Origin of the sequence: Salipiger sp. CCB-MM3 (assembly GCF_001687105.1) — a bacterium.
Classification (GTDB): Bacteria; Pseudomonadota; Alphaproteobacteria; order Rhodobacterales; family Rhodobacteraceae; genus Salipiger.
In genome coordinates this window covers 937,797-1,110,000 of record NZ_CP014596.1, presented here as the reverse complement: position 1 = coordinate 1,110,000, position 172,204 = coordinate 937,797, and the positions used below count along the sequence as shown (strand labels likewise).

Below are 172,204 nucleotides of genomic sequence, written 5' to 3'. Positions count from 1 at the left end.
GCTCTGGGGTTCTTTGAAGTTCGGGCATTCAGACCTCTTTGGACAATGCGGCGGACGCATCGGTTGCAGTTGCGCGGTCGCGCGATGGTTCGGACCGGCTCGGCGCTGGCGAGCCCGGTGAGGGCGACCGTCGCCCAGAGGTTTCTCGATGTCCAGCGTTGTGGACCGGGGCGGCTTTGGTCGCGACCGGCGACGCCCGACAACTGTGCACCCCGCATCCCCTGCCCCGGCAAAGATTGACAAAACGCCGGATCGCCGGAACAAGCGAGGGATGGACTCCACCCGCCTCGACACCCGAGATATCGCCATTCTCGCCACGCTCAGCCGCGAAGGCCGCATCGCCAAGACGGAACTGGCGGCGCGGGTGAACCTGTCACCCACCCCCTGCTGGGAGCGGATGAAGCGGCTCGAGAAGGCCGGGCTGATCACCGGCTATCGCGCCGAGATCGACCTCGCCGCGCTTGGACCGCATGTGCAGGTCTTCGTCACGGTCGAGCTCGACAGCCACCGCGCCGAAAGCTTCCAGCTGTTCGAGCGCACCGTGGCGCGGATGGATGAGATCACCGGCTGCTGGGCTATCGGCGGCGGCTATGACTATCTGATGCAGGTGGTCACGACCGATGTGGCTGCCTTTCAGGACATGATGGACGGGCTGCTGGAAAGCCGCGCCGGGGTCCGGCGCTATTACAGCTATATCGTCACCAAGCCGGTGAAGAGCGATCCGCCCGCGCTCGGGCTGCTGCGCGGCTAGTCCCGCCCGCTGCCAGAGAGTTTCTCTGCCCGAGCCCCCAAAGGCAGAGAAAATTTCTTGCCCGACAGGAAACTTCCCGAGAAATCTCTCTGCTTTCGCCCTCATGCTTGTCGCAACAAGGAGGTGCGCAAGCATGAGCGATCTGTCGAACAGACCGACTTTCGGACTTACCGATCCGGGCCTGCTGCCCGGCAGCGGCGACTTTGCAAGCGAAGGCCGCCTCGCGGTCCGCGACCCCGCCACCGGCACGCTGGTGGCGCAGGTCGCGATCAGCGACGCGCGCGGCGCGGGGCAGGCGGTGGACGCCGCCCATGCCGCCTTCGACGGCTGGGCCACCACGCTGCCGCAGGACCGCGCGGCGATCCTGCACCGCTGGCACGCGCTGATCATGGAGGCGAAAGAGGATCTCTCGCGCATCATGGTCGCCGAGCAGGGCAAGCCGATCAGCGAGGCGCGGGGCGAGATCGATTACGCCGCCAGCTTCGTGCAGTTCTACGCCGAAGAGGCGCTGCGCCCGAACATCGAAGGCGTCACCAGCCATCTGCCCGACGCCGAGATGGAGCTTTGGCGCGAGCCGGTGGGTGTAGCGGCGCTGATCACCCCGTGGAATTTCCCCTCGGCGATGATCACCCGCAAAGCCGCCGCCGCTCTGGCCGCTGGCTGCACCGTGGTGATCCATCCCTCCGCCGAGACGCCGCTGTCGGCGCTGGCGCTGGCGGAACTCGCCCGCCGCGCCGGTTTCCCCGAAGGCGTGGTCAACACCGTGGTCGGCGATGCCGCCGCCATTGTCGGTGAATGGACTTCGGACAAACGGGTGCGGGCGCTGTCCTTCACCGGCTCCACCGAGGTGGGCCGCCTGCTCTACCGCCAGTCGGCGGATACGGTGAAACGGCTGGTGATGGAACTGGGCGGCCACGCGCCCTTCATCGTCTTCAAAAGCGCCGACATCGACCGCGCGGTGACCGAGGCGATCAAGGCCAAATTCGCCACCTCGGGGCAGGACTGTCTCGGCGCCAACCGCTTCTACATCCAGCGGCCCGTCTATGAGGAATTCTGCGCCAAGTTCACCAAGGCGGTCGAGGCGCTGACCCTCGGGCGCGGCATGGATGATCCCGACATCGGCCCGCTGATCCACGAGCGCGCCATCGACAAGCAGCAGGCGCATGTGGATGACGCCATCGCCAAGGGCGCAAAGCTGCTCACCGGCGGCGGCGTGGAGGAAGACCTCGGCAAGCTCTTCTACAAGCCCACCGTGCTGGCCGACGTGCCGGACGAGGCCGCGATCATGTCCGAGGAAACCTTTGGCCCGGTCGCGCCGCTCACCGTCTTTGATGACGAGGCAGAGGTGATCGCCCGCGCCAATGCCACCGAATACGGGCTGGTCGCCTACGTCCACAGCCAAGACCCGCGCCGCATCTACCGCCTGACCCGCGCGCTGCAGTTCGGCATGGTCGCGGTCAACCGCACCAAGGTCACCGGCGCGCCGATCCCCTTCGGCGGCACCAAGCAATCCGGGCTCGGCCGCGAGGGCGCCCGTCAGGGCCTCGAGGCCTTCACCGACATCAAATACGTCTGCCGCGATTGGGGCTGATCCCGCGCGACCAATCCCTGCGGCAACCCGACAGGACACATAAGGAGATGACATGCTGACCAACGACCAACTCGCCAAATGGGACCGCGAGAGCTTCTTCCACCCTTCGACCAACCTCGGCCAGTTCGCGCGCGGCGAAGGCCCGCAGCGCATCGTCACCGGCGGCAGCGGCGTGCATATCACCGACCGCGACGGCAATCGCCTGCTCGACGGCTTTGCCGGGCTCTACTGCGTCAACGTCGGCTATGGCCGCACCGAGATCTCCGAGGCAATCGCCAAGCAGGCGCATGAGCTGGCCTATTACCATGCCTACGCAGGCCACGGCTCCGAAGCCTCGATCACCCTGTCGAAGATGGTCATGGATCGCGCGCCCGAGAATATGGCGCGGGTCTACTTCGGCCTCGGCGGCTCGGACGCCAATGAGACCAACATCAAGCTGATCTGGTACTACAACAACATCCTTGGCCGTCCCGAGAAGAAGAAGATCATCTCGCGCTGGCGGGGCTATCATGGCTCGGGGCTGATGACTGGCTCGCTGACCGGGCTCGAGCTGTTCCACAAGAAGTTCGACCTGCCGCTGGCGCAGGTGATCCACACCGAGGCACCCTATTATTACCGCCGCCCCGACCTGAAAATGTCCGAGGCCGACTTCACCGCCCATTGCGTCGCCGAACTGGAAGCGCTGATCGAGCGCGAGGGCGCCGACACCATCGCCGCCTTCATCGGCGAGCCGGTACTGGGCACCGGCGGCATCGTGCCCCCGCCCGAGGGCTACTGGCCCGCGATCCAGAAGGTGCTCGACAAGCACGACATCCTGCTTGTGGTCGACGAGGTGGTGACCGGCTTCGGGCGGCTCGGCTCGATGTTCGGCTCGGACCACTACGGCGTAAAGCCCGACTTGATCACCTCCGCCAAGGGCCTCACTTCGGCTTACGCGCCGCTTTCGGCCTCGATCGTCGGCCAGCGCATGTGGGACGTGCTGTGCCAGGGCACCGACGAATATGGCGTGCTGGGCCACGGCTGGACCTATTCGGCTCACCCGATCGGCGCGGCGGCGGGCATCGCCAACCTCGAACTGATCGACAAGCTGGGGCTGGTCGACAATGCCGCCAAGACCGGTGCCTATCTGGTGAACACCATGCGCGAGGCGGTGGGCGCGCACGTCAACGTCGGCGAAGTGCGCGGCGAGGGCATGCTCTGTGCGGTGGAACTGGTGGCCGAGCGTGACGGGCGCAAGTTCTTTGACGCCTCCGAGGGCAAGGGCGCCAAGGTCGTCGCCGCGATGCTCGAACGCGGGGTGATCGCGCGCGCCATGCCGCAGGGCGACATTCTCGGCTTCGCGCCGCCGCTCTGCCTGACCACCGAGGAAGCCGACAAGATCGTCTCGGTCACCAAGGACGCCATCACCAGCGTTCTGGGCTGAGCCTGCACATCACGCGCCGCGCGCCAAATGCGCGCGGTGCCCCCCATTCAAAACGGTCAGGACGCCGCGCCGCGATAGCCGATCCGCGCCATGAACCGTTCCATCTCCTGTTGCGGCGGGCGCTTTCCCGTGTAGATTTCCACGTAGCTCGGAAAGCGTTCCAGACGTTCCGCCAGCGGCTCTTCCACCCGCATCGAGATATAGCCGACCTGCACAAGATAGATGGTCCGCGCCCGCACGTCGGCATCCTCGGCCCCGTGCCCCCAGCGTTCCAGCATCTCGCGCAGCGCCGCCAGCCGCTCGGCATCGGCGCTCTGCAGCCGCTCCAGAACCTGCGGATCCTGCTGTGCCCAGGCCCGCACGGCGATCTCGAGCTTGGTGTCGAAAAGCTCATCCGACAGGAAGGTGCTGATGACATTCAGCATCGCCTCGGTCTCAGTGGCCGCATAATCCCGGCTGGCCGCCACCAACGCGCCGGTGGTGCTGGCCTCCCAACGGTCGAGCAACATGCTCAGCAGCTGTTTTCGATCCTTGAAGAACCAGTAGAAACTCGTCCGCGACAGCTGCAGCGCATTGGCCAGCGGCAGAATCTTCACCGCATCGACGCCCTTCTCTACAAGCGCCGCATAGGCCGCGTCCAGCCAGACGTCCTGCGATCCGCGCCAGCCGCGGTCGGTCGAAGAATTCTCGGTCATGTCCTGCGCCTTGATGGTCGGTGCCCCCTTGCCTACCCCCTTGTCTACAAAATGTGCACTACTGTCCAGATTTACTCACCGTCGCCACGGTCAGTGGTGAACTATTTCTTGACAGGTGTGCACATTTTGGAATTCTGACGCGCAGGCACCCTATCCGCAGAAGGCACCACGCATGTCGAACGATCCGCTTTTGCAGCCCTATCAGCTCAAGCATCTGACGCTGAAAAACCGCATCATGATCACCAGCCACGAGCCCGCCTACCCCGAGGACGGCATGCCCAAGGACCGCTACCGCGCCTACCATGTGGAGCGCGCCAAGGCCGGAGTTGCGCTGACCATGACCGCGGGCTCGGCCTCGGTCTCGCGCGACAGCCCGCCGGTGTTCAACAACGTCCTCGCGTGGAAAGACGAAGTGGTCGGATGGATGAGCAAGCTGGCGCAGGAGTGCCACGACGAGGGCTGCGCGGTGATGATCCAGCTCACCCACCTTGGCCGCCGCACCCGCTGGGACAAGGGCGACTGGCTGCCGGTGATCTCGCCCGGATACGAACGCGAGCCCGCGCATCGCGCCTTCCCCAAGAAGATGGAAGACTGGGATATCGCGCGGGTGATCGAGGATTACGCCGAAGCCGCAGAGCGCATGCAGACCGCCGGACTCGACGGCATCGAGCTTGAAGCCTACGGCCACCTGATGGATCAGTTCTGGTCGCCGCTGACAAATGATCTCGATGCGCCCTACGGCGGCGATCTCGACAACCGTCTGCGCTTCGGCTTTGACGTGCTGCGCGCCATCCGCAAGCGCTGCGGCGAAGAGTTCATCGTCGGCGTGCGCTACACCGGCGACGAGTGCCTGCCTGGCGGCACCGGCCGCGAGGAGGGTCTGGCGATCTCGCAGAAGCTGAAGGACTCGGGGCTGGTCGATTTCCTCAACGTGGTGCGCGGCCATATCGACACCGATCCAGGCCTCACCGATCTGATCCCCATTCAGGGCATGGCCGGCGCACCGCATCTCGATTTCGCCGGAGAGATCCGCGCCGCGACGAATTTCCCCACCTTCCATGCCGCCAAAATCCCCGATGTCGCCACCGCGCGCCACGCCATCGCCAGCGGCAAGCTCGATATGGTCGGCATGACCCGCGCCCATATGGCCGACCCGCATCTGGTGCGCAAACTCACCCAAGGCCGCGAAGACGACATCCGCCCCTGCGTCGGTGCCAACTACTGCCTCGACCGCATCTATCAGGGCGGCATGGCGCTGTGCCTGCACAACCCCTCGACCGGGCGCGAGATCGAAATGCCCCACGCCATCGCCAAGGCCGAGGCACCGAAGCGCGTGACCATCGTCGGCGCCGGACCGGCAGGCATGGAGGCCGCCCGCGTCGCCGCCGAGCGCGGCCATGCGGTGACCGTCTTCGAGGCGGCGGACCAGCCCGGCGGGCAGATCCGCCTCACCGCGTTGCAGGAGCGGCGGCGCGAGATGTCATCGATCATCGCATGGCGTTTCGAGCAATGCGAAAAACGCGGGGTTTCCTTCCGCTTCAACGCCTTCGCGGATGAAGCTGACGTTCTGGACACGGCACCTGACGAGGTGATCATCGCCACCGGCGGGCTGCCGCATACCGAGGTGCTGACCGGCGGCAACGATCTGGTGGTCTCGGCATGGGACATCCTGTCGGGCGACGTCAAACCCGGCCAGAACGTGCTGGTCTACGACGACGCGGGCGATCACGCGGGGCTGCAGGCCGCCGATGTGATCTCTGCCACCGGCGCGCGGGTCGAGATCGTCACCCCCGACCGCGCCTTCGCGCCAGAGGTCATGGCGATGAACCTCGTGCCCTACATGCGCGCCCTGCAGACCCGCGACACCACCTTCACCGTCACGTGGCGGCTGCGCTCGGTGTCCCGCGACGGCAATCAACTGCGCGCCGTTCTGGGCTCGGACTATGGCGATGTGACGCGCGAGCGGCAGGTCGATCAGATTGTGGTCAACCATGGCACCCGCCCGCTCGACGAGCTCTATTTCGCGCTGAAGCCGCTGTCGCGCAATCTCGGCGAGGTCGATTACGAGGCGCTTTCCACTGGCGCCGTGCAGAGCGTCGAGCGCAATCCCGGCGGCGGGTTCCGCCTGTTCCGCATCGGAGATGCTGTGGCCGCGCGCAACACCCATGCGGCGATTTACGACGCGCTGCGGATCGCGCGAGACCTCTGACCGCGCGGCATATTTCGGCGCGCCAGAGATGTATCTCTGCGGGTCGATGAGGGGCAGTTCGGATGTAAAAAAGCACCCGAGCTGCCCTACGCCGATTGGCCTCACCTCACTTGACCCAAATCAAGGGACCTCCAAGCCGAAACGGTAAGATATCACTGGAACTTCCTTCATATTCACGTTGAAGAATATGAATACTCAGGATCGCCACCTGACCACGAGGGGCTGCCATGCGATTTTCCGTCCTACCGATTTTCCTGCTCACCGCCGCCAGCGCCGCGCTGGCCGAGACCGGTGCGCCCCCCGAACCCTATGTGGCGACCCCCGAGACCATCACCGAATGGAAGCCGGTCTATGGCGAGGTCGAGACCCGCAACCAGCTTCCGGCGCGGGCCCGTATCGCTGGCACGCTGGTGGACCTGTCGGTGACCGAGGGCGATCACGTCGAGACCGGGCAGATCGTCGCCACCATCGAGGATGAGAAACTCGGCGTGCAGATCGACGCGCTCAACGCGCAGGCGGAAGCATTGCGCGCGCAGCTGAGCAATGCGCAGGCCGATCTCGACCGCGGCAAGACCCTGCAGCAAAGCGGCACGATCTCGGCGCAGCGGCTTGATGCGCTGCAAACCTCGGTCGATGTGCTGAGCAATCAGATCACCGCGACCGAAGCGCAGCGCCGGGTGATCCAGCGGCAGATCGAGGAAGGCGGCGTCACCGCTCCGGAGGCGGGCATCGTGCTGTCGGTCCCGGTGTCGCGCGGGTCCTTCATTGCGCAGGGCGAGACCGTTGCCCTGATCGGCAGCGGCGGCGCGTTCCTGCGGCTCTCGGTGCCGGAACGCTTTGCGCAATCTCTGGCGGAGGGCGACAAGATCGAGATGGACAGCGGCGAAGGCACGATTGCCAAGCTCTACCCGCAGATCGAAGGCGGGCGGCTGCAGGCGGATGTGGAAGTGGGCGGGCTCGAAGAGCGCTACGTGGGCCTGCGCCTGCCAGTGCGGTTGCCGGTCGGCACGCAGGACGCGATCCTTGTCCCGGAACGGGCGCTGTCGCGGGGCGGCGGGCTCGACATGGTGACCTTGGAGACCACTGACGGGCCGGTGCAGCGGATCGTGGTGCCGGGCCGAGAAATGATCCGCGACGGTGCCCCTTGGCGCGAAATCCTGACCGGGCTCGAATCCGGCGAAACGGTGCTTCTGTCCGATGAGTGATCATGACACCGGGCCCAGCGGGGCCCTCGGTCTGGCCGGACACCTCACCCACGCCTTCCTGAACTCTCCGCTCACACCGCTCTTCCTGATCGCCTCGCTGGCGGTGGGGCTCATCGCCCTCGCCGCCCTGCCGCGCGAGGAGGAGCCGCAGATTTCCGTGCCGCTGGTCGACATCCATGTGCAGGCCAACGGGCTGCGCGCAGGCGACGCCGTGAAACTGGTGACCGAGCCCTTGGAGACCATCGTCAAGGGCATCGACGAGGTCGAACACGTCTATTCCGAGACCCGCGACGATGCGGTCATGGTCACCGCGCGCTTTGACGTCGGCGTCTCGTCCGACACCGCGATCCTGCGGGTGCGCGACCGCATTCTCGCCAATATGGACCGCATCCCGGTGGGCATCCCCGAGCCGCTGATCGTCGGGCGCGGCATCAATGACGTGGCCATCGTGGCGCTCACCCTCTCGCCTGCCGCGGGGCAGACCGGGGTCACCCCCGCCGACCTGACCCGCGTCGCGCGCGAGGTCGAGGCGCGGCTGGCGGCGATCGAGGATGTGGGCCTCACCTATGTCATCGGCGGCACCGAACCGCAGCTGCGCGTGAACCCAGACCCGGCGCGGCTGGCGCTCTACGGGATCACCCTGCAGCAGCTTTGGGCCAAGATCGAGGGCGCCAACACCTCGCTGCCGCTCGGCACCCTGCGCGAGGGCGGCAGGCAGGTCGGGCTGGTTGTGGGCGAGACCCTGACCACCGCCGAGGAAATCGGCAACCTCGAGCTGACCGCCCGCGACGGGCGCACCGTCTACCTGCGCGACGTGGCCGAGTTGACGCTCGAGACCGACACCGGCTCGGACTATGTCAGTACCGCCACCCACGGACCGGAGGGCCTTGAGAGTCGCCCCGCGGTGACGCTGGCGCTGGCCAAGCGCGCCGGGGCCAATGCGGTGATCGTGGCCGAGGAAATCCTGCACCGGATCGAGGCGATGGAGGGCGAGATCATCCCCTCCTCCATCGAGGTCGAGATCACCCGTGACTATGGCGAGACCGCCGATGAGAAGGCCAACGAGTTGCTCTTCCACCTCGGGCTGGCGACCATTTCCATCGTCATCCTCGTGCTCTTTGCCATCGGCTGGCGCGAGGCCATCGTGGTGGCGATCGTGATCCCGGTGACGATCCTTCTGACGCTCTTCGCCGCATGGATCATGGGCTATACGCTGAACCGCGTGTCGCTGTTCGCGCTGATCTTCTCGATCGGCATCCTCGTCGATGACGCCATCGTGGTGATCGAGAACATCGCCCGCCACTGGGCGATGAAGCGCGAGGGCCAGAGCCGCTTTGGCGCCACCGTCGCGGCGGTGGCAGAGGTTGGCAACCCAACCATCGTGGCGACGCTGACGGTGGTGGTGGCGCTGCTGCCCATGCTGTTCGTGTCGGGCCTCATGGGCCCCTACATGAGCCCTATTCCCGCCAATGCCTCGGCAGCGATGATCTTTTCCTTCTTTGTCGCGGTGATCATCACGCCGTGGCTGATGCTGAAAATCGCGGGCCGCGCGCCGCTCCACCACGGTGCCGAGCACGGCGCGGCGGGCGGGGCACTGGGACGCGTCTATGCCGCCGTCGCGCGCCCCCTGCTGGCACGCAAATCCGTCTCGGCGCTCTTCCTGCTCGTGGTCGCGGTGCTCTCCTTCGGCTCGCTCGCCGCGCTCTACACCCGCGACGTGACGGTCAAGCTGCTGCCCTTCGACAATAAGTCCGAGCTTTCGGTGGTCATCGACCTGCCCGAGGGCAGCGCGCTGGAAACGACGGCTGCCGTGGCACAGCAAGTGGCGCGTGTGGCGCTTTCACTGCCCGAGGCGATCTCGGCCCAAACCCATGCGGGCACCGCCTCGGCCTTCAACTTCAACGGGCTGGTGCGGCACTACTACCTGCGGCAAATGCCCGAAATGGGGGACGTGCAGATCAACCTCGCCGCAAAGGCCGAGCGCGACCGCACCAGCCATGAGATCGCGCTCGACCTGCGCGAGAAACTGACCACGCTCAACCTGCCCGAGGGCACGGTGCTGAAAGCCGTCGAGCCGCCCCCCGGCCCGCCGGTGATCTCGACGCTCATGGCAGAGGTCTACGGCCCGGACGCCGAGACCCGCCGCATGGTCGCCGAGCGCGTGCGCGCCGCATTCGACGAGATCCCTTATGTGGTCGATGTCGACGACAATTACGGCGTGCAGGCCCCGCGCCGCCGGGTGGTGCTCGATCCTTCGGCGCTGGATTTCTACAAGGTAGAGGAATCCGACGCACTGGATACGCTCTCGCTGCTCTACGGCGAGGGAACCGTGGGCTATTCGCACCGCGGCGGCGATCGGCGGCCTATTCCCATCGTGCTGTCACGGGACCGCTCCGACCGAGTGATGGACGCCACCGCGCTCTCGACGCCCGTCCCGGCAGACGCCTTGCCCGGCGGGCGCGGCGTGGTGGAACTGGGCGATGTGGTCACCCTGCAGGACGAGCTCACCTCCTACCCGATCTTCCGCCACAACGGCATCGAGACGATCATGGTCATGGGCGAGATGGCGGGCGAGTTCGAGTCGCCGCTCTACGGCATGCTCGCATCGGCGGATATCTTGGATGGGCTCAACTGGCCCGAGGGTGAACAGCCAACCATCTCAATGCACGGCCAGCCGCAGGACACCTCAGTACCGAGCATCCTGTGGGACGGCGAATGGGAGGTCACATGGGTCACCTTCCGCGATATGGGCGCGGCCTTTGCCGTGGCACTCTTGGGGATCTACATCCTTGTGGTGGCGCAGTTCGGCAGCTTCCGCCTGCCGCTGGTGATCCTGACGCCGGTGCCGCTGACTTTCCTCGGCATCATGTTCGGGCACTGGCTCTTCGGGGCACCCTTCTCGGCGCCCTCGATGATCGGCTTCATCGCGCTGGCAGGCATCATCGTGCGCAACTCGATCCTGCTGGTGGACTTCATCCGCCACTCGAACCCAGAAAGACCGCTCGACGTGGAAACGCTGATCGAGGCGGGCGCGACGCGCTTCAAGCCGATCCTGCTGACCGCGCTGGCGGCGATGATCGGCGCGGCGGTGATCCTGATGGACCCGATCTTTCAAGGTCTGGCGATTTCGCTGCTCTTCGGACTGCTGACCTCGACCGCGCTGACGGTTCTGGTGATCCCGGCGATTTACCGGCTGGTGAAAACCTGACCGAGCATCGTTCGCGACGCCAATCCCCTGCCACGGCTCACGAAATCGTCAGACGCAAAACTTTCTGCGACGGAACTCCGCGCCCCGCGCGTGGAATACCTCTAGGTGACAAGACCAAGAACAAGCGAAAGTTTCAGACATGACGCATAGCCACGACCACGATGACCATGATCTCGGCTTCTCTCACGATCTGCCGCGGATGATCGGCCGCCGCAAACTTCTCAGCATTCTCGGCGGTGTCGGCCTTGCTTCGGCATCCGGTCTGCCTGCGCTGGCGGCGCAATGCGTGGCACTGCCGTGGGAGACCGCTGGCCCCTACCCCGCCGATGGCAGCAACAGCCGCGATGGATCGGTGGTGAACGCGCTGACCCAAGAAGGCGTCATCCGCGAAGACCTGCGCCCCTCGTTCGGCGAAATGACCGCCGAGGCCGATGGTCTGCAGCTGGATCTGGAATTGACCTTGGTCGATGCCGACGGCTGCACGCCGCTCGCCGGGCACGCGATCTACGTCTGGCATTGCGACACGACGGGGCTCTACTCGCTATATGACACGCCCGAGGCGAACTATCTGCGCGGCGTCGGCGTCGCCGATGACGAGGGCAAGGTGAAGTTCACCACCATCGTGCCGGGCTGCTACGACGGGCGCTGGCCGCACATTCACTTCGAGATCTTTGAGTCCCCCGAGGCCGCTGTGAGCGGAGCCGAGCCGGTGCTGACCGCGCAGATCGCCCTGCCGGACGACGAGGCCGCCAAGATCTACGAGCAAGACGCGCGCTATTCCAACGGCACCCGCAACCTTGGCCGGATCACCATCCCCAGCGACAACGTGTTCGGCGACAACACCGATGCCGAGATCGAACAGCAGACGCTGGCGATGAGCGGCAGCGTTTCGGATGGCTACACCGGCACGCTGACCATCCCGGTCGATTTCGACGCCGAGAAGAGCACGATGGCCGCGCCGCCCATGGGTGGTGAAGGCGGCCCCGGCGGACCCGGTGGCGACATGCCGTCGCCGCCGAAGAACTGAGGACAACAAACGAAGGGCCCGGCACTCCTGCCGCGCCCTTTTGCAGTCCTGGGGATCGTGGCCGCCCCGGCGGCTCAGAGCGTCTCTTTCACCCGGTCCCAAGTGTTGGTGAGATGGCGCGACATCACATCGCCGAGCCGCGCACCATCGCGCGCTTCCAAGGCGGCGATCATCTCCTCATGCTCGCCCACCGCATCGGCCCAGAACGTCTCGGTGCCATTGCCGACAAAGCGGATGCGTTTCAGCCGCCCCTGAATGTTCTGCTGTATCTCCTGCAGCGTCTCATTGTCCGACAGCGCCGCCAGCCGCGAATGAAACTCCTGATTGAGCTTGTAGTAGGGCAGCCGATCGCGCTTGCGGTAATGCGCCAGCATCTCTTCGTGCAGCGCGCGCATTCCGGCGATGTCTTCGTCGCTGGCCCGTTCGCAGGCGGTCTGGCCGGCCAGTTTCTCCAGATGGCCCAGCACTTCGAGCATCGAGAACACATCCTGCGGCGAGAGTTTGCGCACCGTAGCCCCGCGCGAGGGCTGGATGACGATCAGCCCTTCGGCGGCCAGAGTGCGCAACGCCTCGCGAAATGGGGTGCGTGACACCCCCAGTTGTTCGAGCAGTTGCACCTCATCGATCCGGCTTCCCGGCTCGAGATGGCCTTCGATGATCAGGTCCCGGATCCGGTTCGCGACCTGATCGTGAAGGGATTCCTTCTTGATTTGCAATGGCATGGCCGAAGCTGAAGACAGGTCCATGACACCTCCGCAGTGACTGTTTCGCCTAGGTTAGCAAGATTTTCCTTGCCACGCGATACCGTATTGGAACACAAAATATACAAAATACATGTGGAGGAGAATCGAATATGCGAGTGGCATTGGCGATCGGGGATGCCGCCGGGATCGGGCCTGAACTGGCTGCGAAGATCGTGGCGGATGCGCAGGCGAACCTTGGCGATCTGATCGTCATCGGGGATGCACGCCTGCTGGCGAAAGGCGCACAGATCGCCGGAGTGAAGGTTGACCTGCCGGTGATCTCCACCGCCGACCTCGCAAAGCCGCTGCCCGAAGGCGCGCTGCTGCTCGACCTGCACAATTGCGATCCAGCCACGGTGCCGCCGGGCAAATCCTCGGACGCCGGGGGCCGCGCCTCGCTGCAGAATTTCGCCACGGCGCTGCTGCTCGGCAAGGCCGGGATCGCGGGCGTGGTCGCCTTCACCCCGTTTAACAAACACTCCATGCGCCTCGCGCGCTCCAGCTATGTGGACGAGATCGGCTTTGTCGACGCGGTGATCGAGTCCGAGCAATCGGGCCGCGAGTTCAACGTGCTCGACGAAGTGTGGAACGCCCGGGTGACCTCGCATATCCCGCTGAGCAAGGTGGCGGCCACGATCACCACCGAGCGCGTGGCCAACAGCCTGAAACTCACCGCCGAGGTGATGACTGCCGCGGGCATTCCAAACCCGCGCATTGGCGTCGCGGCGCTCAACCCCCATGCCGGGGATGGCGGAAATTTCGGCCATGAGGATGACGAGGTGATCGCCCCCGCCATCGAAATCGCCAAATCCCAAGGGATTAACGTGACCGGCCCCGTGCCCTCGGATACCGTCTTTGTGCGGGCCATCAAGGGGGGAGAGTTCGACGCGGTGATGACCATGTATCACGATCAGGGACAGATCGCGATGAAGCTGATCGGCTTCGACCGGGGGGTGACGCTGATCGCGGGCTACCCGTTCCCGATCGTGACCCCGGCGCATGGCACCGCCTTCGACATCGCGGGCAAGGGCTGCGCCGACACCGGCGCCACCTTCAATGCAATCGCTCTCGGCCGGAAACTGGCCGGGCTGCAGCCCCGGCCGCCGGCCACGGAGGAGGACCGCACGCATGCGGCCGGGGCCATCGCGGCGCTCACCGAACCGGAGGTTCTGGCCGGCTGAGCCCACCCCCACCAACAGGACCAAGCACTCAGGGAGGAGACACACTTGGAACTCAAGCATATCGCACTGATCGGAGCCGTCGCAGCGACGCTACAGGCCGCACCCGCGCTGGCGCAAACCGAGATCATCTTTGGGATCAGCGCCGCAGACGGCTCGCTGCAGGATCAATCCGCCGAGGAATTTGCCCGCCGCGCCAACGAGAAACTCGGCGACAAAGCGGTGGTGAAGGTCTTTGACAGCTCGCAGCTGGGCAAAGACAAGGACATGCTGCAGAAGATCAAGCTGGGCACGATGCACATCACCCTGCCCAGCTCGACCATGCCCGAGATCGCGCCGGAATACGCGCTGTTCGATCTGCCCTTCCTCGTGGCCGACCGCGCGCACTTGGCGAAGATCGACGAGGCGCTGTTTGACAGCGTGCTGCTGCCCGCCGCCGAGGCCAAGGGCTACAAGCCGCTGGCGATCTGGGAGAACGGCTTTCGCCAGATCACCAACTCCAAGCATCCGGTGACCACGCCCGCCGATCTTCAGGGGCTGAAGATCCGCACGCCGAATTCCAGCTGGCGCGTGGCGATGTTCAAGGAATACGGCGCCAACCCGACGCCGATGCCCTTCTCGGAGCTGTTCGTGGCGCTGCAGACCGGCGTGGTCGACGGGCAGGAAAACCCGATGACCAACATCTACGGCGGCAAGCTCAACGAGGTGCAGGAGTATCTCTCGCTCTCGGGCCACGTTTATTCGCCCGCCTATCCGACGGTCGGCATCAAGGCCTTTGAAAAGCTCGACCCCGAGGTGCAGCAGATCATCGAGGAGACCGCCAAGGAAGTCGCCTTCTGGGCGCGCGAGACCGGTGCGGCGCAGGATGAGGAACTCGTGGGCAAGCTCGAAGAGGGTGGCCTCAAGGTCAACAAGACCGACCGCGACGCCTTCGTCGAAGCCTCCAAGCCGATCTACGAAAAGTTCGCCGCCGAAGTTGATGGCGGGCAAGAGATGATCGACAAGGCGCTCTCGCTGGCAAACGGCTCGGGGTCCTGAGCCATCCCGGCGGCGCGGCCCTGACCGCGCCGCCCCATCCCCCCAATTCATACGGAGGCAAACGTGCTGTCCCGTTCCATCCGCTGGCTTGATCGCGCCCTGCAGATCGCCACGATCGCGATGATCGTCGTGCTGGCTCTCGTGGTGCTGCTCGGCGTCGCCTATCGCTACACCGGCCAGTCGCTGATCTGGTACGACGAAGTGGCCGCCGCGCTGCTCGCATGGATCACTTTCACCGGGGCCGCGCTGGCCGTGGTGCGCAACTCGCACATGGGGTTCAACGGGCTGATGTTCGGCCTGCCCGGCCTTGGGCGCTTCGTGCTCTTCGGCATTGTCGAGCTGCTGTTCCTGACCATCTGTGCCATCGTCACATGGGCGGGTTGGGCGATCCTCGAGATCTTCGGCGACGAGGTGATGACCACGGTGCGCTTCGTGCCCCGCGCCGTGCTGCAAGGCGTGCTGCCGGTGAGCTTTGCCCTGATGTTCGTCGGGCGGCTCCTGACGCTGCCGCAGCGGCTGCAAGCGGTCCGCGACGGCGTCGATCCCGATACCGCCGAGATCGAGCATGAGATCGCCCGCGCCGAGGCCGAACTGGCACAGGCCCGCGCCCATCCCCCCCATTCCGCGCCCCGGGAGGCCACGCAATGATCGAAGCCGGCATTCTGCTGTTCATGTTCGTGCTGATCGCCGTCGGCATGCCCATCGCCTTCTCGATCCTCGGATCGGCACTCTTGGGCGTCTATCTGCTCAATGGCGAGCTTGGCTTTCTCAACGCCGCGCTGTCGCTCTATGACGGAGCCACCAGCTTTCCGCTGATCGCCATTCCGCTGTTCATCCTCGCAGGCGCGCTGATGAACACGGGCGGCATCTCGACGAGGCTCATCGCCTTCGTCTCGGCGCTGATCGGCTTCGTGCGCGGCGGGCTGGCGATGGTCAACGTCGGCGTGTCGATGTTCTTTGCCGAGATCTCCGGCTCCGCCGTGGCCGATGTGGCCGCGACCGGATCGGTGCTGATCCCGGCGATGAAGGAAAAGGGCTATCAGCCGCGGCTCGCGGCGGCGATCACCTCGTCTTCAGCCTCGCTGGCAATCATCATCCCGCCGTCGATCCCGATGATCCTTTACGGCGCCATGTCCGACACCTCGGTGGTCAAGCTCTTCGTCGCGGGCATCGTGCCCGGCGTGCTGGGCGGAGGGCTGCTGATGGCGCTCTGCTACTACATGGCCCGGCGCTACGACCTGCCACGCGACGAGGCCTTCTCGCTGCGCCGTCTTGCCGAGACCGGGAAAGAGGCGTCCTGGGCGCTGATCCTGCCGGTGGTGATCCTCGGCGGCATCTTCGGCGGCGTGGTGACGGCGACCGAAGGCGCGGCGCTGGCGGTGGTGGCGGCGCTCTTCATCGGGGTCTTCATCTACCGCGAGATCGACCTGCGCCATCTCTATCAGGCGCTGGTGGACGGAGTGCTGCAGACCTCTGTGGTGATGCTGATGGTCGCCGCCTCGGCGGTGCTGGGGCTCTACCTGACTGAGACCGAGATGCCGCAGCGGCTGGCCGCGGGCATCACCCAGATCACCACCAACCCGTTTGCCGTGCTGATGATCATCAACCTCTTCCTGCTCTTTGTGGGCATGGTGCTGCATGGCGCGGCGGCGATCATCCTGACGGTGCCGATCTTCATGCCGCTGGTGCATGAGCTCGGGATCAACCCCATCCAGTTCGGTATTCTGCTGACGCTGAACATCGCCCTTGGCCAGCAGACGCCGCCGGTTGCGAGCGTATTGATCACCTCCTGTTCGATCGCGCGCACCGACGTGTGGCGCACCTCCATCGCCAACCTGCCTTTCGTGGGGGTTCTGGTGCTGGTGCTGCTGCTCGTCACCTATGTGCCGGCTGTGTCTCTCTCGCTGGTGGATCTGGTCTACGGACAGTGACCGGACCCGCGCGGGTTGGCTCTCCCCGGGGCTGGCCTGCGCGCAAAATGACAACGCCGGCCCTTTGCGGGGCCGGCGCTTTTGCATGGCGGATGGTGAACCGTCACGCCGGGGGATGCAGACCGAAAGCCGCCTCCAACACCTCGCCAGCTTCGAGGCAGATATCCTCGCGCCACGGCGGCGCCACAAGCTGCACACCGCAGGGCACGCCCGCCTCGACCCCCGAGCAGATCGAGACCGCCGGAAGCCCCAGAACCGGAATGCCGATCTGCGGCACCTGCGCCTCCCATAGCCGGGCGATGGCCTCGGGGCCGTTCAGGTCCTCATCCTGCGCGAAAGGCAGTTCCGACGAGACCGGCATCAGCACGATCGGATAATCGACGAGGAACGCGCGCCACGCCCGGATCAGCCGCGAGCGGCGGGTGAACAGCGCGCTGAACCTGGCCACGTCAATCGCCTTGGCGCGTTCCTCGTAGAAGCTGAGCAGCGCGATGGCACCGGGATCGCCTTCGAGTTTCGCCGCCGCCAGCTTGTCCGAATGCGCGTCCGACAGCCAAAGGTCGATCTGCACATCCACCGCCTCACGGATGTCGGGCACCTCGGTGGGCTCGTCCACCTGCCAACCCGCAGCGCGGAGGATCGCGGCGGCGCGTTCGAGATCGGCGATGATGCGCGGATCGGTATCGATGCCGCCGGGCCGTTTCACCAGCGCGACGCGGCGCGGCAGGTTCGGCCCGGTCAACGGCATCGGCGTGCTCCACGCGTCGTCGGGCGCGTAGCCGGACATAGCCTCGAGCCCCAGCCGCAGATCATCCACCCGCCGTGCGAGCGGCCCTGCGACGGCCATCAACTGAGGGCCGATGGCGCGGTCGGGCCCGGTGTTGTTCTGCGCGGGCACTCGGCCCGGCGTCGGGCGCAGCCCCTGCACACCGCAGGCATAGGCCGGGTAGCGGATCGAGCCCGCAATATCGGTGCCATGGGCGATATGCCCCAGCCCCGCCGCCGTCGCCGCCCCGGCCCCGCCGGATGAGCCGCCCGGCGTCAGCGCCGGGTTGTGCGGGTTGCTGGTGGTGCCATGCAGGTTGTTCGAACTGAACCAGCGATACGAGAACGCCGGGCAGTTGGTGCGCCCGATGACAATCGCGTCCTGCGCCCGCATGTTGCGCAGAAAGCCCGCGTCCTCGGTGGCGATCAGATCCTTGGCCAGCGTGGTGCCATTGGTGGTGGCATAGCCCTTCTGGTCGGCGATCACCTTCACCGTGACCGGCACACCGGCGAGCGCCCCCACCGTCTCGCCCGCCGCGATGCGCGCATCCAGCGCCTCGGCCTCGCGCATGGCGTCTGCGCCGCAGTCCTGCACGATGGCGTTGATCGCCGGGTTCTCGCGCGCCACACGGTCGAGCGTGCTGCGGATCACATCCTGCGCGCGCATCCGGCCACTGCGGATCGCCGCCGCGAGATTGCGGGCGGAAAGGTCGTTGGGGTCTGTCATGAAAGGGCCTTCGGAAGGTTACAGGGAAGAGAGCCGCTCGCGGATCGACTGCACGACGAAGCGCCGCTCGGGGATGCTGGCCACATGCGGGGTGATGAGCACCTTGGGATGCGCCCAAAGCGGATGCTCCTGCGGCAGCGGCTCGGTCTCGAAGACATCGAGCGAGGCACCCGAGAGGTGTCCACTGTCCAGCACCGCCATCAGCTCATCCTCGACCACCTGACCGCCGCGACCGATCTGCACCAGCGCCGCGCCCTGCGGCAGCTTTTGCAAAAAGCCCGCGTCGATCATGCCGCGCGTGGTGCTTGTCAGCGGCAGCACGTTGATCAGGATGTCGGTCTGAGCAAGGAAGTCATCGAGCCCGTCGCCGTGGAAATGCTGCACGCCCGGTTCCGCCGGATCGGGCGCGCGGCGCGAATAGCCCGCCACCGCATAGCCCAGCCCCATCAGCCCTTTGGCGATGGCGCGACCCATATGGCCAAAGCCCAGCACGCCGACGCGGCGGTAGCTGGGCGAAAGGCCGGTCACGGTGCGCGACCATTTGCCCTTCGCCTGCTGCGCGACGTAGCGGCCCATGTCGCGGTGATGCCAGAGCACGTGGAAGGCGGCAAAGCCCGCCATCTGCAGCGCCTGATCGGCGTCCTCCACCCGATAGACCGGCACGCTCTCGGGGCGCGACGGGCAGGCCATGATCGCATCGGTGCCCGCCCCCGCCGAGAAGATCGCCTTGAGCCCGCTCATGCCCTCGAACACATCGGCGGGCGGGATGAAGGTAAAGACGAAATCCACCTGCGCCGGATCGGTGATATCCTCGCGCCGCATGACGGTCAGTTCGGGCGCGTCCTTGGCGAAAATCTCGCTGTAGTGCGGCCAGAGATCGACGCCGCCGCTGGTGGTGATGACGCCCCTCATGCGGCGCCCTCGCTGGCCCAGTCGGCGCCCGGCACGGCCGCCAGAAGCTGCCGCGTGTACGCTTGCGCCGGATTGAGGAAAATGTCGTGCACGGTTCCGATCTCCACCAGTTTGCCTTTCTGCATCACGGCGATCCTGTCGCAGAGTTGCGCCGCCACCCGCAGGTCGTGGGTGATGAACAGGATCGACAGATCGAAACGCTCGCGCAGATCGCGCAGAAGGTCCAGCACCTGCGCCTGAATAGAGACGTCCAGCGCCGAAACTGCCTCATCGGCGATGATCAGTTCGGGGTCCATGGCCAGCGCGCGGGCAATCCCGATACGCTGGCGCTGGCCGCCCGAGAACTCATGCGGAAAGCGGCTGGCGGCATCGGCGCCAAGGCCGACGATCTCGAGCAGTTCCTTCGCCCGCGCCTGCGCCTGCGCTTTCGGCACGCCCTTGGTGATTGGCCCGTCGGTCAGCGCGCCCATGATCCGCTGGCGCGGATTGAGCGAGGCATAGGGATCCTGAAACACCATCTGCACCTTGTGGCGCTGCTTGCGAAGCTCCTCTTCCGACAGCGCCGCCAGATCGGTGCCGCCGACCAGCACCTGCCCGCCGTCCGGCGTGACCAGCCGCACCGCGGTGCGGCCCAGAGTTGACTTGCCCGAGCCGCTCTCTCCGACCAGCCCCAGCACCTCGCCGCGCCCGACGGTGAGCGAGACATCGTCCACCGCGCGCACTTCGCGCACCGGGCGGAACATGCCGCCCCCGGTGCGATAGACTTTACGCAGTCCTTTGATCTCGAGCGCCGGAACGTCGCGCGGGGCACGGGCGGGCGGCAGCTTGCCGGTGGGGATCGCGTCAAGCAGGCGGCGGGTGTAGTCGTGCTGCGGGTCGGTGAGCACCGAGGTGGCGCTGCCACGTTCGACCACCTTGCCCTCGCGCATGACGATCACCTGATCGGCGATCTCGGCCACCACCCCGAAGTCGTGGGTGATGAACATCACCGCCATCCCGTGCCGCTCGCGCAGGTCGAGGATCAGCTTGAGGATCTGTGCCTGCGTGGTCACGTCAAGCGCCGTGGTCGGCTCGTCGGCGATCAGAAGTTTCGGCTCCAGCGCCAACGCCATGGCGATCATAGCCCGCTGCCGTTGCCCGCCCGAAAGCTGGAACGGATAGGCACGGATGATCTTCTCGGGGTCCGGCAGCCCGACCTCGCGGATCAGGTTCAGCGCCTTGTCGCGCCGCTGCTGCTGGGAAAAGCGGTCATGCGCGGCAAAGACCTCGGCGATTTGCTCGCCGATGCGCATCAACGGGTTGAGCGCGGTCATCGGCTCCTGAAAGATCATCGCGATGCGCTCGCCGCGCAGCGCCTGTTTTTCAGGTTCCGGCAGGCGCAGGATGTCGCGCGCCTCAAACATGGCGCGGCCCGTCTTCACCGTCACGCCCGGCGGCAGCAGCCCCATCAGCGCGTTGGCGGTCATCGACTTGCCCGAGCCGCTCTCGCCGACGACGCAGAGGATCTCGCCCTTCTCGATGGCAAAGGAGATATCCTCGACCGCGAAGGCCCGGTCAGCGCCCTGCGGCAGGCCGATGCTGAGGTGTTCGATGGAGAGCGCGCTCATGCCTTGCCCTTCCGGCTGAGGTGGGGGTTGAGGGCGTCGTTCAGACCCTCGCCAATGAGGTTCAGCGCCAGCACCGTGATGACGATGGCGATTCCCGGGAAGAAACTGAGCCACCACGCGCTGCGGATCACCGTGCGCGCCGCCCCGATCATATAGCCCCAGCTCATCGCGTTGGGATCACCGAGGCCAAGGAAGGACAGCGAGCTTTCCAGCAGGATCGCAGTGGCGACCATCAGCGAGGCCATGACGATGATCGGCGAGACGGTATTGGGCAGCACCTGCGTCATCAGGATGCGCGGGCGCGACAGGCCCGCCAGCCTTGCGGCGTCGACGAACTCACGCTTGCGCACCGACATGACCTCGGCCCGCACCAGACGCGCCACCGGCGGCCACGACACGATGGCGATGGCGATGGTGATCGAGGCCAATGTGGGCTGGAAGATCGCCACAAGCACGATGGCCAGCGCAAAGTTGGGGATGGTCTGGAAGAACTCGGTGAAGCGCATGGCGCCCTCGTCCACCCAGTTGCCGTAAAAGCCCGCGAGCGCCCCAAGCGGCACGCCAATCAGCAGCGCCACCAGCGTCGACACAAGGCCCACCAGCAGCGACACACGCGCGCCATAGGCCAGCTGCGAGGCGACGTCGCGGCCCAGCGTGTCGGTGCCCAAGGGAAGCCCATCCATGGTGAAGGGCGCTAGGAAGGGCCGCTGCACCATCTGCCACGGATCATGGCTGAACAGCAGCGGGGCGAAAATGGCGATGGCGATCACCGCCACCAGAAGAACCACGCCGATCATCGCGCCGATATTGGAGGAAAACCGTTTCCACATGATCAAAGCCCTCCGTTACGCGCGCGCGCCGATGCGCGGATCGACAAGCCGGTAGACGATGTCGGTCACGATGTTGAACAGGATCACCATGGCCGCCGACACGAGGAAGACGCCGAGGATGGTGTTGTAGTCGCGCGCCGCGAGGCTCTCGAACATCAGCCGCCCGATGCCGGGCCATGCAAAGACGGTCTCGGTCAGCACCGCGCCGCCCACCAGTTGGCCCGCCTGCAGGCCCGCCAGCGTCACCACCGGCAGGATCGCGTTGCGCAGGATGTGGCGGCGGCGGATGGCGGGGCCCGAAAGGCCCTTGGCCTTGGCGGTCTTGACGAAATCAAGCTGGCTCACCTCGAGCATCGAGGCGCGGGTCATGCGCATGTAGACGGCCATGAAGAAGAGCCCCAGCGTCAGCGCTGGCAGCACGAGGTGCTTGGCGATGTCGATCACCCGCGCCATCCCGGTGTAATCCGCGCCGACCGTCTCATAGCCGAAACCGGGCAGCCAGCCGAGCCAGACCGAGAACACCAGCACCGCCATCAGCGCCGCCCAGTAAAGCGGCGTCGCGTAGAACAGCAGCGCCAGCGTGGTCAGCAGGCTGTCAGAGGCTTTGCCCACGCGGGCCGAAGCGGCAACGCCGAAGGCGATGCCCAGCACCAGCGAGATCACGAAGGCGGTCAGCGTCAGCAGCAGCGTCGCGGGCAGGCGCTCGGCGATCAGTTCGGCCACGGGCGCGCCTTGGCGGAAGGAATACCCCAGATCAAGCGTCAGTACACTGCCGACGTATTTGCCCAGCTGCACGTAGAACGGCTGGTCGAGGCCGAAGCGCTCGCGCAGTTGCTCGATCATCTGCTCGTCGGCGGCCCCGGCCTCGCCCGCCAGCACCACCGCCGGATCACCCGGCGCCGCGTGCAGCAGGCAGAAATTCAGGACCGCGATGGCCAGAAGCGTCACGAAGGCCTTGAAGGCCCGCGACAGGATGACTGTGAATATGCTCATTGGCCCCCGTCGATTCAGCGGTCGTCCCGTTGGTTCCTGCCCCCTCTGGCGATCCTGCCGGGGAGCGGTTTGAGGGCGGGCCGCCGGGGCCCGCCCCTTTTGCGAGGATTACTCTTCGACCCAGGCGTCGCGGGTGCCGTCGTTGATGCCGATCGCGGTGGTCACCAGATCCTTGACGTCGCAGCGGTAGATGGTCGGGAACTCAAGCTCCTGCAGCCATGCCACCGGCACGTCGTCGACGATCTCTTTCTGGATCTCGGCATAGGCCGCGGCGCGTTCCTCGGGGGTGACCATCGTGGCCGCCGCCGCCCATTTGGCGTCAAGCTCGGGGTTCTCATAGCCCTCGACGTTGTTCCACGGGCTGCCCTTCTTGATCCGGTCGGCAGTGTAGTTGCGCGACACACCAAGCGCCGGATCGCCGTACTGATAGAGGTAGGTGAAGGCCAGATCATAGTCCCACTGCGAGGTCTTCTCGTTCCAGCCCGCCACATCGGTGCTGTCGATCTCGGCATTGATGCCAACTTCCGAAAGGTTCTGGCGCACCGCTTCGGCCCAGCGTTGCCACGTCTCGCCATAGGGCAGCGGCAGGATGCGGACCGGCGCGCCGTCATAGCCCATCTCCTCGAGCAGCGCTTCGGCTTTCTCGGGGTCGTGGGTGTATTGGGTGACGTCGTCGCTGTAGAAGTTGGTTGCCGAGGCGACCGGGCCGGTGGCGACCTTGCCGAAGCCGTTCCACACCACGTCCTTCACGAACTCGCGGTCCATGGCGTACATCACCGCCTGACGGAAGCGCACGTCAGAGGTCGGCCCTTCGCGGTTGTTCATCCACATCCAAGCCAGCGGCGCGAAGAATTCCCAGCCAGCGCCGGTGGAGCAGACGCCCTCCATCTCGGTCAGGCGCGGCACGTCCCAGTTCTCGACCGAGCCGCCGGGCAGCACGTCCACTTCGCCGGTCTCGAAGGCCACAGCGCGGGCGGCGGCATCGGGGATCACGCGGTAATAGACCTCATCGAGGTAGGGCTTGCCGTCGAGGTAATAGTCCTCGTTCTTCACGAGGTGGATGTAGCTGCCCTTTTCCCATTTCTCGAACTTGAACGGGCCGGTGCCGATGGGCGTCGCGTTCATCTCGTTGGTGGCGTAATCGGTGCCCTCATAGATGTGCTTGGGCACGATCGGCATGGTGCCGACCTCGAAGGCGTTGATGAACGGGCCAAAGGGCTCTTTCAGCTGGAACACCACGGTGGTGTCGTCGGGCGCGGTGATGCTCTCCACATAGGCCAGCGAGGCGCGCAGACGGGCGTGGGTCTCGCGCAGGAAGACATCGGCCGAGAACACCACATCCTCGGCGGTGAAGGGCTCGCCGTCGTGCCAAGTGACGCCGTCATGCAGCTTGAACGTGTAGGTCAGACCGTCGTCCGAGATTTCCCAGCTTTCGGCAAGGCTCGGCTGCGGCTCAAGGTCCGAATTGTAGCGCAGCAGGCTCTCGTAGATATCGCCCGCCACCAACTGCGTCGGGCCGTTCTGCACGAGGCCGAGCATCAGCCCCGGCGGTTCCGGCTGCACGACGATGTCGAGGCGGCCGCCTTCCTGCTGCGCGGCAAGCGGCGCGGCAAGAGCGGCGGCGATCAGGAAAGTGGTCGCTCTGAGTTTGTTCATGATGGTCCCTGTCGGTTTTGATTGTCTGCTTTTCTTTGAAAGTCAGGCCCCGTTTACTGCCGGGGCGCGCAGTGGCTCAGCCCCGGTAGTCCGGGGCGTGAGCGTCGAGCCGTCGCAGTTGCGCGGCCCATTCCGGATCGGGTTTGCCGCGCTCTTCGACGCCGTCATAGGCGCGCTGATATTGGCTGGCGGTGTGTTCTGCCACGGCCTCGGGCAACACGTCCGCCGTCAGCCCCATGCCGAGCGCGGCAACCTGCGCCTTGCACGAGCGTTCGAGGTTGAGCGCCAGTTTGACCGCTTCGGCCACCGAACGGCCCAGCAGCAGCGTGCCGTGGTTGCGCAGCAGCATGACCTGCTTTTCGCCAAGGTCGGCGACGATGCGTTCCCGCTCGGCCAGATCCAGCGCGATGCCCTCGTAGTCATGATAGGCGATGCGATTGTGGAACTGCGCCGACCATTGGTTGAGGCTGAGCAGCCCTTCCTTGACCGATGAGACCGCAACCCCCGCCACGGTGTGCGTGTGCAGCACGCAGACCGCATCATGGCGCGCCATATGCACGGCGGAATGAATGGTGAAGCCCGCAGCGTTGACCCCAGCGCCATAGGGATCGTCGATCACCGCGCCGGTCTCATCCACCGTGACCAGATTGGCGGCGGTCACCTCGTCGAAGCGCAGACCGAAGGGGTTCAGCAAAAACCGCTTCTCGCCGCCGGGCCCATCGGGCAGCCGCGCCGAGATATGGGTGTAAATGCCGTCGTCCATCCCCTCGAGCGCAATCAGCCGGTAAGCGGCGGCAAGGTCGCGGCGAAGGTCCTGCACCTCGGGGGGTGTTGTGCCATCGGGCATGAGAGGCTCCCTAGGATCGCTCACCTCAGAGGCGAGTCATTCTGCTGCATTTACAGACAGACTAAGGGCAGCGCCCCCATCTCGGTCAAGTGAATTGTCGACAATCGGCAAAACGACAATTACTCTGGAGAAAATTCGGGCAGCAGACCCTCAGAGTATCCCGCAACGTAAAATGGCCAAATCACCACAAACACCCGGCTTTCAGCCGCTCGACCGCGAAGGGCTGGTGCAGCAGGTCTCGACCCTGCTGACCAAGGCCATCGTCACCGGCCAGCTTGCGCCGGGCGCGCGCCTGTCCGAATCCGTCGTCGCGCGCGAGTTGGGCGTCAGCCGCGCCCCGGTGCGCGAGGCGGCGCGGTTGCTCGAAAACTCTGGTCTGGTCACCTATCACGCCAATCGCGGCTTCTTCGTGCGCGAGACATCTGCCGAGGCGCTGAGCAACCTTTATGAGCTGCGCATCGTCATCGAGACCGCCGCCGCGATGCGGGTCATCCGCCACGGGCTTTCCGAGACCATAGACCGGCTGGCGGCACAAATCGACGCGCTGCACGAGGTCGCGCAGCAAGGCGCCGACATGCTGACGCAGGTCGAGGCGGACATGGAATTTCATCGGCTGCTCTGCGCAGGCAGCGGCAACCCGAAATTCCTACATGTGTTTGAACAGATTGCTACCGAGACCGAGTTCTCGATCATGGTCATCGGGCGGCTTTACGACGATCCGCATAAGATCGCGGAAACCCACGAGCCCATCGTGAACGCCCTGCGCCGCGGCGACGAGGCCGGTACCCGCCACGCGATCGGCTATCATATCGGCGTCGCGCAGGATCTGGTGACCGAACAGTTCCGCAGGCTTGAGAGCGGAAGCGCCGAGCCCTGACGGGCCCGGCAGAGAGGCTTACGCCATGCCGAGCGCGGCCTTATACATCTCGAGCACCGCTTCTTCTTCGGCGATGTCGTCCTGATCGCGCTTGCGCAGCGCGATGACCTTGCGCATGACCTTGGTGTCATAGCCGCGGCCTTTCGCCTCGGCCATCACCTCTTTCTGCTGGTCGGCGATTTCCTTTTTTTCCATCTCGAGCCGTTCGAAACGCTCGATGAACTGCTTGAGCTCGCCCGCTGCGACGCCATAGGCGCCGGAATCATTGTCCTGCATCACATCATCTCCTGCCGGTATCGGGCGATTGACTACCCCCCCTACCCGCGCCCATCAAGGGGTTGCGGCGCGGGGGGCGATGCAGTACCCGGCGCCGCATCTCAATGCGCATCACATTCAGGGGATTTGCGGCATGGAATGGCTGATCTGGACCGGCGCTGCGGTCTCTCTCGCGGGGCTGCTTGGCCTTTTCTGGTGCATCTTCCGCGTCTGGAGCGCGAAACGCGCCGGGATGGACGACGAAGCGCTGCGCGCGGTGATGCGCAAGATCGTGCCGATCAACATGGGCGCATTGCTGCTGTCGGTCTTCGGTCTCGTGATGGTGCTGATCGGGGTTATGCTCGGCTGAGCCAGCGCCCCGCGGCTGGCGCGCCTGCGCCCGCAGCCACATCCCAATCACCGCCCGCAGCGGCCAGCGCCTGCCATGCGGGATGCGGTGCCCAGATCTCGCGGTCCGGATGCGTCACCTCCGCCAGCGCCTTGCGCAGCGCAGCCGCGCCAAGCTCGGAGGCCGCATGCATTGGGCCGCCGCGCCAACGCGGTAGGTCCAGCACCTGCAGCGCCACGAGGTCGATGTCCGAGGCGCAGCGCGCCATCCCGGTCTCGAGCATACGCGCGCCTTCATTGGCAAGCGCCGCCAACAGCAGAGCGCGCAGTCGCGCCGCAGGCATGGGATCCGCCGCGGGCCGCGTCTCGTTCAAAAGCGCCTCTACCTCCGCGCTGGCATGCGGCTTTCCCGCCGCATCCCAATCGTAAAACCCCGCATCGCCGCTGCGCCCCGGTCGGCCCGCGCCCGCCAGAACGCTGGCCCAGTTTGCCGCGCCCGGCCCGCGCTGCTGCGCGCCGAGCCGGTCGAGCCCCATCTGATCGCGCCGCACGAAGGGGCCGCGCCGCCAGCCCCAGACCCGGCAGGCTGCGTCGATGGCGTCGGGGCTCTGCCCGAGATCGACCAGCGCATCCGCCGCACGGCACAGCACGTCAAAGAGCCGTCCGCCGAGGCTCTCGCCACCGGATTGCACACGCAGCGCGAGCTTCCCGAGACGCAGCGCCAGCGCCTCGACCTCGGCCAGACGATCGGCGCGGGCGCCGGGGCCCGCGATGACCTCGACCAGCCGGGGCGCGACCGGCGTCGGCGCGAACCGCAGGCCAATGCCATCCACCCGCGCGGGATAGGCGATGACGCGGATGGCGTCTTCGGGGATCGGCACGGCGCGCTGCCCCGGCCCCGCAAGCAGCACGATCCGCGCCGCAGCGGCCATCTCAGCGGCCGCACCGACGCGCAGCCGCTCCAGCGGGGAAGTTTCGTCGTCACCGTCGGATTGCGGACCAAGCCGGTCGCGCAGCGCGATCACCCCGGCGTGCAGCGCCTCGGGCGTATCGCAGCCCCAGTCGACCTCTTCTCCGGCGGCGAGCAGTCCCTGCACCATGGGCACCGCGAGCGGCCCGTCGCCCAGCACCGCCACATGTCCGCGGCGCGCAAGACCGCGCGGCACAGCCTCGAAAGCCGAGCGCTCGGCAGCGGCGCAGGCACGCAGCGCGCGCCCCGCATCGGAGGCGCGGCAGTCCTCATAAGCGTCCGCTTCGAAGGCGAGACCGGAGGCGAAGGGCAAAAGCTGCGCCGCTTCCACGGCGGCGACGATCTCGCGACGCGCGGGGTTTGGCTCTTTGGCGGTCTCGGCCCGACGCGCGGCGACGGCGCGCTGATACTCTGCCGGGTCGGCAAACCCCTCGCGCCTCGCGGCGGACGGGCGCGGACCCAGCCCCTCGGCGCGCAGTTCAGCGCAGAAGGCACGAACCTCCTCGTCGAGCGGGCCTTGCGCAAGCCGGTCGAGCAGCGCCGCCTGCGGCGCCGCGTCGAGCAAAACTGCCTTGCCGGAGAGCAGCAGATCAAGCGCCGGTCCGGCGCCAAGCAGCCGCGGAAGTCGCTGCGTCGCGCCAGCGACGGGCGGCAGCCCGAGCAGATGATTGGTGAGGCCAAAGCGGGTGCCGGGGGAGGCAACGCGGTAATGCGCGGCCAGCGCAAGCTCGGCCCCCGTGCCAAGCGCCGCACCCTGCAGCGCCGCGATCACCGGCTTGCCGCAGCGCTCGATGCGCAGGCAAAGCTCAGCGGCACCCGGCATAGCGCGCGTTTGCGGGGCGCGCGATTCAAGCTCGGACGGCAGCTCGCCCTTGGAAAAGCAGCCATCCGCCCCGTGCAGCACGATGCAGGCCACGGCGGCATCCGCCTCCGCCCGCTCAAGCGCGGCATCGAGCGCGGCGCACAGAGATGCGGTCAGCCGGTTTCCGTCCCGGCCCGAAAGACCAAGCCAAGCGATCCCGTCCTCGATCTGCTCGTCGATCCCTTCAAGCGTCGCCGCGCCGTCCATCCCCGCCATCTGCCTGCCCTTCCCGACCGGGCGCAGCCGCGCCCCCTGCCCGTTGCTCCTGCCATCTCGGCATCACAGCGAGCTAGTGGGTTCCAGCAGGTACGGCAAGCAAAGAAATGGGACGCTCGCCTTACGGTAGCGCGGGGCGGCGCGGGGCGCCCGTCAGATCGGCATATTGTCGAAACGCGCCTCGATTTCGGCGTCTTCCTCGCTGCGCAAAAGCTCGCGCAGATGCGCTGGCATGTGCTGGCCGCGCGCATGCAACTCTTCAGCGAGCCGCTGAAGCTCGGCCACCAGCGCCGCGTGTTCGGCCCCGGAAACCTCGCCCAATGCGACGTCAATCGCGTCGATCCGCCGCTTCAATCTGTCGTCCATGCGATGTGTTTCGGTCATGTGCCTTCTCCTCCATGTCCCAGCCTTGGTCCCAGCCCTAGACCCAGCCCTGAGCCCACCCTGGCTGCGCGTCACGATACTCACGGCAGGCCGCCCAAAGCGGGCGTGGGCGATGCGTGCCTAAGCGCCGCCAAATGCCAATGGTCCCACGGCAGTCCGGCAGCCCCGCCTGTGCGTGAATCATGCACCTTAAGCGTGAGCGTCACCATGATATGCGTCAATCGCAACGAATCCTTGAATACATATTCAGCTTTGCCTATATGAATTTCAAATCGGAGGATCAGACCATGATGTCACCTGAAGTTTCCGCCTTTTTCGATGAGGCCACCAACACCATCTCCTATGTCGTGCGCGACCCGTCGGGCACCGCCTGCGCGGTCGTCGACAGCGTGTTGGATTTCGACTACGCCTCCGGCCGCACCGACACCCGTTCCGCCGATGCGATCATCGCCTTCGTGAAGGAAAAGGGCTATAAGGTCGAATGGCTGCTCGAAAGCCACGTCCACGCCGATCACCTTTCCGCCGCGCCCTACATCCAGCGCGAACTGGGCGGCAAAATCGGCATCGGCGAGCGCATCACCGTGGTACAGGACACCTTCGGCAAAGTCTTCAACGAAGGCACCGAGTTCCAGCGCGACGGCTCGCAGTTCGACCAGCTTTTTGAAGAAGGCGACAGCTTTCACATCGGCCAGCTGCGCGGCGACGTGCTGCACACGCCGGGCCACACCCCGGCCTGCCTGACCTATGTGATCGGCGATGCCGCTTTTGTTGGCGACACGCTGTTCATGCCCGACTTTGGTACCGCCCGCTGCGACTTCCCCGGCGGCTCGTCCGAAACGCTCTTCGCCTCGATCCAGAAGATCCTCGCGCTGCCCGACGACACCCGCATCTTCGTGGGCCATGACTACAAGGCACCGGGCCGCGACGAATACGCGTGGGAGACCACCGTGGGCGAGCAAAAGGCGCTGAACATCCACGTGGGTGCCGGCAAATCGGCCGAGGACTTCGTGCAGATGCGCGACGCCCGCGACGCCACGCTGGCGATGCCGAAACTGATCATCCCGTCGCTGCAGGTGAACATGCGCGCCGGGCAGATGCCGCCCGCCGACGAAAAGGGCGACGTCTTTCTGAAAGTCCCGGTCAACAAACTCTGACCGGACGCCTCATTTCCGCTCACGGACGGGGCGCGTGCCTCCGCAGACCTGCGGAGGCACGACACATTGTGCAGTGCAGGGCCGCACCAAGGCGGCCGAACGACAAGGAAACGCGCGAATGCAACCAGATTGGATTTGGGGCCTCATCGGCGGCCTTCTGATCGGCACCGGCGGGGCGGTCTATCTGCTCGTCAACGGCCGCATCATGGGGGCCTCGGGGATCATCGGCGGGCTGGTGGACGGATCCGCCGGGTCGACGAAATGGGAAAAGCTGAGCTTCATCGTCGGCGTCATCCTGCTGCCGATCCTGCTGCTGCCGCTCTATGGCACGGTCGACACCCATATCACCGACAACATCCCGGTGCTGGTCGCCGCAGGCCTGCTGGTCGGCGTCGGCACGCGGCTGGCCAATGGCTGCACCTCCGGCCACGGGGTCTGCGGCATGTCGCGGCTGTCGGTGCGCGGCTTCGTCGCCACCTGCTGCTACATTCTCGCCGGCGGCGTCGGCGTGGTCCTGTTCCGCCACATCCTTGGAGTGATCTGACATGGGCAATTCCTCTGCAGCCCGCCTTTTCTTTGCTCTCGTCGCCGGGGGCCTCTTCGGCGCAGGTCTTTTCATCTCGGGCATGACTGACACCGCGAAGGTGCAAGGCTGGCTCGACGTGTTCGGCGCATGGGATCCGACGCTGGCCTTCGTGATGGGCGGCGCAATGATCCCCATGGCGCTGGCATGGCTCTTCGCCCGCAAGCGCACGATCTCGGCCCTCGGCACACCGCTGCCGCCCAAGCCGGGCACGCAGATCGACCGCAAGCTGGTCATCGGCTCGCTGCTGTTCGGTGTGGGCTGGGGCCTTGCGGGCCTCTGCCCGGGTCCGTCCATCGCCTCGCTGAGCTATGGCGGCACGGGTCTGTATATTTTCGTGGCAGCGATGCTCACCGGCATGGTCGCGGCGCCGATGCTGCGCAGGAGACTCGACAAGCCGGTGGCGGCGGAATAATCCCAAAGCCATGGATCTGAACCGCATCACCCCCCGCTACACCGTCTCGCCGCAGATCGCGGTGGAGGATGTCCCCGCCCTCGCAGAAGCAGGGTTCAAACTGGTCATCTGCAACCGCCCCGACGGCGAGGTGCCGCCCGAACTGCAGGCCGAGACCATCGGCGCGGCGGTGACCGCGGCAGGCATGGAGTTCGCCGTGCTTCCCGTCACCCATGACGGGCTGACGCTGGATCTGATTACCCAGCAGGCCGAGCTGATCGAGAACGCAGACGGCCCGGTCTTCGCCTACTGCCGCTCGGGCACCCGCTGCGCCACCGTCTGGGCCATGGGTCAGGCTGGCAAACAGCCGGCGGATGACATCCTTCTGGCGACCGCCAAGGCGGGCTATTCGCTCGATGGGCTGCGCCCGACGCTGGCCGCCATCGCCGAGCGCGGCGGCGCCTAAGCCGCCAGCCCCACCCTCGAACACATGACATGCGCTGCCCCCTCGGGCGGCGCATGTTTGCATTTGCGCCAGCGATCTTCACCTGAGCGCGCTTCCGCGGGGCGGCCGCGCCTGTGGGATCGGCTATTCCCTCCTGCGCCGCCCGCAGGTTAGGCTGCGGCAAAAGAAGACCGGCAGACAACGCCACGGGCAGCGAGGGCACCCCCATGAACGGCACGAGCAGCACGAGCCTCCGATGACGAGGGTCAGCATACAGCGCAGCGCCAGGCTCCCGGACGATCTGCGCGTCGCCCGCTCGCTCAGCGCGCCGCACCTCGGGCCGCGGCTGCTGTTCTTCAGCGGGGGTAGCGCGCTCAACCAGATCTCTCGCGCGCTGAAAAGCTACACCTACAACTCGGCGCATCTCATCACCCCGTTCGACAGCGGCGGCAGCAGTCAGGTGCTGCGCGAGGCCTTCGACATGCCCGCCGTCGGCGACCTGCGCAGCCGACTGATGGCGCTGGCCGACGAAAGCGATCTGGGCCAGCCCGACATTTTCCGCCTGTTCAGCCACCGCCTGCCCAAGAACGGCGACGCCAAGGCGCTGCGGCAGGAGGTGGCGGCGCTGGTCGCGGGCAAGCATCCTCTGCTGAAGGCCATCTCCACGCCGATGGGGCTGCTGATCCAAGATTTCCTGAACGCATTCCACGCCGCCGCGCCGGAAGATTTCGACTATCGCAACGCCAGCATCGGCAACCTCATCCTTGCGGGCGGGTATCTCGGCCATGGGCGGCTGCTCGAGCCGGTGCTGTTCCTGATGTCGAAGATGGTGGATGTGCGCGGCACGGTGCGCGGGGTCGTCGATTGCAACCTGCACCTCGGCGTCGAACTGGCGGACGGGCGCAAAATTTTTGGCCAGCGCGAGATCAGCGGCAAGGAAGCACCGCCCATCGACACGCCGATCGCGCGCCTGTTTCTGAGCGAGCACGGCTACGAGGTGCCCGCCGGTTCGGTGCCGCTGCCCAAACGCAACCGCAAGCTCATCCGCCGCGCCGATCTCATCTGCTATCCGCCCGGCAGCCTGTTTTCTTCGGTGACCGCCAACCTGCTGCCCGCAGGCGTGGGGCGGACCATTGCGGCGAGCGCGGTGCCCAAGGTCTATGTCCCCAGTCTTGGGCATGACCCGGAAGCGTTCGGGCTGAGCCTCGCCGACCGCGTGGCCGCGATCATTGCGCCGCTGCGCGCAGATGCCGGGATGGACACGCCTGCAACGCGGCTGATGACCCATGTGCTGTGTGACAGCGCCGAAGACCCGAGCGCCTGCGCCGAGGTCAGCCAAAGGCACGGCATTCCGTGCCACCGCCTGCCCCTGCGCGGCGACGAGCCCGACCGCTACGACCGCAGCAAGGTCTGCGCGGCGCTGGTCTCGATGGTCTGAGGGCGCAGATTGCGCGGGGGGCGCAGCCGCCCCCCACAAGCGCTTTGCCAGATCAACGGTAGCGCTTCTCGGTCACCTCGAAGGCACCAAGCTCCAGATCGCGGCGGAACATCTCATGGTCCCGGCGCAGACGCTCGACCGCCTCTTCGGCAAAGCAAAGCATGTCGTCGATGAACAGGTCCCCCGGTTCCATCGCCTGCAGGATCGCCGGTTCGATGTCATAGTCGAGCTGTCCCAGATCATCCGAGCGCGCATGCGCCTGCGCCAGCACATAGCCGCAGGCATGGGCGTAGCGCTTCCATTCCTTCTTCGAGAAATCATCGAGATCGGCGTCATTGCGGAACGGTGCGCGCTCGCGCGACATAAAGCTTTCGCCCTCGATCTCGACGTTTCCGTAGAAGACGTCGCCCTGCGCCAGATGCACAGATTGGCCGTGGGCGATGCGGTCGCCCTGATCCCCGGCGTTAAAGTCATGCGCCGGAACCAGCCCCTCAAGCGCCGAGCGGCGGGCCTTCTTGAATTCGATGATGATGTCGTCGGTGGCATTCTCCGACGGCCCCTCAAGCAGCACGTAGAACCGCGGCAGACCCAGCGACGCCGTGCCCTGCCCATGACGCATCGCCACGTCCTTCACCGTCAGCGGACCGTGCCGACCGCCCGGCTCGATACCGTTCTGCTTGGCCAGCTTGTCGACCAGCTTCTGGAACTCGTCGCGGCGGCTCGACACCGGGGTCAGCTCGTCATTGGCGCGAAAGCCGAGGCCGGTCTCTTCGAGATAACGGCCCTTCAGCCAGTCCTCGCGCGAACGGCGCACCTTCTTGAACAGCGGGCGGATGATATCCGGGCAATTGTCCTCGCGCATCTCGCTCTGCTGCTCGGTGTTGTGCTCGGCAAAGAACTCCATGCCCTCGCGATAGCCCTCGAGGAATTTCTTGGCGATCTTGCGCTGCTTCTTACGCCCCAGATCGCCTTCCTCTTCCGCCGCGATCAGGAAGCCCACGGCGCCGCGTTTGAGGTCCCACACGAAGGGCGCGTAGATCACATCGTCGAAGTCGTTCACACCGAAGATCGGCACATTGTCGGCGTTCGGCATGACCCCGAAATTGTCGGGATGCACGTCACCGAGGCACAGCACGGTCGGCATCCGCGCGTCGTCCCCCGCCATGTCGCGGTGAAAGAGCAGAGAGGTGCCCCGGAAAAACGAGAAGAAGCTGTCCGCCAGCACGTTGAACTTCTCTTCGGCGCCCGCCGCCTTCTGGTCGATGCGCACGGCGTGATCCTCGATGATCGTGCTGCGCACATGCAGACGCCGCGCCTGACCGGAAAGGTCGCGCGGACGGAAAACCACCGCCTCGTCGTCCACACGCCGCGCCAGCGCCGCATAGTCCTGCGTGCGGCGCTGCATCGTGGTGACCGGCGCATTGGCGCCCGCGTCTGCCATCTTGGTGTTGCCGGTCTCGCCGCGCGGCTGCGATTTGCGGCTCTTGGTGTTGCGTGTGGTGTTGCGGGCCTGAGACTTGGTGGTCTGGGTCTTCTTCGCCTGGGTGGTCTTGGACTGGGGGCGTTTGCTTTTCTGCGCGGTGCTCATCTCGGTCCTTTCGAATATCTTGCCATATCTGGGTTGCTTTCCCAACCGACGCAGCAACGCAGAGGTTCCGCCCAAAGCGGGCCGCGACAGGACTGAGCCGGGGCAGCGACTCCACGCAGCCGTTAAAGATGTATATCGAATGTATGATAAACTTCCGCGAGTTTCGGCTACGCTGCTCCCGTTATCCGAGCCGAATTGTTTTTCGAATCAAGTGTTTTGAACGCGCGCCAACGCGGCCCTTCGCGGCACACGCAGGCAGGCTCGCCCGTGCATCCACGGATGGCTCTGGACAGTTGGCGTGCCGATCCGCCGCAGGTGACCGATATGGGGATCCATCGCATGACACCGCGTTTCAACGGCCTCCGGGCAGCCGAGACCCTGCGCCGCGATGCCCTGACCAAAGCCAGCGGCTTTTCCTTCGCGCATCCGCGCGACCCATCCTCGGCGCCTCCGCGCGCCACCATCGAGGAGACCTACTCATGAGACATTTCCCAAGTATCGCCGCCGCCCTGCTCTTGGCCTCACCCGCGCTGGCACAGGAAACCACCGGCGAGGCCATGGCCGAAGGCGGCAATGCGCTGGTCGGGCTGATCATCACCTTGATCATCGGTGCGGTGATCGGCTGGATCGCCAGCATCATCATGAAGGGCGGCAGTTCCGGGCTGGGAATGAACATCATTCTCGGCATTGGCGGCGCCTTGCTGGCCGGGTTCATCTTCCCGCTGCTGGGCATTTCCTTCGGCGCGGGCCTGATCCCGACGATCATCGCCGGTGTCATCGGTGCGATCATCCTGATCCTGATCGTCCGCCTGCTGCGCGGCGCGACCTGAGGCCCCGCAGGGGCCATTTGCCCTTAGAAGACCGTTTTTCAGACCAAAGGGAGAGACCCATGACCATTTTCGCGACGCCCGCCCGTGCCGTGTATAGCCTCGCTGCGCTTGCCGCACTCGCCGCCTGCGGCGGATCGGAGACCTCCGAGCCGAACACCCGCCCGGCCACCGATGCCGAGGCGGCCTGCCTGCGCGACGTGGCCGAGATGGCCGGAACCACCGACGTCACCCTGATGGGCAACTCCCTGACCGCCGACGGAATCCTCGTGCAGATCGGCGTCGGCCCGGACCGCGCGAAATGGTCCTGCCTCGCGCGCTCCGACGGCAGCACGAGCGAGATCATGTCGACCACCGACGAAGGCGCGATGTAGGGCGATCGGACGCCTGCCATGCGCGCTGTGCTGACCGGGCTGATCTGGGGGATGCTGCTGGCCTACGCGGCGGCGCTCGCCCTGTTTCTGCTCGGTCAGTTCGGGCTGATGGGCGTCGAGAGAGACCCGCTGTCCGGCGTCTTTCTGATCCCGCTCGGCCTGCCGTGGAACCGCATGATCGACCTTTTCCCGCAGCCCAGTTGGCCTTGGCTCGCGGCGCTGGCGCCGCTGCTCAACATCGCCCTGCTGATCGCCCTGCGCGCACTTCTGCCCCGCCCCTCCCAAGCCCGGAAATAGCTGTTTGCCCCGCATGCCCTCTCGCCCCCTCCGCCCCGTGACACAGCCCGGGCCCCGCACCGACACACCCACGTTGCTAACCCGGCGCGGGCTGCTCTGCCTTGCCGCGCTCTCGATCAGCCCCGCCGCCCGCGCCCAGCAACTGCCGCTGGAGATCGCGCGCATGATGCCTGGCGAGTTTACGTGGCATCCCGAACGCGCGCCGCAAGGGGCGGTCGCCGTGATCATTTCGCTGCCCGAGCAGAGGGTGCATGTGTATCGCAACAGCGTGCGCATCGCGGTCTCGACCTGCACCACCGGGATGGAGGGCCATGAGACGCCCACCGGCGTGTTCACCATCCTACAAAAGGACGTCGACCACCATTCGTCGATCTACAACAACGCCCCCATGCCCAATATGCAGCGCCTCACTTGGGACGGGATCGCGCTGCACGCGGGCAACCTGCCGGGATATCCTGCGTCGCATGGCTGCGTGCGCCTGCCTTACGCGTTTTCCAAGCTGCTCTTCGGCATCACCCATCTCGGCACGCCGGTGATCGTGTCGGGCCACAGCAGCGACCCGTGGGAGCTCATTCATCCGGGGTTTGTGCTGGCGCGGCTCAGTCAGGCCGAGCTTGACGGCGCGGTGCGCGAGCTTGATGTGCGGCAGCGACCCTCCGACTGGCCCGATGAATGGGACGAGGCCGAGCCCTATCCGATCACCACCGCGCTCGTCACCTCGCCCGACCGGCGCATCACCCTGCTGCGCGACGGGCGTGAGGTGCTCACCGAGAGCTTTCTGCTCGACGACGACCGCCCCCTTGGCGAGCACGTACTGGTGCTGAGCGCCGCCGAGGCGGGCAAGTTGCGCTGGCTTGGCGTTACCCATCAGCCCGACCCAGAGCGCCCCCTGCAGCCCGAGACCAGCATCCTCGACCGGCTGATCCTCAACTCCGCCACCCGCGAGCGGCTGCTGACCTACGCCCATCCGGGCCTGACGCTGGTGATCTCGGATATCGCCGCCAGCCCCGACCGCCGCTCCGAGCGCGGCTTCGTGATCATGCAAAGCGGCCTGCTCCGCTCGCCCCAACCGCAGGAGGCGCCGCGGCCATGACCCCCGCCCTCCTATCGCGCACGCTGATGGTCCTGCTGCTGCTCACCGAGATGGCGCAGGCGCAATCGACGCCGCAGAGCGCCCTCGTCTATGTCACCAGCCAGAGCAGCCTGCGGATGCGCGGCGGCCCCTCTACTGAGGCTTCGGTGATCGCCGAGTTGGACCCCGGCGCGCTTTTGCGCAATCTCGGTTGCATCACAGCGCCCGAGCCTTGGTGCCAGATCCAGAGCCTCGACGGCGCGCGCGCGGGCTGGGTTGCCGCGGAATATCTCGCGCCCTTCGCCGGGGCCGACCCCGCCGCCCTCAGCAGCCCTGCGGTGCCCGCGACGGAGCTGCGCGACCTCGATCTGCGCCCCGGACTGATTTATGGCACCTTGGCCGCGGGCGGCATCCTCGATCTCGTCACCAGCGCGCCCGCCGACGAGGCCGTCACCCTGACGCTCGACGCGCCCGGCAATATCGCCCTCGCGGCCTTCGTCCGCCCGGCAACCTTGCTGGCGCGCGGCGACGCGGGAACGCCCGTCACGCTGGTGATGCCCGAAGGCGGCGATCTGCTGATCCGCCTTGCCGACCGCAGCGGCGCGGGCGGCGACTGGCAGCTTCTCTTCGCCTTCGACTGATCCTGTTCATCTCGTCCAATACGCACGCAAGGGTTGACGGCCCCACCGCGCTCCGAAAGGATCACCTCAAACGCTTTGCGCCGCCCAAGTCGTTTTCCGTCATATATTTTTCACTTCGGGATCGCCCATGATGTCCCTCCTTCGCGCCGCCCTTCTCCGCTCGCTGCCCCTGTGCCTGCTCACGCTACTGGCCGGCGCCGCCGCAGCGCAGGAGTATCTTGGGTCCGAACGCTGCATCACCTGTCACGAGGCGGCAAGCGCGGCATGGGAAGGCTCGCATCACGCGCTGGCGTGGACAGCGCCGACGCCGGACAACATCAGCGCCAATTTCGACGGCACCGAGTTTATCCTTGGCGACATGCAGGCGCGTTTCAGCCTCACGGCCGATGGCACGCCCCATGTCAGTGTCACCGAGCGCGATGGGGTGACCACCGAGTATGACGTGCATTCGGTGATCGGCGTGGAGCCGCTGCAGCAATATATCCTCGAGACAGAGCCCGGCCGCCTGCAAAGCTTCGATGTCGTCTGGGACACCGAGAAAGGCGGCTGGTTCCATCTCTACCCCGAGCAGAACTACGCGCCCAATGATGGGCTGCACTGGACCGGCCCCTACAAGACGTGGAACAGCCGCTGCGCCGCCTGCCACGCCACCGGCTTCGAGGCGGGCTATGATCCGCAGAGCCGCAGCTTCGCCTCGACGCAGGTCGAGATCGGCGTCGGCTGCGAGGCCTGCCACGGCCCCGGCTCGGAGCATGCCGACTGGGCCGAGAGCTATGAGACCACCCAAAAAGCGCCGCCCCCGGCCTATGGCTTCACCGTCGACATGTCGCAGCCCGCGCAGATGATCGAGCAATGCGCCAGCTGCCATTCCCGCCGCGAGCCCTTTACCGAGGGCAACCCGCTGCCCGGCACACCCTATCACGACAGCTACAACCTCTCGCTGCTGCGCGAGGGCGCCTATGAGGCGGACGGCCAGATCCTCGACGAGGTCTATGTCTACGGCTCGTTCCTGCAATCGAAGATGTACGCCGAAGGGGTCAGCTGCTCGAACTGCCACCTGCCGCATGAGGCCGAGCTGATCGCCGAGGGCAACGCCGTCTGCACCCAGTGCCACAGCCCGGCGGGCAATCCCGAGTTTCCCTCGCTGCCGCTCAAGGTCTTCGACGGGCCCGAGCACACGCATCATCCCGAGGGCTCGGCAGGCGCGGAGTGCAAGACCTGTCACATGACCGAGCGCGTCTATATGGGCAACGACTGGCGGGCGGATCATTCCTTCCGCATCCCCCGCCCGGACCTCAGCGCCGAGACCGGCGCGCCCGACGCCTGCACCACCTGCCACGAGGACCAAAGCCCCGAATGGGCAGCGGCCAAGCTCGAGCAGTGGTTCCCAGAAAGCACCCACCGCGGCGCGCATTACGGCCAGATCCTCGCCCATGGCCGCCGCGATCCTACCCGCGCCGCGCCCGAGTTGCGCAGCCTGTCGCAGGACACCGATATGGCTGGCATCGTGCGGGCCACCGCGCTCTATCTGCTGGAGCAGGCGGGCGATCCATCCGAGGCGGCGGCGCTGGAGTCGCTGCTGCAGGACCCCGACCCGCTGGTGCGCAGCGCCGCGGTGCGGCTGCAGCGCGTGGCCCCCGCCATGGAGCGCGCGCCGCGCATCATGCAATCGCTCTCGGACCCGTCGCGCTCGGTCCGCATGGCCGCCGCGCAATCGATGCTGGATGCGCAGATCGCCCATATGCCGGGGCGTTACGAACGGGCGCTGCGCAGCGCCTTTGCCGAATGGCAGGCCTCCATGGCCAGCCGTCTCGATTTCCCGGAGACCCATCTGCAGATGGGCGGCATGGCGCTGGTGATGCGAAATATGCCCGCCGCCGCCAACGCCTTTGCCGAGGCGACGCGCCTCGACCCGCAGCTCAGCGATGCCTGGATCATGCAGATCCGCATCGCCTTCGCCACCGGCGACGAAGCGCAGGGGCGTGCCCTGCTTGGCGAGGCGCTGGAACAGGTTCCGGACAATATGACCCTGCAGATGATGAACGCCGAGCTGACCGGCCAGCAGATGGACCTGTTGCCGCCGCCCTCAGCGGACTAGCGCCGCCACCGCCTCCGCCACGGGCGTCTCGCCATCGGTCAGCTCAAAGATTTCGCGCCGGATCTGCGGCGTGTCGATCAGCCGCGCCAGCACCGCCGCCACCGTTCCGCGCTTGACCGAGCCATAGGGGATCGCGGGCGACAGCCGCACGCCGCCGCCCTCCTCTTCATGCAGCAGCGTGCCCGGGCGCAGGATCACCCAGTCGAGATCGCTGGCCACGAGCGCGGCATCGGCCTCCTTCTTGGTCTTCATGTAAAATTCGAAGTTCGGGTTCGGATCCTTGCCGCGCCCCGCCTCGGGCATGGCAGAGACGAGGTAGACCCGGGCGATGCCGCTCGCCTTCGCCGCGGCGATCATCTTCAGCGGCCCCTGCCCGTCGATCTCGGCGGTTCGCTCCAGCCCGCTGCCCGCAGCTCCGGCGGAGAAGACGATGACATGATGCCCCTTGGCCGCCGCCGTCATCTCTGGCGCGCCCATGGCCATCAGATCGCCCTGCAGCGGCGTGGCGCCCGCGGCGCGAAGCTCCGCGGCCTGCTCGGGCTTGCGGTGCAGCGCGGTGACCTCATGCCCTGCCGCGATGAGTCGCGGAAGAAGCCGATGGCCGACGCCGCCAGTGGCGCCAATAAGAAGAATGCGGGACATAAGAAGGACCTTTCCGTTTCGTCCCTCAAAACTGGTCTCCAAAACGCATTTCGCAAGAGCGAAAGGGCGACCCGCCCCGGATCGCCGCCGGATCGCACCCAGGCCGCCCCCTGCTTCTTCTCTTTAAAAATACGCCCGCCGGAGGCGGTCCCGCCGCTGCCGCAGGCGCAGCACAGGTTCAGCGCGCCAGCCAGCCGCCATCCACGTTCAGCACCGCGCCGGTCACATAGCGCGCCGCGCGCGAGCACAGATAGGCCGCGGTGCCGCCGATGTCCTCGGGATCGCCCCAGCGCCCGGCGGGGATGCGCGCGAGGATCGCCTCGGACCGCTCCGGATCGGCGCGCAGCGCGGCGGTGTTGTTCGTCGCGATATAGCCCGGTGCAATGGCGTTGACGGTGATCCCATGCGGCGCCCATTCGTTGGCGAGGATCTTGGTGATCCCGGCCACGCCGTGTTTCGAGGCCGTATAGGCGGGCACCCGGATGCCACCCTGAAACGACAGCAGCGAGGCGATATTGACCACCGCGCCCTCCTGCCCCTTGGCAATAAGCTCGCGCCCGAAAGCCTGACAGCTGAAGAACAGCGCCTTCATATTGGTGTCGACCACCGCGTCCCAGTCATCTTCCGAGTAGTCGGTGCTGTCGGCGCGGCGGATGATCCCGGCGTTGTTCACCAGCAGCGAATAGCCCGCATCCGTGAACACATCCCGCGCCGCCATCGGGTCGGCGAAGTCGAGCAGCAGCGCCTCCGCCGTGCCGCCCGCCGCCTCGATAAGCGTGACGGTCTCGTCGCAGGCCCGCCGCCCGACGCAGGTCACAGACGCGCCCTGCCCGGCCAGCGCCACCGCGATGGCCTGACCGATGCCGGTGTTGGCGCCGGTCACCAGCGCGCGCTTGCCCTCCAGCGAAAACAGCCCGGCCATCAGCGCAGGTCCTTGGGCTGGATGAAGTCCATGTCGGTGTAAGCGACGTTGTCGCCTGCCATGGCCCAGATGAAGGTATATTTGCCGATGCCCGCGCCCGAATGGATCGACCAGCTTGGGCTCACCACGCCTTCTTCATTGGCGATGAACAGGTGGCGGGTCTCATCGGGCTCGCCCATGAGGTGCAGCACGCGGCTTTCCTCGTCCATGCCCCAATAGAGATAGGCCTCCATGCGGCGGTCGTGGATATGGCTGGGAATGGTGTTCCACACCGATCCCTCTTCCAGCGAGGTGTAGCCAAGGATCAACTGGCAGCTTTCCATCACCTGCGGATGGATGAATTGCTTGATGGTGCGCTTGTTCGAAGTTTCGGGCGCGCCCATGGTCACCTCGACGCAATCGGCGAGGGTGATCAGCTTGGACGGATAGGTCTTATGCGCCGGGCAGGAGGTGATGTAGAACCGCCCCGCCCCCGAAAAGCTGACCGCGCCCGTGCCCATTCCCAGATACAGCACATCGCCGCGGCCCATCTCGTAGGTCTGCCCGCCCGCCTCGACAGTGCCTGCCTCGCCGATGTTGACGATGCCCATCTCGCGGCGATCGAGGAAGTTCGGCGTCTTGGTTTCCTCCACCACGTCCAGCGTCAGCGTGCCGCTGCCGGGCACCGCACCGCCCATGACGAAACGGTCGTAATGGGTGTAGACGAGACGGATCTCGCCCTCCCGGAACATGCCCTGCGCAAGGAAATGCTCGCGCAGCTCCTCGGTCCACATGTCGCGGGCTTGCGTCGGGTGGACGGCGTGGCGGGTTTCGACGGTCAGCATTGGCTTTCTCCCAAAAGGACTCCCGGCGCGGCAGGCTGCATGGCCCGCTGGCGCCCCTCGCGCGCAAGGAAGCACGTCTGCGCCTCGCCTTCAAGATGTTATCATACAAGATAGCAGATACATCTGATCTCCGCTCATCCACCGCACACTTACGGGCGAAGCCCACGCGCCCGGATGCGCCAAATTGGCGCAGATACAGCACATATTGCGGCAGGCATGGCAGCAGACACCAAAACAGACGCAGCGCCCTCGCCATCTGTGACGCCCCGCCGTGGACAGGCCTGCAGAAACCTGTCATATATGTAGAACCTCAAAGACAACCGGAAAGACAGCGACGTGACCGAGCAGAAAGTCAAAACGGCCCGCCCCTCGCGCGGCAGCGGCAAGACGCTCGTGGAACAGGTGCGCGACCAGCTCCGCGCGCAGATCGAGTCCGGACAATATGCCCCCGGCAGCCGCCTGCCGAGCGAGGCGAAACTGACCGAGGAGTTCGACGTCAGCCGCACTGTTGTGCGCGAGGCCGTCGCCTCGCTGCGTTACGACGGGCTGGTCGAGCCGCGTCAGGGCGCGGGGGTCTTCGTGCTCGACGCGCGGCCTGAGATGGAATTGCCTTTCCAGAACATCGACTTCGTGCGCATCTCTTCGATGATCGAGATGCTCGAGCTGCGCACCGCGGTCGAGGTCGAAGCCGCCGGGCTTGCCGCCCTGCGCCGCTCGCCCGCGCAGGAAGAGCAGATCCTGCAGGCGCTCTCGGCCTTGCGCGCCAAGGCCGCCGCCGGAGAGCCGACCTCGCTGGCCGATTTCGAGCTTCACCTCGCCATCGCCGATGCGACCAATAATCCGCGGTTTCGCGATTTTCTGTCGATGATCGGGGCCAGTGTGATCCCGCGCCATGCGCTCAGCGACAGCAGCGACGCCGCAACCGCCACCTACCTCAAGGCGATCGACGCCGAACACGAGGCCATCGTGAGCGCCATTCTCGACGGCAACGAGGATGCGGCGCGGCTTGCCATGCGACTTCACCTCAAGGGCGCGCAGTCGCGCTATCGCAACCTGCTGCGCAAGACCGGGCAATGAGTCCCGAACCCAAGGAGCTCAACATGAGCACATTTCCCGTCGTTTTCCCCGATACCGGCGTCGCCCGGCAGGTGCTGGCCGACAGCCCCGAACTGATGGTCGTCTCCTTCCGCTTCGAGAAAGGCGCGCAGGGCGCGCTGCATCACCATCCGCATGTGCAATCCACCTATTGCGAGAGCGGGCGCTTCACCTTCTTTCTCGGCGACGAGAGTTTCGAGGTGAAGCCGGGCGACAGTTTCGTCATCCCCTCGGGTGCAAAGCACGGCTGCGAATGCCATGAGGCCGGGCGGCTGATCGACTGCTTCACCCCGCGCCGGGACGATTTTCTTTAACCTCACCAACACTGCACATTGAGCCGGGCGAGCGCCTGCCCGTGGGGTGGCGCTGCAACCTTGGACGGATGCGGTTTATCCTGACCAAATCCGGACGACATGCGAAGGATGCGCGACGCTGACAAAGCGCCAGCCCGCAGGGACGGGCAGGCGCTCGCCCGGCGGCCTTCGGCCTTGACTCCGGGCCAACCCTACCCCTCTTCACCCCTCCTCCAGCGCCCGCGCCTGATCGGCCTCGTCCATGCCCATCACCTGCCCGTCCTGCGCACGCTTCACCCGCTTCTGATGGCCACGCGGGCTGATGCCCATCTGCCGCTTGAACGCCCGGCTGAAGTAATAGGGATCGCCGTAGCCGATCTCGCCCGCCACCTGCGAGGGGCTCATGCCGCGCTCGAGCAGCGACATCGCCCGCTCCATCCGGCAGTACTCCTGATACTGGCGCGGCGTGCGGCCCAGGCGGTCGCGAAAGGCGCGGTGGAAATAATCGGCATTGTAGGGCGCGTCCTTCACCGCCTGCGCCGCCACCTCGGGATCGAGCGGCGCGGTCGAGATCTGCGCCGCCGCCTTCATCACTGCTAGATCAATCGCCGCCGCCCCGTCCAGCGGCACCGCCCCGCCGTGGCGCCAGCCAAGGAAGGCGTCGTCGATAAAGGCGATCAGGAACACCATGAAGAGATGATGCTGCATCAGCGTCACCGAATTGGGCGGCGCGCTCTCGCGGTAAGTGCGGATAAGCGGCGCCAATTCGTCCCAGCGCGACAGCCGTACCTTCCGCCGCAGATCCATCTGCGCGACAAGATCGGTGTCGCCGTAGATGCCAAGGGTGAAATGCTGCGCCAGCCCGGTGTAGAGCCCCTCTGCCTCGTTCCAGCCAGTGAATCCCTCGCCCCGCCGCAGCAGCATCGCCTCGCCCGGCTCCAGCGTGACGCGCGCGCCGCCTATGAGGTAATCCCCCCGCCCCTCCAGCGCGATCACCAGATCCTCCACCGGGTTTTCCTTCTCGATCCGCCACAGCGACGAATGCTGCATGCGGATCGCCGAGCGGGTGAGCGTCAGGGTCAGCGCCGTCGGCGGCACACGGTCGAGAATTGAACCTCCGATTTCGTCCATCTTTTTCGCCATCCTGGTGAATTCAATCCGGCCTCGCCTTCTGCCAGTAATTCATCATACAACTGTGGAGGACCGCCTGTCACCCGCCAGCCCTGAGGAGAGGGCCAGCTGACGCTACGGGACCGGCGATTTCCGCGCAGTTTGGGAGGACACATGCATATTTCGCCGAAGTCGGCCGTTTCGGTGGGCCGCGGCAAAGGAGGCCGCTCATGACGCGCAAGCGCGCTCTGGGGCTTGGCTACCTTTCGCCCTACATCATCGGACTTCTGGTCTTCACGATGATCCCCTTCGGGGCATCGCTCTATCTCAGCTTCACCGACTACAACCTCATGTCGGCGCCAAGATGGACGGGACTGGAGAATTACATCGATCTCTTCACCAAAGACCGGACGTTCCGCCGCTCGCTCTCGGTGACGCTGATCTATGTGTTCACCACAGTGCCGCTGAAGCTCGCCTTCGCGCTCTTCATCGCGTACATCCTCAACTATAAGCTGAAGTTCATCAATTTCTTCCGCACCGCCTTCTACGTGCCCTCGATCCTTGGCGGGTCGATCGCCATCGCGGTGCTCTGGCGCTACATTTTCGCCTCCGAAGGGCTGGTGAACATGATGCTGACCGGCCTCGGCTTCGAGGCGGTGAACTGGTTCGGCGATCCGCAGAACGCGCTGTTCACCATCACCCTGCTGCGCTGCTGGCAGTTCGGCTCGGCCATGGTGATCTTCCTTGCCGCGCTGCAGTCGATCGACAAATCGCTCTATGAGGCCGCCGAGATCGACGGGGCCAGCAAGGCGCATTGCTTCATCTTCATCACCATCCCGCTGATCACCCCGGTGATTTTCTTCAACCTGATCATGCAGATGGTCCAAGCGTTCCAAGAGTTCAACGGCCCCTACATCATCACCCAAGGCGGCCCGCTGAAGTCCACGTATCTCTTGCCGATGTACATCTACGACGAGGCCTTCCGCCGCTTCGACATGGGCTATGCCTCGGCCATCGCCTGGGTGCTCTTCGTGATCATCATGGTGCTCACCCTCGCGGCCTTCTGGTCCTCGAAGAAGTGGGTCTACTACGCCGGCGATAAGCGGAGCTGAACATGACCGATATTTCACACGCCTCCGATGTCCTCTCTGCCGGTGCTGACGGCCTTGCAGAGGCCCGCGCCGCCAACGCCCGGCAGGTCCGCAACGCCAAGATCTCGGCGGCGGTGCGCTACATCATCCTTTTCGGGGTGGGGCTGATGATGCTCTATCCGCTGATCTGGCTGGTGGGCGCGTCCTTCAAGACCAACGCCGAGATCTTCGCCAACCCCGGCTTCATCCCGCAAGAGCCCACCACCGAGGGCTATGTGAAGGGCTGGGAGACCTCGACCCCCTACACCTTCGGGCGGTTCTTCCTGAATTCCTTCCTGATCATTCTGCCCAAGGTGATCGGCACGGCGATCAGCTGCACGATGGTGGCCTATGGCTTCGCCCGCTTTGACTTCCCGCTCAAGAAGCTGCTCTTCGGCTCGGTCATCGCGATCCTGCTGCTGCCCAACGTGGTGACCCGCATCCCGCAATACCTGCTGTTCCGCGATCTCGGCTGGCTCGACAGCTTCCTGCCGCTCTGGGTGCCCTCTGCCTTTGCCGGTGACGCCTTCTTCGTCTTCATGCTGGTGCAATTCCTGCGTGCCATCCCTGGCGACATGGAAGAGGCGGCGCGGGTCGACGGCGCGAACTCCTGGCAGACGCTGGTGTTCATCGTCGTGCCGATGCTGGCCCCCGCCCTCATCTCGGTGTGCCTGTTCCAGTTCATGTGGACGATGAACGACTTCCTCGGCCCGCTCATCTACATCAGCTCGGTCGACAAATACCCGGTCAGCCTTGCGCTGAAACTCTCGATCGACACGACCGAAGCGTTCGAATGGAACCGCATCCTCGCGATGTCCGTGCTCACCATCACACCCGCGCTCATCGTGTTCTTCATGGCTCAGAAATACTTCATCGAAGGCATCTCTGCCGGTGGGGTGAAAGGATAATCCAATGGCACGTCTCCAACTCAACAAGCTCGAAAAGGTCTATGGCGGCGCCTTCAAGGCGGTGCATGGGATCGACCTCGACGTGGAAGAAGGCGAGTTCATGGTGCTGGTCGGCCCCTCGGGCTGCGCCAAATCCACCACGCTGCGGATGATCGCGGGGCTCGAGGAAGTGACCTCTGGCGAGATCCGCATCGGCGACCGCATCGTCAACGCCCTGCCCCCCGGCAAGCGCCGCATCGCCATGGTGTTCCAGAACTACGCGCTTTACCCGCATATGAAGGTGCGCTCCAATCTCGCCTTCGGCCTGCGCCTCGCGCATGTGCCGAAGGCCGAACGCGAGGCCGCCGTGCAGGAGGTCGCCCGCATCCTCGAGATCGAGCCGCTGCTCGACCGGCTGCCGAAACAGCTTTCGGGCGGTCAGGCGCAGCGCGTGGCGCTTGGCCGGGCACTGATCAAAAAGCCCGAGGTGTTCCTCTTCGATGAGCCGCTCTCGAACCTCGACGCCAAGCTGCGCGCCTCGATGCGGGTGCGGATCACCGACCTGCACAAGCGTCTGAAGGCCGAGGGCCGCCCCTCCACGGTGGTTTATGTCACCCACGACCAGACCGAGGCGATGACCATGGGCGACCGCATCTGCGTGATGAAGGACGGCCACATCATGCAGGTCGCCACCCCCAAGGAGCTTTACGACCGCCCCGCCAATCTGTTCGTCGCGGGCTTCATCGGCTCGCCCGAGATGAACGTGATCGACGGCGAGATCGAGGGCACCGACTTCCGCCTTGGCGGCCAGGTGATCTCACTCGACGAGGCGGTGCTGAACCGGATGCAAAGCAAACCGCAGGAGGCCGCGCTCGGCATCCGCCCGCAGCATATGAAGCTCTCGGCAGGCAACGGGCTGACCGCGCGCCTGCGCTCGGCAGAGTTCATGGGGCATGAAGTCTATCTGCACGCCATGCTCGAGGGCAAGGAGATCACCACCGTCGCCGGAGCCGCCGAATATGACGCGCTCGACCGGTCCGACGAGCGCATCCGCCTGACGCCCGACCTTGGCCACGCCCATATTTTCGACCGCGCCAGCGGCGCGAATGTATCCCTGCCCCTCGCGGGCTGAACCGAAAACTAGGAGGAGGAGTTTTCAAAATGAAATCAACGATCAAAAAGGCGCTGCTCGCCAGCGCACTGGTGCCTTGCGCGCTGTCGTCGGCAAACGCGGCTGACCTGCGGATGAGCTGGTGGGGCGGCGAGTCCCGCCACGTCGCCACCCAAGAGGCGCTGAAGCTCTGCGGCGAGAAATACGGCCACACCATCGCGCCCGAGTTCACCGGCTTCTCGGGCTATCTGGAAAAGCTCACCACGCAGATGGCGGGCGGCACCGAGGCCGACCTGATCCAAGTGAACTGGCCGTGGCTGCCGCTCTTCTCGCGCGATGGCACCGGCTTTGCCGATCTTGCCACGCTCGAAGGCGTGGACCTCTCGCAATACCCGCAGGCCGATCTTGATGGCGTCACCGTCAAGGGCCACGTGCAGGGCATACCGGTCTCGACCACCGGCCGCGTGTTCTTCTTCAACACCACCACGCTGGCCGAGGCGGGCATCACCCCGCCGACCACATGGGAAGAATTCTTTGGTGCCGCCGAAGCCCTGCGCGACAAGGAGGGCGAGGATTATCGCCTGTTCAACGCGGTCGCCGAAAGCGCGCAACTGCTGGTCTCGCTCGCCGTCACGCAAAAGACCGGCAAGGACCTCGTCGATCCGGAAACCAACCGCGTCGCATGGACGCCCGAAGAACTGGTCGAGGGCATCACCTTCTATCAGCGCATGGTCGACACCGGCGCCATCCAGTCGCGTCAGGACGAGGCCGCCGAGGGCAACGTGAAGCTCTACGAGAAACAGGCTTGGGCACAGGGCAAGATCGCTGGCTCTTATGAATGGGACAGCACCTACTTCAAGTTCTCCGACCCGCTGAACGAGGGCGAGGAATTGACCGCCGTGCCGATGATCACCTTCGAGGGGGCCAAGACCCAAGGTGTCTATCGCAAGCCCTCGATGCTGCTGGCGGTGTCGAAGAACTCGGACAATCCCGAAGCCGCGACCGAGATCCTCAACTGCCTCGTCAACGAGCCCGAGGGCATCGACGCGCTTGGCGTGACCCGCGGCCTGCCCGCCTCGCAGGTGGCGCTCGAGCGGCTCGAAGGCGCGGGCGAGATCAAGCCCGAGCTGCTGAAGGCGCATGAGATCATGATGGCCTCCGAAGGCCCCGCGGTCTCGCCGTTCAACGAGCATCCCGAACTGCGCGCCACCTTCGTCGATACGCTCGAAGAGTTCTCCTACGGCATGGTCAGCGCCGAGGAGGCCGCCGAATACATCATCGAGGGGGCCAACGACGTGCTGAGCCAGTTCGACTGAGACCAAGATTCCTCCCAAAAATACCTCCCTGTGGGCGGCCCATCACTCGGGGCCGCCCGCGCCGACCCAAGACGAAAGCCCGACCCATGTCCCTGATCCGATGCGCCGCGGTGACCCCGCGCATGGCCGTGCTGTGCCTTGCGCCGCCCCCCGCCCGCTACACCCTGAGCCCGGCGCGCCCTTGGCGGCTGCGGCTGGATGGCCAGACCGTCGCGGAAGGCAATGCCGCCACCGTGGTGCTGCCGATGGGCCCGCTGCAGCCGGGCACCGCCTATGCGTTCGACTGCGGCGGCGAGACCCTGAGTTTCACCACCCCGCCCTGCCCCGGCGCGCTGGACGTCACCGACTTCGGAGCCCAAGACGGCCTGCCGGACACGCCCGAGGCCGCCGCGCAGAACGCCGCCGCCTTCGCCCGCGCCATCGCCGCGCTGCCCAAGGGCGGCACGCTGATCGTGCCTCCTGGTCATTGGCTCTGCGGCCCCATTGAGCTGCGCTCGGACATGCTCCTGCACCTCTCGAAAGGGGCCACGCTTGCCGCGCCTTCGGACCGCACTGGCTGGCCGATCCTGCCCGCACATAGGCCCGATGGGACCATGCTCGGCTCGTGGGAAGGGCTGCCCGAGCCCTGTTTCCGCGCGCCGCTGCATGCCATCGCCACCCGCAATCTCATCATCGAAGGCTTCGGCACGCTCGACGGTGGCGGTGACCGCGGCGACTGGTGGACATGGGCCAAAGAGCGCCGCGATGGTGCCCGCCGCCCGCGCGGGCTGCATCTGATCGACGCCGAGGCCACGCGCCTCATCGGCTTCACCATCCGCAACGCGCCAAGCTGGACCATCCACCCGCAGGGCTGCCGCGATCTGTTTGCCGCCTGCCTGAGCATTCAGGCCCCGCACGACAGCCCCAATACCGACGGTTTCGATCCCGATATGTGCGAGGATGTCACCATCCTCGGCACGCATTTCTCGGTCGGCGACGATTGTATCGCGATCAAAGCGGGCAAGCGTGGCGATGCGGGCGAGGAGGGCCACCTGCGCCCCACCCGCCGCGTCACCGTGCAACACTGCCTGATGGAGCGCGGCCACGGCGGCTGCGTCATCGGCTCGGAGATGTCCGGCGATGTGAGTGACGTGACCGTCTGCGATTGCGAGATGGTCGGCACAGACCGCGGTTTGCGCCTCAAGACACGTCGCGGGCGCGGCGGGCGGATCGAGCGTATCGCCATGCGCAATGTGACCATGGACGGCGTGCTCACCGCCTTTTCGGCAAACGCGCATTACTACTGCGACCACGATGGCCACGCCGATTGGGTGCAGTCCCGCGCGCCCGCCACCGTGACGCATCTGACGCCGCATGTGGGCGAGATCACCGCCGAGGAGGTGGAGATCTGCAACCTCGCCCATGCGGTCGGCGCGTTTCTTGGCCTGCCCGAAGCGCCCATCGGCCCGATCCGCCTCTCACGCATCACGCTGCTGTCGCACGACGCCGCCGCCCGCCCCGAGCCGCCGCTGATGGCCGATGGCATCCGCCCGCTGCGCCACGCTGGCGTGCTGGCCGAACACGCAGAGATCAGCGGCGACCTTGCCGCCGATCCCGCCCCGCTCAGCACCGAAGACGTCCTAAACCGGAGCCCCGCCCTGCCATGACCCGTCCCACCGCCCTGGAGTATTTCGACGCCTTCGCCAGCCGCTACCGACACTATAAGGGCGGCAGCTGGTGCTATGAGGATGGCTGCATTTATCGCGGGCTCGCCCTGTTGCATCAGGCCACCGGCGAGGCGCGCTGGTTCGCGCATCTCAAGCGCCTGACCGACGCGCAGATCGCCCCGGACGGCAGCCTTGCGGGCTACCGCATCGACGAGTTCAACATCGACCACATCCTTGCCGGGCGCTGCCTGTTTCACCTCGCCGACGAGACCGGCGATCCGCGCTACATGAAGGCCGCCGACCTGCTGGCCGAACAGCTCTCGCGGCATCCGCGCACCAAGGCGGGCAACTACTGGCACAAGCAGCGCTACCCCAATCAGGTCTGGCTCGACGGGCTTTATATGGGGCTGCCGTTCCAGATCGAATACGGGCTGCGCAGCGACCGTCCCGACCTGGTGCAGAACGCGCTGGCCCAATTGAGCCGTGCGCTGGAGCTGACGCGCGGGCCAGCCGGGCTTTATGTGCATGGCTATGATGCCGCCAAAGTGCAGGGCTGGGCCGATCCCGAGACCGGCAAATCGGCCTCGGTTTGGGCGCGCGCGGTTGGCTGGCTGGCGATGGCCCTGGTCGACATCTGCGCGCTGGTGCCCGCGAGCGCGCCGAGCCGCAAGACGGTCGAGCTGTTGCAGGCGGTGGCGATGGAGCAGCGCCGCTCGGGGCTCTGGCCGCAGGTGCTCGACGCGTCGGGGCTTGGGGGCAACTACGAGGAAAGCTCTGCCTCGGCGATGTTCGCCTATGCGCTGATGCGCGCCACCGAGCTTGGTCTTGGCGAGTGGTTCGACGCGGGCGAGCACGCCTATGACGCGCTCATCCGCACCCGGCTCGAAACCCGCGGCGGGGTCACGCGCCTCACCCGCATCTGTCACGTGGCGGGCCTTGGCGGCTTCGACGGCAAGATGCGCGACGGCTCGCAGGGCTATTATCTGACCGAGGATATCGTCGAGGATGACGCCAAGGGCGTCGGCCCGCTGATGATGGCGGCGGCCCAAAGGCTGTCGGCCCGCGCGCCGGCTGAATGATCAGAGCCCCAGAAGCGCGCGCACCGGCTCTGCCAGTGCCGCGCCGATCGCCCGCGTGTTGGCCGCATCCAGATGCACACCGTCGAGCGGCGAGGGCTGCGCCACCCGCCCGGCATCGAAGAAGGCCACGCCCTCCTCTTCGGCCAGATCGGCGTAGAGGCTGCCGAAGAGATGCGATTGCTCCACCCGGATCGGACTGTCGAGCTCTCCGCGCGAGGGCGAGATGCAATAGGGCGGCGCGACGATCAGCACCTGCGGCATCGCCGAGGCAGGTTTGAACGGAAAGCCCCGCACCAGTTGAATGAGCCGCCGCATCCCCGCCTGCGCGCCGCTCGCCACCGCGCCATGTTTGGGCTTGAGGTCATTGGTACCCAGTATGATCACCACCAGATCAAGCGGCATATGCGCCGCCAGCGCCACCGGCAGCGTGCGGGTGGCGTTGCGGTCGCAGGGCGCGGCGTGATCGTCAAACGAGGTGCTGCGCCCGTTCACCCCATCGGCCAGCACCGTCGCCTCGGGGATCTGCGCCGCCAGCACCGAAGGCCAGAGGTCGGCGATAGGGTGCCGCAATCCTCCGTTGGCGGGGTCATGCCCCCATGTGAGACTGTCGCCGTAGCACAGGATCCGCGCCGTTTGCTCTGCCATGGTGTCTCTGCTCCTCCTCAGGTGATCTGCGGAAAACCATAGAGCGCCTGAGGGGTCTCCACCAGCACCTGCCGCTGCGCCGCCTCGTCCGGCAGCCAGCTCATCGCCAGATCCAGCAGATGCGCGTCATCGGGATAGTCCTCGGTGCGGCTGGCGTGGTTGTGCGGCCAGTTGGTGCCCCAGACGATGCGCTCTGGCGCATGCGCCCCGATCTCGCGGCTGAGCGCGGCGATGTCGGGATAGTCGGGGCCAGAGGTGGTGGTGGCCTCGTAGCAGCCCGCGAATTTGAACCAGCACTTGCCGCCGTCGATCAGCCGCTTGATGCTGGCCACATGCGCGGGCGTTATGCCGCCGAAGATCTTGCCGTGGTGGTCGAGCACCCAGTTGGATTTGAGCTTTGCAAGACGCGGCTCCAGATCCGGCAGCGCGGTGCCGTCGAACTGCACCGCCATCATCCAGCCCGCCGCATGGGCGCGCGCATCCACCGCCTCGAGCTGATCCAGCCCCACCGCCCCGCCGGGCAGGTCCATGATCCGCGCGCCGACGATGCCGCCCTCGGAAAGCCGGAGCATCTCGGCATCTGGAGTCTCACCGGTGATCACCGCCACGCCGCGCGCGCAATCGCCCATCTCGGCCACGCAGGCGAGCAGGCTGGAGTTGTCCATGTGATGCCCGTTGCCTTGGGTGATCACCACCCGGTCGATGCCGAGCCAATCCATGGCCTTGCGGTACATGTCGGGCGTCGGCAGAGGGTCAGCGGGCACACCCTTGCCGTCCTCGCGCCACGCATAGCCGGGCAGATACATATGCATCTGCGTGTCGCAGGCCCCCTTTGGCATCGGCGTCTTCGGCTTGGGGCCGGTGAGTTTGCGGTCGATCATTGGAATCCTCCTCGAAATGCGAGGCTGTGCCTTCGCGCTGGGATGCCCGGAATCAAGGCGAAGCCGCCGGGCAAGCGGTCGTTCATCGTGGCGCCATCGGTTCGAGCCCGATGGACGACGCCGTCCCGGCGGGCTGGCGCTTTGGTCATGTTGCGCGGCGCTCGGATGTCGAAAGGGCGTGGCAGGCATAAAGCGCAGACCACAACCCTCGCAGCGCCACCCCACGGGCAGGCGCTCGCCCGCCGCCGCGTCTTACCCCTTCGGCGCGAACTCCTTCAGCGCGTCCCGGTCGATCTCAATCCCCAGCCCCGGCGCGTCGGGGATGCTGACCCAGCCATTCTCATGCTCGATGGGCTGTCTCACCACCGCTTGGCGGAAGGGGTTATGGGTGCGGTCGAACTCCATGATCGGCTCGATTGGCCCCCGCCTCACCGGGTCGGGCACCATCGCCGCCATGAACTGCAGCGCCGCCGCGATCTGCACCGCCGTGCCCCAGACGTGCGGCACCACGCGCACCCCATGCAGCGTGGCAAGATCGGCCACTCGCTTGGCCTCGGTGAAGCCGCCCACCCCGCAAAGATCGGGCTGGGCGATGTCGATCACCCGCCGCCGCATCGGCTCGGCAAAGCCCCAGCGGGTGTGCCATGTCTCGCCGCCCGCCACCGGGACCGGCTGACGCGCGCGGACCTCGGCATAGGCATCCAGCTGTTCGGGGATCACCGGCTCTTCGAACCAGTCGATGTCATATTCGGCCGCGGCATTGCCCACGCGCACCGCCTCGATCACGTCATAGCCGTGGTTGCCGTCGATCATCAGGCGGGTGTCCGGCCCAATGGCCTCGCGCACCGCCTTGATCACCTGCAGATCCTCGGCGGGATCGAACCCGATCTTGATCTTCACCGCGTGAAAGCCCGCCGCCGCATGGCCGCGCATCTCTTCGGCATTGTCCGCAACCCGGTCGACCCCGTCACGCTTGAACGAGCCGGTGGCATAGCAGCGCACCTTCTCGCGGAACCGCCCGCCCAGCAGCGTGGAGACAGGAACCCCAAGCGCCTTGCCCTTGATGTCCCACAGCGCGATGTCGATGCCGGAAAGCGCGCAGACCGAGATCCCCCGCTGACCCTGATCGCGCAGCGCGTTGTAGAGCACGGCCCAGTGTTTTTCGGTCTCCAGCGGATCCTTGCCCAGAAGCCACGGCTTATAGGCCTCGACCATGGCGCGGTTCGGCCCCGCCGGGCCGAGGCATTCGCCCCAGCCCGTGGTGCCATCGTCGCAGATCACCTCGACCAGCAGATGCACCCGCCGATCGAAGCGCATGGAGGCACTCTCGAAGGCGGTCTCCAGCTTGTGTTCCAGAAGGTGGGTGCGGATCTCGGTGATCTTCATCTTGGCTCCTCGAACTTACTGATGCGCGTCGATCAGGGCTTTGAGGATTTCCTCCTCCTCGCCCGTCAGGTCCGACAGCGGCGCGCGGACGGGGCCCGCATCAAAGCCGACCAGACGCACGCCCGCCTTAATCGCCGACACGGCATAGCCCTTGCGGCGCGAGCGCAGGTCCATGAACGGGTAGAAGAAGCTCTTGAGGATGTCCTCGCAGGTGGCACGATCCCCGGCCCGCAGCGCGGCATAGAACTTGTTGGCCAGCGCCGGGACGAAGTTGAACACCGCCGAGCTGTAGGTGGTGAAGCCCGCGCCAAGGTAGGCTTCGGCAAACAGCTCCGCCGTCGGCATCCCGCCGAGGTAGATCAGCCGGTCGCCCATCTTGGCAGTGATCTGCCGCACGAGGCCGATATCGCCGGTGCCGTCCTTGAAGCCCACGAGGTTCGGGCATTCGTCGCAGAGCCGCGCCAGCGTGTCGGGCTGCAGCACGGCGTTGTCGCGGTTGTAGACCATGACGCCCATACCGGTGGCATTGCACACCGCTTTGACGTGCTCAAAGAGCCCTTCCTGCGGCGCGTCGATCAGGTAGTGCGGCAGCAGCAGGATGCCGTCCCCGCCCGCCGCCTCGACCGAGCGTGCGATGCCCTTGGCGATCTCGGTGCCATAGCCGCAGCCCGACACGATCGCGGTCTTGCCCGCGCTTTCCTTCGCCGCCGTCACGATGGCCGGGATCTCCTCCGGGGTCAGCGAGAAGAATTCGCCCGTGCCGCCCGCCGCAAAAAGCACCGGCGCGTCAAAGCCCGCCAGCCACTCGACGTGCTTCTGATAGGGATCGACGGCGAACTTATTGTCGGCGTCAAACGGCGTTACCGGGAAGGAAAGCAGGCCGGAGCCGAGGGCTTCTTTGATCTGTTGCGGGTCCATGCGTGGGTCCTCTTTTGGGGGCGCGCGCGTGCGGGCCTATGGGAATGGAATAAAGGTCAGCTTTGGTGGATGGGCTCGTCGGTGAAGACGCCGCCCTGATATTTCGCCACCGAGTCCTCGGGGCCGGGGCGCGGTACGGTCCGGCGGATTTCCTCGGCGTAGTCCTGAGAATTGTCCTGCGGCACCCAGCCAAGAAAGGCCGCGTGGGAGTTGTCCCACCAGCCCATGTCATTGGCCGATTGCCCCCAAATCACGGTGCAGCCAAGGCGCGGCGCGGTGAAGGCGGCCATGATCAGCGAGGTGAAATCGCGCGGGCTGATCCACGTCGACAGCATCCGCCAGTTCTCGGGCTTCGGGGTGCAGGATCCGATGCGCACCAGCGCGCTCTCCTGCCCGAATTTGTCATGGTAGAGGCTGGCCACCGCCTCGCCGAAGATCTTCGACACACCGTAGAGGCCATCGGGCTTGAACGGGTCGGTATGCTTCAGGCGCTGTTCCTGCTTGTAATAGCCGATCGTGTGGTTGGAACTGGCAAAGATGATCCGGGGCATGCCGTGCAGCCGCGCTGCCTCATAGAGGTTGTAGACGCCGCGCAGATTGGCCGTTTCGATCAGGTCAAAATTCTTCTCGACCGAGATACCGCCCAGATGCACCACCCCGTCGCAGCCCTCGACCAGAGATTTCACCGCCTCGCCGTCGGCGATGTCGCAGGACACGAAGCTCTCATTGGGGCCAAGGTCGGTGATCTCGGCGATGTCCGACAGGCGCAGTTCCTCGGCGTGGGGCTTCAGCGTCTCGCGCAGGATCTTGCCAAGCTGGCCCGCCGCGCCGGTGATCAGGATACGTTTCATCTTCATGTCTCTCACTCCATCAGGCTCGGCAGGAACATGGAGAAGGCCGGGACATATGTCACCAGCAGCAGCGCCACGAGGATCGCCGCGTAGAACGGCAGGATCGTCTTCACCGCATGTTCGATCCGCACGCCGCCCACGACGCAGCCCACGAAGAGGCAGGCGCCCACCGGCGGTGTGCAGAGGCCGAGGCCGAGGTTCATCATCATCACGACGCCGAACTGGATGGGGTCCATCCCCAGCCCCACCGCAACTGGCAGGAAGATCGGCGTGCAGATCAGGATCAGCGCCGCCATATCCATGATCATGCCAAGCACCAGCAGGATCAGGTTGAGCAGCAGCAGGATCACGATCGGGTTGTCCGAGATGCCTGTCACTGCATTGGCCAGCAGATCCGGCACCCGGTAAAGGGTCAGCAGGTAGGAAAAGGCCGAGGCCGTCGCCACCAGCAGCATCACCAACGCGGTCGTGCGCACCGAGCTGACGACGGCGGTCTTGAAGCCTTCCCAGCTGAGTTCGCGGTAAACGAAGGTGGTCACGAGGATCGCCCAGATCGCCCCGAAGGCGCCGGACTCGGTGACCGTCATCACGCCCGACAGCACGCCGCCCACCACAATGATCGCGGTCATCAGACCCGGCAGGGCGACGATGAACGACAGACCAAGCGCCTTCCAGCCGGGAAAGGTTTCAGCCGGGTAACCGCGCCGCACGGCGACCGCATAGGCCACGATGCCAAGGCAGAGGCACATGAGCATGCCGGGGATCACCCCCGCGATGAACAGCTTCGACACCGACACGCCGCCCGCCGCCACGGCAAAGAGGATCATATTGTGCGAGGGCGGGATCACCACACCCGCGACCGAGGAGGTGACGGTGACATTCACCGCGTAATCAGGGTCATAGCCCTTTTCCTTCATCACCGGGATGAGGATCGAGCCAAGCGCAGAGGTGTCCGCCACCGCCGAGCCCGAGATGCCGCCGAAGAGCATCGAGGAGGCCACATTGACCACGCCCAGCCCGCCGCGCATCGCGCCCACCGCCGAAGAGGCCAGCCGCACCAACCGCCCGGCGATGCCGCCGTGCATCATCAGCTCACCGGCGAAGATGAAGAAGGGGATCGCCAGCAGCGAGAACACCGAGATGCCCGACAGCACGCGCTGGAAGCCGATGAACAGCGGCAGCCCCTCGTAGACGAAGCCGCCCACCGCCGCGAGACCGATGGCAAAGGCCACGGGCATGCCGCAGATAAGCCCGCCGGCGAAAACCCCGAAAAGAATGATTAAACCCATGTCAGTACCCGCGGCCCTTCGCCAGTTCGGCCATTTGATAGAGAGTGAAAAGCGCGCTCAGCGCGCCGCAGATCGCCATGGGCACGGCGCGCATGCCCTCGGAGATGCCGAGCATCGGCACGGTGCGCGCCCATGTGTTCTCGGCGAGGATGTAGCCCTGCCAACCAAGGCAGATGGCGAAGATCAGCACACCGAGGAGCGCCAGCCACTTCATCGCCATGGCGATAGGGCCGGGAAAGGCGTCGCGAATGAAGTCCACCGACAGATGGGTGCGGCTCCAGACCCCGGCGGCCGCGCCGAGGAAGGTGATCCAGACCACGAGGATCAGCGCCAGCTGCTCGACCCATGTGGGGGTGTCGTTCATCACGTAGCGGCCCCAGACCAGCCAGCCGAAGATGGCGATCAGCAGCACCAGCCCGCTGCCCGCAACGAGCACGCACAGACGCGACAGAAGATTGAGCAGGCGATAGATGGCCCCTGCCCCGGCCGGTTGCGCGTGCGCCATGAACCCCTCCCGGACATGACGTGTCCCCGCGGGGACACGTCTTTTTCAGATCAAGCGATGCCGGTGATCACTGCACCGACTGGATGTCGCGGATCAGGCTTTCCAGATCGGGATTGGCGGCGATGAAATCGGCATAGACCGGCTCCATGGCGTCCTGAAACGCCTGCCCGTCCTCGACCTCGTTCACCGCCACGCCGCTGTCGATCACCTTCTGCTTGGAGGCATCCGAGCGTTCGGCCCAAAGCTCGCGCTGCAGGTCTGCGGCTTTCACCGCCGCCTCGGTGACAATTGCCTTGTCCTCATCCGACACGCCATCCCAGACCTTGGTCGAGACGCAGATGCACTCGGGGATGATCAGGTGGTTGGTGATCGAATAGTATTTGGCCACCTCGTAGTGGTTCGAGCTTTCGAACGAGGGGTAGTTGTTCTCGGCCCCGTCGATCACGCCGGTCTTCAGCGACTGATAGACCTCGCCATAGGCCATCGGCGTGGCGTTGCCGCCCAGCTTGTCGACCATCTGCACGTAAAGATCGTTGTTCATCACGCGGAACTTCAGACCGTCCATGTCGGCGGGCGTCTCGATCGGATGCTTGGTGTTGTAGAAAGAGCGCGAGCCGCTATCCATCCACGAGAGCGCCACAAGCCCTTCTTCCGACAGCGCGTCCGAGAAACGCTGACCGATCTCGCCGTCCATCGCCGCGTGCATGTGGTCCACGTCGCGGAAGATGAAGGGCAGCGACAGCACGTTGGTCGCCGGAACGATCTCGCCCATCGGGCCCATGTTGAAATTGCCGACCGCGATGGCACCGGCACGCACCTGCTCGATGGCGTCGGGCTGCGCGCCCAGAACGCCATTGGCGTAGACGGTGGGCTCGATCCGGCCCTCGGTCTTTTCCGTCACCTCGTCGGCGAACTGCTGCATCGCCACGACGTTCGGATAATCCTCGGGGTGAATGGCCCAGGCGCGCCAGGTTTCGGCCTGCGCGGCACCGGCCAGAAGGCCGCAGAGCGCGACGGTGGCGGTAAGAGCCCCGGTCTTGGTGAATCGCATGATGATCTCCTCCCTGTAGATGCATATGACGTCACGCCGCGGTTATGACCGACTTGTATGATGACTGTCAATATTTTCGTATGACAGAACTGTGAGGGCGTCGGGCTGACGCTCTCGCCCCCGCGAAACGCTCGCCAATGGGTTGCAAGCCCTGCGCCCTCGGGGGGCGACGCATTCGCGCAGAAGGCCCGCAAACGTGCTACTGTATGGGCGGATCACCGCGACAAGATTGTATTAAAAATAGATTTTTCCCGTATTTGGTGTACGCTCTATGACATAGCTCCGTCCGTGAAAGGACCTTTGATATGTTGATTGGACTGCTTCGCAAGATTTCCACCGTATCTTTGTCCGCCGCTTTTCTGGCTTCCCCGACACTCGCACTGGCTCAGGACGAGGCCGCCCCCGGCCCCACCGCCTTGGTGCAGACCATCGCCACCCAGAGCATCCACCCCTCGTTCACCCACCCGGCCCGCATCGAAGCGCTGAACACCGCGTCGATCCGGCCCACCGTGCAGGCGCAGATCACCGCCATGCACATCACCGCAGGCGCTTTCGTCGAAGAGGGTGAGTTGCTGGTGGAGATGGACGAGACGCATTACCGCATCGCTCTCGCCCAAGCCCATGCCGCGCTGAAGCAGGCCGAAGCCGCGGCGATTAAGGCCGATCTCGATCTCGACCGGGCGACGCAACTGTCGCAGAGCAACACCGTCTCAAAGCGCGAGGTGGAATACGCGCAGGCGCAGGCGGATGTGGCGCAGGCGCAGGTCGACGTGGCCAGCGCCCAGATCGCGCAGGCCGAAGAAGACCTCGCCGATACAAAAGTTTACGCCCCGTTCAGCGGCCGCATTTCGGCCCCGCAATATTCGGTGGGCGATCTTTTCACCGTCGGCGATCCGACGCAGATCGGCTATATCGCCACCATCGTCTCGCTCGATCCGATTTACGCGGTCGGGCTGGTGGATCAGTCCAATTATTTCGGCTTTCTGGCCAAGCGGCTGGAGATCGAAGAGGCGGGCGGCTCGATCCCTCCGCTGGAGCTTGAGGCGATCCTGCCCGGCGGCGAGGTCTATCCCGAGAAGGGCACCTTCGAGAATTGGGACAACACCGGCGTTGCCAGCACCGGCACCATTGCGGCGCGGGTTCTTTTCCCCAATCCCAACGGCCTGCTGCTGCCGGGCCAGAACGTGACGATCCGCGGTCAGGTGATCGAGCCGGTTCAGGCGCCCTTGGTGCCGCAGCGCGCGGTCAGTCTCGACCAGCAAGGGCATTTCGTCTGGGTGGTCGGCGACGGCGACGTGGTCGAGCGGCGCAATATCACCGTGGGCGTGCGCAATGGCGCCGACTGGACCGTCACCGAAGGGCTTGCAGATGGCGAGCGGGTGGTCGTGGAGGGGCTGCAGCGCATGCGCCCGGGCCTCGCCGTCACCCCGCAGCCCTACGACAGCTGATCCCCGGCAGCGGAGAATTTCATGGGACCCCTATTTTTCATCAGGCGACCCAAGTTCGCCTTCGTCATTTCCCTGCTCATCACGCTGTTCGGCCTGCTCACGCTTCAGGTGATGCCGATCGACCAGTACCCCGACATCGCCGCCCCCAAGGTGGTGGTCCGCGCCAATTACCCCGGCGCCGATGCGCAGACCGTGCTTCAGGCCGTCGCCACCCCCATCGAGGATGAGGTGAACGGCGCCGAGGGCATGGCCTATATGGAATCCAAGGCCGCCGCGGACGGAAGCTATACGCTGACGGTGACCTTCGAGACCGGCGTCGATGCTGATCTGGCGCAGGTCGACGTGCAGAACCGCGTGGCGCTGGCCGAGCCGGGGCTGCCCGCCGAGGTGCGCCAGCGCGGCATAAGGGTGCGCAAGCGCAACCCGGACATCCTGATGGTGGTGAACATCGTCTCGCCCGACGGGCGCTTCGACGGGCTGTTCTTGTCGAACTACGCCTCGATCAACGTCGAGGGCGAACTGGCCCGCCTGCCCGGCGTCGGCGCCGCCGAGAACATCGGTGCGCTGGATTACGGCATGCGCGCGTGGCTCGATCCGGTGCAGATGGCCAACCACAATATCACCGTGAACGAGATCGTTCTGGCAGTGAAAGAGCAGAACGCGCAGGCCGCCGTGGGGCAATTGGGGGCCGCTCCGGCTGCCGAAAACACGCAGTTCCAATACGTTCTGACCACCAAGGGCAGGCTGGAGACCGAGGAAGAGTTCGGCGACATCATCCTGTCGGCCAATGACGCGGGCTCGGTGATCCGGCTGCGCGACGTGGCGCGGATCGAGCTCGGCGCTTTTGCCTATAAGGGCTATGGCGAGTTCAACAACCAGCCCGGCGTGCTGATGGCGATCTACAAGCTGAGCGAAGCCAACTCGCTGGTGGTCGCCGAGGCGGTCCGCGAGAAGATGGAGGAGCTGAAGGAGTATTTCCCCGAGGGCGTCGATTACGTCATCGGCCACGACACGACGCTGTTCATCGAAGCTTCGCTCGAAGAGACGGTGATCACCATGATCTTCACCATTCTGCTGGTGGTGGCGGTGACCTATATCTTCCTTGGCTCGATCCGGGCGACGCTCATTCCAACCATCGCCGTGCCGGTCTCGATCATCGGCACATTGGCGGTGCTCTACGCCTTTGGCATGACGATCAACACGGTGACGCTGTTTGCGCTGATCCTTGCCATCGCGCTGGTGGTGGACGACGCGATCATCGTGGTCGAGAACGTCGAGCGCATCCTGCACGAGAACCCCGAACTGGACGCGCCCGAGGCCACCCGCCGCGCCATGGCAGAGGTGACCGGCCCCATCGTCGCCACCTCGCTGGTGCTGGCGGCGGTCTTTGGACCAACGCTGCTGCTGCCCGGCATCACCGGGCGGATGTTCAGCCAGTTCGGCGCGACGCTGACCGTCTCGGTGCTGATCTCCATGGTCAACGCGCTGACGCTCAGCCCGGCGCTGGCCTCGGTGCTGATGAAACCGGGGATGCATCCCAATTTCGTCATCCGGGGGTTCAACAAAGGGTTCGACTGGGTGACGAGGGTCTATGCCGCCACGGTCGATTTCCTCGCCAAACACGCGCTTATCGCCATCGCCATCGTCGCGGCGCTGTTCTTTGGCATGTACACGCTCTTTACCACCGTGCCGACCAGCTTCATCCCGACCGAGGACAAGGGCTTCTTCATGGTCGACGTGCAGCTGCCTTCGGGCGCCTCGCTGAACCGGACCGAAGTGGTCATGGACCGGCTCACCGATGCGCTTGGCGAGGATGAGGCGGTGGAGAACGTGCTTTCGGTGAATGGCTACTCGATCCTCAACTCGGCGCTGCAGGCCAACTCGGGCATGATCATCGTCAAGCTCAAGGAATGGAGCGAGAGGACCACGGTCGAGAGCAGTCAGGCCTATCTGCAGCGCAAGTTCACGCAGCAGTTCGCCGATCTGCCCGAGGCGCAGACGATCATCTTTGGCGCACCCGCCCTGCCGGGCATCGGCGCGGTCGAAGGTCTGGCCTTCGTGCTCGAAGACACGCAGGGGCGCGGGCCGGAAGAGATGACCGCCGCGCTTCAGGGCTTCCTCGCCCCGGCCAACCAGCTTGACGAGATCGCGCTGGCCTATTCCACCTTCAAGGCCGATGCGCCGCAGCTCAACCTCGAGATCGACCGGGTGCGGGCCAAGACGCTGGGCGTGCAAATCTCGGACATCTTCCTCACCCTGCAGGCGCAGCTTGGGGCACTTTACATCAACGACTTCAACGTCTTTGGCCAATCCTACCGGGTGATGGTGCAGGCGGATGCCCAGTTCCGCCAGAACGAGCGGGCGTTCGACACGCTCTATGTGCGCAACCGCGAGGGCGGCATGGTGCCGCTGTCGACGGTAATCACGCCGGTGCCTACCACCGGGCCGGACGTGCTCTATCGCTACAACACCTACAACTCGGCGACGATCACCGGGATTCCCAATGCCGCCGGTGGGTACAGCACGGGCAATGCGATGGATGCCTTTGAAGATCTGTCCGCCGAGGCGCTGCCTGCGGGCTTTCGCTACGACTGGACCGGCTCCTCGCGCGAGGAACGCTCTTCGGGCAACGCCGTGCCGATCGCGCTGGGGCTGAGCCTGGTGTTCACCTTCCTGTTCCTCGCGGCGCTTTATGAGAGTTTCCTGACGCCCGTGGCGGTGCTGCTGACGGTGCCTTTCGCGGTGCTGGGGGCGCTGATCTCGCTGCGCATCGCCGGGGAGCCGCTCAGTCTTTACGGGCAGATCGGCCTTTTGATGCTGATCGCGCTGGCGGCGAAGACGGCGATCCTGATCGTCGAGTTCGGCAAGCAGCAGCGCGAGGCGGCGGAACTGGACCTGCATGAGGCCGCCATGCAGGCGGCCAAGCTGCGCTTCCGCCCGGTGATGATGACGGTACTGGCCTTCGCAGTGGGGGTCTACCCGCTGGTGATCGCCAGCGGCGCGGGCTCGGCGAGCCGGGTGTCGCTGGGGCTTGCGGTGTTCGGCGGGGCGATTGCCTCGGCGGTGCTCGGGGCGATCTTTGGCCCGGTGTTCTTCAAGCTGATCCAAGGGCTGCGCGAGAAGATCCACAAGGGCCGCACGCCCCCGGTGACCTGAGGCGCGGCGGAGACAAAGCGAAGGCCCGGGCGATGTGCCCGGGCCTTTTGCGTTTGAGGTGGCAGGGAGCCATGGCGCGGGGCGACCAGCCCCGACCGGACTCAAGGCGAAGACGCCGGTCGAGCGGTCGTTCATCAGGGCGCCATCGGTTCAAGCCCGATGGACGACGCCGTCCCGGCGGGCTGGCGCTTTGGCATCCGCGTGCACCGTTCAGGCAGCATCCGGGCTTGGCCGGGATAAAGTGCCTATGCCCAAGGGTGCGGCGCCACCCCACGGGGCAGCGCGCGACCGCCTTATGTTGCGCCTAGACCGCCACCTCCTGCGGCTCGGCGCTCAGCCTGCCCGAGGTCAGCGCGGCCAGCGCCACCATCAGCGCCGCCGTGCCCAGCACCAGCGGCAGCCCTCCGATCTGGTAGGTCAGCCCCGACAGCAGCGTGCCGATAAGCCGCCCCGCCGCATTGGCCATGTAGTAAAAGCCCACGTCCATCGTCACCCGCTCGGATTTCGTGAAGGCGAGGATCAGGTAGGAATGCAGCGCAGAATTCACCGCGAAGATCGCCCCAAAGACCAGCAGGCCGATCACCAGCACCGCCGTCAGCCACATCTGCGGCGCGGGCGACAGCAGCACCGCCACCGTCAGCGCCGCGGGCACCACGAAAAGCGCCGCGGCCCAGCTGCGGGCGGCAGGGATCAGCTCGCTTTCGGGCCGGCTTTTGGCCTTCAGGATACGCGGCGCGCTGGCCTGCACCGCGCCATAGAGGATCACCCAGACCGCCATGAAACTGCCGATCATGAAGAAGGCCGCGCGGTTGCCCGCCTCGCTGCCGTCCGAGAGCACTGCGTAGAAGTAGATCGGGATGCCGACCACGAACCACACGTCGCGCGCGCCGAAGAGGAACACCCGCGCCGCCGACAACCAGTTGACGTTGGCCGATTTCGAGAAGACCTCGGAGAATTTCGCGCCCTTTCGGCCCTTGGGCAGACCGCCGGGCATCAACAGCGCCACGGCGATCAGGATCACCGCCAGCACCAGCGCCATCGCCAGCACCGCCCAAGTGAAACCAAGCGTCGCCAAAAGCGCCGCGCCGAGCAGGAAACCGACGCCTTTGACCGCGTTCTTCGATCCGGTCAGCACCGCCACCCAGCGAAAGAGCCCGCCACCCTCGGAAGGGGCCAGCAGTTTCACCGCCGATTTGGAGGACATTTTCGCCAGATCCTTGGCCACCCCCGACGCGCCCTGCACGCACATCACAAAGGCCACCGAGGTGCCGATCGCCCAGGACGGATCAAGCTGCGTCAGCGCCAGCAGCGCCACCACTTGCAGCGACAGCCCCGCATAGAGCGTCGACGTCAGGCCAAAGCGCGCGGCGATCCAGCCCGCAGAAAGGTTGGTGACCATGCCGGCGATCTCGTAGAGCACGAAGAGATAGGCCAGTTGCACCGGGCTGAACCCGAGGCTGTGGAAATGCAGCAGCACCAGCATCCGCAGCGCGCCATCGGTGAGCATGAAGGCCCAATAGGCCGCCGTCACCGCGATATAGGCCGACAGGCCCTCGGGCCTGCCCGAAACAGGATGGCTCACAGCTTGCCTCCGACCATGCGCGCCACATTCACCAGACGGTGCGCGTAGCCCATCTCGTTGTCGTACCACGCATAAATCTTTACCTGCGTGCCGTTCACCACCATGGTCGAGGGCGCGTCGATGATCGAAGAGCGGGTGTCGTTGGTGTAGTCGCACGACACCAAGGGGCGCTCTTCATAGCCGAGGATGCCCTTGAGCGCGCCCTTCGAGGCCGCCTCGAACAGCGCATTGACTTCCTCGGCGCTTGTCGCGCGCTCCACCTCGAAGACGCAATCGGTGAGCGAGGCGTTGAGCAGCGGCACGCGCACCGCGTGGCCGTTCAACCGCCCCTTCAGTTCCGGGTAGATCAGCGTGATCGCGGTGGCAGAGCCCGTGGTCGTCGGGATCAGAGAGTTCAGCGCCGAGCGCGCGCGGCGCAGGTCCTTGGCGGGACGATCGACGATGGTCTGCGTGTTGGTCACGTCGTGGATTGTCGTGATCGACCCGTGCCTTATGCCAAGGTTCTCATGGATCACCTGGACCACCGGCGCGAGGCAGTTGGTGGTGCAGGAGGCGGCGGTGACGATGCTGTGCCGCGCCGGATCATAGGTTCCGTCGTTGACGCCGTAGACGATGTTTGCCGTGGGGCCATCCTTGACCGGGGCCGAGACCACCACCTTCTTTACCCCCGCCGCGAAATAGGGGGCGAGCGCGGCTTGGGATTTGAAGACGCCGGTGCAGTCGATCACCACGTCCACCCCCTCGAGCGGCAGCGCCGACAGATCACGCGTGCCGACGAAGGGCAGCCGGACGCCATCCACCGTGACGCTGTCGTGGTCGTGGTGGAACTCGGCGTTCCAGCGGCCGTGGACCGTGTCGAACTCCAGCAGATGCGCGTGCATCGCCGGGTCGCCCACGGCATCGTTGATCCAGGCGATCTTGGCGCCGCTGTCCAGCAGCGGTTTCAGGGCGAGCTTTCCGATACGGCCAAGGCCGTTGAGGGCATACGTGGTCATCTGGTCTCTTCCGGGGAGGTCTGGGTCGTGTCGATCTGGGCGATGTAATCCACCGCCGCCTGCAGCGAGATGCGGTCAAGCTGCGCGAAGGGCAGCGCGGTAAAGGCCTCGATCCGGTGCTTGAGCGCGCCATAGGCCTGCTGGAAGGCAAGCATCTTCTCGGCCTCGGTGCCGGTCGCCTTCACCGGGTCGGGCATGCCCCAATGGCCGCTGATCGGCTGGCCTTCCCAGGCCGGGCATTCCTCGTTCGCGGCCTGATTGCAGACGGTGAAGACGAAATCCAGGTCGGGCGCGCTCTCGCCGGAAAACTCCGAGACGTTCTTGGCGCGCAGCGGGGCGATGTCATGCCCCTTCTGGTGCAGCAACTCGACGGCAATCGGGTTCAGCTCGGAGCTGGGCTTGGTGCCCGCCGAATAGGCGTTGAACCTGTCGCCCGCGATCTCGCGCAGCAGTGTTTCGGCAAAGATCGACCGGGCCGAATTGCCGGTGCAGATGAACAGCACGTTGTATTTGCGGTCAGGCATCGGGGGCACTCCTGTCTCGGAGAGGAAGGGCGATGGCGCGCAGAACTCGGGCCGCCCGCGGCAGCAGTCGCGCAGCAGGTAATCGAAGGTCTGTCGCACCTGGGTCATGTCGAGCGAGTAAAGAAGCGAGGTGCCGAGCCGCGTCTGGGTGACCAGATCGGAGCGCATCAGCGCCGCAAGATAGGCCGAGAGCGTGCTGGGCTTTACGCCGATGGTCTCGGCGATCTCCCCGGCAGGAAGCCGGTCAGGGAAGCGGCGCATCAGCAGCCGGAAAATGGCGAGCCTCTGCGGGTGGCCGAGGGTCATCAGGCGGTCGGGAATCTCTTTTTCCATATTTCACAAATATTCGAAATATATGCGCGCGGAAAGTGAAGCTTTCATGACAGCCCCTGGGTTGGCCGCGAGGCACGCGAGCGTGAACGCGCGGCTCTTGCATCATTTCCGATATATCTTATTTTCCGATATATCGAAATTAGACAAGACAGACCGCGATGACCCGCCCTTCCGCAGACCATTCCCCTCCCGGCCGCAAACGCGGCAAGCGGCTTTACGGCCACGGCGAACTGCGGCTGCTGGTTCTGGCGATGATCGCCGAGCACCCCCGGCACGGCTACGAGTTGATCAAAGAGATCGAAGAGCGCACCGAGGGCGCCTATTGCCCAAGCCCCGGCGTGATCTACCCGACGCTCTCATGGCTCGAGGACATGGGGCACGCGGTGATCGAGGCCGATGAGACCGGGCGCAAACGCTCGCGCATCACCGAAGCCGGGGCGGCGCATCTTGCCGCGCATCGCGCCGCCGCCGACGAATTGCTCACCCGCAAGCCGCCGCGCTGGCATCGTGGCAACGCTCCCAAAGAGATCGTCGCCGCCATGGACGAGATCAAATCTGCCCTGCGCCTGCGCCTCTCGGTGCCCGGCGCAGACGACACGCTCATCGCCACGCTTTCCGCGCAGCTACGAGACACCGCTCGGGACATCCGCGAGGCCCTGCCCCGCGATGGCTCCGATGACTGACACATACGCAAGGACCTGACATGGAAAGCATCATCACCCGCCACCGCCACGAGCTGAAACGCCGGACCCTGACCGTGCGCGACAGCCAGCGGCTGACCCCGCACATGCTGCGCATCACGCTCGAAGGCGAGGATCTGGCCGATTTCACCAGCCTCGGCGCGGACGATCACGTGAAGCTGTTTCTGGACACCGACGGCGAGGCCCCCGTTGCCCGCGACTACACCCCCCGCGCCTTTGACGCCGAGGCGCGCACGCTGGTGCTGGATTTTGCGCTGCACGACGCTGGCCCCGCCACCGCATGGGCCGAGGCCGCGCAGCCCGGAGATACCTTGCTGGTCGGCGGTCCGCGCGGCTCGGCTGTGGTCGCCCCGGTGTTCGACTGGTACCTGATGATCGGCGACGAGACCGCCCTGCCAGCCATGGCGCGCCGCGTCGAGGAACTGCCCGAAGGCGTCGCGGCGATCACCCTTGCCGCCGTGCCCGGCCCTGAGGATCAGCAGGAGTGGCAGAGCGCAGCGGCGCAGACCGCGCAGTGGCTGCACCGTCCGGTCGAAGACGCGCATGATCCGGCGCCCCTGCTTGATGCGGCGAAGGCGCTCGATCTGCCCGAGGGCAAGGGATTTGTCTGGATCGCCGCCGAGGCGCAGGTGGCACGGGCACTGAAGCTGCACTTCCTGCAGGATCGCGCGCATCCGGCACCGCACCTCAAGGCGGCAGGCTATTGGGTCAAAGGTGACGCGGGCAGCAGCGACAAGGCGCTGGACTGAACGGCCTGACCTGACTGGCCTAGCCGACCGGCGCGAACCTCACCCGGTCACACCGCTCAGAAGGCACGAGAAAGCCGGGCGCCCCCTCCAAGGCGCCCGGCTTTCCCGTTTCAACCGGTCAGGGCTTGGCCAAGCCCGCCGGGAACCCGCCGCCGCGAACCGGGGCACGCAGGCCGCCGCGCGGCGGTGTGCCAGCCTCTTTGCGGCGCGACATGATGCCCACAAACAGAACCAGCGCGATCACCGGCGACATAATGAGAAAGCCAATCAACAGGCCGACCAGAAAAAGATGCATATTCGTTCCTCCCTACTTAGGAGGCTATCACGGATCCGTGGCGACACAATGCCGCATTTCAATTTTCTGATCATGCCGCAACGCGGCGGAACTTACGCTGCGTCGCGGCGCGCCTTTGGTCTTCTCGCTTGGCGGCCTGTGACTGTCTCGGCTGGAACGGGTGAGCGCGCCCACAAAACCGCGCGCTGTCAGGCCTGACAGTCGACCAGCACTTTCACCGCGTCGGAGGTCGGGTCGGTGACTAGATCAAACACATCCCCGGCCCCGCTCAGCGGCACCACCTGCGTCACCAGCCGCAGCAGCGGCTCTTCGAGCCTGGCGACCAGATCGACCGCGCGGCGGAACTCTTCGCGGGTGTAGACGCGCGAACCGATCAGCCGCAGTTCCTTGAAGCTCATGTCGAGCAGCGGCACCGGCACAGGCGCCTTGTAGAGCGACGCAAGGCACAGCGTGCCCCCGGTGCGGACGAGCCGGGTCATCTCGAGCGCCACCGGCGCCGCGCCCGAACATTCTACCAGCACATCCGCGCCATCGCCGCCGGTGGCCGAGGCCACCGCATCGGCGAGGCTCTCGCTGCTGACGTTCACCGTCTCGAACCCCAGATCGCGTGCCAGTTTCAGACGGCCCGGCGCGATGTCCGACACGAGGATGCGCCCCGCCCCAGCGTGGCGCAGCATCAGCGCGGTGATCAGCCCGATCGGCCCGGCACCGGTGACCACGCAGGTGTCGCCCATGGTGACGCCCGCCCGGTCCGCCACGCGCAGACAAACGGCCACAGGCTCGATCAGCGCCGCCAGTTGGTCGGATACGTGGTCCGGTACCGGCACCAGAAGCTCGGGCTGAACGATCATCTCTTCGGCCATGCCGCCGTCCTGATCGATGCCCAAAAGGCGCAGGCTGGCGCAGACATGCGGGCTGCCGGTGCGGCAAGGGTGGCAACTGCCGCAGGACAGCAGCGGAAAGGCGGTGACCCGCTGCCCGGCGGTGAACCCGGCAGCATCCTCGATCACCTCGCCGATAAACTCATGGCCCAGCACCAACGGGGCCTGCGCGCGCGGGTGGCTGCCCGAGTAGATGCCGATGTCGGTGCCGCAGACCCCGCAATAGCGCAGCCGCAGGCGAACGCCCTGCCCCTCTGGCGCTTTCATGTCGTGCACGGAAACCGTGCGCGGCCCTTCATAGACCAACGCCTTCATGTCGTCCTCCTGACTTGGATCAGTAAATGCGCGTCACGCGATGGCGTAGCCGCCATCGATGGGGATCACCGTGCCGGTCATGAAGCTCGCCAGCGGCGTCGCAAGGAACATGGCAGGGCCGGCAAGGTCTTCGGGCTCGCCCCAGCGGCCCATCGGCGTGCGCCCGAGGATGGTGGCTGCGCGCGCCTCGTCGCCCTGCAGATCGGCGGTCAGCGGCGTGCGGATCCAGCCCGGAGCGATGGCATTGACCCGAATGCCGTCTTTCGCCCAAGCGATGGCGAGCGATTTCGTCAGTTGCGCGATCCCGCCCTTCGAGGCCGAATAACCCGGCACCAGCCCGCCGCCAAAGAACGACAGCATGGAGGCGGTGTTGATCACGCTGCCGCCCGTACGCGCGAGCGCAGGCTTGGCAGCATGGGCGCAGCGCATCGAGCCGTTGAGGTTCACGTCCACCACCTGTTCGAAGACCTCGGGCTCCAGTTCCGCGCCGCGGCGGATCAGACCGGCGCAGTTGACCAGCGTGTAAAGCTCGCTCTGGCCACCGATCACCCGGCTGACCGCCTCGGCGTCGCGCACATCAAGCACGTCAAAGCCAAGCAGATCGCTCAGCCCCAGATCCGCGGCCTTGGCCGTCGCCGCCTCTGCCTCGGCGTCCGTGAGGCCGGTTGCGGTGACCTTGGCCCCGGCCCGGGCAAAGCCGAGCGCGATGCCGAAACCGATCCCCGAGGTGCCGCCGGTCACAAGGACCGAGCGGCCTTCGAGGAAAGGTGCGGCCCATCCGCCCATCATGGCGGAGATGTCGCTTCTTTCCATGACGGTCATCTGATGAACTGGTCGAGGTAGCTCGCGCCAAGCCCGACTTCCTCATAGTGCTTGCGGCACATGTCGATCTTGGTGAACACATCCTCGAAACCGGTGTGCTTGTTGTCCTCGTCGACGTAGTACATGCAGCCTTGGATGTTGAAGAAGGTGATCATCTCTTCGCAATCCTCGGGAACCGTCAGCGTGTGGATCTCGCCCGGCGGCTCGAACACGAAGGACCCGGTCTCGGCAACCCAATCATGCTCGAGGTAGTGCCAGCGGCCCTTGATCACATAGCCGACCACCGGCGCGGGATGCAGGTGCTTGCTCAGCACGCCCGACTTGCGCACACGCAGCAGGTTGCACCACTGCCCGGCCATCGTGTTGAGCAGCAGCGGGCGGAACCAGACGCCCGGAGCCTGCGGGACCCAGACCCGCTCGTCCTCGGGGATCGCCATTTCGGCGATCTCGGGCGGGGCGAGCGAATGGGTCGATCCAGTCATTGAATCGTACATTAGGATTTCCCTTCGTTTGCGAGAGAGCTTTGGCGACCACCGCTGCGCCCGGAGAGGCGGCGCAGCAGGGCCAGTGCTGGCGGCGCGAGCCAGACCAGCAGGGTAATCACGCCCAGCACCCCGGCGATGGGCCGTTCGAAGAAGGCGAGCAGATTGCCGTCCGCCTTGATCATGCTGGACATGAAATTCTCCTCCACGACGCGGCCAAGCACGAGGCCCAGTACCAGCGGCGCAGCCGGGTAGTCGTTTGCCTCCATGATCCAGACCAGCACGCCAACGGCGGCCAGGGTCCACAGATCAAAGAGCGAATTGTTGGTGGCGAAAGTGCCAAGCACGCAGAGCAGCAGGATCGACGGGTAGAGCTTGCCCATGCGCACGCCCAGCAGCTGCCGCCCGCCGATGATGGCCAAGAGGCCGAGCGGGATGATCAGCAGGTTCGCCAGCACGAAGACGATGTAGATCGCGTTGACCAGATCGGGCGAGGTGATGAACACCATAGGCCCCGGCTGGATGCCCTTGAGCACCAGAACGCCCACGACGATGGCGGTGATCGAGTCTCCGGGGATGCCAAAGACCAACGCCGGAACGTAACTGCCCGACAGCGCCGCATTGTTGGCCGAAGCCGCGCCCGCGATGGCCTCGGGCTCGCCCTTGCCGTAGTTGTCAGCCTTCTTCGAGAACCGCTGGCTGACCGCATAGGCGATCCACGCCGCGATATCCGCACCGGCCCCCGGCAGCGCACCGATGAGCGTGCCAAGGATACTGCCGCGCGCCACCGCGCCCTTATGGGTCCAAAGATTGCGGCCCTGCCCGCGGAGGATCGAGAGCCCGGCCTTGGCGGGTTTTTCGGGCGTCTCCAGCGGGTTCTGCGCCGAACGCAGGATCTCGGCCACGGCGAAAGCACCGATCATCACGGCAATCAGCGAGATCCCCGCCTGCAGATCGATCAACCCGAAGGTGTAGCGCGGCAGGCCGGTGGTGACGTCGAGGCCGATCATCGTCAGGAACAGCCCCAGCAGCAGCGACACCGTGCCCTTGAGCCGGTCGCGCCCCGCCACCAGCGTGGCACAGGAGAGGCCCAGCAGCGCCAGCCAGAAGTACTCATAAGTCGAGAAGAGCAGCGCCACCTCGGCCAGTTGCGGCGCGGCGACGACAAGGATCGCGGTGCCGATGAGGCCGCCGATCACCGCCACCATCATCGAGGTGCCAAGCGCCAGGTCGAGCCGCCCCTTCTGGTTCAGCGCATCAAGCTCGCGCATATAGGCGGCAGAGGCGGGCGTGCCGGGAATGCGCAGCAGCGCGCCGGGAATGTCGCCCGCAAAGATCGACATGGCCGAGCAGGAGACGATCGCGCCGATCGCCGCGACCGGGGACAGAAAGAAGGTCACCGGCACCAGCAGCGCCACCGCCATGGTCGCGCTGAGGCCCGGGGTCGCGCCGACGAAAAGGCCGAAGGCCGAGCCCAGCAGGATCACCCCCAGCACGTCGAAGGCGAACACCATGTGAAAAGCTGAAATCAGAACATCCATGCGGGTCTCCTCAGAACAGCGCGCCGGGGAACGGCCCGGTCGGCAGCGGCACGCGCATCACTTCGATGAAGAAGAGCGTCACGGCGAGACAGACGCCGACCGCCACAAGCGCCGCCGCAACCGGGCGCTCGTCCCAAAGCAGCGCGCTGACGAAGACCAGCACCACCGACACCGGCAGCGAGCCCAGCAACGGCGCCAGCAGCCCGTAGAGCACGATCGCCAAGGGGATGAAGACGATCCGCGCCAGCCGATTGGGGCTGCGCATCCAGTCTTCCATCTGCGGCACCAGCCGCACGTCGCCGCCCTGCAGACGCGCCGCAAGGCTGCGCCCCGCGATCATCAGGCCGAACAGCACGAAGGCACCGCCGATGATACGCGGGAAGAGCCGAGGCGACGCGGCCCCCGCAGGTTCGGGGAAGCCCTGCGCCTGCAGGACCACGAAGATCCCCAGCACCGCAAAACCCAGCCCGGTCCAGATATCCGGAAGCCGCATCGCCTCTCTCCTCAGCTGCCGCGCTGCGCGAGGCCGATGGCGTTCATCACCTCACCCACGCTGGTCTGGGTCTCATCGAGGAACTCGCCGAACCCGGAGGCATCCAGATAGCGGGCGCCAAAGCCCTGCTGCGACATGAAGTTCTGGAACTCCTCGCTGTCGAAGACGGTCTTCACCGCGGCTTCGAGCTTGGCGGCGGCCTCCGCATCCATGTCCTTGGGGCCGACAACGCCGCGCCATGTGCCGCCGGAATAAGCCTCACCGGTCTGCTCTTCGGCGGTGGGCACGTCGGGGAACGCCGGGTTGCGCTCTTCGGCAAAGACCGCGAGCGCCTTGGAGCGGCCCGCGTCCATCATCGTTTTGCCCTCGGGCAGCGACGACGGGATGATCTGCACGCCGCCAGCAGCCAATTCTTGGAAGCCCGGAGCCGCACCCTGCGAGGGCACCATGGTCACTTTCAGCGGGTCGACGCCCTGCTGCTGCAGAAAGCCCGCGAAGGCGAGGTGATAGGCCGCGCCAACGGCGGTGCCGGACATCTTGAAGGTGCCAGCGGGCTCGGCCTTGATCGCCTCGACCGCGTCGCCCACGGTTTCCCAATCGCTGCCCGCCGCCACATGGAAGGCGCCGCTGTCGAAGTTCACCAGCCCGATGGGGGTGAAGTCCTCGTCGGTGAACTCGGCGTTGCCGGTCCAGTAGTAGGTGACCATCTCGGCGGTGGCGAAGCCGATGGTGTAGCCATCCGTCGGCGCGGTGACCATGGCGTTATGGCCGACCACACCGGCGCCGCCCGAGCGGTTCACCACGGCGACATTGGTGCCAAGCTCGGCCTCGAGGCCCTTGGCCAGCATCCGCGCCACGGCATCGGTGCCGCCACCGGCGTTCCACGGCACGATCATGGTGATCGGCTTTTCGGGGTATTCGGCCATAGCGGTGCCGGCCGCCGCGAGCAGTGCAATGCTCGCGAACGTCATTTTCTTCAGCATGGGGGTCTCCTCCGGTTAGCTGAATGTCTTGGTCAGTTTGTGCCTTTCCAGGTGCCGACGCGTGAACCAGATGGTTTCCAGCATCGCCTGTCGGGCAGCCGCCGCGTCCTTGCGCTCGATGGCGTCAAGCACGTTGCGGTGGTTGATCAGATTGTTGCGAAAATTTTCCATGTGCATTTCGATGGCGACCCGGAACAGCTGTCCCAGAACGGCATCGATGGCGGTGTCAAAGGCTTCGATGATCGGATTGCCGGTCGCCGCCAGAATGGCGAGGTGAAACTCGCGGTCGGCGCGGATCGCGGCCACGGCGTCGCCGCTTTCGGCGGCGGCTTCCATCTTGTCATAGGCGACGCGGATCGCGGTGATCGCGGCGCGGCTCGCCCGCTCGGCGGCAAAACCGGCGGCGGCGGGCTCAAAGACTTCGCGGGCCTCGTCGATCGAGCCCATCAATTCCACGTTGAATCCATCGAGCGGCATCATCCAGCGCAGCACGTCGCGGTTCAGAAGGTTCCAATGCTTGCGCGGCAGCACGCGGGTGCCGATGCGGGTGCGCACTTCAACCAGCCCAAGCGCCACGAGCGTGCGGATCGCTTCGCGCAGGGTGGTGCGACTGACCCCCAGATCCTCCATGAGGCTGGCCTCGACCGGCAGGGTCTCCTCCACCGGATACTCGCCAGCGACGATGCGCCGGCCCAGCGTGTCGAGGGCCTCGGACGCCTTCACCGGGCGCGCGGCGGCGCCGTCATGTCCCAGATTTTCCGGCAGTTCGAAATCGCTCACGGGTCTCTCCTCCTCACCAACCTTGAGAGTTGGCCGATCGTAGCGCCTCCACACCGCGATCCAACGTGAATCAGTCTTAAACCTTTTAATACGATGAATCAAATACAATGGTACGATCAAGTAGTCGTGAGATTTTTCCATCAACAAAACAATGCATTACGCCTTAAATCTCCACCGAAATTACGCCGAGATCACACCCGAAGGCGCCCCATCCCGGCAGGGACCGAACGAAATCGGCCCCGGAAACCTCCGGGGCCGATCTCATTTCAAAGCCATGCCAGTGGCGGCTTCGCAGGTGGAGAAAGGGGCGCTCTCCTCCCCCTAGAACCCGATATCTAGGCGAGCGCCGCGACCTCTTCTGGCGCTGTCCCCACATCCGGTGCCGCCAGTCCAAGTAGCTCTGACCAGCCCCGGCGCACCGCATGTTCCGACCCCGCCGCCAGCACCTGCCGCGCGCTTGGCGGAAGCCCCGGAGCGTGCCCGCCCCGCAGCGCTTCGGTCAGTTCGGTCAGCGCCGCCGGAGAGACCTGCGTCACCCCCGCGCCCGCATGATCCCGCAGCCCGTCCGCGCCGCTGGTGATCAGCGGACGCCCCGCCACGCGCGCCTCGAGAGCAGCGATGCCATAGGCTTCCCAGCGCGACGGCATGGCGACGACATCGACCTCTGCCATGGCCCGCGCTGGATCCGCCACATGGCCGAGAAAGCGGATGCGCGGGTCGCCTCCGGCCTGCGCCTGCAGCGCCGCCAGATCATCGCCGGCGCCGTAGATGTGCAGCGCCTTGTCGGCGTCCGGCACCGCGCGAAAGGCAGAGATCAGCGTATCGAAGCCCTTTTGCCGGTCGAGCCGCCCGAAGGCCCCGATCACCCGCCCCTGCCCGCGCGGCGCAGGCAGCGCCGCAAAAGCCGACAGGTCGACCACGGGCCGGATCACCGCGAGCCGCTCCCATGGCACCAGCCGCCGCGTCCGCAGCCAGTCACCCTGCGCCGCGCTCACCGCCACCACCTTGTCAAAGAGCGCATAGGCGCTGCGCAGAAGGGTGAAAAAGCGCGCCCGGCTGGGCACGTTCAGCGCGGCGAAACTGGCGGTATAGCTGTGCTCCACATGGATCAGACGGGCGGACGGATGCCGGGCGCGCAGCGCGATCAGCCCCGGCAGGGCGCGCCAATTGATCGACAGATGCGAGACGATGATGCCCGCCGGAAGCGACAGCCGCCCCACGGCGCCGCGCGCCACCGGCAGCAGCACATGCTCGGCCTCTGCGGCCAAGGTGGCATCGCAGCGCAGAAATTCGAGGTATCGCATCACCCCTCCGGCGGTGGTGTCATCCACAAGATGAACCACGCGCGGGCGGTCGGGGTGGGACGCGGCGATGGCGCTGAAAAAGGTCATAGGGCGGGCTCCTCCAAGAGATTGCGAAATGCGTGCGTCAGGCCGTGGCGGGCCGGGTGGCGGCGCGGTATAGAATGCGGCCAAGCGGGCCATCGACGAGCAGCGCGGCGGCGATCGTCACTGCAGAGCGCAGAGGCTCTTCGATCAGCGGGCGGGGCGAGCAAAGCAGCGCGCGGCGCAGCAGCCTGCGCGCCTCGGCCCCGCGCCCGTCACTGATCGCCCGGCGCGCCAGATAGCGCAGCTGATAGGCGCGCGCGGCGGGCGCATGGCGGGCGAAGAAATGCGGATCGAGCGGCGTCAGTTTCTCGACCATGCGCTCCCACGCCGCGTATTGCCGCTCGGTCGCCGCGCTGAGCCCGCCCGAGGTGATCCGGTAGCGGGTCAGCAGCCCCGGAATGCCCTCGATCTCCCAATCGGTGGTCAGCGCGAGCCGCAGCCAGCATTCGATGTCCTCGGACTGGCGAAAGGTCTCGTCAAAGACCCAGTCCCGCTCGCGCTCTTGCGCCGGACGCCATGCGAGCGCGGCCAGCGCCTCGCGCCGCATCACCGGCACCGAGCCATTGCCCACCGGGTTGCGCTTGAAAACATGGGTCGCACCGATGGCCTTCAGCCGCGGTCGCTGCGCACGGCGCATGGGCGCGCCGGTCTCGGTCATCAGCAGCGACCCGGCAAACGACAGACCCACATGCGGGTTCGCCTCCAGATGCGCCACATGGGCCGCGAGCTTTCCCGGAGCCCAATGGTCGTCGGCATCGCAAAACCCGATGTAGCTGGCGCGGGCCGCCGCGATACCGCTGTTGCGCGCCCCGGCAAGCCCGCGATTGGCCTGCCGGATCAGGCGCACGCGCGGGTCCGCCGCAGCGATCTTGGCGGCGATCTGCGGCGTCTGGTCCGTCGAGCCGTCGTCGACCACGATGATCTCGAGGTCCGAAAGGGTCTGCAGGCGCAGGCTGGCCAGAGTCTCGCCCAGCGTGGCCTCGGCATTGAAAGCGGGCACGATGATCGAGGCGGTGGGCGCGGCGTTGGTCTTGGATTGGGTCTTGGCGTGGGTCATGGGAAAGGCTCCTTGAAAGGGTCAGCGCGAGAACAGCGTGCGGCGCAGCGGTGCGGGAAGCAGCGGCGCGAGAACAGCGCCCGCCAGCGTGCCGCCGCCCCGGTGCAGCGGCGTGAGAAAGCGCCGAGGGGCCAGCCTCAGCCCGTGCAGCGCCAGCCCCAGAGCGGCCGTGCCGCCCATGCCGACGCGCAGCGCCCGGCGCGCAAGATAGCGCAGATGCACGGCCTCATCGCCGGGCTGGGGCGCAAACCCAAAGCGCGCCGCGCTTTCAAGCGCCACCGCGCGCCCGGCCCGCATGGCATCAAGATCAGCCGACAGACCAGAGGGCGAGACGCGGTAATGCACCAGCACGCGGTCGATGGGCTGCAGCCGCGCACCCTGCCCCACCAGCCGGATCAGCCAGTCGAGATCCTCGTTGTGGATCATGTCGCGCCGCAGACCACCGCTGCGGGCAAAGACCTCGCGGCGCAGGGCGATGTTGGACATGGTGCACACCGGGTTCTCCCCCAGCAGCATGGGGATGGTCAGCGCGCATTGCGGCACGCTGGAGAGGGTCATCGAATCCTCGGGGCGATGCTCGAAGAAGGCGATCCGCCCGAAGGCCCCGTCGCAGTCCGGTGCGGCAAAGGCCCGGTCGAGGATCGTCAGTTTGTCCGGCGTCCACAGATCGTCGGCATCGCAAAAGGCAAGCACCTCGCCCACCGCTTCGGCGGCGCCATGGTTGCGCGCATCCGACGGTCCCTTGCCGGGATTGCGCAGCACCCTGATCCGCCGGTCTCCGGCAGCGGCGTAGCGCAGCAGATCGCGAGTGGCATCGCGCGAGCCGTCGTCGACGCAGAGCGCCTCCCAGTCCGAGAATTTCTGCGCCTGCAGGCTGGCAAGCGTCTGCGCGATGGTCGCCTCGGCCTGATAGCACGGCAGGATGATTGAGAAACGGGGCATGGGTCAGCTCCTTTGCGGGCGCGGGCCGAAGCCCGCGGCGAGGGCGGGAAGCGAGGCCGCGCCCATGGTGATGCAGGCGGTGGCGAGATAGCCCCAGGCCAGCGCGGTAAGTCCGAAGGGGGCCATCAGCGCGGTGTTCAGCAGCAGCGCGGCGGTGAGCAGCGCCGTCGCCTTCAGTTCCTGCCCGGTGCGCATCTCGGCGCGCAGCCAGCCCGCGGCGTTCGACCAGAGGCTCATAGGGATCGCGGCGAGGCACAGGATGCTGACCACCTCGGCGATGCCCTCCCAGCCCGCGCCGAAGAGCAGCGGCACATAGAAGGGGGCCAGCGCCGCCTGCAGCATCACCACGGGCGCAATGACCGCGAGGCTCAACACGATGCCTTGGCGCAGCGCACCGGGGCGGTCCTCGGCGCGGCACAGATGCGGGAAGATCACCACCGACACCGCGACCGAGAAGGACGACGCGAGCCCGAGCCCTGCATTGAAGGCCAGGAAGTAGAGCCCCAGCACCTCTGGCCCCATCAGCAGGCCGATGAGCAGTTTGTCGGCCTGCAGGCGCAGAGCCTTGACGATCTCGATCGCCAGCACCGTCACGCCAAAGCCGGTGAACTCCGACAGCGGCGCGCGGTCTGCGCGCGGCGCAGGGGACCATGGGCGCAGGCGGCGCATGCAGATCAGCCAGATCGGCGCTGCAAGGATGCGCGGCAGCACCAGCGCCAGCGCGCCGGGCCAAAGCAGCGCCAGCGCCGCCGCCATGAGGTTCGCGCCCACCACCTGCCCGCCTGCGATGGCGGCGGTCTGCTGCATCTTGCCCTCGCGCATGGCCAGCGCGGCCTGCACCAGCCCCGCAGGCATAAAGAGATACTCCAGCGCCAGAAGCGCGATCAGCCCGGCGACCAAGGCGCTGCCGCCACAAAGGTACAGCCCCCCGGCAAGGGCGAGCTGCAACACGAAGAGCCCGCTGCACCATGCGGTGAAGATGCGCCGCGCGGTGGCGCAGGTGGCCTCGAGCCGTTCCTCGGGCGCCGCGATGATGCGCTGGCCCACGCCGTTCTCGGTCAGCGCCTTGAGGATGTCCGCAGCCGCCAGCGCGGCGGCGGCGAGGCCGATGGCCTCTGCCTCCATGCTGCGTGCCACGGCGATCACCACCAGCAGGCGCGAGGCCTTCGCCGCCACCTCGGACGCGCCATAGGACAGCAGGTTCCGCGCGAAAGGCGCGCTGCGTGGCGCTCTGATGGGTTTTGGCAGGGACATCGGATCGGACCTTTGCTGTGTGGCCTGCCGACTGTGCCGCAAACCCTGCCCCTACGTCGCCTGCGCGGCGGGACAGTTGCATGCTGCCCACGGACAGCAACCAATCCGATGGGATATTCCTTTAACGCGAGCGGGAACGTGGATCCCTACGTTCAGATTGCCTAACACTTGGAGCGGGCCCTGCCCGCCTGCCAGTCCTTACGGAGAGTTCGCGTGTTCCAGCCAAGTCTCAAGGCCGCCTCGATTTTCGCCCTCATGGCTGCCGCCGGCTGCGCGAGCTATGACCGGCCCGACAATCTGGCGCCGGTGGCCGAGGGGCTGGACTATCAGGCGCAATGGCGCAGCCCCGAAGTGAGCCGCAGCAACGCGCAATATCTGCGCTCTCCGGCGATCAATGCGCAGGCCTGCCGCGCCCCGCTTGGCGGCGGCCAAGATGGCAGCGACAAATTCGGCGGGCTCGCCGCAGCGGCCCTACGCGGCGAGCGGCTGACGCGCGGCGATCTTCTCGACATTCGGGTAGAGGAGGACGAGACGTTCAATGGCTCCTATGAAGTGTCGCGCGACGGCACGATCCGCCTGCCCTTCCTCGACGCGATCCGTGCGCAGGGGCGCACCGTGGACGAGATCGAAGCCGAGCTGGACAGCGCCCTGCGCGCCGAGCAATTCTATGACGACAGCCCGCGCATCTCGGTGCGCATCCTCGACCTCGCGCCGGTCAGCGTTGGCGTTTCGGGCGCGGTGTTCGAGCCGCATCAGGTGGGCATCGGCGGCGTCAGCGCCGACCAGCGCGACAGCGTGCGGATCACCGCGATGGGTGCCTCGACCGAAGCGCGCAACCTCTCGGCTGCGCTGCGCGCGGCGGGCGGCGTGCGCCCGGACGCCGACATCTCGGCGGTGGAATTGCGCCGCGGCGGGCAGCTTTACAAGCTCGACATGCGCGGCGTCTTCGAGGGCAGCAATGTGGTCGATGTGATGCTGATCACCGGCGACGAGATCCGCGTGCCAAGCCGCCAGTGCTTTCAGGAAGACCTCATGCGGCCCTCGCCGATCAGCCCGCCGGGCGTGTCACTTTTCCTGTCGAACCTGACCCAGCCCGCCAGCGGCAACGCCGAATCCGCCGTCGGGCGCGAGGTGCGCGAGGTGCCTTGGGGCACGCGCTATTTGCAGGCGGTGGTGGACACCAATTGCGTCGGCGGCCCGCGCGCCACCAGCGCCGACCGCTCGGCGGTGCTGTTCAGCCGCAACCCGGTCACCGGTGTGTCGGCGGTGATCGAGCGCAATATCGAGGATCTGCTGCGCCGCGCCGACAGGGACGATTACGACCCCTATCTTCTGCCCGGCGATGCCATCGCCTGCTACGACAGCACGGTCACCAATATCACCGAGGTCGCGCGGCTTCTGGGGATCATCGGCGTCGTCTCTTTCCTGCGCTAAGCGCTTATCCGCCCTGCGGACGCACAAAGGCCCGGCGTGGGGGAAAACGCCGGGCCTTGCTTCCGTTCGGTGCGCGCCGCTCGGAATGCGGCGCCTTTGCTGGGGTCAATAGGCGCCCCGACCAGAGAGCACCGTCCGGAAGGTCAGGAAAATCAGCATCAGGTCGAGCAGCGTCGAGCGGCTGGCACCATAGGCAAGGTCCATGTCGATCATCTTGTCGAACGAGATGTCGGCGCGGCCCGACACCTGCCACAGCCCGGTGATGCCCGGTTTCACCCTCAGCCGCCCATGCGCATGCGCGGGATAAGCGGCGACCTCTTGCGGCAGCGCGGGACGCGGGCCGACGAGGGACATCTCACCGCGCAGCACGTTGAAGATCTGCGGCAGCTCGTCCACCGAGCTGCGCCGCAGCAGACGGCCCACCCGTGTCACCCGCGGGTCATTGCGCGCCTTGAAGCAGATGCCCGCCCGGTCCGATTGCGCCAGAAGCGCCGCGCGGCGTTCTTCTGCATCCATATACATCGAGCGGAACTTCAGCACCTCGAAGGGTTTGCCATCCTTGCCGACGCGGGTCTGCCGGTAGAGCGCCGGACCGCGGCTGTCGAGGCGGATCGCCAGCGCGACCAGCAGCAGCACCGGCGCCAGCGCCAGCGCCGCAATCCCGGCGAGCGTGACATCCAGCAGCCGTTTGCGCAGGCTCACCGGATCGGTGCGGCGCAGCGCATTCACCGCCGCGCGCGCAAGGAAGGTGGCATTGCCGATCAGATAGCGCCCTGCCATGCGGCGCGGCTCCATGGCAAGCCGCCATACCCATTCGCAGCGCGCCCGGCGCAGCGGCTCGGGCGCCCGCCGGACGTTGCCCGCCAGAAAATCGAGCAGCGCGCCGACGCCGAGGTGAATGCGCGGCGCCAGACGCTCGGCATTGCGCGCGAGCCAGAGGTCCTGCCGCGGCACGCCCATCGCCACCAAAAGGATATCCGCGCCCGAGGCATTGATCGCCGCGATCGCCTCATGCTCATGCGCGGCGCCAGAGAACCCGTCGCGGGTTCCGGCGATGCGCAGCCCCGGCAGGTCGCTGCAGAGCCGCTGCGCCGCGCGCTCTGCCGTGCCCGGCGTACCGCCGAACAAAAAGACCGACATGCCGCGCTCGCGCGCCGCGCGCAGCAGCGCGGGCACGAAATCCGTACCATTGAGGTTGGCGGCAAGCCCCTGCCCCCGCATCCGGGCCGCAAGCTCGACGCCGATGCCATCGGGCAGCACCATATCCGCGCGGCGCAGCGCATCACCGTAGTCCGGGCAGCGCGCCATGACGTTCGCGCAATGGGCGTTGAGGAAGGCAATGGTGCGACGGCCGGGCGCAAGAACGGCCTCGATCGCGCTTTGCACAGAGGCGTCGACCAGCGCAAGGTCCATCACTTCTCGGCGATCAATCGCCGGTGCATTGTTCTGAGGGGCATCGGTGGCCCGTTCGGCGAAAGCACCAGCCTCTGTCTGTGCGGCATGTTTCATGGGGGCTCCTCCCTCAGGCCAAAAAGCAAGTCTCGTCCGAAACTTGCCGAGTTGGCCGCGCGCATCAACGGAGCGTCGGGAGACCTGATAGCGCCTGACAGATGGAAAGCCATCAGCGCGGATCAAGAAACAATCCCACTGGATAGGTCGCCTGTTCTGGCGGATCGAAAGTCAACTTTATGACAACCTTCGCGTGCTTTTGCGCTATCTTGTCGCGCGGTGGAGGGCCTGTTGAGAGGTTAGGGAGACCCTATGCGCATATTGATAGCCGACGATCACGACTTGCTGCGCGATACGCTTGTCATGTTTTTCGAGACCGCGAGCGACATCACCGTCGTGACCGCCGCGAGCTTTGGCGAGGCCGAGCAGATGATCAACCGCAAGGGGCCGTTCGACCTTGTGCTGCTGGATTTCAACATGCCGCAGATGGGCGGGCTGATGGGGCTTGAGACGCTGCTCAAACGGCCCGACGCGCCGCGGGTCGCGCTGATCTCGGGCGAGGCCCGGCGCGATGTGGCGGAAAAGGCGCTGGCGCTTGGAGCCTCGGGCTTCATCCCCAAGACACTGACGGCGCGCAGCCTCGTCAACGCGGTGCGCTTCATGGCGATGGGCGAGGTCTATGCCCCCATCGACTTTCTCAACGGCACCGAAGACCAGGATCTGCATCCGCTGGCCGAGAAACTCTCGAAGCGCGAGCGTCAGGTGGCCAAAGGGCTCACCGAGGGCAAATCGAACAAAGAGATCGCCCGCGACCTCGACCTGCAGGAGCCGACCATCAAGCTGCATGTGAAGACGCTCTATCGCAAGATCGGCGCGGCCAATCGCACGCAGGCCGCGCTGATCGCACGGGACGCCGGGCTAGCTTGAAAGGGGCTGGCCCGAAGGAGCTGGCCTGAAAACCTCCGATCCCTTCGGATAGAAGATTGATGCCATCAGCGAGGCGCGGCCTCCTTCTCAGCCGCTCTCTATCCCCCCGCGAAAGCGACCGCGCCGCCACCCCCGACTAGACTGCCGGACAGAGGAGATTTTCCATGTCCGACATGACCGCCAGCGGGACCACCCGCCGCTCTGCCCCGATCCCCGGGATCCTGCGCACCCCGCCGCGCGAGCTGTCGCTCGGTCGGCTCTTTGGCGGCGGACGCCCCGGTGATATCGTCCGCCTGCCGCGCTATCTGATCCTCGCGACGCTGGGGGCTATCGCGATCTGGGGGCCGATCACCACCTACCTCAAGAAGGCGCCGCTCAGCTTCAGTTCCGAGATGTCGCTGATCCTGCCCGGCTCGGGCGCGGCGGCCTCGGTGAACCTCGCCGAGATCGGTCAGGCATCCTCCTTCGCCAATTCCGCCTTCTCTTCCAATTCGATCAGCCCCACCGAGACTTACAAGCGCCTGCTGAGTGCGGACCGAATCCTCAACGCCGCCGCCAGTTCGCTGGGCGAGCAGATGCGCGACATCGGACGGCCAAAGGTCGAACTGGTGGATCAGACTGGTCTCATCCGGGTGCAGATGAAAGGCCCCACGCCCGATGCCGCCCGCGCCCGGACCGAAGCGGTGCGACAGGCGTTCTTTACCGAAGTGGATGCCCTGCGCCATGACGAGCTTTCGGTACGCGAGACCGGCGCGCTTGCTGCCATCGAGGATTACCGCGGCTCGGTCGCCGACACGCGCGAGACGATTGCGACGCTGCAGCGCGACACCGGGCTGGTGTCCTCGGCGCAATATGACCGGCTGGTGTCTGCCACCGACCGTCTGCGCGCCGATCTGGCCGCGCTCGCCTCTGACCTCGCCGAGAAGCAAGAGAGCGTCGCCGCGCTGTCGCGCAGCCTCGGCATTGCGCCGGATCAGGCGGCGGTCAGTCTCAAGCTTTATGCCGATGCCGATTACGTGGCGCTCCTCGATGAGGTGGCACTGCAAACCGCCGCGATGGCAGAGGCAAACGCGCGTTTCGGCACCCGCCACCCCGAGGTCACGGCGGCCCGTGACGCGCTTGCCAGCGCGCGCGAGATGGCGCGGCAGCGCGCCATGGCTCTGACCGGGCTGAGCGCCGAAGCGGTCGCGGCGCTCGATCTGGCGCAGCCCGGCGCGCGCGCCGAACTTCTGGCCGAGCTGGTGCGCGAGGATGCTGCGCGCCGCGGCTTGACCTCCGAGCATGAGACGATGGCCGCACGGCTGGACCGCGAGAGCGCGCAACTTGCCGCGCTGGCCCCGGTGGCCGCGCGCCTTGAGGACATGCAGCGCGATTTCTCGGTCGCCGAGGCGGTCTTTGCCTCGGCCATCGCGCGCTCGCAGTCGAGCAAAGCCGATATCTACGCCTCCTACCCGCTGGTGCAGGTGCTGGAAAACCCCTCGCTGCCCGACCGCCCAAGCTCTCCGAACCGCAAGCTCGCGCTCGCCGCCGGAGGGGCCGCGACCCTGATGATGCTCTTTGGCCTTCTGCTTGCATGGATCCGCCGCCCGCTGATCGGACGCATCCTCGCCCGCCCGATGGGGGCCCCGTGACCGGGCGCGCCCGACCCGAGGGTATGAGCCCGGCCGAGGCGCTGGCATGGCGCGCCATGGTCATGACGTGGGTGTTCTACGGCCTCGGCGCGCTTTACGTCGTCGGCCCGGTGCTGGGCTGGGTGTTTGCCGGCATGGCGGCGTTGTCGCTCTACCTCGGCCCGGCGATGCGCAGCGACCTGCGGGCGACCGGCCCCGTGCCCGGCGTGGTCTGGCTGTGGATGGCCGGGATGCTGGTGATGCTGGTGGCGCTCTGGGGCGGACATCTGGGCTGGGGGCTGGGCCTCAAGCAGACGATCAAATCCTCGATCGGATGGGCCAAGGGCTGGGCTCTGGTCGCGCTCTTCATCTTCGCGGGCGCGGTGCTGCCGATCCGGCGCGAAGTGCTGATCCGCGGCCAATGCGCCATCGGCTTCTGGACGCTCGCGCTTGCGCCGCTGCTGCTGGCCGCGCCCTATATCGGCCTGCCCGAGCGCATCTTCACCTCGCCGCTGAAAGCCATCGGGGGGCCGGGACCGGAGTATTTCTCGGTTTATTTCTTCACCTACGATCCGGCCTCATGGACACCGCGCTGGCAGTTCTACCTGCCGTGGTCGCCCTTCGCGGCGCTGCTTGGCGTGGTCATGGTGATCTTTGCGCTCGAAGAAAAGCACCGTGGCTGGCGCGCCGCCGGGATCGCCGCCGGGCTGCTGATGATCCTCGCTTCGAAGTCGCGCATGGGGCTGGTCGGGCTGGTCGCCTGCACCGTCGCGCCGCGGATGCTGCCGCTGGTGCTGCGCAGTTCCGCTTGGCTCGCGCTGGCCGGGGTAACCGCCTCGCTTGCAGTGCTCGGCAGCTGGCTTTTGGCCAGTGCGCAGGCCGGGGTGGCCGCCTTCAAAGGGGCGCGGGCCGACAGCACACGGGTGCGCGAAACCCTGCAGAGGATCGCTTTTGAGCGCTGGCGCGAAGAGGCGGTCTGGTTCGGGCATGGCACCGTTCAGCCGGGCCCGCATCTGGTGGAATACATGCCCATCGGCAGCCACCACACATGGTACGGGCTGCTGTTCGTGAAGGGCATCGTAGGCTTTGGTGCGCTGCTGGTGCCGCTGGTGGCGCATCTGGCGGTGGCGCTTGTGGACGCCGCGCGCCATCCGCGCGGGCGGCTTCCGCTGGGCATCCTGATGACGCTGGTGCTGCTGTCCTTCGGCGAGAACCTCGAGATCGAGGCCTATATGTTCTGGCCCGCGCTGCTGTTGCTTGGGGTGCACCTTCGGGAAATGGCAACCGAGGGCCCCGGTCGCCCCACGAGGCGGCAGAGTGCAATTCATGCCAAGCCTCAACAATCGGCCATAACCGGCTGAAACTGAATCAAAACATGACTTCGGATACCATGGAGGTGCATTCGAAACACTCTGTTCACCTGGGCAAAGCACTTCATTTATTCTTTGACTCGAGGCGATTTATTGCGGCTTCATGCACGCTACGTCTGTGCGGTTCCGAGTAGGTTTTAGGAAATTCCACCGGAGAACGCGCATGTCTAACGTCGCCGGAAAAGCCTATGCGATGAACGTGGTAACCCCCAGTCGCCCCTATGTGACTTGGATAAACCGCCTGCTGTTCATGGCCGCCCGCGGATTGCCCTCGAACCTGATGGGACTGCTGGGGCTCTCGCTCATCCACTTTGCCAGATGGGTCATCATCAAGCGCGATCAATGGCCCGACCTGGGTCAGGGAAAAGAGGACCCGCAGAACGACTACATGCTGTTCTGCTCGAATTTCAACGGCACATGGGACCAGTATATCGACGCTTTCTCGGACGGGATCCCAAACGGCCTTAACCTGTTCTGGTATTCGGCCACGAAATACCCGCTGTCGATCCCGATCACGCCGTTCAAGGATTACATCACCTACAATCAGATCGGCACGGATTATTACTACAACGCCACCCCCGGCTCGGCGCAGCGCGACGTTAAATCCGCGCTGCGGGTCTATGACGCGGTGCTCGCGCTGGCCAAAGAATATGAGCCAAGTGGCCCCAGCGCAGAGCGCTTCGCGCAGAGTTTCCGCGACACATACCTCAAGGTTCAGAACGATCTCGGCGATCCCGGCTTCGGCCCGGTCGCCAGCCTCGACACCGAGCGCGCCGATGTGAACCGTCTGGCCTATATCGCGGCGGCGCAGGCGCGGTTCAACACCGAGAGGAGCAGCTGACATGCCCGATCTCGACAGCGGACATCTGTTTCTTACCTATCTCATCCCGATCAAGCGCGGCGGCCCGAGAAACGACGTCTCGTTCAAGCAAAAGGTGCGGATCGAGCTTGCCCGCCTGCCCCCGGCACATCAAACGCCTGCCACGCAGAAGACCGCATATGCCGCGCCCTTCGCCCGCAATCTGCGCAACCACTTCGCGCGGATGTTCGTACTGGACAATGTGGTCTACAACGGTCGCAATCGGCAGAATGCGCTCGTGGCCACCGTCAAAAAGGTGAACACCATCACACCAGAGCCGGTCGATGGTCTGCGCTCGGCCTATCTGGTGTTCACCGCCGATATCGACGCGATCGTGAAGGACGGCGATCCGCTGCCCTCGGAGCTGAGCGCGGACGCGCAGCGCCGGGTGCGCATGGCCTATGCGCAGACGCTCTGGGAGACGATGGGCGAAGAGATCAAGGCGATCTTCGGCAATTGCCACGGGTTTGACGGCACCGACAGCGGGCAGGCCTTCGGGGCCTATCTGGAGCGGTGCCATGTCGAGACGACGATGCCCTATCATGACTATTACCTCAATCTGCCTGCCTTCAACGATCTGCCGCTGAAAGGCCTCATCGTAGCGGTGGGCGTTCCGGCGGTGATCGGTGTCGGCGCACTGCTGCTGCGGCTGTTTGGCATGAGCTTTCTTTTGGGGATGAACACGCTGGTGCTTGGCCTCCTCGGTGTCGCGCTCACATGTCTCGCCTTCGTGCTTGCGGTGCGCTTTGCGATCGCCAATGGCGCCAAGCCGCTGCCCCCTGCAGCGCATGACGATCTGCCCACGGTGCTGAAAGCGCTCTACATCCAGCAGCGTTTCACCGATTTCATCGCCGAGCATCAGGGCGCGGCCCCGGCGACGCTGCACGCCGCCTTTGGCGATTTTCTCGCGCAGCATGCCCCGGCGGACATCACCCACCCGACGCAGCGCCCCGGGGTGATCTCGGACAGGGCACCGCAGCCCCGCGCCGGCGTGTGAGGAGGGCCACAAATGGCTTACGCACTGAACCTGCACGACATTCAGGGCAATGTGACGCGCGCCTATGGGCGCTTCTCCTTCCCCTTCGCGCGCTATTTCTTTTTTCAGATCCGCCATCCTGCCGCGGGCCGCGCTTTCGTCGATGCGGTGCGGCGCGAGGTCACCACTTCGGCGCGCTGGCCCGACGAGGCCGATAAACCCAACTGCACCGTCAATATCGCCTTCACCTTCATGGGGCTCTACTGGCTGGAGGTGCCGAACCGCACGCTGCAGGGCATGCCGGATGTGTTTATCTCGGGCATGCGCAGCCGCGCCTCCATGCTCGGCGACCGCGATCCCACGATAACCGCCGATGACGACCCGGACTGGGATCGCGACTGGGATCCGATCTGGCAGGGCAACCGCAAGGAGGGGCTCGGCGGCAGCGAGGACGTCCATATCCTCGTCACGCTGAACGCCCAGCCCGATCTGGCCGGGGCAGAGCCCGGCTCGCAGGACTTCCTCGCCCGCCTCAAAAATCCCCACCCCGACCTAGAGGCGAAAACCGATTGGCTGCGGAGCCTCACCAGCGATGGCATCGTGCTGCTGGAGCGGAACGGTAAAGCCGGGGACGCGCCCTTCCAGTCGGCCTCGGCGGTGTTTGACGATTTCGGAGGGGTGACGCTGCCCACCGCGCGCGAGCATTTCGGCTTTACCGACGGCATCGGCGACCCGGTCTTCAAGGGCCAATATCCGCCGGCGCAGGAAAAGACCGCCGTGATCGGGCGCGGCAAGCGCATGGGCGGCGATTGGGAGGCGCTGGAAACCGGCGAGTTCATCCTTGGCCACACCGGCGAAAGTCAGGAATTGCCGCCGACCGCCATGCCGCCCGAGTTCATGCAGAACGGCACCTTTATGGCCTATCGCAAGCTGCACGAGAATGTTGCCAGTTTCCAATCGGTGGTGGACGAGGAGGCGCAGGGCTTTGCCACCAGCATGGCGATCGACGAGCCTCAGGCGCGCGAGACGCTGCTTGCCAAGATGTGCGGGCGCTGGTCGGACGGCGTGCCGCTGGCCGTGGTGCCCGACTATGACGAGTGGATCGCCTTCGGCAAGGCGCGCGGCTGGCGGAACGAAAATGGGTCGATGCTCATGACTCCAGACGCGTGGAGAAAGCAGATCGCCTATATCCGCAGCGCCGAGGCATCGGACTTTCGCTACGCCGACGACATGGCGGGTTTCAAATGCCCCGGCGGCGCGCATATGCGGCGGATGAACACCCGCGACTACCTCGATCCGCTGAACGCTTTCGGCATCGACCCCGAGACCGGCAAGCAGTTCGAGAACGCCGGAGCCACCCACGCGCTGAACAAGCGCCGCCGCATCCTGCGGCGCGGCCTGCCTTACGGACCGCCAAATTTCGAGCCGCGCGACGACGCCTCCGAGCAAGGGGTGATCATGATGGCCATGGGCGTCGATCTGTTCCGGCAATTCGAGTTCGTCCAGCAGCAGTGGATCCAATACGGGCTCGATTTCCATCAGGGCAACAACACTTGCCCGATGCTGGGCCGCCACGATCACCACACCCGGCACATGATCCCCTCGGACCCGAAGAGCGGCAAGCCGCCCTACATGATGACCAAGCTGAAGACCTTCGTGGAATGCCGCGGCGGCGATTACTTCTTCGTGCCCTCGATGATCGCCCTTCGGATGATCGCCATGGGCATCGTGGACCCCACGTGAGGGCCGCGCCATGCTGGACCGGCTGACAGGAAGCATAACCGCAGCAGGGCGCTGCGTGATGATGCTGGGCGACGGGATCGTCGCGCTTGGCTGGCTGATCGGCAAGGGCGGCTCGGCCTTCGCATCGGGCGGTAAGGCGGCGCTGCTGCCCCTGCTCACCGCGCCCGAGGCACAACAGAAGGTCTTTGCCGTGCTGCGCGCCTTCTGGCCCAACCTGTCGCTAAAGGCCGCCGTGGTGAAAGCCTATGACAACAGCGGCACCGTTGTCGTCACCCGGCACGAGGACTGCATCGACGTGCTGAACCGCGACGCCGACTTCGAGGTGGTCTATGGCCCGCGTATGCGCAAGCTGACCGCGGGCGAGAACTTCTTTCTCGGGATGCAACCGGGCTGGCCCTACACCCGCGACACCTCGGCGATGCGCCTCGCCGCGCGTGCCCCCGATGTCTCCGACGTCGTGCTGCCCCGCGCCGCATCGCTTGCCGAAGAGATCGTCACGCGCTCCGAGGGCCGCATCGACGCGGTGCCGCAACTTTTCCGGCATGTACCGTGGGATATGACTGACAGCTATTTCGGCACCGGCGGCAGCACAGAACAGATGCAAGACTGGGCGACGGTGCTCTTTTGGTATCTTTTCGAGGATCTGGCCGCAGACCCGGACCTCGACGCCAAGGCGATGCGCTACGCCGCCGAACTGCGCGAGTATCTCGACACCGCGATCGCCGCGCGCAAGGCCGCCCCCGACACGCGTCCGCAGATCCTCAATCGCTGCCTCGACCTGCAGGCCGCTGACACGCCGGGGATGGATGATCTGGGCATCCGCAACAATATGCTGGGGCTGCTGATCGGGGCCATTCCCACCATTTCCAAGGCCTGCTGCCTCGCGCTCGACGAGCTGCTGAATCGCCCCGAGGACCTGCGCCGTGCGCAGCGTGCCGCCGCCGAACAGAGCCCACAGTTCGAGCAGTTCGTCTGGGAGGCGCTGCGCTTCAACCCGCACAACCCGGTGATCTATCGCCGCGCGCTGCATGATACGGTGGTGGCGCGCTCGACCCTGCGACAGGCGCGCGTACGTAAGGGGCAGATCGTCTTTGCGGCCACTGCCTCGGCGATGTTCGACCGTTACCGGATCGCGGCGCCGCATGACTTCCGCACCGATCGGTCGTGGGACAGCTACATCATCTGGGGCTATGGCATGCACACCTGCTTTGGCGCGGCGATCAACAAGGCGGTGATCCCGGCGATCCTGAGACCGCTGATCGCCCAGCCCAAGCTGCGCCGCGCCGAAGGTGCCGCCGGTCAGATCGACCGTGGCGGCACCCCTCATCCTCAGCATTTCCACCTGCGGTTCGACTAGGCCACCCGGCACTGCAGCGGCTGCCGCGCCGCCCCCTCGGCGATCCATGCCTGATTGGCCTTCATGTCGCGGTTCAGCTGCTTGTGCAGATCGGCAAGCTCGGCAAGCGACCACTCAAAGCTGGCGATTCGATCCGAGATCTCGAAGATCGGTCCCGACAGCGCATCGCGCTGCGCCTCGTATCGGTCCAAGCCTCCCGCCATGACGGCCCCGGCCAGCAGCTCGGCATCGCGAAACGCATCGGTGATCCCATGCGCGGTGATCGGGTCGCGAAACCAGCTGGCATCACCCACCAGCGCCCAGCCCGGCCCGGCGCAGCGCCGGAAATATCCCGGCAGCCCGGCAAAGACGACCGGCGCTTCAGCGGCGCGCGCGCCAGCCGTGTCCTCCGCCAGTTGCGGCAGGCTCGTCGCGGCCAGTTCGGGCAACGCGCTTTGGCGCAGCTCGGCGGCGCGGGACTGCGGCAGCGCGAGAAAGGCGCAAGTTCCATCACCGTTGGTGGGGATCAGCCCGCCCGCGGCCCCCTCCTCGAAGTGCCAGCGATAGCCGTCCTGCGGCAGGCCGGTGACATATTGGTAGGCGCAGGCCACGGTGCTGTGCGCCTGCCGCGTCACCTCGGCCCCCGCCAGCCGCGCGACCCGCGAACGCTTGCCGTCCGCGCCGATGACCAGCCCGGCTGAGACGTCCTGCGCGGCGCCATCCTTCCCGGCCAGCCGCGCCCCGCACACCCGGCCAGAGGCATCCCGCAGCAGCCCCGCGCAACTGGTTTCAAACCGCACCACGGCCCCCGCCCGCTCCGCCGCCGCCGCCAGCGCCGCGTCGAGCAGATAGCGGCGCGGTGCCATCAGCGCCTCGACGCCGTGTTCGGGTTTGATGTCGATATCGAAGGCCGCCCGGCCATAGAGAAAGCTCGTCCGGCGCACCTGCGGCGTGCCCGCAGCCCGCAGTTCCTCCGCAAGCCCCCAGCGCTGCAGCAGCATCACCGCGCCGCGCATCAGCGCGTGGGTGGACATCGTGTCCGAGCCGCGACGAGCACTGTCGATCAGCAGCACGCGGGCGCCCTGCCGGGCCATCAGCATGGCGGTGGCGGCACCGGCGCAGCGGGCACCAACGACAATCACGTCATAGGTCGAAGGGGTCATGGGTCATATCCTTTCCATAATGAGAAGGTCAGGCCGCAAGGGACGCAGTGCGCCCAAGCGCGGCGGCGATCAGCGGCGCAAGCGCTTCGGCATCGCGCCCCGCGCCGTAGATGAAGCTGGACGCGCGGTGGCGCATGAACGGCAGGCCAAGCGCATAGAGCCCCGGCACAGCGGTCAGCCCGCCCTGCGTCTGAAGTTCTCCGGCGCTGTCCAGCACGGGCAGATGCAGCCATGGGTAGCTGCGACGAAAGCCAGTCGCCCAAACCACACTTCCGATGCCCTCACGCCTAAGATCGAGCAGCGCAGGGCCATGCTTGGGCAGGTGCGGCGCATGCCACGCCTCTGGGTCCGCAGGCAGGGCCATGCCGCGCTGCGCCAGATCGGCGTCGAGATGCTCCAGCACCCGCTGGCGGCGGCGCTCGGCCGCGGCAATCTCAAGCCCCGGATCCGGATCGAGCATGAGCGCGTTGCCCCGCACCCCGAGCGCGCGCCCGACAAGCCGCACGCCCATGGCGGCCAGCCGGTCGAGCCCCAGCGCCGCGCCGCCGTCCGAGCCGGTCAGCTGCAACGAAGGCAGCGACATCAGGTACTGCGGGTCGGCATTCGCCGGGCGCGGCGCGGCGAGAAAGCCGCTGCCGGACAGCAGCGAGAAGATCTCGCGCCCCCGGTAGCTGCGCGGCATCCGCACGTGGCGGCCCACGGCCAGCGTCACCGGGCGGCCCGACGCCTGTATCTCGGCGGCAAGCTGCACGCCGGTGGCCGAGGCTCCGACGACCAGCACGCCGTCCTTGGCAAGCCCCGCCGCGCCGCGATAGCAGGTGGGGCTGATCTGCGCGATCTCCTGCGGCAGCGCGGCGGCCCACTCCGGCACGGCGGGCCGGTCGCAGGCACCGGTCGCGATGACCACGGCACGGGCCAGCCAATGGCGCTCTCCGGCCTCGACACGGAACAGGCCGTTCTGCCGCCTCACCGAGCGCACCTCGCAGCCGCCCACCACCGGCGCCGCGATTGCGGCGCGGTAGTCGATGAGCCGCTGCGCAAAGCTTGCTGCCGACATAAAGCCGTTCGGATCGCTCTCGGCCCAAGGGCCCGGCAGGCGGTTCATCCAGTTCGGCGTCAGCAGGTGCAGGCCCGGCCAGCGCTCGGACTGCCAGCGCTCCGCGACCCGTCCCCGCTCCAGCAGCAGATGATCTACGCCGCGCCGGGACAGCGACCAACTCAGCGCGAGCCCGGCCTGCCCGGCTCCGATGATCAGCACGCTTGTGACCTTCGTCATGTCTCGTCTCCATCTTGATCTGACAGAACCATGCGGGCTGCGGGTTTCGGGCTGGCGTCGTGAAAGCCCCTTCGAGGTTTCGACTGTTTCAGTGCGGCGAGGCGCGCTGCCGGGCTTTCTGCACGAAAAGGCCCGCAGCGGGGTGCTGCGGGCCGGGAGGACGGGAGGACGGGAGGATGCGCGTCAGGATCAGGCGGCGATCGGCAGGCTGTCCTCCTTTTGTTTGCGGGGCTGCCAAGGCACCTCGGAAGCGACAAGGCAGTTGCGGTCCCACCAGTTCCGGAAGTCGGTGAATGTGTCGCGCGTGGCGATGGTGTCAAAGCCCGAGCCGTAGCTGTGGGCGGATGCGGAGAAACGGGGCATGGGTCTGTCCTTTGGGTCTGAAATGTTCGGGGGATTGGCCCGCGCCCCAATGGCGCGGGCGGTGTTTCAAGCGGCCATCTCGACCTTCACCGGCACACCGTTGCTCAGCACATCGAAGACAGCCGAGCGGGCGACCGATTGCGCGACGATCTCGCGCAGCGTCTCCTGCGGGGCGTCGCCGCGGATGGTCACCGCCATGCGGATCCCGGTGAAGCCGTTGCGGGCGCTCTTGTCCAAGCCGAGGATGCCATTGAGGTTGATGTCGCCTTCGATGGCGGTCTCGACCGCGCTCAGCTTGACCTGACGGATCGAGGCGATGTTGCCGATCCCGGCGGTGATGCAGGCGGCGAGCCCCGCCAGCAGAAGCTCGACCGGGGTGACCCCGTTGTCGGCCCCGCAAAGCACCTGCGGGTGATCGCATTCGACGGCATAGTCGCGGCGGTGCTCCATCTCCTGCATCGCGCCGTGGAACCCGGTGAAGGCGGTGCGGCTGTGAGTGCCCGAAAGCCATTCGCCATTGGCGCGGAAGGTGAATTTGGCGATGTCCGGGGTCTCGCCCACAACGCCGAGCGTGGCGAGGAAGGTGGGGACATCAACGCCGTTCATGGCGGATTTGGCGGGCTTTTCGAGGGTCTGGGTGGTCATTGTGAACTCCTGATGTTGCTTTGGTCTGTTGGCTCTGGTCGGGCACCGTGCCCTTCCGATGGACAGAAGTTCTGACGCCCCGGCGTTTCAGCGCGATTGCGCCGGGCGTTTCATTCGTTTCACCGGCTCACTGCCCCAATGCCTAATGCCCCAATGTCATGAGCACGCCTGACGCACCGTCAGCGGGGCCGCGCGAAAAAAACTTGGAACCTTACCCGGGGGTATCCTCATTGTGCAGCCGAGACCCTGAGGGGAACCGCGCAACCAAGACGGAGGAGAAGCGCAATGACCAAACGCTTTCTGACCACCACCACCGCCGCGATCACCATGGTTCTGGCTGGCGCCATCGGCGCTCAGGCCAACAATGACGCCAGCGTCAAAGAGCAGGCCGCCGAGGCCGTCGACGCAATCGGCGATACCGCCTACGCCATCGGCGAGACCGCGACTGACACGGCGCAGGCCGGTGTCGAGGCTGTCGGCGCAGATGAGGCCTATAGCGAAGCGTCGGACATCTCGGCCCAGCTTGATGCCGCGCTGACCGATGATGCCATTGTGCGCTCGAGCGACGGTGAGATCATCGGCACCGTGCTGAAATCCGACACGAACCAAGGGCTCGTGGTCATCGACCTCGACGGCGAGATGGAAGGCGCGGACGAGCGTCCGATCGAGAACGCCGCCGTGCGCATGAGCCGCCTGTCGGCCAACGCCGATCAGGATCTGGTGCTGAACATGTCGAAGGCCGAATTCGCCAGCGCGCTGAACGCGGCGACCGAGGTCAACGTCAGCACTGACGGCTGAGGCAGAATGCTTCGGTGGGGCGTGCCCCCACCCGCGTGATCAAGACCGAAAGGCCGTGACGCCAGGCGTCGCGGCCTTTCTTCTGCGATGACCGCGCGGCGTAGCACCCACGGCTGCCACGCAACCGCCCAAGCGCGTGTTCGGCGCGGAACGTCGCCACCGGCAAGCACCCTCAAGCGCCTTGCGGTGTTCGAGACCATGGCCCCGGCGCACCGCCGAAATGCCGCGCGATATCCAAACGAACGCAATGCCTTGCGCTGACACGATGAAGGGTGCCGATCCCCGCGGCCACCCATGCACCCAACGCAGATCAGCTTTGCGCTCGGCTATCTTGTTCTGCGCCGCCGCATGACCTATTTCAGGGTCACGGCACGGCAACGTGCCACGGAATTTGCCGGGCTCTCTCCTCCTCCCTGAGCCCTGCATTTCAGCGGCGGCCCCTCTCCTCCTCCCTGGGGTCGCCGCACTCCTCCCCCCAACCGCTCGATCCTCAAACCGCTCTTTGATGTGCCGCTCGCGGCGACTGTGCGCTCTCATTGCCGCATGCTCTCGCCAATCAGTCAGCGCCGCGGGAACACCCGCCCGTCAAAGAGCTTGCGCGCCGTGCGCAGGACCCCCGCGCGCTTGATCCCGCCATCCGCGCCACGCTCGAGCAGAACGTCGGCAGCGCCGCTGGGGTGCTCTATGGCAAAGCTCTCTGCCGCGGGCAAATCTGCCAGCGCGGCGGCGGGGGTACCGGGCAAAGTGCAGGCGGTGGCCACGCTGACCGCGGCGAAGACGCCGATGGTGGCATGGCAGCGGTGCGGGATGAAGCTGCGGGTGGCAATCACGCCGCCCGCGCGTGGGGGCGAGACCAAAATCATCTTCGGCACCGACTTTGCGGTCACATCGCCAAGGGTCATCAGCGGCCCGGCCTGCAGACGGATCGCCTCCAGCCGCGTCTTCAGCGCGGCATTGGCATCAAGATCGTCGCGGCTCTCGCGGCCACTGATCCCCATGTCCGAGGCGCGCAGGATGACGCAGGGCATGCCGTTGTCGATCAGCGTGCACGCCGCGCCGTCGATCACATCCACCGCGTTGCCCGATGGCAGAAGCGCGCCGCACATCGCGCCCGCCAGCCCCTCGAACATCAGCGGCACCGGCGCGTGATGGCCGGGCACCCCGTCGATACGCGCCGCACCCTCATAACTCACCCGCCCCCCGGGCGTCTGCACGCGGGCCACCGCGATCTCGCCGGTGTTGCGCATGTGGATGCGCACCGAGGTCTCATCCCCCGAGGCAGCCACAAGTCCGCGCTCGATGGCGGCGGGGCCAACCCCGGCGAGGATATTGCCGCAGCCCTGCGCGTCCGACACCAGCGCCCGATCCATGAACACCTGCAGAAACAGATAATCCACATCCGCATCCGGACGCGACGGCGGCGCCAGCACCGCCACCTTCGAGGTCAGCGGGTCCGCCCCGCCGATGCCGTCGATCTGCGCCGGATCGGGCGAGCCCATGATGCGCAGCAGCAGATCGTCACGCTCTGCGGCGTCAGCGGGCAAATCACCGGCCAGAAAATAGGCCCCCTTCGACGTGCCGCCGCGCATCCAAAGGCAGGCAATGCCCTCCGCTCCGCCCATCCCGCGTCCTTTCGTCTTTCCCAAAATACTCAAGACCCGGCGCAAACCGCCTCAGACGTATTTCAGCCCTTTCTCGGCCAACCGCCCGCGCATGTCGTAAATGTCGAGCCCCAGCTCGCCCGCCGCCAGCCGCTTGCGCTTGGCCTCTTCGGCGGCCAGCCGTACCTCGGCCTTCGCCAGCACCGCCGCCGCCTCGTCGCGCCGTACCACCGCGACACCGTCGTCATCGGCGACGATCACGTCGCCCGCCGCGATGCTCTGCCCGGCGCAGACGACCGGCACATTGACCGAGCCCAGCGTCTCCTTGACCGTGCCCTGCGCGCTGACCGCCTTGGACCAGACCGGAAAGCCCATTTGCGTCAAGTCCCTCACGTCGCGGCAGCCCGCGTCGATGATCAGCCCGCGGCAGCCGCGCGTCTGCGCCGAAGTGGCCAGCAGGTCGCCAAAATAGCCGGTGTCGCAGGGCGAGGTCGGCGCCAGCACCAGAACGTCCCCGGCCTGCAGCTGTTCGATGGCCACATGCACCATCCAGTTGTCGCCCGGAGGCGCCGAGATGGTCACCGCCGAGCCGGCGATCTGCGCGCCGGGATAGATCGGCCGCATATAGCTCTGCAGGCATCCGCTGCGCCCCTGCGCCTCATGCACGGTGGCGACGCCCGCGCGCCCCAGCGCGTCGATGACCTCGCGATCGGCCCGCGCCACGTTCTGAACCACGACTGCCATGGCAAGCTCTCCCGCTTCTTCTCTTTCCAATTACGCACATCCCGGCAGCGCCACGCAGCGCAGCGCCGGTCGGGGGCTCAGCCCTTCGCCACCGGCGGCGTGCCGTGGGTGTGGAAACTCTCGATGGTTTTCAGCCCCCAGGCCTGCCCCTTCTTGCGGTCCGTCTCGGTCCAGCACACCGGCTGCCAGTCCGGCGCGAGGATCAGCCGCGCCCCGGCGTTGGCCAGCTCCACGCGGTTGCCCGCAGGCTCCCAGACATACAAAAAGAAAGTGCCCTGAATGGCGTGTTTGTGCGGGCCGGTCTCGATATGCACGCCGCTTTGCAGGAAGATGTCCGCCGCGCGCAGGATGTCCTCACGCTGGTCCGTGGCATAGGTCACATGGTGCAGCCGCGCGCTGCCGCCGCCGTGTTCCTCGGTGCAGGCCAGATCGTAGGTCTTGTTGTTGACGGTGAACCAGCAGCCGCCGATCCGCCCGTTGTCGAGCTCGATATATTCGGTCACGCGGCTGCCGAGACAGACCTCCATGAACCGCCGGAATTCGCTGACATCCGAAGCGAGCAGGTTGAGATGGTCGAGCCGCCGCGGCGCGGCCCCGGAGAAGGCCGAGGCGGTGTTCTTCAGCGCGGCGCGCTCGGCATCGCCCTGCGGTTCGTACCAGCGCGTCTCGTAGTAAATCTCGAAGACATGGCCGAAAGGGTCCTCGAAACGAAAGGCCCGGCCGTGGCTCAGATCACCCTCGGTCCAGCCGTGCAGCTTGTAGCCCGACGCCTCGATCACCGCGACGCGGCGCGCCAGCGCCTCGGGCGAGGCGGCGCGATAGCCGATATGCGCGACCCCGGTGCTGTCCGAGCGGGTGAGTTTCAGCGTGCAATACTCATAGTCGTCCCAAGCGCGCAGATAGGCGCTGGTCTCATCCTGCCCTGAGAGCTTCAGGCCATAGATGCGGGTGAAAAAGTCGAGGCTCTCTTCGAACTTATCCGTCAGCATCTCCACATGGCCAAGATGCGCGATGTCGAAACTGGGGTTGGTCGGCTGGGTCATGGTGGTCTCCTCCCTTGGCCTCAGAGCTCGTCCACGGTGCGTGGGAAGATCGACTGGAAGCCTTCGGCGTAATGGCAGTCACGCCCGCCCGACATGCCGCCGGAGTTGCGCTTGAAGTGGTTGGCGCGCTGCTGCGCGACGCGGGTGTAATAGTCCCACAGGTGCAGTTGCCCCTTGTTGCACTCCATCGCGCGGCGCTTCTTCTCCCAGACTGGAGTGATGTCGAGGAACGTGTCGGGCTTCCATCCCATCTGCTCGGTCTGATGCGGCTCGAAGAGATAGAGCTGCGGCGCGCCGAGGACCTTTTCACCGGGATTGTGGCCCCAAGCCTGCGCGATCATCCGGCACTCCAGCGTCACCTGCGACATATACATGTGGTCGGTGTTGTAGGGGTCATACTGCGAATGGCTCATCATGAAGCTGGGCTGAACCTTGCGGATGAGGTCGACCAACTCGCCCTTGTCGGCGGCGTCCAGATGCAGCGGGTAGTCGCCCTTGTCGAAGCACACCAGCTCGTGGACGCCGAGCGCTTCGGCGGCGGCTTCGGCTTCGCCGCGACGGATGTCTTTCACCTCCTGCAGCGACTTGCCTTCCTTCCAAAGACGCGCGCTCTCGCCGCGTTCGCCGAAGGAGAGGCAGGCCACGGTGACCTCATAGCCAAGCTCCGCATGCAGCGCGATCGCGCCGCCACAGCGCCAGACGAAATCGGCGGCATGGGCGGAAATGATCAGCGCGGTCTTCTTGTCGGACATGATGTCTCCTCCGGGTGTCTTGCCCCGCAGATGTCATGGCCAGACCAAAACGGGCAATTTCGAAACGCATGCGTTAGGATAAGAATTGGCTATAGCTGATGGAAAGTTAGCAGGCTTCATGCCAAGGAATGCGGGACAAAAGCAGAGATGAGACGTCATGCTCAGACAGAGCGAGCCTTCCAGTTCAGCCTGGAACAGAGCGGTGATCGCGTGATGATCTCGCGCAACCTGAGGCATCTGCGGGTTTTCCGCGCGGTGCTTGAACTGCGCTCTTTGACGCAGGCATCAGCCCGCACCCATGTCTCGCAGCCTGCGGTCACGCAGGCTTTGAGCAAGCTCGAAACTCAGGCGGGCGGCCCGCTCTTCGAGCGGTCGCGGCAGGGGGTCTTTGCGACCGAGCGCGGCGCGCTGCTGGGGACGCGGGTCACGCGGGCCTTCGCGCGGATCGACCCGGTGCTCGAAGCGCTCTCGCCACGCCTTTGCCTCACCGCGTCAAGCTCGCAGCTGACGGCGCTGATCGCGGTGGTCGACACCGAGAATTTCACCCTCGCCGCGCGACAGCTTGGTCACGCCCAGCCCACGGTGCACCGCGCCATCACCCAGCTTGAGGGCGAGGCGGGCCAGCAACTCTTCGAGCGGCGGCACAACGGGCTGGTGGTCAGCCGCGCCGCCGCAAAGCTGGCGCAGGCCGCGCGTCTGGCCTTTGCGGAACTGGAGCAGGCCGAGGCGGAACTTGCCGAGATCGACGGGCGCGAGGTTGGCCGGCTGGTGATCGGCGCGCTGCCCATGGCCCGCTCGGTGCTGCTGCCGCAGGCCATCGCCGCATTTCGCGCGCAGCGCCCGCATCAACCGATCCTCGTGGTCGACGGGCTGTACGATGATCTTCTGGCGGGGCTTCGGCGGGGCGACGTCGACCTGTTACTCGGCGCGCTGCGCGATCCGGCACCGATCCGCGATGTCGTGCAGGAGCCGCTGTTTGACGACACGCTCGCCATGCTGGCCCGCCCCGGCCATCCGCTGCTCTGCGCACACGCTCTGACTGCCGCAGACCTCGCCGGGTACATGTGGGTCGTGCCGCGCGCGGGCACCCCCTCGCGCGCGCAATTCGACTGGTTTTTCGCCGGACTGCCCGGCGGCGAGCCCAAAAGCGTGATCGAGGCGGGCTCCATCCTGTTCATGCGCGAGTTGCTGATGCGTGGAGACTTCCTTGGCTGCATCTCGGCGGCTCAAGCCGAGGCAGAGATCGCGAACGGCGCGCTGCTGCCGTTGGATGTGGCCGGGCACTGGCGGAACCGGCCCATCGGGCTCACCCTGCGGGCCGATTGGATCCCCACGCAGGCGCAGAACCTGCTGCTGTCCGAGATCCGCACCGCCGCCACGGCGCATCGTGGCGTATGACGGCTGGCGCCTCAGGGGCGCGCCGTCAGCCTGTCCGCACCGCCGCGCCGGGCTCTGCAAAGCCGCGCCCGACCCGTGCCCACGCCATGACGGTCAGCCCCACGGTCGTGGCCCCGGCCACGAAGAAGGGCAGTTCAAGCGCCGCGCTCCGGCCCAGCACCGGCTCGCCCACCCGCACCAGCCAGCCCGAGAGCAGCAGCCCCACCGGCATCATGCCCCATGTCGTCAGCCGGTAGAGCGAACTGACCCGCCCGAGGATCTCGTCGGGGATCATCCGCTGGCGGTAAGCCACCGAGACCGCGTCCCACGTTACGCCGAACAGGCCGAAGCCGGCCAGCACCAGCGCAAGGCTCACCGGGTCCGGCATCCAAGGGATCAGCAGGAAACTCGCCGAGCTGAGCAGCAACGCCCATTGCGCCGTGCGCCCCCGCCCCAGCCGCGCCGCCACATGCCCACCGATGACGCCGCCGATCACCCCGCCAATGGCGCCCGCAGCCAGCATCACCCCATAGGCGCGCGGCCCGGCGCCGAGGTTCTCTTGGACATGCAGCACCAGCGCCATCACCACCATCTGATGGCACATGTTCCAAAGCCCGGTCAGCACGGCGAGCATGCGCAGCATCGGCGCTTTCATGAGAAACTCAAAGCCCTGCCGGAACTCGGCCTTCCAGTCACGCCTGCCTCGGGTCCGGCTGCGCGGGCGCACCTTCAGCCGCGCCACCAACGCCACCGCCAGCGCATAGGCCGCGATGTTGAAGGCAAAGGGCAGCGCCACCGCCTCGGCCAGCAGGAAGGCCCCAAGCGCGGGCCCCGCCAGCGCATTGGCGGTCAGCTCGGCACTCCACAGCTGGCCGTTGGCGCTTTCGAGCTTATCGGAGGCGACAAGCGAGGGCAGCACCGTCTGCGCGGCATTGTCACGGAACACCTCGGCGGCCCCGATCAGCAGCGCGGTGATCCCCAGCACCGCAAAGAGCATCGGGTCGGCAAGGCCGCTCTCTGGCGCAGGAGGCAGCGGCGTCGCGAGGTGGATGGCAAAGGCCGCGATCACGAAGGCGATGGCCCGCACCACGTCGGCGGCAAGGATCAGCATCTTGCGGTTCACCCGGTCGGTCACGATGCCCGCAGGGATGGCGAAGATCGCCCATGGCAGCCGCAGCGCCACCGGGATCAGCGCCACCAGCAGCGGATCGCGGGTCAGCAGCGTCGCCACCCACGCCCATGCCACCACCGCGATGCCGTCGCCGAGGTTGGTCACGGCGCTCGCGGCGATGAAGCGCGGCAGCGGAGCGGTCAAACGGGGAAAGATCATGCGCAGGTCCAAACGGAATGTGGTGCAGGAGTTGTGTTCTGTGAGGCAGCCGCGCGGGGCGGCACGCCCCCTCTGGCTGGCATGTGCCCCGTGTCTGGCGCCACGCCCGGATACCCGACGTCACCCCATGAAGGCGTTGGGCGCCAGCGTGTTGCCAAGGAAATAGAGGTTCTCGCGCAGCGCCTCGCGTGTGACAGAGCCGCCCAGACAGACCCGCAGCTTCTCGCCCGGTGCGCCCGCGACGGTGAAAGCGTCCGAAGGCATGACCCCAAGCTGCCGCCCGGCCATGCGCGCGACGATATCGGCGCGGCCCGCGCCCTTGGGCAGGGTCAGCCAGATGTTGAAGGCATTCTCGGCGGCGGTGAACTCCGCCCCCTCCAGCGCCTCGCGCGCGATGGCCTGCCGCGCGGCGCTTTCGGCGCGGATAAAGCGACGGATGCCGTCGGCGGTGCCATCCTCGATCCACTGCGTGGTCAGCGCCATCGACAGCGGCGAGGGCATCACCGACAGCGCCCGGATCGCCTGCGCCAGCCGGAAGGCGCAGCGCGGCGAGGGCGCAATGGTGAAGGCCAGCCGCAGCCCCGCCCCGATGCATTTCGCCAGCCCGCCAATGTGCCACGTCAGGTCGGGCGCCGAGAGCGCGATGGGCGCGGGCGATTTTGCCGGGATGAAGCCATAGGCGTCATCCTCGATCAGCGTCAGCCCCTCGGACCGCAGCACCTCGGCCAGCGCCAGCCGCCGCTCGACCGGGATGGTCAGCGTAGTGGGGTTCTGCAGCGTCGGATTGAGGTAAAGCGCCTTGGGCCGATGCTCGGCGATGGCGGCGCTCAATGCCTCGGGCGTCACGCCCTGCGCGTCCATATCCAGCCCGACCAGCGTCACGCCGAAGCGCGCCGCGATATTGCGGATGCCGGGATAGGTGACACGCTCGCAAAGCACCGTGTCGCCGGGCTTGGTGATGATCGACAGGATCGCCGCCATGGTGGCATGAGCGCCCGGCGTCACCGCGATGCGCTCCAACGAGGGCACCATGCCCCGCATGCTCAGCCAGCTCGAGGCGGCGGTACGGTCACGCTCGGATCCAATGGGCGATTGGTAGCGCAGAAGGTCGATGAGATTGGCCGAGACATAGTCGAGCCCGCCCTTCATACGCCCCACGAGGTCCGGGTCCGTGGGTTCAGGCGGCATGTTCATCGACAGATCCTCGGCGCGCTTGCGCTCGGGGTCAGCGGCGGGCGCGGCGGCGCGCTCGGCCACGAAGGTGCCGCGGCCCACATGGCTGTCGACCAGACCGCGCGCCTGCGCCTCGGCATAGGCGCGCGAGACGGTGGTGAAGTCGATGCCGAGACTGGCGGCGAGCCGCCGCTGCGGCGGCAGCCGGTCGCCACTGCCCAAGAGCCCCTGCTCGATATCGCGGGCGATCGCATCGGCGATGGCAAGGTAGCGCGGCTTGCCGCTGTCGGTCAGCTGGGGAGACCAGTCAATCATCTTCATCAACTCCTGTTCGACCCAGCCTTAGCGGATCGATTCTCGGAATTGAAGGGCAATTGTATGCATCGACGCAAAACCTGAGCCCTGCGTGCCACGGGTCCAGACAGACATTGCCTGCCGAACCGGCGAAAGCTCAAAACTTCGTCTAAAGATTACGCGGAATGCATGTTTATTGTTATTATTATTGTATGCATATTGCACTGCTCATTGAGTGAATCATTTATTGCCCAGCATCCTGTCTCCACGCAGCGACAAGGAGGGCAAGATGCCTCAGGTTACCAAAGAAGCACACAAGAACGGAGACTTTTTCGTCAACTATGAAGAAAAGGTCTTCGAAGATGTGAAGGCCGACGAAGGCGAGAAGGCGCTTGTGACCTTCCATACCGTCGCCTTCGAAGGCTCGATCGGCCTCGTCAACATTCTCAATGCAATCCGCCTCAATCGCAAAGGCTATGAGACGTCGATCCTGCTCTATGGCCCCGGCGTGACCCTTGGCATCCAGCGCGGCTTCCCGACGCTCGGCGACGAGGCCTTCCCCGGCCACCAGAACTTCGCGGTGAACCTCAACAAGTTCATGGGCGAAGGCGGCAAGGTCTACGCCTGCCGCTTCGCGCTCCAGGCGCTCTACGGCCACGGCGAGCCCTCGCTGCTGCCCGGCATCACCCCCATCGCACCGCAGGACGTGCTCGACTGCATCCTGCTGCACAAGAAGGCCAATGCGGTGATCCTCGACACCTGGACCGTGTGATCCCTCCTGTCCGGGGGCATGCATCCGCCCCCGGACGCCGGGCCGCCCGCTCCCCGGCCCGGCCCCTTTTCCCGACGTCTGCAAAGGCAAGCCCATGCGAACCGACACCATCCGCGCCGCCGCCGTCCAGATCGCCCCGGACCTTTCCGGGCGCGCGGGCACGATCGAACGCGTGCTCAACGCGATTGCCGAGGCTGCTGGCAAAGGCGCGCAGTTCATCGTCTTCCCCGAGACCTTCGTGCCCTATTACCCCTATTTCAGCTTCGTGCTGCCGCCCGTTCAGCAGGGCGCGCCGCATCTGGAACTGATGCAGGAGGCCGTGGTTGTCCCCTCGCCCGAGACGCAGGCCGTGGCCGATGCCGCCCGCAAGCGTGGCGTCGTGGTGGTGCTGGGGGTGAACGAGCGCGACCATGGCTCGCTCTACAACACCCAGCTCATCTTTGACGCCGATGGCACGCTGGCGCTGAAACGGCGCAAGATCACCCCCACCTACCATGAGCGCATGGTCTGGGGTCAGGGCGATGGCGCCGGGCTCAAGGTGGTCGACACAAAGGTGGGCCGCGTCGGCGCGCTGGCCTGCTGGGAGCATTACAACCCGCTCGCCCGCTATGCGCTGATGACCCAGCACGAAGAGATTCACGCGGGCCACTACCCCGGCAGCCTCGTGGGCGATATCTTCCGCGACCAGATCGAGGTCACCATGCGCCACCACGCGCTGGAGTCGGGCTGCTTCGTGGTGAATTCCACCGGCTGGCTGACCGAAGAGCAGATCGCCCAAATCCACCCCGACCCGAAGCTGCAGAAGGCGATGCGCAGCGGCTGCATGACCTGCATCATCTCGCCCGAGGGTCGTCACCTCGCCGAGCCGCTGACCGAAGGCGAAGGCATCCTGATCGCCGATCTCGACATGAAGCTCGTCGCCAAGCGCAAGCGCATGATGGACAGCGTCGGCCATTACGCAAGGCCCGAGCTCTTGTCGCTGGTGCATGACACCCGCCCCGCCGTCACCCGCCACACCTGTGAGGCCGCGCCTATGAGCACTCCCATGGCCGAGCCGGAACCCCTGCCCGAGGAGGGCCGCCCCGATGCTTGATCACGCCCAGCTCATCAACGAGCTTCAGACCCACGGCATGCGCCTTGTCGATCCCCGCGCCGGGCAGGAAAGCCGCCGCGGCGGCGCGGGCCCCTCGGACCACAAGGCGATCACCATCGGCGCGCGCACAGTGATGATCCCGGTCCACACCGCGCCCAGCTTCGACAGCCCCTACCTCGTGTCGGCACCCGACGACACCGGCGAGGCCCATATCACCCGCGACGGCGCCGAGGTGGCGACCGTGCGCTTCCCGACCCGCGCAAAGTTCTACCAATTCAAGACCGCGGACGGCATTCCCTACAGCCACATCGCCGCGCTGCATTCAAAGGACGTGCTGGCGACCACGGTGCTGCAGACCTGCATTCGCTATGAGAGTCGCAAGAAGACCTGCCAGTTCTGCTCGATCGGTCAGAGCCTCGCGGCGGGCCGCACCATCGCCCATAAGACACCCGCGCAGCTTGCCGAGGTCGCCAAGGCGGCGGTGGACCTCGACGGCGTCACCCATATGGTGCTGACCACCGGCACCCCGGCAGGCAAGGACCGCGGCGCCAAGGTGCTCTGCGAGAGCGCCGAGGCGATCAAGGCCGCCGTCGATCTGCCGCTACAAGGCCAATGCGAGCCGCCCGAGAACGATGCGTGGCACCAGCGCATGTATGACGCCGGGATCGACACGCTGGGAATGCATCTCGAAGCGGTCACGCCCGAGGTGCGCGCGCGCATCATGCCCGGCAAAGCCTCGGTGCCGCTGGAGAAATACTTCGCCAGCTTCGAGGCGGCGGTGAGGGTCTTCGGGCGCGGGCAGGTCTCGACCTACATCCTTGCCGGCCTTGGCGACACGCGTGAGGCGATCCTTGAAATGGGCGAAAAGCTCTGCGCCATGGGGGTCTATCCTTTCGTCGTGCCCTTCGTGCCGATCTCGGGCACGCCGCTGGAAAGCCACCCGGCGCCGTCGTCCGAGTTCATGGCCTCGATCCTGCAGCCGCTCGGCCAGATGATCGCCCACGCCGGGATCCGCTCGGCGGACATGAAGGCGGGCTGCGGCAAATGCGGCGCCTGCTCGGCCCTGTCGAGCTATGAGAAACTGAAGGTGCCAGAAAAGGGAACGGCGCAGGAGACAGCCCTGGGAGCGTCGGCATGATCGAGCTTGAACCGCGCCTGTTCAGCAGCCCGGGCTATTACATCCGCGCCGCCTCGAAACGCTTCGAGGCCGAGGGCGCGGCGGGCCTGCGCCACCGGGTGTTTGTCGAGGAGCAGGGCATTTTCCCCGCCCACGACCGCGACGACATCGACCTTATCGCCACGCATCTGGTGGCGCTGTCGACCTACGCCCATGAGGCCGATCAGGTGGTCGGCACGGTGCGTATCCACGAAGAGGCCCCGCGCCTCTGGTGGGGCTCGCGGCTGGCGGTGGACAGCGATTTCCGCGCCGTGGGGCGGCTCGGGGCCGAACTGATCCGCCTTGCCGTCTGCACCGCCAACGCGCGCGGCTGCGACCGCTTTCTTGCGCATGTGCAGATGCAGAACGTCACGCTCTTCCGCCGCCTGCGCTGGCGCCCGCTGGAAGAGGTGACGATCCACGGCACGCCGCACATGAAGATGGAGGCAGACCTGAGCCACTACCCGCCCTGCGCCAATCCGGTCTCCGGCTGGTACCACCGTCCCCGCACCCGCGAGCCGCGCAAATGAGCGAGAGCGAGCTAGACGCGCTGGCCGGGCGGCTGCGCGACCACCCCTCGATCCGCTCGAAGCTGGGCATCGCGCGGGCGACGCGAGCGCTTGGCCTCAGTGCCGCCAGCGCCGGACGCCCCGGCGACGATGCCGCCGCCCTGCCCCGCGACGGCGGCTTTGACCTGCTGGCGGGCGAGGGCTTCATCCCCGCCTTCATCGAAGACGATCCGTGGTTCGCGGGCTGGTGCGCGGTCATGGTGAATCTGTCGGACATCGCGGCCATGGGCGGACGCAGCGCCGCCGTCGTCGATCAGGTCTGGGCGCCAAGCGCCGAGGCCGCCGCGCCGCTGCTGCAGGGCCTGCGCGACGCCTCCGCCGCCTATGGCGTGCCGCTGGTGGGCGGGCACACCAACCTTTCCGCCCCGGCGCTCGGCCTCGCGGCTTCGGTGTTTGGCAAGGCGCAGCGGCTGATCACCAGCTTTCACGCCGCGCCCGGCGATCTGCTCATCGCCGCCGTGGACCATCGCGGCAGCTACCGCAACTTCGACAATTTCTGCGCCGCGCTCGACGCGCCGCCAGACCGGCTGCGCCGCGATCTGGAGCTGCTGCCGACGCTGGCCGAGGACGAGTTGACCCGCGCCGGAAAGGACATCAGCCAGGGCGGCATCATCGGCACCGCGCTGATGCTGGCGGAATGCTCAAGCGTCGGGATCGACATCGACGTCACCGCCCTGACCCCGCCGCCCGGCATCGCCGCCGAACGCTGGCTGCGCAGCTTCCCCAGCTTCGGCTTCCTGCTGTCGGTCGCGCCGGAAAACGCCAACGCCGTCTGCGCCCGCTTCTGCGCGCGCGGCATCGACGCCTGCGCCATCGGGCGCGTCACCAACGGATCCGCCGTGACCCTCGGCGATGGAGCCGAAAGCGCGCTCTTCTGGGACCACGCCCAAACCCCCTATCTCGATCTTGGAGCCTGCCATGCCTGAAACATTCTGGACCGTCCGTTGGCCCGACGGCGCCGAGGAAAAGCTCTACTCCCCCTCCAGCGTCGTCGCCGAGATCTTCGAGCCCGGCCAGAGCTACCCGGCGGACGACTTCTTGCAGCGCGCCCGCATCGCCATGAAGCGCGCCTCGAACCGGGTGCAGCGCAAATATGGGTTTGCCTGCAGTTCGGCCATGGATCAGCTCGACCGGATCGAGGCCAAGCTCGCGACATTCAAGGATCAGGAGGGCGCAGAAATCGCCTGCCTGCACATCTCTCAATGAGGATGGAGACGATGAAAGACACCCAGACCCCGCATATCCCCGTGGTGATCGTCGGCGGCGGGCAGGCAGGCCTGTCGACCGCCTACTGCCTCAAGAAGAAGGGGATCGAGAGCATCGTCTTCGAGCGGCACGAGAAGTTCCATTCCTGGCGCAACAGCCGCTGGGACAGCTTCTGCCTTGTCACCCCGAACTGGCAGTGCCGCCTGCCCGATTTCCACTACGACCGCGAGTATGGCGGCACCGATCCCGACGGCTTTATGCTCAAGGACGAAATCACCGACTACGTCGACGCCTTTGCCGCGATGGCGCAGCCCGGCCTGCGCGAGAACGTCGAAGTGACCCGCGTGGTGCCGTGCGAGAGTGGCGGCTTTATCGTCGAGACCTCGATCGGCACATGGACCTGCGATCAGGTGGTGATCGCCACCGGCGGCTACGACACGCCGATCGAGCCGCCCTACGCCAAGACCCTCTCGCCCGAGATATTCCAGATGCACTCGGTCGACTATCGCAACGTCGACCAGTTCCCCGAGGGCGGCGTGCTGATCGTCGGCACCGGCCAGTCGGGCGTGCAGTTGATGGAGGATTTCTGCCGCGCTGGACGCGACGTGCATCTCGCCGTCGGCCCCGCCCCGCGCAGCCCGCGCAAGTATCGCGGCCGTGATGCCACCGACTGGCTTTATGACGCCGGGCACTATGCGATCACCATCGCCGAGCACCCCGACCCGGTGAAGGCGCTCACGCAGACAAACCACTACATGTCGGGCCGCGACGGCGGCAAGGAGATCGACCTGCGCCGCTTCCATGTCGAGCAAGGCGTCGAGCTTTATGGCTCTCTGGCGGATATGGACGGCACCACGGTGAAATTCCTGCCCGACCTAACAAAGAACCTCGACGACGCCGACCGCTCCTACGTCGGCATCCGCACCCAGATCGACGCTTATATCGCCCGCGAAGGCATCGACGCGCCGGAGGAGCCGCCCTTCGAGAAGCTTTGGGAGCCGGAGGCGGAGCGCACCGAGATCGACCTCGCCGAGGCGGGCATCACCTCGGTGCTCTGGGCCATCGGCTTTCGCCCCGATTATGCGTGGATCGAGGCGGATGTCTTCGACGCCCGCGGCAAGCCCGTCTTTGACCGCGGCGTGACCGATCACCCGGGTCTGCATTTCATCGGCCTCGGCTGGCTGAACACTTGGGGCTCGGGACGCTTCCTTGGCATCGAAGAAGACAGCCACCACCTCGCCGAGCAGATCGCCGCACAATTGGCTGGCGTGGCGCAGCGGGTGGCGGGCTGATGGCGGGCACTGCGCTGCGCGCCATCGGCACCCCGCGCCGGATCGAGCGGCAGGATAGTCTGCCGCTCGGGATGATGATGCTCTCGCCCTTCGGCCTGTCGGAACAATGGCTGCTGCGCGATGGCGGAGACCGTCACTGGGGCCTCATCGCAGAGGCGCTCGGCCAGAGTGGCATCGCCTTCCACGATGCCGAAGGGCATCCCGTCTACGCCGCCTTCTGCGCCACCGAACTGGCGCTTGAGCCGCCCACCGGTGGGCTGCTTGGCACCGAAGTGCAGATCACATCAAGCCTGCACGAGTTGGCCCCAAATCGGATCGGCTCGGAGCATCACTTTCGCGGCGCGGATGGACCGCTTGGCACGTTGCGCATGATCAGCTGCTTCCTGCGGCACGACGGCAGTGGCTCCAACCGCAAGCTGCTGCGCAGCAGTCTTCCGGGACTGGCCGATCTGCCGCCGCCGCCGCTGGCGCTCGAAGAGGTCCACCGCCGCGCCCGCGAGCGCGCCAGATATGCCCGCGACAGATGCCCTCCGACTGCGCCTATTTTGGACTACGCGCCGCTGCCTGCGCTGGATTTCAACGCGGTCGGCCTGCTGTACTTTCCAACATTCTCGAAGCTGGCGGAGATGGCGCGGCCCTCTCAGACCGCTCTGGCGCGGCGGGAGATCGTGTATCTAGGCAATCTCGATCCCGGCGAGACGATCACCGCGCATGAGGATGCAAGCGGGCTCAGACTGTCGGCTGGCACGCGCGCCATCGCCCTTGTCGCAACCGCGCACCACGGGCCCCGCTGAGCATCACCCGATCACGCCACCGGCCAACTGGGCAGGAACCCGGCGCGCTCGGCGGCGATGAAATCCCAGACGGTGCGCGCGGCGCCGGTGATGGGCATGTCGGCGCGATGCAGCAGGAACCAGTGGCGCATGATCGGCAGGCCGGGCAAATCCAGCGTGACCAGCCGCCCGCTGCGCAACTCCTCGGCGACAGTGTGATACGAGATGAGCGCGATGCCCAGCCCGGCGATCACCGCCTGTTTGATCGTCTCGTTGGAGTTCATCTCGGCGCGCGCATAGGGTTTGCCCTCGCCGATCCGGTCGAGGAAGCGGGTGGCGAGGATGCGCGTCCCCGACCCCGGCTCGCGCATCAGGATCATGTCGCTCAGCACCTCCTCGGCGGTGATCTCGGCGCGGCCCGCCAGCGGATGGTCGGGCGGCGCGATCAGCACATGCGGGTGATCGCCGATCGACAGCGCCTCAACCGCCGGCTCGCGCGGCGGACGCCCCATGATCGCCAGATCCAGCGCCCCGTCCTGAAGCGCCGCGATGATCCGGTCGCGGTTGCCCACCTCGAGGACGATCTCGATCTCGGGGCAGGCCTTGCGCAGCCGCGCGACGATCCCGGGGGCGAAATACTTGCCGGTCGAGACCACCCCCAGAACCACGCTGCCCGCCATGCCCTTTTGCAGCGCGTCGATTCGTTGCAGCGCCCGGCGAAACCCCGCCTCTGCCGTCTCCCACGCCTGCAAAAGCGCCGCGCCCTCGGGCGTGGCATGGAACTTTCCCGCCCCTGCCCGCGTCAGCAGGACGCATCCGAAAGTCTGATCCAAGGCCTTCAACTGGCTGTGCACCGCCGGGGCGGTCAGCCCGAGCTCTTCGGCAGCGCGCGAAATAGACCCTGTTCTTTCAACAGCTTCCAAAGAGCGCAGTTGTTTCAGCGTCAGCGAGGCAAGTCGGCGCATTAAATTTCCTCTAATTTGAAGTCAGAAATTTTAAATTTTCTAACAAGCTCACATCGCCAAAATCAAGGCCACGTCACCCGTCGAGGAGGAGGAGGCCTTGATGACCGACACGAACGCATTCCCCGCGGAGGCGCCGATCCCGGATGCCCTGCGCCCGGCCCTCGAGGCCGTTGGCCGGGTCGCCCGCGACCTTGCCCACCGCATCGCCCGCGGCCCGCTCGACGGACAGATGGCCGCGCATGTGGGCGACAACACCGATGGCGACGCGCAAAAGGCGCTCGACCTTATCGCCGACGAGGCCTTTGCCGAGGCGATGCGCGGCACCGGTGTGCGCTGGTACGCCTCGGAAGAGCGCGCCGATGTGCAGCTTATCGACCGCGATGGCACGCTGGCGCTGGCCATCGACCCGCTCGACGGCTCGTCCAATATCGAAACCAACGTCTCGATCGGCACGATCTTCTCCCTCCGTGCCGCCCGCGAGACCGGGGCGGAGACCTTCCTCCGCCCCGGACACGAACAACTGGCCGCGGGCTATGTGATCTACGGCCCGCAGGTGATGCTGATGCTGAGCTTCGGCGATGCGCTGCAGCACCATATCCTCGACCCCGAGACCGGGCGTTTCACCCTGCTCAGCGGTGCCGTCACCGTCGATGGCGGCAGCACCGAGTTTGCCATCAACGCCTCGAACTACCGCCACTGGTCGAAGCCGATCCGCGCTTATATCGACGATTGCCTCGCGGGAGCCGAGGGGCCGCGCGCCTGCAATTTCAACATGCGTTGGATCGCCTCGCTGGTGGCCGAGACCCACCGCATCCTGATGCGCGGCGGGCTGTTTCTTTACCCAGCCGACGCCCGCCCCGGCTATGAGGCCGGCCGGTTGCGCATGGTCTATGAATGCGCCCCGATCGCCTTGCTGATCGAGGCCGCGCAGGGCCATGCCACCGATGGCACCACACGCATTCTCGACCTGATCCCCGACAGCCTGCACGCCCGCACGCCCTTCGTCTTCGGCTCGGCGGGCAAGGTGGATCACGTCGCCGCCTACCACGACCTGCCCGATCAGGAGGTCTCTGCCCTCTTCGGCAACCGCGGCCTGTTCCGCGCCTGAGCCGAAGCCTGAGCCCAAACCTGAGCCTGCGTCCCAGACCCGAGATTCACGGAACCCAAAGACCCATGAGCAAGAAGCATCCCATCATCTCAGTCACCGGCTCTTCGGGCGCGGGCACGACCACGGTCAAGGCGACCTTCGACCAGATCTTCCGTCGCGAGGGGATCACTGCCGTCAGCATCGAGGGCGACGCCTTCCACCGCTACAACCGCGCTGACATGAAGGCCGAACTGGAGGCGCGGAAGTCTTCCGGGGATGAGACCTTCTCGCATTTCTCTTATGACGCCAATGAGCTGGGGGAGCTGGAAGAGATTTTCCGCACCTATGGCGAGACCGGCACCGGGCGCACCCGTCACTATGTGCACGACGACGACGAAGCCGCGCGCTGGAACACCCCGCCGGGCAATTTCACCGACTGGGAAAGCTTTGACGAGGGCAGCGACCTGCTGTTCTACGAGGGGCTGCATGGCGCGGTGGCCAACGACGAGGTGAACCTCGCGGCGCTGGCGGATCTCAAGATCGGCGTGGTGCCGGTGATCAACCTTGAATGGATCCAGAAGATCCACCGCGACAAGGCCAGCCGCGGCTACACAACCGAGGCGGTGACAGACACCATCCTGCGCCGGATGCACGCCTATGTGCACTGCATCTGCCCGCAGTTCATCCAGACCGACGTGAACTTCCAGCGCGTGCCGGTGGTCGACACCTCCGACCCGTTCATCGCCCGCTGGATCCCCACCGCCGACGAGAGCCTCGTGGTGATCCGCTTCCGCAACCCGCGGGGCATCGATTTCCCGTATCTCACCTCGATGATCCAGAACAGCTGGATGAGCCGCGCCAATTCCATCGTGATCCCCGGCGGCAAGATGGATCTGGCGATGCAACTCATCTTCACGCCCATGGTCCAGCGCCTCGTGACCGAGAGCAAGCGCGCCTGATTGGAGGAGACGACATGAACGTTCAGACCAAGGTCACCGCCATCGAAGACCTCATGGCCAATGCGATCCGCGCGCTGACCATGGACGCGGTGCAGCAGGCGAACTCGGGCCATCCCGGCGCGCCGATGGGCATGGCCGACGTGGCGACGGTGCTGTTCAACCGCTTCATCACGCTCGATCCCAAGAACCACCTCTGGCCCGACCGCGACCGTTTCGTGATGAGCGCCGGGCATGGCTCGATGCTGGTCTATGCGATCCACCATCTGCTCGGCTATGACGACATGCCGATGGAGCAGATCAAGCGGTTCCGCCAGCTTGGCTCGCGCACCGCGGGCCATCCGGAATACGGCCACGCCAAGGGCATCGAGACCACCACCGGCCCGCTCGGTCAGGGTATCTCGACCGCCGTCGGCATGGCGCTGGCCGAGCGGATGCTGAACGCCCGTTTCGGCGATGCGCTGATGGACCATTACACCTATGTCATCGCCGGGGACGGCTGCCTGATGGAGGGCATCAGCCACGAGGCCATCGACCTCGCCGGCCACATGAGCCTGTCGCGGCTGATCCTGCTCTGGGACGACAACCGCATCACCATCGACGGCGGCACCGAGCTTTCGACCTCGACCGACCAGCAGGCGCGGTTCCGCGCCGCGGGCTGGCATGTGCAGGCGGTGGACGGCCACGACAAGGAAGCCATCGCCGCCGCCATCGAGATCGCCCGCGCCGACGACCGGCCCTCGATGATCGCCTGCCGCACGGTGATCGGTTACGGCGCGCCCAACAAGCAGGGATCGCATGACGTGCATGGTGCCCCGCTGGGTGCCGAAGAAATCGCCGCCGCGCGTGGGGCGCTCGACTGGTCCCTCCCGGCCTTCGAGATCCCGCCCGAGGTCACGGACGCATGGCGCGCCGTGGCCGCGCGCGGCGGCGAGGCGCGGCGGGCTTGGATCCGCAGGCTCGGGGACGACCCGCAGGCCGAAGCCTTCCGCGCCGCTTTTGCCCCGGTGGATGCCAAGGCGCTCGACGCCGCCATCAACGCCTATAAGCACCGCCTCTCGCAGGACGCCCCCAAGGTGGCGACCCGCAAGGCCAGCGAGATGGCGCTCGAGGTGGTCAACGGCACGCTGCCCAACACCGTCGGCGGCTCGGCGGATCTGACTGGCTCGAACAACACGCGCACCAAGGGCATGCGCCCGGTCAGCGCCGCCGATTACTCGGGCGATTACATCCACTACGACATCCGCGAGCATGGCATGGCCGCGGCGATGAACGGCATCGCCCTGCACGGCGGGCTGAAGCCCTACGGCGGCACCTTCCTCGCCTTCGCCGACTACTGCCGCCCGGCGATGCGGCTCTCGGCGCTGATGGGTGTGCCAGTCGCCTATGTGATGACCCATGACAGCATCGGCCTCGGCGAGGATGGCCCGACGCACCAGCCGGTCGAGACCATCGCCAGCCTGCGCGCCATGCCGAACATGCTGGTGTTTCGCCCCGCCGACGCGGTGGAGACCGCCGAGGCTTGGGCGCTGGCGATGGAGCAGAGCCGCACGCCCTCGGTGCTGTGCCTGTCGCGGCAGGGGCTGCCCACCGTGCGCAGCCGCCATGTGGAGACGAACCTCACCGCCCGCGGCGCCTATGTGCTGAAGGGCCCCGCCCAGCGCGACGTGACGCTCATCGCTACCGGCTCCGAGGTCGAACTGGCGCTCGCCGCCGCCGATCTTCTGGCCGAGGAGGGCCTCAGCGCCGCGGTGGTCTCGGCCCCCTGCTTCGAGCTTTTCGAACAGCAACCGCCCGAGTACCGCGCCGAGACCCTCGGCGACGCGCCGCGCATCGGCATCGAGGCCGCGGTTCGGCAGGGCTGGTGTCTCATGCTGCGCCCCGAGGACGGCTTTGTCGGCATGACCGGCTTTGGCGCCTCAGCCCCCGCGCCGGATCTCTACCGCCATTTCGGCATCACCGCAGAGGCGGTCGCCCGCCTCGCCAAGAACCTGCAGTAAATCAGGAAAAGGATCAGGGATGACAGTCAGGGTTGCCATAAACGGCTTCGGCCGTATCGGGAGAAATGTGCTCCGCGCCATCGCGGAGTCGGGCCGCACCGACATCGAGGTGGTCGCGATCAACGATCTCGGCCCGGTGGAGACCAATGCCCATCTGCTGCGCTTCGACAGCGTGCACGGGCGCTTTCCCGGCGAGGTGACGGTGCGCGGCAGCACCATCGACCTTGGCCGCGGGCCGATCGAAGTGACCGCCCTGCGCAACCCCGCGGAACTGCCGTGGGAGGGCGTCGACGTGGCGCTCGAATGCACCGGAATCTTCACCGACCGCGACAAGGCGGCGCTGCATCTGCAGAACGGATCGAAGCGCGTGCTGGTCTCGGCCCCCGCCTCGGGTGTCGACAAGACCGTGGTCTTCGGCGTGAACCATCGCGAGCTGCGTCCCGAGCATGTGGTCGTCTCGAATGCTTCCTGCACCACCAATTGCCTGTCGCCGGTGGCCAAGGCGCTGAACGACGCCATCGGCATCGAAAAGGGCTTCATGACCACGATCCACAGCTACACCGGCGATCAGCCTACGCTGGATACGATGCACAAGGACCTCTACCGCGCCCGCGCCGCCGCGCAGTCGATGATCCCTACCAGCACCGGCGCGGCCAAGGCCGTGGGCCTTGTGCTGCCCGAGCTCAACGGCAAGCTCGACGGCGTGGCGATCCGCGTGCCCACGCCGAACGTGTCGGTGGTCGATCTGGTGTTCGAGGCGGCCCGCGATACCACGGTCGATGAGGTCAACGCCGCGATCCGCGCCGCCGCCGACGGGCCGCTCAAGGGCGTGCTGGGCTATACTGATCGGCCCAATGTCTCGACCGATTTCAACCACGACCCGCACAGCTCGGTGTTCCACATGGATCAGACCAAGGTCATGGCCGGGCGGATGGTGCGGATCCTGTCCTGGTACGACAACGAATGGGGCTTTTCCAACCGCATGGCCGACACCGCCGTGGCGATGGGCAAGCTCATTGGCGCCGAGGCCCCCGCCTCGCTGCAAGACGCCTGATCCCCGAAGGGAGGAAACCCAATGCCACTTATCACCCTGAGACAGCTTCTGGATCACGCCGCCGAACAGGGCTACGGCGTGCCCGCCTTCAACATCAACAATATGGAGCAGGGTCTGGCGATCCTGCGCGCCGCCGAGGCCTGCGACGCGCCGGTGATCCTGCAGGCCAGCCGCGGCGCGCGCAGCTACGCCGGAGATATCATGCTGCGCCACATGGTCGAGGCGCTGGCGGAAATGTACCCGCGCAATCCGATCGTGCTGCATCAGGACCACGGCAACAACGATGCCACCTGCCTCTCGGCGATCCGCCACGGCTTCACCTCGGTGATGATGGACGGATCCCTCGAAGAGGATATGAAGACCCCCGCGTCTTACGACTACAACGTCGAGATCACCGCGCGGGTCACCCGCGCCGCCCATGCCGTCGGCGCCAGCGTCGAAGGAGAGCTGGGCGTGCTGGGCTCGCTGGAAACCGGCGAGGCGGCGGCCGAGGATGGCTCGGGAGCGGAAGGCAAGCTCGACCACTCGCAGCTGCTCACCGATCCCGATCAGGCGGTGGACTTCGTGCTCGCCACCCAATGCGACGCGCTCGCCATCGCCTGCGGCACCAGCCATGGCGCCTACAAGTTCACCCGCGCGCCCGACGGCGACATCCTGTCGATGAAGACCATCGCCGCGATCCACGAAAAGCTGCCCGACACGCATCTTGTCATGCATGGCTCCAGCTCGGTGCCGCAGCATCTGCAGGACCTGATCAACGCAAGCGGCGGGCATATGCCGCAGACCTACGGCGTGCCGGTGGAGGAGATCGAGCGCGGCATCCGCATGGGCGTGCGCAAGGTGAATATCGACACCGACTGCCGCATGGCGATGACCGGCCAGTTCCGCAAGGTGGCGCTGGACAAGCCCGAGGAGTTCGACCCGCGCAAGTTCATGATCCCCGCGATGAAGGAACTCGAAGCGCTCTGCACCCACCGTTTCGAGCGCTTCGGCACCGCCGGTCAGGCCGGAAAGATCACCCCGATCAGCCTCGACGACATGGCCCGCCGCTACGCAAGCGGCGCGCTCGCCCCCCGCATCGCCGCCGACCGCGCGGCCTGAGACATCCTGAGGAGGAGGACCACCCCATGAACGACATGTCCACAGTCACCGACGCCAAGAAGCGCTACTCCGCCGGCGTGATGAAATACGCCCAGATGGGCTATTGGGAGCCGGACTACACCCCCGCTGACACCGACATCATCGCGCTCTTCCGGATCACGCCCCAGGACGGCGTGGACCCGGTCGAAGCCGCCGCCGCCGTCGCCGGTGAAAGCTCCACCGCCACCTGGACCGTGGTCTGGACCGACCGGCTCACCAACTGCGAGAAATACCGCGCCAAGGCTTACCGCGTTGATCCGGTGCCCAATTCCGAAGGCGAGTTCTTTGCCTATATCGCCTATGACCTCGACCTCTTCGAGCCGGGCAGCATCGCCAATCTCACCGCCTCGATCATCGGCAATGTCTTCGGCTTCAAGCCGCTCAAGGCGCTGCGGCTCGAGGACATGCGCCTGCCGGTCGCCTATGTGAAGACCTTTCAAGGCCCCGCCACCGGCATCGTCGTCGAACGCGAGCGGCTCAACGCCTATGGCCGCCCGCTGCTGGGTGCCACGGTGAAGCCCAAGCTCGGCCTCTCGGGCCGCAACTATGGCCGCGTGGTCTATGAGGCGCTGAAGGGCGGGCTCGACTTCACCAAGGACGACGAGAACATCAACTCCCAGCCCTTCATGCATTGGCGCGACCGCTTCCTCTACTGCATGGAAGCGGTGGCCCGCGCCTCTGCCGCCACCGGCGAGGTGAAGGGCACCTATCTCAACGTCACCGCCGGCACGATGGAAGAGATGTACGCCCGCGCCGAGTTCGCCAAGTCGCTGGGCTCGGTGATCATCATGATCGACCTCGTCATCGGCTACACCGCGATCCAGTCCATGGCGAAATGGGCGCGCGACAACGACATGATCCTGCACCTGCACCGCGCCGGGCATTCGACCTACACCCGCCAGCGCAGCCACGGCGTGTCGTTCCGCGTCATCGCCAAATGGATGCGCCTTGCCGGGGTCGATCACCTGCACGCGGGCACTGTCGTCGGCAAGCTCGAGGGCGATCCGGCCACCACCAAGGGATACTACGACATCTTCCGCGAAGAGCGGAACCCGATGGCGCTCGAGAATGGCATCTTCTTCGATCAGGACTGGGCCTCGCTCAACAAGATGATGCCCGTCGCCTCGGGCGGCATCCACGCCGGGCAGATGCACCAGCTGCTGACGTATCTTGGCGAGGACGTGGTGCTGCAGTTCGGCGGCGGCACCATCGGCCACCCGCATGGCATCGAGGCCGGGGCAACGGCGAACCGCGTGGCGCTCGAGGCGATGGTCTTTGCCCGCAACGCCGGACGCGACATCTGGAACGAGGGGCCGGATATCCTGCGCGACGCCGCGCGCAGCTGCACCCCGCTCAAGCAGGCGCTCGATACGTGGAAGGACGTCAGCTTCAACTACGCCTCCACCGACGCGCCCGACTTCGCGCCGACCCCCGAGGTCTCGGCATGAGCCACCTGCCCCTCGCCCCGGGTGCCGCGCCGCCCCTGCCGCTGGCGCATGCGCCCTCGGCCCCTCATCCCGCCACGCTGCCGCCCCGGCAGAGCCAGATCGCCAAAGGAGATCCCCGATGAAACTGAGACAAGGCCAGTTCAGCTTCCTGCCCGACCTGACGGATGACGACATCCACGCGCAGGCCCAATACGCCATCGACAACGGCTGGGCCGTATCGGTCGAATACACCGACGACCCGCACCCACGGAATACCTACTGGGAGATGTGGGGCCACCCGATGTTCGACAATCCCGACGCCGCCGCCGTGGTCTTCGAGGTCAATGAGTGCCGCAAGGAGCATGGCGGGAAATACATCCGCGTCATCGCCTTCGACAGCTCCGCCGGATGGGAGTCGATCCGCATGAGCTTCATCGCGGGCCGCCCCGCTGAAGAGCCCGGCTTCCGCGTCGTGCGGCAAGAGGGCGAGGGCCGCAGCATCCGCTACACGATCGAGAGCTATGCCGTGCGCGAGCCCGAGGGCCGCCGCTACGCCTAGGCCTTCTCTACGCCTGAGCCCTTCCCGCGCCCGAACCTCCTTGGGCGCAGGCAGCGGGGCGTCCTCTTCCAGTCCAAGCAGGACGCCCCACCCCAGCCCCCCGAGTTCGGAGCCCGACATGACCGAGACCCCGCAGACTGACACCGAACCAGCCCCCGCAGAACACCCCGAGCGCCCCACCACCGTCGATCTCGCCGCCGCCTTCGAGGGCAGCGGCGTGCGCGAGATGCTGGCCGAGCTTGACGAGACGATGATCGGCCTCGCCCCGGTCAAGGCGCGCATCCGCGAAACCGCCGCGCTGCTGCTGGTCGACAAGGCGCGGCGCCAGATGGGGCTCGCCACGGAAACGCCGACCCTGCACATGTCCTTCACCGGCAATCCCGGCACCGGCAAGACCACCGTGGCGCTGAAGATGGCCGACCTGCTGCACCGCTTGGGCTACGTGCGCAAAGGCCATCTCGTCACCGTCACCCGTGACGATCTCGTGGGCCAATACATCGGCCACACCGCCCCCAAGACCAAGGAGGTGCTGAAAAAGGCCATGGGCGGCGTGCTCTTCATCGATGAGGCCTACTACCTCTACCGCCCCGAGAACGAGCGCGACTACGGACAGGAGGCGATCGAGATCCTGCTGCAGGTGATGGAGAACAACCGCGACGATCTGGTGGTGATCCTCGCCGGCTACGCCGATCGCATGGACCGCTTCTTCGAAAGCAACCCCGGCTTTCGCTCGCGCATCGCCCATCACATCGAGTTTCCCGACTACAGCGACGACGAGCTTCTGCAGATCTCGCAGATCATGCTGGGCGCGCAGAACTACGCGTTCGACGATGCGGCGCGCGCCGCCATGGCCGACTATATCACCACCCGCCGCGGCCAGCCGCATTTCGCCAATGCCCGCTCGATCCGCAACGCGCTCGACCGCGCCCGGCTGCGACAGGCCAACCGGCTGTTCAACGAAGCGAAGGGCCCGCTCGGCGCCGAAGCGCTTTCGACCATCACCGAGGCCGATCTGCGCGCCTCGCGGGTCTTCCGCGGCGGCCTCAACGTGGATCGCCGCGTGCCGCAGGCCGCCGAATAGCCGCTTCGTCTAGATCGAAATATCCCGGGGGGCCCGCCGCAGGCGGGTGGGGGCAGCGCCCCCTCCCCCGCTCACCCCAAGGAGCCCGACAATGAATTTCGACCGCAGCGTGAAAATCGCCCCCTCCATCCTCTCCGCCGATTTCGCCAATTTCGGGCAGGAGATCCGCGCCGTCGAAGCGCAGGGCGCCGACTGGATCCATGTGGATGTGATGGACGGGCATTTCGTGCCGAACCTCACCTTTGGCCCGCCGCTGGTGAAGGCGATCCGCCCGCACATTTCCACGGTGATGGACGTGCATCTGATGATCGCCCCGGTCGACCCCTACATCGAGGCCTTCGCCGAGGCTGGCGCGGATGTGATCACCGCCCATCTGGAGGCCGGGCCGCACAGCCACCGCACCCTTCAGGCGATCCGCGCCACCGGCGCCAAGGCGGGGCTCGCGCTCAACCCCGGCACCCCGGTCGAGGCCGCGGCGCCGCTGCTCGATCTGTGCGATCTCATCTGCCTGATGACCGTCAACCCCGGTTTTGGCGGGCAGAAATTCATCCACTCTCAGCTGGCGCAGATCGCCAAGCTGCGCGAGATGATCGGTGATCGCGAGATCCACATCCAGATCGACGGCGGTGTCGATCCCGAGACCGCCCCGCTGGTCACGAAGGCGGGAGCCGATGTGCTTGTGGCAGGCTCGGCGGTGTTCCGAGGTGGATCGGTCTCGGACCCCGCCCCATATGGAGAGAATATCCGGGCGATCCGCGCCGCCGCGACAGCCGCGACCGGGGCGCGCTCGGCGGCCTGACCAGAGGAGTCTTCCATGCCCGTCTCTCCCCCTGTCTGCGATTTCGGCTGGCCCGCGCAGGGCTTTTCGCTGCCCGCCACCGACGGCAAGACCTACAGCCTCGAAGAGCTTCGCGGCCCCAAGGGCACGCTGATCATGTTCATCTGCAACCACTGTCCCTACGTTTTGGCGGTGATCGACCGGATCATTCTCGACGCGACCGAGCTGCGCGAGCATGGCATCCACACCGTTGCGATCAGCGCCAATGACGCCGCGAGCTACCCGGCGGACAGTTTCGAGAACATGAAAAAGATGGCGCAGCACAAGGCCTTTCCCTTCCCCTACCTCTATGACGAGAGCCAGCAGGTCGCCCGCGCCTATGACGCCGCCTGCACGCCGGATTTCTTCGGCTTCGATGCGGCCCTTGGCCTGCAATACCGCGGCCGGCTCGACGCGTCGCGCAAGGAGGCCGCCCCCGAAGGCACCCGCCGTGATCTCTTCGAGGCGATGAAACAGGTCGCCGAATTTGGCACCGGCCCGCTCGATCAGATCCCCTCGATGGGCTGCTCGATCAAATGGAAGGCCGCCTGACGTCCTCTCAAGCGGCGCGCCGACCCGGCGCCCCCGGCACGGCTTGACAACCCCGCCCGCTCTGGACGACGGTCCCGCTCCGGATGGAGGACGCGCCCAAAGAGCGGCGCGGAGGGACGGATGACAGCAAGCTGGACAAGGTTTTCGCGGCAGAACCAGCCGCTGGTGGGCATTCTGCTCATGTTGCTCGCTTCGGCGTGCGGCGCGGTCGATTCCGTTCTGGTGCGGCAATTGGCGGGCGAAGTGCACCCTTTCGTCATGGGCTTCACCCGCGCGCTCTTTGGCCTGCTGGTGGTGCTGCCGTGGCTGCTGTCACGACCGGGCATCCTGCAGACCGAGTACCGGCTGCGCCACGTTTTGCGGGCGGCGCTGAAGCTGGCCTCGGTGATCGCCTTCTTCTTCGCCTTTGCCGCGGCGCCGCTGGCGGATGTGACGGCCATCGCCTTCGCCTCGCCGATCTTCGTCACGCTGGGGGCTTGGGTCTTTCTGGGCGAGCGCCCGCGCCCGGTGCGCATCCTTGCCGTGACGCTGGGCTTTGCGGGCGTGCTGATCGTGCTGCGTCCGGGCGCGGGGGACATCCCCCTCGGGCTGGGCTACGCGCTGATCGGCGCGCTGCTGGTGGCGGTGATCCAGCTGATCCTCAAGGGCATGGTGGCGCGCGACCGGACCGAGACGCTGGTGGCTTGGAACCTTATCGCCACGGTGCCGCTGGCGGCGATCCCGGCGCTGCTGGTCTGGCAAACGCCGACGCTGTCGCAATGGCTGCTGCTGGCGCTGCAGGGCGCGCTTGGCGCCGCGGCCATGACGCTGGCGACGCGGGCCTTTGCGCTGGCCGATGCCTCGCTCATCGTGCCCTTCGACTTCCTGCGCCTGCCTTTCGTGGCCGCCTTGGGCTATCTTTTCTTTGGGCAGGTGGTGACCGGCACCACATGGGCGGGCGGCATCGCCATTTTCGTCGCCACGCTGGTCATGGCCCATAGCGCAAGGCGCATCGGCGGCGCGCCCTAGGCCGCGCCCTGCCGCGCGGCGGCCTCGGACTGCAGCGCCGAAAGGATCGTGGCGCGCACCTTCTCGTTGAGCGGCGTGCCCCGGTTCGGCGCGATATTGAGATAGAGCGTCGAGTTGAACTCCTTCGGCGCATCAATCGAGCGGAAGACCACATTCTCCATCCGCATCGCCATGGCCGACTGCGGCACCAGCCCCACGCCAAGCCCCGCGTTCACCAGCGACACGATCGTCTGGGTCTGGCTCACCTCCTGCACCGTCTCGGGCGTCACCCCGACGGTGGCGAAAAGCGCCCGGTGAATGTCTTTCAGAAAGCCGCCCCGCTCCGAGGAATAGCCGACAAAATCCACCCCCTTGAGGTCGCGCACGCTGAGATCCTGCTTCTCGCAAAGCGGGTGATCCTGCGGCAACGCCAGCATGAAGGGCTCGCGCACCAGAAGGATGTTCTCGATCTCCTGACCATGCGCCGTCGAGCGGGTAAGCCCGAGGTCGAGCTTGCCCGACTGCAGGCCTTCGGCGATCTCATAACTCATCATCTCGATCGGCTCGAATTTCACCCCCGGCATCACCCGCTTCAGGGCGCAAGCGATCTGCGGCACGAAATGCAGGCTGGCCGAGGGCACAAAGCCCATCACCACATTGCCGACATCGCCGCGCTCGGCCTGCCGGGCGGTCAGCACCGCATATTCCGCGCGCTGCATCAGGTCGGTCGCGCTCTTGAGGAAACTCACGCCAGCAGGGGTCAGCCGCACCGACCGGTTGGACCGGTCAAAGAGCGTCAGTCCGATTCGATCCTCAAGCAGCCTGATCTGCCGCGACAAAGGCGGCTGCGTCATGTTGAGCCGCGCCGCGGCGCGGCGAAAGTTCAGCTCCTCCGCAACGGCGATGAAAAACCGAAGCTGGAAAAAATCGTATGATGCCTGAGCCATAGACAGTCCTCCCCGAAATGCCGCGTCTGCATCCAATTCAAGTATTGTATCATTTCAATCCAACTATGGAATATACAATCGCAACCTCAGGCGTATGGTTCTTTCACCTGCTCTCTCTCCATTGGGCGAGCGCGGGACAGTTTCAGCCGGTGCAGATCACCGGACAGACATGGTAATTTGGGAGGAGAACCATGACCTATCGGACCGGCCGCCTTGTCGCGGCCCTGCTCGCATCCACAATCGCCGGGCAGGCATTTGCGCAGGACGTCACCGTCGTTCTGTCGGAGGAACTCAACACCGTCGAGCCGTGCATGGCCACGCAGTCGAACGTCGGCCGCGTGCTGCTTCAGAACGTCTCCGAGACGCTGACCGAACTGGTGCCGGGCGAGGGTCTGCAGCCGCGTCTGGCCACCGAATGGGAAGACATGGGCAACGGCACGTGGCGCTTCACACTGCGCGACGGGGTGAGCTTCTCGGACGGCACGAGCTTTGACGCCGAGGACGTCAAATTCTCGCTCGAACGCAACCTTTCCGACAAATTCGTTTGCGAGACCGGTGCGAAATACTACGGCGGCATGGCGCTCAGCACCAATATCGTCGACGAGCACACCATCGAGATCACCAGCGATCCGGCGCAGCCGATCCTGCCGCTGCTGATGTCGACGCTGGCGGTGCTGCCGTCCGAGACCAACCCCGACGCCTTCACCGACACGCCGGTGGGCACCGGCCCCTATACGTTCGACGAATATGCCCGCGGCCAGCATATCAAGCTGTCGGCGCGCGACGATTACTGGGGCGACGCGCCCGAGGTGAAAAACGCCACCTATCTTTTCCGCTCCGAAAGCGCCGTGCGGGCCGCAATGGTCGCGGCGGGCGAAGCGGATATCGCGCCGAACATCGCGCTGCAGGATGCCACCGACGATGGCACCGACCACGCCTATCCGAACTCGGAAACCGTCTATATGCGGCTCGACCTTTCGGCGGCCCCGCTGGATGACGTGCGGGTGCGGCAAGCGCTGAACTACGCCGTCGACAAAGAGGCCTTCGTCGGCACGATCCTCGCCGATGGCACGCTGCTGGCGACCGGCATGACCCCGCCCTCGACCATCGGTTACAACCACGATCTCACCCCCTACCCGTTCGATCCCGACAAGGCCAAGGGCCTGCTGGAAGCGGCGCAGAGCGACGGCGTCGACGTGGAGGCAGAGATCACCGTGATCGGCCGTCTCGAGAACTTCGCCAACGTGGTGGAGACGATGGAGGCGCTGACCTCGATGTGGCAGGACGTCGGCTTCAACGTCAAACTGCAGATGGTCGAAGTGGCCGAGTGGAACAAATACTACTCCAAGCCCTTCCCCGAGGACCTTGGCCCGACCATGGTCGAGGCGATGCACGACAACGCTAATGGCGATCCCGTCTTCTCGATGTTCAACAAATACGCCTCTGACGGCGTCCAGTCGGGCACCTCGGATCCGAAGCTGGACGAGATGATCACCAAGGCGACCACCGCCGCCGGCGACGAGCGCGAAGCGCTGTGGGAAGAGGTCTTTGCCTATATCCACGACGATCTCGTGGCGGATGTGTTCCTGTGGCACATGGTGGGCATGAGCCGCGTGAACGAGCGCCTCGACTTCACCCCGTCGATCCGCACGAACTCTGAACTGCAGCTTTCGCAGATCAGCTTCAAGTAAGGCCTCCGTCCGGGGGCGGCGCGCCCGCCCCCGGCACGGCCCTGACGCCACCGGACAATCGAGGCAGACATGCAATCCTTCCTTGGCAAACGCGCCGTCGCCAGTGCCATCTCGCTGGTCGGCCTGATCATCCTGGTCTTCTTCCTGTCACGCCTGACCGGAGACCCCACCGACCTTTACCTTCCCGTCGACGCATCGCTGGAGAGCCGTGAGCGGTTCCGCGAGATCAACGGGCTGAACGATCCCCTGCTGATCCAATTCTTCCACTACATGGGCGATCTGCTGCGCTTCGACTTCGGCGACTCCATCCGCCGCTCGGAACCGGCGCTCGAGGCCGTGCTGCGCGGCTTTGGCTGGACGCTGCAACTGGCCGTGATCACCATGGCTCTGGTCACCGTCAGCGCCATCGTGCTGGGCTCGCTGGCCGCCTTCCACGTCGGCGGCATCTTCGACCGGATCGCCACGTTCTTCTCGCTCATCGGCGCCAGCGCGCCGGACTTCTGGGTCGCCATCGTCGCCATCGTGATCTTCTCGGTGGGGCTGGGCTGGTTGCCGACCTCCGGCACCGGCACGCCGTGGCACTGGGTGCTGCCCGTGGCGGTGCTGTTCATCCGGCCCTTCGGCCTGATCCTGCAGGTGGTGCGCGGCGCGATGATCACCGCCCTGCACGCGCCCTACGTGAAAACCGCCCGCGCCAAAGGCGTGCGCAACCGGCCGATCATCTTTGTGCACGCGCTGCGCAACGCATTGCTGCCGGTCATCACGGTGATCGGCGACCAGACCACGGCGATCCTCAACGGCGCGGTGGTGGTCGAGACAATCTTCGGCTTTCCGGGCATCGGCAAGCTGATGATCGACTCGATCCTGCAACGCGACTTCAACGTGATCCTCGCCGCGATCATGGTCACCGCCTTCGCCATCTTCCTTCTGAACCTGCTGATCGACATCCTCTACGCGGTGCTCGATCCCCGGATCCGGTACTGACCCATGGCCCTTGCAGAAACCGACACTCCGAAAATGACAAAGCCCACCCACCCCGCACTGACGATGGTGAGGATGCTCTGGCGGGACAAATTCGCCTTCTTCTCGGCCCTCTTCCTGATCGTCATGGTGCTCTGCGCGCTGTTTGGCCCGATGTTCCTCGAAGACATCGCCACCAAGCAGAACCTGCGCGGACGCAACGCCCCGCCGTTCGATTTCTCGAAGGCATGGGTCTATTGGCTGGGCGGCGACGCCCTTGGCCGCCCGCTGCTGTCGCGCATCATCGTCGCCGCGCAAAACACGCTCTTCGTCGCCACCGGCGCGGTGATCTGCTCGCTGACCATCGGCACCACGCTGGGGATGATCGCCGGCTACTCGCGCAAAGTGACCTCGCAGATCATCATGCGTCTGGCCGATGTGATCATGGCCTTCCCCTCGCTGCTGCTGGCGGTGATCGTGCTCTACATGCTGCCGCCTTCGGTCGGGAACCTGATCGTCGTGCTGACCATCACCCGCATCCCGGTCTACCTGCGCACCGCGCGCGCCGAGGTGCTGGAGGTCCGCGGCCGGATGTTCGTGCAGGCCGCCACCGTCATGGGCGCCTCGACCCCGCGGATCGTGTTTCGCCACATCCTGCCGGTGATCCTGCCGACGCTGGTCACCATCGCCACGCTCGACTTCGCGCTGGTGGTGCTGGTGGAAAGCTCGCTCAGCTTCCTCGGCATCGGCATCCAGCCGCCCGAGATCACATGGGGCCTGATGGTCAGCCAAGGCCGCCCCTACCTGACCTCCGCATGGTGGCTCAGCTTCTGGCCCGGCCTCGTGATCATCCTCACCACCCTGTCCCTCAACCTGCTCTCGAACTGGATGCGCACCGCGCTTGACCCGGTGCAGCGCTGGCGGCTCGAAATCGCAAGGAAGAAGCAATGACCGAACATCTTCTCGAAGTCCGCAACCTGTCGGTCGACTTCCACACGGCAGGCGGCACGGTCCACGCGGTGCGCAACGTCAGCTGGCACCTCGACAAGGGCGAGACGCTTGCCATCCTCGGCGAATCCGGCTCGGGCAAATCGGTCTCGGCCTCGGCCATCATGGACCTGATCGACATCCCCCCCGGCGAGATCGTCTCGGGCGAAATCCTGTTCAACGGCGAGAGCCTCTTTGGCATGACGCAGGAGCAGCGGCGCGAGATCAACGGGCGCCGGATCGCGATGATCTTTCAGGACCCGCTGAGCCATCTGAACCCGGTCTACACCGTGGGCTTCCAGATCGCCGAGGCGATGACCACCCACGGCATCTCCAAGGACGAAGCGCGCCGCACCACGCTTGATCTGATGAAGCGCGTCGGCATCCCCAACGCCGAGGAAAAGATCGACGCCTACCCGCATCAGTTCTCAGGCGGGCAGCGCCAGCGCCTGATGATTGCCATGGCGCTTGCGGTAAAGCCCGACATCCTGATCGCTGACGAGCCGACCACGGCGCTCGACGTGACGGTGCAGGCGCAGATCCTCGCGCTGCTTGAGGATCTGCAGCGCGAAACCGGCATGGGGATGCTGCTGATCACCCATGACCTTGGCGTCGTGGCAGAGGTGGCCGACCGCGTGGTGGTGATGAACGCTGGCGAGATCGTCGAGAGCGGCAGCGCCGCGCAGGTCTACCGCAACCCCGTCCACCCCTACACCAAAAAGCTGATCGCCGCCGTTCCCGGCACCGGGGAGATGGCAGCGCCGCTCGCCACGGGGATCAAGCCGATCCTCGAGGTCAATCATGTGTCCAAGCATTACGGCGCCTTCGTCGCGCTCGAAGATGCCAGCCTGACGGTTCTGCCGGGCGAGACCGTGGCCATCGTCGGCGAAAGCGGCTCGGGCAAATCGACGCTGGCCAAGACGCTGCTGCGCCTCGAAGAGGCCACCGGCGGCGAGGCGCTCTATCAGGGGCGCGATCTGCTGACCATGCCCCCGCGCGAGCTGTTCGATATCCGCCGCGAGGTGCAGATGATCTTTCAGGACCCGACCCAGTCGCTCAACCCGCGCATGTCGGTCTATCAGATCATCGCCGAGGCCTTTGTCATCCACCCCGGCATTCTGCCCAAGCCGCAATGGCGCGACCGGGTGCGCGAACTGCTCGAGCATGTCGGGCTCAACGCCTCGCATATGGACCGCTACCCGCACCAGTTCTCGGGCGGCCAGCGGCAGCGCATCGCCATCGCCCGCGCCTTGGCGCTGGAGCCGAAGCTGATCATCTGCGACGAGGCCGTCTCGGCGCTCGATGTGTCGATCCAGGCGCAGGTGATCCACCTGCTGGAGCAGCTGCAGCAGGACTTTGGCCTGTCCTATCTCTTTATCGCCCACGATCTGCCGCTGGTGCGCGACTTTGCCCACCGCGTCGTGGTGATGCAGGGCGGGCGCATCGTCGAGCAAGGACCGGTGGCGCAGATTTTTGAAGCCCCACAACAGGATTACACCCGCAACCTCATGGCCGCGAGCCTGCATCCCGATCCCGAGATACAGGCAGACCGTCGCGCCGCGAGGCACCGCGCGCAGGAGGAAATGGCATGAAAAAACGTGATGTTCTGGTGGTCTACCCCGCCCGGCCCAAGGCCATGGCGCAGCTCGAAGAAAGCTACACCCTGCATCGCTACGACGAGGCAGACGACAAACAGGCCTTCCTTGCCGAATATGGCCCGCGCTGCGAGGCCATCGTCACCAACGGCCACGCCGCGCTGACCCGCGCGCATCTCGACCATCTGCCCAATCTGAAGATCGTCTGCTGCTCTTCCGCCGGGTTCGAACCCATCGATGTGGACGCGCTGCAGGAGCGCGGCATCTGGCTGACCAACAGTTCGGTCGCGCTCTGCGACGACGTGGCGGATATGGCGCTGCTGCTGACGCTGGCGACCCGGCGGCAGCTGGTGGCGGCGCATGAGTATGTGCGCTCGGGCGACTGGGGCCGCAGAGGCATGTACCCGCTGCTCTCTTCCATGAGCGGCAAGCGGGTGGGCATCGCCGGGATCGGCACCATCGGGCAGGCCATCGCGCGGCGGTTCGAGCCGCTGGGGCTGGAGATCGGCTATACCGCCCGCAGCGCCCGCGATCTGCCGTGGAGCTATTTCGCCGATGTGCAGGCGTTGGCGGAATGGGCCGACATCCTCGTCGCCATCGTCCCCGGCGGTGCCGCCACGCAGGGCATGTTCAACAAGCCGGTGCTCGAGGCGCTTGGCCCCACGGGCAGCTTCATCAACGTGGCGCGCGGCAGCGTGGTGGACGAACCCGCGCTGATCGAGGCGCTCTCCACCGGCAAGCTCGGCAGCGCCGCGCTCGACGTCTATCTCAACGAGCCCAACCCCAACCCGGCGCTGACGCAACTGCCCAATGTGACGCTCTACCCGCATCACGCCAGCGGCACGGTCGAGACCCGCGACGCCATGGCACAGACCGTGGTCGACAATCTCGCCGCCTTCTTTGCGGGCAAGCCCCTGCTCACCCCTGTCTTCGATCTGCCAGAAACCGCGGTAAGCCTATGAAACCGACGCTCAGCTACTTCCGCTGGCCGCTGACCTTCACGGCCGCCGGTCTGGCCCTGTCGTTCTGGCTGGGGCAGGCCACCACCGGCACGCTCTCGGGCGCGGTCACCTTTCTCGCCGTCGGCGCGGTGCTGGCGGTGCTGGAGATCTCGCTCAGCTTCGACAATGCCATCGTCAATGCCAACAAGCTCAAGGACATGACCCCGATCTGGCGGCAGCGCTTCCTGACATGGGGCATTCTGATCGCCGTCTTCGGGATGCGCATCGTCTTTCCGTTGGCGGTGGTGTCGGTCGCGGCCCGTATCGACCCGTGGTCGGCGCTGAAGCTCGCCGCCGCCGAGCCCGAGCAATACGCCCATGTCATGCATGAGGCGCACATCTCGATCGCGGCCTTCGGCGGCACCTTCCTGATGCTGGTGGCGCTGAGCTACTTCATCGATCAGGAGAAAGAGATCGACTGGGTGCGCGCGCTCGAGACCCGCCTGCGCGCCTGCGGCTCCATCCGCGGGCTCGAAATCGCCGCGGTGCTCATGCTGGCGCTGGCCTTCTCCGCCGCGCTGCCGCAGGGCAAAAGCGCGGATTTCCTCTTCGCAGCGGTCTGCGGCATGGTCACCTTCGTCGGGGTCGACCTGCTGGGACAGGTGCTCGACCGCGCCGAAGACACCCGCAACCTCGCGGCGGGCGGCGGCTTCGGGGCGTTCATGTATCTCGAGGTGCTGGACGCTTCGTTCAGCTTCGACGGGGTGATCGGGGCCTTTGCGCTGACGCAGAACCTGTTCCTCATCGCCATCGGCCTTGGCATCGGCGCGTTCTACGTGCGGGGGATGACCATCATGCTGGTCGAGAAAGGCACGCTGGCCGAGTTCCGCTATCTCGAACACGGCGCCTTTTACTCGATCCTCGTGCTGTCGGTCATTATGTACACGCAGTCGCTGCTGCATGTGCCCGAACTGCTCACCGGCCTCATCGGCGCGGTGCTGATCGGCCTCGCCCTCTGGTCCTCGATCCGCCACAACCGGCTCGAGGCTCGGGGCTGAGCGCCGCACCCGCGCCCGCCGCAGGGCGCGTCCCAATCGACTTTTGGAAGGACCACCATGCCCCTGATCCCCCACGACCGTCTTCAGGCTTTTGCGACCGATATTCTGGCTGCGGCAGGGATGGAGGCCGACAAGGCTCAGACCACTGCGAGCGTGTTGCTCGAAGGCGATATGATCGGCCATGACACCCATGGTGTCTCGCTGATCCCAATGTATCTCAAGGCGCTATCTTCGGGCGAGATGTCCGGAAGCGGCGCCCCTGAGGTTGTGTCGGACCGCGGCGCCTGTTTCGTATGGGACGGACGTCTGCTGCCCGGCGCATGGCTGGTGACCCGGGCGCTGGAGCGGGCCTGCGACCGGGTCACCACGCATGGAGTCGTCACTGCGGCGATCCGCTCCTCGCATCACACCTGCGCGCTCGCGGCCTTCATGCGCCCGGTCACCGAGCGCGGCTTCATCGCCCGTCTCAGCTGTTCCAATCCGGCAGCCAACCGCATGGCGCCCTATGGCGGCACCCGCCCGCTGCTGACCCCCAACCCGATCGCCTATGGCTTTCCCACGCGCGGCACGCCGATCGTGGTAGATGTCTCCTGCTCGATCACCACCACCACGATGACGCAGACCTTGGCGCGCAGCGGCGGCCGCTTCCCCGAGCCTTGGGCGCAGACCGCCGACGGCACGCCCACCGACGATCCCCGCGAGGTGACAGAACACGGCGGCTCGCTGCTGCCGCTCGGCGGCGCGCTCAAAGGGCACAAGGGCTATGGGCTTGCCCTCTCGGAGGAGTTGCTGACCCAAGGCCTCTCGGGCAAGGGCCGCGCCAACACCGACGCGCCGGGACCGCTGGCGCAAAGCGTCTTCCTGCAGGTGATGGACCCCGAGGCTTTCGCCGGGCTCGATCCGTTTCTCGACCAATCCGACCATCTGGCCGAGGCCTGCCGCAGTAATCCGCCCGCAGCGGGCGCGACGGGCGCGGTGCGCGTTCCCGGAGATTCCGCCGCCGCCAAACGCGCGCGGGCGCTGGCCGAGGGCGTGCCGGTCGCGGCTTCAGTGCTGGAGGCCCTGAACGAGGCCGCCATGCGCCTTAACGCGGGCGCGCTGGAGGTCGCGTGATGGCGCAAGGCACGATCATCATCACCGGCGCGTCCTCGGGCATCGGTCGCCAGACCGCGCAGCACTTTCTCGCAAAGGGCTGGCGCGTGGGCCTCATCGGCCGCCGCGAAAGCCTGCTGACCGAGATGGCGCAGGATGCCCCCGACGCGCTGCCCCTGCCCTGCGACGTCACCGACGAGGCCTCGGTCGAGGCCGCCTTCGACCGGGCACTGGCGCAATGGGGCCGGATCGACGTGCTGTTCAACAACGCCGGTCAGGGGCTGAAATCGGTGCCGGTGGATGAGGTCTCGCTCGAAGACTGGCGCCGGGTCACCGATGTGAACATCACCGGCATGTTCCTCTGCGCCCGCGCCGCCTTTGCCCGGATGCGCGCGCAGGATCCGCAAGGCGGGCGGATCATCAACAACGGCTCGGTCTCGGCGCATGTCCCGCGCCCCGGCTCTATCGCCTATACCGCCTCGAAACATGCGGTCACCGGGATGACCCGCGCGCTTTCCCTGGATGGCCGCCCCTATGGCATCGCCTGCGGTCAGATCGACATCGGCAACGCGCTGACCGAGATGTCCGCCGGGCAGCAGAAGGGCGTTCCGCAGGCGGATGGCTCCATCGCGGTGGAGCCGATGTTCGACGCGAGCGAGGTCGCGCGCGCCGTGCACCATATGGCCAGCCTGCCACCCGAGGCGAACATCCAGTTCGTCACGCTGATGGCGACGGCGATGCCCTATATCGGGCGCGGCTAGGCGCTGCGGGCTGCGCCCGGCCCTCGGCAATCGCCCGCCCTACATCGCCTGCTTCGCCTGCCCGACGTAGATCGCCACGGGCAGCAGCGTCGCCGAAGAGGTGAACCGCTGGGCCTGAATCATCGCCTCCAGCGTCGCCGCCTGCGACCAGTCCCGGCGGCTGATAAACTGCCGCGCCACCAGCGCCGCGCCGTCGGGACGGGTCTGCACAAACCCCTGCAAAGCCGCCGAAATCCGGCCCTTAAGCGCGGCAGAGCCAACGCCATGCTGGATCGCCAGCGCCTCCACCACCAGTTCGAGCTTGGCCAGCGGCTGCGCGGGATCGGCAAGGAATTTCTCCTCGAGCAGCGCCACCCCCTCGGCCCCGTCGATCTCGATCAGCGCCGTGGCAAAGGCGCCCAAGGTCGGGCTCTGGCCGCCGTGGGCCGCGGCCTCAAGCGTGGAATGGATCACCCGCCGCGCGGCCTCCGAGCCTTCCAGCCCCAGCAGCAGCGCGCGGATCGGTTGGTAGGGCGCGTTGACCGGCGTGTAGAAATTCTCCATCAGCGCCGCCACCCCCAGACGCAGCTTGATCCGCCGCAGCTCCGCATAGGGTGCCTTGTCAATCTCGCGCAGCGCAAGATTGCGCAGCTCGCGGTCGCGATGGTCCTGCAGCCCCGCAAAGAGCGCGAAGCGCCGCGCGTCAAAGCCGCTCGTCCACTCCGGCCCCTCTTTTAGGATGCGGCGCATCACCGGACGGAAATCGGCATCCACATAGGCCACCTGCACCCAACGCGCGCCGTCGCGGGCAAAAAGCATGCTGTTCTCGGGGGCCGCGGCGAGGCGACGGCGGCTCACACTGTCGACAAAGGCGCCCAGATCGCTCGGCACCTTGCCGCGCAGCACCTCGACCGGCGCAAAGGCGAAGGGGTTTTCGGGATCTGGCCGCGCCAGCACCAGCGCGCGGCCCTCCACCAGCCAATCGGCGGCGGTCCGCTCCGGCAGCACATTGTGAAAGGCGCAGGGCAAGGCCGGCGTCGCCGTCAGCAAGACGGCGCTCAGCAGGGCAAGGGCGGTCATCCGGGCGCAGGCCATGGCGGCTCCTTTCACTGGTCGGTGTCATCCCGCCACGGCACCGGCCCAATGGCCGGGGCGCCGCGACGTCTCAAAAGGCCGCCACCCGCTCGATCACCCAAAAGGCGGCAAGGCTGCCGATGCCGTAGCCCGCAACGCGGACAAGCCGCGCCTGCCCGCGCTCCAGCAGCGGAAACAGCCGGTGCACCAGCAGGCCAAGGATCAACACACCGCAGATAAACAGGATCTGCCCCGCCTCCACCCCGATGTTGAACGACAGCAGCGCCAGCGGGATGTCATCCTGCGGCAAGCCGATCTCGCGCAGCGCCCCGGCGAAGCCCAGCCCGTGGATCAGCCCGAAGGTAAAGGAAATCACCCATGGAAACCGCTGCGCCAGTTGGTCGCGCGCCTCGGGCGGCAAGGTCAGCTCATAACCCAGAAAGACGATCGACAGGGCGATCACCGCCTCGACGGGCGGCGGCGGCAGGGTCAGCCAGCCCAGCGTGGCGGCGGCCAGCGTGACGCTATGCGCGGCGGTAAAGGCAGTGATCGCCCACAGCAGCCGCCCGCGCCCACGGATCAGCAGAAGCAGCGCGAAGACAAACAGCAGGTGGTCCACCCCTTCGAGGATATGCGTCACCCCAAGCCCGACGTAGCTGGTGAACACCCCCAAACTGTCCAGATCCGCAGGCACGGTGAAGGCGGGCGCGCCATTGGTCAGCCGCTGGGTCTGCATCTTCCCCGGCGCAAGCTCGTAGCGCACCAGCGTCTCGGTGCGGGTGCGCTCCAGCCCGTCGATGGCGATTGTGCCCCCGGCAAGCCCCTGCGGGCAGGTGGAGATCCAGCCGCTCACCCAGCCGCGCCCGTCAAAGCTTGGCGGCGGCGGCTCCGAGGCGGTGCAGCCCTCGGGCAGCACCGGGCTGATCGCCATGGGCTTGCCGCTCACGTCGGGCATCCGCCAGCTGACCCGCCACTGCCCTTCGCGCAGCGCGGTCAGCTCCAGATAGCCCGGATCGAGCGCATGCGCCTCTCCGCGTCCCGGCAGCACGCTCAGACACAATAGCAGCACGCAAAGCAGCCGGATCATTGCGCCAGAACCTCTTCGCTGGAGGGCAGCGTGATCTCATAGCGCTCCATCAGCGCCTCCGAGAAGGCCGCGCCCATCTCCTTGGCCTTGGCCGCCCGCCATTCCGCCTCGACCCGGTCGCGGATCGCCTCCAGCGGCGGCAGCTCCGGCGCGGCGCTGTCGGTGATACGGATGAGATGCAGCCCATAGGCGCTCTGCACCGGCCCCTGCCATTGCCCCGTCGGCAGTTCCGCCAGCGCGCTGTGAAAGCCGCTGCCAAAGCTGCGGTCGATGGCGGGCGCGCCGGTCAGCGGCAGCGCCGGAGGCAGCATGGCGCCGCGCCCGATCAGCATCGGATCCGCGCCCTCCTGCAGCTTCACGCGCAACGCCTCGATCGCGCCGGGGTCCTGCTCGTCCAGCAGCACCTGCTCGAAGGCATAGCGCGCGGGCAGCGCAAAGCGCGCGCGGTGGCTCTCGACAAACGCCGCCAGCGCCGCTTCGTCCGGCTCCAGCGCCGCCGCCCCCGACTCGCCGATGAATTCCATTTTCTGCGCCAGCCGCTGGCGGATCGCCGCATCGCCACTGTCGAGCCCAAGGCGCAGCGCCTCGCGCACCATCGCCTCCTCGCGGGCCCAGTTACTCAGCAGACCGTCCATCTCGGCCGGGGTGGGCTGGCGGTTCCAGACGGCGGCGAAGCGCTCGCGCATGTTCTGCGCTTCGGCGACGCTGAGGCTGATCGCGTCCGGCGGCGGCGCTTCGGGCGTGTCATCGAGCAGCGCGTAGGTGCCAAAGATCGCCCCCGCGATGACGAAGAAATGCAGAAGCGGGGAGCTCAGAATGCGTCGCATGGCCAAAAATCTTCAAATCAGTCGCAAAATGGACGGCCCAAAGCATGGGCCATCCGCATCCTAGCACAGCGCGCCGCGCCTTACTCCGCCGGAGTGTACCAGATCGGCGAGGTATAGGCGCGCTGCTGGTTGGTCATCGGCACTTCCTCGGGCAGTTCGAGGTCGAATTTCACCGCGTCATAGGCCGTCCAGCGCGGCGTCGGGATCTCGATTACCCGCGCGTAGTAGAAGGCCTTGAGCGCAGGATCGAAGTCGGGGTCGGTCCAGACCGTGCCCAGTTCCGCCGCGCCGATGGTGTTGGTCCAGCTGGGGATCGACAGATCGACGGTGCTGCCCACCGGCGGAACGGTGCCATCCTCGGCGGGCGTGCGATCATCCGACCACGCCACGTCATAGACCTTCTCTTGCGGGGTGCCCTCGGCGTCGATCCAGCCCTTCACCACCTGCACGCGGTCGAGGTTCGCCCCCGCGGAATCGCGCAGCGCGTAGACCAAGAAGCTCGGCGCTTCGGCCCCTTCGGGCGCGGGCGGCATGTCCGATCCCATGGGCACGCCCTTGGTGTAGCCCACCAGCGCCAGATCCCGGCGCAGCGCGTCGTCTTCGGCGTAGTCCCAGCCACCGAAGAAGCGCACGCGGATGCGGGTGCCGGTGGTGGCATAGACCTCGCGCCGCTGCATCGCGTCGAACAGCGCCCCACGGGTGTTCTCCTGCGCCCAGACCGCGGTGAGGCCAGAGGTGATATACTCGTAGCTGTAGAGGGTCAGCCCCAGATCCTCGTTGGCCAGCGCCACATGCAGCTCGCCATCCTCGATGATCCGATGCGCCGACGGCTCGTAAGTGGCGTATTTGCCAAAGAAGTTGTCGTTGTCCGGGCTCGGCACCGCGACGTGGTTGTCACCGGCCCCCACCATGCCAAACTTGAACGGGTTGGTGCCCAGCTCCTCCTCCAGCACCATCCCGCGCAGCAGGCCGGACCGGGCGTATTCGCCGGGCAGCATCTCTTCGGTCTTGGCGGCGGTGGCGTCGAGGTTGCCGTAATCCCACGTCTCGAAATCGGCAAAAGCGTCATCGGGGGACAGGAAGGGATGCGCCTCGCCGTCGCCCTTCATCTGCGTCGCCTCATAGAGCCGCTCCCATTTCTGGCGCTGCTCAGCATAACCGGGATCATAGGGCGCGCCGCCGTCGAAATCATCCTGCATGGCGAACATCATGCCGTTCGACAGGTTGCCATTGTGCGGGATGGCCAGCACGTCGCCGCCGGTGGTGTCCTCGTAGTTCTGCATCCATTTCCACAGATCGCGCGGGTTGTTCGAGCCCATGGGCGGCTGCGTCGTATAGGCGATCACCTGTTTCGCCCGCTCGCCCCCGTCGCGCAGGATCACGTTGCGGTGCAGGTTGTTGCCCTTCTCCAGCGAGGTCCACTCAAAGGCGATGAACGTGGTGAACTTGCCGGGATCGTTGAACTCTTCGGCGGCGTCGACGATGTCGTACCAGACCGCGTCAAAGGCCGGCAGGCCGGGCTGGTAGTTCAGCGCCTCGGGCAGCTCTCCTTGGCCGAACTGTTCGATCAGCCGCCACATGGCATCCCCGGCCACCTGCCCGCCCGCATTGAAATCCTCGTGGTATTTCTTGCCGTCCGGATCGGCGAGGATCTCGGGCGTGCCCATCATGATGTCTTGGATCACGCCCATCGCGTCCGAATGGTCGGTGATCATGAAAAAGTCGTAGGGCACGCGCACCTTGTTGGGCTGGCCGGTGCTGGTGGTCACCTGATCGCCGCGCGCGTAGCGATAGGCATCGCGCGGCCCCAGCGTGGTGCCCGCGCCGCCCGCATCGGGCGAGAGCGCGGTGTGCACATGGGTGTCGCCAAAGAACACATCGGTCGGAAAGGCGCGGTTGGCATAGGGCGAATAGGGCCGCCCCTTCATCACGTCGATCGGCCCGGAGAGGCCCGCGGTATAGGCCCCGCCCTCCTGCGAGCTCTCCTGCGCAAAAAGCCCGCTTGGGGTGAGGAAAAGCGCGCTCGCGGTCAGTGCGGCACCGAAAGCCTTGGTTTGCATCTTGGGTTGCATCTTGGGTCGCATGAGGTGCTCCTGCGTAAATGCCGCAGCCACGCGCCGATAATCTCCGGCTCCCGCGCCGCCACGACGTAAAAATCCCTAAGTGGCATGATGAGAGCCCAGCGACTCCCCGCCCAAATCGCCTGTAATACCGGCACGATAGGCACTGTCCCTGCGTGAAGCCAGAGAATTTTCACGCCATGGTTGAATTGAGCACGGACCCGCGCCGCTACCCTGTCGCGCGGCCCAAACACCGCGACCCCCACATGCAAAAACGGCCGCGATGCGCTGCATCACGGCCGTTCCCATCAGCGCGCAGACTTGCGCGCCTGTAGGTCTGTCAGTCTGCGGTCAGACCGCGACTTTCATGCTTTCTTCGAGGTAGATCTCGCGCAGACGCGTCGCCACCGGGCCGGGTGTGCCCGCACCGACCGCAGCACCGTCGACCTCGACCACCGGCATGACGAAGCTGGACGCCGAGGTCACAAAGGCCTCATCCGCGTCTTTCGCCTCGTCGATGGTGAAGCTGCGCTCTTCCACGACCATCTGCGCTTCCTTGGCGAACCGCAGCACCGCGGCGCGGGTGATGCCGTGCAGGATGTCGGTCGACAGCTCGCGGGTGATGATCTTACCGCCCTTGACGATATAGGCGTTGTTCGACGAGCCCTCGGTCACCTTGCCGTCCTCGACGAACCACGCATCGTCGCAGCCGGCTTTCTTAGCGGCCATCTTGGCCATCGACGGGTACAGCAGCTGCACCGTCTTGATGTCGCGGCGGCCCCAGCGGATGTCTTCCAGCGAGATCACCTTGATGCCCTTCTTGGCCGCCGGGTTGTCGGCGAGGCCGGGCTTGTTCTGGGTGAACAGCACCAGCGTCGGCTCGGTGGTCTCGGGGTCGGGGAAGGCGAAATCGCGATCGCCAGCCGAGCCACGGGTAACCTGCAGGTAGACGAGCCCATCGGTGATCTCGTTGAGCTTGACCAGCTCGCGGTGGATCGCCAGCAGCTCTTCCTCGGTGCAGGGCGCCTTCATGTCCAGCTCTTTCAGCGAGCGGGCGAGCCGCTTGGCGTGGCCGTCGAAATCGATCAGCTTGCCGCCAAGAACCGAGGTCACCTCATAGACCCCATCGGCCATCAGAAAGGCCCGGTCGAAGATCGACACTTTGGCCTCGGTCTCGGGCAGGTACTCGCCATTGACGTAAACGGTGCGCATTGCAGCTTTCTCCATAATTCTCTGTCGCTCAGTTCCGCCAAAGCGGACCCGGGGTCAAGCCCGCTCGCCGGTGCCCACACAGCAGCTTCGGCATAGGGCGGGCCGCCCCATCGAAATCATCCGGCGCCGGGGCTCAGCCCCAGAGCGCCGCCTCGGGCGCATGCACACCCGCGTCGTCGTAAAGCAGAGCCGCCTCGCGGTCCTCGCCCAGCAGCAGCGGCGCGTCGAGATCGACGTATTGCGCGCCCTGCGCCACGATCACCGCCGGTGCCATGGCCAGCGAGCTGCCCACCATGCAGCCGACGAAGATGCCGTAGCCCTCGGCCTTGGCCGCGTCGAGCAGCGCCAGCGCCTCGGTCAGACCGCCGGTCTTGTCGAGCTTGATGTTGACGATGTCGTATTTGCCCTTGAGGCTCGGCAGCGAAGCGCGGTCGTGGCAGCTCTCATCGGCGCAGATCGGCACCGGGCGCTCCATGCCCAGCAGCGCGTCATCCTCGCCCGCGGGCAGCGGCTGCTCGACCATGGCAACACCCAGACGCTGCAGATGCGGCGCCAGCTCGGCATAGACCTCGGGCGTCCAGCCTTCATTGGCATCGACGATGATGGTGCTCTCGGGCGCCCCGGCGCGCACGGCTTCGAGCCGCGGCAGATCCTCGGGCGTGCCCAGCTTCACCTTCAGCAGCGGGCGGAAGGCGTTCTTGGCGGCCTGCGCCTGCATCTCTTCGGGGGCGGCGAGCGAGAGCGTATAGGCCGTCACCTCGGGCTGCGGCGCGGGCAGATCCAGCAGATCCCACACGCGCTTGCCTGCGGTCTTGGCCTCCAGATCCCACAGCGCGCAATCCACCGCGTTGCGCGCGGCGCCTGCGGGCAGCAGATCCTGCAGCGCCTCGCGGGTTACATCCTGCGGCAGCGATTGGATCTGCGCCTCGACGCTGTCCAGCGTTTCGTCATAGCGCGCATAGGGCACGCATTCGCCCCAGCCGGTGATGCCGCCGCGGGTGATCTTCACGGTGATCACCTTGGATTCGGTGCGGCTGCCGCGCGAGATGGTGAAGACCTGCGCCAGCTTGAAGGTGTCGCGGGTGACCTCGATGCTCAAACCCTGCCCCTTTCATTGTTCCTTAAATACGCAAACCCCGGCGCCGGAAGCGCCGCCGCCGGGGGTGATGTGGTCACTGTGCCAGATGGCTCAGAGCGCCGCCACCGCATCCGCGAGGCGCTCGGCGCCGTGGCGGTAGGGGTCGACGCAGGGCAGACCAAGGCTTTCCTCGACCTCGGCGCAATAGGCTTTGGCCTCTTCCTCGCCCATGTGCTGGGTGTTGATCGACACGCCAATCACCTTGCAGTCGGGGTTGGCGACCTTGGCCAGTTCCAGCGCCACGTCGCGCACCGCTTCCAGCGTCGGCAGCTTGTAGCCCGGCAGGCCGCGCATATGGGTGCGGGTCGGCTCGTGGCAGAGCACCAGCGCGTCCGGCTGACCGCCATGCACCAGCGCCATGGTCACGCCCGAGTAGGAGACGTGGAACAGCGAGCCCTGACCCTCGATGATGTCCCAGTGATCGGGCTCATTGTCGGGGGTGAGATATTCGATCGAGCCGGCCATGAAGTCGGCGATCACCGCGTCGAGCGGCACACCGTCGCCGGTGATCAGGATGCCGGTCTGGCCGGTGGCGCGGAAGGTGGACTTCATGCCCTTTTCGCGCATCGCCGCGTCCAGAGCCAGCGCGGTATACATCTTGCCGACCGAGCAATCGGTGCCCACGGCCAGCAGGCGCTTGCCGGTGCGCTTCTCGCCGTTGGCGATCGGATATTGCACCGAAGGAATGCGCACGTCGTGCAGCGTCTGGCCGGTGGCCTTGGCGACGGCTTTGAGGTCTTCTTCGTTGCGCAGCAGGTTGTGCAGGCCCGAGGCAAGGTCAAAGCCTTCCTCAAGTGCTTCCACCAGAACCTTTTTCCAGGTCTGCGAGATCACGCCGCCACGGTTGGCGACGCCGATCACCAGCGTCTTGGCACCGGCGGCCTTGGCTTCGGCAAGGGTCATGTCCTTGAGGCCCAGATCGGCCTTGCAGCCTTCAAGGCGGAACTGACCAACGCAGTTCTCGGGGCGCCAGTCCTTGATGCCCTGTGCCACCTTGGCGGCCAGACCGTCGGGGGCGTCACCGAGGAAGAGGAGATACGGCGTCTCGATCATGGTATTCTATTCCCTGTGTTTGTGTCTGCTATCGTGTCGGCGGCTGCGCGTGTGGTGTTTGGGAGGCGCACAGGCCCGCGACCGGTTTCGACGCTGAGTTTGCCCTGCATCCCACGCAAATCCGTCTCGATTTGCACGTTCGCGCGCGCAGCAACGCCAAATTTCCACGCATTTCGGCACCAACGCCGAAGAATCGTGCACGGTATCGCGGCAGGAGGCGGCAGAGTTTGCGCCGCAACGCGGCAAATTTCGCTTGCGCAGCATCACGCAATTTAATAACCCATGTGCCAGCCTGAACGTAACTTCATTACCCACCCGAGGTGATCAAATGAGCTTTCGCATCCAGCCCGCCGCGCCCGCCCGCCCGAACCGCTGCCAGCTTTTCGGCCCCGGCTCGCGTCCGGCGATCTTCGAGAAGATGGCCGCCAGCGCCGCGGACGTGATCAACCTCGACCTCGAGGACTCGGTCGCCCCCGACGACAAGGATAGTGCGCGCGCCAATATCATCGAGGCCATCGGCGATATCGACTGGGGCAAGAAGACGCTTTCGGTGCGGATCAACGGGCTCGACACGCCCTATTGGTACCGCGACGTGGTCGATCTTTTGGAGCAGGCCAGCGACCGGCTCGACCAGATCATGATCCCGAAAGTGGGCTGCGCAGGGGACCTTTATGCCGTGGATGCGCTGGTTACCGCCGTCGAGCGCGCCAAAGGCCGGAGCAAGCCGATCGCCTTTGAGGTGATCATCGAGTCTGCCGCGGGTATCGCCCATGTGGAAGAGATCGCCGCCGCCTCGCCCCGGCTTGAGGCGATGAGCCTAGGCGCCGCCGATTTCGCCGCCTCCATGGGCATGGCGACCACCGGCATCGGTGGCACGCAAGAGAATTACTACATGCTGCACGAAGGCGCCAAACACTGGTCCGATCCGTGGCACTGGGCGCAGGCCGCCATCGTCGCCGCCTGCCGCACCCATGGCGTGCTGCCGGTCGATGGCCCCTTCGGTGATTTCTCGGACGACGAGGGCTACCGCGCGCAGGCGCTGCGCTCGGCGACGCTGGGCATGGTCGGCAAATGGGCCATTCACCCCAAGCAGGTGGCGCTGGCCAATGAGGTCTTTACCCCCTCCGAGGGCGCGGTGACCGAGGCGCGCGAGATCCTCGCCGCCATGGAAGCGGCCAAGGCCAAGGGCGAGGGTGCCACGGTCTACAAGGGCCGTCTGGTGGACATCGCCTCGATCAAACAGGCCGAGGTGATCGTGCGCCAGTCCGAGATGATCGCCAGCGCCTGAGCCGCAAAACCGCTGTCCCCGCGGGGACAGGGGCGGCGATCCGGCATTGCACCGCTCTGACAAAAGGCCGTCCCCGCGGGGACGGCCTTTTTATTGCGGTCCCCGCTCTGACCTTAGCGGCCTTGACCCGAGCGCCGCCTGCCGCCTAGCCTGCCCGCATATCAAAGACGTCATTTCACCCATCCCATTTCCCTGCACGGAGCCGTGCCATGAGCCTCGCGCACCGCCGCCTTCGCTTTTGCCTGCCTGCCGCCCAGCCGTTCCCTAACGGTCTGTTAATATTTGCCCTGACCCTCATTGCCCTGCCCCTCATTGCCCTGCCCCTCATCGCCCTACTCCCCGCGCCCGCCCGCGCCGATGTCACGCCATTCAAGACCCCCTCCGGCAACATCGAATGTTATATCGGCGACAGCGGCACCGCGACGGACCTGCAATGCGCGATCTTCGAGTTCAGCGCCGCGCCCGCCTTGCCGCGTCCGGCGTCCTGCGCGGCCCCTTGGGGCCACAGTTACATCCTGCTCGAACAAGGCCCGGTGACCATGGTCTGCGGCGGGCCGGGCCCCAAGAACACCGCGCCGGGGGTCGATATCGCGCCCTATGGCGTCTCGGCCCGATGGGGCGGCATTTCCTGCCTGTCACAAAAGACCGGGCTGCAGTGCCAGAACGCCGATGGCCACGGCTTTTTGCTGTCGCGCCGCGTGCTCAAGGTCTGGTAGCCGGGCCGCGAAGACTGGACAGGCCCGGCCCGCACCCCAGCTTCAGCCCCACGAGGAGACGGAAAATGCGCGGGACGCACGGGCCGTGTTGCGCCTGTTACCGTGCGCAGCTAGAGCGCGCCGGACGAGTTCCGCAATTCATGCGCGCCAAGGAGGTTGTTGATGACGCAGTTCACGCTCGGATGGGAAGAATGGCTGGCCTTGCCCGGCCTCGGCCTGCCCGCGATCCGCGCCAAGGTTGATACCGGCGCGCGGACCTCGGCCCTGCACGCCTTCGCCATCGAGCCCTTCGGCTCGGCTGACAAGCCGATGGTCCGCTTCGCCATCCACCCCGACCCCGCCGATCCTGATCTCGAGATCATCTGCTCGGCACCGCTCAAGGACCGGCGCGAGGTGACCTCGTCGAACGGCGAGACCGAGCTGCGCTTCGTGATCGAAGCAGAGGTGGTGATGGGCGAGCGCCGCTGGCCGATCGAGATCACCCTCACCGACCGGGGCAGCATGGCCTATCGCATGCTGCTGGGCCGCAGCGCGCTGCTCGACGACATGATCGTTTCGCCGACCCAGCGCATGCAGCAACCCGAGCTGTCATTCGACGTCTACCGCGCCCTGCCCCGCCGCCAGCGCGCGCAGCGGGCGCTGCGCCTCGCGGTGCTGACCCGCGAGCCGAACAACTACTCCACCCAGCGCCTGATCGAAGCCGCCGAAACCCGTGGCCACGCGATGGAGGTGATCGACACCTCGCGCTGCTATATGAACATCCGCGCCGTTGGCGGCGAAGTGCATTACGACGGCCGCCGCCTGCCCCATTACGACGCGGTGATCCCGCGCATCGGGGCCTCGATCACCAGCTACGGCACCGCCGTGGTGCGCCAGTTCGAGAGCATGGGCACCTATTGCCTCTCGGGCTCGGAAGGCATCAGCGTCTCGCGCGACAAGCTGCACGCACATCAGGTGCTGGCCCGTCACCGCATCGGCATGCCGACCACCGCCTTTGCCCGCAGCCCCAAGGATTCGGGCAATCTGGTGGAACTGGTGGGCGGTGCGCCGTTGGTGCTGAAGCTGCTGGAAAGCAGTCAGGGCAAGGGCGTGGTGCTGGCCGAAACCCGCAAGGCCGCCGAAAGCGTGATCAGCGCCTTTCAGGGGCTGAAGGCGGATTTCCTCGTGCAGAGCTTCGTCAAGGAAGCCGCCGGTGAGGACATCCGCTGCCTCGTGGTCGGCGGCAAGGTGGTGGCCACCATGCGTCGCCGCGGCAAGCCCGACGACTTCCGCTCGAACCTGCATCAGGGTGGCACCGCCGAGAAGGTGCGGATCTCGCGCGAGGAGCGCGAGGTGGCGATCAAAGCGGCACGGGCGATGAAGCTCGACGTGGCGGGTGTGGACCTGCTGCGCGGCGCCGACGGTCCCAAGGTGCTGGAGGTGAACAGCTCGCCGGGCCTCGAGGGCATCGAGAAGACCTCGGGCAAGGACATCGCCGGGCTAATCATGGAGCACATCGAGACCAAGGTGGCCCCGAAGCCGCCACGCTCGAAAAGCCGCACGAAGCGCAGCGCGGGATAACCGCCTCGGCGCAGGCCGGGCGCGCGCCTGCCCGTGGGGTGGCGCCGCGACGGCTGCGGTCTGCGCTTTATCCTGGCCAAGCTTGGACGAGTGTCGAACGTCGTGCTCGCCCACCAAAGCGCCAGCCCGCCGGTACGGGCAGGCGCACGCCCGGCGGCCTTTGGCCCTGAGTCCGGGCGGGGCTGGCGAAAGGGCATTGTCGGCGCACGAAAAATTGCGCCCTTACGGAGGTTCATGAGAACTTTCGAACGCGGGAACCCCCGCAAAGCGCAACCTTCTTGCGTCGCGCCGCGCTGCGGCATCGCCTTGCCCTTGCCGCTGCCCCCTATGGGCGTTAAACACCCCCGGTAATCCAAACTCCGAGGGGATGCCCCATGCCTGCCTATCGCTCCCGCACCACCACCCACGGCCGCAACATGGCCGGCGCCCGCGGCCTGTGGCGCGCCACTGGCATGACGGACGGCGACTGGAACAAGCCGATCATTGCGATCGTGAACTCCTTCACCCAATTCGTGCCCGGCCACGTGCACCTCAAGGACCTGGGCCAGATGGTCGCCCGCGAGGTCGAGAAGGCCGGCGGCGTCGCCAAGGAGTTCAACACCATCGCGGTGGATGACGGCATCGCCATGGGCCACGACGGCATGCTCTACTCGCTGCCCTCGCGCGAGATCATCGCCGACTCGGTGGAATATATGGTCAACGCGCATTGCGCCGACGCCATGGTCTGCATCTCCAACTGCGACAAGATCACCCCCGGCATGCTGATGGCCGCCATGCGCCTCAACATCCCCGTGGTCTTTGTTTCGGGTGGCCCGATGGAAGCGGGCAAAGTCGAATGGGAAGGCACCGAAAAGGCGCTGGATCTGGTCGACGCCATGGTCGCCGCCGCCGACGACAAATACACCGACGCGCAGGTTCAGGCGATCGAAGAAGCCGCCTGCCCGACCTGCGGCTCCTGCTCGGGGATGTTCACCGCCAACTCGATGAACTGCCTGACCGAGGCGCTTGGCCTGTCGCTGCCCGGCAACGGCTCGACGCTGGCCACCCACTCGGACCGCCAGCGGCTGTTCGTCGAGGCCGGTCATCTGATCGTCGACCTCGCCAAGCGTTACTACGAGCAGAACGACGCCACGGTGCTGCCGCGCTCGATCGCCACGGTGAAGGCCTTCGAGAACGCCATGACGCTGGACATCGCCATGGGCGGCTCGACCAACACCGTGCTGCACCTGCTGGCCGCCGCGAACGAAGGCGAAGTGCCCTTCGAGATGTCCGACATCGACCGGCTGTCGCGCAACGTGCCGGTGCTGTGCAAGGTCGCGCCCGCCAAGGACGACGTGCATATGGAAGACGTGCACCGGGCGGGGGGCATCATGTCGATCCTCGGCCAGCTCGACCGTGCCGGCCTGCTCGACACCTCGGTGCACACGGTGCACGCCGAGACCATGGCGCATGCGCTCGACCGCTGGGACGTGACGCGCACCAACTCGGAATCGGTGCATGATTTCTTCCGCGCCGCGCCGGGCGGAGTGCGCTCGACCACCGCATTCTCGCAGTCCATGCGCTATGACACGCTTGATCTCGACCGTCAGGCCGGGGTGATCCGCGACGCCGAGCACGCGTTTTCCAAGGATGGCGGGCTTGCGGTGCTCTACGGCAACCTCGCCGAGGATGGCTGCATCGTGAAGACCGCGGGCGTGGACGAGTCGATCCTGACGTTCCACGGCCCCGCGCGCATCTTTGAATCGCAGGACACCGCGGTGAGCGCGATCCTCACCGGCAAGGTGCACAAGGGCGACGTGGTGCTGATCCGCTACGAAGGGCCGCGCGGCGGTCCGGGCATGCAGGAAATGCTCTACCCGACCTCCTACCTGAAATCGAAGGGCCTTGGCAAAGACTGCGCGCTGGTCACCGACGGGCGCTTCTCGGGCGGCTCCTCGGGCCTGTCGATCGGTCACGTCTCGCCGGAAGCGGCAGAGGGCGGCACCATCGGCCTCGTGGAAGAGGGCGACATGATCGAGATCGACATCCCCAACCGCAAGATCAACCTTGCGGTGGATGACGCGGTGATCGCCGAGCGTCGTGCGGCGCGCGAGGAAAAGGGCTGGCAGCCGGACGAGCAGCGCAAGCGCAAGGTCTCCAAGGCGCTGAAGGCCTATGCCGCGCTGACCACTTCGGCCGCCAAGGGTGCCGTGCGGCAGATCTGAGCCGCCTCGGGCAGGTAGAACGAAATTGGCCGTCCCCATGGGGACGGCCGTTTCTTTTTAGGGGCGTTGCCCCCGGGCCCCGCGGGGATGGCCGTTTCTTTTTGGGGGCGCTGCCCCCGGGCCGCGCCTGCGCGCGGCCTCCCCCGGGAATTTTTGTCTAAGCGAAGACGCGGGACGCGGCGCCGGGGCTAGCTGGCGCGGGTTTCGCGTGCCTCTGTTGTGGCGGCTTCGGCGGGCGCGGCGGCATCTGGCTCGGCCTCTGCATCAGGGTCCAGCTGCGTGTCCGTTTCTTCGCCGGTCGCATCGCGCCCGGCGGCATCGGCGAGGATAAGCTCGGCGGCGCGCAACGCGGCGGCCATCACCGGCGCCAGCGTGCCTCCTGCGGGCATCTCGGGGAAGATCGAGGCGTCGCAGACCCGCAGCCGTTCGATGCCGCGCACCCGCAGCCGCGCATCGAGCGGCATGGTCTCTTCGACGCCCATGGCGCAGCTGCCCACCGCATGGCAGGCCGAGCGGCTGTAGCGGCGGTAAAGATCGAGGATGTCATCGTCGGTCTTGGCCCATGCCGAGATCACCGTCTCGCCCTCGATGAACTCCGACAGCGCCGGACGCCGCGCCAGTTTGCGCAGCAGCCGCACCGCCTCGACCGCGCGCAGACGGTCGCGCTCGTTCGATAGGTAATTGGCTTCGATCTGCGGCGGCAGGTCCGGATCGGGCCCGGAGGCAAAGACATAGCCGGTGCTGTCGGGCCGCAGCGTGTGACAGGTGAGACGCATGCCGGGCTCGGCCTCGCAGCCGCTGACCCCCTGCGCCGGATCAAAGGAATGCGCGGCGGCAGAGATCATCGTGTCGGGCCGCTCGGCGCCCTTCTGCGCCGCGACGAAACCAACCAGTTCCGCGCCGCCCCGGCTCAGCACGCCTTCGCTCGAAACCAAAAAGCGCAGCACGTTGAGCCACAGCCGCATGCCGGTGAGCGCCCGGTTGTCGCTGTCGCGCCAATGCCGCAGCCGCCAGTTGGTAGCCAGCGTCAGCTGATCGCGCAGCCCCCAGCCGATGTTGGGGCTGTGGTGTTTCGCCTCGATCCCGGCGCGGCGCAGCGCCATGCCGTCGCCGATGCCGGACAGCATCAGCAGCTTGGGGGTGACGATGGCCCCGGCGCAGAGGATCACCTCGCCGCGCGCGTCGAACAGCAGCTGCGCGGTGCCGCGGCGCCCCTCGACGCCGCGCGCACGGCCCTCGTCCAGCAGCACCCGGTCGACGCGCACGCCGGTTTCGATGCGCAGGTTCGGACGGTCGCGCGCGCGGCGCACAAAGGCCGTCCACGCCGTGGTCCGCCGCCCCTTCTCGTCGATCGTCCACGCCGCCGGGCCGAGCCCCTCGGGGTCTTCCTCGTTGGGATCGTAGCGCTGGCGCCAGCCGCTTTCGGCCCCGGCCTGCATCACCGCCTGCATCAGCGGCGACAGCGGCTGGCCGAGCTTGACCTCCAGCGGGCCGCCGCGACCGCGGGTGTCGCTGGCCCCAAAGGCGTGATGCTCGATCTGGCGCAGGCAGCGCGACATCTCGGCCCAGCCCCAATCCTCGCTGCCCAAGGCGCGCGCCATGCGGGTCCAATCCGCCTCACCGCCGCGCAGCCAGAGCGCATTGCCCACCGCGCTGGTGCCGCCGGGCATCCGCCCGCGCAGCCAGCGCTCTGCCGGGCCGCGCGGGCCGGGCTCGACGTGATAGCTGTAGCGGCGCGTCGGGTCCTCGAGCAGCCGCTGCTGCGCCCGTGGCACCTGACTGAGCCAGTGACCGCCGGTGCCCTTGCCCTCCTCGAGCAGCAGCACCCGGTTGTCGGGGTCCGCCGAGAGCCGTTCGGCCAGCACACAGCCCGCCGATCCTGCCCCCACGATGATGTAATCGAACTCCCCCGCCTGCGCGTCGGTCATATTCCCGTCAAAATCTTCCATCTTCGCCGCCACCCCCGCAGAGATCGCCACCTGCCCGAATCGGACCCGCTCAGGCTCTTTCGTCCTTGGGCGAACCCATGACCACATAAGAGGTTATGGCGCTTACCTGCGGTAACATGCCAAGAACCTCCGTGTGGAACTCCTTGTAGGCAGCAAGATCGGCCACCTCGATCCTGAGAAGATATTCGAGGTTCCCGGTAATATTGTGGCACTCCTTGACGCCGGGGGAGCGGGTGATGACGCGCTCGAACGCCTGCTGCGCCTCTTTGGTGTGGCGGCTGAGGCCGACGGTGACATAGGCGACGAAGCCGATGCCGGTCTTCTCGGGGCTGAGCACCGCGCGGTAGCCGCGGATCACGCCGGATTTCTCAAGCATGGCGACACGGCGCAGGCAGGCCGAGGGCGACAGGCCCACGGTTTCGGCCAGCGCGAGGTTGCTGATCCGACCATCGGACTTCAATACGCGCAATATCCTGCGGTCAGTCTCATCTAAATCGCTCATAAGTTTCATTAGAGCAGTCAATCCGCTGCAGATTGCAACCTTTCTCCGCGCAGGCCGCGCAACTCTTGCGTCATGACACAGGACCTCATGCTCGCGCTTGCGACCTTCGCCCTCGTCACGGTGATCTCGCCGGGGCCGAACAACCTTATGCTGCTGACCTCGGGGGCCAACTTCGGCCTCGCGCGGAGCCTGCCGCATATGCTGGGCGTGGCCTTGGGCTTTCCGGTGATGGTGCTGCTGGTCGGGCTGGGCGTGATGCGGCTTTTCGAGGCCTATCCGCTGGTGCGCGACGCGCTGACGGTGCTGTCGGTGCTCTATATGGGCTGGCTGGCGTGGAAGATCGCCCATGCCTCGGCGCCGGGAGGGGCCGGTGAGGCCGCGGGCCCGAACGGCGCGCGACCGCTGAGCTTTCTTCAGGCCGCCGCCTTTCAATGGGTGAACCCCAAGGCGTGGTCGATGGCGTTGGGGGCGATCACGCTCTACGCCGCCGCGGGCGATCTTGCCGCCGTGCTGCTGGTCGCGGGCACCTATGTGGCCATGGGCGCGATCTCGACCACCACTTGGACGGTGATGGGCGGCGGGCTGCGGCGGGTGCTGACGAATCCGGCGCGGCTGCGGCTCTTCAACTGGAGCATGGCGGCGCTGCTGATCGCCTCGATGCTGCCGGTGCTGCTGGCCTGAAAGGGGCCTGATAGGAGCCTGATAGGAGCCCGCACCACCTTTGCAAACCCCGCCGAACCGTCCCGTTCAGCTTGCTTTGTTGCATCCGGGCCGCTTCGAGGCCATATAGGCCGCGACCAACAAGAGTGCCCGAGCATGACGCATTATCTCGACTTTGAAAAACCCCTCGCCGAGATCGAAGGCAAGGCGGAAGAACTGCGCGCCATGGCGCGGAAGAACGAAGAGATGCATGTGGAGGACGAGGCCGCGGCCCTTGATCGCAAGGCCGACGACCTGCTCAAGGATCTGTACAAGAAGCTGACGCCCTGGCGGAAATGTCAGGTGGCGCGGCATCCGGACCGTCCCCACTGCAAGGATTACATCGAAGCCCTGTTCACCGAGTTCACCCCGCTGGCCGGGGATCGCGGCTTTGCCGACGACCACGCGGTGATGGGCGGCCTGGCGCGGTTCAACGATCGTCCGGTGATGGTGATCGGCCACGAAAAGGGCAATGACACCCAGTCGCGCATCGAGCGCAACTTCGGCATGGCCCGCCCCGAAGGCTACCGCAAGGCGATCCGCCTGATGGAAATGGCCGATAAGTTCGGGCTGCCGGTGATTACGCTGGTGGACACCCCCGGCGCCTACCCCGGCAAGGGCGCGGAAGAGCGCGGCCAGTCCGAGGCGATCGCCCGCTCCACCGAGAAATGCCTGCAGATCGGCGTGCCGCTGGTGACGGTGATCATCGGCGAGGGCGGATCCGGCGGGGCCGTGGCCTTCGCCACCGCCAACCGCGTCGCGATGCTGGAGCATTCGGTCTATTCCGTGATCTCGCCCGAAGGCTGTGCCTCGATCCTGTGGAAGGACGCCGAGAAGATGCGCGAGGCCGCCGAGGCACTGCGCCTGACCGCGCAGGACCTGCTCAAGCTGGGCGTGGCCGACAAGGTGATCCCCGAGCCGCTGGGCGGCGCGCATCGCGCAGCGGAAACCGCGATCAAGGCGGTGGGCAAGAACATCGCGGCGATGCTCGAGGAAATGGACGGGATGAAACCGGCCGAGCTGATCAAGGCGCGCCGCGAGAAGTTCCTCTCGATGGGCGCCAAGGGCCTCGCCGCCTGAGCCTTTCGCCCGGCCCGAGCCGAGCGCTGATATCCAAAGCCCCGGAGCGCGGTTAATGCCGCATTCCGGGGCTTTCTTCATGTTATGCCAGAAGATGAGAAATTCACTGCAATAGATTGGGATCAAAAATTTATTCGCCTTTATGCGGGGCGATTTTCTTCGCACTGCGAGAGATATTTTTGGCGCAGAGGAGCGCCTAATTTGGGGCACATTTTGACGCCGGCAGCATTTACCCTGAAGCGGCAGGATTGAACGGAAGCCTACCCACGTAAGAGAAACCTCTAATTAAGACAATATCAAGGAATTTCCCGCGGAATAGGCCGCGCAGTCCCCCGCCGGGTCAAAAAAATCCCGCTGCGGATCCGCTTCGACCTTGGCGGAGCGCCCATCCTGCCGTGATGACGATCGGAGGCCATTCGGGACCGGCCTCGACGGCCTGAAGAGTACCGTACCGCGCTTTTGCTGGTATCGACGCAGTTTCAGTGACCTAGCAAAGCTCGCTTTCTCTGCGCGCAAAGATCGAGGGTGCATGTATTCCACCCCACAAGGCGAAAATAGGACTTCACGTCTCAAGGGATAGAGGAAACTCAACTGTTTGAAATATGCTTACCTTTCACCGGACAGCGAAATATCGAAGCCTTCGCAGCGTCATCTTTATCAATCTGCGACGCATTATCGCCTTATCTTTCCACGCCGTAGACACGCCTCCATAGTAATGCCCTTATTAAGAATTTGCGGCAGTCATAAACGTCAAATTCTGCACCTCACTAAGGAAAAACGCGCTCACCTCATTTCGAAGCGAGCGCGCCTATCATGTTCATTTACCTAGGCTTTCCGAATTCCTAATGCAGAGCATTAGCAACAGAGGCACCGCCGGCCAGCGCCCTGCCCTTAGGATGTCGCATTTTCGGCCTTGGCGCGCAGGCTTGCGCCAAGGGACTCGATCCCGGGATCTGCAGCCTTGGGAATGATCCGGTACGCCGCGTTCACGAAGCAAAAGAGCGCGAAGCCCAGCAGGCCAAGGCATAGCAGACCCACCAGCACGCGGCCATAAACCTGCCCCTGCAGCCAGTCGAAGGCCGAGCCAAGCCCGCCCGCCTCGGAAGCGTTGGCCTGCAGCGCTGCGTAGCAGATCAGCATGCCGATGATGCCGATCACCACGCCTTGCGCGGCGAGGCCTGCTTTCAGCGCGGCGTTCCAATGGGTGGTAAAATGGTTGGCCTTGAGGTGGTTGCGGTATTTCTCTTTGACCGCTTTCATCAGATAAAAGCCGCCCGCCGCAACGGTGAGCACACCCGCGATGCCAACGGCGATCTGTCCGGCGGGGTTCTGCAGCACGCTATCGAGCATTTGCTTGCCGCTGCTGCCGCCGCTGCGACCGATGAGCAGTGTCGCCGCCAGAACACCAATGCCGAGGTGCGCGCCGCCGGTCACCAGCATCCCTGCCCGCGCGATCAACCCCTTGCCGCCGCGGCCATAGGCTTCGAGATCCCAGATACAGTCAACGAGGCGCCAGACCGCATAGGCGAGCATCCCCAGCGCGATAAGCACGATCACCGCCGTGCCCCAGCCGCCCTGCAGGCTCTGCATCGCCTCGGAGGTGCCCTCGGCCTGCCCGCCGTGCAGGATCGACCAGAGCGAGACGCCCGCGACCACGAGGTAGACCAGCCCCCGGCCCGAATAGCCGGCCCGCATGATCGGGATCGCCCAAGCGAAATCTTCGGGGTTCACATCCTCGAGCCGCTTGGCGCGGCGCGAGTCCGGCTTGATGGAAAGGGATTCAGCGAGGGACATGGCAGGGCTCCGGTCTGGCAAAAGCGCTTTAGGACTTGCCCATTCAATGCCGGGGGTGCCCTGCGGGTTCCCTGCCGGTTTCCTGCGCGTTCCCGGCCCGGTGTGCTCAGGTGGCCAGCATCCGCAGCCCCTGCGTCACATCCGAGCGCACCGCGAGCCGCAGCCCGGGCTCATCGCCCGCCTTCAGCGCAGCGATGATCAGCCGGTGGTAATGCGGCGCCTCGGTGCGGCGCAGACGCCCGTAAAGCTTGCGCATGGTCGGCCCCAGTTGCAGCCAGACGGTCTCGGTCATCGCCAGCATCGCGGGGGCCTGCGCCCGCAGATAAAGTGTGCGGTGGAACTCGAGATTGGTGCGGATGTAGCCCACCGCGTCGCGCGCCTGAATCATCTCGGCGATGGTGCCGTTGATTGCCTGCAGCCGGTCGATCAGCGCCATATGCGCCCGCGGCAGCGCGCGCGAGGCCAGTTCGACCTCGATCAGCGCCCGCAGCGCGGCCAGCTCCTCTATCCGCTCGTTCGACAGTTCCGGCGTCGACACCCGCCCCGAGGAGGACATCGACAGCGCGCCCTCGGCCACCAGCCGGTTGATCGCCTCGCGCGCGGGGGTCATCGAGACATCGAACTCGCGCCCGATGCCGCGCAGGGTGAGCGACTCGCCGGGCGGGATCTGGCCCAGCATGATGCGCTGGCGCAGGCCGCGATAGACGCGTTCATGCGCGGACAGGACGACTTCGGACGGGCGGGGCTGAGGCTGGATCATGATCCGGGCAATCTCCGATGCGGCGCGGGCGGCGTCAATCGCCGAAACGATAGCGGTGCAGCGAGGCGCCCTCGACCTGCAGCCAGCGCCGCGCCGGGCGCCAGTCGCCGTAAAGCTGCTCGACCACCGCCCAGAAGGCCGGCGAGTGGTTCATCTGCGCCAGATGCGCCACCTCATGCGCGGCGACGTAATCGAGCACTTCGGGCGGCGCCATCACCAGCCGCCACGAGTACATCAGCCCGCCGTCGGCGGTACACGACCCCCAGCGCGAGCGCGTGTCGCGCAGCGTCAGCCGGCTGTAAGGCAGCCCCAGCGCGGCAGAGTGGCGATCCGACGCCTCGGCCAGCCGGTTGCGCGCCTCGGCCTTCAGCCAGCCCAAGAGCCGCGCGGCAAAGCGCTCTTCCGGGCCGGGCACCTCGATCACCCCGTCGCCGAGGCGCAGGCTGCGCCCCTCCCCCGGCACGATGCGCCGCATTTCTCCGCCGATCGGAAGCCGCGCGCCATCGGCGATCCAGACATCCGCGCCGCGCTGCTCGAGATGGCCGCGCAGCCAGCCTTCTTTCTCGCGCAGAAAGCCGATGGCCTCGGCTTCGGGCAGACGCCGCGGCAGGGTCAGCGTGACCCGCCCATCAAGCTGCGACAGCCGCAGCGACAGCCGCCGGGCCTGCGCCGAACGGCGCAGGGTGACGGCGATCGGCGGATTGCCGGGAAGGGTGAACTGCCCCATTTTTATTGCCTCTGGACTGCACGGGCCAAAAGTTTTGACACTGCTCTTCTGTTATGGCAGACGCTGCAGATTGTCGACCGTACAAGCCAGCTGAAGGGGACCACCCATGCCCAAAGAAGAATGGGGCACGAAGCGCGTCTGCCCGACCACCGGGAAGCGTTTCTACGACCTGAACAAGGATCCGATCGTCTCGCCCTACACGGGTGAGGTGCTGCAACTCGACACCGGCAAGCGCACCATGCTGTCGGCCGACCAGGCAGATGGCGCACCGCGTCGCGCGCAGACCGAGGAGTCCGAAGAGACAGATCTGCTCGAAGATGACGTCGAGGTCGAACTCGATGACGATGATGTTCTCGATGATGACGACGACGACAATGTCTCGCTGGACGAGATCACCGACGTCGCCGGAGAGGACGAAGAGTAAGCTTCGAACTTTTTTCTGCGGGCGGTGATTTTTTCGCTTGAACCCGCCCGCAGCATCCCATAGATCACGCCGCACAGCGTCGGAGACGACGCGGCGGACACCGCTCCGGACCGAAGCCGAAACGCCCGAAAGGGCCTGACGGACAAGGCGAAGAGCACCGCGATTGGGGCCTTAGCTCAGCTGGGAGAGCGCTTGCATGGCATGCAAGAGGTCAGGGGTTCGATCCCCCTAGGCTCCACCAATCCTCCTTTGAAAAGCGCTAGATAGCTCTGCATATCGCGTCGGAGAATTTGCCTCTGCCGCGCAGACCGGTGCTGTTTTCCCTGCGAAAATTCATGCTGCTTTGATCCGCGCATATGGCGTGTTGATCCCGTCGCAGCCCTTCCCCTGTCAAACCCGAGGATGGCCCATGTGAGCTGACCCCATCGAGTGGTCCGGGTTAAATGCTAATGCATGGTCGGCCTTCGATCTATGGGGATGAAGGTCTCCGGTGCCGGTGTCCGATATCCAAGAGCGCTATGCGGCCGAGCGGTGTTGTAGTGCTTTCGCCATTGTTCGATGAGGATTTGCGCCTCCCTCAACGAGTAGAAGACCTCGCCATTGAGGAGTTCGTCCCTGAACCTGCTGTTGAAGCTCTCGCAATAACCGTTCTCCCAGGGTGACCCCGGCTCGATGTACGCGGTCTTCGCCCCCACCAGCTCGATCCAGTCGCGCACCTTCTGCGCGATGAACTCCGGGCCGTTGTCGGACCGGATGAACCGCGGCGGGCCGCGCTGGATGAAGAGATCGGTCAGGGCGTCCAGGACATCGGTGGAGTTCAGTCGCCTGTCGACACGGATCATTAACGCCTCCCGCGTATATTCATCGAGGATGTTGAGCGTCCGGTAGGTCCGGCCGTCACTGGTCCGGTCCTGCACGAAGTCGTAGGACCAGACGTGGTTGGGGTGCTCGGGCTTCAGCCGCACGCAAGAGCCATCGTTCAGCCAGAGCCTGCCGCGCTTCTTCTGCTTGTGTGGGACCTTGAGCCCTTCGCGCCGCCAAATGCGCGCCACCCGCTTGTGGTTCACCTGCCAGCCGGCACGCCGCAGCAGCACGGCGACCCGGCGGTAGCCGTAGCGGCCATACTCCCGGGCCAGATCGATGACGTCGGCGGTCAGCCGCGCCTCGTCTTCCCGGCCCTGTGGTGGCTTGCGCTGCGTGGAGCGGTGTTGGCCGAGCACCCGGCAGGCCCGGCGTTCGGAGATGCCGAGTGTCTGGCGCACATGCTCCACGCATTCGCGGCGGCGCGAAGGGCTTAGAAGTTTCCCTGGGCAGCCTCGGTCAGGATCAGCTTCTCGAGCGTCAGGTCAGATACCGCCCGCCGCAGCCTCAGGTTCTCCTTCTCGAGTTCCTTCAGCCGCGACAACTGTGCCCGGTTCATCCCACCATACTGCTTCCGCCACCGGTAAAAGGTATGCTGCGATATCCCGATCTGCCGCACCGCATCGGCCATCGACAGGCCCTGGCCATGCAACACCTCGACCTGACGCAGCTTGGTGACAATGTCTTCCGGCTTCTCACGCTTTCCAGCCATTCCGTAGTCCTCCTGTTCGCCGAAATCCTATCGGATTTCAGGCTTCGTGGGTGGACCACTTCAAAGGGGCTGGCTCAACCAAGGTCGCGCGACAACGCCATCGCATCGTCTATCAGGGCCGGATCGAAGCGTGAGATATTGTCGATCAGCGTTCCGTCGATCAGTTCGGGCTGCGCGGTCAGGAAGCGCACGCGCTCGTCAACCTGCGCCAGCCGCACGGGCCGACCATCGAGAACAAGCGTCACGGGCGGACGGCCGTCCCAGATGCAGTCCGCGACATGCTTCAGCGTCCGCCCGCTCGCGAGCGGGCCGCCGGCATCGATCACTACAACCTCGCCACCGGCGATGCGGCTTTCCCTGCCGGCCACCTCGAGCGCCAGTTCCAGCGGCAGCGTGCTCTGTGCCACCTCGGGCGAAACGGCGACCTCCTCGCCCGGCAGAGCCGAGAGCTGCCGAAGCGCCACTTGCGCGCGTTTGCGCCGCACCAGCGCCGCGGCAAAGCCGATAACCTGCAGCGTGCCGCGTGAACCCAGCAGGGTGCAGGCCGCCAGCCCACCCGAGGTGAGGTCGCCGCCAAGAACCAGCCCCGCGCCAATTCCAAGCAGCAATAGCATGACCACCAGGCTGGCGCTTTGCGTGATGTCCGTCAGCAGCCCATCAACCCGGTCGATCCGCCGCTGCGCTTCGGCCATGTCCCGGCGCGCCTCGAAGAGTTCTTCGAACCGCGCAGCCTCGCGGCCCCGGCGCAGAGCGCCGCCGCCATCTCCTGCGAGCTGAGCAAATTGCGCATCCACCTGGCCTTCTTTCTCGAACTCGACTTTCAGGGCTTCGGAATGACCTCGCGTAGTCACCGCTATCGCCAGAAGCGCGGCAGCCACGACCAGCAAAGGCGCCATCACGATCGGCCCGCCAAGAAACCAGACGAGGGCCAGGAACAGCACCCCGAACGGCGCGTCGTAGACGGGCAACAAGGCCTGTCCGACGAGCGCATCCTGAGCTTTCTGCGGTGCCGCGAAGAGGCTCTCCCGCTGTGCGGCAGTCAGGTCGCCTCCGGATGGCAGTGCGAAGGCGCCACGCACGACCCGCATCCAGAGCCGGTATTCCGCCTCGGCCCCGAGCCGCCCGAGAATTGCCGAGCGCACGTAGCGCAGAAATGCCGCCGCAATCACGCAGATTGCCGCCACTGAAAACACTGCGACGGCCGTGCCTATGGATTGATTTGGGAGAATTCGGTCGTAGACCTGAAGCAGAGCGAGCGGCACTGCGAGCGCAAGAAGGTTCATCGCCAGAGAGAGGACCACCGTCCAAAGACTATTCATCGCACAGCCACCCAATTCTCCGGAAAAAGATTCATCTACAAAGTGCGGTCAGGTTATCGAGTGCGATTGGGATTCGGAAAGCTTTTAATTTTCGCCCACTTACTGCCTTAAAGTTGCAAGGGAGGGATTACAGGAAAAGGAAATTGCGCGACGCGTTCTTGGCAGGGCAAACGACTGGCTCGAAGAGTTCCGCATCCGGTGGGGCGAGGCAAGGATACGCTGCTTGACTTGCTGTTTTACAGAGTACATCCGGAAATCCTGCAATCAGATCGAGAAAGACAAATGTCCCGGCATGAGGCGCAGCCCACGCCGAGGCAGATGCTGATCAGAAATCCTGGGAAACGAACCCAAAGCCCTTAGTATCGGACCTAATAGCCAGATAGCCAACTGGCAGATTCGGACTAAGGGGTCCACTCACCGACAAGGCCTCAGGCCGCTGCCTCGAAATGGGCCTGTCTAGTTTAAAGGGGCCATCTAAACAGGTACGCACCTATCCATTTGGTTGGCGCCGCCATGCTCTTTCAAGTCTGCCGCAAGATTTCAGGGGCTGGTCCGGCGCCGTCCCATCAAGCGCTCGGTTCAAGACCCACATGCTGCTCCCTCAGCGAAAGTCTTGTGTGGATGGCTCCCGCATAGCAAGTCGTAAATGATCTCGTGTACCTTTTCAGAAGCGGTCTTGTGTCCGGCCTGTTTGCGCGTTTCACACCGCTGGCCCTGATGGGATCCGCAGGTCAGGTTCCTATCTGGAAAGCGGGCAATTGCGCCCTGGACATTCGGCGGAGCGTCCTGATCGTTGCGGCTGAAGGGTACACCATCACATCGTCGGTCTTGCTATCTCGCTGTTTCGGTATGTCTCAGGCTGTGTGAGGGCGGTAGGGTTCGTTTCTGGTCAGCACCGCCCACATGATCCGCGCCGTCTTGTTCGCCATGGCGACAGTCGCGAGCCGGGCCGGTTTTCTCTGCAACAGCTTCGTCAGCCAGGGATCGGCACGCTCGGGATGATTGGTGACCTGCCGCACACGCGATGTCATCCCGACGACGATAAGCTGGCGCAGGTACCGATCGCCCATCTTCGTGATCTTTCCCAGCCGCTCTTTGCCACCGCTGGAGTGGTTGCGCGGTGTCAGACCAAGCCACGCCGCAAATTCCCGACCACTCTTGAACTGGTGACCCGACCCGATCGTGGCGGCCACGGCCGAGGCGGTCACTGGTCCGACGCCGGGAATGGTCTGCAGGAGTTGCGCTTGGCGGCTGAGACGAGCCTGGATACGCATGGTGATCTCGTACCAGCGAAGGCGGTTGTGCAGTTCGACCAGCTGACGGCTGAGAACCCGCAGAACGTCTTGGGCGAGCTCGGGGAACCCGGACTGCTTGCCCTCGATGATCCCTTTCGCAAAATCGATAGCCCGCGTGACGCCCCGGGCGATGGCAACCCCGAATTCCGCGGCCAAGCTTCGGAGCATGTTGATCAACCGGGTGCGCTGTCGAACCACGAAGTCCCGTGCGCGGTGCAAGGAGAGAAGCGCCTGCTGGTCCTCGGACTTGATCTCGACAAAACGCATCGTCGGTCGCGTCACGGCCTCGCAAATGGCTTCTGCATCGACCGCGTCGGACTTACCCCGTTTCACGTAAGGTTTGACGTACATCGGCGGCATCAGCCGGACAGTATGACCGAGCTTCGTAAGCTCGCGGCCCCAGTGGTGGCTCGATGCGCAGGCTTCGATGCCGATGAGGCAGGGCGACAGTCGCTCGAAGAACGCCAGCACCTGCGCCCGACGCAAAGGCCGATTGAAAGCGACCTCTCCGGTCTGGGAAACTCCGTGGACATGAAAGATGTTCTTGGCGAGGTCGAGGCCGACAGTGGTAACTTGCATGGGGTGGCTCCTCTCAGTTGCAGATTCTGACACCTGCAGTATGGCGCATTGCGACGCCGGGAGCGGGAGCCATCCACCCCATCTGGAACGTCCGCTGTCCAGCCGGGTGTGGTCCGGCAACTGAAAAGTTGACCCGCCATCCGGCCACTCACCATGCGCGGGCGCGGCGCTCCGGCGGCAGCCACATGGGATCGCCTTCCTCGACACCGAACGTCTCGTAGAAGGCATCCACGTGCTGCAGCGCGGCTGTCGAGCGGTAGAAATCTGGCGCATGCCCATCGTTCGCCACAAGCGCCTGTAGGTACTGGTCCGTCGCCTTCATCGTCCAGAACTGCGACCAGGCGGTGAAGCAGCGTTCGGCGGGGCTGAGGCCATCCACCTCGACATTCTCCTCGGGATGCTCTTCGAGATAGGTCATCAGAGCCTCGTAGGCGAAGGTGATGCCGCCGACATCGGCCATGTTCTCGCCAACGCCGAGCGCGCCATTGATGAACAGGCCCGGAAGCACCTCGTAGGCATCCGCCTGGTCGATCAGCTTTTGCGCCTCGGCAAGGAAAGCCTCGGCATCTTCGGGTGTCCACCAGTCGCGGTAATTGCCCTCGGCATCGTACTTGCGGCCCGAAAAATCGAACCCGTGGGTCATCTCGTGCCCGATCACCGCGCCGATGCGGCAGAATTTCAGCGGTGCATCCATATCCGCCGAGAACACCGGTGGCTGGGTGATCGCGGCGGTCACCTCGAAGCCGTTGATGTTGGGCGTGTAGGCCGCGTTCATCGCCATCGGCAGGGTCGAACTGGCGTTGAATTCCTCATGCTCCGGCGGGCGCGTCAGCTGGTCAAGCGTGCGCGCCATGTCGAAGCGTCCGAGCGCGATGATATTGGCGACGGGGTCGTCGGGGACGATCTCGACGCTGCTGAAATCGACCCATGTGTCGGGGTAGCCAACCTTGTAGTAAAAGCTGTCGATCTTGCTCAGCGCCTCGGCGCGGGTCGGCTCGGAGAGCCAATCGCGGGTCTCGATCCTTGCCCGGAACACCGCCTTGATGCGCTCGATGAGATCGAGCACCTCGGCCTTGGTCTCCTCGGGATAATAGGCCTCGACGTAGAGCTGGCTGGCCGGATGGCCGAGCTTTTCGAGGAGGAGCGCATAGAGCTGTTCCGCGCGCGGGCGATCGTTGCGGGCGCCGAGCAGCGCCTCTTCGAAATCGAGCTTGGGCGCGCGCAGCGCACTTGTCAGGAAGGGCGCGTAATTGTGGATGAGGCGGAAGGAGATGTAGTCCTTCAGATCGTCGAGCGGCGTCTCGCGCAGCACGCCCGACAGAGCGGGGAGTGCGCGGGGCTCATAGACAAAGAAGCTTTCGGGTCGCTCGAAACCGACGGTGTCGAGGTAGAGTCCGAGGTCGAATTCGGGGACCTGTGCCTGCACCGCGTCATAGGGCAGCCGTCCGTACCTGTTAGTTGGGTCCTTGCCCTCGGCGGGGGTGAGAAATCCCGCGTAGAGCCGTGTCTCGATCCCGATGGCGACCTCGGCAATCCGCGCGGCGTCCTCTTCGGCGTATCCCGCAGCGGTCAGCAACCCTTGAATGTAGGTCCTGTATGCCGCAAGCGGGGCGCTGCCCGGCGGCATGCGCAGGGTCTCTACGAAATGGCGATCCATGCCGAATGTCTGGCCAAGCGCGTACATGGCATGGCGTTTGGTGTCTGTCGGGTCCGGCCCGGGCCCGAACATCGCCAGAAGGCCGGGTCCGGCAGCGGCGGCCTGCGCGCCCGCGATGCGGGTCAGGTCTTCCAGCGTTTCGACTGCGGCCACCTCGTCCAGCATATCCCGGATCGGCTCGATCCCGGCGGCGTCAATGGCGTCGACATCCATGTAGGCGTTGTAGAAATCCCCCACGAGCTGCGTCGGCGAGCCTTTCGGCGCATCACCCGCTTCGGCACCGGCGGCCTCGGCCACGGTGGCCACTTGCTTGGTCAACCGTTCGACCATGATCGAGAAGATTCCATAGGCGGGCAGCTGCGGCGGGCGCTGCACCCGGTCAACCCAGCCGCCGGACGTATAGCGGTAGAAATCAGCCGCCGGATCGGCGCTCGGATCCATGTTTTCCACCGAAAAGGCAAGCTCGTCCGGTCCAGGCTCGGGCAGCGCCTGCTGCGCGGCAGCCGCCCCGGCGAACAGGCCCGTGAGGGCGGTGGTGCGGATCAGGCTGGCGAACATGGCGGGCCTCCTTGGGGTGGTTGGCTCTTGTGGTTGAACTGGCGGCTTGGATCAGCCGCCGTAGAGCACCGCGTCGGGAATTTCGTAGCGCTCGGCGCCATCGACGAGGATCATGTTGAGATCGGCGTTGCGGGTGTGACTGACGCTCTTGCCCGGATCGCTGCCGACAAGCTGGCCGTCGCGGAAATCAAGATAGCGCTCGCCCCCGCCTGGCAGGGTGATCCAGACGCTTGCCGTGCCTCCGCTGCCGCGCGCAACGCGGAACGGGCAGGAACCCATCGGCTGACCGGCCGCCTGCGCGCAGGGCACGCTGCCGCGCGCCTCATGGCTGGCGGGGGCCTGCGTCGGGGGCGCTGCGGCCTCGTGCAGATAGCGCCCTGCTGTCCAGCCGACGAGCGGTTGATCACCGGGAAACTCAATCTGGCACCACTTGGTCTGGCCGTTCATCTGGCAGCCCATATTGCGCACCCGGTGGCCATTGGCGAGTTGCCCGACGACCGGGTTCTTGGTGCCGGGCCCGGCCCGGACATTCAGCGTGTCCCCGGCCGAAACCCCAGTGACCTGCCACCAATCCGGTCCGCCCGACAGCCCGTCAGCGTAGTCGGGCGCCGCAGGGGTAGGTGTCGTTGCCTTTCCACCGATCGAAACGGTGAGCGTGTAATCGGTGGTCTCGCCCCGGCGCGCGGCGCTGCGCATCAGGTACACGCGGATGCGGTAATCTCCCGAGCCGGGCAATACCCCGTTGAAATGGCCGCCGGCGGTCGAGCCGATATGGATCGCCGCCGGATCGCTGCCGATCATCAGGTTGAAATAGCCTGCGGGATTGCTGGAGGCGAAATCGATCGTCATGGTCTGCCCGGCGCTGGCGCCGAGCAGGTAGTCGGTGATCTGGTCGCCCTTGAGGCTTGCCCGGATCGTCGCCCCAGACGTCCCGGCAGCGAAAGAGACACGCTTTTCCTCAATCGGTTGCGCGCTCGCGGCGGCAGGAACCAAGGCGATCCAAAGAAGGATCAGGAGGTTGGTGATACGCATGATCTGTCTGTCGCTCCTCAGACGGTCCGCAGCGGCACTTGCCGGTATCTTCAGAATTCGATCGTGCCGCCGCCTTCGCCGTTCACAGCGTATACGACGCGATCCGGCTTGGCTTCACTGTCGTAAACTATGGTCGCGCTTCCGCGTGCGCCGCCAGAACAATTCATGACCGCAAGCTCGGTGGCCTTTGCGGCGGCGGCTTCGTCGAAAACGCCGGTGCAGACGGTCCCGTCGCGGCTGAGGGTGAAGGTGTAGCCGCCGCCGCTACGCGCGTTGATGCTGCCATTTGCCCGGTCGGCCGAATGGTCGCGGGCAATGCCGGACTGGTAGGAACTGCCGCCTGCATCGCTCATGCAGCCCGCGGTGACGAGGGAAACGGTCAGCGCCCCGAGGGCAGTGACTGTGCGGGTTCTAATAGAGTGTTGCATGGCATGAGGCTCCTGACTTTTTTAGACTTTTCTTGCGGTCGTTTTGTCGACCCGCGGGTACGTGCCATTGCATTAGCGCTGGAGCTTGCGGGTCTGGCTATCCGATTTCCGCAATGGGCTATCCTGATTGCGCGGAAGGGCGCGAATTATTTCCGGAGCTTTCTCGCCAGAGTTTCCGATGGGCGCTCGCCGTAGGTTTTTCGATAGAGCGCCGCAAAGCGGCCGAGGTGGCTGAAGCCGGAATTCATCGCTACCGCGGTTACGTTTCCCGTATCTTGAGGGGACAAAAGGCGGTGCCGGACTGCTTCGAGACGGATGGCGGTTAACCTTTCCCAGGGGGTCTGGCCCGTTACACGTCGGAACGCCGATTGCAGGCTGCGTGCAGAGGCGCCGACTGACATGGCAATCGTTTCGACCGTGAGAGGCTCGTCATAGTGACCATGCATGAAGTCGTTGGCCATGCGGACCTTTGCCGCGCTCTCGGTGGCAATCTCAGCCTCCTCCCCTTCGGACACGGCAAGAAACACGCGGAAGTGCTCCCAAAGAAGGGTCTCCATCGAATGGCAAGCGCCGGCTGAGATGTGGATTGGGCGAGCCGAGCCGAGATCAGCGAGGATGTACCGGATCAGTTCCCTCAGCGCGGGTGCGGCATCAGGCGCAGTCGCCAACCATCGCTGCCGCCCGCTCACGCTGTGCCGGGACTCTTAGCGCTCGTGTGCCTACGAACTCCTCAGGAACCTTCAGCATGACTGCCTCGAAGAGCTTCGTGCTCTGCGGCTTGACCCATGTGCTCCGGCGCGAGGGGCGCAGTGTGAGGCTTTGGTCCAATCCTGCACCGGACACTTCGTCTCCATCATCGACAATCTGTCTGCCCTGCAATGGGAACATCGCGGTGACGCTACTATCCTGCTGAGCCGTGATCATGTGACCAGTAGAGCGGACGTGGTGAATGCTGCTTTTCGAGCGGATAAGCTTGGTGGACTGGATGGAAATCTCCGGAACCGCGTCTCCCTCGAAGCGGAAGTCGTCGACGGTACTGATAAGAGCCTCTTCGTAGCTTTGCCCATGCAGGGCACTCTGTTGCCAGCTAAAGGACGTGTACTCGAAAAGCGATCTAGGGGCACTCATTGCGGAGAAACTCCGTTCAATCTGCAGATACGAACTGTGTAGTTGCGGCCGCACGAACTGGTGGAAGACAATGTCACGCGACGGTTGCCGATGTATCGAACGATAATATTCAGACTTAGAGATGGGATAGTGCGCACGAAATCCGGCAAGGTCGACTGTTTTCTTGTCCTGCACCTGCGCATGCTTTTGTAAGGTGACAGTGTAGGTGCAGCGAGACAGTCATCGCGAGTGTTTCCTCAACTTTTGTCGGGGTTCGACGGCACACACGCCCCCTAAAGCATCGCGGTCACTGCGAGCAAAAAGCTGTATCTCACCCAAATCCAGGGGAGCGACCACGGAGGCGCAACCCCAGGCCCAATCCAGCGCGATGGGATCAAACGCGATGAAATCGGTAAAGGCATCTGCAATGCGAAGATCGAGGTTGCCAAGCGGGCCGAGTAGGTCTCTCCTTTAGCTACATGCTGGGGAGGTCTACGACATGAGATGTGTCGCCGTATCGGTTTTGCTTGCTCTTGGCCTGCCGATCGCCGCGGTCGCTGATCCTGCGACAGAGTGTGGCGGGAGTAGCCAAATCGAGATCGGGGAGTGTGTCACCGACATTCTGAAGAGGGTCGATGCCGCGCTCGAAGTCTATCTGAGGTCCGCTATGGTCTCAGCCGAAGAACTCGACGACGTGACAGGGCGTACTGTAGCCGTCCCGGCGCTCGAGGCTTCGCAGGCTGCCTGGTCAGAGTACCGCGACGCTCAGTGCGAGTACGTGGGCGCCACGTTCGGAGGCGGCTCGGGCACCGGCATTGGGATCAACTCGTGCAAGATCGAGCTCGGTCGAGAAAGAGCGATCGAACTCATGCGCTACGCTCGGTGAAAGAGCATGCTATGCGAGGGGGAAAAGGCCATGGACCGAGCTTCGTAAGCTCGCGGCCCCAGTGGTGGCTCGATGCGCAGGCTTCGATACTGATGAGGCAGGGCGACAGTCTCTCGAAGAACGCCAGCACCTGCGCCCGGCGCAAAGGCCGATTGAAGGCAACCTCTCCGGTCTCGGTAACTCCGTGGACATGGAAGATGTTCTTGGCCAGGTCGAGGCCCACAGTGGTAACTTGCATGGGGTGGCTCCTCTCAATTGCAGATTCTGACACCTGCACTATGGCGAATTGCGGCGCCGGGAGCGGGAGCAATCCACCCCATCAGGTTCGGCACAAAGCGCTTAGCGATGAACAACCCGATGAACGGCAGCAAGCGGCCGGGTGCGTCATGCAGCCCCGCTAGCCTGGTCACGCCGCACGCCGCGCCGCCGCATGACCGCTTGGAGCCCTTTCGTGACATTCAGGCTGATCGCATGGCGCATACTTCTTTCGCAGGCGCGGCATGGCCCTCATATCCACCCGACAGAGTAAGGTGATTGTGGCTTGTTCTGTGATTGCTTGGCGCGAGGCGCTTCTCTTCAGCGATGAACGTGTACAATCCGCAGAACATGTTCCAGCGCGGCGAACTCAAATTCAGACGTCTTGCTCCCCGGATCGGAAATAGACCGTGGCGCAAGACTCGCGTCTTGCTGCGCCTTACCGGCCTCGAGCACCCGGCCTTCGATGACCGTTCCCCAGACGCCGATGTCCAGCAACTCCTCGGGCTCAGCGCTCATCGGGTTCTTGTCGAGGATTGTCAGGTTGGCGCGCTTGCCGGGGACGATGCTTCCGATCTCGTTCTCCATCTTCAGCGAATAGGCGGCCTCGATGGTCACCCCGCGCAGTGCCTCTTCGACGGTCACCGTCTGATCCGGCGCGGCGACGCGACCGGAGCTCGTCTGCCTGGTGACCGCACACCACATCAGGAAGAGCGGGTCGGCAGGTGCCATCGGCATGTCCGAATGCAGGGACCAGCGGATACCGGCCCGCGACAGGTCTCCGAGGCGAACCATGGCATCAGCACGCTCGGAGCCGAGGCCGACCTCGGAGTATTGATCCGCAAGAGCGGTAACATAGTAGGGATTCCCGCTCACGATGGCGCCCAAAGCCCTGATCCGCTCCACCTGATCAAAGGCGCTGACTGCAAAATGCACGATGAGGGTGCGATGATCGTAGCGGGGGTTGCGGCGCAGGTTCAGCTCCAGCGTGTCGAGAACCCGGTCGAGACCGGCATCGCCGTTCACATGGACATGCAACTGGTAGCCCGCATCCCAATAGACGCGAAATGCCCGCTCGAAGAGCTCGCGGTCCATCATCCATTCGCCGTGGTGCGCGTCGAGATAGGGCTCCCGGACCTGCATGAGCTGCGAATAGATTGCGCCGTCCGAGAACAGCTTGGCTTGCTTCGGCGCGAGGCTTGTCATGCCTCCGTACCAAGAGGCCAGTTCCTCGGAGCGGGCGATCACCTCGGCATCGTCGGGATAGCGCGCCACCAGGCTTTTCGCGTCGACGATGAAAGACCAGCGGAAGGGCATGTCGGGACTGGAGAAGACGGCGTTGACGGCGTCCTGCACGGGCTTTGCCAGAATGCCGCCCGGTTCATTGCCGAAGGTGATGCCCTTGCTGTGCATGTAGTCCCGGCTCAATTCGAGCCCGGCGCGCAGCCGTTCGGGGCTTGCGGCCAGGGATGCGATGTTCGGCATGACGGCAAAGAAACCCTGCTCCCAGAACCGTCCCTCCTCGAGGTTGGACTGCGCCCGCGACGTGTCGTCGAAGGCATCGACGATCTCCTGCGTAACACCACCCGCTTTGAGCGCCGCGCTGTTCAGGATCATCTCGTGACAGGACCGTGCCCAGACCAGAATGGGCCGCTCGGTGCTGATCGCATCGAGGTCGGCCCGCGTCAGCGCGCCGTAGAAGGCGGGATGGTAACCCCAGCTCATGAGCGGCTCTCCTGGAGCACCGCTGTCCGCCACGGCCTTGGTCAGGCGGGTGACGAAGTCCTTTCTGTCCTTGACCGCCGGAACCGTACCGGTGGGCAGCGCCCAGTCTTCGATCGAGAGAATCTCGGACGACATGGTCAGTGCTGCGAGCACCGGATGATCATGCTGGGCGATGAAGCCGGGCACGATGACCTTATCCGCGAAGCGCGCGTCGTATCGCCGGGGCTGGTCCCCGACGATGGCCTCGACCTCATCGACAGAACCGGTCGCCAGGATGCGGCCACCCACAACCGCAACGGCCTCTGCGATGGGCCGCGAGGGGTCGAGGGTGACGATCTCGCGGGCCTGGAAGATGGTCACCTCGGGCGACGAGACGATCGAGGCTCCGATATCCGACAGGGACGTCGTATCAGCCACGGAACGTAAAGAGGTGGCCGCGAGCGCGGCACCTGCCACGCTCCCGAGCAGAACCGATCTGCGATGGATGTTGGTCATGGAAAAGCCCTCCCTAAAATGGTCCGAGGATAGCAGAAATATCCTTGCCGAGGCATGCTGCGCATTGCAGAGAACGGGTGACCCGCCCGCAAACCAATGCACGCGGAATTTCTCTGTCGCGACCTGCCGCTCGCGTGCCAAATTTCCGAGTCGAGCCCGAAGTTAACCTTGGACGCGGCAAATGAACGATGCTTGACGCAAGGCAGCTATGCTTCAATTTCCTACGGCATTCGCAACCGGATCAAATGAGGGTCGTTCGCGTCGGGCTTGAGCAGGATGAACAAATTGGCGAAGTCGGTCTGACTTACCTCAATCTCCTCGGCTACACCAAGGCTCTCAAGAATGTTTGGGATAGTCTCAGTGTGGCCGACGACCAGAACCGCCTCCTCTTCATGGTCGAAACTCAGCGCATCGATCAGTCCGGCAGTGTTGGCGCGGCTCACTGAGTTCAAGGGTAGTCCCAGAGTTTCGGCGATGATCGCCCCAGTCTGATGGGTGCGTTTCGCATCTGAGGTGAACACGACGTCTAGACCTACGTGTTCCAGCATTTTCGCCCACGCAGCAGCCCTTGCTTTTCCTTCGTCAGTGATTGCAGGGTCGTCCCCGGTTAGTTCCTTCTCAGCATGGCGGATGATGTAAACAGCTTCTTGCGCCTTTGTGGCGAGCGCAGTTGCCATGACAGCCAGAATTGTCAGAAAAAGCAATCGCATGAAAACCATCCTTGCCCTCCTTTGTCTGGCGACGAGAATAAGATACCATAATTCTGCGAGAAACGAGCGATTGAAGTAACGGCAGTTTTGTCCGCCAAGTGTGAGTTCGCCCTTGCCCCATCTATGCAACCGCGGCGAATGGCAGGTCTTGGGAAGCGGCGCCGCAGCGGGGTGACGACAGGGCCGACCATGCATTTGCATTTAATCCGGACCACTCGATGGGGTCAGCTCACCCATTTTGTAGTCGCTGCGCTACCCGAGCAGGATAGTGCCACCAAGAGCCACCGTGCATAGGAGTACTGTCTCAAGAAACACCATGGCAATCGCGCTGGAGCCCACCTGCAGCACACGCCCCAAAGAGGTCCGGAGACCGACCGCCGCAATGGCGATCAACAGCAGCCAGGACGCAAGGGTCTGCGCGGCGGAAAGCAGCCAGCCGGGAATGAGCCCGGTCGAGGAGACCAGACAGGCCGCGATAAAACCGAGCACGAAGAGCGGCAGGATCGGAGGACGCTTGCCGCTCGTCGGAGCGCTGCCGCGGGTCGCGAATGCAATCCCGAGCACGATAGGCCCAAGCAGCGCCACGCGCAGCAATTTGACCACCGTCGCCGTATCGCCGACCTCTGGTGACATCGAAAATCCGGCACCCATCACCTGCGCGACATCGTGGATCGAGGCCCCGATGAAGATGCCGGCCTGCCGAGGAGCCAGCCCGAGCCACTCGGCGAGGATAGGGTAAAGCACCATCGCGAGGGTCGACATGGTCGTGACCGTCGCAACGGTGAAGATCAGGCGTTCCTCCGAACGTTCATCCTTTGGCAGGACCGCCGCGATGGCGACGGCAGCGGAGGCTCCGCAGATCGCCACCGAACCGCCGGTCAGAAGCCCGAACTTCCAACCGCGTCCGAAGATGCGCGACAGCCCGAGACCTGTCGCGATCGTCAGGAACACCAGTCCCGCGATCAGCGCGAGTACTGGCAATCCGAGCGCAGCAACGGCCGCGACGCTCACCCGGAAGCCAAGGAACGCAACGCCGATACGCAGCCCGGTCGTCGAGGCGGCTCGGATGCCAGTAACACAGCGGCTGTCCTCGGAGAGGAAGTTGAGCGCGATCCCGAAAAGCATCGCCATGAGCATGGCCGGGGCGCCGTAATGTTCGGCGATGTAGCGCGCGGCCAGTGCCACCAGAACTGCGACGGCCAGCCCGGGGAAGATGCCGGAAGCGCGCGTCCGAAGCGCGCCGAAAGGTTGGGTGAGATAGGTCAATGGGTCAGAATCTTCGACAGGAAGTCTTGGGCCCGGGCGCTCTCGGGCGTCGCGAAGAACTCTGCGGACGGACGGTCCTCCACGATGGCCCCGGCATCCATGAAGACCACGCGATCGGCGACCTTGCGGGCAAATCCCATTTCGTGGGTAACGACCATCATGGTCATACCTTCCTGCGCAAGCTCGACCATCACGTCGAGAACCTCGTTAATCATCTCGGGATCGAGCGCAGAGGTCGGTTCGTCGAACAGCATCGCGATGGGATCCATCGCGAGGGACCGGCTGATGGCGACACGCTGCTGCTGACCGCCCGAGAGCTGCCCCGGGAACTTGTCGATATGCGGCAGAAGCCCGACGCGCGCGATCAGCGCCTCGGCTTTCACCATCGCTTCATCCCGCGACCGACCAAGCACCTTCTGCTGCGCGAGGCAGAGATTCTCGCGCACGCTCATGTGCGGATAAAGCTCGAAGTGTTGGAACACCATGCCGATGCGCGAGCGCAGTTTCGTCAGGTTCGTGCGCTTCGCCGTCACGTCCGTGCCGTCGACGGTGATGGTCCCCTGCTGCACCGGCTCAAGGCCGTTCACGGTCTTGATCAGCGTCGACTTCCCCGACCCCGAGGGCCCACAGACAACGACGACCTCGCCGCGGTCCACATGCGTCGAGCAATCGGTGAGAACCCGGAAATCACCGTACCACTTGGACACGTTCTCCATGGTGATCATGCGGTTTTTCCTTTCAGTTTCCGGACGAAGAGAGAGCCGGCGAAGCAAATTACGAAGTAGACGCAGGCGGCGAAGACATACATCTCGATAAGACGACCTTCGGTGCGTGCGACGATGGACGAGGTGGTCATCAGGTCGCGCAGCGACACGACGAAAACGAGGCTTGTGTCCTGGAACAGGATGATCCCTTGGCTCACCAGGATCGGGATCATGTTGCGG

At 65.8% G+C, this 172,204-nt stretch carries 162 protein-coding genes, 1 tRNA gene and 1 pseudogene (2 of these 164 only partly in view); 84 read left to right on the top strand and 80 right to left on the bottom strand.

The features are described 5' to 3' along the window. On the bottom strand, nt 1-28 hold the 5' end (the start) of the coding sequence (gene doeA, locus AYJ57_RS18830; RefSeq protein WP_066109636.1) for an ectoine hydrolase DoeA. The gene continues 1,169 nt to the left of window position 1, outside the view; only the first 28 of its 1,197 coding nucleotides appear in the window; the start codon lies at nt 26-28; the stop codon falls past the left edge of the window. Between the two features lie 243 nt (nt 29-271). On the opposite strand from doeA, the gene AYJ57_RS18825 reads away from it, so the two are divergent. From AYJ57_RS18825 to AYJ57_RS18815, 3 genes are all read left to right on the top strand, one after another. Continuing rightward, nucleotides 272-751 (top strand): Lrp/AsnC family transcriptional regulator, encoded by a 480-nt coding sequence (locus tag AYJ57_RS18825; protein WP_066109633.1) that lies wholly within the window; start codon nt 272-274, stop codon nt 749-751. Between the two features lie 133 nt (nt 752-884). After that, the gene (locus AYJ57_RS18820) at nt 885-2,342 is read left to right on the top strand and encodes an NAD-dependent succinate-semialdehyde dehydrogenase (protein WP_066109629.1); all 1,458 of its coding nucleotides are present in this window, start codon (nt 885-887) and stop codon (nt 2,340-2,342) included. Between the two features lie 52 nt (nt 2,343-2,394). Next, nucleotides 2,395-3,765, top strand: a complete 1,371-nt coding sequence (locus tag AYJ57_RS18815; protein ID WP_066109626.1) for an aspartate aminotransferase family protein — start codon at nt 2,395-2,397, stop codon at nt 3,763-3,765. 56 nt (nt 3,766-3,821) lie between these two features. Here AYJ57_RS18815 and AYJ57_RS18810 read toward each other — a convergent pair whose 3' ends face one another. Beyond that, nucleotides 3,822-4,460 carry a TetR/AcrR family transcriptional regulator gene (locus AYJ57_RS18810; RefSeq protein WP_066109623.1) on the bottom strand — a complete coding sequence of 213 codons (639 nt, stop codon included), beginning with the start codon at nt 4,458-4,460 and terminating at the stop codon, nt 3,822-3,824. 172 nt (nt 4,461-4,632) lie between these two features. Here AYJ57_RS18810 and hpbA point away from each other — a divergent pair, with 172 nt between their 5' ends. From hpbA to AYJ57_RS18790, 4 genes are all read left to right on the top strand, one after another. Next, entirely contained in the window at nt 4,633-6,669 is a 2,037-nt protein-coding gene (gene hpbA / locus AYJ57_RS18805; protein ID WP_066109619.1) for an N-methyl-L-proline N-demethylase HpbA, read from the top strand. 227 nt (nt 6,670-6,896) lie between these two features. Next, nucleotides 6,897-7,874 (top strand): efflux RND transporter periplasmic adaptor subunit, encoded by a 978-nt coding sequence (locus AYJ57_RS18800; protein ID WP_066109616.1) that lies wholly within the window; start codon nt 6,897-6,899, stop codon nt 7,872-7,874. Next, nucleotides 7,867-11,082 (top strand): efflux RND transporter permease subunit, encoded by a 3,216-nt coding sequence (locus AYJ57_RS18795; protein WP_066109613.1) that lies wholly within the window; start codon nt 7,867-7,869, stop codon nt 11,080-11,082. The genes AYJ57_RS18800 and AYJ57_RS18795 overlap by 8 nt, the downstream gene beginning before the upstream one ends. A gap of 139 nt (nt 11,083-11,221) precedes the next feature. After that, on the top strand, nt 11,222-12,109 hold the full coding sequence (locus AYJ57_RS18790) for a dioxygenase family protein (protein WP_066109610.1): 888 nt from the start codon (nt 11,222-11,224) through the stop codon (nt 12,107-12,109). 74 nt (nt 12,110-12,183) lie between these two features. Here the strand turns inward: AYJ57_RS18790 and AYJ57_RS18785 are convergent, their stop codons facing one another. Then, nucleotides 12,184-12,855 carry a GntR family transcriptional regulator gene (locus tag AYJ57_RS18785; protein ID WP_066109606.1) on the bottom strand — a complete coding sequence of 224 codons (672 nt, stop codon included), beginning with the start codon at nt 12,853-12,855 and terminating at the stop codon, nt 12,184-12,186. A 107-nt stretch (nt 12,856-12,962) separates the two neighbouring features. On the opposite strand from AYJ57_RS18785, the gene AYJ57_RS18780 reads away from it, so the two are divergent. The 4 genes from AYJ57_RS18780 (at nt 12,963) to AYJ57_RS18765 (ending at nt 16,999) form a co-directional block, all read left to right on the top strand. Continuing rightward, on the top strand, nt 12,963-14,033 hold the full coding sequence (locus AYJ57_RS18780; protein WP_066109603.1) for a 4-hydroxythreonine-4-phosphate dehydrogenase PdxA: 1,071 nt from the start codon (nt 12,963-12,965) through the stop codon (nt 14,031-14,033). Between the two features lie 45 nt (nt 14,034-14,078). Then, nucleotides 14,079-15,068 carry a TRAP transporter substrate-binding protein gene (locus AYJ57_RS18775; protein ID WP_066109600.1) on the top strand — a complete coding sequence of 330 codons (990 nt, stop codon included), beginning with the start codon at nt 14,079-14,081 and terminating at the stop codon, nt 15,066-15,068. 63 nt (nt 15,069-15,131) lie between these two features. Next, entirely contained in the window at nt 15,132-15,716 is a 585-nt protein-coding gene (locus AYJ57_RS18770) for a TRAP transporter small permease (protein ID WP_217621121.1), read from the top strand. Continuing rightward, complete coding sequence (locus AYJ57_RS18765; protein WP_066109598.1) at nt 15,713-16,999, top strand: TRAP transporter large permease; 1,287 nt, start codon at nt 15,713-15,715, stop codon at nt 16,997-16,999. Before AYJ57_RS18770 ends, AYJ57_RS18765 begins: the two co-directional genes overlap by 4 nt. Before the next feature lie 103 nt (nt 17,000-17,102). Here AYJ57_RS18765 and AYJ57_RS18760 read toward each other — a convergent pair whose 3' ends face one another. From AYJ57_RS18760 to AYJ57_RS18730, 7 genes are all read right to left on the bottom strand, one after another. Continuing rightward, on the bottom strand, nt 17,103-18,491 hold the full coding sequence (locus tag AYJ57_RS18760; RefSeq protein WP_066109595.1) for an amidase family protein: 1,389 nt from the start codon (nt 18,489-18,491) through the stop codon (nt 17,103-17,105). A gap of 18 nt (nt 18,492-18,509) precedes the next feature. After that, entirely contained in the window at nt 18,510-19,403 is an 894-nt protein-coding gene (locus AYJ57_RS18755) for a 2-hydroxyacid dehydrogenase (protein WP_066109591.1), read from the bottom strand. Continuing rightward, nucleotides 19,400-21,010: an ABC transporter ATP-binding protein gene (locus AYJ57_RS18750; protein WP_066109589.1), complete on the bottom strand. Its 1,611-nt coding sequence runs from the start codon at nt 21,008-21,010 to the stop codon at nt 19,400-19,402. The genes AYJ57_RS18755 and AYJ57_RS18750 overlap by 4 nt, the downstream gene beginning before the upstream one ends. Further along, nucleotides 21,007-21,807, bottom strand: a complete 801-nt coding sequence (locus tag AYJ57_RS18745) for an ABC transporter permease (RefSeq protein ID WP_066110464.1) — start codon at nt 21,805-21,807, stop codon at nt 21,007-21,009. The genes AYJ57_RS18750 and AYJ57_RS18745 overlap by 4 nt, the downstream gene beginning before the upstream one ends. 48 nt (nt 21,808-21,855) lie before the next feature. Then, entirely contained in the window at nt 21,856-22,833 is a 978-nt protein-coding gene (locus AYJ57_RS18740; protein ID WP_066109588.1) for an ABC transporter permease, read from the bottom strand. 108 nt (nt 22,834-22,941) lie between these two features. After that, nucleotides 22,942-24,489: an ABC transporter substrate-binding protein gene (locus AYJ57_RS18735; protein WP_066109584.1), complete on the bottom strand. Its 1,548-nt coding sequence runs from the start codon at nt 24,487-24,489 to the stop codon at nt 22,942-22,944. 76 nt (nt 24,490-24,565) lie between these two features. Continuing rightward, nucleotides 24,566-25,336: a class II aldolase/adducin family protein gene (locus tag AYJ57_RS18730; RefSeq protein WP_066109580.1), complete on the bottom strand. Its 771-nt coding sequence runs from the start codon at nt 25,334-25,336 to the stop codon at nt 24,566-24,568. A 172-nt stretch (nt 25,337-25,508) separates the two neighbouring features. Here AYJ57_RS18730 and AYJ57_RS18725 point away from each other — a divergent pair, with 172 nt between their 5' ends. Then, the gene (locus AYJ57_RS18725; protein WP_066109577.1) at nt 25,509-26,213 is read left to right on the top strand and encodes a GntR family transcriptional regulator; all 705 of its coding nucleotides are present in this window, start codon (nt 25,509-25,511) and stop codon (nt 26,211-26,213) included. 18 nt (nt 26,214-26,231) lie between these two features. Here AYJ57_RS18725 and AYJ57_RS18720 read toward each other — a convergent pair whose 3' ends face one another. Then, entirely contained in the window at nt 26,232-26,489 is a 258-nt protein-coding gene (locus AYJ57_RS18720) for a DUF2312 domain-containing protein (protein WP_066109573.1), read from the bottom strand. A gap of 79 nt (nt 26,490-26,568) precedes the next feature. On the opposite strand from AYJ57_RS18720, the gene AYJ57_RS18715 reads away from it, so the two are divergent. After that, nucleotides 26,569-26,838 carry a hypothetical protein gene (locus AYJ57_RS18715; protein ID WP_318246658.1) on the top strand — a complete coding sequence of 90 codons (270 nt, stop codon included), beginning with the start codon at nt 26,569-26,571 and terminating at the stop codon, nt 26,836-26,838. Here AYJ57_RS18715 and AYJ57_RS18710 read toward each other — a convergent pair. Continuing rightward, a complete protein-coding gene (locus AYJ57_RS18710) occupies nt 26,825-28,864 on the bottom strand; it encodes an enoyl-CoA hydratase/isomerase family protein (RefSeq protein WP_083191367.1) in 2,040 nt (679 codons plus the stop codon). The genes AYJ57_RS18715 and AYJ57_RS18710 overlap by 14 nt on opposite strands. 153 nt (nt 28,865-29,017) lie before the next feature. Continuing rightward, nucleotides 29,018-29,248 (bottom strand): hypothetical protein, encoded by a 231-nt coding sequence (locus AYJ57_RS18705; RefSeq protein ID WP_083191366.1) that lies wholly within the window; start codon nt 29,246-29,248, stop codon nt 29,018-29,020. Nucleotides 29,249-29,538: 290 nt separating this feature from the next. On the opposite strand from AYJ57_RS18705, the gene AYJ57_RS18700 reads away from it, so the two are divergent. From AYJ57_RS18700 to AYJ57_RS18680, 5 genes are all read left to right on the top strand, one after another. Further along, on the top strand, nt 29,539-30,402 hold the full coding sequence (locus AYJ57_RS18700) for an MBL fold metallo-hydrolase (protein ID WP_083191406.1): 864 nt from the start codon (nt 29,539-29,541) through the stop codon (nt 30,400-30,402). Nucleotides 30,403-30,520: 118 nt separating this feature from the next. Continuing rightward, the gene (locus AYJ57_RS18695) at nt 30,521-30,946 is read left to right on the top strand and encodes a YeeE/YedE family protein (protein WP_066109565.1); all 426 of its coding nucleotides are present in this window, start codon (nt 30,521-30,523) and stop codon (nt 30,944-30,946) included. A 1-nt stretch (nt 30,947) separates the two neighbouring features. After that, nucleotides 30,948-31,400, top strand: coding sequence for a YeeE/YedE family protein (locus tag AYJ57_RS18690; RefSeq protein ID WP_066109563.1), 453 nt, complete (start codon nt 30,948-30,950; stop codon nt 31,398-31,400). Between the two features lie 10 nt (nt 31,401-31,410). Then, a complete protein-coding gene (locus AYJ57_RS18685) occupies nt 31,411-31,845 on the top strand; it encodes a TIGR01244 family sulfur transferase (protein WP_066109561.1) in 435 nt (144 codons plus the stop codon). Nucleotides 31,846-32,080: 235 nt separating this feature from the next. Beyond that, nucleotides 32,081-33,262, top strand: coding sequence for a GAK system CofD-like protein (locus tag AYJ57_RS18680; protein WP_066109558.1), 1,182 nt, complete (start codon nt 32,081-32,083; stop codon nt 33,260-33,262). A gap of 52 nt (nt 33,263-33,314) precedes the next feature. On the opposite strand, the gene AYJ57_RS18675 is transcribed toward AYJ57_RS18680, so the two are convergent. Next, entirely contained in the window at nt 33,315-34,850 is a 1,536-nt protein-coding gene (locus tag AYJ57_RS18675) for a DUF2252 domain-containing protein (RefSeq protein WP_083191365.1), read from the bottom strand. A 339-nt stretch (nt 34,851-35,189) separates the two neighbouring features. On the opposite strand from AYJ57_RS18675, the gene AYJ57_RS18670 reads away from it, so the two are divergent. From AYJ57_RS18670 to AYJ57_RS18640, 7 genes are all read left to right on the top strand, one after another. Further along, a complete protein-coding gene (locus AYJ57_RS18670) occupies nt 35,190-35,333 on the top strand; it encodes a hypothetical protein (protein ID WP_157374265.1) in 144 nt (47 codons plus the stop codon). Continuing rightward, nucleotides 35,330-35,680 (top strand): GlsB/YeaQ/YmgE family stress response membrane protein, encoded by a 351-nt coding sequence (locus tag AYJ57_RS18665; RefSeq protein WP_237220227.1) that lies wholly within the window; start codon nt 35,330-35,332, stop codon nt 35,678-35,680. The genes AYJ57_RS18670 and AYJ57_RS18665 overlap by 4 nt, the downstream gene beginning before the upstream one ends. A 59-nt stretch (nt 35,681-35,739) precedes the next feature. After that, nucleotides 35,740-36,051, top strand: coding sequence for a hypothetical protein (locus AYJ57_RS18660; protein WP_066109553.1), 312 nt, complete (start codon nt 35,740-35,742; stop codon nt 36,049-36,051). An 18-nt stretch (nt 36,052-36,069) separates the two neighbouring features. Then, nucleotides 36,070-36,348, top strand: a complete 279-nt coding sequence (locus AYJ57_RS18655) for a hypothetical protein (protein ID WP_066109552.1) — start codon at nt 36,070-36,072, stop codon at nt 36,346-36,348. A 73-nt stretch (nt 36,349-36,421) separates the two neighbouring features. Next, nucleotides 36,422-37,441, top strand: coding sequence for a L,D-transpeptidase (locus AYJ57_RS18650; protein ID WP_066109550.1), 1,020 nt, complete (start codon nt 36,422-36,424; stop codon nt 37,439-37,441). Further along, nucleotides 37,438-38,061: an SH3 domain-containing protein gene (locus tag AYJ57_RS18645; RefSeq protein WP_066109547.1), complete on the top strand. Its 624-nt coding sequence runs from the start codon at nt 37,438-37,440 to the stop codon at nt 38,059-38,061. The genes AYJ57_RS18650 and AYJ57_RS18645 overlap by 4 nt, the downstream gene beginning before the upstream one ends. Before the next feature lie 127 nt (nt 38,062-38,188). Continuing rightward, the gene (locus tag AYJ57_RS18640; protein WP_157374263.1) at nt 38,189-40,159 is read left to right on the top strand and encodes a multiheme c-type cytochrome; all 1,971 of its coding nucleotides are present in this window, start codon (nt 38,189-38,191) and stop codon (nt 40,157-40,159) included. Here the strand turns inward: AYJ57_RS18640 and AYJ57_RS18635 are convergent. The 3 genes from AYJ57_RS18635 to kduI all read right to left on the bottom strand — a co-directional run bounded on the left by AYJ57_RS18635 (nt 40,148) and on the right by kduI (nt 42,547). Beyond that, nucleotides 40,148-40,801 (bottom strand): SDR family oxidoreductase, encoded by a 654-nt coding sequence (locus AYJ57_RS18635; RefSeq protein WP_066109544.1) that lies wholly within the window; start codon nt 40,799-40,801, stop codon nt 40,148-40,150. The two genes, AYJ57_RS18640 and AYJ57_RS18635, sit on opposite strands and share 12 nt — an antisense overlap. Before the next feature lie 178 nt (nt 40,802-40,979). Next, a complete protein-coding gene (gene kduD, locus AYJ57_RS18630; protein WP_066109540.1) occupies nt 40,980-41,723 on the bottom strand; it encodes a 2-dehydro-3-deoxy-D-gluconate 5-dehydrogenase KduD in 744 nt (247 codons plus the stop codon). Then, nucleotides 41,723-42,547 (bottom strand): 5-dehydro-4-deoxy-D-glucuronate isomerase, encoded by an 825-nt coding sequence (gene kduI, locus AYJ57_RS18625; protein ID WP_066109536.1) that lies wholly within the window; start codon nt 42,545-42,547, stop codon nt 41,723-41,725. Before kduI ends, kduD begins: the two co-directional genes overlap by 1 nt. A gap of 336 nt (nt 42,548-42,883) precedes the next feature. Between kduI and AYJ57_RS18620 the strand changes: the two genes are divergently transcribed. Together AYJ57_RS18620 and AYJ57_RS18615 are read left to right on the top strand one after the other, a co-directional pair. After that, complete coding sequence (locus AYJ57_RS18620) at nt 42,884-43,624, top strand: FadR/GntR family transcriptional regulator (protein WP_066109533.1); 741 nt, start codon at nt 42,884-42,886, stop codon at nt 43,622-43,624. 23 nt (nt 43,625-43,647) lie between these two features. Then, nucleotides 43,648-43,956 carry a cupin domain-containing protein gene (locus tag AYJ57_RS18615; RefSeq protein WP_066110457.1) on the top strand — a complete coding sequence of 103 codons (309 nt, stop codon included), beginning with the start codon at nt 43,648-43,650 and terminating at the stop codon, nt 43,954-43,956. 201 nt (nt 43,957-44,157) lie between these two features. Here the strand turns inward: AYJ57_RS18615 and AYJ57_RS18610 are convergent, their stop codons facing one another. Beyond that, the gene (locus AYJ57_RS18610) at nt 44,158-45,066 is read right to left on the bottom strand and encodes an AraC family transcriptional regulator (protein ID WP_066110456.1); all 909 of its coding nucleotides are present in this window, start codon (nt 45,064-45,066) and stop codon (nt 44,158-44,160) included. Nucleotides 45,067-45,275: 209 nt separating this feature from the next. On the opposite strand from AYJ57_RS18610, the gene AYJ57_RS18605 reads away from it, so the two are divergent. The 6 genes from AYJ57_RS18605 (at nt 45,276) to AYJ57_RS18580 (ending at nt 52,214) form a co-directional block, all read left to right on the top strand. Further along, nucleotides 45,276-46,157 carry a carbohydrate ABC transporter permease gene (locus AYJ57_RS18605; protein ID WP_066109530.1) on the top strand — a complete coding sequence of 294 codons (882 nt, stop codon included), beginning with the start codon at nt 45,276-45,278 and terminating at the stop codon, nt 46,155-46,157. A 2-nt stretch (nt 46,158-46,159) separates the two neighbouring features. Next, nucleotides 46,160-47,083 (top strand): carbohydrate ABC transporter permease, encoded by a 924-nt coding sequence (locus AYJ57_RS18600; protein WP_066109528.1) that lies wholly within the window; start codon nt 46,160-46,162, stop codon nt 47,081-47,083. 4 nt (nt 47,084-47,087) lie between these two features. Then, nucleotides 47,088-48,194 (top strand): ABC transporter ATP-binding protein, encoded by a 1,107-nt coding sequence (locus tag AYJ57_RS18595; RefSeq protein ID WP_066109525.1) that lies wholly within the window; start codon nt 47,088-47,090, stop codon nt 48,192-48,194. A 29-nt stretch (nt 48,195-48,223) separates the two neighbouring features. Continuing rightward, entirely contained in the window at nt 48,224-49,489 is a 1,266-nt protein-coding gene (locus AYJ57_RS18590) for an ABC transporter substrate-binding protein (protein ID WP_066109522.1), read from the top strand. 86 nt (nt 49,490-49,575) lie between these two features. Further along, complete coding sequence (gene pglA, locus AYJ57_RS18585) at nt 49,576-51,135, top strand: polygalacturonase PglA (RefSeq protein WP_066109519.1); 1,560 nt, start codon at nt 49,576-49,578, stop codon at nt 51,133-51,135. Then, nucleotides 51,132-52,214 carry a glycoside hydrolase family 88/105 protein gene (locus tag AYJ57_RS18580; RefSeq protein ID WP_066109517.1) on the top strand — a complete coding sequence of 361 codons (1,083 nt, stop codon included), beginning with the start codon at nt 51,132-51,134 and terminating at the stop codon, nt 52,212-52,214. Before pglA ends, AYJ57_RS18580 begins: the two co-directional genes overlap by 4 nt. On the opposite strand, the gene AYJ57_RS18575 is transcribed toward AYJ57_RS18580, so the two are convergent. The 8 genes from AYJ57_RS18575 to AYJ57_RS18540 all read right to left on the bottom strand — a co-directional run bounded on the left by AYJ57_RS18575 (nt 52,215) and on the right by AYJ57_RS18540 (nt 59,740). Continuing rightward, nucleotides 52,215-52,859, bottom strand: coding sequence for an SGNH/GDSL hydrolase family protein (locus AYJ57_RS18575; RefSeq protein WP_066109513.1), 645 nt, complete (start codon nt 52,857-52,859; stop codon nt 52,215-52,217). Between the two features lie 17 nt (nt 52,860-52,876). Further along, nucleotides 52,877-53,740, bottom strand: coding sequence for an amidohydrolase family protein (locus AYJ57_RS18570; RefSeq protein WP_066109510.1), 864 nt, complete (start codon nt 53,738-53,740; stop codon nt 52,877-52,879). Nucleotides 53,741-53,992: 252 nt separating this feature from the next. Continuing rightward, a complete protein-coding gene (locus AYJ57_RS18565) occupies nt 53,993-55,126 on the bottom strand; it encodes a mandelate racemase/muconate lactonizing enzyme family protein (RefSeq protein ID WP_066109508.1) in 1,134 nt (377 codons plus the stop codon). 15 nt (nt 55,127-55,141) lie between these two features. Then, nucleotides 55,142-56,044, bottom strand: a complete 903-nt coding sequence (gene kdgD, locus AYJ57_RS18560; protein WP_066109505.1) for a 5-dehydro-4-deoxyglucarate dehydratase — start codon at nt 56,042-56,044, stop codon at nt 55,142-55,144. Between the two features lie 56 nt (nt 56,045-56,100). Then, nucleotides 56,101-56,901, bottom strand: a complete 801-nt coding sequence (locus AYJ57_RS18555) for an NAD-dependent epimerase/dehydratase family protein (RefSeq protein ID WP_237220226.1) — start codon at nt 56,899-56,901, stop codon at nt 56,101-56,103. 5 nt (nt 56,902-56,906) lie between these two features. Continuing rightward, nucleotides 56,907-58,184 carry a TRAP transporter large permease gene (locus AYJ57_RS18550; RefSeq protein WP_066109502.1) on the bottom strand — a complete coding sequence of 426 codons (1,278 nt, stop codon included), beginning with the start codon at nt 58,182-58,184 and terminating at the stop codon, nt 56,907-56,909. A 1-nt stretch (nt 58,185) separates the two neighbouring features. Continuing rightward, a complete protein-coding gene (locus AYJ57_RS18545; protein ID WP_066109499.1) occupies nt 58,186-58,689 on the bottom strand; it encodes a TRAP transporter small permease in 504 nt (167 codons plus the stop codon). Between the two features lie 67 nt (nt 58,690-58,756). After that, on the bottom strand, nt 58,757-59,740 hold the full coding sequence (locus AYJ57_RS18540) for a TRAP transporter substrate-binding protein (RefSeq protein ID WP_066109496.1): 984 nt from the start codon (nt 59,738-59,740) through the stop codon (nt 58,757-58,759). Nucleotides 59,741-60,045: 305 nt separating this feature from the next. Here AYJ57_RS18540 and AYJ57_RS18535 point away from each other — a divergent pair, with 305 nt between their 5' ends. Together AYJ57_RS18535 and AYJ57_RS18530 are read left to right on the top strand one after the other, a co-directional pair. Further along, nucleotides 60,046-61,188, top strand: coding sequence for an efflux RND transporter periplasmic adaptor subunit (locus AYJ57_RS18535; RefSeq protein ID WP_066109494.1), 1,143 nt, complete (start codon nt 60,046-60,048; stop codon nt 61,186-61,188). 21 nt (nt 61,189-61,209) lie between these two features. Continuing rightward, nucleotides 61,210-64,344: an efflux RND transporter permease subunit gene (locus AYJ57_RS18530; protein WP_066109491.1), complete on the top strand. Its 3,135-nt coding sequence runs from the start codon at nt 61,210-61,212 to the stop codon at nt 64,342-64,344. 304 nt (nt 64,345-64,648) lie between these two features. Here the strand turns inward: AYJ57_RS18530 and arsJ are convergent, their stop codons facing one another. The 3 genes from arsJ to AYJ57_RS18515 all read right to left on the bottom strand — a co-directional run bounded on the left by arsJ (nt 64,649) and on the right by AYJ57_RS18515 (nt 67,778). Further along, entirely contained in the window at nt 64,649-65,851 is a 1,203-nt protein-coding gene (gene arsJ, locus AYJ57_RS18525; RefSeq protein ID WP_442974841.1) for an organoarsenical effux MFS transporter ArsJ, read from the bottom strand. Between the two features lie 71 nt (nt 65,852-65,922). Next, on the bottom strand, nt 65,923-66,921 hold the full coding sequence (locus AYJ57_RS18520) for an ArsJ-associated glyceraldehyde-3-phosphate dehydrogenase (protein ID WP_066109485.1): 999 nt from the start codon (nt 66,919-66,921) through the stop codon (nt 65,923-65,925). Continuing rightward, nucleotides 66,918-67,778 (bottom strand): arsenate reductase/protein-tyrosine-phosphatase family protein, encoded by an 861-nt coding sequence (locus AYJ57_RS18515; RefSeq protein ID WP_066109484.1) that lies wholly within the window; start codon nt 67,776-67,778, stop codon nt 66,918-66,920. Before AYJ57_RS18515 ends, AYJ57_RS18520 begins: the two co-directional genes overlap by 4 nt. 158 nt (nt 67,779-67,936) lie before the next feature. Here AYJ57_RS18515 and AYJ57_RS18510 point away from each other — a divergent pair, with 158 nt between their 5' ends. Both AYJ57_RS18510 and AYJ57_RS18505 read left to right on the top strand, forming a co-directional pair. Then, entirely contained in the window at nt 67,937-68,461 is a 525-nt protein-coding gene (locus AYJ57_RS18510; protein WP_066109481.1) for a PadR family transcriptional regulator, read from the top strand. 20 nt (nt 68,462-68,481) lie between these two features. Further along, on the top strand, nt 68,482-69,228 hold the full coding sequence (locus AYJ57_RS18505) for a siderophore-interacting protein (protein ID WP_066109478.1): 747 nt from the start codon (nt 68,482-68,484) through the stop codon (nt 69,226-69,228). Between the two features lie 118 nt (nt 69,229-69,346). Here AYJ57_RS18505 and AYJ57_RS25960 read toward each other — a convergent pair whose 3' ends face one another. The 12 genes from AYJ57_RS25960 to AYJ57_RS18450 form a co-directional block, all read right to left on the bottom strand. Continuing rightward, nucleotides 69,347-69,523, bottom strand: a complete 177-nt coding sequence (locus AYJ57_RS25960) for a hypothetical protein (RefSeq protein WP_157374261.1) — start codon at nt 69,521-69,523, stop codon at nt 69,347-69,349. A gap of 188 nt (nt 69,524-69,711) precedes the next feature. Beyond that, nucleotides 69,712-70,719, bottom strand: coding sequence for a zinc-dependent alcohol dehydrogenase (locus AYJ57_RS18500; RefSeq protein WP_066109476.1), 1,008 nt, complete (start codon nt 70,717-70,719; stop codon nt 69,712-69,714). Between the two features lie 33 nt (nt 70,720-70,752). After that, the gene (locus tag AYJ57_RS18495) at nt 70,753-71,532 is read right to left on the bottom strand and encodes an SDR family NAD(P)-dependent oxidoreductase (protein WP_066109475.1); all 780 of its coding nucleotides are present in this window, start codon (nt 71,530-71,532) and stop codon (nt 70,753-70,755) included. 5 nt (nt 71,533-71,537) lie between these two features. Then, on the bottom strand, nt 71,538-72,035 hold the full coding sequence (locus AYJ57_RS18490; protein ID WP_066109472.1) for a 2,4'-dihydroxyacetophenone dioxygenase family protein: 498 nt from the start codon (nt 72,033-72,035) through the stop codon (nt 71,538-71,540). After that, the gene (locus tag AYJ57_RS18485) at nt 72,035-73,564 is read right to left on the bottom strand and encodes a tripartite tricarboxylate transporter permease (RefSeq protein ID WP_066109469.1); all 1,530 of its coding nucleotides are present in this window, start codon (nt 73,562-73,564) and stop codon (nt 72,035-72,037) included. Before AYJ57_RS18485 ends, AYJ57_RS18490 begins: the two co-directional genes overlap by 1 nt. Before the next feature lie 10 nt (nt 73,565-73,574). Next, complete coding sequence (locus AYJ57_RS18480; RefSeq protein WP_066109467.1) at nt 73,575-74,057, bottom strand: tripartite tricarboxylate transporter TctB family protein; 483 nt, start codon at nt 74,055-74,057, stop codon at nt 73,575-73,577. An 11-nt stretch (nt 74,058-74,068) separates the two neighbouring features. Further along, nucleotides 74,069-75,040 carry a tripartite tricarboxylate transporter substrate binding protein gene (locus tag AYJ57_RS18475; protein ID WP_066109464.1) on the bottom strand — a complete coding sequence of 324 codons (972 nt, stop codon included), beginning with the start codon at nt 75,038-75,040 and terminating at the stop codon, nt 74,069-74,071. A gap of 15 nt (nt 75,041-75,055) precedes the next feature. Next, the gene (locus AYJ57_RS18470) at nt 75,056-75,820 is read right to left on the bottom strand and encodes a FadR/GntR family transcriptional regulator (RefSeq protein ID WP_164183104.1); all 765 of its coding nucleotides are present in this window, start codon (nt 75,818-75,820) and stop codon (nt 75,056-75,058) included. A gap of 335 nt (nt 75,821-76,155) precedes the next feature. Continuing rightward, nucleotides 76,156-77,211 (bottom strand): glycosyltransferase, encoded by a 1,056-nt coding sequence (locus AYJ57_RS18465; protein ID WP_066109460.1) that lies wholly within the window; start codon nt 77,209-77,211, stop codon nt 76,156-76,158. Between the two features lie 37 nt (nt 77,212-77,248). Continuing rightward, the gene (locus tag AYJ57_RS18460; protein ID WP_066109457.1) at nt 77,249-78,265 is read right to left on the bottom strand and encodes a glycosyltransferase family 2 protein; all 1,017 of its coding nucleotides are present in this window, start codon (nt 78,263-78,265) and stop codon (nt 77,249-77,251) included. A 21-nt stretch (nt 78,266-78,286) separates the two neighbouring features. Beyond that, a complete protein-coding gene (locus tag AYJ57_RS18455) occupies nt 78,287-79,207 on the bottom strand; it encodes a glycosyltransferase family 2 protein (protein WP_066109454.1) in 921 nt (306 codons plus the stop codon). A 3-nt stretch (nt 79,208-79,210) separates the two neighbouring features. After that, a complete protein-coding gene (locus tag AYJ57_RS18450; protein WP_066109451.1) occupies nt 79,211-80,461 on the bottom strand; it encodes an oligosaccharide flippase family protein in 1,251 nt (416 codons plus the stop codon). Between the two features lie 255 nt (nt 80,462-80,716). Between AYJ57_RS18450 and AYJ57_RS18445 the strand changes: the two genes are divergently transcribed. Beyond that, nucleotides 80,717-81,895: a polysaccharide biosynthesis/export family protein gene (locus AYJ57_RS18445; RefSeq protein WP_066110453.1), complete on the top strand. Its 1,179-nt coding sequence runs from the start codon at nt 80,717-80,719 to the stop codon at nt 81,893-81,895. 105 nt (nt 81,896-82,000) lie between these two features. Here AYJ57_RS18445 and AYJ57_RS18440 read toward each other — a convergent pair whose 3' ends face one another. Next, complete coding sequence (locus AYJ57_RS18440) at nt 82,001-83,404, bottom strand: WecB/TagA/CpsF family glycosyltransferase (RefSeq protein WP_083191362.1); 1,404 nt, start codon at nt 83,402-83,404, stop codon at nt 82,001-82,003. A gap of 252 nt (nt 83,405-83,656) precedes the next feature. Here AYJ57_RS18440 and AYJ57_RS18435 point away from each other — a divergent pair, with 252 nt between their 5' ends. The 7 genes from AYJ57_RS18435 (at nt 83,657) to AYJ57_RS18405 (ending at nt 92,186) form a co-directional block, all read left to right on the top strand. Next, nucleotides 83,657-84,271 (top strand): response regulator transcription factor, encoded by a 615-nt coding sequence (locus tag AYJ57_RS18435; RefSeq protein WP_066109448.1) that lies wholly within the window; start codon nt 83,657-83,659, stop codon nt 84,269-84,271. A gap of 164 nt (nt 84,272-84,435) precedes the next feature. Beyond that, complete coding sequence (locus tag AYJ57_RS18430) at nt 84,436-85,902, top strand: hypothetical protein (RefSeq protein WP_237220225.1); 1,467 nt, start codon at nt 84,436-84,438, stop codon at nt 85,900-85,902. 23 nt (nt 85,903-85,925) lie between these two features. Beyond that, complete coding sequence (locus tag AYJ57_RS18425) at nt 85,926-87,242, top strand: capsular biosynthesis protein (RefSeq protein ID WP_066109445.1); 1,317 nt, start codon at nt 85,926-85,928, stop codon at nt 87,240-87,242. A gap of 172 nt (nt 87,243-87,414) precedes the next feature. Continuing rightward, on the top strand, nt 87,415-88,092 hold the full coding sequence (locus AYJ57_RS18420) for a hypothetical protein (RefSeq protein WP_066109442.1): 678 nt from the start codon (nt 87,415-87,417) through the stop codon (nt 88,090-88,092). A gap of 1 nt (nt 88,093) precedes the next feature. Beyond that, nucleotides 88,094-89,107: a hypothetical protein gene (locus AYJ57_RS18415; protein WP_066109439.1), complete on the top strand. Its 1,014-nt coding sequence runs from the start codon at nt 88,094-88,096 to the stop codon at nt 89,105-89,107. Nucleotides 89,108-89,119: 12 nt separating this feature from the next. Next, nucleotides 89,120-90,829, top strand: a complete 1,710-nt coding sequence (locus AYJ57_RS18410) for a Dyp-type peroxidase (protein WP_066109436.1) — start codon at nt 89,120-89,122, stop codon at nt 90,827-90,829. A 10-nt stretch (nt 90,830-90,839) separates the two neighbouring features. Continuing rightward, nucleotides 90,840-92,186 (top strand): cytochrome P450, encoded by a 1,347-nt coding sequence (locus AYJ57_RS18405; protein ID WP_066109434.1) that lies wholly within the window; start codon nt 90,840-90,842, stop codon nt 92,184-92,186. Here AYJ57_RS18405 and AYJ57_RS18400 read toward each other — a convergent pair. From AYJ57_RS18400 to AYJ57_RS18390, 4 genes are all read right to left on the bottom strand, one after another. Next, nucleotides 92,183-93,328 carry an FAD-dependent oxidoreductase gene (locus AYJ57_RS18400; RefSeq protein WP_066109430.1) on the bottom strand — a complete coding sequence of 382 codons (1,146 nt, stop codon included), beginning with the start codon at nt 93,326-93,328 and terminating at the stop codon, nt 92,183-92,185. The genes AYJ57_RS18405 and AYJ57_RS18400 overlap by 4 nt on opposite strands. Before the next feature lie 28 nt (nt 93,329-93,356). Then, entirely contained in the window at nt 93,357-94,604 is a 1,248-nt protein-coding gene (locus AYJ57_RS18395) for a flavin-containing monooxygenase (protein ID WP_066109427.1), read from the bottom strand. Nucleotides 94,605-94,793: 189 nt separating this feature from the next. Then, nucleotides 94,794-94,967, bottom strand: coding sequence for a hypothetical protein (locus tag AYJ57_RS25955; RefSeq protein WP_157374259.1), 174 nt, complete (start codon nt 94,965-94,967; stop codon nt 94,794-94,796). 66 nt (nt 94,968-95,033) lie between these two features. Further along, nucleotides 95,034-95,612 (bottom strand): OsmC family protein, encoded by a 579-nt coding sequence (locus tag AYJ57_RS18390; protein WP_066109426.1) that lies wholly within the window; start codon nt 95,610-95,612, stop codon nt 95,034-95,036. Between the two features lie 285 nt (nt 95,613-95,897). Here AYJ57_RS18390 and AYJ57_RS18385 point away from each other — a divergent pair, with 285 nt between their 5' ends. Further along, on the top strand, nt 95,898-96,410 hold the full coding sequence (locus AYJ57_RS18385) for a hypothetical protein (RefSeq protein ID WP_066109424.1): 513 nt from the start codon (nt 95,898-95,900) through the stop codon (nt 96,408-96,410). 560 nt (nt 96,411-96,970) lie between these two features. Here the strand turns inward: AYJ57_RS18385 and AYJ57_RS18380 are convergent. The 4 genes from AYJ57_RS18380 to AYJ57_RS18365 form a co-directional block, all read right to left on the bottom strand. Next, nucleotides 96,971-98,032, bottom strand: coding sequence for a 4-oxalomesaconate tautomerase (locus AYJ57_RS18380; RefSeq protein WP_066109421.1), 1,062 nt, complete (start codon nt 98,030-98,032; stop codon nt 96,971-96,973). Nucleotides 98,033-98,083: 51 nt separating this feature from the next. Next, nucleotides 98,084-98,755: a 4-carboxy-4-hydroxy-2-oxoadipate aldolase/oxaloacetate decarboxylase gene (locus AYJ57_RS18375; protein WP_066109418.1), complete on the bottom strand. Its 672-nt coding sequence runs from the start codon at nt 98,753-98,755 to the stop codon at nt 98,084-98,086. Nucleotides 98,756-98,832: 77 nt separating this feature from the next. Further along, complete coding sequence (locus tag AYJ57_RS18370) at nt 98,833-99,798, bottom strand: VOC family protein (protein ID WP_066109415.1); 966 nt, start codon at nt 99,796-99,798, stop codon at nt 98,833-98,835. Between the two features lie 20 nt (nt 99,799-99,818). Beyond that, a complete protein-coding gene (locus AYJ57_RS18365; RefSeq protein WP_066109412.1) occupies nt 99,819-100,550 on the bottom strand; it encodes a PIG-L deacetylase family protein in 732 nt (243 codons plus the stop codon). Nucleotides 100,551-100,697: 147 nt separating this feature from the next. On the opposite strand from AYJ57_RS18365, the gene AYJ57_RS18360 reads away from it, so the two are divergent. Further along, a complete protein-coding gene (locus AYJ57_RS18360) occupies nt 100,698-101,948 on the top strand; it encodes a LysR family transcriptional regulator (protein WP_237220224.1) in 1,251 nt (416 codons plus the stop codon). Nucleotides 101,949-101,973: 25 nt separating this feature from the next. Here AYJ57_RS18360 and AYJ57_RS18355 read toward each other — a convergent pair whose 3' ends face one another. Then, entirely contained in the window at nt 101,974-103,257 is a 1,284-nt protein-coding gene (locus tag AYJ57_RS18355; RefSeq protein ID WP_066110450.1) for an MFS transporter, read from the bottom strand. A 120-nt stretch (nt 103,258-103,377) separates the two neighbouring features. Then, complete coding sequence (locus tag AYJ57_RS18350; RefSeq protein ID WP_066110449.1) at nt 103,378-104,745, bottom strand: aminotransferase-like domain-containing protein; 1,368 nt, start codon at nt 104,743-104,745, stop codon at nt 103,378-103,380. A 268-nt stretch (nt 104,746-105,013) separates the two neighbouring features. Here AYJ57_RS18350 and AYJ57_RS18345 point away from each other — a divergent pair, with 268 nt between their 5' ends. The 8 genes from AYJ57_RS18345 to AYJ57_RS18310 all read left to right on the top strand — a co-directional run bounded on the left by AYJ57_RS18345 (nt 105,014) and on the right by AYJ57_RS18310 (nt 111,606). Further along, nucleotides 105,014-105,496, top strand: coding sequence for an MSMEG_0572/Sll0783 family nitrogen starvation response protein (locus AYJ57_RS18345; protein WP_066109405.1), 483 nt, complete (start codon nt 105,014-105,016; stop codon nt 105,494-105,496). Nucleotides 105,497-105,590: 94 nt separating this feature from the next. Then, on the top strand, nt 105,591-106,589 hold the full coding sequence (locus tag AYJ57_RS18340) for a Nit6803 family nitrilase (protein WP_066109402.1): 999 nt from the start codon (nt 105,591-105,593) through the stop codon (nt 106,587-106,589). Beyond that, the gene (locus AYJ57_RS18335) at nt 106,582-107,727 is read left to right on the top strand and encodes an MSMEG_0568 family radical SAM protein (protein WP_066109400.1); all 1,146 of its coding nucleotides are present in this window, start codon (nt 106,582-106,584) and stop codon (nt 107,725-107,727) included. The genes AYJ57_RS18340 and AYJ57_RS18335 overlap by 8 nt, the downstream gene beginning before the upstream one ends. Then, entirely contained in the window at nt 107,724-108,275 is a 552-nt protein-coding gene (locus tag AYJ57_RS18330) for an MSMEG_0567/Sll0786 family nitrogen starvation N-acetyltransferase (RefSeq protein ID WP_066109397.1), read from the top strand. Before AYJ57_RS18335 ends, AYJ57_RS18330 begins: the two co-directional genes overlap by 4 nt. Then, on the top strand, nt 108,272-109,240 hold the full coding sequence (locus AYJ57_RS18325) for a sll0787 family AIR synthase-like protein (RefSeq protein ID WP_066109394.1): 969 nt from the start codon (nt 108,272-108,274) through the stop codon (nt 109,238-109,240). The genes AYJ57_RS18330 and AYJ57_RS18325 overlap by 4 nt, the downstream gene beginning before the upstream one ends. Next, the gene (locus tag AYJ57_RS18320) at nt 109,233-109,520 is read left to right on the top strand and encodes an MSMEG_0570 family nitrogen starvation response protein (RefSeq protein ID WP_066109391.1); all 288 of its coding nucleotides are present in this window, start codon (nt 109,233-109,235) and stop codon (nt 109,518-109,520) included. Before AYJ57_RS18325 ends, AYJ57_RS18320 begins: the two co-directional genes overlap by 8 nt. Before the next feature lie 11 nt (nt 109,521-109,531). Then, nucleotides 109,532-110,812: an MSMEG_0569 family flavin-dependent oxidoreductase gene (locus AYJ57_RS18315; RefSeq protein ID WP_066110448.1), complete on the top strand. Its 1,281-nt coding sequence runs from the start codon at nt 109,532-109,534 to the stop codon at nt 110,810-110,812. Then, nucleotides 110,812-111,606, top strand: coding sequence for a Pnap_2097 family protein (locus AYJ57_RS18310; RefSeq protein WP_066109388.1), 795 nt, complete (start codon nt 110,812-110,814; stop codon nt 111,604-111,606). Before AYJ57_RS18315 ends, AYJ57_RS18310 begins: the two co-directional genes overlap by 1 nt. Nucleotides 111,607-111,617: 11 nt before the next feature. Here AYJ57_RS18310 and cbbR read toward each other — a convergent pair whose 3' ends face one another. After that, complete coding sequence (gene cbbR / locus AYJ57_RS18305; RefSeq protein WP_066109385.1) at nt 111,618-112,550, bottom strand: LysR family regulator CbbR; 933 nt, start codon at nt 112,548-112,550, stop codon at nt 111,618-111,620. A gap of 100 nt (nt 112,551-112,650) precedes the next feature. On the opposite strand from cbbR, the gene AYJ57_RS18300 reads away from it, so the two are divergent. From AYJ57_RS18300 to AYJ57_RS18250, 12 genes are all read left to right on the top strand, one after another. Next, nucleotides 112,651-113,658 carry a class 1 fructose-bisphosphatase gene (locus AYJ57_RS18300; RefSeq protein WP_066109382.1) on the top strand — a complete coding sequence of 336 codons (1,008 nt, stop codon included), beginning with the start codon at nt 112,651-112,653 and terminating at the stop codon, nt 113,656-113,658. A 65-nt stretch (nt 113,659-113,723) separates the two neighbouring features. Continuing rightward, on the top strand, nt 113,724-114,596 hold the full coding sequence (locus tag AYJ57_RS18295) for a phosphoribulokinase (protein WP_066109379.1): 873 nt from the start codon (nt 113,724-113,726) through the stop codon (nt 114,594-114,596). Between the two features lie 14 nt (nt 114,597-114,610). Next, nucleotides 114,611-116,593 (top strand): transketolase, encoded by a 1,983-nt coding sequence (tkt, locus tag AYJ57_RS18290; protein WP_066109376.1) that lies wholly within the window; start codon nt 114,611-114,613, stop codon nt 116,591-116,593. Nucleotides 116,594-116,612: 19 nt separating this feature from the next. Further along, nucleotides 116,613-117,647, top strand: a complete 1,035-nt coding sequence (gap, locus tag AYJ57_RS18285) for a type I glyceraldehyde-3-phosphate dehydrogenase (RefSeq protein WP_066109373.1) — start codon at nt 116,613-116,615, stop codon at nt 117,645-117,647. Nucleotides 117,648-117,668: 21 nt separating this feature from the next. Next, nucleotides 117,669-118,748: a class II fructose-bisphosphate aldolase gene (fba, locus tag AYJ57_RS18280; RefSeq protein ID WP_066109369.1), complete on the top strand. Its 1,080-nt coding sequence runs from the start codon at nt 117,669-117,671 to the stop codon at nt 118,746-118,748. Nucleotides 118,749-118,774: 26 nt separating this feature from the next. After that, nucleotides 118,775-120,235 (top strand): form I ribulose bisphosphate carboxylase large subunit, encoded by a 1,461-nt coding sequence (locus AYJ57_RS18275; RefSeq protein WP_066109366.1) that lies wholly within the window; start codon nt 118,775-118,777, stop codon nt 120,233-120,235. Continuing rightward, nucleotides 120,232-120,357: a hypothetical protein gene (locus AYJ57_RS26570; protein ID WP_257784699.1), complete on the top strand. Its 126-nt coding sequence runs from the start codon at nt 120,232-120,234 to the stop codon at nt 120,355-120,357. The genes AYJ57_RS18275 and AYJ57_RS26570 overlap by 4 nt, the downstream gene beginning before the upstream one ends. Next, entirely contained in the window at nt 120,354-120,773 is a 420-nt protein-coding gene (locus tag AYJ57_RS18270; RefSeq protein ID WP_066109363.1) for a ribulose bisphosphate carboxylase small subunit, read from the top strand. Before AYJ57_RS26570 ends, AYJ57_RS18270 begins: the two co-directional genes overlap by 4 nt. A gap of 118 nt (nt 120,774-120,891) precedes the next feature. Then, nucleotides 120,892-121,854, top strand: coding sequence for a CbbX protein (gene cbbX, locus AYJ57_RS18265; protein WP_066109360.1), 963 nt, complete (start codon nt 120,892-120,894; stop codon nt 121,852-121,854). 91 nt (nt 121,855-121,945) lie between these two features. Further along, nucleotides 121,946-122,653: a ribulose-phosphate 3-epimerase gene (gene rpe, locus AYJ57_RS18260; protein WP_066109357.1), complete on the top strand. Its 708-nt coding sequence runs from the start codon at nt 121,946-121,948 to the stop codon at nt 122,651-122,653. Between the two features lie 15 nt (nt 122,654-122,668). Next, nucleotides 122,669-123,223 carry a thioredoxin family protein gene (locus AYJ57_RS18255; RefSeq protein WP_066109354.1) on the top strand — a complete coding sequence of 185 codons (555 nt, stop codon included), beginning with the start codon at nt 122,669-122,671 and terminating at the stop codon, nt 123,221-123,223. 120 nt (nt 123,224-123,343) lie between these two features. Continuing rightward, nucleotides 123,344-124,231, top strand: a complete 888-nt coding sequence (locus tag AYJ57_RS18250) for a DMT family transporter (protein ID WP_066109351.1) — start codon at nt 123,344-123,346, stop codon at nt 124,229-124,231. On the opposite strand, the gene AYJ57_RS18245 is transcribed toward AYJ57_RS18250, so the two are convergent. Then, nucleotides 124,228-125,157 (bottom strand): LysR substrate-binding domain-containing protein, encoded by a 930-nt coding sequence (locus tag AYJ57_RS18245; RefSeq protein ID WP_066109348.1) that lies wholly within the window; start codon nt 125,155-125,157, stop codon nt 124,228-124,230. The two genes, AYJ57_RS18250 and AYJ57_RS18245, sit on opposite strands and share 4 nt — an antisense overlap. Before the next feature lie 191 nt (nt 125,158-125,348). On the opposite strand from AYJ57_RS18245, the gene AYJ57_RS18240 reads away from it, so the two are divergent. The 8 genes from AYJ57_RS18240 (at nt 125,349) to AYJ57_RS18205 (ending at nt 134,242) form a co-directional block, all read left to right on the top strand. Then, nucleotides 125,349-126,848 (top strand): ABC transporter substrate-binding protein, encoded by a 1,500-nt coding sequence (locus tag AYJ57_RS18240; RefSeq protein ID WP_066109345.1) that lies wholly within the window; start codon nt 125,349-125,351, stop codon nt 126,846-126,848. 69 nt (nt 126,849-126,917) lie between these two features. Continuing rightward, nucleotides 126,918-127,832 carry an ABC transporter permease gene (locus AYJ57_RS18235; protein ID WP_066109342.1) on the top strand — a complete coding sequence of 305 codons (915 nt, stop codon included), beginning with the start codon at nt 126,918-126,920 and terminating at the stop codon, nt 127,830-127,832. 33 nt (nt 127,833-127,865) lie between these two features. Beyond that, on the top strand, nt 127,866-128,759 hold the full coding sequence (locus AYJ57_RS18230; RefSeq protein ID WP_217621119.1) for an ABC transporter permease: 894 nt from the start codon (nt 127,866-127,868) through the stop codon (nt 128,757-128,759). Continuing rightward, nucleotides 128,756-130,387: an ABC transporter ATP-binding protein gene (locus AYJ57_RS18225; protein ID WP_066109337.1), complete on the top strand. Its 1,632-nt coding sequence runs from the start codon at nt 128,756-128,758 to the stop codon at nt 130,385-130,387. The genes AYJ57_RS18230 and AYJ57_RS18225 overlap by 4 nt, the downstream gene beginning before the upstream one ends. Further along, the gene (locus AYJ57_RS18220; protein WP_066109334.1) at nt 130,384-131,352 is read left to right on the top strand and encodes a 2-hydroxyacid dehydrogenase; all 969 of its coding nucleotides are present in this window, start codon (nt 130,384-130,386) and stop codon (nt 131,350-131,352) included. The genes AYJ57_RS18225 and AYJ57_RS18220 overlap by 4 nt, the downstream gene beginning before the upstream one ends. Continuing rightward, nucleotides 131,349-132,389, top strand: a complete 1,041-nt coding sequence (locus tag AYJ57_RS18215; protein WP_066109329.1) for a DUF475 domain-containing protein — start codon at nt 131,349-131,351, stop codon at nt 132,387-132,389. The genes AYJ57_RS18220 and AYJ57_RS18215 overlap by 4 nt, the downstream gene beginning before the upstream one ends. Nucleotides 132,390-132,446: 57 nt before the next feature. Next, the gene (locus tag AYJ57_RS18210; protein ID WP_066109326.1) at nt 132,447-133,502 is read left to right on the top strand and encodes an Ldh family oxidoreductase; all 1,056 of its coding nucleotides are present in this window, start codon (nt 132,447-132,449) and stop codon (nt 133,500-133,502) included. Next, nucleotides 133,502-134,242: an SDR family oxidoreductase gene (locus tag AYJ57_RS18205; RefSeq protein WP_066109320.1), complete on the top strand. Its 741-nt coding sequence runs from the start codon at nt 133,502-133,504 to the stop codon at nt 134,240-134,242. Before AYJ57_RS18210 ends, AYJ57_RS18205 begins: the two co-directional genes overlap by 1 nt. Before the next feature lie 39 nt (nt 134,243-134,281). Here AYJ57_RS18205 and AYJ57_RS18200 read toward each other — a convergent pair whose 3' ends face one another. From AYJ57_RS18200 to dgcN, 7 genes are all read right to left on the bottom strand, one after another. Next, nucleotides 134,282-135,331: a hypothetical protein gene (locus AYJ57_RS18200; RefSeq protein WP_157374257.1), complete on the bottom strand. Its 1,050-nt coding sequence runs from the start codon at nt 135,329-135,331 to the stop codon at nt 134,282-134,284. A 55-nt stretch (nt 135,332-135,386) separates the two neighbouring features. After that, nucleotides 135,387-136,382 (bottom strand): HupE/UreJ family protein, encoded by a 996-nt coding sequence (locus AYJ57_RS18195; RefSeq protein ID WP_066109316.1) that lies wholly within the window; start codon nt 136,380-136,382, stop codon nt 135,387-135,389. Next, nucleotides 136,379-137,209 (bottom strand): peptidyl-prolyl cis-trans isomerase, encoded by an 831-nt coding sequence (locus AYJ57_RS18190; RefSeq protein WP_066109315.1) that lies wholly within the window; start codon nt 137,207-137,209, stop codon nt 136,379-136,381. Before AYJ57_RS18190 ends, AYJ57_RS18195 begins: the two co-directional genes overlap by 4 nt. 80 nt (nt 137,210-137,289) lie before the next feature. Continuing rightward, nucleotides 137,290-139,293 (bottom strand): DUF3604 domain-containing protein, encoded by a 2,004-nt coding sequence (locus AYJ57_RS18185; protein WP_066109313.1) that lies wholly within the window; start codon nt 139,291-139,293, stop codon nt 137,290-137,292. A gap of 327 nt (nt 139,294-139,620) precedes the next feature. Beyond that, nucleotides 139,621-140,481: a D-amino-acid transaminase gene (locus AYJ57_RS18180; RefSeq protein WP_066109311.1), complete on the bottom strand. Its 861-nt coding sequence runs from the start codon at nt 140,479-140,481 to the stop codon at nt 139,621-139,623. A gap of 133 nt (nt 140,482-140,614) precedes the next feature. Next, complete coding sequence (dgcA, locus tag AYJ57_RS18175; RefSeq protein ID WP_066109308.1) at nt 140,615-141,580, bottom strand: N-acetyl-D-Glu racemase DgcA; 966 nt, start codon at nt 141,578-141,580, stop codon at nt 140,615-140,617. A gap of 90 nt (nt 141,581-141,670) precedes the next feature. Next, on the bottom strand, nt 141,671-142,672 hold the full coding sequence (dgcN, locus tag AYJ57_RS18170) for an N-acetyltransferase DgcN (RefSeq protein WP_066109302.1): 1,002 nt from the start codon (nt 142,670-142,672) through the stop codon (nt 141,671-141,673). A 328-nt stretch (nt 142,673-143,000) separates the two neighbouring features. Here dgcN and AYJ57_RS18165 point away from each other — a divergent pair, with 328 nt between their 5' ends. From AYJ57_RS18165 to ilvD, 4 genes are all read left to right on the top strand, one after another. Beyond that, the gene (locus tag AYJ57_RS18165; RefSeq protein ID WP_066109299.1) at nt 143,001-143,960 is read left to right on the top strand and encodes an L-malyl-CoA/beta-methylmalyl-CoA lyase; all 960 of its coding nucleotides are present in this window, start codon (nt 143,001-143,003) and stop codon (nt 143,958-143,960) included. Nucleotides 143,961-144,169: 209 nt separating this feature from the next. Then, nucleotides 144,170-144,676, top strand: a complete 507-nt coding sequence (locus tag AYJ57_RS18160) for a DUF6636 domain-containing protein (RefSeq protein ID WP_237220223.1) — start codon at nt 144,170-144,172, stop codon at nt 144,674-144,676. Between the two features lie 162 nt (nt 144,677-144,838). Next, entirely contained in the window at nt 144,839-146,236 is a 1,398-nt protein-coding gene (gene rimK, locus AYJ57_RS18155; protein ID WP_066109296.1) for a 30S ribosomal protein S6--L-glutamate ligase, read from the top strand. Nucleotides 146,237-146,610: 374 nt separating this feature from the next. Then, nucleotides 146,611-148,440, top strand: coding sequence for a dihydroxy-acid dehydratase (ilvD, locus tag AYJ57_RS18150; protein ID WP_066109293.1), 1,830 nt, complete (start codon nt 146,611-146,613; stop codon nt 148,438-148,440). A 188-nt stretch (nt 148,441-148,628) separates the two neighbouring features. Here ilvD and AYJ57_RS18145 read toward each other — a convergent pair whose 3' ends face one another. Beyond that, the gene (locus AYJ57_RS18145; RefSeq protein ID WP_193789536.1) at nt 148,629-150,389 is read right to left on the bottom strand and encodes a GMC family oxidoreductase; all 1,761 of its coding nucleotides are present in this window, start codon (nt 150,387-150,389) and stop codon (nt 148,629-148,631) included. Between the two features lie 49 nt (nt 150,390-150,438). Continuing rightward, nucleotides 150,439-150,891, bottom strand: coding sequence for an Lrp/AsnC family transcriptional regulator (locus tag AYJ57_RS18140; protein ID WP_066110446.1), 453 nt, complete (start codon nt 150,889-150,891; stop codon nt 150,439-150,441). 72 nt (nt 150,892-150,963) lie between these two features. Here AYJ57_RS18140 and AYJ57_RS18135 point away from each other — a divergent pair, with 72 nt between their 5' ends. Both AYJ57_RS18135 and AYJ57_RS18130 read left to right on the top strand, forming a co-directional pair. After that, complete coding sequence (locus AYJ57_RS18135; RefSeq protein WP_066109285.1) at nt 150,964-151,572, top strand: LysE family translocator; 609 nt, start codon at nt 150,964-150,966, stop codon at nt 151,570-151,572. Nucleotides 151,573-151,707: 135 nt separating this feature from the next. Further along, nucleotides 151,708-152,670 (top strand): acetyl-CoA carboxylase carboxyltransferase subunit alpha, encoded by a 963-nt coding sequence (locus AYJ57_RS18130; protein ID WP_066109282.1) that lies wholly within the window; start codon nt 151,708-151,710, stop codon nt 152,668-152,670. A gap of 891 nt (nt 152,671-153,561) precedes the next feature. Here the strand turns inward: AYJ57_RS18130 and AYJ57_RS18125 are convergent. The 3 genes from AYJ57_RS18125 to AYJ57_RS18115 all read right to left on the bottom strand — a co-directional run bounded on the left by AYJ57_RS18125 (nt 153,562) and on the right by AYJ57_RS18115 (nt 155,951). Next, a complete protein-coding gene (locus AYJ57_RS18125) occupies nt 153,562-154,464 on the bottom strand; it encodes a DUF1206 domain-containing protein (protein WP_066109279.1) in 903 nt (300 codons plus the stop codon). Between the two features lie 106 nt (nt 154,465-154,570). After that, the gene (locus tag AYJ57_RS18120; RefSeq protein ID WP_066109277.1) at nt 154,571-155,224 is read right to left on the bottom strand and encodes a GntR family transcriptional regulator; all 654 of its coding nucleotides are present in this window, start codon (nt 155,222-155,224) and stop codon (nt 154,571-154,573) included. A 34-nt stretch (nt 155,225-155,258) separates the two neighbouring features. After that, nucleotides 155,259-155,951 (bottom strand): M48 family metallopeptidase, encoded by a 693-nt coding sequence (locus tag AYJ57_RS18115; protein ID WP_066109275.1) that lies wholly within the window; start codon nt 155,949-155,951, stop codon nt 155,259-155,261. Between the two features lie 106 nt (nt 155,952-156,057). Between AYJ57_RS18115 and AYJ57_RS18110 the strand changes: the two genes are divergently transcribed. Both AYJ57_RS18110 and AYJ57_RS18105 read left to right on the top strand, forming a co-directional pair. Then, the gene (locus AYJ57_RS18110) at nt 156,058-156,375 is read left to right on the top strand and encodes a TIGR02300 family protein (RefSeq protein WP_066109272.1); all 318 of its coding nucleotides are present in this window, start codon (nt 156,058-156,060) and stop codon (nt 156,373-156,375) included. A 165-nt stretch (nt 156,376-156,540) separates the two neighbouring features. Next, nucleotides 156,541-156,616, top strand: a tRNA-Ala gene (locus tag AYJ57_RS18105). Between the two features lie 205 nt (nt 156,617-156,821). Here the strand turns inward: AYJ57_RS18105 and AYJ57_RS18100 are convergent. The 8 genes from AYJ57_RS18100 to AYJ57_RS18060 all read right to left on the bottom strand — a co-directional run bounded on the left by AYJ57_RS18100 (nt 156,822) and on the right by AYJ57_RS18060 (nt 166,118). Further along, a protein-coding gene (locus AYJ57_RS18100) for an IS3 family transposase (protein ID WP_157374255.1) occupies nt 156,822-157,948 on the bottom strand; the annotation gives its coding sequence in 2 pieces (ribosomal slippage) (nt 156,822-157,684 and nt 157,684-157,948; 1,128 coding nt in all). 74 nt (nt 157,949-158,022) lie between these two features. Next, complete coding sequence (locus tag AYJ57_RS18090; protein ID WP_066109265.1) at nt 158,023-159,267, bottom strand: hypothetical protein; 1,245 nt, start codon at nt 159,265-159,267, stop codon at nt 158,023-158,025. A gap of 854 nt (nt 159,268-160,121) precedes the next feature. Next, entirely contained in the window at nt 160,122-161,141 is a 1,020-nt protein-coding gene (locus tag AYJ57_RS18085; RefSeq protein WP_066107743.1) for an IS110 family transposase, read from the bottom strand. 148 nt (nt 161,142-161,289) lie between these two features. Next, nucleotides 161,290-163,356 carry a M13 family metallopeptidase gene (locus AYJ57_RS18080; protein ID WP_066109262.1) on the bottom strand — a complete coding sequence of 689 codons (2,067 nt, stop codon included), beginning with the start codon at nt 163,354-163,356 and terminating at the stop codon, nt 161,290-161,292. 51 nt (nt 163,357-163,407) lie between these two features. Continuing rightward, on the bottom strand, nt 163,408-164,388 hold the full coding sequence (locus tag AYJ57_RS18075; RefSeq protein WP_066109258.1) for an SH3 domain-containing protein: 981 nt from the start codon (nt 164,386-164,388) through the stop codon (nt 163,408-163,410). 50 nt (nt 164,389-164,438) lie between these two features. Next, nucleotides 164,439-164,816 carry a hypothetical protein gene (locus AYJ57_RS18070; protein WP_157374253.1) on the bottom strand — a complete coding sequence of 126 codons (378 nt, stop codon included), beginning with the start codon at nt 164,814-164,816 and terminating at the stop codon, nt 164,439-164,441. 146 nt (nt 164,817-164,962) lie between these two features. Next, nucleotides 164,963-165,373 carry a helix-turn-helix transcriptional regulator gene (locus tag AYJ57_RS18065; RefSeq protein ID WP_157374251.1) on the bottom strand — a complete coding sequence of 137 codons (411 nt, stop codon included), beginning with the start codon at nt 165,371-165,373 and terminating at the stop codon, nt 164,963-164,965. Between the two features lie 94 nt (nt 165,374-165,467). Then, nucleotides 165,468-166,118 carry a hypothetical protein gene (locus AYJ57_RS18060; RefSeq protein ID WP_157374249.1) on the bottom strand — a complete coding sequence of 217 codons (651 nt, stop codon included), beginning with the start codon at nt 166,116-166,118 and terminating at the stop codon, nt 165,468-165,470. A gap of 304 nt (nt 166,119-166,422) precedes the next feature. On the opposite strand from AYJ57_RS18060, the gene AYJ57_RS18055 reads away from it, so the two are divergent. Further along, complete coding sequence (locus AYJ57_RS18055) at nt 166,423-166,809, top strand: lysozyme inhibitor LprI family protein (protein ID WP_066109244.1); 387 nt, start codon at nt 166,423-166,425, stop codon at nt 166,807-166,809. Nucleotides 166,810-166,843: 34 nt separating this feature from the next. Here AYJ57_RS18055 and AYJ57_RS26375 read toward each other — a convergent pair. The 6 genes and pseudogenes from AYJ57_RS26375 to AYJ57_RS18025 all read right to left on the bottom strand — a co-directional run. Further along, nucleotides 166,844-167,047, bottom strand: a pseudogene (locus AYJ57_RS26375) (IS110 family transposase); the annotation flags it as partial. Nucleotides 167,048-167,385: 338 nt separating this feature from the next. Further along, the gene (locus tag AYJ57_RS18045; protein WP_066109239.1) at nt 167,386-169,284 is read right to left on the bottom strand and encodes an amidohydrolase; all 1,899 of its coding nucleotides are present in this window, start codon (nt 169,282-169,284) and stop codon (nt 167,386-167,388) included. A 221-nt stretch (nt 169,285-169,505) separates the two neighbouring features. Beyond that, nucleotides 169,506-169,994, bottom strand: a complete 489-nt coding sequence (locus tag AYJ57_RS18040) for a SixA phosphatase family protein (protein WP_193789535.1) — start codon at nt 169,992-169,994, stop codon at nt 169,506-169,508. A 252-nt stretch (nt 169,995-170,246) separates the two neighbouring features. Next, a complete protein-coding gene (locus AYJ57_RS18035) occupies nt 170,247-171,260 on the bottom strand; it encodes a YeiH family protein (protein ID WP_066109233.1) in 1,014 nt (337 codons plus the stop codon). Then, nucleotides 171,257-171,985, bottom strand: a complete 729-nt coding sequence (locus AYJ57_RS18030; RefSeq protein WP_066109230.1) for an amino acid ABC transporter ATP-binding protein — start codon at nt 171,983-171,985, stop codon at nt 171,257-171,259. The genes AYJ57_RS18035 and AYJ57_RS18030 overlap by 4 nt, the downstream gene beginning before the upstream one ends. Continuing rightward, nucleotides 171,982-172,204, bottom strand: the end of a protein-coding gene (locus AYJ57_RS18025; RefSeq protein ID WP_066109227.1) for an amino acid ABC transporter permease. 434 nt of this gene lie beyond the right edge of the window; only the last 223 of its 657 coding nucleotides appear in the window; its start codon lies off the right edge, out of view; its stop codon occupies nt 171,982-171,984. Before AYJ57_RS18025 ends, AYJ57_RS18030 begins: the two co-directional genes overlap by 4 nt.

What these genes read in the sequence shown, in the direction of transcription:
- AYJ57_RS18825 (WP_066109633.1), top strand. Translation starts at nt 272, where the DNA reads ATGGACTCCACCCGCCTCGACACCCGAGATATCGCCATTCTCGCCACG.
- AYJ57_RS18820 (WP_066109629.1), top strand. Translation starts at nt 885, where the DNA reads ATGAGCGATCTGTCGAACAGACCGACTTTCGGACTTACCGATCCGGGC.
- AYJ57_RS18815 (WP_066109626.1), top strand. Translation starts at nt 2,395, where the DNA reads ATGCTGACCAACGACCAACTCGCCAAATGGGACCGCGAGAGCTTCTTC.
- AYJ57_RS18810 (WP_066109623.1), bottom strand. Translation starts at nt 4,460, where the DNA reads ATGACCGAGAATTCTTCGACCGACCGCGGCTGGCGCGGATCGCAGGAC.
- hpbA (WP_066109619.1), top strand. Translation starts at nt 4,633, where the DNA reads ATGTCGAACGATCCGCTTTTGCAGCCCTATCAGCTCAAGCATCTGACG.
- AYJ57_RS18800 (WP_066109616.1), top strand. Translation starts at nt 6,897, where the DNA reads ATGCGATTTTCCGTCCTACCGATTTTCCTGCTCACCGCCGCCAGCGCC.
- AYJ57_RS18795 (WP_066109613.1), top strand. Translation starts at nt 7,867, where the DNA reads ATGAGTGATCATGACACCGGGCCCAGCGGGGCCCTCGGTCTGGCCGGA.
- AYJ57_RS18790 (WP_066109610.1), top strand. Translation starts at nt 11,222, where the DNA reads ATGACGCATAGCCACGACCACGATGACCATGATCTCGGCTTCTCTCAC.
- AYJ57_RS18785 (WP_066109606.1), bottom strand. Translation starts at nt 12,855, where the DNA reads ATGGACCTGTCTTCAGCTTCGGCCATGCCATTGCAAATCAAGAAGGAA.
- AYJ57_RS18780 (WP_066109603.1), top strand. Translation starts at nt 12,963, where the DNA reads ATGCGAGTGGCATTGGCGATCGGGGATGCCGCCGGGATCGGGCCTGAA.
- AYJ57_RS18765 (WP_066109598.1), top strand. Translation starts at nt 15,713, where the DNA reads ATGATCGAAGCCGGCATTCTGCTGTTCATGTTCGTGCTGATCGCCGTC.
- AYJ57_RS18760 (WP_066109595.1), bottom strand. Translation starts at nt 18,491, where the DNA reads ATGACAGACCCCAACGACCTTTCCGCCCGCAATCTCGCGGCGGCGATC.
- AYJ57_RS18755 (WP_066109591.1), bottom strand. Translation starts at nt 19,403, where the DNA reads ATGAGGGGCGTCATCACCACCAGCGGCGGCGTCGATCTCTGGCCGCAC.
- AYJ57_RS18750 (WP_066109589.1), bottom strand. Translation starts at nt 21,010, where the DNA reads ATGAGCGCGCTCTCCATCGAACACCTCAGCATCGGCCTGCCGCAGGGC.
- AYJ57_RS18745 (WP_066110464.1), bottom strand. Translation starts at nt 21,807, where the DNA reads ATGATCGGCGTGGTTCTTCTGGTGGCGGTGATCGCCATCGCCATTTTC.
- AYJ57_RS18740 (WP_066109588.1), bottom strand. Translation starts at nt 22,833, where the DNA reads ATGAGCATATTCACAGTCATCCTGTCGCGGGCCTTCAAGGCCTTCGTG.
- AYJ57_RS18735 (WP_066109584.1), bottom strand. Translation starts at nt 24,489, where the DNA reads ATGAACAAACTCAGAGCGACCACTTTCCTGATCGCCGCCGCTCTTGCC.
- AYJ57_RS18730 (WP_066109580.1), bottom strand. Translation starts at nt 25,336, where the DNA reads ATGCCCGATGGCACAACACCCCCCGAGGTGCAGGACCTTCGCCGCGAC.
- AYJ57_RS18725 (WP_066109577.1), top strand. Translation starts at nt 25,509, where the DNA reads ATGGCCAAATCACCACAAACACCCGGCTTTCAGCCGCTCGACCGCGAA.
- AYJ57_RS18720 (WP_066109573.1), bottom strand. Translation starts at nt 26,489, where the DNA reads ATGCAGGACAATGATTCCGGCGCCTATGGCGTCGCAGCGGGCGAGCTC.
- AYJ57_RS18715 (WP_318246658.1), top strand. Translation starts at nt 26,569, where the DNA reads ATGCAGTACCCGGCGCCGCATCTCAATGCGCATCACATTCAGGGGATT.
- AYJ57_RS18710 (WP_083191367.1), bottom strand. Translation starts at nt 28,864, where the DNA reads ATGGCGGGGATGGACGGCGCGGCGACGCTTGAAGGGATCGACGAGCAG.
- AYJ57_RS18705 (WP_083191366.1), bottom strand. Translation starts at nt 29,248, where the DNA reads ATGACCGAAACACATCGCATGGACGACAGATTGAAGCGGCGGATCGAC.
- AYJ57_RS18700 (WP_083191406.1), top strand. Translation starts at nt 29,539, where the DNA reads ATGTCACCTGAAGTTTCCGCCTTTTTCGATGAGGCCACCAACACCATC.
- AYJ57_RS18695 (WP_066109565.1), top strand. Translation starts at nt 30,521, where the DNA reads ATGCAACCAGATTGGATTTGGGGCCTCATCGGCGGCCTTCTGATCGGC.
- AYJ57_RS18690 (WP_066109563.1), top strand. Translation starts at nt 30,948, where the DNA reads ATGGGCAATTCCTCTGCAGCCCGCCTTTTCTTTGCTCTCGTCGCCGGG.
- AYJ57_RS18685 (WP_066109561.1), top strand. Translation starts at nt 31,411, where the DNA reads ATGGATCTGAACCGCATCACCCCCCGCTACACCGTCTCGCCGCAGATC.
- AYJ57_RS18680 (WP_066109558.1), top strand. Translation starts at nt 32,081, where the DNA reads ATGACGAGGGTCAGCATACAGCGCAGCGCCAGGCTCCCGGACGATCTG.
- AYJ57_RS18675 (WP_083191365.1), bottom strand. Translation starts at nt 34,850, where the DNA reads ATGAGCACCGCGCAGAAAAGCAAACGCCCCCAGTCCAAGACCACCCAG.
- AYJ57_RS18670 (WP_157374265.1), top strand. Translation starts at nt 35,190, where the DNA reads ATGACACCGCGTTTCAACGGCCTCCGGGCAGCCGAGACCCTGCGCCGC.
- AYJ57_RS18665 (WP_237220227.1), top strand. Translation starts at nt 35,330, where the DNA reads ATGAGACATTTCCCAAGTATCGCCGCCGCCCTGCTCTTGGCCTCACCC.
- AYJ57_RS18660 (WP_066109553.1), top strand. Translation starts at nt 35,740, where the DNA reads ATGACCATTTTCGCGACGCCCGCCCGTGCCGTGTATAGCCTCGCTGCG.
- AYJ57_RS18655 (WP_066109552.1), top strand. Translation starts at nt 36,070, where the DNA reads ATGCGCGCTGTGCTGACCGGGCTGATCTGGGGGATGCTGCTGGCCTAC.
- AYJ57_RS18645 (WP_066109547.1), top strand. Translation starts at nt 37,438, where the DNA reads ATGACCCCCGCCCTCCTATCGCGCACGCTGATGGTCCTGCTGCTGCTC.
- AYJ57_RS18640 (WP_157374263.1), top strand. Translation starts at nt 38,189, where the DNA reads ATGATGTCCCTCCTTCGCGCCGCCCTTCTCCGCTCGCTGCCCCTGTGC.
- AYJ57_RS18635 (WP_066109544.1), bottom strand. Translation starts at nt 40,801, where the DNA reads ATGTCCCGCATTCTTCTTATTGGCGCCACTGGCGGCGTCGGCCATCGG.
- kduD (WP_066109540.1), bottom strand. Translation starts at nt 41,723, where the DNA reads ATGGCCGGGCTGTTTTCGCTGGAGGGCAAGCGCGCGCTGGTGACCGGC.
- kduI (WP_066109536.1), bottom strand. Translation starts at nt 42,547, where the DNA reads ATGCTGACCGTCGAAACCCGCCACGCCGTCCACCCGACGCAAGCCCGC.
- AYJ57_RS18615 (WP_066110457.1), top strand. Translation starts at nt 43,648, where the DNA reads ATGAGCACATTTCCCGTCGTTTTCCCCGATACCGGCGTCGCCCGGCAG.
- AYJ57_RS18610 (WP_066110456.1), bottom strand. Translation starts at nt 45,066, where the DNA reads ATGGACGAAATCGGAGGTTCAATTCTCGACCGTGTGCCGCCGACGGCG.
- AYJ57_RS18605 (WP_066109530.1), top strand. Translation starts at nt 45,276, where the DNA reads ATGACGCGCAAGCGCGCTCTGGGGCTTGGCTACCTTTCGCCCTACATC.
- AYJ57_RS18600 (WP_066109528.1), top strand. Translation starts at nt 46,160, where the DNA reads ATGACCGATATTTCACACGCCTCCGATGTCCTCTCTGCCGGTGCTGAC.
- AYJ57_RS18595 (WP_066109525.1), top strand. Translation starts at nt 47,088, where the DNA reads ATGGCACGTCTCCAACTCAACAAGCTCGAAAAGGTCTATGGCGGCGCC.
- AYJ57_RS18590 (WP_066109522.1), top strand. Translation starts at nt 48,224, where the DNA reads ATGAAATCAACGATCAAAAAGGCGCTGCTCGCCAGCGCACTGGTGCCT.
- pglA (WP_066109519.1), top strand. Translation starts at nt 49,576, where the DNA reads ATGTCCCTGATCCGATGCGCCGCGGTGACCCCGCGCATGGCCGTGCTG.
- AYJ57_RS18580 (WP_066109517.1), top strand. Translation starts at nt 51,132, where the DNA reads ATGACCCGTCCCACCGCCCTGGAGTATTTCGACGCCTTCGCCAGCCGC.
- AYJ57_RS18575 (WP_066109513.1), bottom strand. Translation starts at nt 52,859, where the DNA reads ATGGCAGAGCAAACGGCGCGGATCCTGTGCTACGGCGACAGTCTCACA.
- AYJ57_RS18570 (WP_066109510.1), bottom strand. Translation starts at nt 53,740, where the DNA reads ATGATCGACCGCAAACTCACCGGCCCCAAGCCGAAGACGCCGATGCCA.
- AYJ57_RS18565 (WP_066109508.1), bottom strand. Translation starts at nt 55,126, where the DNA reads ATGAAGATCACCGAGATCCGCACCCACCTTCTGGAACACAAGCTGGAG.
- kdgD (WP_066109505.1), bottom strand. Translation starts at nt 56,044, where the DNA reads ATGGACCCGCAACAGATCAAAGAAGCCCTCGGCTCCGGCCTGCTTTCC.
- AYJ57_RS18555 (WP_237220226.1), bottom strand. Translation starts at nt 56,901, where the DNA reads ATGAAGATGAAACGTATCCTGATCACCGGCGCGGCGGGCCAGCTTGGC.
- AYJ57_RS18550 (WP_066109502.1), bottom strand. Translation starts at nt 58,184, where the DNA reads ATGGGTTTAATCATTCTTTTCGGGGTTTTCGCCGGCGGGCTTATCTGC.
- AYJ57_RS18545 (WP_066109499.1), bottom strand. Translation starts at nt 58,689, where the DNA reads ATGGCGCACGCGCAACCGGCCGGGGCAGGGGCCATCTATCGCCTGCTC.
- AYJ57_RS18540 (WP_066109496.1), bottom strand. Translation starts at nt 59,740, where the DNA reads ATGCGATTCACCAAGACCGGGGCTCTTACCGCCACCGTCGCGCTCTGC.
- AYJ57_RS18535 (WP_066109494.1), top strand. Translation starts at nt 60,046, where the DNA reads ATGTTGATTGGACTGCTTCGCAAGATTTCCACCGTATCTTTGTCCGCC.
- AYJ57_RS18530 (WP_066109491.1), top strand. Translation starts at nt 61,210, where the DNA reads ATGGGACCCCTATTTTTCATCAGGCGACCCAAGTTCGCCTTCGTCATT.
- arsJ (WP_442974841.1), bottom strand. Translation starts at nt 65,851, where the DNA reads ATGCTCACCGATGGCGCGCTGCGGATGCTGGTGCTGCTGCATTTCCAC.
- AYJ57_RS18520 (WP_066109485.1), bottom strand. Translation starts at nt 66,921, where the DNA reads ATGACCACGTATGCCCTCAACGGCCTTGGCCGTATCGGAAAGCTCGCC.
- AYJ57_RS18515 (WP_066109484.1), bottom strand. Translation starts at nt 67,778, where the DNA reads ATGGAAAAAGAGATTCCCGACCGCCTGATGACCCTCGGCCACCCGCAG.
- AYJ57_RS18510 (WP_066109481.1), top strand. Translation starts at nt 67,937, where the DNA reads ATGACCCGCCCTTCCGCAGACCATTCCCCTCCCGGCCGCAAACGCGGC.
- AYJ57_RS18505 (WP_066109478.1), top strand. Translation starts at nt 68,482, where the DNA reads ATGGAAAGCATCATCACCCGCCACCGCCACGAGCTGAAACGCCGGACC.
- AYJ57_RS25960 (WP_157374261.1), bottom strand. Translation starts at nt 69,523, where the DNA reads ATGCATCTTTTTCTGGTCGGCCTGTTGATTGGCTTTCTCATTATGTCG.
- AYJ57_RS18500 (WP_066109476.1), bottom strand. Translation starts at nt 70,719, where the DNA reads ATGAAGGCGTTGGTCTATGAAGGGCCGCGCACGGTTTCCGTGCACGAC.
- AYJ57_RS18495 (WP_066109475.1), bottom strand. Translation starts at nt 71,532, where the DNA reads ATGGAAAGAAGCGACATCTCCGCCATGATGGGCGGATGGGCCGCACCT.
- AYJ57_RS18490 (WP_066109472.1), bottom strand. Translation starts at nt 72,035, where the DNA reads ATGTACGATTCAATGACTGGATCGACCCATTCGCTCGCCCCGCCCGAG.
- AYJ57_RS18485 (WP_066109469.1), bottom strand. Translation starts at nt 73,564, where the DNA reads ATGGATGTTCTGATTTCAGCTTTTCACATGGTGTTCGCCTTCGACGTG.
- AYJ57_RS18480 (WP_066109467.1), bottom strand. Translation starts at nt 74,057, where the DNA reads ATGCGGCTTCCGGATATCTGGACCGGGCTGGGTTTTGCGGTGCTGGGG.
- AYJ57_RS18475 (WP_066109464.1), bottom strand. Translation starts at nt 75,040, where the DNA reads ATGCTGAAGAAAATGACGTTCGCGAGCATTGCACTGCTCGCGGCGGCC.
- AYJ57_RS18465 (WP_066109460.1), bottom strand. Translation starts at nt 77,211, where the DNA reads ATGACCTTTTTCAGCGCCATCGCCGCGTCCCACCCCGACCGCCCGCGC.
- AYJ57_RS18460 (WP_066109457.1), bottom strand. Translation starts at nt 78,265, where the DNA reads ATGACCCACGCCAAGACCCAATCCAAGACCAACGCCGCGCCCACCGCC.
- AYJ57_RS18455 (WP_066109454.1), bottom strand. Translation starts at nt 79,207, where the DNA reads ATGCCCCGTTTCTCAATCATCCTGCCGTGCTATCAGGCCGAGGCGACC.
- AYJ57_RS18450 (WP_066109451.1), bottom strand. Translation starts at nt 80,461, where the DNA reads ATGTCCCTGCCAAAACCCATCAGAGCGCCACGCAGCGCGCCTTTCGCG.
- AYJ57_RS18445 (WP_066110453.1), top strand. Translation starts at nt 80,717, where the DNA reads ATGGCTGCCGCCGGCTGCGCGAGCTATGACCGGCCCGACAATCTGGCG.
- AYJ57_RS18440 (WP_083191362.1), bottom strand. Translation starts at nt 83,404, where the DNA reads ATGAAACATGCCGCACAGACAGAGGCTGGTGCTTTCGCCGAACGGGCC.
- AYJ57_RS18435 (WP_066109448.1), top strand. Translation starts at nt 83,657, where the DNA reads ATGCGCATATTGATAGCCGACGATCACGACTTGCTGCGCGATACGCTT.
- AYJ57_RS18430 (WP_237220225.1), top strand. Translation starts at nt 84,436, where the DNA reads ATGTCCGACATGACCGCCAGCGGGACCACCCGCCGCTCTGCCCCGATC.
- AYJ57_RS18425 (WP_066109445.1), top strand. Translation starts at nt 85,926, where the DNA reads ATGAGCCCGGCCGAGGCGCTGGCATGGCGCGCCATGGTCATGACGTGG.
- AYJ57_RS18420 (WP_066109442.1), top strand. Translation starts at nt 87,415, where the DNA reads ATGTCTAACGTCGCCGGAAAAGCCTATGCGATGAACGTGGTAACCCCC.
- AYJ57_RS18415 (WP_066109439.1), top strand. Translation starts at nt 88,094, where the DNA reads ATGCCCGATCTCGACAGCGGACATCTGTTTCTTACCTATCTCATCCCG.
- AYJ57_RS18410 (WP_066109436.1), top strand. Translation starts at nt 89,120, where the DNA reads ATGGCTTACGCACTGAACCTGCACGACATTCAGGGCAATGTGACGCGC.
- AYJ57_RS18405 (WP_066109434.1), top strand. Translation starts at nt 90,840, where the DNA reads ATGCTGGACCGGCTGACAGGAAGCATAACCGCAGCAGGGCGCTGCGTG.
- AYJ57_RS18400 (WP_066109430.1), bottom strand. Translation starts at nt 93,328, where the DNA reads ATGACCCCTTCGACCTATGACGTGATTGTCGTTGGTGCCCGCTGCGCC.
- AYJ57_RS18395 (WP_066109427.1), bottom strand. Translation starts at nt 94,604, where the DNA reads ATGACGAAGGTCACAAGCGTGCTGATCATCGGAGCCGGGCAGGCCGGG.
- AYJ57_RS25955 (WP_157374259.1), bottom strand. Translation starts at nt 94,967, where the DNA reads ATGCCCCGTTTCTCCGCATCCGCCCACAGCTACGGCTCGGGCTTTGAC.
- AYJ57_RS18390 (WP_066109426.1), bottom strand. Translation starts at nt 95,612, where the DNA reads ATGACCACCCAGACCCTCGAAAAGCCCGCCAAATCCGCCATGAACGGC.
- AYJ57_RS18385 (WP_066109424.1), top strand. Translation starts at nt 95,898, where the DNA reads ATGACCAAACGCTTTCTGACCACCACCACCGCCGCGATCACCATGGTT.
- AYJ57_RS18380 (WP_066109421.1), bottom strand. Translation starts at nt 98,032, where the DNA reads ATGGGCGGAGCGGAGGGCATTGCCTGCCTTTGGATGCGCGGCGGCACG.
- AYJ57_RS18375 (WP_066109418.1), bottom strand. Translation starts at nt 98,755, where the DNA reads ATGGCAGTCGTGGTTCAGAACGTGGCGCGGGCCGATCGCGAGGTCATC.
- AYJ57_RS18370 (WP_066109415.1), bottom strand. Translation starts at nt 99,798, where the DNA reads ATGACCCAGCCGACCAACCCCAGTTTCGACATCGCGCATCTTGGCCAT.
- AYJ57_RS18365 (WP_066109412.1), bottom strand. Translation starts at nt 100,550, where the DNA reads ATGTCCGACAAGAAGACCGCGCTGATCATTTCCGCCCATGCCGCCGAT.
- AYJ57_RS18360 (WP_237220224.1), top strand. Translation starts at nt 100,698, where the DNA reads ATGAGACGTCATGCTCAGACAGAGCGAGCCTTCCAGTTCAGCCTGGAA.
- AYJ57_RS18355 (WP_066110450.1), bottom strand. Translation starts at nt 103,257, where the DNA reads ATGATCTTTCCCCGTTTGACCGCTCCGCTGCCGCGCTTCATCGCCGCG.
- AYJ57_RS18350 (WP_066110449.1), bottom strand. Translation starts at nt 104,745, where the DNA reads ATGATTGACTGGTCTCCCCAGCTGACCGACAGCGGCAAGCCGCGCTAC.
- AYJ57_RS18345 (WP_066109405.1), top strand. Translation starts at nt 105,014, where the DNA reads ATGCCTCAGGTTACCAAAGAAGCACACAAGAACGGAGACTTTTTCGTC.
- AYJ57_RS18340 (WP_066109402.1), top strand. Translation starts at nt 105,591, where the DNA reads ATGCGAACCGACACCATCCGCGCCGCCGCCGTCCAGATCGCCCCGGAC.
- AYJ57_RS18335 (WP_066109400.1), top strand. Translation starts at nt 106,582, where the DNA reads ATGCTTGATCACGCCCAGCTCATCAACGAGCTTCAGACCCACGGCATG.
- AYJ57_RS18330 (WP_066109397.1), top strand. Translation starts at nt 107,724, where the DNA reads ATGATCGAGCTTGAACCGCGCCTGTTCAGCAGCCCGGGCTATTACATC.
- AYJ57_RS18325 (WP_066109394.1), top strand. Translation starts at nt 108,272, where the DNA reads ATGAGCGAGAGCGAGCTAGACGCGCTGGCCGGGCGGCTGCGCGACCAC.
- AYJ57_RS18320 (WP_066109391.1), top strand. Translation starts at nt 109,233, where the DNA reads ATGCCTGAAACATTCTGGACCGTCCGTTGGCCCGACGGCGCCGAGGAA.
- AYJ57_RS18315 (WP_066110448.1), top strand. Translation starts at nt 109,532, where the DNA reads ATGAAAGACACCCAGACCCCGCATATCCCCGTGGTGATCGTCGGCGGC.
- AYJ57_RS18310 (WP_066109388.1), top strand. Translation starts at nt 110,812, where the DNA reads ATGGCGGGCACTGCGCTGCGCGCCATCGGCACCCCGCGCCGGATCGAG.
- cbbR (WP_066109385.1), bottom strand. Translation starts at nt 112,550, where the DNA reads ATGCGCCGACTTGCCTCGCTGACGCTGAAACAACTGCGCTCTTTGGAA.
- AYJ57_RS18300 (WP_066109382.1), top strand. Translation starts at nt 112,651, where the DNA reads ATGACCGACACGAACGCATTCCCCGCGGAGGCGCCGATCCCGGATGCC.
- AYJ57_RS18295 (WP_066109379.1), top strand. Translation starts at nt 113,724, where the DNA reads ATGAGCAAGAAGCATCCCATCATCTCAGTCACCGGCTCTTCGGGCGCG.
- tkt (WP_066109376.1), top strand. Translation starts at nt 114,611, where the DNA reads ATGAACGTTCAGACCAAGGTCACCGCCATCGAAGACCTCATGGCCAAT.
- gap (WP_066109373.1), top strand. Translation starts at nt 116,613, where the DNA reads ATGACAGTCAGGGTTGCCATAAACGGCTTCGGCCGTATCGGGAGAAAT.
- fba (WP_066109369.1), top strand. Translation starts at nt 117,669, where the DNA reads ATGCCACTTATCACCCTGAGACAGCTTCTGGATCACGCCGCCGAACAG.
- AYJ57_RS18275 (WP_066109366.1), top strand. Translation starts at nt 118,775, where the DNA reads ATGAACGACATGTCCACAGTCACCGACGCCAAGAAGCGCTACTCCGCC.
- AYJ57_RS26570 (WP_257784699.1), top strand. Translation starts at nt 120,232, where the DNA reads ATGAGCCACCTGCCCCTCGCCCCGGGTGCCGCGCCGCCCCTGCCGCTG.
- AYJ57_RS18270 (WP_066109363.1), top strand. Translation starts at nt 120,354, where the DNA reads ATGAAACTGAGACAAGGCCAGTTCAGCTTCCTGCCCGACCTGACGGAT.
- cbbX (WP_066109360.1), top strand. Translation starts at nt 120,892, where the DNA reads ATGACCGAGACCCCGCAGACTGACACCGAACCAGCCCCCGCAGAACAC.
- rpe (WP_066109357.1), top strand. Translation starts at nt 121,946, where the DNA reads ATGAATTTCGACCGCAGCGTGAAAATCGCCCCCTCCATCCTCTCCGCC.
- AYJ57_RS18255 (WP_066109354.1), top strand. Translation starts at nt 122,669, where the DNA reads ATGCCCGTCTCTCCCCCTGTCTGCGATTTCGGCTGGCCCGCGCAGGGC.
- AYJ57_RS18250 (WP_066109351.1), top strand. Translation starts at nt 123,344, where the DNA reads ATGACAGCAAGCTGGACAAGGTTTTCGCGGCAGAACCAGCCGCTGGTG.
- AYJ57_RS18245 (WP_066109348.1), bottom strand. Translation starts at nt 125,157, where the DNA reads ATGGCTCAGGCATCATACGATTTTTTCCAGCTTCGGTTTTTCATCGCC.
- AYJ57_RS18240 (WP_066109345.1), top strand. Translation starts at nt 125,349, where the DNA reads ATGACCTATCGGACCGGCCGCCTTGTCGCGGCCCTGCTCGCATCCACA.
- AYJ57_RS18235 (WP_066109342.1), top strand. Translation starts at nt 126,918, where the DNA reads ATGCAATCCTTCCTTGGCAAACGCGCCGTCGCCAGTGCCATCTCGCTG.
- AYJ57_RS18230 (WP_217621119.1), top strand. Translation starts at nt 127,866, where the DNA reads ATGACAAAGCCCACCCACCCCGCACTGACGATGGTGAGGATGCTCTGG.
- AYJ57_RS18225 (WP_066109337.1), top strand. Translation starts at nt 128,756, where the DNA reads ATGACCGAACATCTTCTCGAAGTCCGCAACCTGTCGGTCGACTTCCAC.
- AYJ57_RS18220 (WP_066109334.1), top strand. Translation starts at nt 130,384, where the DNA reads ATGAAAAAACGTGATGTTCTGGTGGTCTACCCCGCCCGGCCCAAGGCC.
- AYJ57_RS18215 (WP_066109329.1), top strand. Translation starts at nt 131,349, where the DNA reads ATGAAACCGACGCTCAGCTACTTCCGCTGGCCGCTGACCTTCACGGCC.
- AYJ57_RS18210 (WP_066109326.1), top strand. Translation starts at nt 132,447, where the DNA reads ATGCCCCTGATCCCCCACGACCGTCTTCAGGCTTTTGCGACCGATATT.
- AYJ57_RS18205 (WP_066109320.1), top strand. Translation starts at nt 133,502, where the DNA reads ATGGCGCAAGGCACGATCATCATCACCGGCGCGTCCTCGGGCATCGGT.
- AYJ57_RS18195 (WP_066109316.1), bottom strand. Translation starts at nt 136,382, where the DNA reads ATGATCCGGCTGCTTTGCGTGCTGCTATTGTGTCTGAGCGTGCTGCCG.
- AYJ57_RS18190 (WP_066109315.1), bottom strand. Translation starts at nt 137,209, where the DNA reads ATGCGACGCATTCTGAGCTCCCCGCTTCTGCATTTCTTCGTCATCGCG.
- AYJ57_RS18185 (WP_066109313.1), bottom strand. Translation starts at nt 139,293, where the DNA reads ATGCGACCCAAGATGCAACCCAAGATGCAAACCAAGGCTTTCGGTGCC.
- AYJ57_RS18180 (WP_066109311.1), bottom strand. Translation starts at nt 140,481, where the DNA reads ATGCGCACCGTTTACGTCAATGGCGAGTACCTGCCCGAGACCGAGGCC.
- dgcN (WP_066109302.1), bottom strand. Translation starts at nt 142,672, where the DNA reads ATGATCGAGACGCCGTATCTCCTCTTCCTCGGTGACGCCCCCGACGGT.
- AYJ57_RS18165 (WP_066109299.1), top strand. Translation starts at nt 143,001, where the DNA reads ATGAGCTTTCGCATCCAGCCCGCCGCGCCCGCCCGCCCGAACCGCTGC.
- AYJ57_RS18160 (WP_237220223.1), top strand. Translation starts at nt 144,170, where the DNA reads ATGAGCCTCGCGCACCGCCGCCTTCGCTTTTGCCTGCCTGCCGCCCAG.
- rimK (WP_066109296.1), top strand. Translation starts at nt 144,839, where the DNA reads ATGACGCAGTTCACGCTCGGATGGGAAGAATGGCTGGCCTTGCCCGGC.
- ilvD (WP_066109293.1), top strand. Translation starts at nt 146,611, where the DNA reads ATGCCTGCCTATCGCTCCCGCACCACCACCCACGGCCGCAACATGGCC.
- AYJ57_RS18145 (WP_193789536.1), bottom strand. Translation starts at nt 150,389, where the DNA reads ATGGAAGATTTTGACGGGAATATGACCGACGCGCAGGCGGGGGAGTTC.
- AYJ57_RS18140 (WP_066110446.1), bottom strand. Translation starts at nt 150,891, where the DNA reads ATGAGCGATTTAGATGAGACTGACCGCAGGATATTGCGCGTATTGAAG.
- AYJ57_RS18135 (WP_066109285.1), top strand. Translation starts at nt 150,964, where the DNA reads ATGACACAGGACCTCATGCTCGCGCTTGCGACCTTCGCCCTCGTCACG.
- AYJ57_RS18130 (WP_066109282.1), top strand. Translation starts at nt 151,708, where the DNA reads ATGACGCATTATCTCGACTTTGAAAAACCCCTCGCCGAGATCGAAGGC.
- AYJ57_RS18125 (WP_066109279.1), bottom strand. Translation starts at nt 154,464, where the DNA reads ATGTCCCTCGCTGAATCCCTTTCCATCAAGCCGGACTCGCGCCGCGCC.
- AYJ57_RS18120 (WP_066109277.1), bottom strand. Translation starts at nt 155,224, where the DNA reads ATGATCCAGCCTCAGCCCCGCCCGTCCGAAGTCGTCCTGTCCGCGCAT.
- AYJ57_RS18115 (WP_066109275.1), bottom strand. Translation starts at nt 155,951, where the DNA reads ATGGGGCAGTTCACCCTTCCCGGCAATCCGCCGATCGCCGTCACCCTG.
- AYJ57_RS18110 (WP_066109272.1), top strand. Translation starts at nt 156,058, where the DNA reads ATGCCCAAAGAAGAATGGGGCACGAAGCGCGTCTGCCCGACCACCGGG.
- AYJ57_RS18090 (WP_066109265.1), bottom strand. Translation starts at nt 159,267, where the DNA reads ATGAATAGTCTTTGGACGGTGGTCCTCTCTCTGGCGATGAACCTTCTT.
- AYJ57_RS18085 (WP_066107743.1), bottom strand. Translation starts at nt 161,141, where the DNA reads ATGCAAGTTACCACTGTCGGCCTCGACCTCGCCAAGAACATCTTTCAT.
- AYJ57_RS18080 (WP_066109262.1), bottom strand. Translation starts at nt 163,356, where the DNA reads ATGTTCGCCAGCCTGATCCGCACCACCGCCCTCACGGGCCTGTTCGCC.
- AYJ57_RS18075 (WP_066109258.1), bottom strand. Translation starts at nt 164,388, where the DNA reads ATGCGTATCACCAACCTCCTGATCCTTCTTTGGATCGCCTTGGTTCCT.
- AYJ57_RS18070 (WP_157374253.1), bottom strand. Translation starts at nt 164,816, where the DNA reads ATGCAACACTCTATTAGAACCCGCACAGTCACTGCCCTCGGGGCGCTG.
- AYJ57_RS18065 (WP_157374251.1), bottom strand. Translation starts at nt 165,373, where the DNA reads ATGGAGACCCTTCTTTGGGAGCACTTCCGCGTGTTTCTTGCCGTGTCC.
- AYJ57_RS18055 (WP_066109244.1), top strand. Translation starts at nt 166,423, where the DNA reads ATGAGATGTGTCGCCGTATCGGTTTTGCTTGCTCTTGGCCTGCCGATC.
- AYJ57_RS18045 (WP_066109239.1), bottom strand. Translation starts at nt 169,284, where the DNA reads ATGACCAACATCCATCGCAGATCGGTTCTGCTCGGGAGCGTGGCAGGT.
- AYJ57_RS18040 (WP_193789535.1), bottom strand. Translation starts at nt 169,994, where the DNA reads ATGCGATTGCTTTTTCTGACAATTCTGGCTGTCATGGCAACTGCGCTC.
- AYJ57_RS18030 (WP_066109230.1), bottom strand. Translation starts at nt 171,985, where the DNA reads ATGATCACCATGGAGAACGTGTCCAAGTGGTACGGTGATTTCCGGGTT.